The organism is Streptacidiphilus albus JL83, from assembly GCF_000744705.1.
Taxonomy (GTDB): domain Bacteria; phylum Actinomycetota; class Actinomycetes; order Streptomycetales; family Streptomycetaceae; genus Streptacidiphilus; species Streptacidiphilus albus.
On record NZ_JQML01000001.1, the window covers coordinates 9,028,253 to 9,256,636 of the forward strand.

199 protein-coding genes and 6 pseudogenes (1 of these 205 running past the window's edge) are annotated in these 228,384 nt (G+C 72.3%); 103 read left to right on the forward strand and 102 right to left on the reverse strand.

What is annotated here, in order from left to right; all coding sequences use genetic code 11:
• Positions 1-346, forward strand: the 3' portion of a protein-coding gene (locus BS75_RS39110; RefSeq protein ID WP_052070286.1) for a universal stress protein. Its footprint begins 518 nt before the window's first position; the window shows 346 of its 864 coding nt (coding positions 519-864); the start codon falls outside the window, past its left edge; the stop codon is at positions 344-346.
• Positions 347-493: 147 nt separating this feature from the next.
• Positions 494-1,345 (forward strand): universal stress protein, encoded by an 852-nt coding sequence (locus BS75_RS39115; RefSeq protein ID WP_034091611.1) that lies wholly within the window; start codon positions 494-496, stop codon positions 1,343-1,345.
• An 83-nt stretch (positions 1,346-1,428) separates the two neighbouring features.
• Here the strand turns inward: BS75_RS39115 and BS75_RS39120 are convergent, their stop codons facing one another.
• Positions 1,429-2,139, reverse strand: a complete 711-nt coding sequence (locus BS75_RS39120; protein WP_042440147.1) for a CBS domain-containing protein — start codon at positions 2,137-2,139, stop codon at positions 1,429-1,431.
• A 439-nt stretch (positions 2,140-2,578) separates the two neighbouring features.
• Between BS75_RS39120 and BS75_RS39125 the strand changes: the two genes are divergently transcribed.
• On the forward strand, positions 2,579-4,267 hold the full coding sequence (locus tag BS75_RS39125) for a sensor histidine kinase (RefSeq protein WP_034091612.1): 1,689 nt from the start codon (positions 2,579-2,581) through the stop codon (positions 4,265-4,267).
• Positions 4,268-4,288: 21 nt separating this feature from the next.
• On the opposite strand, the gene BS75_RS39130 is transcribed toward BS75_RS39125, so the two are convergent.
• The 5 genes from BS75_RS39130 to BS75_RS39150 form a co-directional block, all read right to left on the reverse strand.
• Entirely contained in the window at positions 4,289-4,687 is a 399-nt protein-coding gene (locus BS75_RS39130; protein WP_034091613.1) for a pyridoxamine 5'-phosphate oxidase family protein, read from the reverse strand.
• A gap of 107 nt (positions 4,688-4,794) precedes the next feature.
• The gene (locus BS75_RS39135; protein WP_034091614.1) at positions 4,795-5,514 is read right to left on the reverse strand and encodes a response regulator; all 720 of its coding nucleotides are present in this window, start codon (positions 5,512-5,514) and stop codon (positions 4,795-4,797) included.
• A gap of 141 nt (positions 5,515-5,655) precedes the next feature.
• Positions 5,656-6,381, reverse strand: coding sequence for a CBS domain-containing protein (locus tag BS75_RS45305; protein ID WP_197092003.1), 726 nt, complete (start codon positions 6,379-6,381; stop codon positions 5,656-5,658).
• Between the two features lie 257 nt (positions 6,382-6,638).
• The gene (locus BS75_RS39145) at positions 6,639-7,376 is read right to left on the reverse strand and encodes an HAD family hydrolase (RefSeq protein WP_034094681.1); all 738 of its coding nucleotides are present in this window, start codon (positions 7,374-7,376) and stop codon (positions 6,639-6,641) included.
• 29 nt (positions 7,377-7,405) lie between these two features.
• Positions 7,406-9,781, reverse strand: coding sequence for a glycoside hydrolase family 65 protein (locus BS75_RS39150; RefSeq protein WP_034091615.1), 2,376 nt, complete (start codon positions 9,779-9,781; stop codon positions 7,406-7,408).
• 339 nt (positions 9,782-10,120) lie between these two features.
• On the opposite strand from BS75_RS39150, the gene BS75_RS39155 reads away from it, so the two are divergent.
• From BS75_RS39155 to BS75_RS39165, 3 genes are all read left to right on the forward strand, one after another.
• The gene (locus tag BS75_RS39155; RefSeq protein WP_052070291.1) at positions 10,121-10,615 is read left to right on the forward strand and encodes a VOC family protein; all 495 of its coding nucleotides are present in this window, start codon (positions 10,121-10,123) and stop codon (positions 10,613-10,615) included.
• Positions 10,616-11,062: 447 nt separating this feature from the next.
• On the forward strand, positions 11,063-13,162 hold the full coding sequence (locus BS75_RS39160) for a SpoIIE family protein phosphatase (protein ID WP_034091616.1): 2,100 nt from the start codon (positions 11,063-11,065) through the stop codon (positions 13,160-13,162).
• Positions 13,163-13,532: 370 nt separating this feature from the next.
• Positions 13,533-13,982 carry a hypothetical protein gene (locus BS75_RS39165; RefSeq protein WP_152646203.1) on the forward strand — a complete coding sequence of 150 codons (450 nt, stop codon included), beginning with the start codon at positions 13,533-13,535 and terminating at the stop codon, positions 13,980-13,982.
• 193 nt (positions 13,983-14,175) lie between these two features.
• Here BS75_RS39165 and BS75_RS39170 read toward each other — a convergent pair whose 3' ends face one another.
• The 4 genes from BS75_RS39170 to BS75_RS39185 form a co-directional block, all read right to left on the reverse strand.
• Entirely contained in the window at positions 14,176-15,096 is a 921-nt protein-coding gene (locus tag BS75_RS39170) for an SH3 domain-containing protein (RefSeq protein ID WP_034091618.1), read from the reverse strand.
• Between the two features lie 22 nt (positions 15,097-15,118).
• Entirely contained in the window at positions 15,119-15,931 is an 813-nt protein-coding gene (locus BS75_RS39175) for an alpha/beta hydrolase family protein (protein ID WP_034091619.1), read from the reverse strand.
• Between the two features lie 119 nt (positions 15,932-16,050).
• Positions 16,051-17,394 (reverse strand): lipase family protein, encoded by a 1,344-nt coding sequence (locus BS75_RS39180; protein ID WP_034091620.1) that lies wholly within the window; start codon positions 17,392-17,394, stop codon positions 16,051-16,053.
• A gap of 78 nt (positions 17,395-17,472) precedes the next feature.
• Positions 17,473-19,194 carry an enoyl-CoA hydratase-related protein gene (locus tag BS75_RS39185; protein WP_034091621.1) on the reverse strand — a complete coding sequence of 574 codons (1,722 nt, stop codon included), beginning with the start codon at positions 19,192-19,194 and terminating at the stop codon, positions 17,473-17,475.
• A gap of 242 nt (positions 19,195-19,436) precedes the next feature.
• On the opposite strand from BS75_RS39185, the gene BS75_RS39190 reads away from it, so the two are divergent.
• The 9 genes from BS75_RS39190 to BS75_RS39230 all read left to right on the forward strand — a co-directional run bounded on the left by BS75_RS39190 (position 19,437) and on the right by BS75_RS39230 (position 31,057).
• Entirely contained in the window at positions 19,437-20,324 is an 888-nt protein-coding gene (locus BS75_RS39190; protein WP_063771584.1) for an RNA polymerase sigma factor SigF, read from the forward strand.
• A 79-nt stretch (positions 20,325-20,403) separates the two neighbouring features.
• Positions 20,404-20,784 carry an STAS domain-containing protein gene (locus BS75_RS39195; RefSeq protein WP_231608026.1) on the forward strand — a complete coding sequence of 127 codons (381 nt, stop codon included), beginning with the start codon at positions 20,404-20,406 and terminating at the stop codon, positions 20,782-20,784.
• A gap of 123 nt (positions 20,785-20,907) precedes the next feature.
• Entirely contained in the window at positions 20,908-21,348 is a 441-nt protein-coding gene (locus tag BS75_RS39200) for an ATP-binding protein (protein ID WP_034094684.1), read from the forward strand.
• Between the two features lie 109 nt (positions 21,349-21,457).
• The gene (locus BS75_RS39205; RefSeq protein WP_081983054.1) at positions 21,458-25,786 is read left to right on the forward strand and encodes a HAMP domain-containing protein; all 4,329 of its coding nucleotides are present in this window, start codon (positions 21,458-21,460) and stop codon (positions 25,784-25,786) included.
• Positions 25,787-25,853: 67 nt separating this feature from the next.
• Positions 25,854-28,241: a SpoIIE family protein phosphatase gene (locus tag BS75_RS39210; protein ID WP_052070293.1), complete on the forward strand. Its 2,388-nt coding sequence runs from the start codon at positions 25,854-25,856 to the stop codon at positions 28,239-28,241.
• Positions 28,242-28,413: 172 nt separating this feature from the next.
• Entirely contained in the window at positions 28,414-28,710 is a 297-nt protein-coding gene (locus BS75_RS39215) for a WhiB family transcriptional regulator (protein WP_034091623.1), read from the forward strand.
• Between the two features lie 166 nt (positions 28,711-28,876).
• Positions 28,877-29,293, forward strand: coding sequence for an ATP-binding protein (locus BS75_RS39220; protein WP_052070294.1), 417 nt, complete (start codon positions 28,877-28,879; stop codon positions 29,291-29,293).
• 60 nt (positions 29,294-29,353) lie between these two features.
• Positions 29,354-30,055 carry a mechanosensitive ion channel domain-containing protein gene (locus tag BS75_RS39225; protein ID WP_082014034.1) on the forward strand — a complete coding sequence of 234 codons (702 nt, stop codon included), beginning with the start codon at positions 29,354-29,356 and terminating at the stop codon, positions 30,053-30,055.
• Positions 30,056-31,057, forward strand: a complete 1,002-nt coding sequence (locus BS75_RS39230) for a SigB/SigF/SigG family RNA polymerase sigma factor (protein WP_081983055.1) — start codon at positions 30,056-30,058, stop codon at positions 31,055-31,057. It begins immediately after the preceding gene.
• A gap of 24 nt (positions 31,058-31,081) precedes the next feature.
• Here the strand turns inward: BS75_RS39230 and BS75_RS39235 are convergent, their stop codons facing one another.
• Positions 31,082-31,720, reverse strand: coding sequence for a carbonic anhydrase (locus BS75_RS39235; RefSeq protein ID WP_034091624.1), 639 nt, complete (start codon positions 31,718-31,720; stop codon positions 31,082-31,084).
• A 297-nt stretch (positions 31,721-32,017) separates the two neighbouring features.
• Between BS75_RS39235 and BS75_RS39240 the strand changes: the two genes are divergently transcribed.
• A complete protein-coding gene (locus tag BS75_RS39240; RefSeq protein ID WP_152646017.1) occupies positions 32,018-32,704 on the forward strand; it encodes a hypothetical protein in 687 nt (228 codons plus the stop codon).
• A 63-nt stretch (positions 32,705-32,767) separates the two neighbouring features.
• On the opposite strand, the pseudogene BS75_RS48860 reads toward BS75_RS39240, so the two are convergent.
• From BS75_RS48860 to BS75_RS39255, 4 genes and pseudogenes are all read right to left on the reverse strand, one after another.
• Positions 32,768-32,845 (reverse strand): annotated as a pseudogene (locus BS75_RS48860) (hypothetical protein); the annotation flags it as partial.
• A 22-nt stretch (positions 32,846-32,867) separates the two neighbouring features.
• On the reverse strand, positions 32,868-33,863 hold the full coding sequence (gene gap, locus BS75_RS39245) for a type I glyceraldehyde-3-phosphate dehydrogenase (protein ID WP_034091626.1): 996 nt from the start codon (positions 33,861-33,863) through the stop codon (positions 32,868-32,870).
• A 107-nt stretch (positions 33,864-33,970) separates the two neighbouring features.
• A complete protein-coding gene (locus BS75_RS39250; protein WP_034091627.1) occupies positions 33,971-34,927 on the reverse strand; it encodes a GlxA family transcriptional regulator in 957 nt (318 codons plus the stop codon).
• Between the two features lie 87 nt (positions 34,928-35,014).
• Positions 35,015-35,887: an SDR family oxidoreductase gene (locus BS75_RS39255; protein WP_034091628.1), complete on the reverse strand. Its 873-nt coding sequence runs from the start codon at positions 35,885-35,887 to the stop codon at positions 35,015-35,017.
• A gap of 97 nt (positions 35,888-35,984) precedes the next feature.
• Between BS75_RS39255 and BS75_RS39260 the strand changes: the two genes are divergently transcribed.
• Entirely contained in the window at positions 35,985-36,374 is a 390-nt protein-coding gene (locus BS75_RS39260) for a winged helix-turn-helix transcriptional regulator (RefSeq protein WP_034091629.1), read from the forward strand.
• A gap of 103 nt (positions 36,375-36,477) precedes the next feature.
• Here BS75_RS39260 and BS75_RS39265 read toward each other — a convergent pair whose 3' ends face one another.
• Positions 36,478-37,341 carry an NAD(P)H-binding protein gene (locus tag BS75_RS39265; RefSeq protein ID WP_034091630.1) on the reverse strand — a complete coding sequence of 288 codons (864 nt, stop codon included), beginning with the start codon at positions 37,339-37,341 and terminating at the stop codon, positions 36,478-36,480.
• Positions 37,342-37,466: 125 nt separating this feature from the next.
• On the opposite strand from BS75_RS39265, the gene BS75_RS39270 reads away from it, so the two are divergent.
• Positions 37,467-37,919 carry a MarR family winged helix-turn-helix transcriptional regulator gene (locus BS75_RS39270; protein WP_034091631.1) on the forward strand — a complete coding sequence of 151 codons (453 nt, stop codon included), beginning with the start codon at positions 37,467-37,469 and terminating at the stop codon, positions 37,917-37,919.
• 266 nt (positions 37,920-38,185) lie between these two features.
• Here the strand turns inward: BS75_RS39270 and BS75_RS39275 are convergent, their stop codons facing one another.
• On the reverse strand, positions 38,186-39,184 hold the full coding sequence (locus BS75_RS39275) for a YihY/virulence factor BrkB family protein (RefSeq protein WP_042438926.1): 999 nt from the start codon (positions 39,182-39,184) through the stop codon (positions 38,186-38,188).
• 345 nt (positions 39,185-39,529) lie between these two features.
• On the opposite strand from BS75_RS39275, the gene BS75_RS49685 reads away from it, so the two are divergent.
• Positions 39,530-39,691, forward strand: a complete 162-nt coding sequence (locus BS75_RS49685; RefSeq protein ID WP_160312281.1) for a YqaE/Pmp3 family membrane protein — start codon at positions 39,530-39,532, stop codon at positions 39,689-39,691.
• Between the two features lie 30 nt (positions 39,692-39,721).
• Here the strand turns inward: BS75_RS49685 and BS75_RS39280 are convergent, their stop codons facing one another.
• The 5 genes from BS75_RS39280 to BS75_RS39300 form a co-directional block, all read right to left on the reverse strand.
• On the reverse strand, positions 39,722-41,071 hold the full coding sequence (locus BS75_RS39280) for a PP2C family protein-serine/threonine phosphatase (RefSeq protein ID WP_042438928.1): 1,350 nt from the start codon (positions 41,069-41,071) through the stop codon (positions 39,722-39,724).
• 140 nt (positions 41,072-41,211) lie between these two features.
• Entirely contained in the window at positions 41,212-42,207 is a 996-nt protein-coding gene (locus BS75_RS39285; protein ID WP_034091632.1) for a lysophospholipid acyltransferase family protein, read from the reverse strand.
• Positions 42,204-43,106, reverse strand: a complete 903-nt coding sequence (locus BS75_RS39290; protein ID WP_231608027.1) for a patatin-like phospholipase family protein — start codon at positions 43,104-43,106, stop codon at positions 42,204-42,206. The genes BS75_RS39285 and BS75_RS39290 overlap by 4 nt, the downstream gene beginning before the upstream one ends.
• Positions 43,103-43,333, reverse strand: a complete 231-nt coding sequence (locus BS75_RS39295; protein WP_034091633.1) for a hypothetical protein — start codon at positions 43,331-43,333, stop codon at positions 43,103-43,105. The genes BS75_RS39290 and BS75_RS39295 overlap by 4 nt, the downstream gene beginning before the upstream one ends.
• Before the next feature lie 111 nt (positions 43,334-43,444).
• Positions 43,445-44,452, reverse strand: a complete 1,008-nt coding sequence (locus BS75_RS39300) for a helix-turn-helix transcriptional regulator (protein ID WP_034091634.1) — start codon at positions 44,450-44,452, stop codon at positions 43,445-43,447.
• A gap of 92 nt (positions 44,453-44,544) precedes the next feature.
• Between BS75_RS39300 and BS75_RS39305 the strand changes: the two genes are divergently transcribed.
• Positions 44,545-44,943 carry a VOC family protein gene (locus tag BS75_RS39305; RefSeq protein ID WP_034091635.1) on the forward strand — a complete coding sequence of 133 codons (399 nt, stop codon included), beginning with the start codon at positions 44,545-44,547 and terminating at the stop codon, positions 44,941-44,943.
• Between the two features lie 17 nt (positions 44,944-44,960).
• On the opposite strand, the gene BS75_RS39310 is transcribed toward BS75_RS39305, so the two are convergent.
• The 3 genes from BS75_RS39310 to BS75_RS45720 form a co-directional block, all read right to left on the reverse strand.
• Positions 44,961-45,707 carry a zf-HC2 domain-containing protein gene (locus tag BS75_RS39310; RefSeq protein WP_081983057.1) on the reverse strand — a complete coding sequence of 249 codons (747 nt, stop codon included), beginning with the start codon at positions 45,705-45,707 and terminating at the stop codon, positions 44,961-44,963.
• Positions 45,704-46,198, reverse strand: coding sequence for a sigma-70 family RNA polymerase sigma factor (locus BS75_RS39315; RefSeq protein WP_034091637.1), 495 nt, complete (start codon positions 46,196-46,198; stop codon positions 45,704-45,706). The genes BS75_RS39310 and BS75_RS39315 overlap by 4 nt, the downstream gene beginning before the upstream one ends.
• Before the next feature lie 118 nt (positions 46,199-46,316).
• A complete protein-coding gene (locus tag BS75_RS45720) occupies positions 46,317-46,871 on the reverse strand; it encodes a COG4315 family predicted lipoprotein (RefSeq protein WP_034091638.1) in 555 nt (184 codons plus the stop codon).
• Between the two features lie 266 nt (positions 46,872-47,137).
• Here BS75_RS45720 and BS75_RS39325 point away from each other — a divergent pair, with 266 nt between their 5' ends.
• On the forward strand, positions 47,138-47,629 hold the full coding sequence (locus BS75_RS39325) for a hypothetical protein (protein ID WP_042438934.1): 492 nt from the start codon (positions 47,138-47,140) through the stop codon (positions 47,627-47,629).
• On the opposite strand, the gene BS75_RS45315 is transcribed toward BS75_RS39325, so the two are convergent.
• The 3 genes from BS75_RS45315 to BS75_RS39340 all read right to left on the reverse strand — a co-directional run bounded on the left by BS75_RS45315 (position 47,581) and on the right by BS75_RS39340 (position 52,561).
• Positions 47,581-50,820 (reverse strand): NACHT domain-containing protein, encoded by a 3,240-nt coding sequence (locus BS75_RS45315; RefSeq protein ID WP_052070301.1) that lies wholly within the window; start codon positions 50,818-50,820, stop codon positions 47,581-47,583. The genes BS75_RS39325 and BS75_RS45315 overlap by 49 nt on opposite strands.
• Positions 50,821-50,826: 6 nt before the next feature.
• Positions 50,827-51,168 carry a trypco2 family protein gene (locus tag BS75_RS39335; protein WP_034091639.1) on the reverse strand — a complete coding sequence of 114 codons (342 nt, stop codon included), beginning with the start codon at positions 51,166-51,168 and terminating at the stop codon, positions 50,827-50,829.
• A 148-nt stretch (positions 51,169-51,316) separates the two neighbouring features.
• Positions 51,317-52,561 carry a serine hydrolase domain-containing protein gene (locus tag BS75_RS39340; protein ID WP_052070302.1) on the reverse strand — a complete coding sequence of 415 codons (1,245 nt, stop codon included), beginning with the start codon at positions 52,559-52,561 and terminating at the stop codon, positions 51,317-51,319.
• Between the two features lie 279 nt (positions 52,562-52,840).
• Between BS75_RS39340 and BS75_RS39345 the strand changes: the two genes are divergently transcribed.
• On the forward strand, positions 52,841-53,776 hold the full coding sequence (locus BS75_RS39345) for a L,D-transpeptidase (protein ID WP_034091640.1): 936 nt from the start codon (positions 52,841-52,843) through the stop codon (positions 53,774-53,776).
• Between the two features lie 202 nt (positions 53,777-53,978).
• Entirely contained in the window at positions 53,979-54,572 is a 594-nt protein-coding gene (locus BS75_RS39350) for a hypothetical protein (RefSeq protein ID WP_034091641.1), read from the forward strand.
• 274 nt (positions 54,573-54,846) lie between these two features.
• Here BS75_RS39350 and BS75_RS39355 read toward each other — a convergent pair whose 3' ends face one another.
• Positions 54,847-55,179, reverse strand: a complete 333-nt coding sequence (locus BS75_RS39355) for a hypothetical protein (protein WP_034091642.1) — start codon at positions 55,177-55,179, stop codon at positions 54,847-54,849.
• 250 nt (positions 55,180-55,429) lie between these two features.
• Here BS75_RS39355 and BS75_RS39360 point away from each other — a divergent pair, with 250 nt between their 5' ends.
• A complete protein-coding gene (locus BS75_RS39360) occupies positions 55,430-57,808 on the forward strand; it encodes a SpoIIE family protein phosphatase (protein WP_081983059.1) in 2,379 nt (792 codons plus the stop codon).
• A 37-nt stretch (positions 57,809-57,845) separates the two neighbouring features.
• On the opposite strand, the gene BS75_RS39365 is transcribed toward BS75_RS39360, so the two are convergent.
• Positions 57,846-58,937, reverse strand: a complete 1,092-nt coding sequence (locus tag BS75_RS39365; RefSeq protein ID WP_034091643.1) for a vWA domain-containing protein — start codon at positions 58,935-58,937, stop codon at positions 57,846-57,848.
• A 173-nt stretch (positions 58,938-59,110) separates the two neighbouring features.
• The gene (locus BS75_RS39370) at positions 59,111-60,031 is read right to left on the reverse strand and encodes an MBL fold metallo-hydrolase (RefSeq protein ID WP_034091644.1); all 921 of its coding nucleotides are present in this window, start codon (positions 60,029-60,031) and stop codon (positions 59,111-59,113) included.
• Positions 60,032-60,131: 100 nt separating this feature from the next.
• On the opposite strand from BS75_RS39370, the gene BS75_RS39375 reads away from it, so the two are divergent.
• Positions 60,132-61,088, forward strand: a complete 957-nt coding sequence (locus BS75_RS39375; RefSeq protein WP_034091645.1) for an AraC family transcriptional regulator — start codon at positions 60,132-60,134, stop codon at positions 61,086-61,088.
• Between the two features lie 33 nt (positions 61,089-61,121).
• Here BS75_RS39375 and BS75_RS39380 read toward each other — a convergent pair whose 3' ends face one another.
• Positions 61,122-61,934 (reverse strand): hypothetical protein, encoded by an 813-nt coding sequence (locus tag BS75_RS39380; RefSeq protein ID WP_034091646.1) that lies wholly within the window; start codon positions 61,932-61,934, stop codon positions 61,122-61,124.
• 261 nt (positions 61,935-62,195) lie between these two features.
• Between BS75_RS39380 and BS75_RS48865 the strand changes: the two genes are divergently transcribed.
• Complete coding sequence (locus tag BS75_RS48865; protein WP_052070304.1) at positions 62,196-62,711, forward strand: hypothetical protein; 516 nt, start codon at positions 62,196-62,198, stop codon at positions 62,709-62,711.
• A 165-nt stretch (positions 62,712-62,876) separates the two neighbouring features.
• Here BS75_RS48865 and BS75_RS39390 read toward each other — a convergent pair whose 3' ends face one another.
• Complete coding sequence (locus BS75_RS39390; RefSeq protein ID WP_052070306.1) at positions 62,877-64,133, reverse strand: MFS transporter; 1,257 nt, start codon at positions 64,131-64,133, stop codon at positions 62,877-62,879.
• Between the two features lie 255 nt (positions 64,134-64,388).
• Here BS75_RS39390 and BS75_RS39395 point away from each other — a divergent pair, with 255 nt between their 5' ends.
• On the forward strand, positions 64,389-65,612 hold the full coding sequence (locus tag BS75_RS39395; protein ID WP_269330729.1) for a nitric oxide synthase oxygenase: 1,224 nt from the start codon (positions 64,389-64,391) through the stop codon (positions 65,610-65,612).
• Here the strand turns inward: BS75_RS39395 and BS75_RS39400 are convergent.
• Positions 65,601-66,419: a hypothetical protein gene (locus BS75_RS39400; protein ID WP_052070309.1), complete on the reverse strand. Its 819-nt coding sequence runs from the start codon at positions 66,417-66,419 to the stop codon at positions 65,601-65,603. The genes BS75_RS39395 and BS75_RS39400 overlap by 12 nt on opposite strands.
• A gap of 146 nt (positions 66,420-66,565) precedes the next feature.
• Between BS75_RS39400 and BS75_RS51755 the strand changes: the two genes are divergently transcribed.
• A complete protein-coding gene (locus BS75_RS51755; RefSeq protein WP_267970499.1) occupies positions 66,566-66,691 on the forward strand; it encodes a hypothetical protein in 126 nt (41 codons plus the stop codon).
• A 53-nt stretch (positions 66,692-66,744) separates the two neighbouring features.
• Here the strand turns inward: BS75_RS51755 and BS75_RS39405 are convergent, their stop codons facing one another.
• A complete protein-coding gene (locus BS75_RS39405; RefSeq protein WP_174515066.1) occupies positions 66,745-67,632 on the reverse strand; it encodes an SDR family oxidoreductase in 888 nt (295 codons plus the stop codon).
• Between the two features lie 24 nt (positions 67,633-67,656).
• On the opposite strand from BS75_RS39405, the gene BS75_RS39410 reads away from it, so the two are divergent.
• The 4 genes from BS75_RS39410 to BS75_RS39425 all read left to right on the forward strand — a co-directional run bounded on the left by BS75_RS39410 (position 67,657) and on the right by BS75_RS39425 (position 71,876).
• Entirely contained in the window at positions 67,657-68,199 is a 543-nt protein-coding gene (locus BS75_RS39410) for a cytosine permease (protein WP_052070311.1), read from the forward strand.
• 166 nt (positions 68,200-68,365) lie between these two features.
• Positions 68,366-69,763 carry a histidine-type phosphatase gene (locus tag BS75_RS39415; protein WP_042438939.1) on the forward strand — a complete coding sequence of 466 codons (1,398 nt, stop codon included), beginning with the start codon at positions 68,366-68,368 and terminating at the stop codon, positions 69,761-69,763.
• Between the two features lie 161 nt (positions 69,764-69,924).
• Complete coding sequence (locus BS75_RS39420) at positions 69,925-70,767, forward strand: polysaccharide deacetylase family protein (protein WP_034094704.1); 843 nt, start codon at positions 69,925-69,927, stop codon at positions 70,765-70,767.
• 155 nt (positions 70,768-70,922) lie between these two features.
• The gene (locus BS75_RS39425) at positions 70,923-71,876 is read left to right on the forward strand and encodes a GntR family transcriptional regulator (RefSeq protein WP_034091647.1); all 954 of its coding nucleotides are present in this window, start codon (positions 70,923-70,925) and stop codon (positions 71,874-71,876) included.
• Between the two features lie 24 nt (positions 71,877-71,900).
• Here BS75_RS39425 and BS75_RS39430 read toward each other — a convergent pair whose 3' ends face one another.
• Positions 71,901-72,416: a putative immunity protein gene (locus BS75_RS39430; protein WP_034091648.1), complete on the reverse strand. Its 516-nt coding sequence runs from the start codon at positions 72,414-72,416 to the stop codon at positions 71,901-71,903.
• A gap of 188 nt (positions 72,417-72,604) precedes the next feature.
• Entirely contained in the window at positions 72,605-74,008 is a 1,404-nt protein-coding gene (locus BS75_RS39435) for a mycothione reductase (RefSeq protein WP_034091649.1), read from the reverse strand.
• 184 nt (positions 74,009-74,192) lie between these two features.
• Between BS75_RS39435 and BS75_RS39440 the strand changes: the two genes are divergently transcribed.
• Positions 74,193-74,954 (forward strand): dienelactone hydrolase family protein, encoded by a 762-nt coding sequence (locus BS75_RS39440; protein WP_034091650.1) that lies wholly within the window; start codon positions 74,193-74,195, stop codon positions 74,952-74,954.
• Between the two features lie 36 nt (positions 74,955-74,990).
• On the opposite strand, the gene BS75_RS39445 is transcribed toward BS75_RS39440, so the two are convergent.
• The 6 genes from BS75_RS39445 to BS75_RS51760 all read right to left on the reverse strand — a co-directional run bounded on the left by BS75_RS39445 (position 74,991) and on the right by BS75_RS51760 (position 78,776).
• Positions 74,991-75,188: a hypothetical protein gene (locus BS75_RS39445; RefSeq protein ID WP_034091651.1), complete on the reverse strand. Its 198-nt coding sequence runs from the start codon at positions 75,186-75,188 to the stop codon at positions 74,991-74,993.
• Positions 75,189-75,195: 7 nt separating this feature from the next.
• A complete protein-coding gene (locus tag BS75_RS39450; RefSeq protein WP_034091652.1) occupies positions 75,196-76,314 on the reverse strand; it encodes a YcaO-like family protein in 1,119 nt (372 codons plus the stop codon).
• The gene (locus BS75_RS39455; RefSeq protein ID WP_034091653.1) at positions 76,311-77,267 is read right to left on the reverse strand and encodes an aKG-HExxH-type peptide beta-hydroxylase; all 957 of its coding nucleotides are present in this window, start codon (positions 77,265-77,267) and stop codon (positions 76,311-76,313) included. The genes BS75_RS39450 and BS75_RS39455 overlap by 4 nt, the downstream gene beginning before the upstream one ends.
• A 971-nt stretch (positions 77,268-78,238) precedes the next feature.
• Positions 78,239-78,460 (reverse strand): hypothetical protein, encoded by a 222-nt coding sequence (locus tag BS75_RS39460; protein WP_034091654.1) that lies wholly within the window; start codon positions 78,458-78,460, stop codon positions 78,239-78,241.
• A complete protein-coding gene (locus BS75_RS39465) occupies positions 78,457-78,654 on the reverse strand; it encodes a hypothetical protein (protein WP_034091655.1) in 198 nt (65 codons plus the stop codon). Before BS75_RS39465 ends, BS75_RS39460 begins: the two co-directional genes overlap by 4 nt.
• Positions 78,651-78,776, reverse strand: a complete 126-nt coding sequence (locus tag BS75_RS51760) for a hypothetical protein (RefSeq protein ID WP_267970500.1) — start codon at positions 78,774-78,776, stop codon at positions 78,651-78,653. The genes BS75_RS39465 and BS75_RS51760 overlap by 4 nt, the downstream gene beginning before the upstream one ends.
• Positions 78,777-78,981: 205 nt before the next feature.
• On the opposite strand from BS75_RS51760, the gene BS75_RS39470 reads away from it, so the two are divergent.
• From BS75_RS39470 to BS75_RS39485, 4 genes are all read left to right on the forward strand, one after another.
• On the forward strand, positions 78,982-79,824 hold the full coding sequence (locus BS75_RS39470) for a helix-turn-helix domain-containing protein (RefSeq protein WP_034091656.1): 843 nt from the start codon (positions 78,982-78,984) through the stop codon (positions 79,822-79,824).
• 15 nt (positions 79,825-79,839) lie between these two features.
• Positions 79,840-80,394: a class IV adenylate cyclase gene (gene cyaB / locus BS75_RS39475; protein ID WP_034091657.1), complete on the forward strand. Its 555-nt coding sequence runs from the start codon at positions 79,840-79,842 to the stop codon at positions 80,392-80,394.
• 108 nt (positions 80,395-80,502) lie between these two features.
• Entirely contained in the window at positions 80,503-81,204 is a 702-nt protein-coding gene (locus BS75_RS39480) for a hypothetical protein (RefSeq protein WP_034091658.1), read from the forward strand.
• 415 nt (positions 81,205-81,619) lie between these two features.
• Complete coding sequence (locus BS75_RS39485) at positions 81,620-82,192, forward strand: hypothetical protein (protein WP_152646020.1); 573 nt, start codon at positions 81,620-81,622, stop codon at positions 82,190-82,192.
• Between the two features lie 173 nt (positions 82,193-82,365).
• On the opposite strand, the gene BS75_RS39490 is transcribed toward BS75_RS39485, so the two are convergent.
• Positions 82,366-83,697: a S8/S53 family peptidase gene (locus BS75_RS39490; RefSeq protein WP_052070314.1), complete on the reverse strand. Its 1,332-nt coding sequence runs from the start codon at positions 83,695-83,697 to the stop codon at positions 82,366-82,368.
• Positions 83,698-83,885: 188 nt separating this feature from the next.
• Positions 83,886-84,410 carry a C40 family peptidase gene (locus tag BS75_RS39495; RefSeq protein WP_034091660.1) on the reverse strand — a complete coding sequence of 175 codons (525 nt, stop codon included), beginning with the start codon at positions 84,408-84,410 and terminating at the stop codon, positions 83,886-83,888.
• Positions 84,411-84,500: 90 nt separating this feature from the next.
• Here BS75_RS39495 and BS75_RS51110 point away from each other — a divergent pair, with 90 nt between their 5' ends.
• Entirely contained in the window at positions 84,501-84,647 is a 147-nt protein-coding gene (locus BS75_RS51110) for a VOC family protein (RefSeq protein ID WP_231608029.1), read from the forward strand.
• 26 nt (positions 84,648-84,673) lie between these two features.
• Here the strand turns inward: BS75_RS51110 and BS75_RS39500 are convergent, their stop codons facing one another.
• The gene (locus BS75_RS39500) at positions 84,674-85,180 is read right to left on the reverse strand and encodes a cupin domain-containing protein (protein WP_034091661.1); all 507 of its coding nucleotides are present in this window, start codon (positions 85,178-85,180) and stop codon (positions 84,674-84,676) included.
• A 144-nt stretch (positions 85,181-85,324) separates the two neighbouring features.
• On the opposite strand from BS75_RS39500, the gene BS75_RS39505 reads away from it, so the two are divergent.
• The 13 genes from BS75_RS39505 (at position 85,325) to BS75_RS39565 (ending at position 98,750) form a co-directional block, all read left to right on the forward strand.
• A complete protein-coding gene (locus BS75_RS39505) occupies positions 85,325-85,777 on the forward strand; it encodes an RrF2 family transcriptional regulator (RefSeq protein WP_034091662.1) in 453 nt (150 codons plus the stop codon).
• A complete protein-coding gene (locus BS75_RS39510; protein WP_042438947.1) occupies positions 85,774-86,703 on the forward strand; it encodes a DsbA family oxidoreductase in 930 nt (309 codons plus the stop codon). The genes BS75_RS39505 and BS75_RS39510 overlap by 4 nt, the downstream gene beginning before the upstream one ends.
• A 373-nt stretch (positions 86,704-87,076) precedes the next feature.
• The gene (locus tag BS75_RS39515; protein ID WP_034091663.1) at positions 87,077-88,630 is read left to right on the forward strand and encodes an ABC transporter substrate-binding protein; all 1,554 of its coding nucleotides are present in this window, start codon (positions 87,077-87,079) and stop codon (positions 88,628-88,630) included.
• Positions 88,627-89,721, forward strand: coding sequence for an ABC transporter permease (locus tag BS75_RS39520; protein ID WP_081983064.1), 1,095 nt, complete (start codon positions 88,627-88,629; stop codon positions 89,719-89,721). The genes BS75_RS39515 and BS75_RS39520 overlap by 4 nt, the downstream gene beginning before the upstream one ends.
• A complete protein-coding gene (locus tag BS75_RS39525) occupies positions 89,718-90,623 on the forward strand; it encodes an ABC transporter permease (protein WP_042438949.1) in 906 nt (301 codons plus the stop codon). Before BS75_RS39520 ends, BS75_RS39525 begins: the two co-directional genes overlap by 4 nt.
• Positions 90,601-91,647: an ABC transporter ATP-binding protein gene (locus BS75_RS39530; RefSeq protein ID WP_042438950.1), complete on the forward strand. Its 1,047-nt coding sequence runs from the start codon at positions 90,601-90,603 to the stop codon at positions 91,645-91,647. The genes BS75_RS39525 and BS75_RS39530 overlap by 23 nt, the downstream gene beginning before the upstream one ends.
• Positions 91,644-92,675 carry an ABC transporter ATP-binding protein gene (locus BS75_RS39535; RefSeq protein ID WP_042438953.1) on the forward strand — a complete coding sequence of 344 codons (1,032 nt, stop codon included), beginning with the start codon at positions 91,644-91,646 and terminating at the stop codon, positions 92,673-92,675. The genes BS75_RS39530 and BS75_RS39535 overlap by 4 nt, the downstream gene beginning before the upstream one ends.
• A gap of 57 nt (positions 92,676-92,732) precedes the next feature.
• The gene (locus BS75_RS39540) at positions 92,733-93,845 is read left to right on the forward strand and encodes an LLM class flavin-dependent oxidoreductase (protein ID WP_034091664.1); all 1,113 of its coding nucleotides are present in this window, start codon (positions 92,733-92,735) and stop codon (positions 93,843-93,845) included.
• A complete protein-coding gene (locus BS75_RS39545) occupies positions 93,842-95,071 on the forward strand; it encodes an acyl-CoA dehydrogenase family protein (RefSeq protein ID WP_063771527.1) in 1,230 nt (409 codons plus the stop codon). Before BS75_RS39540 ends, BS75_RS39545 begins: the two co-directional genes overlap by 4 nt.
• A 3-nt stretch (positions 95,072-95,074) precedes the next feature.
• The gene (locus BS75_RS39550; protein WP_034091665.1) at positions 95,075-96,223 is read left to right on the forward strand and encodes an LLM class flavin-dependent oxidoreductase; all 1,149 of its coding nucleotides are present in this window, start codon (positions 95,075-95,077) and stop codon (positions 96,221-96,223) included.
• A complete protein-coding gene (locus tag BS75_RS39555) occupies positions 96,220-96,996 on the forward strand; it encodes an alpha/beta hydrolase (protein WP_034091666.1) in 777 nt (258 codons plus the stop codon). The genes BS75_RS39550 and BS75_RS39555 overlap by 4 nt, the downstream gene beginning before the upstream one ends.
• Positions 96,997-97,077: 81 nt before the next feature.
• Positions 97,078-98,241 (forward strand): LLM class flavin-dependent oxidoreductase, encoded by a 1,164-nt coding sequence (locus BS75_RS39560; RefSeq protein ID WP_042438955.1) that lies wholly within the window; start codon positions 97,078-97,080, stop codon positions 98,239-98,241.
• Positions 98,238-98,750 carry a flavin reductase family protein gene (locus tag BS75_RS39565; protein WP_034091667.1) on the forward strand — a complete coding sequence of 171 codons (513 nt, stop codon included), beginning with the start codon at positions 98,238-98,240 and terminating at the stop codon, positions 98,748-98,750. The genes BS75_RS39560 and BS75_RS39565 overlap by 4 nt, the downstream gene beginning before the upstream one ends.
• A 51-nt stretch (positions 98,751-98,801) precedes the next feature.
• On the opposite strand, the gene BS75_RS39570 is transcribed toward BS75_RS39565, so the two are convergent.
• Positions 98,802-99,515, reverse strand: a complete 714-nt coding sequence (locus BS75_RS39570) for an IclR family transcriptional regulator (RefSeq protein ID WP_034091668.1) — start codon at positions 99,513-99,515, stop codon at positions 98,802-98,804.
• A gap of 104 nt (positions 99,516-99,619) precedes the next feature.
• Between BS75_RS39570 and BS75_RS39575 the strand changes: the two genes are divergently transcribed.
• Positions 99,620-100,573, forward strand: coding sequence for a hypothetical protein (locus BS75_RS39575; RefSeq protein WP_042438957.1), 954 nt, complete (start codon positions 99,620-99,622; stop codon positions 100,571-100,573).
• Complete coding sequence (gene fahA / locus BS75_RS39580) at positions 100,570-101,778, forward strand: fumarylacetoacetase (RefSeq protein WP_034091669.1); 1,209 nt, start codon at positions 100,570-100,572, stop codon at positions 101,776-101,778. Before BS75_RS39575 ends, fahA begins: the two co-directional genes overlap by 4 nt.
• 229 nt (positions 101,779-102,007) lie before the next feature.
• On the opposite strand, the gene ltrA is transcribed toward fahA, so the two are convergent.
• A complete protein-coding gene (gene ltrA, locus BS75_RS39585) occupies positions 102,008-103,501 on the reverse strand; it encodes a group II intron reverse transcriptase/maturase (RefSeq protein WP_034091670.1) in 1,494 nt (497 codons plus the stop codon).
• A gap of 636 nt (positions 103,502-104,137) precedes the next feature.
• Here ltrA and BS75_RS39590 point away from each other — a divergent pair.
• On the forward strand, positions 104,138-104,713 hold the full coding sequence (locus BS75_RS39590; RefSeq protein ID WP_160312282.1) for a HEAT repeat domain-containing protein: 576 nt from the start codon (positions 104,138-104,140) through the stop codon (positions 104,711-104,713).
• Between the two features lie 14 nt (positions 104,714-104,727).
• Here BS75_RS39590 and BS75_RS39595 read toward each other — a convergent pair whose 3' ends face one another.
• Positions 104,728-105,708: a helix-turn-helix domain-containing protein gene (locus tag BS75_RS39595; protein ID WP_034091671.1), complete on the reverse strand. Its 981-nt coding sequence runs from the start codon at positions 105,706-105,708 to the stop codon at positions 104,728-104,730.
• 123 nt (positions 105,709-105,831) lie between these two features.
• On the opposite strand from BS75_RS39595, the gene BS75_RS39600 reads away from it, so the two are divergent.
• Complete coding sequence (locus BS75_RS39600; protein ID WP_034091672.1) at positions 105,832-106,860, forward strand: saccharopine dehydrogenase family protein; 1,029 nt, start codon at positions 105,832-105,834, stop codon at positions 106,858-106,860.
• Positions 106,861-106,946: 86 nt separating this feature from the next.
• The gene (locus BS75_RS39605) at positions 106,947-107,414 is read left to right on the forward strand and encodes a hypothetical protein (protein WP_152646021.1); all 468 of its coding nucleotides are present in this window, start codon (positions 106,947-106,949) and stop codon (positions 107,412-107,414) included.
• An 83-nt stretch (positions 107,415-107,497) separates the two neighbouring features.
• On the opposite strand, the gene BS75_RS51115 is transcribed toward BS75_RS39605, so the two are convergent.
• On the reverse strand, positions 107,498-108,961 hold the full coding sequence (locus BS75_RS51115; protein ID WP_231608030.1) for a glycoside hydrolase family 16 protein: 1,464 nt from the start codon (positions 108,959-108,961) through the stop codon (positions 107,498-107,500).
• 342 nt (positions 108,962-109,303) lie between these two features.
• Here BS75_RS51115 and pip point away from each other — a divergent pair, with 342 nt between their 5' ends.
• On the forward strand, positions 109,304-110,269 hold the full coding sequence (gene pip, locus BS75_RS39615) for a prolyl aminopeptidase (RefSeq protein WP_034091674.1): 966 nt from the start codon (positions 109,304-109,306) through the stop codon (positions 110,267-110,269).
• Here pip and BS75_RS52370 read toward each other — a convergent pair.
• On the reverse strand, positions 110,250-110,483 hold the full coding sequence (locus BS75_RS52370) for an MBL fold metallo-hydrolase (RefSeq protein ID WP_369405870.1): 234 nt from the start codon (positions 110,481-110,483) through the stop codon (positions 110,250-110,252). The genes pip and BS75_RS52370 overlap by 20 nt on opposite strands.
• A 271-nt stretch (positions 110,484-110,754) precedes the next feature.
• On the opposite strand from BS75_RS52370, the gene BS75_RS45325 reads away from it, so the two are divergent.
• Positions 110,755-114,852: a choice-of-anchor D domain-containing protein gene (locus BS75_RS45325; protein WP_160312283.1), complete on the forward strand. Its 4,098-nt coding sequence runs from the start codon at positions 110,755-110,757 to the stop codon at positions 114,850-114,852.
• Positions 114,853-115,043: 191 nt separating this feature from the next.
• Here BS75_RS45325 and BS75_RS39625 read toward each other — a convergent pair whose 3' ends face one another.
• From BS75_RS39625 to BS75_RS39645, 4 genes are all read right to left on the reverse strand, one after another.
• Positions 115,044-115,247, reverse strand: coding sequence for a cold-shock protein (locus BS75_RS39625; RefSeq protein ID WP_034091675.1), 204 nt, complete (start codon positions 115,245-115,247; stop codon positions 115,044-115,046).
• Between the two features lie 437 nt (positions 115,248-115,684).
• Entirely contained in the window at positions 115,685-117,229 is a 1,545-nt protein-coding gene (locus BS75_RS39630) for a cellulase family glycosylhydrolase (RefSeq protein WP_081983066.1), read from the reverse strand.
• Between the two features lie 349 nt (positions 117,230-117,578).
• Complete coding sequence (locus tag BS75_RS51120; RefSeq protein WP_063771528.1) at positions 117,579-119,615, reverse strand: phospholipase D-like domain-containing protein; 2,037 nt, start codon at positions 119,613-119,615, stop codon at positions 117,579-117,581.
• Between the two features lie 244 nt (positions 119,616-119,859).
• On the reverse strand, positions 119,860-120,906 hold the full coding sequence (locus tag BS75_RS39645) for an Lrp/AsnC family transcriptional regulator (protein WP_034094720.1): 1,047 nt from the start codon (positions 120,904-120,906) through the stop codon (positions 119,860-119,862).
• A gap of 143 nt (positions 120,907-121,049) precedes the next feature.
• Between BS75_RS39645 and BS75_RS39650 the strand changes: the two genes are divergently transcribed.
• The 3 genes from BS75_RS39650 (at position 121,050) to BS75_RS39660 (ending at position 123,342) form a co-directional block, all read left to right on the forward strand.
• Positions 121,050-122,216, forward strand: coding sequence for an alpha-hydroxy-acid oxidizing protein (locus BS75_RS39650; protein ID WP_034091676.1), 1,167 nt, complete (start codon positions 121,050-121,052; stop codon positions 122,214-122,216).
• Between the two features lie 187 nt (positions 122,217-122,403).
• Positions 122,404-122,844, forward strand: a complete 441-nt coding sequence (locus BS75_RS39655) for a VOC family protein (protein WP_034091677.1) — start codon at positions 122,404-122,406, stop codon at positions 122,842-122,844.
• A gap of 264 nt (positions 122,845-123,108) precedes the next feature.
• Positions 123,109-123,342, forward strand: a complete 234-nt coding sequence (locus tag BS75_RS39660) for a hypothetical protein (RefSeq protein WP_034091678.1) — start codon at positions 123,109-123,111, stop codon at positions 123,340-123,342.
• 129 nt (positions 123,343-123,471) lie between these two features.
• Here BS75_RS39660 and BS75_RS39665 read toward each other — a convergent pair whose 3' ends face one another.
• The 6 genes from BS75_RS39665 to BS75_RS39690 form a co-directional block, all read right to left on the reverse strand.
• Positions 123,472-124,023 carry a GNAT family N-acetyltransferase gene (locus BS75_RS39665; protein ID WP_063771529.1) on the reverse strand — a complete coding sequence of 184 codons (552 nt, stop codon included), beginning with the start codon at positions 124,021-124,023 and terminating at the stop codon, positions 123,472-123,474.
• 59 nt (positions 124,024-124,082) lie between these two features.
• Positions 124,083-124,334, reverse strand: coding sequence for an SDR family oxidoreductase (locus tag BS75_RS39670; RefSeq protein ID WP_267970501.1), 252 nt, complete (start codon positions 124,332-124,334; stop codon positions 124,083-124,085).
• Positions 124,335-124,397: 63 nt separating this feature from the next.
• The gene (locus BS75_RS47385; RefSeq protein ID WP_081983068.1) at positions 124,398-124,721 is read right to left on the reverse strand and encodes a fumarylacetoacetate hydrolase family protein; all 324 of its coding nucleotides are present in this window, start codon (positions 124,719-124,721) and stop codon (positions 124,398-124,400) included.
• A 555-nt stretch (positions 124,722-125,276) separates the two neighbouring features.
• A complete protein-coding gene (locus tag BS75_RS39680; RefSeq protein ID WP_034091680.1) occupies positions 125,277-125,672 on the reverse strand; it encodes a hypothetical protein in 396 nt (131 codons plus the stop codon).
• A 43-nt stretch (positions 125,673-125,715) separates the two neighbouring features.
• Complete coding sequence (locus tag BS75_RS39685; RefSeq protein ID WP_034091681.1) at positions 125,716-125,937, reverse strand: hypothetical protein; 222 nt, start codon at positions 125,935-125,937, stop codon at positions 125,716-125,718.
• 45 nt (positions 125,938-125,982) lie between these two features.
• Positions 125,983-126,348, reverse strand: coding sequence for a hypothetical protein (locus tag BS75_RS39690; protein WP_034091682.1), 366 nt, complete (start codon positions 126,346-126,348; stop codon positions 125,983-125,985).
• Positions 126,349-126,445: 97 nt separating this feature from the next.
• On the opposite strand from BS75_RS39690, the gene BS75_RS45340 reads away from it, so the two are divergent.
• Complete coding sequence (locus BS75_RS45340) at positions 126,446-126,928, forward strand: NUDIX domain-containing protein (protein WP_052070326.1); 483 nt, start codon at positions 126,446-126,448, stop codon at positions 126,926-126,928.
• Between the two features lie 3 nt (positions 126,929-126,931).
• On the opposite strand, the gene BS75_RS39700 is transcribed toward BS75_RS45340, so the two are convergent.
• Positions 126,932-127,693 carry a GntR family transcriptional regulator gene (locus BS75_RS39700; RefSeq protein WP_034091683.1) on the reverse strand — a complete coding sequence of 254 codons (762 nt, stop codon included), beginning with the start codon at positions 127,691-127,693 and terminating at the stop codon, positions 126,932-126,934.
• Positions 127,693-128,001, reverse strand: a pseudogene (locus BS75_RS39705) (SRPBCC domain-containing protein); the annotation flags it as partial. The gene BS75_RS39700 and the pseudogene BS75_RS39705, both read right to left, overlap by 1 nt.
• Before the next feature lie 108 nt (positions 128,002-128,109).
• On the opposite strand from BS75_RS39705, the gene BS75_RS39710 reads away from it, so the two are divergent.
• From BS75_RS39710 to BS75_RS49695, 5 genes and pseudogenes are all read left to right on the forward strand, one after another.
• Complete coding sequence (locus BS75_RS39710) at positions 128,110-128,604, forward strand: DUF4279 domain-containing protein (protein WP_034091684.1); 495 nt, start codon at positions 128,110-128,112, stop codon at positions 128,602-128,604.
• Positions 128,605-128,686: 82 nt separating this feature from the next.
• Positions 128,687-128,953, forward strand: a pseudogene (locus BS75_RS39715) (ATP-binding protein); the annotation flags it as partial.
• A 147-nt stretch (positions 128,954-129,100) separates the two neighbouring features.
• Positions 129,101-129,649 (forward strand): GNAT family N-acetyltransferase, encoded by a 549-nt coding sequence (locus tag BS75_RS39720; RefSeq protein WP_034091686.1) that lies wholly within the window; start codon positions 129,101-129,103, stop codon positions 129,647-129,649.
• A gap of 541 nt (positions 129,650-130,190) precedes the next feature.
• Entirely contained in the window at positions 130,191-130,697 is a 507-nt protein-coding gene (locus BS75_RS39725) for a GNAT family N-acetyltransferase (RefSeq protein WP_034091687.1), read from the forward strand.
• Positions 130,698-130,801: 104 nt separating this feature from the next.
• Positions 130,802-131,936: pseudogene (locus tag BS75_RS49695) on the forward strand (IS630 family transposase).
• A gap of 1,576 nt (positions 131,937-133,512) precedes the next feature.
• Here the strand turns inward: BS75_RS49695 and BS75_RS43725 are convergent.
• Positions 133,513-134,451, reverse strand: a complete 939-nt coding sequence (locus BS75_RS43725) for a tyrosine-type recombinase/integrase (protein WP_197092006.1) — start codon at positions 134,449-134,451, stop codon at positions 133,513-133,515.
• 750 nt (positions 134,452-135,201) lie between these two features.
• On the opposite strand from BS75_RS43725, the gene BS75_RS39745 reads away from it, so the two are divergent.
• The gene (locus BS75_RS39745) at positions 135,202-135,909 is read left to right on the forward strand and encodes a transposase family protein (protein ID WP_197091913.1); all 708 of its coding nucleotides are present in this window, start codon (positions 135,202-135,204) and stop codon (positions 135,907-135,909) included.
• Positions 135,910-137,155: 1,246 nt separating this feature from the next.
• On the forward strand, positions 137,156-137,941 hold the full coding sequence (locus BS75_RS39750; RefSeq protein ID WP_042440919.1) for an SDR family NAD(P)-dependent oxidoreductase: 786 nt from the start codon (positions 137,156-137,158) through the stop codon (positions 137,939-137,941).
• Positions 137,942-138,130: 189 nt separating this feature from the next.
• Here BS75_RS39750 and BS75_RS39755 read toward each other — a convergent pair whose 3' ends face one another.
• From BS75_RS39755 to BS75_RS48870, 3 genes are all read right to left on the reverse strand, one after another.
• Positions 138,131-139,159 (reverse strand): hypothetical protein, encoded by a 1,029-nt coding sequence (locus BS75_RS39755; protein WP_034091689.1) that lies wholly within the window; start codon positions 139,157-139,159, stop codon positions 138,131-138,133.
• A complete protein-coding gene (locus tag BS75_RS39760; protein WP_231608034.1) occupies positions 139,156-140,580 on the reverse strand; it encodes a phenylacetate--CoA ligase family protein in 1,425 nt (474 codons plus the stop codon). The genes BS75_RS39755 and BS75_RS39760 overlap by 4 nt, the downstream gene beginning before the upstream one ends.
• Before the next feature lie 105 nt (positions 140,581-140,685).
• Positions 140,686-140,871 carry a hypothetical protein gene (locus tag BS75_RS48870; protein WP_152646368.1) on the reverse strand — a complete coding sequence of 62 codons (186 nt, stop codon included), beginning with the start codon at positions 140,869-140,871 and terminating at the stop codon, positions 140,686-140,688.
• Between the two features lie 134 nt (positions 140,872-141,005).
• Between BS75_RS48870 and BS75_RS39765 the strand changes: the two genes are divergently transcribed.
• Positions 141,006-143,951: a helix-turn-helix domain-containing protein gene (locus BS75_RS39765; RefSeq protein WP_034091690.1), complete on the forward strand. Its 2,946-nt coding sequence runs from the start codon at positions 141,006-141,008 to the stop codon at positions 143,949-143,951.
• A gap of 215 nt (positions 143,952-144,166) precedes the next feature.
• On the opposite strand, the gene BS75_RS39770 is transcribed toward BS75_RS39765, so the two are convergent.
• From BS75_RS39770 to BS75_RS39800, 7 genes are all read right to left on the reverse strand, one after another.
• Entirely contained in the window at positions 144,167-145,207 is a 1,041-nt protein-coding gene (locus BS75_RS39770; protein ID WP_231608035.1) for a LacI family DNA-binding transcriptional regulator, read from the reverse strand.
• A 36-nt stretch (positions 145,208-145,243) separates the two neighbouring features.
• Positions 145,244-147,139, reverse strand: coding sequence for a glycoside hydrolase family 36 protein (locus BS75_RS39775; RefSeq protein WP_052070328.1), 1,896 nt, complete (start codon positions 147,137-147,139; stop codon positions 145,244-145,246).
• Between the two features lie 29 nt (positions 147,140-147,168).
• Entirely contained in the window at positions 147,169-148,014 is an 846-nt protein-coding gene (locus BS75_RS39780) for a carbohydrate ABC transporter permease (protein WP_034091692.1), read from the reverse strand.
• Complete coding sequence (locus tag BS75_RS39785) at positions 148,014-148,973, reverse strand: carbohydrate ABC transporter permease (protein ID WP_081983070.1); 960 nt, start codon at positions 148,971-148,973, stop codon at positions 148,014-148,016. Before BS75_RS39785 ends, BS75_RS39780 begins: the two co-directional genes overlap by 1 nt.
• On the reverse strand, positions 148,970-150,331 hold the full coding sequence (locus tag BS75_RS39790) for an ABC transporter substrate-binding protein (RefSeq protein WP_034091693.1): 1,362 nt from the start codon (positions 150,329-150,331) through the stop codon (positions 148,970-148,972). The genes BS75_RS39785 and BS75_RS39790 overlap by 4 nt, the downstream gene beginning before the upstream one ends.
• A 290-nt stretch (positions 150,332-150,621) precedes the next feature.
• Positions 150,622-150,930: a transcriptional regulator gene (locus BS75_RS39795; protein WP_231608036.1), complete on the reverse strand. Its 309-nt coding sequence runs from the start codon at positions 150,928-150,930 to the stop codon at positions 150,622-150,624.
• Entirely contained in the window at positions 150,927-151,379 is a 453-nt protein-coding gene (locus tag BS75_RS39800; protein WP_152646370.1) for a hypothetical protein, read from the reverse strand. The genes BS75_RS39795 and BS75_RS39800 overlap by 4 nt, the downstream gene beginning before the upstream one ends.
• Positions 151,380-151,508: 129 nt before the next feature.
• Between BS75_RS39800 and BS75_RS39805 the strand changes: the two genes are divergently transcribed.
• From BS75_RS39805 to BS75_RS51765, 4 genes are all read left to right on the forward strand, one after another.
• A complete protein-coding gene (locus BS75_RS39805) occupies positions 151,509-152,723 on the forward strand; it encodes a serine hydrolase domain-containing protein (RefSeq protein ID WP_034091695.1) in 1,215 nt (404 codons plus the stop codon).
• A gap of 146 nt (positions 152,724-152,869) precedes the next feature.
• A complete protein-coding gene (locus tag BS75_RS48875; RefSeq protein WP_197092007.1) occupies positions 152,870-157,069 on the forward strand; it encodes a DUF11 domain-containing protein in 4,200 nt (1,399 codons plus the stop codon).
• Positions 157,070-157,181: 112 nt separating this feature from the next.
• A complete protein-coding gene (locus tag BS75_RS48880; RefSeq protein ID WP_052070333.1) occupies positions 157,182-161,336 on the forward strand; it encodes a DUF642 domain-containing protein in 4,155 nt (1,384 codons plus the stop codon).
• A 101-nt stretch (positions 161,337-161,437) separates the two neighbouring features.
• Positions 161,438-165,574 (forward strand): DUF11 domain-containing protein, encoded by a 4,137-nt coding sequence (locus BS75_RS51765; protein WP_052070335.1) that lies wholly within the window; start codon positions 161,438-161,440, stop codon positions 165,572-165,574.
• Between the two features lie 85 nt (positions 165,575-165,659).
• On the opposite strand, the gene BS75_RS39835 is transcribed toward BS75_RS51765, so the two are convergent.
• The gene (locus tag BS75_RS39835) at positions 165,660-166,298 is read right to left on the reverse strand and encodes a GNAT family N-acetyltransferase (protein WP_331281463.1); all 639 of its coding nucleotides are present in this window, start codon (positions 166,296-166,298) and stop codon (positions 165,660-165,662) included.
• Positions 166,299-166,401: 103 nt separating this feature from the next.
• Positions 166,402-167,337, reverse strand: a complete 936-nt coding sequence (locus tag BS75_RS39840; RefSeq protein WP_042439222.1) for an EamA family transporter — start codon at positions 167,335-167,337, stop codon at positions 166,402-166,404.
• Positions 167,338-167,394: 57 nt separating this feature from the next.
• Here BS75_RS39840 and BS75_RS39845 point away from each other — a divergent pair, with 57 nt between their 5' ends.
• Positions 167,395-168,252: a LysR family transcriptional regulator gene (locus BS75_RS39845; RefSeq protein ID WP_034091696.1), complete on the forward strand. Its 858-nt coding sequence runs from the start codon at positions 167,395-167,397 to the stop codon at positions 168,250-168,252.
• A 162-nt stretch (positions 168,253-168,414) separates the two neighbouring features.
• On the opposite strand, the gene BS75_RS39850 is transcribed toward BS75_RS39845, so the two are convergent.
• Positions 168,415-169,002 (reverse strand): TMEM165/GDT1 family protein, encoded by a 588-nt coding sequence (locus tag BS75_RS39850; protein WP_034091697.1) that lies wholly within the window; start codon positions 169,000-169,002, stop codon positions 168,415-168,417.
• A gap of 828 nt (positions 169,003-169,830) precedes the next feature.
• On the opposite strand from BS75_RS39850, the gene BS75_RS39855 reads away from it, so the two are divergent.
• Positions 169,831-171,348: an LCP family protein gene (locus tag BS75_RS39855; protein WP_231608038.1), complete on the forward strand. Its 1,518-nt coding sequence runs from the start codon at positions 169,831-169,833 to the stop codon at positions 171,346-171,348.
• Between the two features lie 114 nt (positions 171,349-171,462).
• Here the strand turns inward: BS75_RS39855 and BS75_RS39860 are convergent, their stop codons facing one another.
• On the reverse strand, positions 171,463-171,921 hold the full coding sequence (locus tag BS75_RS39860) for a DoxX family protein (protein WP_034091699.1): 459 nt from the start codon (positions 171,919-171,921) through the stop codon (positions 171,463-171,465).
• A gap of 608 nt (positions 171,922-172,529) precedes the next feature.
• Between BS75_RS39860 and BS75_RS39865 the strand changes: the two genes are divergently transcribed.
• Both BS75_RS39865 and BS75_RS39870 read left to right on the forward strand, forming a co-directional pair.
• Positions 172,530-172,976, forward strand: coding sequence for a hypothetical protein (locus tag BS75_RS39865; protein WP_152646048.1), 447 nt, complete (start codon positions 172,530-172,532; stop codon positions 172,974-172,976).
• A gap of 36 nt (positions 172,977-173,012) precedes the next feature.
• Positions 173,013-173,321 carry a hypothetical protein gene (locus BS75_RS39870; RefSeq protein WP_034091701.1) on the forward strand — a complete coding sequence of 103 codons (309 nt, stop codon included), beginning with the start codon at positions 173,013-173,015 and terminating at the stop codon, positions 173,319-173,321.
• 121 nt (positions 173,322-173,442) lie between these two features.
• On the opposite strand, the gene BS75_RS39875 is transcribed toward BS75_RS39870, so the two are convergent.
• Positions 173,443-175,239 (reverse strand): alkaline phosphatase family protein, encoded by a 1,797-nt coding sequence (locus tag BS75_RS39875; protein ID WP_081983073.1) that lies wholly within the window; start codon positions 175,237-175,239, stop codon positions 173,443-173,445.
• A 169-nt stretch (positions 175,240-175,408) separates the two neighbouring features.
• Positions 175,409-176,518 (reverse strand): FAD-dependent oxidoreductase, encoded by a 1,110-nt coding sequence (locus BS75_RS39880; protein ID WP_034091703.1) that lies wholly within the window; start codon positions 176,516-176,518, stop codon positions 175,409-175,411.
• A 125-nt stretch (positions 176,519-176,643) separates the two neighbouring features.
• Between BS75_RS39880 and BS75_RS39885 the strand changes: the two genes are divergently transcribed.
• A complete protein-coding gene (locus BS75_RS39885) occupies positions 176,644-177,237 on the forward strand; it encodes a TetR/AcrR family transcriptional regulator (RefSeq protein ID WP_034091704.1) in 594 nt (197 codons plus the stop codon).
• 101 nt (positions 177,238-177,338) lie between these two features.
• Positions 177,339-178,682: a cytochrome P450 gene (locus BS75_RS39890; RefSeq protein ID WP_034094737.1), complete on the forward strand. Its 1,344-nt coding sequence runs from the start codon at positions 177,339-177,341 to the stop codon at positions 178,680-178,682.
• A gap of 95 nt (positions 178,683-178,777) precedes the next feature.
• Here the strand turns inward: BS75_RS39890 and BS75_RS39895 are convergent, their stop codons facing one another.
• The 3 genes from BS75_RS39895 to BS75_RS39905 are packed head-to-tail and all read right to left on the reverse strand — an operon-like array spanning position 178,778 to position 182,221.
• Positions 178,778-179,638 (reverse strand): geranyl diphosphate 2-C-methyltransferase, encoded by an 861-nt coding sequence (locus BS75_RS39895; protein ID WP_034091705.1) that lies wholly within the window; start codon positions 179,636-179,638, stop codon positions 178,778-178,780.
• Positions 179,639-179,642: 4 nt separating this feature from the next.
• Positions 179,643-180,779 (reverse strand): family 2 encapsulin nanocompartment cargo protein terpene cyclase, encoded by a 1,137-nt coding sequence (locus BS75_RS39900; protein WP_197092008.1) that lies wholly within the window; start codon positions 180,777-180,779, stop codon positions 179,643-179,645.
• 29 nt (positions 180,780-180,808) lie between these two features.
• Entirely contained in the window at positions 180,809-182,221 is a 1,413-nt protein-coding gene (locus tag BS75_RS39905; protein WP_034091706.1) for a family 2B encapsulin nanocompartment shell protein, read from the reverse strand.
• A gap of 678 nt (positions 182,222-182,899) precedes the next feature.
• On the opposite strand from BS75_RS39905, the gene BS75_RS39910 reads away from it, so the two are divergent.
• A complete protein-coding gene (locus BS75_RS39910) occupies positions 182,900-183,676 on the forward strand; it encodes a G1 family glutamic endopeptidase (RefSeq protein ID WP_052070337.1) in 777 nt (258 codons plus the stop codon).
• A gap of 47 nt (positions 183,677-183,723) precedes the next feature.
• Here the strand turns inward: BS75_RS39910 and BS75_RS39915 are convergent, their stop codons facing one another.
• The 3 genes from BS75_RS39915 to BS75_RS39925 all read right to left on the reverse strand — a co-directional run bounded on the left by BS75_RS39915 (position 183,724) and on the right by BS75_RS39925 (position 187,815).
• A complete protein-coding gene (locus tag BS75_RS39915) occupies positions 183,724-185,559 on the reverse strand; it encodes a glycoside hydrolase family 15 protein (protein WP_042439228.1) in 1,836 nt (611 codons plus the stop codon).
• A 142-nt stretch (positions 185,560-185,701) separates the two neighbouring features.
• On the reverse strand, positions 185,702-187,132 hold the full coding sequence (locus BS75_RS39920) for a sensor histidine kinase (RefSeq protein WP_231608039.1): 1,431 nt from the start codon (positions 187,130-187,132) through the stop codon (positions 185,702-185,704).
• On the reverse strand, positions 187,129-187,815 hold the full coding sequence (locus tag BS75_RS39925) for a response regulator transcription factor (protein WP_034091707.1): 687 nt from the start codon (positions 187,813-187,815) through the stop codon (positions 187,129-187,131). The genes BS75_RS39920 and BS75_RS39925 overlap by 4 nt, the downstream gene beginning before the upstream one ends.
• Before the next feature lie 63 nt (positions 187,816-187,878).
• On the opposite strand from BS75_RS39925, the gene BS75_RS39930 reads away from it, so the two are divergent.
• The 5 genes and pseudogenes from BS75_RS39930 to BS75_RS39955 all read left to right on the forward strand — a co-directional run bounded on the left by BS75_RS39930 (position 187,879) and on the right by BS75_RS39955 (position 194,825).
• Positions 187,879-189,075 carry a UDP-N-acetylglucosamine--N-acetylmuramyl-(pentapeptide) pyrophosphoryl-undecaprenol N-acetylglucosamine transferase gene (locus tag BS75_RS39930; protein ID WP_042439231.1) on the forward strand — a complete coding sequence of 399 codons (1,197 nt, stop codon included), beginning with the start codon at positions 187,879-187,881 and terminating at the stop codon, positions 189,073-189,075.
• Positions 189,072-190,079 carry an SDR family NAD(P)-dependent oxidoreductase gene (locus BS75_RS39935; protein ID WP_034091709.1) on the forward strand — a complete coding sequence of 336 codons (1,008 nt, stop codon included), beginning with the start codon at positions 189,072-189,074 and terminating at the stop codon, positions 190,077-190,079. Before BS75_RS39930 ends, BS75_RS39935 begins: the two co-directional genes overlap by 4 nt.
• Positions 190,080-190,227: 148 nt before the next feature.
• Positions 190,228-191,653, forward strand: a pseudogene (locus BS75_RS43730) (alkaline phosphatase family protein).
• A 55-nt stretch (positions 191,654-191,708) separates the two neighbouring features.
• A pseudogene (locus tag BS75_RS39945) lies at positions 191,709-192,920 on the forward strand (glycoside hydrolase family 10 protein); the annotation flags it as partial.
• 432 nt (positions 192,921-193,352) lie between these two features.
• The gene (locus BS75_RS39955) at positions 193,353-194,825 is read left to right on the forward strand and encodes a glycoside hydrolase family 10 protein (protein ID WP_063776591.1); all 1,473 of its coding nucleotides are present in this window, start codon (positions 193,353-193,355) and stop codon (positions 194,823-194,825) included.
• Positions 194,826-194,923: 98 nt separating this feature from the next.
• Here the strand turns inward: BS75_RS39955 and BS75_RS39960 are convergent, their stop codons facing one another.
• Complete coding sequence (locus BS75_RS39960; protein ID WP_052070339.1) at positions 194,924-195,733, reverse strand: N-acetylmuramoyl-L-alanine amidase; 810 nt, start codon at positions 195,731-195,733, stop codon at positions 194,924-194,926.
• A gap of 389 nt (positions 195,734-196,122) precedes the next feature.
• Between BS75_RS39960 and BS75_RS39965 the strand changes: the two genes are divergently transcribed.
• On the forward strand, positions 196,123-196,332 hold the full coding sequence (locus tag BS75_RS39965; protein WP_034091711.1) for a DUF5133 domain-containing protein: 210 nt from the start codon (positions 196,123-196,125) through the stop codon (positions 196,330-196,332).
• A gap of 189 nt (positions 196,333-196,521) precedes the next feature.
• Positions 196,522-197,118, forward strand: coding sequence for a hypothetical protein (locus tag BS75_RS39970; RefSeq protein WP_052070341.1), 597 nt, complete (start codon positions 196,522-196,524; stop codon positions 197,116-197,118).
• 105 nt (positions 197,119-197,223) lie between these two features.
• On the opposite strand, the gene BS75_RS39975 is transcribed toward BS75_RS39970, so the two are convergent.
• Complete coding sequence (locus BS75_RS39975; RefSeq protein ID WP_034091712.1) at positions 197,224-199,143, reverse strand: S9 family peptidase; 1,920 nt, start codon at positions 199,141-199,143, stop codon at positions 197,224-197,226.
• Positions 199,144-199,419: 276 nt separating this feature from the next.
• Entirely contained in the window at positions 199,420-200,142 is a 723-nt protein-coding gene (locus BS75_RS39980) for an SDR family oxidoreductase (protein ID WP_034091713.1), read from the reverse strand.
• A 96-nt stretch (positions 200,143-200,238) separates the two neighbouring features.
• Between BS75_RS39980 and BS75_RS39985 the strand changes: the two genes are divergently transcribed.
• Positions 200,239-201,186, forward strand: coding sequence for an AraC family transcriptional regulator (locus BS75_RS39985; protein ID WP_034091714.1), 948 nt, complete (start codon positions 200,239-200,241; stop codon positions 201,184-201,186).
• Between the two features lie 150 nt (positions 201,187-201,336).
• Here the strand turns inward: BS75_RS39985 and BS75_RS45730 are convergent, their stop codons facing one another.
• Entirely contained in the window at positions 201,337-201,510 is a 174-nt protein-coding gene (locus tag BS75_RS45730) for a CsbD family protein (protein ID WP_063771537.1), read from the reverse strand.
• Between the two features lie 392 nt (positions 201,511-201,902).
• On the opposite strand from BS75_RS45730, the gene BS75_RS39995 reads away from it, so the two are divergent.
• Together BS75_RS39995 and BS75_RS40000 are read left to right on the forward strand one after the other, a co-directional pair.
• Positions 201,903-202,589: an alpha/beta fold hydrolase gene (locus tag BS75_RS39995; protein ID WP_034091716.1), complete on the forward strand. Its 687-nt coding sequence runs from the start codon at positions 201,903-201,905 to the stop codon at positions 202,587-202,589.
• Positions 202,590-202,723: 134 nt separating this feature from the next.
• On the forward strand, positions 202,724-203,680 hold the full coding sequence (locus BS75_RS40000) for an alpha/beta hydrolase (protein WP_042439237.1): 957 nt from the start codon (positions 202,724-202,726) through the stop codon (positions 203,678-203,680).
• 20 nt (positions 203,681-203,700) lie between these two features.
• Here the strand turns inward: BS75_RS40000 and BS75_RS40005 are convergent, their stop codons facing one another.
• The gene (locus BS75_RS40005; protein ID WP_034091717.1) at positions 203,701-204,177 is read right to left on the reverse strand and encodes a MarR family winged helix-turn-helix transcriptional regulator; all 477 of its coding nucleotides are present in this window, start codon (positions 204,175-204,177) and stop codon (positions 203,701-203,703) included.
• Positions 204,178-204,240: 63 nt separating this feature from the next.
• Here BS75_RS40005 and BS75_RS40010 point away from each other — a divergent pair, with 63 nt between their 5' ends.
• Complete coding sequence (locus tag BS75_RS40010; RefSeq protein ID WP_034091718.1) at positions 204,241-204,609, forward strand: VOC family protein; 369 nt, start codon at positions 204,241-204,243, stop codon at positions 204,607-204,609.
• Between the two features lie 369 nt (positions 204,610-204,978).
• Here the strand turns inward: BS75_RS40010 and BS75_RS40015 are convergent, their stop codons facing one another.
• Both BS75_RS40015 and BS75_RS45355 read right to left on the reverse strand, forming a co-directional pair.
• Positions 204,979-205,224 (reverse strand): hypothetical protein, encoded by a 246-nt coding sequence (locus BS75_RS40015; RefSeq protein ID WP_034091719.1) that lies wholly within the window; start codon positions 205,222-205,224, stop codon positions 204,979-204,981.
• An 11-nt stretch (positions 205,225-205,235) separates the two neighbouring features.
• Complete coding sequence (locus BS75_RS45355) at positions 205,236-206,183, reverse strand: hypothetical protein (RefSeq protein WP_052070343.1); 948 nt, start codon at positions 206,181-206,183, stop codon at positions 205,236-205,238.
• Between the two features lie 619 nt (positions 206,184-206,802).
• On the opposite strand from BS75_RS45355, the gene BS75_RS40025 reads away from it, so the two are divergent.
• Both BS75_RS40025 and BS75_RS40030 read left to right on the forward strand, forming a co-directional pair.
• Entirely contained in the window at positions 206,803-207,270 is a 468-nt protein-coding gene (locus tag BS75_RS40025; RefSeq protein ID WP_052070344.1) for a hypothetical protein, read from the forward strand.
• Entirely contained in the window at positions 207,263-207,859 is a 597-nt protein-coding gene (locus BS75_RS40030) for a TetR/AcrR family transcriptional regulator (protein ID WP_034091720.1), read from the forward strand. The genes BS75_RS40025 and BS75_RS40030 overlap by 8 nt, the downstream gene beginning before the upstream one ends.
• A 39-nt stretch (positions 207,860-207,898) precedes the next feature.
• Here the strand turns inward: BS75_RS40030 and BS75_RS40035 are convergent, their stop codons facing one another.
• The 4 genes from BS75_RS40035 to BS75_RS40050 form a co-directional block, all read right to left on the reverse strand.
• Positions 207,899-208,126 carry a hypothetical protein gene (locus BS75_RS40035; RefSeq protein WP_034091721.1) on the reverse strand — a complete coding sequence of 76 codons (228 nt, stop codon included), beginning with the start codon at positions 208,124-208,126 and terminating at the stop codon, positions 207,899-207,901.
• A gap of 104 nt (positions 208,127-208,230) precedes the next feature.
• Positions 208,231-209,244 carry an NAD(P)/FAD-dependent oxidoreductase gene (locus BS75_RS40040; RefSeq protein WP_034091722.1) on the reverse strand — a complete coding sequence of 338 codons (1,014 nt, stop codon included), beginning with the start codon at positions 209,242-209,244 and terminating at the stop codon, positions 208,231-208,233.
• Positions 209,241-209,795: an isoprenylcysteine carboxyl methyltransferase family protein gene (locus tag BS75_RS40045; RefSeq protein ID WP_034091723.1), complete on the reverse strand. Its 555-nt coding sequence runs from the start codon at positions 209,793-209,795 to the stop codon at positions 209,241-209,243. Before BS75_RS40045 ends, BS75_RS40040 begins: the two co-directional genes overlap by 4 nt.
• 7 nt (positions 209,796-209,802) lie before the next feature.
• Positions 209,803-210,867: a type III polyketide synthase gene (locus tag BS75_RS40050; protein ID WP_034091724.1), complete on the reverse strand. Its 1,065-nt coding sequence runs from the start codon at positions 210,865-210,867 to the stop codon at positions 209,803-209,805.
• Positions 210,868-210,944: 77 nt separating this feature from the next.
• On the opposite strand from BS75_RS40050, the gene BS75_RS40055 reads away from it, so the two are divergent.
• The 9 genes from BS75_RS40055 to BS75_RS40095 all read left to right on the forward strand — a co-directional run bounded on the left by BS75_RS40055 (position 210,945) and on the right by BS75_RS40095 (position 222,459).
• Positions 210,945-211,829 (forward strand): UbiA family prenyltransferase, encoded by an 885-nt coding sequence (locus BS75_RS40055; RefSeq protein ID WP_042439241.1) that lies wholly within the window; start codon positions 210,945-210,947, stop codon positions 211,827-211,829.
• Positions 211,830-211,915: 86 nt separating this feature from the next.
• Complete coding sequence (locus BS75_RS40060) at positions 211,916-213,607, forward strand: acyclic terpene utilization AtuA family protein (RefSeq protein WP_034091726.1); 1,692 nt, start codon at positions 211,916-211,918, stop codon at positions 213,605-213,607.
• Positions 213,604-215,202, forward strand: a complete 1,599-nt coding sequence (locus BS75_RS40065; protein WP_034091727.1) for an acyl-CoA carboxylase subunit beta — start codon at positions 213,604-213,606, stop codon at positions 215,200-215,202. The genes BS75_RS40060 and BS75_RS40065 overlap by 4 nt, the downstream gene beginning before the upstream one ends.
• Entirely contained in the window at positions 215,199-217,226 is a 2,028-nt protein-coding gene (locus BS75_RS45360; protein ID WP_052070346.1) for an ATP-binding protein, read from the forward strand. Before BS75_RS40065 ends, BS75_RS45360 begins: the two co-directional genes overlap by 4 nt.
• Positions 217,223-218,383, forward strand: a complete 1,161-nt coding sequence (locus tag BS75_RS40075; protein ID WP_034091728.1) for an acyl-CoA dehydrogenase family protein — start codon at positions 217,223-217,225, stop codon at positions 218,381-218,383. The genes BS75_RS45360 and BS75_RS40075 overlap by 4 nt, the downstream gene beginning before the upstream one ends.
• A gap of 72 nt (positions 218,384-218,455) precedes the next feature.
• Positions 218,456-219,112, forward strand: coding sequence for a TetR/AcrR family transcriptional regulator (locus BS75_RS40080; protein WP_042439244.1), 657 nt, complete (start codon positions 218,456-218,458; stop codon positions 219,110-219,112).
• A gap of 138 nt (positions 219,113-219,250) precedes the next feature.
• Positions 219,251-220,606 carry a DUF1254 domain-containing protein gene (locus BS75_RS40085; RefSeq protein ID WP_201778713.1) on the forward strand — a complete coding sequence of 452 codons (1,356 nt, stop codon included), beginning with the start codon at positions 219,251-219,253 and terminating at the stop codon, positions 220,604-220,606.
• A 72-nt stretch (positions 220,607-220,678) separates the two neighbouring features.
• Positions 220,679-220,888, forward strand: coding sequence for a hypothetical protein (locus tag BS75_RS40090; RefSeq protein WP_034091730.1), 210 nt, complete (start codon positions 220,679-220,681; stop codon positions 220,886-220,888).
• Between the two features lie 185 nt (positions 220,889-221,073).
• The gene (locus tag BS75_RS40095) at positions 221,074-222,459 is read left to right on the forward strand and encodes an MDR family MFS transporter (protein WP_034091731.1); all 1,386 of its coding nucleotides are present in this window, start codon (positions 221,074-221,076) and stop codon (positions 222,457-222,459) included.
• Positions 222,460-222,711: 252 nt separating this feature from the next.
• Here BS75_RS40095 and BS75_RS40100 read toward each other — a convergent pair whose 3' ends face one another.
• The 5 genes from BS75_RS40100 to BS75_RS40120 form a co-directional block, all read right to left on the reverse strand.
• The gene (locus tag BS75_RS40100) at positions 222,712-223,503 is read right to left on the reverse strand and encodes an SGNH/GDSL hydrolase family protein (RefSeq protein ID WP_034091732.1); all 792 of its coding nucleotides are present in this window, start codon (positions 223,501-223,503) and stop codon (positions 222,712-222,714) included.
• 229 nt (positions 223,504-223,732) lie between these two features.
• Entirely contained in the window at positions 223,733-224,488 is a 756-nt protein-coding gene (locus BS75_RS40105; protein WP_052070348.1) for a hypothetical protein, read from the reverse strand.
• Positions 224,489-224,553: 65 nt separating this feature from the next.
• On the reverse strand, positions 224,554-225,273 hold the full coding sequence (locus BS75_RS40110; RefSeq protein ID WP_052070351.1) for a hypothetical protein: 720 nt from the start codon (positions 225,271-225,273) through the stop codon (positions 224,554-224,556).
• A 503-nt stretch (positions 225,274-225,776) separates the two neighbouring features.
• The gene (locus BS75_RS40115) at positions 225,777-226,424 is read right to left on the reverse strand and encodes a hypothetical protein (RefSeq protein WP_034091733.1); all 648 of its coding nucleotides are present in this window, start codon (positions 226,422-226,424) and stop codon (positions 225,777-225,779) included.
• 128 nt (positions 226,425-226,552) lie between these two features.
• Complete coding sequence (locus tag BS75_RS40120) at positions 226,553-228,313, reverse strand: alpha-keto acid decarboxylase family protein (RefSeq protein ID WP_197092010.1); 1,761 nt, start codon at positions 228,311-228,313, stop codon at positions 226,553-226,555.
• Positions 228,314-228,384 lie beyond the last annotated feature (71 nt).

Consider the following 228,384-nt stretch of genomic DNA (forward strand, 5'->3'; position numbering starts at 1 on the left):
GCGGGGCGTGCCGCTGAAGGTGATCCGCACCTGGATGTACCCGCAGGCGTATCCCGGGATCCTCGCGGTGGGGCCGGTCGAGGAGGCCACCCGCACCCGCGACGAGAGTGCGGACCTGGCCGAGGTCCTGGCCGCAGGCCGCAAGGCGTTCCCCGACGTCCAGCTGGTCACCGAGGTCCGGCTGGACGAGGCCGACGCCGCCCTGGTCGACGCCTCCGCCGGGGCCGCCCTGGTGGTCCTGGGCGCCGAGCGCCACCGGCGCCGGTTCACCCTGCCGATGGGTCCGGTCACCCACCGGGTCCTGCACCATGCCCACTGCCCCGTCGCCGTCGTCCCGCACGTCTGAGCGCGGACGCGGTTGGCGACCGGGAGTCGCCGGCGTCCTATTCCACCGAGGCGGCGAGGCGGCGAGGCGGCGGAGCATCCGCTCACCCGCCTTGCCCCGCACCGGTACCCGCCCGTCCCGGATCAGTATCCGAAGAGGAGTCACATCATGTCCCATCCCGTCATCGTCGGTGTCGACGACCCGCAGGGCAGCAGCGCCGCCGTCGACTGGGCCGCCGACGAGGCCCGGCTGAGCGGCCTGCGGCTGCACCTGGTCCACGGCCTGCCCTGGTACCACCGGCCCGATTCCGGAAGCCTGGCCGAACAGTTGGTCCACAGCGCGAACCGCGAGGCCCTGCGCGCGCTCGCGAATCAGGCCGCGGACCGCCACCCCGGACTGGAGGTCACCAGCGGACTGGTCGACGTGTCGGCCCGCGAGGCGCTGGTGCACCTCAGCGCCGGGGCCGCCATGGTGGTCGTGGGGACGCGCGGAGCCGGAGGCTTCCCCGGACTCCTGGTCGGCTCGACCAGCCTGTACGTCACCGCCCAGGCAGCCTGCCCGGTCGTGGTCGTCCCTGGCGCGCACGGCAGCCGGCGCGGGGTGGCTGTGGGCGTGCACGGCGGCGAACCGTGCGGCGAGTTGCTCGCCTTCGCCTTCGAGGAGGCCCAGCGCCGCGAACTGCCGCTGCGGGTTGTCCACGCCTGGAGTCACCCGCTGATCGTGGGCTCGGGACATGCGTTCCCGCCGCTCCACGAGGAGGGCCAGGTCGTCGCCGAGCAGGTTCGGCTGCTGGCCGGGATCCTGACCGGCTGGCGGGAGAAGTACCCCGGGGTCGCGGTCACCGAGGACATCGTGCGCTCCGGCGCCGCCAAGCGGCTGGTTGAGGTCTCGGCCACGCAGCAGCTCCTGGTCGTCGGCCGCCACGGCCACCCGAACGGTCCGGTCGGACGCCTCGGATCGGTCAGCCAGGCGGTGGTGCACCACGCTCACTGCCCGGTCGCCGTCCTGCCGGCGCCCTGAGCGCCGACACGCGCGAGGCGACAGAGCAGTGGTCCGTGCGGCGCATGCCGCACGGACCACTCTCACTTCTCCCGGATCGCCCTTCAGCGGTGCCCCGGGTGTCCCGCTGTGAGCTGCTGCCCGGCCGATGCGCGGTTCGCCAGGGTGTCGTCGCTGCGGTAGCGGAGGTTCTCGGTCACCGAGACCACGCCGTCGACCCCGCGGCACAGACCGGCCAGGGCGGTGGCCACGCTGCGGTGCTCCAGCGTTCCGGCGAGCGTCACCTGGCCCTCGTGGACCTGGACGTCGATCTCGTCCACGGAGAGGCCCAGGATCTTTACGAGCACGTCGTGGCGTATCTCCTCGCGGATCGCGGGATCGTGCCGTAGGAAGACCCGCAGCAGATCGCTCCGGCTCACGACGCCGATCCGGCGTCCGGCCTCGTCGACGACCACCAGGCGCTTGCAACCGCGCCGGTCCATCAGCCGGGCGGCCTCCACCACCGTCCATTCGGGCCGCGCGCACACTGCCGGGCTGCTCATCAGCCCCTGGGCTGTGGTGGCCAGGCTCCGGGCGCGGTCCCGGTCCGTCAGGCTCGGCGCGGGCAGCAGGCCGGCCGGGTCCTCCACCGTGGCTTCGTGCCGCAGCAGATCGGCCTCGGAAACCACGCCCAGCGGCCGGTCCTGGTCGTCCAGCACCGGCACGGAGGTGATGTCGTGCTCCGCAAGCAGGCGGGCGATCTCCTTGAAGGAGGCGTCGGGCCGCACGCACACGACAGCCGACGTCATCAGCTCCCCCACCATTCGGTGTCGCATCATCAGAAGTCCTTTCAGATAAGGATGACGGGCGACGGGCCCGCAGCCGTTGCGGGGCGATCGCAATACCCCCACTGTGGTCCTCGTGACCCGGCCGTGCCTTGGGCCGTGAGGCCTGCTCCGACTGCCGATCGGCCCTCCCCGACAACGGGTGTCGGCCAGGGACCCGATCGGACGGACCTTGGAACGCCGGCCGTGCCGCGATCGCGGACCACATTCGGACGTTCGGTCGCCGCACAGGCCGCGCCCCATGGGGAACTGCCGGCGGGCAGTTGCAGAGAGCCCGACGGGGCCGGCGCTGCGCGTGGGCCCTCGCGTTGAGGGTCTGCGGTTCCGGGCGGATCTCGGCGCCCGCTACGGTGAACCATGACAGCTCCCGTGAGCCGGTGGACAAATCCTTGAGGAGGACGCCGTGGCCGGTGAGGAGAGGGCGCCGCGGATGCCACAGCTGCGCCTGGACGAGTTGCTGGAGGAGCTGCAGGCGCGGATCGACGCCGCCCGTGGCACCCGCGACCGGGTGCACAGCCTGCTGGAGGCCGTCCTGTCGGTGGGCCGGGAGCTGGACCTGGCACACGCGCTGCGCCGGATCGTGGAGGCTGCGGCAGTCCTGGTCGACGCCCGCTACGCGGCCCTGGGCGTGATCGGTCCGGACGGGGAGAGCCTGTCGCAGTTCCTGATCGTGGGAATGGAGCCCGAGCAGGTGGCCGAGATCGGGGCACTGCCCTCGGGACGGGGCATCCTCGGTGAGCTGATCCGCCATCCGGAGCCGCTGCGGCTGACCGAACTGTCCGCCCACGAGGCCTCCTACGGTTTTCCGGCGCACCATCCGCCCATGCGCACCTTCCTGGGGGTGCCGGTCCGTGTGCGCGGGCAGGTGTTCGGGAACCTGTATCTGACCGACAAACGCGGCGGGCAGGAATTCGACGGCGACGACGAGGCGGTCATCTCCACCCTGGCCGTGGCCGCTGGTGTGGCCATCGACAACGCCCGCCTGTACGAGGGGGCGCAGCGCCAGCAGCGCTGGCTGCGCGCCAGCGGGGAGATCACCCGCAGTCTGCTGTCGGGCAGCCCCCGGCTGGAGGTGGTGGAGCTCATCGCCCAGCGCGCCCGGGAGATCACCGGTTCCGAACTCGCCGACGTGTGTGTGCCCCTGGGCGACGACACCGGCGACCTCACCGTGGAACTCGCACTCGGCGGCGACGCCGAGGCCCGGCTGGGGCTGACCGTTCCCGTTGCGGGCACGCTCTCGGGCACCGCCTATCAGTCGGGCACGCAGGTCACGAGCGACGGACTGGCGGAGGACTCGCGGTTCCTCGCCGGTGCCCACCGCTCCCGGGGCACCGGGCCGGCCGTCGCCGTGCCGCTGGGCAGCGCCGACACGCAGGTCCGTGGCGTGCTGCTGCTGGCCCGCACCGCCGGGCAGCCCGCCTTCGCCGCCGAGGAGATCGACCCGCTGCTCGGCTTCGCCGACCAGGCCGCCCTGGCCCTGGAGCTGGCGGAGCGCCGGCGTGACGCCGAGCAGCTCGCACTGTTCGAGGACCGCGACCGGATCGCCCGCGACCTGCACGACCTGGCCATCCAGCGGCTGTTCGCCACCGGGATGACCCTGCAGGGCGCGGACCGCCTGATCGACAATCCCGGCGCCTCCGAGCGCGTGATGCGCGCGGTCGGCGACCTGGACGAGACCATCAAGATCATTCGATCGACGATCTTCGGGCTGCAGGCGAGGGAGACCAGCGACGTGCAGAGCCTGCGGGCGCGGGCCGCCCGCGCGGTGGGCCAGGCGCAGGCGACGCTGGGATTCGCGCCCCGGCTGAGCATGGAGGGCCTCCTCGACACCGACGTCCCCCAGAGCGTTGCCGAACATGTGGTGGCGGTCCTGGGGGAGGCGTTGAGCAATGCCGCCCGGCACGCCCACGCCACTCGCGTGGAGGTCGTTCTGCAGGCCACCGCCGAGGAGGTCGTGCTCACCGTGGCCGACAACGGCGTCGGCATCCCCGGCGGCGGACGCCGCAGCGGCCTGGCGAACCTCGACCGCCGGGCACAGGAAGCGGGCGGCGGTTTCGAGGTGCAGGTCCCGGCAGCGGGCGGCACCCGGCTTGTGTGGCGCGCTCCGCTGGACCGGTAACGGGCGCCCGGCCACGCAGGGTCAGGGGAGTGCGGCGGCGGGCGGTGATTCAAGGCGGCGGCCGGTCACCACTTCCGGGTGGATGCGGATCAGCACCCGGTCGGTGCCGGCCGCAGCTCCGGGTCGGGCTGACCGATCGGGTGCCACGCCGGCCCGTCCCAGGATGGTGACGCTCCAGCCGCTGCCGTCGACGCCGCTGACCTCACCGGTCTCGAAGGCGACCACCGCGCCGTCCACGGCCCGAACGAGTTCGGAGGCCGCGCTCTGCGCGAGCACCACGGAGCCGTCGGCGTCGAGCCGGAAGGGGACCGGCAGGACCGCCGGCATGGCTCCCTTGGTGTACACGATGCGCCCCACCGCCATGCCTGCCAGCAACCGCAGGCACTGCTGGGTGTCGAGGGACGCGTCTTCGAACTCCATACCCTGATCCTGCCCTGAGGGGCAGGATCAGGGTGAGGGCCATTGGTCCCCGGACATGGGGCCTACCGGAGCAGACGCGTGACGTGGTCGCGGATCAGGGCTGCAGTTCAGGGCCGCGGGCGGGCGGCGCTGTGCGGCGCACGTGCTCCGGCCTGCTGGTCGTCGGCGGCGTGGGTGGCGATGACCGCTGCCTGGACCCGACGCTCGACGCCCAGCTTGGAAAGCAGACGGGAGATGTGGTTCTTCACCGTCTTCTCCGCCAGGAACAGCCGCTGTCCGATCTCCCGGTTGGTCAGCCCCTCGCCGATCAGCGCCAGGATCTCCCGTTCGCGCTCGGTCAGCGTCTCCAGGAGCTTCGGCTGCTTGTCGTGGGTGCTGTCCCCGCGCATCCGGGCCATCAGCCTGGTCGTGGCACCGGCGTCCAGCATCGACTGTCCGCCGGCCACCGTGCGTACGGCGGTGACCAGGTCCGTGCCGCTGATCTGCTTGAGGACGTAGCCGGAGGCACCTGCCATGATCGCGTCCAGCAGCGCCTCTTCGTCGTCGAAGGAGGTCAGCATCAGGCACGCCAGGCCGGGCACCCGTGAGCGCAGCTCACGGCAGGTGGTGACGCCGTCGCCGTCCGGCAGCCGCACATCCAGCACCGCCACGTCCGGACGCAGCGCGGGCACCCTGGCCAGGGCCTGTGCGACCGTGCCGGCCTCCCCGACGACCTCCAGGTCGGGCTCTGCCTCCAGCAGGTCGCGCACGCCGCGCCGCACCACCTCGTGGTCGTCCAGGAGGAAGATCCGCACCGGCGGCTCGGCACCGGCTGCACTGTCCGACATGGCACGACTCCCTGCTCCTGGCCTGGTCCGCTGCGGCGGGACCTTCGCATCCTGACCCTTGGAAGGACCGGGGTCCAGGGCCGATCGGCCCTATTGGCACGGGTTTCCCCCCAGGAGGCGCCAGGCCGTAGGCATGGCCTGTCAGGGGCGGTGGCCGGGAACGGGTGTACGTGTGTCGTCGGTCTGCCAGAACAGGTCGTCGGCGAGGTCCGCGAGGCCCTCGACGGCGAGCACGCGCTCGCGCAGTGTCTCCGCCTGGCTGCGCCGGGCCGTTGTGGCCCGTAGCGCGACCCGACCCTGTTGGCAGTCCACGAGGAGAGTGGAACGTTCGACGTCCAAGTCCTGGCGCACGGCTATGAAGAGGACTTCGGAGCGGATCGCGTCGTCGCTCCGGTCCAGCGCGCCGAGCAGGTCGCACAGGCACACCATTCCCACCAGATGTTCCTGGTCGTCGACGACGGGGACGTGGTGGAGGTGGTGGCGTGCCGCGAGGCGGGCGGCTTCGGCGGCGGTGGCGTCGACACTGACGGTGAAGACGGGGGCGGTCATCAACTCACCGGCGACCACTGCGGCAGCGCGTCGGCGCAGCGCGTGCGGCAGACGAGCATCCGGCACGCGCAGGTGCGACGGCAGGGCCTGCCGGGCGAGTCTGGCGAGCAGGTTCGAGGCACTGACCGTGCCCACGACCCGGCGCTGGTCGTCCACCACGGGGACGAGCCCGTGGTGGTGGGTGCGCAGGGCCGCCACCACCTGAGCGAAGCCCGTCCAGGGATCGACGGTCGTCACCTTGGGGGTCATCAGCTCGCCGACCAGGGTGCGGTGCGGTAGGCCGTCCCTGCCCGGGGGCTGCGACTGTAACTGCACCATGATCGGCGGCCCGGTACAGACGGTGCTGGCGTGCGTTCTGGCTCGCATGACATTCCTTCCTGACTACTGCTTCGGGTTGTGGTTCGGCACTTCTCAACTGTGGCTGTTCGCAGACCACCGGACGTCGGGCCGAACGTCCCTCGCCTGGGGCCGACCGGGTACGAGCCGCTTCCGGTGAGCGTGGGCGCCGGACCTGGGCCATGGCCCAGGTCCACTTGCCGAAGAACCCGGAGGGGTTCTGGAACACCGGTCACGGCTCAGGGGGTGAGCAGATCGCCCAGGTCCCGGACGACGATGTCCGCTCCGTGTCGTCGGAGTTCGTCGGCCTGGCCGGCGCGGTCGACGCCGATGACGCAGCCGAAGCCGCCGGTGCGGCCGGCGTCCATCCCGGCGAGGGCATCCTCGAAGACCGCGGCCTGCACGGCGGTGACGCCGAGGGCCTGTGCTGCGGCGAGGAAGGTGTCGGGCGCGGGTTTGCCCGACAGTTTGCGGTCGGCGGCGACCAGTCCGTCGATCCGGACCTCGAACAGGTCGGCGATCCCTGCGGCGAGCAGCACATCGTGGCAGTTGGCGCTGGAGGAGACGACGGCCCGTCGCAGCCCGGCGGCCCGTACGGCCTCGACGTAGCGGATCGAGCCCGGATAGGCCTCGACGCCCTTCTCCTTGATCAGTTCCAGGACGAGCGCGTTCTTCCGATTGCCGAGACCGTTCACGGTCGCGCGATCCGGAGGGTCCTGCGGGGTGCCCTCGGGCAGGTGGATGTCCCGGGAGGCGAGGAAGGCGCGGACGCCGTCGGCCCGGGGCAGTCCGTCCACGTACCGGTTGTAGTCGGCGACGGGGTCGAACGCTTGGAACGAGTCGCCCTGGCGCCGGCGCAGGAAGTGGTCGAAGGTCGACTTCCAGGCTGCCGCGTGGACGGTGGCTGTCTCGGTGAGCACGCCGTCCAGGTCGAACAGGCAGGCGCGAATGCCGTCGGGGAGTCCCAGGGCGGCCATGGCTGTCTCCTGCCCGCGGTCGGCGCCCATCAGTGCAGACCGCCTTCGATGCCTGCGGACCAGCTCCGGTGGGCCGGGCTGCGACCTGCGGGCTGCCGTACGTCGGGGGGACGGTGCGGCACCGGCACCGGTCCCTCGCCCGGGACCTCCTTGGTCACGGTGACTGCTGTGCCGTGGTGCCGGATGCCCAGCTCGGCTCCCTCCAGCAGGGTGTAGACGGCGCGCTGGTGGGTGATCTCCACGCGCAGGCAGCACTGCCGGAACCGCACGGTGAAGGCCAGGCGGGTCAACTGCTCGGGCAGGCGTGGGGAGAAGGACAGCGCGTCGCCGCTGTGACGCATTCCGCCGAAGCCCGAGACCAGGGCGATCCAGGTGCCGGCGAGCGAGGCGATGTGGAGGCCGTCCCGGGTGTTGTGCTCCAGGTCGGCGAGGTCCATCAGCGCCGCTTCGCCGAGGTAGTCGTAGGCCAGCGACAGATGGCCGACCTCGGCTGCGATCACCGCCTGGCTGCATGCGGACAGCGAGGAGTCCCGGACGGTGACCCGCTCGTAGTAGGCGAAGTTGGCGGCCTTCTGCTCGGCGGTGAACAGGTCGCCGCGCTGCTGCATGGCGAGGACCAGGTCGGCCTGCTTGGACACCTGCTTGCGGTACAGCTCGACATAGGGGAAGTGGAGCAGGAGCGGGTAGTGCTCGGGCGGGGTTCCGTCGAAGTCCCACAACTGGTGACCGGTGAAGCCGACCGACTGCTCGTGCACGCCGAGCGCCTCGTTGAAGGGCAGCGCGATCCGGGCTGACGTGTTCCGCCAAGCGGCTGTCTCCTCGGCGTCGACGCCCAGCAACGCCGCCCGGTCGGGGTGGCGTTCGGCGGCGTCGGCGGCCGCCCGCAGGTTCTGTTGGGCCATCACGTTGGTGTAGACGTTGTCGTCGGCCAGCGCGCTGTACTCGTCGGGGCCGGTCACACCGTCGAGATGGAAGACTCCGTCCCGGTCGTGGTGGCCGAGTGAGGCCCACAGGCGTGCGGTGTGCACCAGCAGTTCCAGCCCGGCCTCGCGGTCGAACTCCTGGTCTTCGCTGGCCGAGGTGTAGCGCTGGACAGCCGACGCGATGTCGGCGTTGATGTGGAAGGCGGCGGTGCTCGCGGGCCAGTAGGCGGAGCACTCCTGGCCGTCGATGGTCCGCCAGGGAAACGCCGCTCCGGCCGGGCCGAGCTGCCGGGCCCGCTCCAGCGCCGCGGGCAGCGTCGAGTGCCGCCAGCGCAGGGCCTGGCCGGCGGCCCTCGGCGCGGTGTAGGTGAGCACCGGCAGTACATACGCCTCGGTGTCCCAGAAGCAGTGGCCGTCGTAGCCGGAACCGGTCAGCCCCTTGGCGGGAATCGCCCGCTCCTCGGCTCGTGCGCCGGCCTGCAGCACGTGGAACAGGGCGAACCGCACCGCCTGCTGGATCTCCGCGTCGCCTTCCACCTCGACATCGGCCTGCGCCCAGAACTCGTCCAGGCGCTCGCGCTGCTCCCGGAGCAACCCCTCCCAGCCGGTCTCGCCGGCCCCGGCCAGCGCGGCGTCCACCTGGTCGTGCAGAGCGGGCACCGACCGCAGCGCGGACCAGCCGTGGGCGACGATCTTCTCCACCCGCAGGCACTGCCCGGGGCGCAGCAGCGAGACGACGGTGAGACGGCTCAGATCCGGGCTGCTCTCGGCGGAGGTGCTCGTGCCCGTCGGGCCGGAGACCCGGTGGTCGGCGGCGACAGCGACCCGCAGCCCGCTGCGGGTGGTCCGGTGCACCAGCCGCAGCTTTCCGTCCCGGGCGAAGTCGTGCTCGGACCGGAGCACCGAGTCCAGGGTGGCCCCTAGCCGCGGGTCGCCCTGCTGCTCGGGCAACTGCTCGTTGGCGACCAGTTCGGACTGCAGTACCACGCGAATCTCCGCGTCCACCGCCTCGACCTCGTAGGCGATCGCGGCAATGGCCCGCTGGGTCAGCGAGACCAGCCGGGTCGAACGGACCCGCACGGTGCCCCCGGAGGGTGCCGTCCACTCGAAGCTGCGCCGAAGGACTCCGCTTCGGAAGTGCAACTCCCGCTCGTGGCTGTGCAGCCGGCCGAGACGCAGGTCCAAGGGCTCGCCGTCGACCAGTAGCCGGATCAGCTTGCCGTTGGTGACATTGATGATCGTCTGACCGGACTCCGGGTCGCCGTAGCCGGCCTCCGCGTAGGGCAGCGGACGGAGTTCGAACACGCCGTTCAGATAGGAGCCGGGCAGGCCGTGCGGTTCGCCCTCGTCCAGGTTGCCGCGCCAGCCGATGTGGCCGTTGGACAGCGCGAACACCGACTCGCTCTGGGCCAGCACGTCGAGGTCCAGCTCCTGCTCGCGCAGGGACCAGGGGTCCACGGCGTAGGCGGGGTGGCTGATCATGAAGGTTGACCTCCGTGGCTTCCCTCGGACGCGGTTGCGGGGCTTCGCTCTTGCCAGGGGCCGGTTCGGCTCGGTGCGACACGCCGATGCAGTAGCTCCAGTCTGCGCCCGGATCCCAGCCCGGGCATGGGGCCTATCGGCCCCGAGCGGGCCCCGAGCGGCCCAAGACGGGATCGCCGCGCAGCAGGAGAGTGGAACATGCGGGCGCGGACACGGACGTTTCAGGGCAGTAGGAGCAGTCGAGCAACGTCCAGCGAGATCCGCCGGCGCCGCGTCGCCCCCCCGGTCCCACAGCGATCCAGAGCCCCGAAACCCCGCCGGCATGAAAGGACATCTCCCATGCGACACCCCGTGCAGTCGACAGCCTCCGTCGCCGAGCCGCAGGAACAGCGGCCCGATGACTCGGCCGCCGCCGCTCCGATGCCGGGGCTGCGGCTGGCCTCGGTCGCGTTGTACGTTGCCGACCTCGCGCGCTCGGTGCGTTTCTACCGCGAACTGCTGCGCCTGACGGTGGGTGCGGAGACCGGGACTGCCGCGCTTCTGGTCGGCGCGGACGGCTCGCAGCTCTACCTGCGCTCGGTCGGCGCCCGCGCCCCGCACGTCGTCGGCGGACTCGGTGTCCAGTGCACTGTCTGGACGGCTGCGAGCGCGGCCGAGTTGGGGCGGTGCGAGCAGGTGCTCAAAAGCTGGAACGCACACACTGCCAGCAGAGCCGACGACGGCTTCGACTGGGTTGAGGGCCGTGACCCCAGCGGCGTACCGGTCATGGTGAGCTATCCCGGTCCCGAGCACGCCCCCCGCCGTCGAATCATGCCCCGGATCTACGCCTGGTGACCGTGCGTGTGCCAACAATCCCCCCGGGTCGGCAGGACCGCGTGCATCCCCGGTCCGGGATCGGCTTCCTGAGCTCGACGCCACCAGGCGGAGGAATGCGGCAGGGCGGAACAGGTGCCTCACCTGCAAGATCAGCGGCGGAATGCGCCACCGCACCCTTCACCCCTGAAAGACCGTGACCCGAAGCCGGGTGCGGCTATCCTCGTCGGCGCCGGCGCCGACGCTGTGGGTCTGCTGTCGATGCTCCTGGGTTCGCGTCGGCTCCGCACATGCGCACAGTCGGCCCCGCACCAGCCGCGACGTCTCACCGGAGACGTCGGCGGGTGGCGGCTGCGCAGCAGCGGGGGAGGATGGGGGGAGGACGAACGCAGGCCGGTGGGCCCGAGGCGACGGCGTGGTCCCGCCCTCGGGCGGCCGGCGCCGGGCGGGCCGAAGGAGGGCAGGCGCATGGGCGTGTCCGATGCGTTGCGAGGTGAGCCCGGCGTGGTCGAGGTCGCGCCGTCGGAGCCGGGCGGTCTGCTGGATGTGCTGAGCGTGGCCGCGGTGGTGCTGGGCGCCGACGGACGGATCGTGCTGTGGAGCCCGCAGGCCCAGGAACTGTTCGGGTGGAGCGCGCAGGAGGCGCTGGGCCGGTCCGCGGCCGCGCTGCTGGTCCCGGACGAGTACGTCGACCTGGTCCTCGGGCTCTTCGCGAAGGTCATGGCGGGCGACGGCGCCTGGGCCGGGGTCTTCCCCGTGCGGCACAAGGACGGCTCCAGTCGGCTGGTGGAGTTCCGCAACATGCGGCTGCTCGACGAGCAGGGCCGCGTCTACGCGCTGGGACTCGCCTGCGACGAGGCGACCGTGCGCGGCGTGGAGCGCGACCTCGCACTGTCGGTGCGGCTGGTGGCACAGTCCCCGATCGGGCTGGCCGTGCTGGACACCGAGCTGCGCTACGTCCTGGTCAACCCCACGCTGGAGCGGATCAACGGCCTCCCCGCCGACGAGCTCCTCGGCCGCCGGGTCCGCGAGGCACTGCCGTTCCTGGACGTCGATGTGGTCGAGGCCGCGATGCGCCAGGTCGCGGCCACTGGCGTGCCGCTGCTCGACCAGTTCGCGGTCGGCCGCACACCGGCCGACCCCGGCCATGACCACGCCTGGTCCAGCTCGTACTACCGACTGGAGGACTCTGCCGGGCGGGTGCTCGGCGTCGCGCTGTCGGTCGTGGACGTCACCGATCAGCACCGCGCGGCCACGGAAGCGGCCGAAACCCGGCGGCGGCTGGCCCTGATCGACCGCGCCTCGGTGCACATCGGCACCACTCTGGACCTGGACCGGACCGCCCACGAGCTGGCGGACCTCGTGGTCGCCGACCTGGCCGACCTCGCCGCAGTCGACGTCCTCGACTCGGCCCTGCAGGGCAGCGACACCGCAACCGCGACCAGCGCGGTGCCCGCGCTCTTCCGGGCACTGGCCGTGGCGGCGGGCTACGAGACCGACGCCGTCGACGCCGCCGATCCCCCCGGCGAAATCGCCAGCTACCCCGCCGACCGCCTGGTCACCCGGTGCGTGAGCACCGGACGTCCGATACTGGTGGCGCGCGTCGGCCACCGGGACCTGCTCCGTATCGCCCGCGACACCGACGCCGCCGCCCTCCTCGCAGCCGAGGGCGTGCACTCCTACCTGGCCGTGCCGCTCAAGGCACGCGGCCAGGTACTGGGCGTCCTCGACCTCCTGCGCACCCGCAACCCGCGACCCTTCGACGCCGACGACGTGGTGCTGGCCGGCGAACTGGCCGCCCGTGCCGCCGTGTGCATCGACAATGCCCGCTGGTACCAACACGCCCGGGACACCGCGCTGACCCTCCAACGCCACCTGCTCCCGCACGCCCCACCACAACCCGCCGGTCTCCAGATCGCGTACCGGTACCAACCGGCGGCAACGGCCAGCGGGATCGGCGGCGACTGGTTCGACGCCATCCCACAGACCCAGGACCGGACCGCCCTGGTCGTCGGCGACGTGATGGGACACGGTGTGCAGGCCGCCGCCACCATGGGACAGCTGCGCACCGCCACCCGCACCCTGGCCAACCTCGACCTGGACCCCGCCCAGGTCCTGGAACAGCTCGACCACATCACCTCCGGCCTGGACCGGACCATGGCCACCTGCGTCTACGCCGCCTACGACCCGCACCGTTCCCGCTGCCGCATCGCCCTCGCCGGCCACCTGCCCCCGGTGCTGACCAGGCCCGGCCGCGCCCCGGAACTCCTCGACCTGCCCGCCGGCGTCCCCCTGGGCACCGGCGACCTCGGCAGCGGCTCGTTCGAGGCCACCTTCCTCACCCTGGACCCCGGCGACCAACTGGTCCTGTACACCGACGGCCTGGTCGAGACCCGCGGCCAGCCCCTCGACGAGCGCCTCGCCCTGCTCCTGGACCTGCTCACCGAACCCGGCCGACCGCTGGAGGAGACCTGCGACCTGCTCCTGGCCGCCCTCCGCCACCCCGACGCCCACGACGACGTCGCCCTCCTCATCGCCCGCGTGGCCCCGAACCGGCCTCCCGGGTGACACGAGGCCGGAGTTCCCACACAGGTCGGGCACCGACCGTCCCACCCTGGCGGGGAGAGCACCCGAGGCGCCCTGGCGGGGGAGGGGGCCGGCGGCCGGTCACTGTGAGCAGGATGTCCTTGACGGGCAGCTCCACCACACGGCCCGTCCCCAGGCGGAACTCCGCGTCGGTCGCACACAGCTCGACGCCGGCGAGGTCGACGCCGAAGCAGGCCGGTCGGACACCCCGCCTCTGCCGCGGTGCGCCGGGGGGTGGGTCGAGCCCAGAAGGGGCGGCGTACTGTTCGGGGGACGATCGAACGTTCACGGGGAGAGAAGGACGGTTGTGCCGAACTACGGCCGGCGGGTGGGACAGAGCAGGCGCGGTTTCATGGACGGCGCCACGGTGTCGCGGGGGCTGCTGTTCATTGCGGCGGGCGGGCTGTTCATGGCGATCCTGGTCCCCATGCTGCTGACCGCGCTGCAGTTGAACGGGAAGCCGGGGACGCTGACGGTGTCCTCCTGCGTGACCGGAGGAGGTTCTCATCCGGTGATCACCTGCACCGGGGACTTCCAACTGACCAGCGGCGGCCCCCGGTACACCGGGGCGTCACTGTCGGAGCAGCAGTCCTACCCGGCCGGCACCCTGCTGAAGGTGCAACAGGCGACGGACGGGTCCCTGCAGGCAGTGTCGGGGGAGGACCAGGCGGGCCTGGCCGTCGGCGTCGGCCTCGGCGCGGTCGCCGCCGTGACCGGCCTGATCACCGTGGTCGCCGCCGTGCGGCAGCAGCGCCGACGACGCGAGAGCGGCGTCCGGCCGATGCCGATGCGGGTGGGATAGGCCGAGGCCGTCCCGCTTCTCCGGCACCCAGGTCGCCTTCCGTCGAAGCCCGGCGCCATGTTCTGGCGGATCAGGCCACGGCGGGCGCGGAGCGGGCCGGTCATGACGGCGGTCGAGCGTCCGTGCGGGGGCCGAAGAAATCGGGGGAGTCCGGTGGGGGTCGTGTCATGATCACATGATGGTCTTCTCCTCATCAGGACGGCTTGCAGGCGGGGACGACCTTGCTCCACTGGGCACGGCTGCCGGTCGTCAGGTAGCGGTCGTTGACGAAACCGGTGAAGTTGGCGCCGTCGTCGACCGCGAACCAGTACCGGTCACCGGTTCCGTGGGCGTCCGGGGCGCCGGTGGTCCAGCAGTCCAGGATGAGCTCGTTGCCGTTGTGGCCCTGGTAGCCGTTCCTGCCGCTCGTGTAGTTCGGCTGGTTCCACATGGACAGGACCGAGTCGGCCTGGACGGCGGTGACCCGGGCGCACCAGTCGTGGGCGTCGCCGCCGATGTCGCAGTGGAACGGTCCGGTCGCGCCCGAGGGCGGCACCGGGCCGGTGCACTGCGGGACGCCGGGCAGCCAGGCCGGTCCCTTGACGAACACGTTGCTGATCCAGCCGTGCCGGTCGGAGAGGTAGGACCACACGTTGTTGGTGACGCCTCCGTAGGTGACGGACTCCGCGTGGGTCTGGCAGGCCGCGTAGACCGTCGTCGGGGCGGCCAGCGTGGCCACGATCTCGGAGTCGGTGGCCGGAGCGCTGCGGACGCGGACATCGGTGCCGAGCGTCTGCTCGGGCGTTCCGTACGGTGGCCGCGAGGGCAGCGGGTGCAGTTCGTAGTACTGGGCCATGGCGGCCGAGGCGGCCTCGCCGGCGACCTGGTCGGCGAGGACCCGGGCCGGGCCGGGCAGGCCGTACGTGGTGTGCGGGAACGGCTGCCCGGACAGGGCGAGCTGGACGAAGGAGAACAGGTCCTGCTGCCAGGCCAGGGTGCCCGGCCGGGTGTGGGTGTCACAGACGAGGTCGTCCACCCGGCAGACGTCGAAGTAGCGGCCGTCGCCGGAGAACCCGGCGAACACGGACGGGACCGGGATCCGCCCGGTCAGCCCGCCGGAGCCGGGATGGCGCATGCCCTCCAGGGGTATTCCCGGCTCACTCCTGAAGGCGGGTACCGGCGCCCACCGGGGAGTCGGCTCCACCGGGCCGTGACGCGTGGATGTACTGGTTGGCCCAGGCGCTGATGATGTGGGCGGCTCGCTGCGCCTGCCCCCGCGCGGTCAGGAGGTGGTCCGCGCCCTCCAGGGAGACGAAGCTTCGCGGGTGTCGTGCCTCGCGGAAGATCTCCCCGGCATTGGCGATGTCGACGGTGTCGTCGGTGGGCGAATGCAGGACGAGCAGCGGCAGGTTCAACTCGCTTATTCGGTCCCGCAGGCGGGCCTGGCGGACATCGTCGACGAAGGCGCGCTTGAGCACCAGAGTCCTTCCGCCGACGAACCACTCGTGCGATCCCTCGCTGAGAACGCGGTCCACCACCGCGTCGTACTGTCGCTCGACATGGCTGGGGTCGGCAGGCGCCCCGATCGTGGCCACCGCGCGGACGCCGGTCGCCCCGGCGGCGGCGGCGATGGCGGCCGCGCCGCCCCAGGAGTGCCCCACCAGCAGGTCTGCCGGAGTGCCCCGCTCCGCCATCAGCGCCGCCGCGCGGACGGTGTCCTGGACCTTGACGGTGAAGGAGCCGTCTCCCCAGTCGCCGTCGGAGTCCCCGATCCCGAGGTTGTCGTAGCGCAGCATGCCGATCCCCTCGCGTGCCAGCTGCTTGCTGACACGCGAGGCGGCCGGCGAGTTCTTGCCCAGGGTGAACCCGTGGACGAAGATTCCCCAGCCCCGGATCTCGCCCTCCGGCAGGTCGATCGACCCGGCCAGTTCGGGGCCGACGACGCTGTTGAATCTCACTTCTTCGCTCACGGTGTGCTCACTCCGGCAGAACTGTACGTGGGTAAGGGCAGGTGGGCGCCCGCGCTGGCGTGCGAGGGCGACACCACTGTTACCACACGCGTGCTCCGCGGGTGTCAGGACGTCGGCACTCAGGACGTCGGCACTGTGCGCTCCGGCGCCAGCGAGTTGCCGGCGGGGATCCGGCCGCAGTCGGACGGCGCGGCCTTGCCCGCGAAGCGGTCGTTGAGCCATGACACCGCCAGCGGCGCCCAGACCGCGGCCGTTCCGACGTGGCTGAGCGCGTCGAACTGGTTGTACTCGATGGAGCCGTCGCCGGTGGCGCAGTACTGGTTGGCCAGGGCCCGCACATCGCCGACGACCATGACGCCGTCACCGGTGCCGATGCCGGCCGGGTCGCCGAAGGTCCCCTCGAACACGCCCCCGTCGCCCTGGGCGATGTACCCGGGGACGGTCGGGGTGGGCGCCGAGCCGAGGTTGATCCGGTTGACCGCGGCGACGAACGCCGGTGCCGAGTCCGGGTCGGCGTACTGCGGTTTCGCCATGTCCTGCCAGGTCAAGCCGGGGTAGTGGCCGAGGGCGTCGACGATCGAGGCGCTCTGCAGCTGGTTGTACACCTGCTGGCCGTAGCTGCTCATGTACTGGGTGAGGTCGATGTCGTACGACCGGGAGACCCCGATGAGCGCCATGGGTATGACGCCGGACCAGGCCAGGGCGCCGCTGACGTAGCTGAGGTTGTGCGCCGGATCGACCAGCAGGCCGCCCTCGGCGAAGCCCACCAGGTTCCTGTTGACGTCGGGCGCGTAGCTCGGGGCCAGCGCCGCCGCCCAGTCGGTCGCGATGGCGCCGCCGGAGTAGCCCATCAGACCGAACTTGGTGTCGGAGTTCAGCCCGGTCGCGACGGAGCTGGTCGCGGCCCGGATCGAGTCCAGGGTGTCCGTGCCGTACTCGGGCCCGGCCGCGAAGTCCGCGGACTGCCCCTCGGTGTCCGGGATGACGAGGTTGTAGCCCTGGGCCAGCAGTGCCGACAGGGCCACCGATTCGAAGTTGGCGATGGTGCCGCCCAGGCTCACGTCGCCGGCGATGGCCCGGGACGGCCCGTCCGCCGGGTTCAGCGAGTCGTAGAAGGACTGGTAGGACACGGCCTTGCTGCTGTCGCCAGTGAGGCTGCGCACCACCGTGGTCACGTTGGCGGACGGCCGGCCCAGGGCGTCGGTGGTGCGGTAGAGCAGCTGGATCGCGGTGAGCGGCGTGGAGATGCCCTCGACGTGGTACTGCAGCGTCCGGGTCCTGAGCACGGTGCCCGGTGCGAAGGAGGACAGCGGTGCGCTGCCGTCGTAGCTGTAGAACGAGTCGGCTGTGGCGGCGCCGGGTGTCGCGGCGCGCGCCGCCGTCGCGGTGGCGAGCGGGGCGGCGGTGATCGCCATCGCTGCGGCGGTGGCGACGGTCAGCCGTCGAACGGACTGTCTGGACATGGGTCCCCCGAAATAGTGAGGTGGGTCACAGATCTGACTCGGGAGTAAGTTACCTTCGGGTAGAAAGGCTGTACAGGGTTACGACCGAGCATTCTGCGATGCGCCGTCAGGTGATGCCGCGGGCCGTCCGGCGACCGGCGGCGGCTCCTTGCGGACGAAGGCCCGGCGCAGGGCGTGGTACGGGTGGGTGGGGTCGTCGAAGATCCGCCGCATCCGGGCGAGTTCCTCGTCCCGGTGGGCAGCCAGCGGCTTGACGCTCTCGGCGCGCTCCCGCTCGGTCTTCTTGGCGGCGATCCGGCTCCGGGTCGAGGACATGGCGGAGAGCCGCACGGCGAGCCCGGCGACCTGGTCGGTGAAGTCCTGTGCGCTGCTCTCGATCAGCCGGTCCACGAGTCCGAGGCGGTGCCCGCTCGCGGCGCTCACCGGCAGCGCCCTTTCGGTGAGCCGCTCGGCGGCCCGGGCACCGACCCGGCGCGGCAGGGAGTAGGTCCAGTACTCGGAGCCGTAGAGCCCCATCAGCCGGTAGTGCGGGTTGAGCACCACGCCGGTCCGGCACCAGACCTCGTCCGCCGCCAGGGCGAGCATCACTCCGCCGGCGGCGGCGTTGCCGCCGAGCGCGGCGACCACCAACCGGTCCGTGGTGGTGAGGACGGCCTCCACCAGGTCGTCGATGGCATTGAGGTTGGCCCAGGACTCCGCCCCGGGGTCGGCGGCGGCCTCGATGACATTGAGGTGGATGCCGTTGCCGAAGAAGTCCCTGGCACCGCCCAGGACCAGGACGGAGGTCGGGCGGGCGCAGGCGTAGTGGTAGGCGGCCAGCAGCCGCTCGCACTGGGCGGTGCCCATGGCGCCGCCGGGGAAGGAGAAACGCAGGAACCCGACCTCGCCGGTCTCGCGGTACCGGATGTCGGTCCACCCGGGACCGTCCCACTGGGGATCCAGGGGCAGTGGCAGGTCGGGCACCGCCGGCAGCAGCCCGCCGAGGGCGACGGTCGCCGGAAGCGTGAAGGTGGGCGGCTGTCCCGGCAGGCGTCGCGGCCGCAGTTGCGGGATCCAGACCGCACCGTCCACGGTCGCCCGGCAGATCGCGCCCGCCCGGGTGGCCAGCACCTCCCCGGGCGTGCCGGTCAGGGTGGGCTCGCGATACCCGCCGTGCAGGAACCACTGCCCGCCCAGCAGCTCGTCCGGCACGCCCGGCTGGGAGTCGGCCGCGCGCAGCTCGCGCAGCACGGTTCCGGTGCGGTCGGCGGTCCAGTCGATGCGCCGCTGCTCCTGGCGGAGGAACGGCCGGGTGCGGACGGCGGTCCGCTGACCCGGACCGCTCTGGGCGGCCGGGCGGAACGTGCCGGAGGCGAAGCGGTCCACGGCGAGCAGGACCGCCTCCAGCGCCGCGTCGGAGACCTCGTTGCGGTACAGGTCGCTCTTGCCCACCGGGGGCACGGGAAAGGAGGCCGACGCCCAGACGTCCCCGGCGTCCATCTCGCCGTTGGCCTGGAGGACCGTCACCCCCCACCGGTCGACGCCCTCCCGCACGGCCCGGTCCAGCGAGGAGGGGCCGCGGTCCCCGGGCGGCCCCGGGTGCACGATCAGGCAGGTGCGGGCCCGCCACACCGATTCCGGAATCGCCGTCCTCAGCATCGGTGCGATGATCAGCGCCGGGTCGTGCCGGTGCAGCGCCTCGTGCAGGTCCTCCTCCCGGCAGGACAGCTGCACCGGGACGGTGTGTCCGCGATCCGCGAGTTCCACCGACACGCGCTGGGTCAGGCTGTTGAACGCACTGGCGACGAGCAGGATGATCACGAGTTCCTCCGACCGGGCCCGAGCCGGAGTGAGGGCCCCGACCTGGAGCGATCCTCGCCCGCCGCGCGCGCTCCGCGGCCGGTCCGCGCCAGCGGTGTCACCCGAACGACACGCCGTGACCCGGTGCGGCCCGGCCTCCTGCCCGGGGAGGGCGCGGGAAATTCCCTGCCGCTGAGTAGCATGGAGAACGGTGAGGGGGGTACACGACGGCCGAAACGTCCCCTGCCCCGAGGAGGAACGACATGGACCGCGGTACCGCAGTCGCGTCGCACGGCCTGCAAGCAGCCCAGGACGTCTCCCCGTCGTGGCCGCTGGTGGAGGCGCCGCCGGTGGCGGACGGTGTCGACCCGGGCGCGGTCGGTCCGGCGGACGCGCGCGAGCTGTCGAAGGCGCTGTTCGTCCGGCTGGCGTCCCTGGAGGAGGGGACGCACGAGTACCAGTACGTCCGGAACACCCTGGTGGAGCTGAACCTGACCCTGGTCCGGTACGCGGCGGGCCGGTTCCACCACCGCAGTGAGCCGATGGAGGACATCGTCCAGGTCGGGACGATCGGTCTGATCAAGGCCGTCGGCCGGTTCGACCCGGAGCGCGGCACCGAGTTCACGACGTTCGCGCTGCCGACGATCATCGGCGAGATCAAGCGCTTCTTCCGCGACACCAGCTGGGGCGTCCACGTCCCGCGCCGGCTGCAGGAACTGCGGCTGGCGCTGGCCCGGGCCACCGACGAGCTGGAGCAGGGCCTCGACCGCGCGCCCACCTCCGCCGAGCTGGCCGAGCACCTGGGGCTGACGCCGCAGGAGGTCTGCGAGGGGCGGGTCGCGGCGAACGGGTACTCGGTCGCCTCGCTGGACGCCCAGCCCGGCGACGACGAGAGCTGCTCCGGCGCCTCCCTCGCCGAGTACGTCGGCGCGCCGGACCCGGGGATGGAGCGGGTCGAGAACTTCGAATCCCTCAAACCGCTCATGGCCGGGTTCCCGGAGCGGGAGCGGACGATCATGTCGCTGCGCTTCGGCGCGGAGCTGACCCAGGCCGAGATCGGCGCGGAACTGGGCCTCTCGCAGATGCAGGTCTCCCGGCTGCTCACCAAGGCGCTGCGGAGCCTGCGCACCCAGCTGCTCGCGGACCAGTGACACCGGCCGAGGGGCCGTGCCCCGCCGTCGGGCAGCAGCTGTCACACTGCCGGTCGGACGATGACGCAGGAGGATGGACATGAACCGTGCAGGTGCCGCCGCGGAGCCGCCCGCCACGAGCGGCTTCAGGGTGGGCAGCCGCCGGGTGGGAGCCGCCGTCGTCGTGGCCGTCGAGGGGGAGCTGGACCTCGACTCGGCCCCCGCGCTGACCGCCGAGCTCAACCGGGCCCTGGAGGACCGGGGGACCGGCGCGATCGTGGTCGACTGCCGGGACATGACCTTCTGCGACTCCACCGGTCTCAACGCGCTGCTCGCGGCGAGGCTCCGGGCCGAGGCGCAGGGGACGGCGCTGCACCTGGCCGCCGTTCCGCCGGCCACCAACCGGATGTTCGGGATCACCGGAGCGGATACCGTGTTCCAGCTCCACCCCGATGTCGGGACGGCCCTGGGGGCGGCGTGAACGATCACCACAACAGCCACGACAACCCTGCTTGCGCCGACCGGTTCCGGGCAGACGACCTGTGACTGGTGACGCCTGTGTCACTGCCGAACCCTCAGTTCAGTGAAGTGAGTCGCGATGAGCATGCCAGACACGCGCCCGCCGCTGGGTGGACTGCCCGAAGGCGGCCAGATCCGCCGCCTGGCCCTGGTCGGCACCAGGGGCGCGGTCGCTCGCAGCCGTGACTTCACCCGCCAGGCGCTGGAGGACTGGCAGTGGCTGCCCGGAGTGACCGAGGGACAGCGGGAGGTGGCCGAGGACGTGCTGCTGCTCGTCTCCGAGCTGGTCACCAATGCCAACCTGCACGCGGGCGGCGCGATCGAACTGCTGCTCCACGGCACCAAGGAGCGGCTGCGGGTGGAGGTCAGCGACGGGAGCGCGGAGCGCCCCGTCCCGCGCACGCCGTACCAGCCGTCCCGTCCCGGCGGCCACGGTCTCTACGTCATCGCCCGGCTCTCCACCGCCTGGGGGTGCGAGCCGCGGCCCCGGGGCAAGTCGGTGTGGGTCGAAGTCGCCACCCCCTGACCACCTGCCCCGACCTCCTGGAGGTCGGTATCGGCCCCGTCCGTGCCGGGTATCCTCGGCGGGAGACTGGGATGCCGTGTTTCAGCAGGTACGTACGGCGAGGGCGGGCATGGACGACACGATTGCCGACAACGGCGCGCAGCTCACGGCGCGCGGTGGGGCACCCCGCTCGGCGGGGGCCGTCGGCGAGGCGGATCTGCGGCAGTTGCTGGCGGGGTTGACCGCGGTGCGCGACGGCGACTTCGGCACCCGGCTGCCCGGTGACGGCGAGGGGCTGCTGGGGGAGATCGCGACGGTCTTCAACGGCATGGTGGACCAGTTGTCGCTGTTCACCTCGGAGGTGACCCGGGTGGCCCGCGAGGTGGGCACCGAGGGGCGGCTCGGCGGGCAGGCCGAGGTGCCAGGGGTGTCCGGGACCTGGGCCGACCTGACCGACTCGGTGAACGCCATGGCGGGGAACCTCACCACCCAGGTCCGCGACATCGCCCAGGTGGCGACGGCGGTGGCCCAGGGCGACCTGTCGCAGAAGATCGACGTGGACGCGCGCGGGGAGATCCTGGAGCTCAAGAACACCGTCAACACCATGGTGGACCAGCTGTCCTCGTTCGGAGCCGAGGTGACCCGGGTGGCCCGCGAGGTGGGCAGTGAGGGGCGCCTCGGCGGCCAGGCCGAGGTGCCCGGTGTGGGCGGGGTGTGGCGGGACCTGACCGACTCGGTGAACTTCATGGCCGGGAACCTCACCGACCAGGTCCGCAACATCGCCCAGGTGACCACGGCGGTGGCCCAGGGCGATCTGTCGCAGAAGATCACGGTGGACGCGCGCGGGGAGATCCTGGAGCTGAAGAACACCATCAACACCATGGTCGACCAGCTGTCCGCGTTCGCGGACGAGGTGACCCGGGTGGCCCGCGAGGTCGGCACCGAGGGGGCGCTGGGCGGGCAGGCGCAGGTGCCCGGCGTCGGCGGCACCTGGCGGGACCTCACGGAGTCCGTGAACTCCATGGCCGGGAACCTTACCGCGCAGGTGCGGTCGATCGCGCAGGTCGCCACCGCCGTCGCCCGCGGCGATCTGTCGCAGAAGATCCGGGTGGATGCGCGGGGGGAGATTCTGGAGCTGAAGGAGACCATCAACACCATGGTCGACCAGTTGTCCGCGTTCGCGGACGAGGTGACCCGGGTGGCGCGGGAGGTCGGCACCGAGGGCAATCTCGGTGGTCAGGCGACGGTTCGCGGGGTGTCGGGGACGTGGAAGGACCTGACCGACAACGTGAATGTGATGGCGTCCAACCTGACGGGGCAGGTGCGGTCGATCGCGCAGGTCGCCACCGCGGTGGCCCGGGGGGACCTGTCGCAGAAGATCACGGTGGAGGCGAAGGGCGAGGTCGCGGCGCTGGCCGGGGTGATCAACACCATGGTCGACACCCTGTCGGCCTTCGCGGACGAGGTGACCCGGGTGGCGCGGGAGGTGGGCACCGAGGGCATGCTCGGCGGCCAGGCCCGGGTGCCGAACGTCGCCGGGACCTGGAAGGACCTGACCGACAACGTCAACTCGATGGCGAACAACCTGACCAACCAGGTCCGCAACATCGCCCAGGTGACCACGGCCGTCGCGCAGGGCGACCTGACCCGCAAGATCGACGTCGACGCCCGGGGCGAGATCCTGGAGCTGAAGACGACCATCAACACCATGGTGGACCAGCTGTCCTCGTTCGCGGCCGAGGTGACCCGGGTGGCCCGCGAGGTGGGCAGCGAGGGCCGGCTCGGGGGGCAGGCCGAGGTCGAGGGCGTGTCGGGCACCTGGAAGCGGCTGACCGAGAACGTCAACGAGCTGGCCGGGAACCTCACCCGGCAGGTCCGGGCGATCGCCGAGGTCACCAGCGCGGTGGCCGAGGGCGACCTGACCCGCTCGATCACCGTCGACGCCTCCGGCGAGGTCGCCGACCTCAAGGACAACATCAACTCCATGGTGGAGTCGCTGCGCGAGACCACCCGCGCCAACCACGACCAGGACTGGCTCAAGTCCAACCTGGCCCGGATCTCCGGCCTGATGCAGGGCCGCCGCGACCTGGCCGTGGTCGCCGAGCTCATCATGGACGAACTCGCACCACTGGTCTCCGCCCAGTACGGGGCCTTCTACCTGGCCGGGACCGACGAGACCGCCGGAGGCGTCGAACTGCACCTGGTCGGCTCCTACGGCCACCCCGGCGGGGTGGGCGACGACGGGCGGCCCCGGCACTTCCGGCAGGGCCAGTCGCTGGTCGGCCAGGCCGCACGCAGCCGCCGCGCGATCGCCGTCGAGGAGCTCCCGGCGGACTACGTCACCATCGGCTCCGGCATCGGCCGGACCGCGCCCAGGAGCCTGGTCCTGCTGCCGATCGTGGTCGAGGAACAGGTCCTGGGCGTGATCGAGCTGGCGTCGGTGAACCGCTTCACCCCGGTCCACCGCGACTTCCTGGAACAGCTGATGGAGACCATCGGGGTCAATGTCAACACCATCGTCGCCGGCTCCCGTACCGAGGAACTGCTCGGCGAGTCGCAGCGGCTGGCCTCGGAGTTGCAGGCCAGGTCGGAGGAACTGCAGATCCAGCAGCACGAGTTGCAGCGCTCCAACGCGGAACTGGAGGACAAGGCCGCCCTGCTGGCGACCCAGAACCGCGACATCGAGGCCAAGAACCTGGAGATCGAGCAGGCCCGGCAGGAGCTGGAGGCCCGCGCCCAGCAGCTGTGGCAGGCGTCGACCTACAAGTCGGAGTTCCTGGCCAATATGAGCCACGAGCTGCGGACGCCGCTCAACAGCCTGCTGATCCTGGCCCAGCTGCTGGCGCAGAACCCGACCCGCAACCTGACGCCCAAGCAGGTGGAGTACGCCGGAGTGATCCACTCGGCCGGATCCGACCTGCTGCAGCTGATCAACGACATCCTGGACCTGTCCAAGGTCGAGGCGGGGAAGATGGACGTGACCCCCGAACACGTCCCGCTGCGGCAGCTCCTCGACTACGTCGAGGCCACCTTCCGCCCGCTGACCGTCCAGAAGAGCCTCGACTTCCGGGTGACCATGGCGCCGGGCACCGCGAGCGCCCTGCTGACCGACGAGTCGCGGCTGCGCCAGGTGCTGCGCAACCTGCTGTCCAACGCGGTGAAGTTCACCGAGTCCGGCACCGTCGAACTGCACATCGAACCGGCCGACCCGGACCGGCTGCCCGACCGGGTCAGACGGAACGGCCCGGCGCTGTCCTTCCGGGTCAGCGACACCGGCATCGGCATCGCCGAGCAGCAGCTGGAGACCATCTTCGGCGCCTTCAAGCAGGCGGACGGCACCACCAGCCGCAAGTACGGCGGCACCGGTCTCGGCCTGTCCATCAGCCGCGAGATCGCCCAGCTCCTCGGCGGCTCCATCGAGGCCCGGAGCACCCTGGGCGAGGGCAGCGTCTTCACCTTCCACCTCCCGCTGGCCAGGCCGGACTTCGAGCTCCAGGGGGAGATCGAGGCGGGTGCCGCCACGGCTCCCGACGAGGGCGAGCAGGCCGGGGCCCGGCCGCCGGTCCCCGGCCCGGCGGCCGTCGCGCTGCCGGCCCAGCGGCGCCGGCTGCTGGTGGTCGAGGAGCGCCCGCGCGGACTGCTCTCGCTGGTCGCCGAGAGCGCCGTGGCCGACCTCGACGCCGGCCGTGACACCGGCGGCTCCCGGAACCGGGTCGAGGTGGTCTCGGTGGTCGGGGCGGCGGAGGGCGCCGCAGCGCTGGCCGCCGAGCCCTGCCACTGCGTGGTGCTGGAGCTGGACATGCCCCAGGGCGCGGCGTTCGACTTCCTGGCCGCCCTGGACGGCGACACCGCGCTGCTGGGCCTGCCCGTGCTGGCGCACAACAGCCGCCGCCTGGACGCGGCCCACGAGCAGGAGCTGCTGACCCGGACCGACAGCCAGCCGTTGGAGCTGCTCTCCAGCCTGGACGAACTGCGCGAGCGGATCGCGCTGCACCTCGGCGCCGGGCGGCCCGGGGAGGTCGCCCGGCCGGCCCCGCGCCCACGGGCCGGCGACCGCCCCACGCCCAACGAGGTCGAGGGCTCGCTGGCAGGGCGGCGGGTGCTGGTCGTCGACGACGACCCGCGCAACGTCTTCGCCCTCACCGGCATCCTGGAACTCCACGGAATGCGGGTCCTGCACGCCGAGAACGGACGCGCCGGCATCGACGTGCTGTCCCGGCACCCGGACATCGAGCTGATCCTGATGGACGTGATGATGCCGGAGATGGACGGCTACGCGGCCACGGCCGCCATCCGCGCCATGCCGGAGCACGCGGCGCTGCCGATCATCGCGGTCACCGCCAAGGCCATGCACGGGGACCGGGAGAAGAGCCTGGCCTCCGGAGCCAGTGACTACGTCACCAAGCCGGTGGACGCCAACGCCCTGATCGACTGCATGCGGAGCTGGCTCCAGCTCTAGCGTCCGGGCCGCGCCGTGGCGCAACCAGGTCCCCCGTCGGCAGTCCCCTCCTAGGAGCCAGCTTCCCATGCCCCCCAGCCCCGGCGAGCCGATCGACCCCGGGCGCACCGCCGCACCCGGCAGCGTCCCCGCACCAGGATCGGACGACGCCGTGGGCCGACTGGCCACCACGGTCGCCCGGCTGCGCCGACAGGTGGACGAGGCCCAGGCTGCCGCGGGCGGCCGGGCGCTGATCGACACGGCCAGGGGGGTCCTGGTCGAGCGGCTGCACTGCGGGCCGCAGGCGGCAGGCCGGCAACTGGACGAGCTGGCCGCGAGCGCGGGCGTCCCGCTGCTGGAGCTCGCCGCCGACATCGTCAACCAGAGCGCCCAGGACGAGCTCAGCGCGATCGCCGAGGCGCTGGCGGCGGTCCCCGGCGGCAGCGGCCCGGCACCGGAGGCCGTCCGGCTGCGGACGGTGGAGAGCAGCGTCCTCGCGGCAGCGGACACCCAGGCGGTCGCCGAGTCGCTGCTGCGGTACGCCCTGGCCCCGCTGGAGGCCACCGCGGTGGCGGTGTGGGCCGCCGCCCCGGACGGCTCGCTGCGGCTGGCGGGCAGCGCCGGCTTCCCCGAGGCCGAGGCCGCCCGCTGGCACTACGTGCCGCCGGGCGTCGCCACCCTGGCCCGTCGGGCCCTGGGGGAACGGCAGGTCCTCTGGGTCCCCACCCTGGCCGGGACCCGGCTGCCCTCCATCGGCGGCCGGGCGACGCAGGAAGGAGGCCGGGTGGCCGCCCCGGCCGGCGCCGGCGGCCGGCTGCTGGGCGTCCTGGAGATCAGCTGGCCCGGGCCGCCGACCCCACGGACCCCGCAGCTGCTCCGCCAGGTCGAGGCCCTGGCGGAGCTGTGCGCCCGCACCCTGGACGGCCGGCACCCGGACGACGCCGCGCCCGCGCTGTCACCGCTGGTGGAACTGGCCGACGGGCTCTGGGACCCGGCCATGATCCTGCGCCCGGAGCTGGACGCCGACGGCGCGGTCCGCGACTTCCGCATCCACCACCTCAACGACCACGTCGCCGACCCGGCCGGACGCCCGCGCTCCGCCCTCAGCGGCTCCTCCCTGCTGGAGAGCTACCCGATGACCGCCGAGGAGGGCGGCGTCTTCGGGAAGCTCGAACACGTCCATGCCACGGGTGAGCCCTTCCGGGCCGACCGGATGGCCACCACCACCCTGGTCGACCAGGTCGCGCTGACCACCTTCGCCCGGATCAGCATCACCCGCCACGGCGGCGAGCTGCTGCTCACCTGGCGCGCCGACGACGAGGCCACCCGGCTGGCCGACCTGCTCCAGCACGCCCAGCGGCTCGGGCGCATCGGCGGTTTCGAGGAGAACCTGCAGACCGGGGAGACCATCTGGAACAGCCAGCTCTACGAGCTGTGCGGGCTGCTCCCCACCGATCCGCCGATCCCGGTCAGCCGGCTCGCCCAGCACGCCCACCCGGACGACGCGACCACCCTGGGACGTTTCCTGCGGACCCTGCTGCACCACCGCCGCCCCGCCTCGACCGCCTTCAGGATGCAGCGGCGGGACGGCAGCGCCCGCTACATCCGGGTCGTCGCCGAGCCCGTCCTGGACGCCCGCGACAATCTGCTGGCCGTGCGCGGGGCCTACCAGGACGTCTCCTCCCAGCACTGGACCGAGGTCGCCCTCGCCGCCACCCGCGACCAGCTCGCCCACAGCGAGAGGCAGGCGGCCGAGCAGGACCGGCTCACGCTGCAGCTCCAGCGCGCCATCATGCCGCCCACCACCGGCCCGATCGACACCCTCGGCCTGCACATCGCCGTGCGCTACCGCCCCGCCGAGAAGGACCACATGGTCGGCGGGGACTGGTACGACATCGTCACCCTGCCGTCCGAGCAGGTGATGCTCTCGGTCGGTGACATCGCCGGCCACGGCATCGAGGCCGCCACCTCCATGGTCGTGCTGCGCAACGCCCTGCGCGGGCTGGCCGCGACCGGTGCGGGTCCGGGGCCGCTCCTGGGCTGGCTGAACACCGTCGCCAACTTCCTGACCGAGGGCGTCACCGCCACCGCGGTCTGCGCCCTCTACGACCCGGCCACCCGGATCCTGCGCTGGGCCCGGGCCGGCCATCTGCCCCCGGTCCTGGTCCGCCGGGGCCGGGCGGAGGCGCTGCCGATGGTGAAGGGGATCCTGCTGGGGGCCATCGGCGAGGCCGAGTACGAGGAGGGCGAGGTGCAGCTGGAGACGGGGGACACCCTGCTGATCTACACCGACGGACTCATCGAACAGCGGGACCGGTCCGTCCAGAGCTCCCTGGACGAGCTGCTGGCGACCGCGCAGCGCGCCACGTCCAACCTGGACGACCGGCTGGACTACCTGCTGACCCACAGCAGCGCCGACACCGACGACGACACCTGCGTCATCGGCATCCAGCTCTCGCCGCCGCCCGCGCCCTGAACCGACGGTCGGAGGTTTCAGCGGCGGCGGGCGGGTTAGGCGCGCACTGCGGCCGGTTGAGGACTCTCCCCCGGGTTCCCAGGGCCGCTGCGGAAGGGCCCCGGCTTCCCCCCGCCGAGGGCCCTTCCGCAGTTCTGGCGGACCACCCGCCACCTGCGCGAGGGAGTTGGACGTGACTGATGCATCCCGCCTACCCGGTCCGTTCGAGCACGCCTGGGGTTGGCAGCTCGACGCCGCCTGCCGGGGAGCCGACAGCCGGCTGTTCTTCCCCCCGGTCGGCCGGTCCGAGCGGGCCCGCCGGGAGCGGGAGGCCTCGGCGAAGCGGCTGTGTGCCGAGTGCCCGGTCCAACTCGCCTGCCGCCGCTACGCCCTGGAAGCACGTGAGTCGTACGGCGTGTGGGGCGGGCTGACCGAGGACGAGCGGTTCGCCGACACCGGTCGGCGCCCGCGCCGGCGCCGCACCGGCTGACCGGTCGGCCGCGGCCCGCAGCCGCGGGCGTCCCGGCATCGTTCGGCATGCTGCGGCGGGTGTGTCGCGCCGGACCGTACCGGGCCGCATCGGCCGTGGAATACCGGGCAGAGGACCGACACGGCCAGGTCTCACGTCGAGGCGGCGAGGAACACGGGGAGTGCGAATGGAACACCGGATGCACCCCGCCGACTGCCATGCCGTCCACCGGTTCGACGGCCGGAACGGGACCGTCACCGCCGCCCGGGAGTACGCGCAGCAGTTCCTCGAACGGTGCGTTCCGCCGCTGACTGCGGCGGTCAAGGGCGACGCCCTGCTGGTGGTGAGCGAGCTGGTCTCGAATGCGGTGCGGCACGCGCCGGGCCCGTGCACCCTCGCGCTCACGGACGACCGGCAGCGGCTGACCGTCACCGTCAGCGACACCAGCGCGGTCACGCCGGTCGCCCGCCTCCCGGACCTGGTGGCCGGGACCGGCGGGTTCGGCTGGCACCTGCTGCACCGGCTGGCCCAGCAGGTGGCGGTCGAGGTGCACGCCTCCGGTGGCAAGTCGGTCACCGCCGTCCTCTCCTCGCGGACCGCGTAGCGGAACGAGTGGTGCGGGGATATCCGCGTCGGCGGGGCGGATGCGGGTACGCGCCGGGGAATGGACACCGAACAGAGGAAATTTCCCGGCCGCGCGATGGCCCGCCGGGTCCGCCCCAGCGGTATCAGGGTCCGGAAGGCGGTGCTGACCACGGTCCTGGCGCTGACCGGCCTGGTCGTGTCGACCCACTACGGCGGCCTGCTCGGCGAGCCCGGGCAGCACCATCCACTGGCGGACCGGGCGGTGGCCGGCGGCAGTGCGGTGGTCTTCCTGGTCTTCGCGCTGGTCGCGGTCCGCGGCGCCACCCAGGACCTGGTCTCGCTGGTCCCCGGCCGCTTCGGCGACACCCGGGTCACCACGCTGCGGATGCTGTGCCTGCTGACCGGCTACGCCATGGTCGTCCTCGGCTCGCTGAGCCTGCTGCACGTGCCCTGGAGCAGGCTCATCCTGGGCGGCGCGCTGACCGGGGTCTTCGTCGGCATCGCCGCCCAGCCGGTGCTGGGCAACATCTTCGCCGGGCTGGTCCTGCTGACCGCGCGGCCCTTCCACATCGCCGAGGACGTCACCATCCGGGCCGGCGCGCTGGGCGGCAGCGTCCAGGGGCGGGTCACCGACATGACGCTGCTCTTCGTCCAGATCCGCACTGCGGACGGGAACGTGCTGCTGCCCAACAGCGCGGTGCTGAACGCCGCGATCGCGCCCACCGGCAGCGCGGGCGAGGCCGATTCCGGCGGCTCCGCCAGAAAATCGGACGGAAGGTGAATGAGACGCCGGAACCGGGGGAGACGGTCGGGACGGGGTGCCCGGCCCGCCCGCAGCGGGACGGGGCGCCCGCAGGCCAGGGCGAGACCACTGGGAGGGACCGTGCACACGGGTGTGACGACGATCGATCGAGTGACTGCCCATGCCGCAGCAGGAGGGGAGAGCATCGACTACTTCCCCGGCCTCGACCTCTCGGCCCCGGACAAGGTCGCGCCGGGCGACGCGCGGGTCATGTCCAGGGTGCTGTTCGCCCGGCTGGTGGCCCTGGAGGAGGGCACCAGGGAGTACCAGTACGTGCGCAACACCTTGATCGAGCTGAACATGGCGCTGGTGAAGTTCGCCGCCAGGCGGTTCCGCACGCGCAGTGAGCCGATGGAGGACATCCTCCAGGTGGGCACGATCGGCCTGATCAAGGCCATCGACCGGTACGACCCCGACCGGGGGACCGAGTTCGCGACCTTCGCGCTGCCGACCGTCATCGGCGAGATCAAGCGCTTCTTCCGCGACACCAGCTGGGCCGTCCACGTGCCGCGCCGACTGCAGGAGCTGCGCCTGGTGCTGGCCCGGGCCGCGGACGACATCGAACAGAAGATCGGGCACCCGCCCACGGCCGCCGAACTCGCCGAAGCCCTGGACCTGCCGCTGGACGAGGTCCGCGAGGGCATGGTCGCGGCCAACGGCTACACGCCCAGCTCCCTGGACGCCAAGGCCCTCGGCGCGGAGTCGGAGGACGAGGAGTCCGCCTTCCTGGCCCGGCTCGGCAAGGTGGACCCGGGTATCGAGGGGGTGGAGAACCTGATCTGCCTCAAGCCGTTGATCGCCGACCTGCCCGACCGGGACCGCCGGATCCTGTCGATGCGCTTCGGCGCGGAGATGACCCAGGCCGAGATCGGCGCCGAGCTGGACATTTCCCAGATGCACGTCTCACGGCTGCTCAACCGCACCATGGCCCGCCTGCGGGCCGGCCTGCTCGGCGAGAGCGAGAGCGAGAGCGCGAGCTGACGCCGCGCTCCGCTCCGCCCACGCTCACACCGCCGGCTGCGCGGCGGGCAGGCCGTGGGCGGTGACGATGCGGGTGTTGCCCTCGGCGAGGTGGTAGGCCAGACCGACGACCGCGGCGTGACCGGAGGCGACCTGGTCGGCCAGCACCCGGGAGCGGTCCAGCAGCACGTCGACGGTGTGCCGGACGTGGACGTCTATGAAGTCGCTGTCCGCTTCCAGCCCGGCGGCCCGGGCGGCGAGGACGCTGGGGGTCACCCGTTCGACGACGTCGCGGACGTAGCCGGTGGTGGGCAGCCCGTCCTCGACCGCGGCCCGGGCCGCCGCCACCGCGCCGCAGGAGTCGTGGCCCAGGACCACGACCAGTCGGCAGTCCAGCACGCTGGTGCCGTACTCGATGCTCCCCAGTACCTCCGGCCCCAGCACATGGCCGGCCGTGCGGACCACGAACAGGTCCCCGAGGCCCTGGTCGAAGATGATCTCAGCGGCCAGCCGGGAGTCCGAGCAGCCCAGCAGCACCGCGAACGGCCGCTGTCCCGGAGCGAGCTCGGCGCGACGGGCGGCGTCCTGGTTCGGGTGCGCACTCGTCCCGGCCACGAAACGCAGGTTGCCGGCGAGGAGGACCTCAAGGGCTTCGGCGGGGGTCTTGAAACCGGTGGTGGTCATGACCGCAGCCTACGAGCCCGGACGCCGCCGCGCGAACAAGGGGTCGGACGGTCCCCGGAACGGTGACCGCCGGGTCAGCGGGCGAGCCGCTCCAGCGGGATCTTCTCCCCGGCCGCCACCGGCAGCCGGTTCTCGGCGTACTGCGGCTTCGTGCCGTTCGCCGTGGACGCCGCGAAGGGCCCCGGGGGTGACTCTGTTGCCCAACGGTGACGCCGGACGGACAGCGCGCGGACGCGTGGCTGACAGCCTCTTCACATCGCCGAACCGCAATAATGTTCTTGGGGGAACGATCATATGATGAAGCGTCTGACAATCCGTCTGGCTCCGGCCGCCGCCGCTGTCGCCCTGGCCCTCGGCCTGGGGGCGGCCGTCGCGCCGACCGCGCAGGCAGCACCCGTCCACCCGGTCCGGACGTCGCCGTGGCTGTCCGGCGGCGAGCTCCCGCTGTCGTCCACCTTCCACTGGAAGGCGGAGCCCAAGACGGAGTACACCACCACCGGTCAGTTCCAGTGGCTGTTCACCTGCGGGATCGGCGATCCGACCACGGAGGTGCACAGCTCCTCCGTCTCCGTGATGCAGTTCGGCGGGGCCAAGAACGTGGTGGCGAGCCAGTTGCTCTTCCACTTCAGGAGCACTGCTGTGGCGAAGGCCGCCCTCGCCAGGCTGGAGCGCGACTACTCGAGCTGTGCGGCGCGCCTGGACAAGGAGAACAGCGTCGACATCAGCTCGGGCAAGCGGCTGCACTGGACCGTCACCCGCACCGCGAGCCTCACCGAGGGGGCTGCCTACCGGGTGACCGGCCGCGACTCCGCCGGCAAGCTCGCGGACGACCCCGACCTCTACTCGGACGCGCAGGAGCTCTTCGTGCAGCACGGCGCGACCCTCTCCATGGTCGGCATCTACGCCGAGTCCTCGAAGATCGACAACGCCGCCGGGGCCGGGTCCACGCTGCGCACCATGGACTACCGCCTGATCCACGCCTGACCCCCGCCTGACCCCCGCGCGGACCGACACCGCCCCGGCAGCGTTCGCGCCGCCGGGGCGGTGTCGGCCCGAGCGGGAGAGCGAGCCGGTCTTGATCTGGCCGCAACCGGTGGCGACGGCGAGGTCGGCGATGGTCGTGTCGTACCGGAAAGGAGGCGCCGGGTCAGGCGGCGAGGAGTTCGAGGGTGTCGATCACGCGGTTGGAGAAGCCCCACTCGTTGTCGTACCAGGCGACCACCTTGATGTGGCGGCCGTCGACGCGGGTGAGCGCCGAGTCGAAGATCGACGAGGCCGGATTGCCGGTGATGTCGGACGACACCAGCGGGTCGTCCGAGTACTCGAGGACGCCGGCGAGCGGCCCCTGCGCCGCGGCGCGGTACGCGGCCAGCACGTCCTCGCGGGTCACGTCGCGAGCGACGGTGGTGTTGAGTTCGACGATCGATCCCACCGGAACCGGCACGCGGATCGAGTCGCCGGACAGCTTGCCGTCGAGCTGCGGCAGGACCAGGCCGATCGCCTTGGCCGCGCCGGTCGTGGTCGGCACGATGTTGACGGCGGCCGCGCGGGCGCGGCGGGGGTCGCGGTGCGGACCGTCCTGCAGGTTCTGCTCCTGCGTGTAGGCGTGCACCGTCGTCATGAAGCCGTGCTCGATGCCGGCCAGGTCGTCGAGGACCGCGGCCAGCGGCGCGAGGGCGTTGGTCGTGCAGGAGGCGTTCGAGACGATGGTGTGCCGGGCCGGGTCGTAGGCGTCGGTGTTGACCCCGAACGCCAGGGTGACGTCGGCGCCGTCGGCCGGCGCGCTGACCAGCACCCGCTTCGCACCCGCGTCGAGGTGGGCGCGTGCGGCCGTCGCCGAGGTGAAGCGGCCGGTCGCCTCCAGCACGATCTCCACGCCGAGCTCGGCCCAGGGCAGCTGCGCCGGCTCGCGCTCGGCGAGCACGGTGATCCGGCGGCCGTCGACGACGAGGGTGTCGCCGTCCACGGTCACCGGGCGGCCGAGCCGGCCCGCCGTCGTGTCGTAGGCGAGCAGCCGCGCCAGGGTGGCGGGTTCGGTGAGGTCGTTGACGGCGACGACCTCCAGGTCGCTGTCGCGTTCGAGCAGTGCGCGCAGCACATTGCGTCCGATCCGGCCGAATCCGTTGATGGCGATGCGAGTCATGAATGGCCTCCCTTGTTTCGGTTCGCCATCAGGTTCTCGCGCCGGATCCGCCGGTGACAGCGGCGTGATCGCCATGGTCCGAAAGGATCACGCCAGCCCGCGCCGGGCTACTCGCCCAGGGTGAAGGTGCGCCGGTACTCGCTCGGGGTGGTGCCGAGGATCCGCTGGAAGTGCAGCCGCAGATTGGCGCCGGTGCCGAGTCCGACGTCGGCGGCGATCTGCTCGATGCCCCGCTGCGAACGCTCCAGCAGCTCACGGGCCAGGTCGATCCGGGCGCGCATCACCCACTGCATCGGGGTGTACCCGGTGTCCTCGACGAAGCGCCGCGAGAACGTGCGCGGCGAGACCGCCGCGTGCCGGGCGAGCAGGTCCAGGGTGAGCGGTTCGCCGAGCCGGTGCAGCGCCCACTCCCGGGTGGCGGCGAACCGCTCACCGAGCGACTCGGGCACGCTGCGCGGCACGTACTGCGCCTGACCGCCGCTGCGGTAGGGCGCCGCGACCAGGCGCCGCGCCGCGTGGTTCGACGCGGACACCCCCTGGTCGCTGCGCAGGATGTGCAGGCACAGGTCGATGCCCGAGGCGGCGCCGGCCGACGTCAGCACGCTGCCCTCGTCGACGAACAGCACGTTCTCGTCGACCCGGACCAGCGGACGCTTGGCCGCCAGGGCCCGGGTGTAGTGCCAGTGCGTGGTGGCCCGCCTGCCGTCGAGCAGGCCGGTCGCGGCGAGCGCGAAGGCGCCGGTCGAGATGGCGGCGAGCCGCGCGCCCCGGGCGTGGGCGGCGATCAGTGCCTCCACCACGGCCTGCGGCGGGTCGTCCCGGTCCGGGTGCCGGTAGCCGGGAACGAAGACGATGTCGGCCCACGCCAGCGCCTCAAGGCCGTGGGCGACGTGGTACGACAGGCCGTCGCCGCCGGTCACCGGACCGGGTGCCGCGCCGCACACCCGCACCTCGTAGGGCATGCTCGCGCGGGTCGTGAACACCTGCGCGGGAATGCCGACATCGAGGGGCTTGGCTCCTTCGAGCACGAGGACGGCGACGTGTTGCAGAGGTGGTACCGACACGGGAAAAGGGTACGCGGCTGCCGTCGCGGGCCGAGGCGACCCGCGCCCGCCGCCCCGGGACCGCTCGGTCCCGGGGCGGCGCAGCGGTCATGCGTGCTGGACGGTGCGGACGGCGGCGGCGACCGCCTCCCCGAGGGTGGTGGCGGGCCGGCCGAGCAGGCGGGCCAGGTCGCCGCTGTCGGTGCGGAGTTCCCCGCGGGCCAGACCCTGGTCGGCGTCGGCCAGGATCTCCGCGAAGTCCTGCGGCAGGCCCTGTGCCACCAGGGCCCGGACGTGGTCGGCCGCGGAGAGGTCGGTGTAGTGCACCGGCGTCCCGGCGTGCTCGGCCGTCTCGGCGGCGAGTTGCGCCAGGGTGAAGGGCTCGTCCCCGCCGAGCTCGTAGGCCCGACCGGCGTGCCCCGCGGTGACCAGGACGGCTGCTGCGGCGGCGGCGTAGTCCGCCCGGGAGGCGGCGCTGACCAGCCCCTCGCCGGCGCTGCCCAGCAGCGTCCCGTGTTCGAGGACCGCCGCCAGCTGCGCCGTCCAGTTCTCCAGGTACCAGCTGTTGCGCAGCAGGACGAAGGGCACGCCGCTGTCGCGCAGCAGCGCTTCGGTGGCCTGATGGTCCTCGGCCAGCCGCAGGGTGCTGGTGTCGGCGTTGACGATGCTGGTGTAGGCCAGCAGTTCGACGCCGGCCTCGCGGGCCGCCTCGATGGCGTTGCGGTGCTGCTGGACGCGCACGACGGGGTCGAGGCCGGAGACCAGCAGCACCCGGTGGGCGCCGGCGAAGGCGGCTCGCAGGGACCCCGGGTCGGCGTAGTCGGCCACCCTGGTCCGGACGCCGCGCTCGGCCAGCTCGCCCAACCGGTCCAGACTGCGGCCGGTGGCGACGATCTCGGCGGCCGGGACGCCGCGGTCGAGGAGGTTCTCGACGACCAGACGGCCGAGGTGGCCGGTGGCGCCGGTGACGATCAGGGTCATGACGGTGGACTCCTTGTGGGTCGGTTGTCCCGATCAACCTCGCCCCGCTTCCCACCCTTCCCGAGCGCTGGTACGCACTATTTTGTAAGGTACGGACATGGAGGAAAGTATCGAGGTCAACCGAGTGGCACGGGGGAATCCCTCCGGCGACGTCTTCGATCCGCACTGTCCCAGCCGGGTGCTGCTCGACCATGTGACCAGCCGCTGGGGCGTGCTGGTGCTGGTCGCCCTCTCGGACGGGACGCTGCGGTGGGGCGAGCTCCGCCGGTGGATCGGGGGGATCACCGAGAAGATGCTCGCCAGCACCCTGCGCACGCTGGAGGCGGACGGCCTGGTGCTGCGGGAGGCCTATCCGGTCGTCCCGCCCCGGGTGGAGTACAGCCTCACCCGGCGCGGACGGGAAGTGGTGGCACTGCTGCTCCCGCTGGTGGAGTGGGTGGCCGCGACCAGCACGGCGGACGCCGGGGCCGGGGAGCCCACCGGCTGACCGTGGCCCACCGGTACCGGGGGAGCAGCAGCGGCTCGGCACGGGCTCGGGCAGCAGACCGCGATGTCGGGGAGTCTGCGCAAGGTCTCCTTGTCCCCGGGGCTCAGTCCGTCCCGGGCCGTCCGAGCGCCTCGGCATTGCGGGCGCACCAGTCGGCGAACGTTCGCGGCCGACGTCCGAGCAGTTGCCGCACGGTGTCCGTCCGCAGTCCGACGGTGTCGGCGCGCATCCGGGTGAACCCCTCGGTGAGGGCGTCGGCGAGGGCCTGGGGCGCCCCGTGGGGGAAGCGGGAGCGGACGACCTCGGCCGGGGTGGCGGCCTCGCGGACCTCGATGTCGCGGCCGATCGTCTCGGCGATGATCCGGACCTGCTCGGCGACGGTGAAGAGCTCGTCGCCGGTCAGGGTGTAGCCCTTGTCCTGGTGGCCGTCCTCGGTCAGGGCGAGGGCGGCGACCGCGGCGATGTCCGCGGGGTCGATCGGCGCGAAGCGGCCCGGGCCGGTCGGGTCCAGGACGAAGCCCTCCTTGCGGATGGTGGGCAGCCAGTCGAGGGTGTTGGTCATGAAGGCGCCGGGCCGCAGGAAGGTGGCGGGTATGCCGCCGGCGCGGACGGCCTCCTCGCGCTGGTGGTGCCAGCGCGCCATCGCGGGTACCGGGTCGAGCAGGACGTGGGCGGAGGAGAGGAGCACGATGTGGCGCACGCCGGCGGCCCGGGCGGCGTCGATCGCGGCGGTGGCGTGGTCGGTGCCGGTGCCCTGGGTGAGCAGGAACAGCTTGTCCACACCGTCGAAGGCGGGGGCCAGGGTCGCCGGGTCCCCGAGGTCGCCGACGGCGCGTTCGGCGCGCTCGGGCAGTCCGGCGGCGCGGGCGGGATCGCGGACGAGGATGCGGAAGTCGGCGCCGACGGCGTCGAGCTCCCGGGTGAGCTCGCGGCCGATGTTCCCGGTGGCTGCGGTGACCAGTATCATCGAGGCTCCTTCGAAGTCGTTTGCCGTCTAGCGATTTCCGGGAAGACGTTAGCCGGTAAGTGATTAGCCGTCAATCGACTTGCTCGCGGGCCGATCGGCTGGTCCGCACGACCTGGGAGGCCGCGGTGGTTGAGTTCCTGGACCTGCACAGCAGGACGTCGAAGGTGCTCCGGGTCCTGTCCGACGGGGCCATGCGGCGCCACGGGCTGCACCTGGGACAGAACTACCTGCTCGCGGCGCTCTGGGAGCAGGACGGCGGCACGCCGGGTGAGCTCGCCACCGCGCTGAACGTCACCACGCCCACCGTCGTCAAGATGGCCGACCGGATGACCGCCGCCGGGCTGCTCACCCGTCGCCGCGACGACCGGGACAACCGGCTGGTGCGGCTCTGGCTCACCGACGCGGGGCGGGCGCTGCAGCAGCCGGTCGAGGCGGAGCGGCGCTCGATCGAGGAGAGGGTCACCGCGGACCTCACCGACACCGAGCGCGAGCACCTGATGCGGGCGCTGGCGAAGGTCTACCGGTCGGCGAGCGAGCTGTTGCGGGAACCCGCCGACCGGGACCCGGCCACCGGCTGACCCGGCTCGCGGCGGATTCGGCCGAGCCCTGCGCGGCCGGCCGCCCGCCGAGCTGGAGGGCTTCGGGCTGATCGCGCGCGGCATCCCCGACCCGCGCGGCTTCTCCCTGCTGGCCATGGTGCTCGGCCTGTTCGAGACGGGGCAGCTGGAGCGCGCGGCGGGCCTCTTCGAGGCCGACGCCGGGCACCCGCCCGGGGTCCTGCCGCAGGGGCAGCCGATCCGGATCCTGCTGATCGGGCGGCGGAGTCCGTGGGTCCGCCCCGGAGTCAGCTGTCCGGGCTCTCGTCCGGCCGGTCCGGCGACTCGGGCGCGGGATCGTCGAAGTGACTGTCGACCGACTGCTCGGGGCGGCGGCGCTCCTGCTCGGCGACGGCGTCCAGGACCTTCTTGTCCGCGTGGGTGAGCGGGGGCTGCATGATGCCCCGGGGCCACAGGCGCCGGGCGTGGACCACGTTGGCCTCGGCGGCGTAGACGGTCAGCTGGGCGCCGAGGTAGATCCACCACAGCAGTCCCAGGACGGTCGCGAACAGGCCGTAGACCTGGGTGGAGTGGCGCAGCTCGTGGGCGATCAGCACGCCGCCGCAGGCCTGGAGGAGGGTCCAGGCGGGGCCGGCGGCCAGGCATCCCGGCAGCAGCCGGCGCCAGCGGATCTGACGTGGCGTGAGGATCCGGAAGCAGGCCAGGTACAGGCCGGCGTTGAGGGCGGCGGAGGCCAGTAGTCCCAGCACGGTGGCGGTCGTGCCGCGGCCGGTGGTGGCCAGCAGCCCGGTGGCGGCGGAGGTGAGCAGCAGCCCCAGCCCCAGGGTGACGATCAGCAGCAGGGAGCGGGCCAGCCGCGGCCAGTACGCGGGGCGTCGGGTGCCGGGGATGTTCCAGACCTGCGCCATGGCGAACTGCAGGGTCTGCGCGATGCCCAGGGAGCCGTAGAGCAGGCCGAGGCAGCCGACGGTGACCGCCAGGGCGCTGCCCTGCAGGGAGTGCACGTTTCCGCGCAACTGGTCGCCGATGATGGGGAAGTCCGCCAGCGCCGAGTTCAGCACGTCGTGCTGCAGCTGCGGGTTGCCGCGCAGCGCGAAGCCGAGGGCGGTCGTCAGGAGCAGCAGCAGTGGGAACAGGGCGGCGAAGCCGTAGTAGGTGATCAGCACGGCGAGGTGTCCGCCCCGGTCGTCCCCGTACTTCTTGACCACGCCGAGGGTGAAGGCCGCCGGGGTGTGCCGCTGCTGCCAGCGGTCGGCGCCCCGCAGGAGCCGCTCCGGCCCCTTCATGCGAGCACGCTGCGGACCGCGTCCGCCGTGTCGTTCCGCGGATTCCTCCGGGACCTGCCCATGTCGTGCACCTCCGTGCCATCGCTGTCGCGCTGGGCGTCTACCCCGGAACCGCGCCCGGCATCACGCCGCCGTGGCCTCCGGACCGACAGGTTTCGCCGACGCTGGGCGGGTAGGCGTCCAGTGCGGCGGCCCGGACGGGACGATCCCTCCCCGGGGTCCCCAGGACCGCCCCGGAAGGGCCCTCGGCTCCCCCGCCGAGGGCCCTCCCGTCTGCCAGTACGGGCGAAACCGTGCCACGAGCCGGCCGCTCCGTGCGGATCGACCGCTACCGAAGGAAAGACCATGATCAAGGTTCTGCTGGTGCTGCTGTGCCTGGTGCTGCCGTTTCTGGCAGTCCTGATCAAGGAAGGGCCGTGCCTGAAGGTCCTCTGGGCGTTCCTGCTGCAGTTGTGCGGCCATGTGCCGGGCGTCGTCTACGGCATCTACCAGGTCGTCAAGGACTGAGCGCCGGTCCTCGGGCCGGCGCTCCTGCTGCTACTCGGCGGTTGCCGTGTAGCAGCGGGGGGTGGTGTCGGGGATCCGCACGGCGATCATGGCGACGTCGTCCGTGCCTCCCTCCGCCAGTTCGTCCATGAGCCGGTCGCAGAAGGTCTCCACGGGCTCCTCCGCCAGAGCGGCGGCCCGCCCGCGCAGCCGGGTCAGGCCGTGGTCCAGGACCTCACCGCGCCGTTCGACGAGCCCGTCGGTGTACAGCAGCACGGTGCACCCCGGCGGCAGCGGCTCCACCGCGTCGGTACGGACGCTCCCGGGGCGCACCCCGAGCAGCAGGCTGCGGCCGCCCTCCAGGAAGCGGGCGTCGCCCTCGCGGGTGACCAGCAACGGCGGCGGATGTCCGGCGACGGCGTAGTGCAGCAGCCAGCCGGCCTCCGGCTCGGGCTTGGTGACCAGGGCGTAGGCACAGGTCAGGATCTGACCGGGATAGAGGATGTGGTTGGCCGCGTCCAACCGGGCCAGGATCTTGCCGGGCGGCTCCTTGCGGTCGGCCGCGATGCCGCGCAGCATGTTGCGCAGCTGGCTCATGGCCACCGCCGCTTTCAGATCGTGCCCGGTGACGTCGCCGATGATGAGCGCGAGGGCCTCGTCGGGCAGGAGGAAGGCGTCGTACCAGTCGCCGCCGACCTCGGCGCCGGCCCGGGCCGGATCGTAGCGGGCGGCCAGCTCCAGCGGTCCGCTCTGCGGCAGCGCGGGCAGCAGCGAGCGCTGCATCCGTTCGGCGGTGCGGGCGACCAGGGCGTGCAGCCGTGCGTTGTCCACGGCCAGGGCGATGCGGTGGGCGAGCTCGGTGATCAGCGGCAGTCGGCCCTGCTCGTCCGGCCCCTCCGGGCCGGTGCGGACCAGGGTGAGCACGCCCAGCACCCGGTGCCTGGCGCGCAGCGGCACCAGCACCGCCCGATCCGCGCCGAGCAGGGCGAACGCCTCCAGCTCCGCCCGGTGCAGGGCGTCCGTGGCCCGATCGGGATCGGGGAAGTCCGACAGCTGCAGCGGCTCCGTTCCCCGCAGCGCGCGCGCCAGCGGGGCGGTCGAGGTGTGGTCCGCCTCGGGCAGCAGCAGCTCGGACAGCGCGGCGGTCGCCATCTCGGGGTCACGGTGCTCCAGCACCGCTCTGCGCAGCCGTCCCGTGTCGTCGGTGAGGTCGATCGCGCACCAGTCGGCGAGGGCGGGGACCAGGACCCGGGACAGCCGGCGCAGTCCCGGCTCGACCTCCAGGGTGCTGGCCAGCGCCTCGGAGGCCTCGGCCACCAGCGTCAGCCAGTCGAGGGCGTCCTGCACGGCCCGGTCCACGTCGAGGGAGCGGGGATCGTCGTCGTGCGGCTCGGCTTCCACCCTGCTCCGTCTCCTCCCGTCCGGGTGCGGTGCAGCCGCCCGGGACGGGCGCCAGCCAGGTGGCGTCGGGACTGCCAGTCTGGCACCTGCGCCCACCGGCCGCGCCCGGTCCGGCCGGGTCCGGTTCCACCGGGGCAGGGTTACGACCGGCCGTCGATCCAGGAGTCGACCCGGGCCCACTGCGCCCGCAGCCAGTCGGCCTGCTGCTCCGCCTCGGCCGGGACGTCCTCCGACGCGACCCGCCACCAGCTCGCGCGGACGGTCCGGCGCAGCGGGATGCCCTGCCACAGGGTGCGGACCGAGACCATGTCGTCCAGGCCGGTGTGGGCGACGAACACCACGTCGGCGGAGGGTGCGGCCGCCAGTGCCGCCAGCGTCCCGTCGGTCCTGGGCGGCAGCACATGGCTCAGTCGCTCGCTCCGCGCGGCTTCGTGGGGCCGACCGTGGCGCCGCAGCCAGCGGATCGCCAGCCGCCGGCGGCGCTCGGTGAAGTTCCCGCCCTCCGGGAAGATGACCAGGGCGTCGCGCGGACCCATGTCCGAGACCAGTGCGCCGATCGCGGCGGTGGTGTGGCGCGGTGCGGCGTTCCGCGGCACGAAGCAGTGCGGGACCCGTCCGAGCAGGACATCCAGGCAGGGGTCCAGTCGCAGCGCCTGCTTGAGGACCACCCGCGGGCGCAGGCCGACATGCGTGATCAGCACGTGGACCAGCAGGAACGAGTCCCCGGGGCCGGCGTGCCTGGCGAGCACCAGGAGCGGGCGGTCCGGGTGGAGGGGGGCGGACGCCGGGGGCCGCTCGCCGGTCACCTCGACCCGCAGGCCGAAGACCGGTACGGCTGCCCGGCACAGGAAGGCCAGCAGCGAGCCGAGCCGGGCGTAGGAACGCGCCCGGAGGCTGCCTCGCGGGCCGAACAGGTCCGCCACCGACAGGGCCAGGCCCACCAGCTCCGCCGCCAGGTAGAGCACCAGGAAGCCGCTCAGCCGGACCGGGCGCCAGGCGCCCCGCAGCAGCAGCGACACCGGGCCGGTGAGCAGCAGGCACACCGCGAACCCGGCCACGGCGACCGGCGTCAGCACCACCAGGGCCGGTACGGTGGCCAGTCGGCGGGCTGCGGTACGGAGGCGGTCCGGCTTCACCGGCGTCCGTCCGTCGCCGTCGCCGTCGCCGGGCCCGGCGACGCCAGGTAGGCACGGGAGGCCAGGTAGGCGCGTTCGATGCGCTCCCGGGCGGAGCCGAAGTCCCGGTGCCGCAGCTGCTGCGCCGGACCGACCCGCTGTGCGGGGCCGGTCCCGGTGGGCAGCACATGGACGGTGACGTCGTCCGGCAGGTCGGCCATGTCCCTGGCAAAACGGTGCCTACGGGCGATCTCGAAGCAGACCGAGGCGACCTCCCAGGGCTGCCGGGGCGCGGTGAGCGGTTGCTCGATCCGGCCGACCTGCAGGACGTAGACGGTGCGGGCGCCCAGCGCGACGGCTCTGCCGACCGGGATGCTGTTCACCAGGCCGCCGTCGAGGAAGTGCTCGCCGTCGATGTGCACCGGCGGCAGCAGCCCGGGCACGGCCGACGAGGCCAGGATCGCCGGCACGAGCGGGCCGCTGCTGAACCAGTGCTCGGCCGAGCGCTCGATGCAGGCGGCGACGCACTGGTACGGAACCGCGAGGTCCTCGATCGCCGGCTTGCCCAGGTCCCGTTCCAGCAGCACGCGGAGGGAGCTGTTGGAGTAGATGTGGGTGCGGCTGCGCACGGCGGTGCCGACCCGGCCCATCAGCGAACCGGCGAAGACCCCGGCCCGGCCCAGCCCCTGCCACAGGGTGCTCAGCCGCTCGACCGAGGCGGCCGAGGGGTCGGCGGCGACCAGTGCTCCGTTGATGGCGCCCACCGAGGTGCCGAGCACCAGGTCGGGCTCGATCCCGGCCTCCAGCAGCGCCTTGAGCATGCCGACCTCGTAGGCCCCCAGCGAGCCGCCGCCGCCCAGGACGAAGGCGCAGCCACCCCGGAGCCGGCTGTCCACGGGCCCGCGGTCCGTCGTGGTCACGGTCCGTCGTAGTAGCGGCGATCCTCCACCACCACCTCGTCGCCGCCCAGCCGACGGCGCGGAAGGCGGCTCCGGTAGATGCTGACGTAGGTCACCAGCCCCAGCAGTCCGGCTATCATCAGGATCACCCCAACGACGTGGATGTTCATTCCGGCCACGTGCCAGTTGACGCCGAACGTCGCGATGGCGCCTACCGCGATCACGATGACGCAGCCACCGATTCCCATGGTCGTACCCTCCGTTGCGGTTGGGACAGCCCACCTGCACATGAACCCTGCTCGCTGGGCGACTTGCCCGGATGCGGCCGTTCAAACCGGAACCCGGCGCAGCGGGACACCTCACTCCGGAGGGTGCCCCCGGGGTCGGCTGGCCGAGGCGGCGAGCCGGTCGGCGAGTGCCGTCACCAGGTTCCGGAGTTCCTCCGGGCGCTCGATGACGAACGGCCGGTCGAGCGAGGCGAGTACCGGGGGCAGCCAGTCGAGCCGCTCCGCCCGGATCTCGACGCGGAGCCAGCGCCCGGGGTCCGGGTCCGCCCCTGCCGCAGCCGCGGGCTCCGCCACCTCGGCGACGCTCGCGGGGAGCCGGGCGCGGATCTGCTCGACCGTCCCCTGGATCCGCAGGGTCACCTCGTAGCGGTAGGCGGCCTTGGCGAGGCCCGACAGGACGCGCTGCGCCGGATCGAGGTCGGCGGGCGGCTCGAACGAGCCCGGCAGGGCCCTCGCGTCCGCGATGCGGTCGAGCCGGAAGGTGCGGTCCTCGTCGATCCCGGGGTCGCTGCCCGTGACGTACCACCGGCCCGCATGGGTGACGATCCCGTACGGGTGCAGGGTGCGTTCGCTGCGTCGGCCGTCCCGGGACGTGTACCTGATCGAGACCGGTCGGCGATGGCGGACCGCATCGGCGACGGTGAGCAGGACCCCGGTCGGGGGAGCGGCGAACTCGCCGGGCGGGGCCGTGAAGGCCAGGGACTCCAGGAGGGCGTCGAGCCGATGGGCGAGCCGCTCGGGCAGCACCCGACGGATCTTGGCGGCCGCCGTCTCGCTGGCCGTGTCCACCGTCGTCAGCAGCCCTGCCCGGCGTCCGACGACCAGGCCGAGCAGCACGGCGAGCGCCTCGTCGTCATCGAGCATGAGCGGGGGCAGCCGGTACCCGGGAGCGAGCCGGTACCCGCCGTAGCGGCCGCGGACCGACTCGACGGGCAGGTCGAGGTCGATCAGGTGCTCCACGTACCGGCGCACGGTGCGCCCGTCGACGCCGAGCCTGTCGGCCAGTTCGGCCATCGTCCGGGTACCGCCCGACTGCAGCAGTTCCAGGAGGGTGAGCACGCGGCCGGTGGGTCGAACCATGGACAGAGCCTAGCGGGAATACTGGACCGTTTCTGTCCGGTATTCGTTCTAGCGTGTGCGGTGCAACGGCTTCACGACCCGAGGAGATCACCATGGACTTCGTCTCGATCCGCATCATCACCGACGACGTCGCGCGCCTCGTCGGCTTCTACGAGCGGGCCACCGGCGTCAGTGCGGACTGGTCCACCGAGGACTTCGCCGAGCTGCGCACCGCCGGTGCGACCCTGGCGATCGCCAGTACCCGCACGGTGGCGCTGTTCGCGCCCGGCTCCGCCCGTCCGGCCGACAACAACACCGTGATCATCGAGTTCCTCGTCGACGACGTGGACGGCATCCACCGGAACCTGGCGGGCTTCGTCGACGACTTCGTCAACGAGCCCACCACCATGCCCTGGGGCAACCGGGCCCTGCTGTTCCGTGACCCCGACGGCAACCTCGTCAACTTCTTCACCCCGGTCACCGCGGCGGCCGTGGAGCGGCTCGCCCGCTGAGCGGGCGGCGCGGGCCCTCAGCTCGGGGCGAGCCGGACCAGGACGGTGCCTGCGCCGTCCACCACCGCCAGGCCGCTGATCTGCGCCGGGCTGATCGAGGTGGAGGCGGGGACGGTGGCGGTGGCCGAGTAGCCGGAGCCCCAGGTCCCGGCGGTCTCGTCGGTTCCGCCCTTGCCGAGGACCACCAGATGGCAGGTGATGTCGGCGGGGAGGCCGCCGAGCCGCAGCTGGAACTCGGTGCCCCAGGTCTCGGGGAACACCGCTGCGGTCGCCGACACGTGGGTGGTCGGGTCGGTCGCGCTCCAGGTGGCCGCCGCCACCGGGGCCGCGGCCGGACGGTCGCGGGCGACGGTGGCGTAGACGACGGTGCCGCCGACGACGGCCGCCAGCGCCAGTCCGGCCCCGGCCAGCGCCCGGGCGCCCGGGCGGCGGCGCCGGTGCTGCGCCGGGAGGACCGGCAGCGGCAGCTCCACCGTGCCGGAAACCGCCGCCGGCGCCCCCACCGGTCCGGCGGGCGGTGTCGTGGGCGGTGTCGTGTGCGGCGCGGTGGGCGGGCTGAAGGACTCGGCCGCCGCGGCGCTCTCCGGGAGCTCCTCGAAGGCGGTGTGCCGCAGCAGGCCGGGCAGCGGGGCCATCGCCACCAGCTCGTCCTGGCAGTGCCGGCAGCCCGCGATGTGCCGCTCCAGCTCCCTGCGCTCCTCCGGTTCCAGCGCCCCGAGCAGGTAGGCGCCCAGGGACACGCTCTCCTGGCACGGCGACGTCATGGGGATGTCACTCCCTTCTCCTCCAGTACTCCGCGCAGCGCCCTCAGCCCGTAGTAGCAGCGGGACTTGACCGTACCCGGTGGGACGCCGAGGCGCTCCGCCGTCTCGGCGACCGTGCGGCGCAGGTAGTACACCTCGATCAGCACCTCGCGGTGCTCCGGGCGCAGCCCGCGCATCGCCTCGACCAGCTGCCAGCGCTCCAGCATCCGGTCCAGCTCCGCCTCACCGCCTCCCGCCAGCGGCAGTTCGCCCTCCGGCAGCGGCGACTCCGGCGGCCGGGCCGCACTGCGCCGGTAGGCCGAGACGACCAGGTTGTGGGCGACGGTGTGCAGCCAGGGTGCCGCCCGGTCCGGGTCGAGCGAGTCCTGGTGCTGCCATGCACGCAGGAAGGTCTCCTGCACGATGTCCTCCGCCCGCTGGTAGTCGCCGTGGACCAGCCCGAGTACCCGCCCCAGCACCGAGCGTCCGTACTGGGCGTACAGGGCACGCACGAACTCTGATCCGCGCGCCGGTATCTGCTCCACATGCTCCAGTACGCCTCCGCCGCGCGGAAGGTTCAACCCGACGGCGGACCGTCCGGACCGGCGGAGGACCCCCGAGGCCGGCCGGTCAGTATCCGTAGCCGCCTCCCGACGTGCTGGGCGTGGTGGTGGGTGCGGTGCCGGGCGAGGTGGCGGGTGCGGCGGGGGCGCTGGTGATCGCGTTGCCGTCGACGCCGACGACGTACCAGGTGCCGCCGAAGCTCGCGATGCCCTCGCCGTTCACGTCACCGGGCTGGGCGTCGTGGGCGAAGGTGTAGAGGGGGTGGCCCTGGTAGGTCACCTGGGTGGTGTGGTCGGTCCTGGCGCTCGTGCCGACCAGGGAGGCGGTGACCCCGCTGTCGGTCGGCGTCCCGGTCGTGGTGTCGGGGGGCCACACGGCCGCGCAGGCGCTGTAGCAGCTCGACTTCGCGCCGGTGTCGGCCGTCAGCAGGTACAGGGTGTGGCCGGAGCCGTCGACGAGGATCTCGCCGTACTTCGAGCTCTGGGCGTGCAGCGCGGTCGTGGCGGCGGGTGCGCTGCTGCTCGCCGGCGGCGAGGACGCCGTGGTACCGGAACTGCTGCACCCGGCGGCCAGCGCCGCGACGGCGACCGCACCGGCCGAGATGGCGATGAGACGGTTCATGGGGGACCTCCTCCGCTGGAACCACCGCGCCGCCCGATGCGGGGCGGTCGGTCCATCGGCCCGCCCTCGGCGGGTCCTGCCTGGCATACGCGGTGCGGCCGCGAGCGGTTCACCCTTCGCGGCGTCCGCGGACGTGAACCCTTCCCGTGCGCCCGGCGTAGTCACTCCACGAAGCCTCGGGGTCGACGGGGCGGGCGCCACCGAAGGGAGCCGGCGATGACGAGGTACCGCGCGAGCCGAGCAGCCGCAGGCGGGAGGCGGAGGAGATGAGGACCGACCGGGCCCGGAACGCCGTCGCCGGACTGTGGCTGCTGCGCCTGGTCACCGCGGCCGCCCTGGCGGTGGACGCCTATGTGCACGCGGACCTCGCCCCCGGATACGACTTCGCCGGCCGGGGAATCAGCCAGGGCGACCTGTTCCTGGTCGAGGCCGCCGCCGCGGCCCTGGCCGCACTCCTGCTGATCCTCCTCGGCACACGACCGCTGGTGTGGGCGTACGCGCTGCTGGTGGCGCTCGCCGGTACCGGCGCGGTGCTGCTGTACCGCTACGTCGACGTCGGAGCCCTGGGGCCGCTGCGCAACATGTACGAGCCCGTCTGGTACCCGGAGAAGACCCTCTCCGCCGTCGCCGAGGCCGCCGCGGTCGTCACCGCCCTGTGCGGCCTGGCACTGACCCGTCGATGGCGCAACGCCCGCACCCGGGACCCGGGTCAGGGCTCGTCCACGGGAGTGAAGGGAAGGCGGTCGTCGTCCTCCTGATCGCGGTCGACGTCCAGCACGACGTGGCTCGGCAGGAGTTGTTGGCCCCGCACTTCACCGGCGCCCTTCAGCGCTATCCGGCGCAGACCGCGGAGTTCCGCGAGCGGGCCGACATCGACGACCTGGTTGGGGAGGTCGCGCATGACCAGGACTTCCAGGGCCGGGTAGACCTTGGCCAGCAGCCGCAGTTCGGGGAGGCCGCGAGGGCGGTGGAGCACGACGTTCCTGATGTCGGGCAGTGTCGGCGAGCCCTCCAGCGTGGGGAGGATCTCACCGTCGAGCACCAGCGTCCGCAACTCCGGGAGCTGCGTCAGCGGTGCGCGGAACCTGGGCGGAATCGCGAAGGCCTCCAGTTCGAGCTGGATCAGCCGCTGCAGCGGAAGGAGATCCTCCAGCTGCAGTTCACCACCCGGCACGCTCATCCGCAGCAGCTCCAGCGACCGGGGCAGGTGGCCGAGCGTCCTGGGCACGTCCCCCCGCTTCACCGCGTGCAGGACCAGGCCGGTCAGTCGGACCATGGAGGCCAGGCTGTGCAGCGAATCGAAGTGTCCCTCCAGCAGCAGCAACCGGAGCGGCAGGCCGGCCAGCGGCTGCAGGTCGGCCTGTGCGGCCTGGAGCATGAGGAACCGTAGGGTGCGGCACTCGGCCAGCGGGGCCAGGTCCATCCCGGCGAGCGGATCGATCAGGCACAGGCCTTCGAGCTGCCCCTTGCCGAGGGAGTCGAGCTGGGATCCGCTGAGCGGTCCCGTGTGGGAGATGTACGGGCGCCCGCCGACCGTCGCGATGAAGTCGATCTGGGCCTGCGAGGTGGTGCTGATGAACATCAGGTCGTCGTACCTGAGCTGGGCGATGATCTGCTGCCCGTACTCGACCGTGTCGAAGCGGCCCCAGGCCGAGGCGAGCATCTCGCGCACCTCCGGGTCGCGGTGGCCGGCGTAGCGGGCGAGCAGCGGCAGGGCCCGGGTGTCCGCCGTCAGGGTGGCGGTGGCCACCACGGCACGGGCCGTCGCGTCGTCGAGGCCCTCCGGGCCGGGCAGCAGTTCGAGTATCGTGCCGCCCGCGTAGGCCAGGCTGGCCGCCGACCGCGCGTTGTGCGGCGGGATGAGCCGGGCCGCCTCCCGTTCCACGCGCTGCTGCATCAGCGGGTCCAGCTCGCTCGCGTGCTCCAGACAGGTCATGGCCAGGATGACCAGCCGGTCGTGGTGCACGGTGTCCTGCCGGGCCTGCCGCAGCAGTCGGTCCAGCAGTTTGCTGCGCACGCGCGGCGTGGCGTGCCAGACCGCCATCCGGAGGACGTCCTCCCACTGGTCGTTGTGGGCGTTCAGGACCAGGACGCCCAGATCGTCGTCCTGGATGGCGGCTCGGGCGGCCAGGTAGTCCTGGAAGGTGCGGTGGATGAAGTCCACCGAGTCGGGCGTCGGTTGGCGCAGCAGTCCGCTGCGGTCGATCAGCTGGTTCAGTACCCGGTCGGGATTGGCCGTCAGGTGGCGCAGGGCCGGCAGCGAGGCCTCGATGATCCGTACCGCCTGGCTGTACCGCATCTCCGTCGCGCCGTTCTTGACCAGCCAGTAGGCCAGCCGCTGCAGGAGCTGCGGGGGATGGGCGGGGTCCAGCCGCAGGTCCCGCGCCAGTTGGACACCGCGTTCGTCGTCGCGTCGTTGCAGCAGCAGCTCCAGCGCGGCTGCGTACAGCTCCATGCGACCGCTGGGCAGGTAGCCGCGACGGTCCCGGTTCAACGCGCAGATCAGGGCGCAGAGCAGCGGATTGGTGGCCAGCCGGCCCAGGTCCCGCTTGGTGACCACGGCTGTGGTCAGATCGTCGCGCCACTTGACGATGCGTTCGTCGTTCGGCTGCCCGCTCGCTGCGGCCCGGTGCCACTTGTCGATGAACGCGATGACGTCCGTGCTGTTCATCGGCAGCAGTTCGAGTTCGTGGAACTTCAGGCCGCCCAGCCAGCCCTCGCGCACGGCCGAGGGGCGGGTGGTGATCACGCAGCGGCTCTCCGGGAAGGCCACGATGAGCTGCCTGAGCCACTGCCGGGTCTGCGACCGGCGTTCCTCCGGGACTTCGTCCACCCCGTCGATGAGCAGCAGCACCCTGCCCTGGGTCAGCTTCCCGGTCACCCAGCCCCGGGCCTCGCTGCGCCCGGTCAGGCCCGGTGCCACGTAGGAGAGGAACTCCTCGGGCGAGGGCAGCACTCCGCCCGCCGGGACGGACCGCAACCGGATGAGCAGCGGGATGTATCCGTCCAGATCGCCGAGCGAGGGTGGCAGCTCACGGCGTGCGACTGCGGTCGCCAGCCACTGCAGCAGCGTCGTCTTCCCCGAACCGGCCTGCCCCCGGACCAGGACCCGCCTCTGGCCGGAGAGCGCCTGTTCGGCCCGCTTGGCGACGGAGGTGCCGCCGCCCAGCAGCTCCAGGCTGAGGTAGCTGGTGTCGAGGGACCAGAACTCCTCGCCGCCGCCGGGCGGGTTCAACCCGATGATCTGCAGCGCGCTGGACTGCTCGATGATGACCCGGCGCAGCTGGTCCTCGAAGTCGTCGGCGTCGGGCATCACCGAGCGGCTGACATCGGGACGGGCCCCGTAGCGCTCGCAGGCGCGGACGAAGTCCTCGTCGTCGAGCAGGGTGGTGGAAGGGGTGATCTCCAGCCGGTGGTGCTGCCAGAGGCCACCGGGATCGGCGTGCACCACGCCCGCCAGCCGGCCTTCGTGGAAGACGGCCGATCCGGAGAACCCGGCCCAGGGAGAACCGCCTCCCTGGCCGGTCAAGGGTCCGCCGTGGACGTTGTCCAGCACGTGGAGACGGCGCAGCAGGCTGGAACCGGGCTTGAGGGTTCCGCTGAGCTGCTCGCTGTCCAGCGCGCCGACGGCGTCCCGCTGCGCCTGCGGATAACCGATGGAGACCGCGTTCGGCCGTGGCGCCAGGTCCTCGATCCGGGTCCATCCGGGTGCGGTGAAGGGACGGGTGAGAGCCTGCTCGGAGACCAGCAGCGCGGCGTCGCAGTCCTCCTCGTACCGGGACCACACCACGCGGAAGGGCACCTGGCCGACGCCACCGGGGACCACCACCACCGGCGGATTGCCGCCGAGCAGATGCGCGGAGGTGAGGACCAGCCAGGGCGTCAGCAGATAGCCGCTGCCCTGGTTCTTCGCGAGGACGGCGGCGATGCGTTCCCGCTCGGGGTGCATGGTTCGTCAGTTTCCAGGGAGCGCACCGCCGAAGCGGGAGACACGGCCCGGATCGTCGTTGCCGACCTCGATGTCGCGACCGGTGACCGAGTCCTTCGGCGTGAGCGTGAACGAGATCCGATGCGTCGTGCCCCGGGACTTCTTCGCTTCGGCGTCCGCGCTGACCACCCAGGCCTTGATGCCTCCCGTTGCGGTGGCTTCCCGCCGGAGTTCGACGGTGAAGTCCATCTGGATGGGACCGACCGTCATCTGGATGGGGGAGTCGGCACTGTGCTGCATCGCCTGTGTGAGCTGCTCGCGGATGGCGTGCACCGCGCTGGAGAGCTCTATCTCGTCGAATCCGGCCATCTCTCCCCCTACGAGTTGAGCATGGTGGTACCACGAAGGTACCAGGGTGGTTCGGCCCCCGGGGGCTTCTTGCCGTTGGGCGCGAAGGTCATCGAGCGCCTGAGCGCGGGCTGCTGACGCTGGATCAGCCGGGCGCCGGGCCGGCTGCTCAGCCGGTGGTCTCCTCCCGGGCGACCTGGGCGGAGTCGGCGACCGCGAGCCCCGTTGCGGCGGGGGTGGCCGCGGTGCCGCAGAACACCGGGGTCAGGGTCAGCAGTTCGGCGGCGTAGACCTTCGTGTTGTTGGAGGCGTCGGCCGAGACGGTGACCTGCCGGGAGCCGTTCGCGGTGGTGTAGGAGTAGGTCTGGTAGCCCTCGATGATGCCGTCGTGGCCGTACACGTCCACCCCGCAGGGGAGCCGGTACTCCCGCAGGCCGAGGCCGTAGCGGGTGGTCCGGTTCACGTACTCCGTCCGCTCCATCTGGGCCAGTTGGGCGGCCGGCAGCAGGCGCCCGGTGACGAGTGCCCGCAGGTAGGTGTTGAGGTCCGACGTGCTGGATATCAGCGCCCCGGCGGCCCACAGCCAGGAGGCGGTCTGGTCGGTCGCGTCGAACAGCGGCCGGCCGGGGCGGTCCTGAGTGAGGTAGCCGATGGAGTGCACCCCCGGGACGGTGGTCCGCGGCACCACGAAGAACGTGTGGGTCAGGTGCAGCGGCTTGAGGATGCGCTGCTGCAGCAGTGTGCCGTAGGGCAGCCCGGTCACCCGCTCGACCAGCAGCCCGAGCACCACGAAGTTGGTGTTGGAGTAGCTGTACCGGCTGCCGGGCCGGAACTGCGGGCCGTGCCCGACCGCGTCCGCGACCAGGGACTGCGGGGTGAAGGTCCGGTAGCGGAACCGCTGGTAGCCGGTGACCGTGTCTCCGGTCAGCAGGTCGTCGGTGTAGTCGTACAGCCCACTGGTGTGGTCGAGCAGCTCCCTGACGGTGATGGGCGAGTTCCTCGGCAGCAGGCCGGCCGGCAGGTAGCGGGTGGCCGCCGCGTCCAGGTCGACCCGCTTCTGTGCGACCAGCTGCAGCACCAGCAGGGCGGTGAAGGTCTTGGTGATGCTGCCGACGCGGAACTCGCCGCCGGGATTGACCGCCGTCCGCGTGGCGGTGTCGCCGGTGCCTGCGGCGACCGTGTAGCTCCTGGCGCCGTAGCCGTCCTGGACCTGGGCGAAGACGCCGGGCGCCCCGGCCCGGACGACGGCCTCCAGCGCTGTGCGCAGCGCCCCGAGATTGGCTCCCGGACCTGCCGCCGGCCTGGCGGTGGCCGCCCCGGCGGGTGCGCCGGTCGCGACGACGGAGGCGAGCGTCGCTGCGGTGACCACTCCGACCAGGATCCGCCGGGCGGTGCCGGTACCACGTCGAATCACGTGACTCTCCAGTTCGACCGTGCGTCCGCGGCGTGCGGCGCAGCGAAGTGCCGGAATCGGCCCGTGCGTGCGCAGGTCTGTGCCGACGCCCGTCGAGCCTCCTGGAGCGCCCGTGATCCGTCAACCCGACGGAACGTCAGCGGTGCCAGGAACCGGGGTGGGATCCTGGTCCGGCTCCACGGGGGAGCGCCGGGCGGAGGTGGGGCGCAACCGCCGGCGTGGTTCAGGAGTCATTGAAAGCGTCAAGTGTCCCAGTCCATGGCATGAGCGGAGCACATTGTGGGGCGAACGAAGCGCAGTATCGGGGTGGCGGTCATGGTCGGTGCGGTACTGGCGGGGGGTGGATTGGGCGGCAGCAGTGCGATGGCGGCCGTCAGCACGGGCGCGAACGTGAAGGCCCAGTCCGCTGCCGCGCCGATGCTGCTGGACTCGATCACCCCGACGACGGGATCGACGGTCGGAGTGGCCATGCCGATCTCGGTCGTCTTCACCGATCCGGTGGCGCCCTCGGCGCGGGCCGCGATCGAGCGGCACCTGCGGGTGACCACGTCGGTGCCGGTCACCGGGGCCTGGCACTGGTTCAGCGACACCCGGGTCGACTGGCGGCCCAAGGGGTACTGGCCGGCCGGAACGAAGGTCACGCTCAACGCCGCGCTGACCGGTGTCGGCGACGGGCACGGGCGCCGCGGCGTCCGCACCTACCGGCACACCTTCACCGTCGGCGCCGACTTCGAGACCACGGTGTCCGTGCCCGGCCACAGCATGAAGATCACCCGCAACGGCCGGGTGGTGCGCACCATGCCGATCGACGCGGGCAGCTCCGCCTTCCCGAGCTGGGACGGCACGATGGCCGTGGTCGACAAGCAGCGCTGGGTGCGGATGACCTCGTGCAGCGTGGGCATCACCTGCAACCCGAACAACCCCAACTACTACGACCTGACCCTCCCCTGGGACGTCCAGCTGACGTACTCGGGCACCTTCGTCCACTACTCCACCGGCGACCCCAACCCGGGGCACGGCAAGGGCTCGCACGGCTGCATCCACCTCTCGTACGCGAACGCCGAGTGGTACTACGACAACGTGATCCCGGGGGACCCGGTGACCGTCACCGGGTCGCCGCGGGGCAAGGCCGCCGGTGACAACGGCTACGCGGACTACGACCTGTCGTGGTCGCAGTGGCTGGCGGGCAGCGCGACCGGAGCCGGGACCGCCTGACCGCGCCGGGGCGGGCGCGGACCGGGGATCCGCGCCCGCCCACGGCCCGGTCGTGCCGCCGACGGCCAAGGGGCGCTGACGGCACGGCGGTTGCTCCGGGGACAGGGGCGATCTGGCATGATCGGGGCCGCGAACCTGCGCTGCGCCTCGCAACACCCGACCCACCTCGGCCGGCGGAGCGCCGGCTACCCGGAGAGGTGACATGACCGACTACCTGACCGCCGTGATGGCGATGCTGGGACCCGCCGAGAACCGCTACGCGGACCCCTCCGCCTGGAACCGGCTACGGGACGAGCTCGGGGTGGAACTTCCGGCCGACTACCGGACCCTCGTCGATGCCTACGCGCCGGTCAAGCTCAACTGGCACCTCTACCTGGACCACCCGGCGACCGAGCGCTGGAACCTCGTCGAGCACCTGCGGGACACTGCCGAAGCCTGGTCCGACAACGACTGGGACGACCTTGACGCGGACGACGACCCCCGTCTGCTGTTCGGCCTGACCGAGCTCACGTTCGGCGCCGAACCGGGGCTGTGGCCGATCACGGGCACCGACCGGGGCGAGACCGTCTTCCTGGTCACCGGGCCCGAGAGCCCCTGGCTCCTGGTCTCCCGGGACCAGGAGTGGTACCGGTACGACATGGGCTTCGCGGAATGGCTCTACCGGTACCTGATCGGCGAGGACATGGCCGGACCCAACAGCTCGGCGTTCTATCCGGGGCCCGTGACGTTCGAGCGACGCCCGATGACCGCCGAGGAACGCCCCGAGCCCTGGCAGGGCCCGAGCCGGGGCATGTGACCCGGCGCTGCGACAACGGTCCACAGGACCGCACTCCCGGCGCCTGCCCGGGTTCAGTCCGGCGGCTCCTGCGGGCCGGGCTGTTCCGGATCCGATGGAGCGGGGCGAGGACCGGGCCCGCCCGGCCGTGGCGGCGTGGGCGGCTCGGGGGGCGGGACGGGTACGCCGGGCGGCGCCGGAGGGTCCGGCGGCCTCGGCTTCGGCCTCGGCGTCGGAGTCGGCCGCGGCACCGGCGTGGTGTCGGGTTCGGGTGGTACGGGGACAGTACCCATGGTCAGGACCCCTCTCGGTCGAGAGCGTGTTCGAGCTGTGCCTTGTTCATGGTGGAACGGCCGTGGATGTTGCGCTGCCTGGCAGCGTTGTACAGCTGCTCCTTCGTGGGGCCCTGCGCACCGCTGTGGGAGCGCAGCCCGCCGCGCCGCGAGGAGGAGATGTCCTGGAGCGAGCTGCGGCTGGCGGTCTTGGACTCCCCGTGCCGGGCCCGTTCCTTGTTCACCGTGCGGGCGGCGATCTCCTCGGCGAGCTTCTCGCTCGTGCCGCGCTCCAGCACGCTGTCCCTGATGTGCTCGTACTGGCGTTCCCGTTCGGGAGATGATCCGCGAGGCATGGTCACCCACTCCTTTCCGTGTGACGCCGGGGTTCAGTGTGACGTCGGAGCACGCGTACCCCGCATCCGTCGGGCCAATCGGGTATCGGGGCGGGCCGAACCCGATCCTGCGACTTCACCCCGACCGGCCCCGGCACTCGGCGCGGGGATGCCTCCGGACCCCGGCCGGAGCATGCTGGGGGGAGGTGGTTCATCGGCTGCCGACACCGGGCGTGTGCGGCTGGATGCGGACTGGACGCGGAGGAGTCACGTGAAGCCTCGGATCCCCACCGCTCCGTCGTCGAGCGCTCCGCTCGCCGGGGCCGCCGCAGCCCTGGTGGACGATGCCGGTCGGATCGTCTGGTGGTCGAGCGCGGCCGCCGAACTGCTGGGCCGCAGCGACGGGGAGGTCATCGGCCGACCCGCGCGGGAACTGCTCGCCGCACCCGGGCCCGGGCCCGCACCCGCATCCGGACCCGCACCCGCACCCCGTTCCGGCGACGCCTCCGTCCACCGGGCCCGGCTGCGGCACCGCAGCGGAGCGCTGCTGGAGGTCGACCTCCGACTGCTGGCCGGGGTGCCCTGGTCGCTGGTGGTCGCGGTGCCGGCGCGCCCGTCTGCGGCCTGGGACGGGGACTCAGCACTGGCCCGTGCCCTGTTCGAGCAGGACCGGATTCCCCTCGCCGAGTTCGACACCAACCTGCGCCTGATCCGCAGCAACCCCGCCTTCGAACTGCTGCGCCCCGACAGCGCCGCCGCCGACTGGCCGGCCGAGCTTGCGGGCAGCGGGAGCGACGGGACCGTCCGGGCGGCGCTCGCCCGGATCGTGGACGGCGGGACGTCGACGGCCGGGGCCGAGTACCTGTGGCGCTCCGCCGGCTCCAAGCGGATGCTGCCGCTCACCTGCTTCGCGATCCGGGACCCGCTCGGTGCCCTGACCGGCGTCGCCGTCGCCGTCACCGAGGCCACCGACCGTCGGCGCGACCGCAGCCGCACCGGCGCCGAGCCGGGCGGGGCCGAGGTCGGCAGCTCGCTCGACGTGGTGCACAACGCCCGTGACCTGGCCGAGGCGCTGGTCCCGGCCATGGGCGACCTGGTGGCCGTCGACTTCCCCGATGACGTACTCCAGGGACGCGATCCGCCGCTGGGCTACCCGGGCATGGCGGCCTCGGCCCCGCGCCGGGTGGCGGTGAAGTCCGCCGACGGCGTCTGGCCGCGCGCGATGGTCCAGCTCGGCGAGGCGATTCCGATGGTCACCGACCAGGCCGAGAGCGCCGCCATCGCGGTCGGGAGGGTGTTCGAGGTCGACCCGGCGACGGGGCGCAAACTGCTCGCCCACGACCCGGAGCTGCTGGCCCTGCTGATGCCCGAGGGGATGCGCTCCGCGCTGCTCTGTCCGCTGTACCACCGCAGCCGCCTCTTCGGAAATGTGACACTCTGGCGCACCACCGACCCCGTGCCCTTCGACGACACCGACCTCAAACTCCTGCAGGACCTCTGCGACCGCACCGCGATCGGCCTGGACCACGCGTTCAGCTACACTCGCGAACACAAGACCGCCATCGCCCTGCAGCGCAGCCTGCTGCCACCCAACGCGACCGAGAGCACCGCCTGCGAGACGGCCGGCACCTACCTGCCGGCCGACGGCAACCTCAGCGTCGGCGGCGACTGGTTCGACGCCATCGCGATGTCCTCGCTGCGGGTCGGGCTCGTCGTCGGCGACGTGGTCGGCCACGGGCTCCAGGCCACCGCCACCATGGCCCGGCTGCGCACCGCCGTACAGACCCTGGCCGACCTCGACGTGCCGCCCGACGAACTGCTCAGCCACCTCGACGACCTCGTCCAGCGGATGGCAGCGGAGGCCGACGAGCCCGACACCGTCGGCGCCACCTGCCTGTTCGCCGTCTACGACCCGGTCAGCCGGGAGTGCCAGGTGGCGAGCGCCGGGCATCCACCGCCCGCCGTGATCGTGCCCGGTGGCGAGGCCCACTATCTGGAACTGGTCCCGGGGCCGTCCTTGGGCGTCGGTGAGAACCCGTTCGAGGTCACCAGCGTGACCCTCCCGCCGGGCAGCCTCCTCGCGCTGTACACCGACGGCCTCACCGGCCGCGACCCCGTGACCGGCCCACCCCGGCTGCTCGGCCGACTCGACCGGGCGAACCGCCCCGGCCGTCCGCTGGAGGAGGTTGGGTCCGAACTCACCGGGCTGCTGCCCACCGGGACCGACCACCCGGGGGACGACGCCACCCTGCTGCTCGCCCGGACCCGGGCCATCTTCGGCAGCGACACCGCCGTCTGGGAGTATCCCGCCGACCTGTCCGCCGTGGAGACCGCCCGCAACGACGCCACCGCCCAACTGGAGCGGTGGGGGCTCCAGGAGCAGATGTTCGCCACCGAGCTCATCGTCAGCGAGCTGGTCACCAACGCCATCCGGTACACCGGGGGTCCCGCCGTCCTGCGGCTGATCCGCGAACGCATCCTGGTCTGCGAGGTCTCCGACCAGAGCAACACCCAGCCCCGGCTGCGCCGCGCCCTGGCCACCGACGAGGGCGGTCGCGGCCTGTACATCATCGCCCAGCTCACCAGCCGCTGGGGCAGTCGCTACGGCGCCCGGGGCAAGACCATCTGGACCGAGCAGCCGCTTCCCTGACGCCCGGGCGCTGCCGGCCGCAGCCGGCTACAAGCGGCTACAGGATGACCAGCAGCTTGGTGCCGGAGACCAACTTCCGGTTGACGGAGGTCGACTGGACGAACACGGTGTAGGAGGCGTTGTCGCCCGGCTTCACCGTGGCCTCCGACTCCGGCAGCCCGAGGAGCCGGCGGGCCGCCGGACCCGAGAACACCCTGCCTGTCATCCGACCGGTGGCCGGGTCCTTCTCCGCGACGGCGAGCTGCTTGCTGCCCTGTATCTTCTCGCGCTTGGACAACTCGTAGAAGGCGCAGCCGGTTCGGTACGGGTGCCCGGCGCGGGTGACGAAGTCGCGGATCCCCGCCGGCTGGTCGACCGGGATCAGGATGTACTTGCCGGCGTCCAGGGAGTCGAGATTGGCCTTCACCTCGGCGGTGTTCAGGTCCTGGCCCATGGCGAAGAGGTTCCTGGTGCCGCGCACGCCCTGTTCGCGGCCGCGCAGGAAGCTCGTGGCAGCCGTCTTGACGGTGCCGATGGCCTCCTCGACCCCCTGGCTGGAGTCCGCGTCCCAGATGGCGATGTTGCCCGCCGGGAAGCCGTACTCCTGGGCGGTGCGCTTGGCCAGGGAGTTCGGGACCAGGATCGCGGAGGTCCAGTGGTCGGGGAGGTCGTCCATGGCGCTCCGGATGCGGCCCAGCCACCCCTTCAGTACGGCGGCGCCCTGGCCGCCGGCCATGCGGGTGTGCATCCTGCCGGTCTCCGAGCAGCCGGAGGCGTTCTCCTCGCCGTCGGTGACCACCACCTGGAGGAAGGAGTGTTCCCCGTACTCCTCCCAGATGTGCTTCAGGTCGTCGACGGACTTCACGGCCGCCTCGATCAGGGCCGTCGCACCGTTGTCGACCCCGTAGAGGCCCCGCAGGGACGGCAGGTGCTTGACGTCCATGTCCCAGACCAGGTTCTTCACCTCGTGGTCGAAGGCGTAGAGGCTGATCCGGGTCTCGTGACCGAGCCGGTCGGACTCCTCCTGCAGGCCCTTCACGAACTCGTCGACCACGCGCACCAGTTGCGCCTCGTGCTTGCGCATCGAGCCCGACTTGTCGACCACCAGCGAGACATGGTTGACCTTGTGCTTGATCCTGTTCGCAGACATGGTCTACCCCTTTTCCGGCGCTCTCTCGGTGCCTTCCGGCGTCCCCTCCAACGTTGCTCCCACCCTAGGAGGGGGTACTGACAACCGGTTCTGACCCGGGGTCCGACAGGTGTCCGACTCGGCGGCGGCGGTGCGCCCGCCCCGGCGGCACGCCGCCGCCGGGGCGGGGCCGGTCACACCCCGAGGGGCACCCAGCTGCCGGGGGCGAACGCGTCGCCCTCGCGTCGCACCTCCACGGCGCCCGTTCCGCCGAAGTGCGCGGGGATGACCAGTTCGTGCTCGTCCGCGGCTCGGGCGAGGATCCGGTGGCGGCTGGCGGCGGCCTGCTCGGGGTCCAGGCAGAAGCAACTGTTGCAGTGGGGGGCGAGGATCTGCACCGGGCTGTGCAGCAGATCCCCGGCGAACACCACCCGTCGGCCGCCGGCGTCGACCCGCAGCACGGAGGAGCCGGGGGTGTGGCCCGGGGCGGACTCCAGGGTCAGGTTCTCGTCGATGCGGTGGGTCCCGTCCCAGAGCACCACCTGCCCGGACCGGTGGATCGGCGCGATGCTGTCCTGGTAGGTCAACCGGTCGTCCTCGTGGATCCCGCCCCCGTAGCCGTTCGCCGGGCCGAAGTAGGCGTCGTCGCGGGCCGGAACGAGGTACTGGGCGTTGGGGAACGTCGGCACCCACTCGCCCCCGGGCTCCTCGCCGCCGGTGGTGTTCCAGCCGACGTGGTCGGCGTGGATATGGGTGTTGACGACCAGGTCGACGTCCTGCGGGCGGACGCCGGCGCGGGCCAGGGCGCCGAGGAAGTCGCCCTGCCAGTGGTGGAACTGCGGGCTGCCGGGCCGCTCGCGGCCGTTGCCCACCGCGGTGTCGACCAGCACGGTCCGTCCGCCGCTGCGCAGCACCCAGGTCTGCAGCGCCGCCACCAGCCGGTCGCTCTCCGGCTCCCAGTGGTCCGGCGCCAGCCACTCCTCGTTGTCCTTCCAGAGGGCGGCGCCGGACTGCGGGACGATGTCGCGGGCGGGGGCGAAGGCACCCTGCCACTCCACGACCCGCAGCACCTCGACGTTCCCCAGATCAGTGCCCTGTGCGTTCTCGATATCCATGGCTTTGACTCTAGGGAGGGCAGTTGAGCGTCTCAATGCTCGTCCCGCTCAGCTGAATACGCGTCAGTCTCAGCATTCAGCAAGGGGATACGCTGGACCGGTGGACGTACTGAGTGACGCGATCGCGGCCGTGCGCATCGGCCGACCTTCCTCGGAGCGGGTGCGGGTGGACGGCAGTTGGTGCACCAGGCTCGCCCCGTACGACGGCGCGGGCTTCCACGTGGTGCTGGAGGGCAGTTGCTGGCTGCTTCCGGACGGCGGTCCCGCGGTCTCGCTGGCTGCGGGGGACGTGGTGCTGCTGGCCCACGGCACGGGGCACGTGCTCGCCGATTCCCCTGCCGACGCGGCGACCCTCCGGCGGGCGGTGCCCTTCGAGGCCTGGTCGGCCGGGACCTGGCCACGACGCCCGCCGTCCCCGCCCCTGTCCCCGCCCTTGTCCCCGCCCCTGTCCCCGCCCCGCCGGGCCGAGTTGCTGTGCGGGAAGTACCGGCTCGACCGCAGCCGGGTGCACCCGCTGATGGCGGAACTGCCGCCGGTCGTCCATCTGCCGAACCGGGTCGGCAGCAATCCGGAACTGCGCTCGGCGATCGACCTGTTGGGCCGGGAACTCGGTGAGCAGCAACCGGGTTCGTGCATCGCGGTCCCCGGCCTGGTCGACCTCCTGCTCGTCTACATGATCCGTTCCTGGATGGCCGGGGCCGCCACCGGGGTCTGGCCGGCCGTGCTCGACGATCCGGTCGCCGCCGCCGCCCTGCGGGCGCTGCACACGGACCCCGCCGCGCCGTGGACCATCGAGCGGCTGGCCACGGCGGCGGGCGTCTCCCGTGCCACCCTGGCCCGGCGGTTCACCGCTCTGGTCGGCCGCTCCCCGATGGCCTACCTCACCTGGTGGCGGCTGACGTTCGCCGCCACCCTGCTCCGGGACACCACGGACCCGTTGGCCGTCGTCGCGCGCCGGGTCGGCTACGGCACCCCGTACGCGCTCTCCCACGCCTTCCACCGCGAGTTCGGGACCACCCCGGGCCGCTACCGGGACCGGGCCGCCGAAGGCCTCTGAGGCCGACTGCCGCGCCCTGCCGAAGCGAGGCGGCTACGGCGCGGCGTCGGACGGGGCGTATGCCAGCAGGCGTGCCCGGTGCCGCTCGCGGGCGGCTTCCAACTCCCGGTTCACATCCACATGGTGCCAGTTGTGCCCGCCGCGCAGGATGCCGGACCAGGGGGAGGGCCCGGCCAGCGCGTGCCGGACGACCAGCCGACGCACCTCCTCCGACTCCGGACCGGCGCTGTGCTCCCAGACCGCGTCCTCCCGTTCGAGGTGCTCCAGGTCGAACTGCCGCTTGCACCACTCGCAGCGCGGCGGGTTCTGCTCCTCGCCGTCCAGGAGGGCGGTCAGCGCCAGGCGCAGCGGCTCCGGCGTCCGCGAGTCCGCGCTCCGCGCGCGCAGCACGGACTCCGCGTTCAACCAGGCGATCAGGACGCGGCCCTGCTCGCGCTCCAGGCCGGCCGGGTCGGACTCGTCGGCCAGCAGGTACACCCGGAACAGCAGCAGCTCGACCCCCTCGACCCCGATCGAGGGATGGTCCTGCGGATCCAGCACCCACTCCAGCCGGTACTCGCGCGCAGCCGCCCCGGGGGGCGGGTCGATGCGGTGGTCGAGCTGCCGGGACCCCGGATCCGTCACGGTCACCGCGACCTGCCCCGGCCCCAGCACGGAGCCGTCCGGGGCCAGGTCGCGGAAGCACAGCAGGGCCACCCGGGGGAGGAAGCGCTGCAGCCGCAGCACCGGCCGCGCGGCGGTGTCCTCGACGCGCACGAGCAGGGTGGCGTGTCCGCGCACGGTGCCCGACAGTTGGTACGGCTCCTGGTCGACGGTGAGCGCGGCGGTCTCGCTGGGCAGTGCCACGGATGCTCCTTCGGTGCTCCGACTGCGGCTACTCGGTTGTGTTGCGGTGGGGCAGCTGACGGGCAGTCCGCTCGCCCCCGGTAGCAGGGAGACGCCCCGACGCCCCTGTCGGTTCCCGGGTGCCACGGTGATCCCGGGCGACGGCCCGGCCCGACTGTTCGCACCAACGTCCTTGTCGACCGCTGCCGAGCAGACATGTGGTCGGCACTCGGGGGTAGGCGCACCGGGACCGAGTGTCGGATCGATCGAAGGATGAACGCCATGCTACTGCTGGGACTACTGCTCGTGGGGGCGACCGCGGCCTTCACCTTCCTGCTGGTCGCCTACAACTCGTCCGGCGGCCCGGCCTACGAGGTGATGATGTTCGGGCACCACCTCGCCACGGTGAGCGGCCCCCGGATATTCCTGGCCGGCATCGCCCTGTCGCTGGTCTTCGCCCTCGGCTGCGCCATGCTCCTGGCCGGTGGAGCCCGCGCGCGCAGCCAGCGGGTGGAACTGCGGGCGACCAGGGCCGAGGCGAGGCGCACCGCCGCCGAACGCGACGCCCTGGCGGAGCGCCTCGGCGGGACCGACCCGACGCCGGCCCCCGCAGCACCCGCAGCACCCGTCGCACCCGTCGCACCCGTCGTCATGCGGAAGAGCCGCATCCGGACCGGTGCAGCGACCACGGACGCCGCCGTGGACCCCGGCGACGGCGGGGCGGCTCCCGGCGAGGCCGTCGCCGAACCCGTGTCGGGGAAGCGGCCGTTGGGCCTGCGCGGCAGGTTCGGTCTCTGACGAGGGGCCGTCCCGGAGTTCCAGCGTCAGGGGGATCGGTACCCGGCTGGTCGAGCACGCCCTCGCGGCGGCCGACGGCGAGGGTGTGCCGCTGGTATTCCTGGAGGGTTCGCCGCGCTACTACGGGTTGGCCGCCCACGAGCCGTGGGCGGCAGGCGCCTTCGTCTACTCGGAGGCCTTCTGGGCCTTCGACTGCGTCGGCCCGCGCGAGCCGGACGCGGCCGGGTCGGCCACCGGCCGAGGTGGGGGCGGGCCGGGCGCGGGGATCCGGCTGAGCAGGACCACGACCAGGGCCAGCACTGTTGCGGCGCAGCTCAGCCCGAACGATGCGGTGCAGCCGAAGCGGTGCGCGAGTTGTCCGGCGGCGACGGCGGCCAGACCCTGACCGATGATCAGGGCGCTGCCGAGCCAGGTCATGACCTCGGCCATCCGCTGTGCCGGGGCCCTGCTCGCGGCCAGCGAGAAGAGGGCGATCAGGGTGGGGGCGACGGCGGTGCCGACGAGGACCAGGACCAGGGCGGCCGCCGACGGTGTGTGCACCAGCAGCAGACCGGGTGCCAGCACCGCCTGCACGGCGAGCGACCGGCGCAGCCTGGAGGGCAGCGGCAGTGGCCCGGGCCGCGCGGTGACGAGCAGGCCCACGAGGGCGCTGCTCACCCCCATCGTCGCCCAGACCAGCCCGGCGACTCCGGGATCGGAGGCGGCCATCGCATTCACCCCGGCGTTGGCCGAGCCGAAGAACATGCCCTGCAGCAGCGCCAGCGCCAGCAGCGGCCGCAGCACGGGCGGAAGCGGGGGCGGCGGGCCGGCCGGGGTCCGGCTCGCCGCCACGGCCGGGGAGCCGGAGGGGTGGAGGGCGAAGAGCGTGCCGAAGACGGCGATCAGTGCGGCGGCCAGCAGCAGCCCGGACACCGGCGGCAGCGTGAACGCCAGCAGCCCGGCCAGTGCGGGGCCCGCGACGAAACTGATCTCGTCCAGGGTGGCGTCCATCGACAGCGCAGCGCCGATCAGTCCCTGACCGTCGGCGCGCTGCTCGGCCAGGCGGACCCAGCGGCTGCGGGACAGCGGTCCGATCTGGGGGACGGTCAGGCCCGCAAGCGCGCTGCACGCGGCCTGCAGCGCCGGTGGGCGGTCCGTCAGCACGGCGGCGACCAGCAGGAGCAGGGCCACCGCGTTGGACAGCGCAGCGGTGAGGACGACGGCATGCTGGCCCCGCCGGTCGGACAGCCGCCCGATCAGCGGGCCGCCGATGGCCTGGCCGACCCACAGGGCACCGGCCACGAGTCCGGCCGTTCCGATTCCGCTGCGGGCCGTGACGACCAGCAGGGTGCCGGTGGGGCACAGGGCAGCGGGCAGCCGGGCGAGAAAGGAGACGGCGGGCAGCCGCGAGCCGCCTGCAAGCGTGGAAACAGCACTGGTCACGGAGCACTCCAACCGGCGCGCCGACCCACCCGTTTCTCCGGCGCGCTGTGGTTTGCCCAATCCGATCACCATAGCGTGCGCAGCGTCCTGCGCGTCGGCCGCATCGGGGTCGACAGGGGCACGCATGGGTTTCGTCAAACGGGGCCCGCAGAGGTCCGCGTACTGACCTTCGTGGCATACCGTGCTGCGGTCGGAAGTTTCTCGGATGTTTCGTACAAGTGAACCCGTTGCTCGGCGTTGAACAGGGGACTCATCGTGACGACTTCACGTCTGTGCGTACCACCGTCCACACCTTCCTCCCCGCAGTCAGGGCCCGTGGCCGAGGAGGCCGCTGACCTGGTGCGCCAACTTGCCGGGGAAGGGCACTTCTCGGCCGAGGCCGCGGATCGGCGGATCGGGGAGATCGCAGCCGAGCTGGCCCTGACCGGCAGCTATCGGCAGAGCACGCAGGAACTGCTCCTGGGCAGCCGGATCGCCTGGCGGAACAACCCCCAGTGCGTCGGCAAGTTCTACTGGAAGGGCCTGGAAACCAGGGACTGCCGCGACGCGGGGGCCGATGGTGACGAGGGCGAGCTGTTCGAAGCGCTGGTGGACCATCTCCGGCAGGCCTGGAACGGCGGCAAGGTACGCCTGCTGCTGAGCGTCTTCGCGCCGAGCGGGCCGGAACGGCCGGGCCCCCGGGTCTGGAACGGTCAGCTCATCCGATACGCGGGCTACCGTCGGCACGACGGATCCGTCCTGGGCGACCCGGAGACGGTGGAGCTCACCGAGGCCGTCCTGCGGCTCGGCTGGCGTGGCCGGGGGACCGAGTACGACGTCCTTCCGCTGGTCATCCAGCGGCCGGGACACGAACCCCGACTGTTCGACCTGCCTTCGGACGCGGTCCCCGAAGTGCGCATCAGCCATCCCGAGTTCCCGTTCTTCGAACAGCTGGGCCTTCGCTGGCACGCCTTCCCCACGATCTCCAACCAGGTGCTGGAACTCGGCGGCCTGCGCTACACCCTGGCCCCGTTCAGCGCCTGGTACACCTGCACCGAGATAGGCGCCCGCAACCTGTCCGACACCAACCGCTACGACAAACTTCCGCTGGTGGCCCGGGGAATGGGCCTGGACACCGGCCGGGACCGCACGCTGTGGCGGGACCGGGCGCTGCTGGAGCTCACCGCGGCGGTCCTGCACTCCTACGACCGCGACGGAGTGGCCATCATCGACCACCACTTCGCCACCAAGCAGTTCGTGCGGCACGAGGAGCGCGAGCACAAGAGCGGCCGCACCTGCCCCGCCGACTGGTCCGCGATCGTGCCGGCCACCAGCGGCTCGACCACGCCGGTCTGGCAGCGGCGTTACGAGGCCACCAGGGTCCGCCCCAACTTCGCTCCCCACCCTGCGCCCTGGCAGTCCGGCAGCGTCGCCGGGGCCAGCAGCGTCAACGGAGCCAGCAGCGTCAACGGAGCCGGAGCCGGTCGGTCAGGTCAGTAGCGCCAGCGGGCCCTCGGCCCGTGACAGCAGCCAGTCGCGGGCGCGGTCCCGACCGTGCGGATCGGCGTCGCCGATCCGCAACTGATCGCCCGAGGGGCTCAACACGGGGCGCAGCACGGCTCCGACCCGGTGCGGCAGCGTGGAGCGGGTGATCTCCCAGTGCTCGGCCTGCACCCGGCCGATCGACACCTCGCAGTCCAGCAGCGCCACCGCCTGCGCCCGACCGGCGCAACCGGCGACCTGCTCGGCGAGGGAGACCGCCGACGCGGGAAGGGGGACGGGCCGGTCCCTGGCGTAGCAGAACCAGGAGCCGGCCCGCACCAGCACACCCGTGCAACCCTCCTGCGGATCCTCCAGCAGCGCCGCCGCCGCAAGGGCGTCCGGGACCCGGAGCACCGGCGCCCAGTGCTCCAGGTAGTCCTCGTGCACGCCCTCCTCCACCAGCAGCGCGTCCTGCCCGGCCCGGGCGCTCCGCTCCCAGCGCAGCGTTCCGGCGTCGGGCGCAGCGGTCGGCGGGTGCAGGTCGATCCGGCGGACCCAGCTGAACACGCTGTCGTCCGCCTCCAGCGTGCCGGCGAACGCCTTCTGCTCGCACAGGGCGAGCAACTGCGGACGGTCCAGGTCCGCCAGGCATCCGCTCCCGACCGCCTCGTCGAGGCGCGCTGGTCGGCGCAGATCCCCGAACAGGGAGGGGCCCTGGACCCAGGTGACGGCGGTGGTGCGGTCGGTCGAGCCGTCCGCCTCGCGTACCAGCGTGCGTCGCCAGACACCGCCCAGTTCCGCGATGACGAGGGGAGACGTCGGCATCAGCACTCCGTGGCTCTCAGGTCTCGGCAGCCGGGGCTTACCGGCCCCGACCGCGGTCGGAAGAGCACGCTACGCCATGCCGGGGGAGCACCGCACCGGACCCGTTTCGAACCTCGTCCCACCTCGCCGCACTGTAGGTTCGGGGCATGCGCCGACCGTCACGTGATCTCGTCACCGGATTCGTTGTGCTGGGGACGACGATCATCGTCATTGCCGGCCTGTTCCTCGTCTACGTGGACGGCATGCGGAACGGGATGCAGCACCTGCCCTGATGAGTCGAGCCGGCGAAGGGAGCCGCACCCCTCCCGTCGCCGGTGGCTCCGGTCTAGAGCTGGGTGGCGCCGCCGTCGACGAGCAGCTCTGCGCCGGTGGTGAAGGAACTCTGGTCCCCGGCCAGGTAGAGGGCGGTGGCGGCGACCTCGTCGGGGCGGCCCAGGCGGCCGAGCGGGGTCGGCGCGCCGGACTCCCCGGGTGCTGCGGCCGGATCGCCCTGCGGCAGTACGGCCCGCAGCCCGTCGCCGCCGGGAGTGGCGACGGGGCCCGGGGTGAGGGCGTTGACCCGGATACTGCGGCCGGCGAGTTCGGCGGCCCAGGTGCGGGCCAGACTGCGGATCGCGGCCTTGGTGGCGGCATAGACGCTCAGGCCGGGGACGCCGAGCAGGGCCGCGCTGGAGGACAGCAGGATCACCGAGGCGCCGGCCGACAGCAGCGGGAGGGCCTTCTGGACGGTGAAGACGGTGCCCTTGAGGTTGGTGGAGGTGGTGCGGTCGTACTCCTCCTCGGTGATCTCGCCGAGCGGGCCGTATCCGCCGCCCCCGGCGTTGGCCACCACGATGTCGAGTCGGCCGCTGCGCCGGGTGATCTCGGCGAAGAGCCGGTCGAGGTCGTCGAGCTCGGTGCCGCGCATGGCGGCCCGGACGCTGAGCCCGTCGATCACGGTCAGGATCTGCACGGCCGTCACATCGGGGTGGTCGGTGTGGAACTCGCCGCCGGCGACGCCGTCGTCGATCAGTGCGGCGAGGGAGTCCCTCCAGGCCACCATCTGGCGGGTGACCTCTTCCAGCAGCAGCAGCAGCGGTCGGCGGCGACCGGCCTGCCAGGCGTCGAGCCACAGCAGGCTGACCTCGTCGCGCTGCTCGCCGGCCATGAGCGCCAGGAGGTTGCGGATCCGGCCCGTCGGGTCCTCGGCGCCCTGCTCGGCGGCGGCGAACACCTGCCGGCGTTCCCCTACGGCCGCGTGGGCGAACGCGGTGGCCAGCAGCTCGTCATGATCGGCTCGATCACCAACAACGTCCTGACCGCCTACCGCTCCGGCCTCGCCCCGCAGGCGGTGGGCATCCCCTGGAAGCGGTCGGCCACCGTCTTCTTCGACGGCGTCACCGCCGTCGCCCTGACCCTGTACGCGCTGTTCATCTCCGACTTCCTGGACACCCTCAACAACGTCCTCACCCTCTCGGTGGCCGTGCTCGGACCCAGCATGGCCCTCTACGGCACCGACATCCTCCTGCGCCGCAACCGCTACGACGGCGAGCAGCTGCACGACGAGACCCCGGGCAGCCGCTACTGGTACCGGCACGGCGTCAACTGGGCCGGCGTCGGTGCACTGGTCCTCGGCACCGCGGCAGCCCTGCTGTGCGTCGACACCCCGGTCCTGGTCGGCCCGGTGGCCACGGCGCCGGACGGAGCGTGCGGCCACCGCGGCGCGGGGCGGGACGCAACCCGCGCTGTCCGCAGCGGCGCGGCCGCACACCAGCTGATCCGACCCGCCGTCAACCGGTGACCGCGCCGGACGGACCGGCTGCGGCACAGCTGCGGAACAGGTTCATCCTCCCGTCATCCGGATCATGGTGCGAGGTCGGCGCCGGTTCCGCCGGTACTGCGACGATCCGGGGCGAGGTGTCGTGTCCGTCCGGTCGACAGCCCCGAACCATCCGAAGGACCCCCATATGAACCGCACCGTCGCCACCGGCGTCGCCCTGGCCGTGACCCTGACGGCCACCGCCGTCACCCTCACCGGCGGCACCGCCTCGGCCCAGGACCTGAGGCGTACCCCGCACGTCGACCGGCACTACTACACGACGATGACGCCGTACCAGCCGCAGGAGGGACTCAACGGCTACCAGCGCGCGCCGAAGGGCTTCACCCCGGTCTTCACGGAGGACGTCATCCGTCACGGCGCGCGTGCCATGACGGACAGCAGCGACGTGGACGCGGTGCTCGCGGTGGTCCGGAGCGCGCAGGCCCAGGGGCAGCTGACCGGACTCGGTGCGCGACTGGGCCCCCAGGTGCAGGCGCTCCAGGCCGCTGCCACGTCCGTCGGCTACGGCAACCTCTCCGGCCTCGGGGTGCAGGAGCAGCAGCAGTTGGCGCTGCGCCTGGAACGTCGCCTGCCCTCGCTCTTCACCGCCATTGCCGCGAAGCAGGAGCCGATCGAGGTGGAGACCTCCGGCGTGGCCCGCGTCGTGGCGAGCGCCAACGCCTTCACCAGCAGCCTGGCCACCGGCGACCCGGCACTGGCCGGGCTGATCCAGGCCCCGGTGACCGACAAGAACCTGCTGTACTTCCACAAGCAGCCGCAGAACGCCGACTACCAGGCGTACCTGGCGAGCGACCCGGAACTGGCCGCGGTGCTGGCCGAGATCGACGGCGGGCCCAGCACCGTGGAGTCCGCCGAGCACATCGTCTCGCGCCTGTTCGACGCGCGCTTCGTCAAGGCGATGTCCAGCGCCGACCAGATCTCCTTCTCCACCTCGCTGTACAACCTCTACAGCGCCGCGCCCGACCTGAGCGTGGAGGCCCCGGACGTGGACCTCGATCCCTTCCTGCCGGCCCAGGACGCCCACTGGTTCGCCTACCTCGACGACGCCACGTCCTTCTACCAGAAGGGCCCGGCCTTCAGCGGACGCACCATCACCTACAACATGGCCAGTGTCCTGCTGGACGACCTGTTCACCCAGGCCGAGGCGAAGGCCGACGGCAGCAGCGACGCGGGCGCCGTGCTCCGGTTCACCCATGCCGAGGAGATCATCCCGCTCGCCGTCCTGCTGGACCTGCCCGGCAGCACCGAGGCCGCGGACCCGGACCAGCCGTACACGTACCGGAACAACCCCTGGCGCGGCGCGCAGGTCACCCCGATGGCCGCGAACGTCCAGTGGGACCTGTACGCCGGCCCCGCCGTGGGCGGCAGCCGCGGCAGTTCGACCGCCGCCGGGGGCAGCGAGTACCTGGTGCGGATGCTGTACAACGAGAAGGAGACCGCCTTCAAGCCCTCCTGCAAGCCGATCGCCAAGGGCAGCTACTTCTACGACCTGAACGAGTTGGAGCGCTGCTTCAACCAGGGCTGACGCCCCCGCCCCCGGCCCCGGCTGCGCCCCCGGCCCCGGCTGCGCCCCGGGGCCGGGTGGCGCCCCGCGCATCCGGGGAAGCCCGTCGGGTGGACCGCCTCCGCAGGTCCCGGGCGAGTCGATCACCTGCTCGACCCGGGATGGACGAGACTTCGAAGGTGATGAACCGTCAGACTGGATTTTCCCGGCGACTGCTCCTCGGCGCCGGTGGGGTCGCGCTGCTCAGTTCCTGCGCCCGGGCGCGGACCTCCGGTGACGCGCTGCCGAGCCGGGCCGAGCCGGGCCCGACCGGTTCGCATCCGCCGGCCGGGACGCCGCCCCGGCACCTGGCGGAGCCGTTGTCGGCGGTCCGGGGGACCGCCCCTCCGGCGGAGCAGCCGGAGTACTCGGTGGACGCCGGGCCGATGACCCTGGCCCTGACGTTCGACGACGGCCCGGGCCCTCGGTACACCGCCCAGGTCCTGGCGATCCTGCGCCGGTACGGCGTCACCGCGACCTTCTTCATGATCGGCGAGAACGTCGAGAAGTACTCCGACGTCCTGCGCCAGGTCCTGGCCGAGGGCCACCACGTGGGCAACCACACCTGGTCCCATCCCGACCTGGGCAAGCGGTCCGACGCCCAGGTCCGTACGGAGATCGAGCGCACCAGCGAGATCATCGCCGCGGCCGGACGCGTCCGGCCGCCGAGCCTGTTCCGCGCGCCTTACGGCTACTTCACCCGGGCGTCGTTCGACGTCTGCGCCGACCTCGGGCTGCGGCCGGTCTCCTGGTCGGTCGACCCCAGGGACTGGTCCAACCCCGGCGCCGACGCGATCGTCGACACGGTCCTGAGCCGGGCCTGCACCGGCTCGATCGTGCTGGAGCACGACGGCTGCCTCATCGACGGACCCATCGAGCCCGGTGGACCGGCGGACCGCTCCCAGACCGTCGCGGCCCTCGCCGACTACCTCCCCCGCCTCATCCACAACGGCTACCGCTTCACCGCGCTGGGGCCGCAGTCCTGAGCGGCCACCCCCCCGGCTGTCGAGGCGGCCCGGCGACCGGGTCGCCCAGGTTCTCCCCCTTTCCACCTATTGGTCCAGACCAATCCATTATAGTGTCGGTGCGCAGTCAAGTAATTACGCGAAGCGATCGTGGGGGTCTCTTCAGCATGTCCGATATGCACTGTCCGCAGCGGCACGCCTTCGAGCGCGTCGCCCAGAACCTCAGCCGCCGTATCACGCAGGGTCAGTTCCCGCCCGGGCGCAATCTGCCCTCCGAGCGGGAACTGGCCCGCCAGTTCCAGGTCAACCGCCTGACCGTGCGCGCGGCGCTCGACCGGCTGGCCGATCAGGGCCTGGTCCGGGGCGACCGGATGGGCACCTATCCGCTCCCGCCCGGGGGCGCCGAAGGGGAGCCCGAGCCGAAGGCCCCGGTCCGCCCGGCGCCGGCCTTCCCCGGTGTGGTCATCGACCCGGACGAGTCCGCCGTCGCCACCTCCTGGCTCCAGCAGCACTCCCTGGAGCCCGAGGAGTCCGCGCTGCTCGCCGCGCGGCCCGGCGAGGCCAGCCTCGTCTACCACGAGCAACTGCTCGGCCATCAGGGAAGGGTGCTGCAGACGTCCCGCACCTGCCTGGCCCCGGATCTGGTGCGGCTGGTGCCACAGCTCGGACGCCTCCGCACCGCCCTCCACGGGCTGGGCGGCCGCGGCATCCCGGCCAGCCTCCAGGACCTGCCCCGATGGGCCGCCCGCGCCCGCGTCCTGCTGCAACCGGTACCCGTCGGCGCCGGGGGGGCAGCGGCCCGGTCGCTGCGCGACCAGTACGGCCGCATCCAGACCCACACCACCTACCTCCTGCCCGCGGACTCCGGACACGCGACCGCCGACTCCGGCCACTCGGCCGAATGCGCCCTGGGCCGGTCGCTGAGTCCGGTCGAACGCGCCTGGTTGGAGGCCTGGGCACTACCGGGCCCCCGGCACGGCGCCCTCGCCCTCCGTGCCTGCCTCATCCTGCTGAGCCAGGAGCACAGCGTGCCCGCGACCGCCCGCCAACTGGGCCTGTCCATCGCCCAGGTCACCGCCTGGTGCGCGCGCTTCCGGGCCGGCGGACTCCAGGCCCTGCGTCCCAACTGACGCCCGTCACGCCCGTCACGCCCGTCAGCAGTCGAAGGCCGACCAGCAGATCTCGTTCCGCAACCGCTGGTCGTCCAGGACGAGTTCGCGAATCGCCGCCGGGAGCTGCTCCCGCTGCCAACGGCACTCGACCCGGCCGGCGCCCGCACCCTCCGGTCCGGGGGCGGTCGCACGCACGGCCTTGATCGCGTAGGCCGCGGCGCCCAGCTCGTGGGCGGCGACGTGCGCCACCACCGCCGCTTGGCCGGCAGCGTACCCGGCGTGCCGCGCGGCTCCGGTCAACTCCCGTGCCGCAGCCATGGCGTGGCCACCCGCCGCCCGGGACCGGGACATTGCGATCTCGCCGCGCGCCCAGGCCCGAACCTGCTCGATCGCCGCGCGGGGCCGCGGGTCCGAGGGCTGCGCCGACTCGAAGAGGTGCAGAACGTGCTCCGCGCACCCGGCAGCCCACAGGGCGAGGAGCCGGTGGTCGGCGTCCGTGAGCGTTCCCCCACGGCGGATGGTGGTGAAGCGGGGGTCGCGCTCTTTGGGGAGGATCATGGTGTTCCCGGGGGTCGGCTGCCCACGCCCGGCGAGGGGGTTCAACGTCGGGCTGTGGAGCCAGAGTTTCACACCCTCGCCACCGCGGGCCGCGCCGCGGCGGTGGGAGGGGACCGGTCGACGCCGAGGTGGCGGCCCCATCCGCTGCTCCAGCCGCCGTGCCGGACGGCACCCCGTACGGGGTGCCGTCAGTCGAGCGCGAGGTCGAGCAGGGCGTTCTCGATCACCTCGGGCATGGCCGGGTGAATCCAGTACTGCCTCCTGGCCATGGAGCGGGCGTCCAGACCGAACGACATGGCCTGGATCAGGGTCTGGATCAGCGTCGGAGCCTCGGGGCCGATGATGTGCGCGCCGAGCAGTTCGCCGGTGGCGGGGTCCGCCAGGATCTTCGCGAAGCTGGTGGTGTCCTCCATGGCCCAGCCGTAGGCGATCCGGCTGTAGTCCTGGGTCGAGGACACATAGGTCCGGCCGAGGGCCTGGGCCTGCTGCTCGGTCAGCCCCACCGAGGCGATCCTGGGCGAGGAGAAGACCGCGTGGGGGACGTAGCGGTGGTCGGAGGTCCAGGGATCCTCCGGATGCAGCAGGTTGTGCTGGACGGTGCGCGCCTCGTGGTTCGCGACGTGCTTGAGCTGCCACGGGGAGGAGACGTCACCGAGGGCCCAGACCCCGGGGACCGATGTCTCCTGCCGACCGTCCACGACGATGCGGCCGTCCGGGTGCAGTGCGAGCCCGCCGGCGGCGGCGTCCACGAGGTCGGAGTTGGGCCGGCGGCCGGTGGCCACCAGCAGCTCGTCGGTTTCCAGCGCCTCCCGACCCCCGGGGCCCTCCAGGTCGAGAACCAGCTCGTCCCCCGCCCGGGCGATGCCCGACAGCTTGCGGTTCAGACGGACGTCCCAGCCGGCCCGCGCCAGCTCGGTGAACCGTCGTGCCACGTCCAGGTCCTCGTGCCGCAGCAGCACGCCGCCCCGGGCGATCAGCGTGATGTCGACGCCCAGGGCGGAGAACACGTGGGCCATCTCGGCGGCGACGAAGCCCGAGCCCAGGACGGCCATCCGGCGCGGCAGCCGCTCCATCCGCATGACGGTGTCACTGGTGTGGTAGCCGATGCCCGGCTCCAGGCCCGGGACGTCGGGGATGTCCGGGCGACTGCCGACCGCCACCACGACCCGGTCGGCAGTGATCGTGGTGGGCCCCTCGGCCGTCTCGACGGTCAGTCGGCGCTCGCCGGTGAAACGGGCGGCGCCCCGGTAGAGAGTGACGTTCTCGCTCCCCGTGGCGCGGTAGCGCTCGCCGCCGGCCGCGATGGGGTCGATGCGGCCGAAGATCCGGTCGCGCACGGCGGGCCAGTCGACGCCGCGGAGAGCCAGGTCGACGCCCAGGGCCGCGCCGTGCTTCGGCGCGTCGGCGGTGTCCGCGGTGTGCACGAACATCTTGGTCGGGATGCAGCCGACGTTGAGGCAGGTGCCGCCGTAGCTGCCGAGCGGGCCGACGCCCTTCTCGACGATGGCCACCTTCCAGTCCGCGAACCGTTCGTCGACGACAGAGTTGCCGGAGCCGGAGCCGACGACGACGAGATCGAAGTGCTGGTCCATGATGGGGAATCCCTTTCTGCTGGCGGAGGCGGCGGTGGTGCTCCGCCCGCTCCGGAGCCGATCCTGCCAGGCCCGCAGGGGTCGGCGTGGCCCGACGATCGCGCCGGGGTGATTGAACTCGGGGCTCTGCTTGGTGAGAGGGTGGGATGCGGAATTCCAACCCACACGAAGGCAGGACCCGGACATGACGGCCGTACACGGCAGCACTGTCGAAATCCCGACCCAGGACGGCACGGCGGATGCGTACTTCGTCCACCCCGAGGGCGACGGACGCCACCCGGCGGTGGTGCTCTACCAGGACGCGTTCGGGCCGCGGCCGGCGCTGAACGCGATGGCCGACCGGCTGGCCGCCGAGGGCTACGCCGTCCTGGTGCCCAACGTCTTCTACCGCGAGGGCCGCGCCCCGGTGGTGCAGCTCCCCGCGTTCATCGACCACGAGAACCGCGGCGAGCTGTTCGGGCAGCTGATGCCGCTGATGCAGGGCCTGACACCGGATCTGCTGGTCGCCGACGCGCACGCCTACCTCGGCTGGCTCGCCGACCGCCCGGAGGTCGCCGAGGGGCCGGTCGGCATCACCGGCTACTGCATGGGCGCCCGGCTCGCCCTGTACACCGCGGGCGCCTACCCGGACCGGGTGGCCGCGGTCGGCGGGTTCCACGGCGGGCGGCTGGCCACCGACCAGCCCGACAGCCCGCACCTGGCGGCTGCCACGATGACGGCGGAGGCGTACTTCGGCCACGCCGACCAGGACCAGTCGATGCCGCCCGAGCAGCAGGAGCGCCTGGACAAGGCCCTCACCGAGGCCGGCGTCGCCCATCGCAGCGAGGTGTACCAGGGGGCGGGCCACGGCTACACCCAGTCCGACACCTCCGAGTTCGACGCGGAGGCGACGGAGCGTCACTGGGCGGCGCTGCTCGACCTGTTCGGCCGCACGCTGCGCGGCTGACCGCGCGCTGGGCCCGCCGGTCGGGGCGGCCCGGGTTCAGCCCCCGGGCCGTCCCGACGCCGTCCCCGAAGTGGACCACTGACCGCTGGTGCGGAACCACTGGACGGTCTGCTCCAGGCCTTCGCGCAGCGGGGTCGGCTCGACCTCGGGGAACAGGGAGCGCAGCCGGGCGTTGTCCGCCCGGGAGTGCGTGACGTCGCCGGTGCGGCGGGAGGCCGGGGCATCGGCGTTCATGGGGCTCCTAACCGAAGGGGTGGGGGTGACCGGGCCCGCCGCCGGAGGGCAGCGGAAGGGTTCCGGGAGCGAGCACGCGCACCACGTGCACCCCTGCCTCCCGGGCGGGCGCAGCGGTGGTCTCGACCAGGACCACCTCCCGGCCGGTGTGCTCGGCCAGGACGTCCAGCGGGTCGCTCCGCACGGTCCGCCCGCCGGTCGCCGGCGGGTCCTCGGCGGCGGGCCGCACGTCCCACAGCCGCAGGCTGTCCTGGCGGTGGTAGGTCCACAGCGCGTGCTGGACGGCGGTGGTCGGCAGGTCCGCGCCGCGCCACTGGTCCCAGGCCCGGCGGGCGACCTGGGTCCCCATGCTCCAGCGGACCATGACGGCCTCGTAGGCCGCCTTCTCGACCAGGGCTCCGAGGGTGTCCGCCGGCCCGCAGCCGGCGCCGAACGCCTGGCCGGTGCCGTCCGGCCGGTGCAGACAGACGACGGCGCAGGCGGTCCCGGCCGGGGCGGGAACCGTGAACGCCGTCGCCACCAGCCCCTGGACCCGGAGGTGGTCGGCCAGCGGCTCCGTCGGAGCCAGTGGGACCAGACTGGGCGGCCGGTCGGCGATCCGGTACCAGCTGCGCCGGACCAGGTCGCGTTCGAGCAGCTCCCAGGCCGCGTGCCGGGCCGCCGACGCCAGATCGGGGTGGGCGGCGACGCCGGTGGAGCCGACCGCCTCCGGGGCTTCGCATCCGGCTGGGGGCCGGTGCTGGAGGAAGGCGGACCCCGCCGGGACGAAGACCTCCGCCCCCCGGACCGTCCGACCGCGCACCCACAGCCGTCTGGCGTCGGCGCGCAGTTCGGGTTCGAGGGTGCGAACCCCCCTGCGGTGCAGTTCCTCGCGGGTGCCGACGGTCTCGGCGGCGGCCTCGGCCTCCCGACCCGCCATCACGTTTCCCAGCCGCTCCAGCAGTTCGCCGCGCGCACTCAGGGCCACCTGGACCCGGTCGTGTCCCACGGCGCTGCCGACCAGCACCGGCTCACCTCCGGCCGCGCTGGTCCGGTCGAACGCCGCCGAGCGGGCGGCCACCCGGGCGAACAGCAGGCCCGGCTGCTCCGGGTAGGGCGCGAACACCTGGGGCGCCCACGCCGTCACTCGTGCGCTCCGAGTACGCCCGCGCACTCCCTGAGCAGCCGGATCCCGTGCGCGGTCAGCAGCTCGGTATGGGTGCCCAGGGTGTCCACCGCCTGCCGTGCGGAGCCGAGCAGCCGTTCGTGCCGGGCGCCGACCACCGGGTCCGGGTCCAGGTGCACCAGCCGCCGGTACAGCAGCACGCTGCGGGCCAGCACCACGGTCTGCTGGAACAGCCCGGTCAGCGGCCGCGGGTCGGCCCGCAGCGGGGTCGCGACCAACAGGACGCCGCGTCGGCCCGAAGCGTCCGAGCCCGCTTCCCGGGGCTCTTCGGGGAGCAGGAACGGATCCGTCAGGGCCGCCGCGTTGCACCTGGTGTGGGTGCCCTCGTGCACCAGCGCCTCGGCGAATCGCACCGGGCCGGGCAGCCCGGCGGCGTCGGCGGTCAGCCGGGACCGGTTCACCAGGACGGCGCCGTGCACGGTGAAGTCGGTGAAGCCGTCGATCGCGTCGCCCCGCAGCAGCGCGACCTCGGCGACCGTCTCGCTGACCTCTGCGGCCGCCTCGGGCCAGACCCGGGTCAGCAGCCCGACGGCCCGGGCCAGCGCCTCCCGCTCCGACTCCCGCCAGACGGCGACCTCGGCGGTGGCCGGCTGCCCGTCCTCGCCCAGGCGCGTCGGAACGGACCGCAGTGCGCGGGCCACACTGCGGACCAGGTGCTGCTGCGGGTCGGTCGGTCCGAAGGCGGGCGGTGACAAGCGTTCCAGACGGGCCGTCAGTACCCGCCGCTGCTCCGGGGAGAGGGGACCCGACCGCAGTGCCCGCTGGGCGAAGTGGGCCGCCTCGACCGCCGCCGGGTGCCGGAGGGCGTCGCTGCCGGGCGGCGCCAACTCCGCCCGTTCGAGCACGCCGCGGATGCGCCGCAGCAACTGTGTCCGGTCCTCGACGGCCTCCGTCGCATCCGGTTCGACGTGCATGCTCCCCCTCCCGGCGGGTTCGGGCAGTGACGTGCGGCGGACCGGAAGGGCTCGCCGTACGGAGTTCGGTCGCGCCGTCAGGTCCTAGTCGCGCGAGGGGAGATCCACCATCAGCGCGAGCTCGGGCAGGTCCTCTTCCGTGAGCTGCTCGATTTCCTCATTCATTGAGGACTCCCTTCACCTCACCGGCCCCACCGTGCTCGGTGGGAGCCGCCGACAGTGCCATCGTCCGTTATGGAACTGGTCGCCGCCAGGGGCGGGTGGCCGCTTATGACGTGTACTGGACGAGATGGTGGAGTCCGGAATGCGCCTTGTCGGCGGAGCCCGAGCCGGGGCGGAATCGGCTGATTCGCGGTGGTTCCAGCGGAGGGGAAAGCGGTTCCGGGTGACGCCGACCGGGCGCGGGGTTCGCCGACTGCCGGTTCCGGCCAAGGCGTCGGGGTTCGAGCACGGGCGAGATTGGCCGGATGGGACGGACTTTTCGCACGCTCGACGGGAAGATAATTTGAGGACGGACGCACCTTGTGTCACACGGCCACCAGGCACCTTTTTCCGCCCCGGAAAAAGAGGGCATCCATAGTCAACAGTTCGTCTGGGAATTGATGTTCGGACGCCGTACGAGGTCAGGCCGGTCGACGACTCGAATCCGTCCGAAGGGGGGGAAGCGCATGGCGAGTGACTGGAGGCTCGACGTCGACTGCGGTCGCTGCATCGGTTCGGGCGTGTGCACCAGCGCCGCTCCTGGACACTTCGTGATCGACTCCACCCGCCGGTCGCAGCCGGCCGCCGCGGATGCTTGGACGTCGGCCGGGGCCATGGGTGCCGGGTCCTGCGCGGAGGCCAGCCCGGAAGGGCCCGGCACCCGGCTGGTGGCCGTCCCGTCGCTGCCTACACCCAGGGAGACGGGAGGGCCGGCCCAATGCCGTCCGAGCAGCCGCCGAGGGGGGCTTGGTCTGCCCGGACGGCAGTCCTCAGAGCGACCGGTTCTGTCCCCGGCCGGGGCGTGGCTTCGGCTTCAGGTCGCAGGACGGGCAGATCAGCACCGTCCAGCCGGGCCCGGACGCCTGGTCGACGCTGCCGAGCACTCGGCCGTGGTCGGTGTGCTCGCCGCACTCGCAGCACAGACCCGGCGCTATCTCCGGGCTGCTCATCGCAGGCACGGCGTCGGCGGCCACCACCGGGTGCTCGGTCATGCGACACACCTCGGCCCGAACTCCAGATCCCGGCCGGCGACGAGGATCTGCGGCGAGGCCGCGTAGATCGAGTCGAGCCGCGCCACCCCGGGCGGCGTCAGTTTGCCGTAGCCGGCGGCGGTCATCAGCTTCACGTACTCCACCCAGACGGCCACGGGGACCGTCTCCGGCCGGTGCTCGGCGTAGGGGATCATGTCTCCCCCTCGACGGCGAGGTCCTCGACAACCTGCAGGACGCTGTAGAGCGAGGACACGAGTGCCCCGATCTCCAACTGCAGCTCGGACGCGGGGGCGGCGGACAGGTCACGGCCACGCACACGGTTCAGATCGTTGCGGGCGACTCGGACGCGGAAGTCTTGGGAGGGCGACAGATTCGGCCTCGACTGGTCAATCGTTGTATCCACGGGCTGGCCTCTCGGTGGCTGACCTCACCAGATTTGCGTGACTCACCGTCATAGGCCGATACCCGAGCGGTAATCTCACCGTGAGATGCATTCAGGTGCAGCGCACATAGGGAAGGTCATGTCGACCACACTGGTGCCCATCGAACTCCCCGACTGGGCGTGGCAGAACGCAGGCCTCCGCAAGGCCCTGCGCGCCCGCGACATCGCAGCAACCTTTCGCCACGTTCAGCAGTTCGGCCACAGCCAGGCCCGGATCGCGGTGGCGTGCGGCATGACCCAGGGGCGCGTGAACGAGATCATCAACGGGCGCCGGGAAGTCTCCAGGCTCGACGTGTACGAGCGCATCGCCGATGGCCTGGCCATGCCCGACGACGCGCGTCACCTTCTCGGGCTTGCAGCCCAGCGGGAGCGTCATGTCGGCGGTGCCGCGTTCGACCTAGCCGCCTTCCCCGAGGTCGTCCGTGTCTATGCGGCGCAGGCCAGTGCCGCAGCGGAGATCCAGCGCCAGGCCCGAACTGCCGAACAGATCGACGTGCTGGCCGTACGCGGCCTCGGGCTCCTAGGACTGAATGACTCGCTCCTGAGAGCATCTCTCGTACGGGTGGACCAGCCGCCGACAGTGCGCGTCCTCCTCCTGGACCCCGAGTCCCGGTCGGCGGGTGTCCGTGCGGCAGAGATCGGCGAGTCCGCAGACTCACTCGCCTCGGGCATCCGTCTGACCGAATCCAAGCTGCGGGAACTCGTCGCCGTTTGCGACATGCAGGTGTACCGCTACGGTGGCCTACCAACATGGCGCATCGTCAGGCTGGACGCGGCCCTGTACCTGTCTGCGTTCGACGCGGGCTGGGAAGGGCACGACTCCGCCGTATACAAGATCATGGCGACGCCGGCGGGCCCCTTGTTCCGGGGGTTCCGTCGGATGTTCGACTCAATGATCGCCGCCAGCAGCCGTATGGTCTGAGGGGAGCAGTCAGGGATGATCGAGGCAGAGGTCAAGGCCCTCGTCCGCGATCCGGAGCGCGTCATGGCCGCACTGGAAACCCGTGCGAAGGGCCGCGCCGAGGTCTATGAGGACACGTACTACGACACTGCTGACGGCGTCCTCGGGCGTGACGACCGTGAGTTGCGGGTGCGCACCGTCCATGGACCGGACGCGACCAGGTCGGTGCTCACCTACAAGGGGTCTCGGGTGGACAAGGTGACCGGGTCGAAGCCCGAGCACGAGACGGTCGTCGAGAATCCGGAGGCGGTCCACGCGCTGCTGCGCGGTCTCGGATATGCCCCGTCGATCGCGTTCAGCAAGCGCTGCCGGAACTACGAGTTCCGCGCTGCGGGCCGGCCGATGCTGGCGACACTGGCGCGCGTCCCGGAGCTCGACGGCACATTCCTGGAGCTGGAGACGATGGTGAAGGACGACTCGGATCTGTCCGCCGCCCTCGATGACGTCCGCGCTGTGCTTCGGGAGCTTGGTGTCAATGACGATGATCTGACGAACGAGCTCTACACAGACGCGGTCGCGGCACGCCGATAGGGCGCTCCCGGGGGTCCTGGCCGAGGTCGAGCAGGACCCCCGACCGCCGCACCGCGCTAGCTAGCATGATCGACGCAGTGGGCCGGGGGACGCGGAGGGACGGGGCGGATGAGCAGTAGGGCGCAGCGCAGGAGGAAACCGCAGCCGGGCCGGGGAACGGCGGCCGTCGCCCCGCCCGACCCCCGGGACGAGGCGCTGCTGGCGAAGGCCGGTCCGGAGGGGATACCCGCCGCGGTGAGCCTGAGGCGCGACCGGCTGGGGTACGCGGTGCTCCTCTCCCTGGTGCTGGGAGTGGGGGTGGTGCTGCCGGCGGTGCTCGAACGAGGCGGGGAGATCCGGTCCGGGGCGCCGGTGGCGGGCGCGTTCGCCGGCCTGGCGCTCGGGCTGGGGATCCCGCTGCTGCGCAGCACCGGGCGCACCGTGTGCCACGGCCCCGGCGGGAGTCTGCTGACGGCCAGAACGGTGTCCGGCCCACGCACGGTGGACCTGGCCTCGCTCACCCGGGTCGACCGGTTCCACCGGGCGGCCGGGCGGGGCCAGTGGCTGGACCAGCTGATCGTCACCGACGGTCGCGGGGTGCGGTTGCGGGTCGACGACGAGAAGGCCCTGGCGCAGATCGCCGCGCTGCTCGCGGCGGATCCCGGCACCGTCCGGATCTCCGGGGCGGCGCGCATCCGGCTCGGGCTGACCGCGCCGGCCAAGGACGAGGTGTTCCGCCGCGGGCTGGGCGACTTCCTGGCGAGCGTCTTCGCGCCGATGGCGTACGCCCTCGCGGGCATCCTGCTCACCTGGGTCCTGGCCTCCGGCTGACGTGAGCCGGCGGGCCGAGCGCCTTCCCCGGGTCCGAACTCCAGCCGATCGGCGGGGTGCGGGCACCCGAGGCGCGGGTTGTCCCGGTGATCGATCCGGGAGAGGGTCGTGGGACGGTAGGGCGTGCCTGCGCCGCGGACGGCTGTCGGGCCCGTGGCGGCCGGATCCCCGGGGCTCGGACGATCAGCGTGACGAGGGGTGGGGGTTCCGGATGCGGTTCACCGGAGTGTGCGTCGGGACAGTGGCCTGCCTGGCCGTAGCAGGAGTCGTCGGGTGCGGAAGCACTGTCGCGCGGCACGCCGGCGCCCCCGGCTCGGCATCCGCCTCGTCGGAGCCGACGGCGACGGCGGACCTGTCGGCGGGGGACATCCTCCAGCGGGCCAGGGCGGCCGGGGCGCGGGTCTCATCGTTCACCATGGCCTTCAGCTACGTTCCCGACCCGTCCGACCCCGAGCCGCTGCACCGTTCCGCCCGCCTGTCCTGGGACCGGGCCGGCCACTGCACCGGCGAGGTCACGATAGCGGGGCGGGGCTCGGCCGAGGTCGTGGTCTCCGGCGGCACGACCTGGATCAGGCCCGACGCCGCGTTCGCGCGGGCCGAGTTCGGGCCTGCGGCAGCCGCGATGCTGGCCGGCAAGTACCTCAAGGGCCCCACGACCGATCCGCACTTCGCCGATGTCTCCATGGTCACCGACGAGTACCAGAAGGACCTGTGCCAGTCGGGGGTGCTGGAGCTGGCCATCCCGGACGAGGACGACCAGTCGTCGACCAAGTTGGGCAGGGCGACCGTCGACGGCGTGCCCACCGTCGACGTCCTGCCCAACGGCAAGGGGACGGCCGACACCTTCATCGCCGCCGAAGGCACTCCCTACGTGATCCGGAGCGGCGGGCCGGGCGGCACCACCTTCAGCGACTACGGCCGGCCCGTGGCCTTCCAGGAGCCCCCGGCGGCCCTGACCGTGAACGTGGCCCAGCTTCACGCGGGGTGACACCCTGCACCGGCCCGTGCCCTGATCCGCTCCCGAACCTCCCCGGTGCAGCAGTCCGCCCCGCTGGACGGGATCCAGCGGGGCGGATGCGCCGACCGGGCCCGTCGCCGGCCTGGGCCGGCGGTCCACGGTGCAGCGGGACGGCGGTGCAGCGGGACGGCGGGAAGCCGGGGCTAGAAGCCGGAGAGCCCGTCGGGGGTGCCCAGGCCGGTCGGTCCGTCCCAGCCGGGGCCGGCGATGCACAGAGCGGTGCAGCCGCTGTTCGCCGGGGCGTTCTGACCTATGGTCACATCGTTGAACGCCGAGGACGGGTCCGCGTAGAGGGTGTTCGGGCCCTCGACGTCGGCCAGGTTCCCGGCACGCGCGTAGATCCCGGCGATGAACGGGCTGGACTCGCTGGTGCCGCCCACGGTGATCCAGCCGTAGGGCTGGTTGGAGTAGGGGGCGTAGTCGTCGTAGATGGCGGCGCCGGTGGTCGGGTCGGCGTCGGCGGAGACGTCCGCGTCGGCGCGGTGGCCGCCGCAGTTGGCCGACACGGCGGTGGGCTGTCCGAGCGCGGGCGGCAGTTCGGCGGCGCAGCCGCTGCCGGAGCCGTCCCAGGCGGTCTCGGTGTAGCCGTTGTGGCCGGCGCCGGGCGTGCTGTAGAGGGCGGTGCCGCCGACGGAGGTGACCGTGGGCAGGTTCTGCGGCCAGCCGGAGGGCGTGCCCTCGTACCCGCCGTCGCCCGAGGAGGCGGTGATCGCCATGCCCGGGTGGAAGAAGTCGCGGGCGGCCGCGCCCAGGTCCAGGGTCGCGTCGGGGTCGAACTGGTAGCTGACGCTGGCCGCGGCGGCCCCGAGCTTGGCGGCGGTGTTCATGGCGACGCCGAAGTCCTCGGCGGCCTGGTCCTCACTGGTGGTGATGTCCCGGTTGACGGTGATCTCCAGGATGTGGCACGTCGGGCAGGCGGCGGAGGCCATGTCGACGTCCAGGGTGGTCTCGACGCCCACCTCCTCGTCGAACTGCTTCTGCGCCGTGGTCGTGCCCGCCGCCAGCGGTGCGCCGCCGTGCTCGTTGACCTGCTTGAAGCAGCCGTTGGCGGTGGTGCACGCGGGGAGTCCGTACTGGGCGCGGTAGGCGCCGAGGTCGGCCTCCAGCGTGGGGAACGCGCCCTCGTCCAGGATCGCGATGGTGTTGGCGGAGCCGACGTCGGCGGCCGGCAGGTTGTAGGCGGCGGCGAAGTCCGCCGGCCCGTACCCGACCGGGGTGGTGGTCGCCAGCGGCTTGGTGGAGCTGGGGGCCTGCGTGACGATCTCGGCCATACAGCGGTTGTGCGCGATGCCCGCGCACACCTGGGCCGTGCCCCGGTTCGCGAGCGCGGCGGCCGGCAGGCTCGCCGCCGAGCCGAGGCGGACGGTGGGTGCGGGGCTCTGCGCCTGCGCCGCGGCGGCCGGCAGTACGGCGGTGGCGGCGGCTAACGCGCCGACCGCCGCCACGGACAGGGCTGCCTTGCGGAGGTTCGTCAAGAGGGTTCCTCTCACTCGGCGCACGGCGTGCCGGTATTGCGGTGGCGGCCGCCGGGCGCAGCATGTTGACGTGTTCATGAGTGAAGTTCGATGCAACAGTCACATCGCGGAACCGCCTGCGTCAATGGGGCCTGCAGTGCACAGCCCGGACAAGGGAGGTCCTGCCGTGCCACCGGGGCCGGCGCAGCCTACTGCTGAGGCCGAATCAGCTCGTACAGGTCTCCTGGCGTCACGTCCCCGGCGATGCGCCCGTCGTCGAACAGGTGCACCCCCGCGTCCAGGTAGCACTGGTCGACCAGCTGCGAGCAGATCATGTGGCGGGTGTCGGCGACGAAGCGCCTGACGACCGGCGGCCGCAGGCGGAGCCGCGCCAGGGCGAGCGAGCCGTAGTCCAGGAAGGAGTACGGCACCCCGATGTAGCTGTGGGCCGCGGCGACCAGGCGCTCGCGCTGCTCCTCGGTCAGCGCGATCCGGCCGGTGGACCACAGGGGCCGGTAGTCGTCGTACTGCGTCAGCGGTGCCAGGTGTGCCCCGCCCGGCTGCGCCTCCACCAGCTGTCCGTCGCCCACGGCGACGAAGGCGTGCTCGTAGTCCTCGTACCCGCAGCCGTCGAGCCACTGGCCGAAGCGGATCAGGCGGCCGACGTCGCCGGGTATTCGCACGACGGCGAAGTCACCGGGCAGGGACAGGGACAGGGGCGGGGTTGTGGTCATGGATGCCCTCCGTACTGGCCGCAGGCGTGCACAAGCGCGCAAGCGCAGTATCGCGCGGGATCCGGGCCAGGTCACGACCCCGGACGGACAATGTCTGCCGGCCTCGCGGGCGGTCGTGGCGGGCGCGCCGCCGAGGGTGCCCGCTGGAGTCGCACCCCGCAGCTGGAGGGGATCGGCCGCTTCGGCTGGGTCACCGATCCCGAGGGCAACCGGGTCGAGCCGTGGCAGCCCGCCTGAGCGTGCGTCACGCCGCCGCCGTCCGCTCAGGGGCGCAGGACGTGCAGGCCGGGGAGGTTGACCACCACGGCCTCCTGGGTGCTGCGCGCGATCACGACCACGGCCTCCTGCTCGGGGTCGGGGTTCTCCTCGCGGTGCGGGACGAACGGCGGCACGAAGATGTAGTCGCCGGGACCGGTCCGCAGTCGGATCTCCCGGGTGCCGCCGTCGGCGGCCTCCTCCAGGAAGACGAACTCCGGTCGGCCGCTGACGACGTAGATCGCGGTCTCGGAGTCCCCGTGGTGGTGGTCGGCGGAGGAGGTGGCCGGGGCGACGTGGGTCTGCCCCATCCACATCCGCTCGGAGCCGACCCGTGCGCCGCTGATCGCCGCGAAGCGGCGCATCCCGCCGGTCTGCGCGGTGTCGCCGTCCAGGTCGTCGGCCCGGACGTGGTGGACCCGGGTGCGCGCGACCGCCTTCGACCGGGCGTCGCCGTCGGCCTCGGTCAGGTCGGGGTGGAAGCCCTCGTGGTGGCTGCTGTGCCGGGTGCTCATGGGTGTCGTCCTGGGGCTCGGTCGAGGAGTGGTGCGGGCAGTGGGGGCTGCAGCGACGGTAGGAGCCGGGCGGAAAGGATGTCAAGAGGTGTCTTTTGCCGTTCCCGGTCCGGCCCGGCGGATCACCGGGTTACATTCGGTTGCATGCATATCTCGGCGAAGGCTGACTATGCCGTGCGGGCGCTGCTGGAACTCGCCCTCGACACGGCCCGGCCGCTCACCTGCGAGGGCATCGCCTCCTCGCAGGAGATCCCCTTCCGGTTCCTCAAGTCGGTCGTCGGCGACCTGCGCCGGGCCGGCCTGGTCCGCAGCCAGCGCGGCTGCGAGGGCGGGTACTGGCTGGGGCGTCCGGCCGAGGAGATCAGCCTGCTGGACGTGGTGCTGGCGGTCGACGGCGAGCTGATGACCCTGCGCGGTGAGACGCCGTCAGGGCTCGCCTACCCGGGGCCGGCCGCCGGGCTGCCCGGGGTGTGGCGGGCGGTCGAGGCCAGCGCCCGGCGGATCATGGAGGAGACCAGCGTCGCCTCGCTGCTGGGCGCGCAGGCGCCGCCCGCGCCCCCGGTCGCCGCGCCGGCCCAGGAACCGGCACTGGTGTGAGCGGCGGCGCGCGGGTGGCGGAGATCGTCGAGTACACGGACCCGCTCTGCCCCTGGGCCTGGGGCTCCGAGCCCTCCTTCAGGCGGCTGCGTGCGCAGGTGGACGGCCGGATCGGCTGGCGGCGGGTGTACTCGATCCTGTTCGACGCCGACGACGACCCCGCCCCCGACCCCGCCGCCGAGACCGCCTGGTACGCCGGCTACGTGGAGGACGTGGCCGGGCACACCGGCGCCCCGCGCGCTGCCCGGCTGGAGCGGGTGGCGCGGAGCAGCTGGCCCGCCTCGCTGGCGGCGCGCGCCGCCGAGGCCCAGGGCCCGCCGGTGGCCGAGCGGGTGCTGCGGCGGCTGCGTGAGTCGGTGTTCGTCCTCGGTGTGCCCGCCGACACCGCGCAGCGGGTGCTCGACTGCGTCAGCGGCGTGCCGGGCCTGGACCTGGCACGGCTGCGGGCGGACGCGTCCTCCGTCGCCGTCGAGGCCTCGGTGCGGGCCGACCGGGCGGAGGCGCGCACCCCGCTGCCGGAGGTGCTGGACCTGGTCGGGCCCGCGCCGCACCCCGGACGGGCCCGGGAACTCGATGACGGCGGCCATCGCTACGCCCTGCCCACCATCGTCTTCCGCGGCCCCGAGGTCTGCCGGGTGGTGCCCGGACTGCGGCCCGCGCAGGCCTACACCGAGGCCCTGCGCGAGGCCTTCCCGGGCTTCGTCACGGCCGTTCCGCAGAGCTCCGCCCGTGCCGCGTTCGACCTCCACCGCAGCTTGACGGAAAGGGAGTTGGAGCTGCTCACGGTCGAGGGCGAGCCTTCGCCCGAGGCGCTCAGGGTGGACACCGCAGGTGGGCCGCTCTGGCTGCACCCGGAGGAGGCCGCGGTGCACCCGGCGGCGGCCGGTCGGCGCCCGGACAATGAGACACCTTTTGGTGTCCATTGACAGTCGCCCGGTCGCCCCGCCAGGATGGGCCCATGCCTACGACGCACCCCGCCGTGGTGTGCCGCTACGTGGACCTGCGGCGCACCTCCAGCGCCCTCTGTCGCTGACCCGCGCCACCGCAGGTCCCTGTGCCGCTCACTGAGCGGCGACACCGCCTTCCCCGCCGGTTCTGATCCGGCGCCCGGCTGCCAGGCGCTTTCGGGTGCGCTCCCCGCACCGCCTCCTGTTCCCGTGTCTGCGCCTGTGCTCCAGCGCGTGCTGAGGCATGCCCCTTCCCTGCCGCCGGCCTGCCCCGCCGTGGCATCCCGCGCTGCCCGCGCTCCCCTCGTCCGGGAGCAGTTCGGCGCGCCCACACCGAAGGTGACGAATCGTCATGAACTCTTCCCGGTTGTCGACCGACTCCGCCCTCCTTGCCAGACGCTCCTTCCTCGGCCTCGGCATGGGGGTCGGTGCGGCCGTCGCGCTCACCGCCTGCGGCAGCGGCTCCGCCGCCGGGGGTGCGGCCGGCAGTGCGGGCACCCTCAGGTTCGGCTGGGCGCTGCCCACGTCCTGGGACCCCATCTACTCCTCGGCCGGCTGGGACGTCCACGACCTCTCGCTCGTCTACTCGGCCCTGACCAAGCTCGACGCCCACGGCAACGCCGTTCCCGCGCTGGCGAGTTCATGGACCTACGACCCCAGCGGCAAGCAGGTCACCTTCACCCTGCGCCCCGGACTGACCTTCAGCGACGGCAGCGTCCTCGACGCGGCGGCGGTGAAGAAGAGCCTGGACCGCAGCCGGACCGACCCCAAGTCCCTGGTCGCCGCACAGCTGGCCAATGTGGCCTCGGTGACCGCGGTCGGCGCCACCGGCGTGGTCGTCGGACTGACCCGGGCCGACTACCAGATCCCCAACCTGCTGGCCGGCAAGACCGGGATGATCGTCAGCCCCAAGGCCTTCGCGTCCGATGCGGCCGCGATCGCCACCCAGCCGGTCGGCGCGGGCCCGTTCACCCTCACCTCCTACACCCAGAACGAGAAGGCGGTCCTCAGGCGCAACCCGGGCTACTGGGACGCCGCCAACATCAAGCTGCAGAGCGTGGAGGTCTACCCGCTGCCGGACCCGAGCACGGTCGTCGCCTCGCTGCAGTCCGGGCAGTACAACGTCGCGGAGATCCCGGGCAGTGAGGTCGCCGCCGCCAAGGCCGCCGGGCTCGACGTCCAGGTGATCTCCTCGATGGTCGTCGCCGTGCTCGACGTCAACCTCACCAAGGCCCCCTTCACCGACCCGGACGTCGCGCTCGCCCTGCAGTACGCGATCGACCGTCAGGCCCTGCTGAAGGTGCAGCAGTTCGGGTACGGCGAGGTCAGCAACCAGCCCTTCCCGCCGGGCTACGTCGGCCACGACCCCTCCTCGGACGGCCTCTACGGCTACGACCCGGACAAGGCCCGTGCGCTGCTCGCCAAGGCGGGCCACGCCGACGGCGTCGACCTGGAGATCACCACCACGGCCGCCGCCGGACTGCCCGAGCAGTTGCAGTCGCAGCTGCAGGCCGTCGGCATCAACGCCACCATCCAGGTGATCCCGCTCGCCCAGGCCACCGAGATCGTCTACGTCAACCACTCCGAGGCGCTGTTCACCGACGAGTTCGCCGGACGCGACTCCGCCGCCCAGGCGTTCCAGGTGCTGTTCGGCGCACAGGGCCTGATGAACCCCGGCCGCACCACGCCGCCCGGACTGGCGGCCGCCCTCGCCGAGGTGTCGGCCACGCCGCTGGACTCGCCCGACTACCCGACCGTGCTGCGGGCCGCGACCGCACTCGCGGTGCGGAGCATGCCCAATGTCTTCCTCTACACGGTGCCGCGGATCCTGGCCCGCTCCGGCAGCGTCTCGCCGCTGCCGGCCGACGCCGTCGTCCAGCGCTTCGAAGGGGTGACCGTCGCATGAGCGCGGTGAGTGCCCCCGACGGCGGCGCCGGCGGCGCGGTCGGAGGGCTGCAGCTGCGCACGCTGCTCGACCGCGGCACCCGCATCGCGGGTGCGCCGCTGTCGCTGGTGAAGGTGCTGGCCACCACCGCGACGGTGTTCCTGCTGTCCTCGATGCTGACCTTCGGTTTGGGCGCCATGTCCGGGGCGAACCCGGGTGCGGCGGTCCTGGGGATCACCGCCACCCCGGCCGACATCGCTCGGATGAACCACCAGTTCGGGCTGGACCGGCCGCTGCCGGTGCAGTACTTCAGCTGGCTGGGCCATGCGCTGCGCGGGGACCTGGGGCGCTCCTGGTTCACCTCGGCCCCGGTCTCGCAGAGCGTGGCCCAGGCGCTGCCGGTGGACCTGTCCGTCGCCGGTCTGGCCCTGGTGATCGCGGTGCTGCTGGGTGGCGCGGCCGGGATCGCCGCCGCGCTCAGCAACGGCGGGTGGCTCGACCGGCTGGTGACGGCCGGGTGCGCGGTGCTCGGCACCCTGCCGGCCTTCGTGGTCGCCATCGCACTGATCGTGGTGGTCTCCGTGCAGTTGGGCGCACTGCCGTCGGGCGGCTACGTGCCGTTCGGTCAGGACCCGTTCCAGTGGCTGCGGTTCGCGCTGCTGCCCGGGTTCGCACTGAGCCTGGACGCAGCCGCCGGGATCGCCAGGCAGCTGCGGACCTCGCTGGTCGGCGCCCTGCGGGAGAACTACGTCACCGGCGCCGCGATGCGCGGGCTCTCCGCCCGGCGGGTGCTCTTCGGCCATGTGCTGCGCAACGCCGTAGGACCGGCGCTCACCGTGCTCGGCATGAGCGTCCCGATGATCATCGGTGGGGCGGTGGTCACCGAGCGGATCTTCAACCTGCCCGGCATCGCCCAACTCGCGCTGCAGGCAGCCCAGGAGCAGGACGTCCCGGTGATCCAGGGCACGCTGCTGGTCACCGTGGGCGTGGTGCTGATCGCCAACCTCGTGGTCAACGCCGGGCTCTCGGCGCTCAACCCGGCCGCGCGCCGACGGACCCCGGCGGGTTCCGCAGGGGTACCGGGCGCCGCTCCCCGGGAGGAGGCAGCATGAGGACGCTGCGCCGCACCTGGCGCCTGCCGATCGCCCGGCTCGCCCTCGCGGTCCTGGCCGCGGTCGCCCTGCTGGCGGTCTTCGGCGGGCAGCTCGCCCCGCAGAACCCGCTGGCCCAGGACGCCGACCACATCCTCGCGGGCCCGAGCGGCGCTCATCTGCTCGGCACCGACTACCTCGGCCGGGACGTGCTGTCCCGGCTGCTCGCCGGGACCGGGCTGTCGGTCGCCGGGGCGCTGGAGGCCACCGGGGTCGCCCTGCTCATCGGCATCGTTCCGGGACTGGCCTCGCTCTGGCTCGGCCGGGTGTTCGAGTGGATCTCGCTGCGGGCCGTCGACGCGCTGATGACCCTGCCGTTCACGCTGTTCGCCATCGCCGCCATCGGCGTCCTCGGCAACGGAATCCACCAGGCGATGATCGCCCTCGGGGTGCTGCTGTCCCCGCTGTTCTTCCGGGTCACCCGGGCCGCGGCGCTCGGCCTGCGGCAGTCCCCGTACGTGGAGGCCGCCGAGCTCATGGGTGCGTCGCGCCGCTGGGTGCTGCGCCACCACATCTGGAGCAAGGTGCTGCCCACGGTCGCCGTCACCACCGCCCAGGCGCTGGCCACCAGCCTGCTCACGGTCGCCTCGCTCACCTTCCTCGGCCTCGGCGTCCAGCCGCCCGCGCCCACCTGGGGCGGGATGCTCGCCACCGACCTGGGGTTCCTGTCCCAGCAGCCGTGGGCGCCGGTCCTGCCCGGGCTGCTGGTCATGGTCACCGCCGGGGCGCTGCACCTGCTCGCCGACGCGCTGCGGGACAGCGGCGCGGCCGACGCCGTCCGCGAACCGGATGCCGCCCCCGCCGCCGGTCCCGCCACCGCCGCACGTGAGGAGCAGGCCGATGCCCGCGTCGCCACTGTCTGAGCCGGCCGCCGACAGCTCGGTGCTCGCCGTCGAGGGGTTGCACATCACCGTCAACGGCGGCCGCACCGAGGCCGTCCGCGACATCTCCTTCACCGTCCGGGCCGGGGAGGCCGTCGGACTGGTCGGAGAGTCCGGCAGCGGCAAGACCCTGACCTGCCGCTCGATCCTGGGCGCGCTGCCGCCCGGCGTCCAGGTGTCCGCCGGGACCATGACGTTGGCGGACCGCGGCGGCGGCAGCACCGAGCTGACCGGGCTGGACCGGCGCGGCTGGGAGCGGCTGCGCGGGGTCCACCTGGGAGCGGTGTTCCAGGACCCCGCCTCCTACCTCAACCCCTCGCTGACGGTGGGCCGCCAGCTGGCCGAGCCGCTGAGGGTGCGTCAGGGCCTGTCCAGGGCCGCCGCGCACCGGCGCGCCGTCGAGCTGTTCACCGCCGTCGGACTGCACCGGCCCGAGCAGGTCTACCACCGCTACCCGCACGAGCTCTCCGGCGGCATGCTGCAGCGCGTCCTGATCGCCGTCGCCGTCGCCGGGGACCCGGAGCTGCTGGTCGCGGACGAGGCGACCACCGCGCTGGACACCGTCGTCCAGGCCGAGGTGCTCGACCTGCTCGGACGGCTGCGCTCGGAACGGGGACTGGCACTGCTGCTGGTCAGCCACGACCTCGCGGTGGTCGCCGAGGTGTGCGACCGGATCGTGGTGCTCTACGCCGGGGAGCTCGTCGAGGAGGGCCCGACCGAGCAGGTGCTGGCCGCACCCGCCCACCCCTACACCGAGGCGCTGCTGCGGGTGGCCTCCATCGGCGACTGGTCGCGGCGCGAGCTGGCGGTGATCCCCGGGCGTCCACCGGAGGCCGGCCGCGCGCCGACCGGCTGCCGGTTCGCCGACCGCTGCGCCCATGCCCGGCCGGAGTGCCGCGAGGGCGCGGTGGAGCTGCGGTCGGCGGGGGTGGACCGGCGCAGCCGCTGCGTCCGCCTGGAGGCCCTGAACCTGTCCGGCACCGTTCTGCAGGAGGTGGGCGCATGAGCACGGCGGAAGCTGCGGCGCTGCTGGAGGTCGAGGGGTTGAGCGTCGGCTACGGGCGCCGGGGCGGACGCCCCGGCCAGCAGATCCTCGACGGCGTGTCACTCAGGGCCGGGGCAGGGGAGATCCTCGGTGTCATCGGGGAGACCGGCTCCGGCAAGACCACCCTGGCCCGCGCCGTCGTCGGCCTGGCGCCGGTCACCGGAGGCCGGGTCACCGTGGACGGCGCCGAGGTCACCGGTCTGCGCGGCCGCGCCCTGCGCGAGTTCCGACGCACCGGCCGTGTCCAGTACCTGTTCCAGGACCCGCTGCGCTCGCTCGACCCGGATCTGACGGTCGGTGCGCTGGTGGCCGAGCCGCTCGCGGTCACCGGCACCGGCAGCCGCGAGCAGCGCGCCGAGCGCGCCGCCGAGGCCCTGCACCGGGTCGGCCTGGACGCCGGTCTGGCCGGACGGCTGCCCGGGCAGCTGTCCGGGGGCCAGCGGCAGCGGGTGGCGCTGGCCCGCGCCGTCGTCACCCGGCCCCGGCTGCTGCTCGCGGACGAGCCGGTGAGCGCCCTGGACGCCTCCAACCGGAACCATGTGCTGCGGCTGTTCGACCGGCTGCGCACCGAACTGGACGTGGCGGTCGTCGTCATCTCGCACGACCTCAGCTCGCTGGCCGGCATCGCCGACCGGATCGCCGTGCTGTACCGGGGGCGGCTGGTCGAACAGGGCCCCACGGCAGAGGTGCTGACGCATCCGCTGCACCCCTACACCGCGCTGCTGACGGCGTCCGCCCCCAGTGTCCAGCGCGAGCACCGCATTCCGCCGGGACGGTTGCGGCGGCCGGAGGCGGCGCCGGAGTGGGCGGCGGAGGAGGCAGGCGGCTGCGGGTTCGCCGCGCGGTGCGCGTTCGCCGACGAAGCGTGCAGGGCGGCGCCCGCCGTTCAGGACCGGCCGGGCGCCCGAGAGGTCGCCTGCCACCACGCCGACACCTGGCGCGGGCGGCTGCGCCCGCCCGAGCCCGCGGCAGCGGGCGGAGGCCGCTGATTCCGACCGTGTCCCGCTTGTCCAGAGACGTCCCGCCAAGCTACGGAGCCCGCAACCATGTCCATCGAATTCATCGGCATCGCCTCGACCGCGCCCTTCAGTGAGACCGGCACCGCGCCCGGCTCCGTCGTCCAGCCCGGGTACCTGCGTGAACTCGCCCTCGCCCACGAGGGGTCGGGGTTCGACCGGATCCTGGTCGCGCACTCCTCCTCCAGCCCGGACGGGTTCACCGTCGCCGACCAGGTGCTGACGCACACCACCCGGCTGGGCGTGCTGCTCGCCCACCGGCCCGGGTTCGTCTCGCCGACGCTGGCCGCACGCAAGTTCGCCACCCTCGACGCCTTCCACCCGGGCCGGGTCGCCCTGCACGTCATCACCGGCGGTGACGACGCCGACCAGGCCCGCGACGGCGACCTCAGCGACAAGCCCACCCGCTACCGCCGCACCGACGACTTCCTGCAGGTCGTCCGCAAGACCTGGACCGCCACCGAGCCCTTCGACCACGACGGCGAGTTCTACCAGGTCCGCGGCGGACGCTCGGCGCTGCTGCCGTCCCGGCCCATCCCGATCTACTTCGGCGGCGCCTCCGACGACGCGGTGCGGGCCGGGGCCAAGCACGCCGACGTGTACGCCTTCTGGGGCGAGCCGCTGGCCGGCATCGCCGAACGGATCGCCCAGGTCCGCGCGGCCGCCGCTCCGCACGGCCGGGTGCCCAACTTCAGCGTCAGCCTCCGGCCGATCCCTGCGGCCACCGAGGCCGAGGCCTGGCAGCGGGCCGAGGAGATCCTGCGGCTCACCAAGGAGCGCTCGGGTGAGCTGCGCAAGGCGTTCAACCTGGACCACAGCGCCCAGCAGGGCTCCAAGCGGCTGCTGGAGTACGCGGCCAAGGGGGACGTCCACGACAAGCGGCTGTGGACGGCGGTGGCCAAGGTCACCGGCGCGGCCGGGAACTCCACCGCGCTGGTCGGCTCCTACGAGCAGGTCGCCGAATCGCTGCTGGACTACACCGGGCTCGGCGTCGGCACGCTGCTGATCCGCGGCTTCAGCCCGCTGGAGGACGCCCGTGACTACGGCGCGCTGGTGAGCCTGGTCCGGGAGCAGTCGGAGCGCCAGGGCCTGGTCGGCAACCGCGTGCTGGTCGGCAGCGGAGCCGGGGCGGCGGAGGCGTGACCGCGACCTCGCCACCGGCCCCGCCGCCGCTGCGGCTCGTTCCGCCCGACCTCGACCGCCTGCCCGAGGTCGCCGCGGTCCTCGCGGCCCGTGCCGCCGAGCACGACCGGGACGCCAGCTTCCCCTTCGAGGGGGTCGCCGAGGTGCACCGGGCCGGACTGCTGACCGCCACCGTGGGCCGCGCCCACGGGGGCCCGGGCTGCGGGCTCGCCGACACCGTGCGCATCCTGCAGGCGCTGGGCGGCGGCGACCCCGCGGTCGCCCTGGTCACCGCGATGACGCTGTTCACCCATGCCGCCCAGGCCCGTTCGGACAGCTGGCCGCGGGCGGCGCACGCCCAGTTGCTGGAGGCGTCCGCCGCCGGTCCGGTCCTGGTCAACGCGCTGCGGGTGGAGCCGGACCTGGGTTCGCCGGTGCGCGGCGGGCTGCCCGCGACCGTGGCGCGGCGTCGCGGCGACCACTGGGAGCTGACCGGTCACAAGATCTTCTCGACCGGCGCGGAGGCCCTCGGCTGGATGCTGGTCTGGGCGCGCACCGACGAGGAAGTGCCGCGCGTCGGCTCGTTCCTGGTCCGCTCCGGCTCCGAGGGGCTCGAAGTGCTGCCCACCTGGAACCATCTGGGCCTGCGCGCCAGCCGCAGCGACGACGTGCTGCTCGACGCGGTGCAGGTGCCGCTCGGCGACGTCATCGGCCTGGCCGAACCCGGCGCCGACGGCGGCCGCGACCCGATCGCCGGGGCCTGGAACGCGCTCGGGCTCACCGCCCTCTACCTGGGTGTGGCCCGCGCCGCCCAGCACTGGCTGACCGGGTTCCTGCACGAGCGCACCCCGACCGCGCTCGGCTCGCCGCTGGCCGCGCTGCCCCGCTTCCAGGCCGCGGTCGGCGAGATCGAGATCGCGCTCACCGGCGCGGAACGCCTGGTCGCGGCGCTGGCGCAGGCCGCCGACGCCGGCGAGGCCAGGGCCGCCGAGGACGCCGGCGCGGCCAAGGTCATCGGCACCCGGGCCGCCATCGGCGCCGTCGAACAGGCGGTCGCCCTGATCGGCAACCACGGCCTCACCAACGACAACCCCCTGCAGCGGCACCTGCGCGACGTGCTGTGCAGCCGCGTGCACACCCCGCAGGACGACATGGTCCTGCTCGCCGCCGGACGGGCCGCCCTGGGCCGGTCCGACAGTTCCGGCCGCACCACCCGACCCGCTTCCGCACTCACAGAAGGCAACTGACCCATGAGCGTCGAATTCATCGGCATGATCGGCACGCGCGACGGCTCCGAGACCCGTCCGCCGACCGGACCCGTCGTGGACCCCGACTACACCCGCCGCTTCGCGCAGGCCCACGAGGCCGCGGGCTTCGACCGGATCCTCATCGGCTACGGCTCCAGCCACCCCGACGGAACCCAGGTCGCCGCACACGTCGCGGCCCACACCGAACGCCTCGGACTGCTCGTCGCCCACCGTCCCGGCTTCGTCGCCCCCACCCTCGCGGCCCGCACCTTCGCCACCCTCGACCAGTTCTCCGGCGGCCGGGTCGCCGTCCACATCATCACCGGCGGCCACGACGCCGAGCAGCGCCGCGACGGCGACCACCTCCCCAAGGAGGAGCGCTACGACCGCACCGACGAGTACCTCGACGTGCTCAAGCGGGCCTGGACCGAGGACCAGCCCTTCGGCCACGAGGGCCGCCACTACCGTTTCGAGGACTTCCACGCCGAGGTGAAGCCCGCCCAGAGCCCGCGCATCCCGCTCTACTTCGGCGGCTCCTCCGAGGCCGCCTACCGGGTCGGCGGCAAGCACGCCGACGTGTTCGCCCTCTGGGGGGAGCCGCTGGCCGAGACCGCCCAGCAGATCGCCTCCGTGCGCGCGGCGGCGGCCGCCGCGGGCCGGACCACCCCGCCGGGGATCAGCGTCTCCTTCCGGCCGATCCTCGGCGCGACCGAGGAGGCGGCCTGGGAACGCGCCCACGGCATCCTCCGCACCATCCAGGGCCACGGCAAGGACAACCCGCTGTTCGGACGGCGCCGGGCGATCCTGCCGGTCGGACCGGGCGCGCAGCCGCAGAACGCCGGCTCGCAGCGGCTGCTGGCCGCCGCCGCCAAGTCCGACCGGCACGACCGCGCGCTGTGGACCGCGCCCGCGGCGGCCACCGGTGCGGCCGGGAACTCCACCGCACTGGTCGGCACCCCCGAGACGGTCGCCCAGGCACTGCTCGACTACGTCGACATCGGCGTGACCACCCTGCTCATCCGGGGCTACGACCCGCTGGACGACGCCGTCGACTACGGCCGGCAGCTGCTGCCGCTGGTCCGCCAGGAGCTGGCCCGCCGCGAGACCGCCGCCCGGACCCCGCTCGCCGCAGTCGCCGGCGGCGCGCGATGACCGCTCCCGCCTCCGTGGTCGCCGTGACCGCCACCGCGAGCTGGTATCCGCCCGAGGGCCTGCGGCAGCGCGGCACCCTCGTGCTGCTCCCGGGGCGGGGCGAGAACCCCGCCGTCTACGAGCGCTTCGGCCGCAGGCTCGCGGCCGACGCCTACGTGGTGCACATCCTGGACACCACCCCGGGGCAGGACGGGGCACGGCTCGCGGCCGACATCGCCCGGGTGAGCCGGAGCGCGGCCGCCCCGCTGGTGCTCGCCGGCTCCGACACCGGCGCGCTGCGGGCGCTCGCCGCCGCCGTGCACCCCGCCCTGCACCCCGACGCCCTGCTGCTGGCAGGCACCGCACTGGAAGGTGACGGAGCCTCACCGACCGACTGGGACAGCGAACTCGGCCTGCGCACCGCCTGCCCGGCGCACCGCGGACGGCTGGACGCCGACGCCGCCTTCGGCCGGGGCAGCCTCGCCGAGCCGGTACCGACCGAGCTCGCCCGGGCGGCGGCGGAGGCGGCGCAGCAGCTCGGCGCGCTGCCGGTGCTGCTGGTGCACGGCGAGGCCGACACCGTCAGCCCGGTCCCGGCGGCCCGGCGGCTGGCGTCCTCGCTGCCCGGATCCGTGCTCGCCACGGTCGCGGACGGACGCCACGACGCGCTCAACGACATCTCCCACCGCAGCGTCGCCGCCACCGTCGTCCAATGGCTGGAACGACTGCGCGGCGGTGCGCACCTGCCGACCGTCGTCACGGTCACGGCGACGCCACCCGTCGACGGCGAGTAGCCGGCCGGCGACTCCCCCCGCCCGGCCGGACACGGCCCCGTCCATCAACCGCCTTCCCGGCACGGACAAGGAGAGAGGCCCATGGCCCTGCATCCGCACTGGTACCTGCCCACCTCGGGGGACGGGCGGGACGTGGTCGGCTGGGTGCACTCCCGCATCGCCACCACCGCACCCCGCCCCACCGACCGCGCCCCGACCATCGACTACCTCGCCGACGTCGCCCGCGCCGCCGAACGCCTGGGCTACGAGTCCGTGCTGACCCCGGTCGGCACCTGGTGCGAGGACCCCTGGATCACCACGGCGGCGCTGCTGCGCGAGACGCGGCGGCTGCGCTTCATCGTGGCGCTGCGCCCCGACGCCCTCAACCCCACCCTCGCCGCGCAGATGGCCGCCACCTACCAGCGGGTGTCCGGCGGCCGGCTGATACTCAACGTCGTCACCGGCTCCGACGACGAGGAGCAGCGACGCTACGGCGACCGGCTCGACCACGACGCCCGCTACGCCCGTACCGACGAGTGGCTGACCGTGCTGCGCGGCGCCTGGTCCGGCCACCCGCTGGACCACCGCGGCGCCCACTACCAGGTCTCCGGGGCCACCGTCGCCGAGGCGCCGGACCCGGTCCCGCCGGTGTTCCTCGGCGGCACCTCCGAACCCGCCCTGCTCGCCGCCGCCGCCCACGCCGACGTCCACCTCAGCTGGGGCGAACCGCCGGCCGCGCTGGCGACGAGGATCGCCCGGGTCACCGCGGCGGCCCGGGCGCTCGGCCGCCGGGTCGGATTCGGCGTGCGACTGCACGTCATCTCCCGTGACACCGCCGCCGAGGCCTGGGCCGAGGCCGCCCGACTGCTGCGGGGGATGGACCCGGCGGCCGTCGCCCTGGCCCAGGAGCGGGCCGCCCGCACCTCCTCGGAGGGGCAACGGCGGATGACCGCCCTGCACGGCGGCCGGACCGACCGGCTGGAGATCTCACCGAACCTCTGGGCGGGCTTCGGGCTGCTGCGCCGCCACGCCGGGACCGCGCTGGTGGGCAGTCACCAGGAGGTCGCCGAACGCCTGTCCGAGTACCACGACCTGGGCATCGAACAGGTGCTGCTGTCCGGCCAGCCGCACCTGGAGGAGGCCCACTGGTTCGGCGAGGGCGTCCTGCCGCTGCTCCGCCGTCAGGGACTGCTCGCCCGGGCTCCGTTCACCCCCGACCCGTTCACCGACGCCGCATCACCTGCACTGGAGAGGACCCCTTCATGACCACCACCGCCACCGTCGGCACCACTGTCGGCAGCACCGTCTCCGCCGACCTGCTCCGGCAGACCCTCCGTCGCCACGCCGCCGGAGTGGCCGTGCTGACGGTGCCGGGCCCGGCCGGGTTCACCGCGACCTCGTTCACCTCGGTCTCGATCGAACCCGCGCTGGTGTCCTTCTACCTCGCCACCACCGCGTCCACGGCCGCCGCCGTCGGCGCCGCGCAGATATTCGCGGTGCACGTCCTCGGTGAGGACCAGGCCGCGATCGCCCGGCGCTTCGCGGCCAGCGGCGTCGACCGCTTCGCCGGCACCCGCTGGTCGCCCGGTCCCGGCGGAGTGCCGCTGCTGGACGACGTACCGGCCTGGCTCACCGCGCGGCCGGTGCTGCGGCAGCAGGTCGGGGACCACCTGCTGGTCGTGGGCGAGGTACTGGACGCCGGCGGCGCGGGGGACTCGTCCCCCCTGCTGCACCACGCCGGCGCGTTCGGCAGCTTCCGTCGGCACGCGGCCTAGCGAGGGACAGCCGCGCACGGGCCGGTGTACCCCCCCGGAGCGGCGACCGGACTACGGCGTGGACGGGTCGGCGAGCAGGCGGGTGATCCGCTCGGCCGCCGCCACGACCAGGGGGACGGCCCGCTCCGAGAGCTCCCGGCTGTGGGTGATGACGTTGACGGCGGCCGACTGGATGTTGCCCGGGGTGCGGATCGGGGCCGCGATGCCGAAGGTGCCGGGCACGATCTCCTCGTGCGTGACGGCGTATCCGGCCAGCCTGGCCGCACCGACCCGCTCCGGTTCGCCCGCGAGGGCCGGTCCGGCGGCCAGCATCGCGATGCCGGCCGCTCCCCGGTCGAGCGGGTCGCGGTTGCCGACCCGGTAGGAGAAGCGGGGTCCCGAGCCCGGGGGCTCGATGACGGCGACGGCCACCGCGTGCTCGTTCTCGGGGACCACCAGGCAGGCGGTGGCGCCGAGCCGTCCCGCCAGCTCGCGCAGTACCGGCTGGGCGATGTCCAGCAGCGGGGGCCTGACCTGCTCGGCCAGGGTGAAGAAGGACAGTCCGATGCGGTAGCGGCCGGCGCTGTCGCGGGCGGCGAAGTCCTGCCGGGTCAGCGTCGTCAGCAGCCGGTAGGCCATGGAGCGGTGGATGCCCAGCCGGTCGGCGATCTCGCTCGCGCCGAGCCCCTGCGGCGCCTCGGCCAGCAGCCGCAGGGCGACCAGCCCGCGCTCCAGGGTCTGCGAGCCGTCGGCCCGCCGCTGCTCGGCCGCCTGCTGCTCGGGCATGCGTCCCCCTTCCCGGCGCAGAGCCTTGACTTCCGGCGGAGGCCGTGCAGATAGTGATGCAATCTTTGTAACTCTGGTTCTCGATAATTGCAACAGGAGTTGCTGTGCGCTTCACGCCGGGCCGCCACGGCTCCCGTCCCCTGCTGGACGCACTCGTGGACGACGCGGGACTCTTCCCGCCGACCGCCCTGACCATGCCGGACGCCGTCGCCCGGCACCGGGCCGACCGGGCTGCCGCTGAACCGATGCTCACCCAGCGCTTCCTCTGCCCGGCGAGCCGGATCGCCGAGCTCCGCGGGAACCTGGTCGACACCGACCGGGTGGACCTCGGCCTGATCGCGGACCGCGGCGCCGACGGCCTCGCCGAAGCCTGCGCGACCGTCGCCGCCGACCCCCGGCTCTCCCTGGCCCTGCTCGAACTGCCGCTCGCCGCGTTCGACGAGGAGGTCGAGGTCGCGGTCGCCGGCGCGCTGCGGGCGGTGGCGGCGGCGCCGCCGTCCGTCCCGGCCTTCCTGGAACCGGCCGCTCCGGCCGGGGTGGACGCGCTGCTCGGCGCCATCGCCGCCCGACGCGGCGGCCGGGGCGGCGGGGAGGACGGTGTCCGGCCGCTGGGGGCCAAGCTGCGCTGCGGCGGCGTCCGGGCCGAGCTGTTCCCGGCACCGGCGACGGTCGCCCACTTCATCGTCGGCTGCGTGGCGGCGGAGGTCCCGTTCAAGGCCACCGCCGGACTGCACCGCGCGGTGCGGCACCGGGACCGGGCCACCGGGTTCCTCCACCACGGCTACCTGAACCTGCTGCTGGCCACCGCCGCGGCGGCCGGCGGTGCGGGGGAGGAGGAGGTGCAGGCCGTGCTGGAGTCGGAGGACACCGCACTGCTGGGACAGCAGGTCGCCGACCTCGACCCGGAGTCGGCCGCAGCGGCCCGCCGGAGCCTGGTCGGCTACGGCTCGTGCAGCACCAGTACCCCGGTGCTGGAGGCCCGGACGATCGTTCCCGGGGAACACGCGGAACACGCGGAAGAACCAGAGCAGGCAGAGCGAAAGGACCACAGCAAGTGACGGCCAAGAGTTGGGTGCCGGTGCCGGAGGGCTCGCACTTCCCGGTGCAGAACCTGCCCTACGGAGTCTTCGCACCGCCCGGGGCGGAGCCCCGGGTCGGTGTGGCCATCGGCGAGCACGTTCTGGACCTGGCAGCGGCCCTGGACGACGACGTGTTCGCCCGGCCGAGCCTGAACGCCTTCATGGCCCAGGGCCGCGAGCGCTGGCAGCAGGTCCGCGCCGCGGTCACCGCGCTGCTCACCGACGAGGCGCACCGGGCGCAGGTCGAGCCCGCCCTGCACCGGATCGCGGAGGTGCGGCTGCTGCTGCCGTTCGAGGTCGCCGACTACGTCGACTTCTACGCCTCGGAGCACCACGCGACCAATATCGGCCGGATGTTCCGCCCCGACTCCGCCGCGCTCACCCCCAACTGGAAGCACCTGCCCATCGGTTACCACGGCCGGGCCGGAACCGTGGTGGTCTCCGACACCCCGGTGGTGCGCCCCAACGGACAGCGGCAGCCGGTCGCGGGCGAGGACCTGCCCGGCTTCGGCCCCTCGCTGCGCCTGGACATCGAGGCCGAGGTCGGCTTCGTCGTCGGGGTCGGCTCCGAGCTGGGGACCCCGGTTCCGGTGGCCGACTTCGAGCAGCACGTCTTCGGCGTGTGCCTGGTCAACGACTGGTCCGCACGCGACATCCAGGCGTGGGAGTACGTCCCGCTCGGCCCCTTCCTGGGCAAGTCCTTCGCCACCTCGGTGTCCCCGTGGATCGTGCCGCTGGATGCGCTGGCCCAGGCCAGGACCGCCCCGCCGGCCCGTGACCACGAGCTCCGTCCCTACCTGCGGGACGACGCCGACTGGGGGCTCGACCTGGCCATGGAGGTGCGCCTCAACGGCCACCCGGTCTCCCGGCCGCCGTTCGCGAGCATGTACTGGACCGCCGCCCAGCAGCTCGCCCACATGACGGTCAACGGCGCCTCGCTGCGGACCGGTGACCTCTACGCCTCCGGCACGGTCAGCGGCCCCGAGGCCGGTCAGCGCGGCTCGCTGATGGAGCTGAGCTGGGGCGGCCGGGACAAGATCGCCCTGCCCGACGGCAGCGTCCGGACCTTCCTGGAGGACGGCGACGAGGTCGCCATCACCGCCACCGCGCCCGGCGCGGACGGCACCGTGATCGGCTTCGGCAGCGTCACCGGCCGCATCCGGCCGGCCCCCGAAGTGCGCTGAGCCCGCACCTCCCGGGCAGACGGCCGTGGCCGTCGGGCGCTACCCCGTCCGACGGCCACGGCCCCCGCAGCCGGCCTCAGCAGCGGATCGCGCCGCCTCCGGTCCCGTCGGTGAGGTAGGCCCGTGGGCGCGGTGCCGACGTCTCCGTCGGTCGTCTCCCTCGGGCCCCCTCCCGCACCCGGCGTGCGAATTACTCCGCACCGGGCGCTCCACGTGTCTTGACCGTTGGTCAGCCGCCTGCCGTGGCAGCTGCTGGTCTCGGGGTCCACGGGGTCGGAATGTCGCTTCCGCGGTAGCGGTAGCGTTCCACTGCGACGCTGGATGCGCCGGTGAACACGACCCCGTTGTGGGCGAACCGCCACCCCTTGTCACAGAAGCGGTTGCGGAGTTCCTTCATCCCGAGCCGGTGTTTCCCTGTGTACTTGGCGCGGATCCACCGCATCAGCCGGCCCCAGGTGTGGGAGTCGACTGCGGTGAAGATCGCCTTTGACACCCCGTGTCGGAAGAAGTTCGCCCATCCCGCCAGGCTCCGGTTGACGCTGCGAAGCAGGTCGTCCAGCTCCATGTGGCGGGTCGATCTGTACGTCTGCTCCCGCACCTTGTCCTTGATCGACGCGATGGCCTTCTTGGACGGCTTGGTGTAGACGTAGTGCTTCGTGGTTCCTCGCTTCCGTTGGCGGCGGATGTTGTGCCCGAGGAAGTCAAAGCCCTCGTCGATGTGGACTACCCGGGTCTTCTCCGGTGCCAGCCGCAGCCCCAACGGGGCGAGTACGGCTGCCACCTCCTCGCGCAGGCCCTCGGCGTGGTGGCGGTTCCCCGAGACCACCAGGACGAAATCATCCGCATAGCGGATGATTCGCCAGTTACCGAGGCCGTCCTTCTTGCGCTTGGATCGCCGATACGGTGTCCCCATGTCGCGATTCCATTGCTGGTCGAAATGATCGTCCAGCGCGGACAGCGCGATATTGGCGAGTAGCGGCGATAGGATCCCTCCCTGTGGAGTCCCCGTCAGCGACTCTTCACGATTTCCGAGTTCGGTAAGGATCCCGGATTTCAGGAACGCCTTCACCAGCCCGCAGATACGCTTGTCCTTGATCCTTACCCGGAAGCGATTCATCAATGCCGTGTGATTGATCTCGTCAAAACAGGCTTTAATGTCGCACTCCAGCACCCAGTGGTAGTCCCTGGAGCCAGAGGCCAGATAGTGGATCTCGGCGATGGCGTCGTGTGCACGCCGCTTCGGGCGGAACCCATACGAGCACGGTCTGAAGTCCGCCTCGAAAATGGGCTCAAGTACTGCCTTCAGGCTTGCCTGGACCACACGGTCGGTGATGGTGGGGATACCGAGTTTCCGGAACTTCCCCGTGCTCTTCCCTTTCGGGATCATCACCTGCCGCACTTCGACCGGCCGGTACTCGCCAGACTTCAGCGAGTCCCGGAGTCGGGCCAGGAAGGCATCGACCCCGACCCAGGTCTCGACCATGGTCGCATTGACTTTGTCGATCCCTGCTGTCTTGGCGCCCCTGTTGGTGGACACGCGTCCCCACGCAGCCATCAGGAACGCCGGGTCGTAAACGAGGTTGAACAGATCATCGAAACAGCGACCTGGATCTTCGGTCGCCCAGCGGTGCAACTTGCTCTGCATCCTCCGTACCGCGATCTCGGCCGAATCTACATCCGGCCAGGATGCGGCACCGGTATTCACCGGTGCATCTCCGGACATTACATACACTCCTTGTCTGACACGCTGCCGCCCTTCCCCATGTGCACGGGCTTTCCCCGGCGCGGAGTACTACGGCGGCTCCGCCCCATCCGCTCCTTCGGCAGACGTCGCGCCTATCCCGCTACCCGGCCCTGGAAAGGCCGGACGGCGGGAGTGGATACGGATGGTTCCCACGTTCCCTGTTGTCCGATCGACGGGTTAGGCACCCGGCTTTGCCCCTGCGGCATCGTCACGGATACTGCCGTAGACAATTCACCATGACCTCCCGGATCGAACACCGAAGACCCTCCCCAGGAGTTCCCCACCGCCAAAGACGGCGAGTGCGCACCGCAAACCAGCCCGAATCCACCGGGTTAGAGCTGGCACGTGATCAAGAGGCGTAACGCAGCCGGTTCCTCGCGTATACCTTCCCGTCTCGCTCACCGCACCCGATCCATCCGGCAGTCCTGGATCGTCGCGACTTTGTCGAGGCTGCTCCCACCCTCCCCGGCGACTCCCGGGTCCGGCTGCCTCCAGCTTCACCCCACCGCTACGGCGGAAGGGAGATGAAGGTCTTCCACCCCCATTCGGTACAACAACAGAGCCTCGTGGCGCACTCGATCCTCACGTAGAGTGCGGGCAAACGACCTTTCCGAGGTGACCGTGGCCCTTCGCCTTCCTGCCGACACAGACCTGCACCCCCGAGTGCTGGTCACTCAGGCGTGCGAGCAGTTGGGGCACGCGGCCGTGGCCGAGTGGTGCGTGTCGCTCCTGGTCGACGGCATCGGACCGGACGACCCCCGGCAGCCGTCGCTGACCTGGATCGGTGGTGCTCCCGCTGCGGCCGCGCTGCGAACGGGCCGGCTTGCCAGGCCCGACCAGAGCCACTGGCCGCGCGTGTGGGCGGTCCGGGCGCTGCGGTACGCGTGGACACCCGAGGCCGCCCCGGCGATCGCCCGGGCCCTGGCCGACTCCTCCTGGCGGGTGCGGGAGACGGCGGCGAAGCTGGCCACCATCCAGGAACTGGCCGAACTGGTCGAACAGTTGGCGACTCTGACGGCGGACGAGGTGGCCCGGGTGCGGGCCGCGGCAGTGCGTGGGCTCGGCGCCATGGCCGAGAGCGAACACGCCCACCTGATCCGCGCGGCGCTCGACGACCCCGAGCCGGCCGTGGCCGCGGCGGCCCGGAGGGCACTGGCCGAGCTGTGCCACCGTCTCGACCGGGAGCTGTGACCGACCCTCAGCGGTCAGACCTGGTACGGGCGGTCCCGGCCGGGGCCGTCGGGGCCGTTGCGGGTGCGGAAGGTCCGGCGGTAGGTGTCCGGGGGGACGCCGACGGTCCGGTGGAAGTGTCGGCGCAGGGTGGTGGCGGTGCCCATGCCGGTGGCCGTGGCGATGGTGTCGACGGTGTCGTCGGTGGTCTCCAGGAGCTCCTGGGCGTGGCGGATGCGCTGGGTGTGGAGCCAGTGCAGGGGAGTGCTGCCGGTCAGCGACTTGAAGTGGCGGCCCAGATGCCGCGAGCTCATCCGTGCCTGGCGGGCCAGGTCCTCCACGGTCAGCGCTTCGTCCAGCCGTTGCAGCGCCCAGGGCAGGAGTTCGGCCAGCGGGTGGTTGCCCGGGGCGGGGACGGGGGTGGCGATGAACTGGGCCTGGCCGCCGTCGCGGTGCGGTGGGGTGACCAGGCGGCGGGCGATCCTGTTGGCGTTCGACGAGCCGTGATCGAGGCGGACGAGGTGCAGGCACAGGTCCATGGCGGCGGACTTGCCCGCGGAGGTGAGCACGTCGCCGTTGTCGACGTAGAGGACGTCCGGGTCCACCGTGACCTTCGGGTGGCGTCTGGCCAGTTCCCGGGTGTGGGCCCAGTGCGTGGTGGCGCGCTTGCCGTCCAGCAGGCCGGCGGCCGCCAGGACGAAGGCGCCCGTGCACAGCGAGGCCACGCGTGCGCCCGCCTCGTGGGCGGTGCGCACCGCGTCCACGAGTTCGGCCGGCAGCTCGCGGTCGACATCGGCCCAGCCGGGGACGATCACGGTGTCGGCGTGGGCGAGGCGGTCGAGCCCGTGGTCGGGATCGAGGCGGAAGCGGCCCACCTGCACGGGGCCGGGGCCGCAGAGGGAGAAGCGGTACCAGGGATCCACGACGTGGGTCAGGTCCGAGCCGAACACCTCCAGCGCCAGGGCCAGTTCGAAATGCAGCATGCCGTCGGTGACGGCCAGCGCGACAGTGGGCATGTCCGAAACTGTACGGGGTGTGTCGTTCCAGACGCTCGCGCGGGGTGCTCCCGTTCGCCAGGATGTCCGTAACGGATCACGGCGGATCAGCCGCCGATCGGGCGAGCGCAGGGGAGCAGTCTCATGGGATCGGGTCAGACGGTGGTGGTTTTCGGTGCGTACGGGCACACCGGACGCTTCGTGGTCGCGGAGCTGTCGAAGCGCGGGTTGGTGCCGCTGCTCTGCGGCCGTGACGCCGAGAAGCTGAAGGCCATGGCGTACCGGAGCGGGCTGGAGGCCCGGGTGGCGTCGGCGGAGGACCCGGCCTCCCTCGACCGCGCCCTGGCCGGCGCGGCGGCCGTGATCAACTGCGCGGGGCCGTTCGCCTCGACGACCGCCCCGGTGATCGAGGCGGCTCTGCGGGCAGGGATCCCGTACCTGGACGTCGCGGCCGAGCTTGAGGCCAACCTCGACACCTTCGAGCACTTCGCGGACCGGGCCCGCGAGGCGGGAGCGGTCGTCGTTCCCGCGATGGCCTTCTTCGGCGGCCTGGGCGACCTGCTGGCCACGGCGGCGATGGGCGACTGGACCAGGGCCGACTCGGCGCACGTCGCCTACGCACTGAGCCACTGGCACCCCACTGACGGGACGCGCCGGTCGGGCGCGGTCTCCCGGGAGCGGCGCGGCGACCACCGCCTGCGCTACACCGGCGGCGGGTGGGAGCGCCGCACCGACGCCGCGCCGACTCTGGAGTGGTCCTTCCCCGAGCCGATGGGCCCGCGTCCCGTGGTCGGGGAGTTCACCATGGCCGACGTCGTGACCATCCCCAGCCACCTGGCCATCCCCGAGGTGACCAGCTACATGACGGCCGAAGCGGTCCGCGACATAGCCGCCCCCGGGACGCCCGCGCCGACCGCGGCCGACGAGAGCGGCCGCTCCGGCCAGACCTTCCTCGTCGACGCCGTCGTCCGGTCGGGTGACACCGAACGACGCGCCGTCGCACGCGGTCAGGACATCTACGCCGTCACCGCGCCGCTGGTCGTGGAGGCGCTGGAGCGCGTCCTCGACGGCCGCACCCGCACGGTGGGCGTGGCCTCCGCGGGAGAGATGTTCGACGCCCCCGACTTCCTGCGCGCGCTGTCCCCGCACATCACCCTCGAACTGCACCCGTGACGCGCTGCGCGAGCGGCCGTCGGCTCGCGGACCTAGCGTGGCGGTGTATCCGGCTATCAGCCGGTCTGTCATGAAAGGTGTGGGACATGACCCGTAAGTGGGTAGCGGCGGCAGCGGTCGGCTGTGCGATGGGGGTGCTGATGGGCGCGGCCCCGGGAGGTCGACAGGCGTGGGAGCAGGACCTGCGGGTGGAGCGGCTGGATCCGGCCCCGGCCCCGGCCGGCGGTCTGACCGAGGTTCACGCGTTCGTGTACAACGACGGGCAGGAGTCGGTCGCCGGCGCCTTCACGGTGACCGTCACCCTGCCCGCGGGGACCCAGCCGGAGGAACCCTACTTCCCGAGGAACTGTCACACGCTGGCGGGGGCGGCTCCGGTGGTGCAGTGCTCGTTCCCCTCGGGCCTGCAGGCCGGGCAGTCGGCGACGGCTCTGGTGCCGGTGCGGCTCGGCCCTGACGTCCGCGGCGTGCTCGTGGGCTCGGTGCGGGTCGCAAGCGTCGGTGACCCGAACCCGTCGAACGATGTGAAGCAGTTCGACATCGTGGTCAGCGGCTGATCGGACGGCGGGAGCGCCGCCCCGGGCTGAGGGTTCAGCCTGCGGGCGGCGCTCGCGCGGTTCAGCGGTCAGCGGTTCAGCGGTCAGCGGTAGACCCGGACGTAGTCCGCTGCGAAGCTCACCGATTTGGCGGTGGGACCCGGGTGGAAGGTGCCCGAACAGAGCGACAGGTTGAGGATCAGGTAGGCCGACCAGTCCCGTCCCACGCCCACGTGGTCCTCGAAGACGTCGACGCCGTTGATGTACCAGCCGACCGAGTCGGCGCCGTAGTGGGTGCCGATGACGACCCACTCGCCGGGCTTCGCGGCTCCCTTGCTGTCCCAGTAGTGCTGCGCCGGCTTGACGTGGTTGGTCAGTTCGAGCAGGTTCGGGTTGTCCGTGTGGTACTCGAAGGAGTCCACCTCGTGGCCGCCGTCGCGCCAGGTCCACAGGGCCGGCCAGGCGCCGAGTTCGGACGGCAGTTTCACCCGGGTCTCGACGTAGTCGCCGGTCTTGACCATGAAGTGCTCAGGGGTGTTCTCCGTGGTCAGCAGACCGGTGTCCCAGGCCTGCCGGTTGCCCGAGAGCTTGAACGCGCTGGGCGTGGCGGTGAAGGTGGCCGCGCCGTCGGCGACCGTGACCTTCGCCGGGTCGAGCTTGTCCAGCTTGTCGTCGTCCGGGTTGTAGCTGCCGTAGCGGTACGAGCTGCTGGTGGACCGGTTCCAGCGGTCCGCGGAGAGCGGGCCGTTGAACTCCTCGGACCAGATCAGCGACGTCGCCCCGGGGAACGGCGTGGAGCCGGTGGCGGCGGTGACGGTCAGGGTCTTCTCCGGGAGGTTGTGCCAGCGTCCGGCCTGGTCCTGGTAGAAGCCGAAGACCCGGTAGGTTCCGGCCGGGAAGGCGCGGGTCCCGGTCGTCAGGCTGAGGTCCTGCGGGCAGATCGCCTGGTTGGTCAGTTCTCCTGGGAAGTCCAGGTTGTCGCCGGCGGCGTCCCGTACGCCGACGCCGAGTACCGCCGCGGTGAAGCAGGCGGAGGAACGGACCGTCAGCTGGGCGGACACCGGTGTCCCCGCCTGCGCGGTCTCGGGCGACAACCGCACCTGGGTCACGCTGGGAACCGCGGCGGTGACGGTCAGGGTCTTCTCCGGGAGGTTGTGCCAGCGTCCGGCCTGGTCCTGGTAGAAGCCGAAGACCCGGTAGGTTCCGGCCGGGAAGGCGCGGGTCCCGGTCGTCAGGCTCAGGTCCTGCGGACAGACCCGCTGGTTGGTCAGTTCTCCTGGGAAGTCCAGGTTGTCGCCGGCGGCGTCCCGTACGCCGACGCCGAGTACCGCCGCGGTGAAGCAGGCGGAGGAACGGACCGTCAGCTGGGCGGAGACCGGTATGCCCGCCTGCGCGGTCTCGGGCGACAACCGCACCTGGGTCACGCTCGGGGGCGCGGCCCGGCCCTGGGCGTGGTCCGCCGACGGAGCGGCGAGGTCGGCCCGGGCAGGGCCGGCCAGCGGCGCCACGAGTAGGGCGACGGTGCCCGCGATGACGCCGACGCGCACGCGGGTGATGAAACGGGGCACAGCTCCTCCGAATGGTCATCGCCGAACGCCGGCCGCTCGACGGCGACCGGCACCGAGCCGGCTCGCCGCAGGCCCGCACGGCGAACCCGCGCCACGGGTCCGGGTTCGCCGCAGACCAGGTCTGCCCCGCCCGCCCGCCGGCGCGCGCCGTACGGCCGACCACCGGCAGGACAGGAGCGTTCCCGCCGGTGGAAGGGCCTGGCAAGGCCAGACAAACACAGACCGATGAGGTGCGCACGACGTCCCCGAGCAGCGTCCGCGCCGGGACGGGGCCGACCGCGTCCCACGCGCCGGTACCCATTCGGTGGAGGTCTAGCCGCCCCCTCCGTAGGATCGACGGCCATGGCTGCTCTCTACGCTCCGACCAGTCCCTACGACACCGGAATGCTGGACACCGGGGACGGCAACCTCGTCCACTACGAACAGCTCGGCAACCCCGGGGGCAAACCGGTCCTGAACGTCCACGGCGGGCCCGGCGCGGGCACACCGCAGCGGCCGACCAGGGCCTGGGACCCCGAGTACTACCGTGTCGTCCGCTTCGACCAGCGCAACTGCGGCCGCAGTACCCCGCACGCGAGCGACCCGGCGGCGGACATGAGCCGCAACACCACGCAGCACCTGATCGACGACATGGAGCGGCTGCGCGAGCACCTCGGCATCGAGAGGTGGCTGCTGAACGGCGCGTCCTGGGGCTCGACGCTCATCCTGGCCTATGCGCAACAGCACCCCGAGCGGGTCAGCGAGATCATCATCCAGGCGGTGACGACGACCCGGCGCAGCGAGACCGACTGGCTCTACCGGGGAGCCGGACGGTTCCAGCCCGAGGCCTGGGACCGGTTCCGCGACGGCGTCCCGGAGGACGAACGGGACGGCGACCTGCTCGCCGCCTACGCACGGCTGATGGAGCACCCCGACCGGGCGGTCCGGGCGAAGGCCGCCGCCGACTGGCTGGCCTGGGAGGACGCGGTGATCTCCAACGAGCCCAACGGCGTGCCCGGCATGTACAGCGACCGGGAGGTCGACGCGCAGATCGCGTTCGTCCGGATCTGCGCCCACTACTTCAGCCACGGCGCCTGGCTGGAGGAGGACCAACTGCTGCGCAACGCCCACCGCTTGGCCGGGATCCCGGCGGTGCTCGGCCACGGGCGGCACGACCTGGGCAGCCCGGTGCAGACGGCATGGGAGCTGGCGAAGGCGTGGCCGGACGCGCAGCTCCACATCATCGAGGACAGCGGCCACGCCGGGAGCGAGGCGCTGCGGCAGACGATGCTGGCGGCCGTCGAACAGTTCAAGCACCGCTCAGGCTGAGCCGGCCAGCCGGTCCGATGGCGGGTTCGCCGCGCTGGACGACCGCGTCGCCCAGCAGGGCGGTGCGGCTGGGCTCGTGGACGAGCACGAGGTGGCCGGGGGAGTGGCCGGGGGTGTGCACGACGCGCCGGCCGTCGGAGCCCTCGATGATCCGGCGCGCTGGAACCGCACCGCGTCCTGGCCCACCGACACACCGCCGCGCAGGGGACCGCACCCGCGCCGGCGGTGCCGTTCGGTAATTACGCAAGTTTTTGCAGAGTCACTTTCATTATTTACCAACATGTCTCGTAGTTATTGCAGCTACGTGTCGGTAGTCCTATGCTCCGCCACAGTGGCGAACCCGCGCCCCGGCTGTTCGCGGGTCAGGGACGCCATGCCCACGTCCGCACCGCCGTTCTCCCCCACCCTGGCGACGGGACGGCTGCCTCAGGCTCATGCGCACCGGATATGGCAATGACGTCGATCGAGGAAAGGGCCTGTGTCTGATGTCCATCCATGACAAGTCAGCGGGTCGCCCGTCCAGGGCTCCCCGGCGACCTGGGCGTTTAGCCGCCCTGGCGCTGGCCGCAGTCACCGCACTCGCCACCCTGCCCGCGCTGTTCGCCGCGGCACCCGCGTACGCCCAGAGCGGCGCGGGAACGCCGCCGTACTGGGCCGGGTCCGTGTTCAACGTCCCGAGCGGCGTGGGCGCCGACGTCCCGTTCACCGAGTACCAGGCGGTGAACGGGACCACTGACGGCTCGCTGCTGAGCCCCGGCTTCGCCCAGGGCTCCCTGGCCAGCGAGGCGGTCGGCCGCGAGGCCGTCCAACTCGACGCGGCCGGGCAGTACGTGACGTTCACCATGACGAGCAGCACCAACGCCGTCGACCTGCACTACGCCGTCCCCGAGGGCGACTCGGGCACGCTGTCGGTGTACGTCAACGGCACCGAACTCAGCCAGCAGCTCGCGCTCACCTCGAAGTACAGCTACATCAGCACGGGGGACATCACCGGCAGCACCACGCACGACATGTACGACGACGCGCGGATGCTGCTCGGCCAGACGATCGCCGCCGGCAGCACGGTGACCCTGGAAGTGACCGGCAGCACCTCCGATCTGCCGGTCACCGTCAACGTGCTCGACGGCTACGACGTCGCGGCCGCCGCCACCCAGCCGGCCAATTCCATCTCGGTGGTCACCGAGGGCGCCGACCCGACCGGCGTGACCAACTCGCAGAACGCCTTCAACGAGGCCGTCTCCGCGGCGAACGCGGCCGGGGAGACGGTGTGGGTGCCCGCGGGCACCTACCTGATCAGCTCTCCGCTGCAGCTGACCGCCGGGACGATCGAGGGCGCCGGCAACTGGTACACGCAGCTCGAAACGAACATGCTGGTGGACAACACCTCGCAGGTCGCCGGCCCGATCAACCTCAGCAACTTCGCGATCCTGGGCTCGCAGGTGGGCCGGAACGACGGCAGCGTGGCCAACGGGATCGACGGCTCGCTCGGCACCGGATGGACCGTCAACGGCCTGTGGATCCAGAACACCAACGTCGGCTTCTGGCTGCAGTACGGCAACAGCAACTGCACGGTGGAGAACAGCGTCGTCCAGGACACCGACGCGGACGGGCTGAACTTCAACGGCAACGCGACCGGGTGCACGGTCAGGAACAACTACTTCAGAAACACCGGTGACGACAGCATAGCGATCTGGTCCTATCCGGCCACGGACTCCGGCATCACCGTCGAGAACAACACGGTCGACGTGTCCACGCTGGCCAACGGCATCGCCGAGTACGGCGGCACCGACAACACCATCTCCGACAACGCGATCGCCGACACCAACGCCCTGGGCAGCGGGCTGACCGTCTCCAACGAGCAGTTCCTGTCCCCCGGGTTCACCCCGCTCTCCGGGACCATCACCGTTTCGGGCAACTACCTGATCCGCGCCGGTGCGTACAACCCGAACTGGGACCATGCGATGGGCGCGGTCCAGTTCGACGCCTACGACTACTCGTTCAGCGGCGTCACGGTCAACTACTCCGGCGGCGCGATCCTCGACAGCCCCTACGAGGCCATCGAGCTGGTGTCCGGCGACGGTGACGGCAACACCATCTCCGGGCTCGACATCAGCGACGTCCAGGTGCAGAACGCCGGCACGGTGGTGATGCAGGCCGAGACCTCCGGCTCCGCCAGTGTCAGTGGCGTGACGGCGAGCGGAATCGGGGTGGCCGGGGCCTACAACGACGGGTACGACGCCGGCGCCTACACCCCGGGCGCCTTCACCTTCGACCTCGGCAGCGGCAACACCGGTTGGAGCACGACACCGGTCCTCACCAGCTTCCCCGAGCCGGTGGAACCCGGCTCGCTGACCGCCTCGACGCCGAGCCTGGCGTTCGGCGACGTGGCGGCCGGATCCACCGGCGCCGCGCAGGCGGTGACGGTGACCAACCCGGGCGGCTCCGCCGCCTCGGTCTCCTCGATCGGCGTCACCGGACCGTTCACCCAGACCGACGACTGCGGCGGTTCCATCGCCGCGAACGGCTCGTGCACGGTCGAGGTGACCTTCGCCCCCACCAGCGGCGGCCCGCTCACCGGGACGCTGTCGGTGGCGAGCAGCGCCCCGGGCAGCCCGCTGACCGTCGCGCTGTCGGGCACCGGCGTCACCTCCAACACCGACCTCGCGCTGAACCAGCCGATCACCGCGAGCAGCACCGATTCCGGATTCCCGGCGAGCGGCGCCAACGACGGGAACACCAGCAGCTACTGGGAGAGCAGCGACGGCGCGGGGTATCCGCAGACGCTCACGGTGAACCTCGGCTCGGTGCAGCCGGTCGGGTCGGTCACCCTGGATCTGCCGCCGTCCTCGGCCTGGTCCACCCGCACCGAGACCCTCTCCGTGCTGGACAGCACCAACGGCTCCACGTTCACCCAGATCGTGCCCTCGACCGGCTACACGTTCAACCCGTCGACCGGCAACACCGTGTCCTTCAACCTCCCGTCCGGGACCAGCACCCAGTACCTGGAGCTGAGCTTCACCGCCAACACCGGGTGGTCCGCGGCCCAGGTCTCGGAGTTCGAGGTCTTCCCGGGTTCCGGCAGCAGCTCCGGCAGCGCGACCCTCAGCGCCTCGCCGACCTCGGTCTCCTTCGGCAACCAGACCGACGGGACCACCAGTTCGGCGCGGTCGGTGACGGTGTCCAACACCGGTAGCGCGACGGCGACGATCTCCTCCATCGCGGCCGGGTCCGGCTTCGGCGAGACCAACAGCTGCGGATCCTCGATCGCGGCCGGCGGCTCGTGCACCGTGGCGGTCACCTTCTCGCCGACCTCGGCCGGTGCGTACTCGGCGAACCTGACGGTGTCGAGCAGCGCGACCAACGGCACCCTGACGGTGGCGTTGACCGGCACCGGGACCGCCACGCCGACCGCCACCCTGACCGCGTCGCCGACCTCGCTGTCCTTCGGCAGCGAGACGGTGGGGTCGACCACCTCGGCGCAGTCGGTGACGATCTCCAACACCGGCAGCGCCACGGCGTCGATCAGCTCGGTCGCGACCAGCGCGCCGTTCGCCGAGACCAACACCTGTGGCAGCACGCTGGCCGCAGGCGCGTCCTGCTCGGCGTCGGTGGTGTTCAGCCCGACCGTGAACGGCGCGGCCACGGCGAACCTGGCCGTCGCCAGCAACGCCTCGGACACCTCGTTGACCGTCGCGCTGACGGGCACCGGAACCGGAGGCACGGCCACCCCGACCGACCTGGCGCTGAACCAGCCGATCACGGCCAGCAGCGTCGAGCAGAACTACGTGGCGGCCAACGCCGACGACGGCAACGCCAACACGTACTGGGAGGGCAGCGACGGCGCCTGGCCGACCACCCTGGCCGTCAACCTGGGAGCGTCCGACGCGCTGGACCACGTGACGCTGGAGCTGCCGCCGTCCTCGGCCTGGGGCACCCGGACCCAGACCCTCTCGGTTCTGGGCAGTGCCAACGACAGCACCTGGACGACCCTGGTGGCCTCGGCGACCTACACCTGGAACCCGTCCACCGGCAACACCGTCACCATCAACCTGCCCTCGGGCACGACCGACCAGTACGTCGAACTCGATGTCACCGCCAACAGCGTGCAGAACGGCGCCCAGATCTCCGAGTTCCAGGTCTGGGGCACCGGCGCCGGCAGCGCCCTGCCCGACCTGGCGCTGAACCGGCCGATCACGGCCAGCAGCGTCGAGCAGAACTACCTGGCGGCCAACGCCGACGACGGCAACGCCAACACGTACTGGGAGGGCAGCGACGGCGCCTGGCCGACCACCCTGGCCGTCAACCTGGGCTCGTCCCAGACCCTCGGTCAGGTGGTGATCGACCTGCCGCCGTCCTCGGCCTGGGGCACCCGGACCCAGACGCTCTCGGTTCTGGGCAGTGCCAACGACAGCAGTTGGACGACCCTGGTGGCCTCGGCGACCTACACCTGGAACCCGTCCACCGGCAACACGGTCACCATCGCCCTGCCGGCCGGGACCGCCGAGCAGTACGTGGAGCTGGCCTTCACCGCCAACAGCGTCCAGAACGGCGCGCAGGTCTCCGAGTTGGCGATCTACGGCTGACGCCGCAGCGGTCGTCGGCGGGCGCACCGCGTGCCGCCGGTCGACCGGGCTCGACGGTGGGGAGGAAGCCGGGCTTCCTCCCCACCGCCTCCGGTCCCGGCCGAGCCCTACAGCGCCCGGACCGAGGCTCGGACCGCACCCGGCACGACCAGGGCCCCGCACCGGCGGTACGGGGCCCTCGCGTCGGCGTGTCAGACGACGGTGATGTTCTCGGCCTGCGGGCCCTTCTGGCCCTGGGCGACGTCGAACTCGACCTTCTGGCCCTCCTGGAGTTCACGGAACCCCTGGGCGTTGATGTTCGAGTAGTGGGCGAAGACGTCGGGGCCGCCGCCGTCCTGCGCTATGAAACCGAAGCCCTTCTCGGCGTTGAACCACTTCACGGTGCCACTGGCCATGCTGCTGCTCCCAGGTCGGGGACGAGGTACGCGCTGGTGCGTACCTCAGGGGTTGAGGTGATCGCCTTGGTCCTCCGACTGCTGGTCGAGCGGTACTTCGGATCCACGACTGCTGACGCAGAGGGTAGTCGAACGGTGAGCGAACCGCTACGGGGCGTCAAAATTGATCGGCCTACGGAGCGGAGGGGTGGACCGCGCCCAGGCCACCGGTGACCGACCGCTGGCGCTGCCGGGGCGCTCATGGTTGACTCGGCCCGTTCACCACAGACACCAGGAACAGGCGGGCGATGGCCGATCCGATCCTCGTCCGCTTCGCCGGAACCGGCTCCGGCGAAGGCGAACTGACCTGGGGTCAGCAGCAGATCCGGGCCACGGCGCCGGAGACCGGCACCTCGCAGTGCCTGCGAGCGGTCGTGCCGCTGCCGCTGTTCGCAGGCTCAACCCAGCGCGGCCAGGTGGGCCTTGAAGCCCGCGCCGTAGGCGGTGGGGGTGCCGTCGTAGTTGCTGATCAGCGCGGGGCCCGAGCTGCAGTCCCAGGTGTTCCAGGTCCAGGCCAGGTACGAGGCGCCCTCCTGGTCCAGCCAGGGCAGCAGCGAGCCGAGGTAGCCGGTGCCGCAGTCGTTCTCGCCGAGCTCACCGGTGACCAGCGGCACCTGGGCCAGGACCGGGGCGATCTGGCTGTTCCAGCAGGAGCTGCTGCTGCAGCTGTTGAAGTTGTACGAGTGCCAGGAGGCGGCCAGGTCGTGGTCGGGGTCGCTGGGCTCGTAGGCGAGCCACTGGGTGAGGTCGTTGGCGTAGGCCAGACCGCCGAGCATCAGCACGTTGTCGGCGCCGGTGCCGCGCACCGCGTTCACCATCGACTGCATTCCGGCCACCTGGTAGCCGATGCCCGGGCAGGTGCCACCGTCACGCCAGCAGGTCCAGGCTTGGGTGGCGGTGCTCGCGGCCCGGTCCGGGTAGGGCTCGTTGAAGAGGTCGAACACGGTGGAGTCGTCGCCCTTGAAGGTCTCGGCGACCGAGGTCCAGAACGGGATCGCCTCGGCCGCGTCGGGCATGGGCTTCTGGCAGGTCGCGGTGGCGCTGGAGCAGGCGGAGGAGTCACCGGTGTAGACGCCGTCGGTCCAGTGCAGGTCCAGGACGGCGACCAGGCCGTTCTGGTGCAGCAGCGAGACATAGTCCTTGATCGCGTCGATGTAGTTGCTGCCGGCGTAGGCGGCGTCGACGTCGGACAGGCCCAGCCAGCAGTCCTCGTTCAACGGCACCCGGACGGCGTTGATGCCCCAGGACGCCATCGCGGACACGGAGGCCTGGTCGACCGGTCCGTCGAAGATCCCGGTGCCCTGGACGCAGGAGAACTCCGCGCCGGAGCGGTTCACGCCGTGCAGGGTGACGGTCCTTCCGGTGGCGTCCACCAGCCTGTTCCCTGACACGTGCAGGGCGGGAGCGCTCCCAGTCGGAGCGGAGGCAGACGCCGAGGGGGAGGGAGAAGGGGACGGCGAGGGAGAGGGGGAGGGCGACGCCGACGCCGACGGCGCGGCGCTTGCCGAGGGACCGCAGGTCACGCCGTTGACGGTGAAGGACTGGGGTGCGGCATTGGCGCCCGAGTAGCCGAAGTTGGCATCGGTGGTGTAGCTGCCGCCGGCGGCGATGCCACTGCTCCAGCTGGGCGCGGTCACGGTGACCTGCTGCCCGGCCTGCGACCAGGTGCCGTTCCAGCCGCTCTGCAGGGTCTGGTTCCCGGTGTAGGCGTAGCCCAGGGTCCAGCCGCTGATGGCGGTGGCACCGGTGTCGGTGATGGTGATCGCGGCGGTGAAGCCGGTGCTCCAGTCGCTGGTGTCCGCGTAGCTGACGCTGCAGGAGGCGGTGGCCGTCGTGGCGGTCGCGGTCGCGGCCGAGGTGGGGCCGGCCAGCGGCAGCAGCGCCGCGACGCAGCCTGCCGTGACCACCGCCGTCGCGGCGGCGAGCCTGGTGGGATGTCTCATGGGTGAGCACTCTCCTTGTCCCTGGGGGACCGAGATCCGGGGGTCCGAGTGCTCGCGCTGGTTGCCGCCGCCCACCGTAGCCACATGCGCCAGGAATTGACAATACGTCAGCTATTTTTTCGGTACACCGACAAGAGTATTGACGCGCCGACGGATCCGGATGACGATTGGGAGCGCTCCCACTGGTTGCCCCCAGCCGCGGGCGCAGGTGAAGCACGCGCAGGGAGTTCGTATTCCGCAGTTGCCGCCGGTGCGGCGCCGATCGGGTCATCGCGCCGTGCAGGCCGGACGGCGGCCGGCCGCCGGAGACCAGGGTCTCCGACGGCCGGTCCGTGCTGGACGGGGAGGCTCAGCTGACGTTCAGGTCCGCCTCGCCGATGACGAACGAGGTCTCGGTGGAGGAGGTCTGGACGCCGGTGAACAGCAGGGTCACCGTCTGGCCCGCGTAGCCGGCCAGGTTGTAGGTGTGCTCGGCGTACCCGGTGTTGTGGTTGAGGTTGGAGAAGGTGTCCAGCGTCGCCAGCACCGTGCCGGAGCCGTTGACCAGCTGCACCTTCAGCGTGTCAGCGGCGTTGGTGGTGGTGGTCCGCGCCGTGTCGATGTGCAGCCAGTAGCTCAGCACGTAGTTGGTGCAGCCGGTCGGGATGGTGATCGCCTGGGACAGGGTGTCGGTGGTGGCACGGCTGTAGCCGTCGAGCCAGGCGTCGTACTTGCCGACGTACGGCGGCTCCTTGCTGTTGTCCGCGATCACGCCGGAGGTGGCGCTCCAGGGCGCCGCGGTGCCGGTGGAGAAGCTGGGGTTGCCGATCAGCTGCGCGGCGGTGCACGAGCCGCCGGCCCCGCTGACGGTCCAGGTGAAGGCGGCGCTGCCGGTGGCCCCGGTGGTGTCGGTGGCGGTGACGGTGACTGTTGAGGTGCCCGCGGTGGTGGGGGTTCCGGTGATCAGCCCGGTGCCGGCGTTGATGCTCAGGCCTGCGGGCAGGTTGGTGGCGCTGTAGCTGAGCGTCTGGCCGGAGGCGGAGTCACTCGCGCCGATCTGCAGGCTGGCGGCGGTGCCGACGGTGCCGGTCTGGTTGCCCGGGCTGGTCACCGTCACCGTGTTGCCGCCGGTGGAACCGGGGTTGACGGTCCAGTTGAAGGCGGCGCCGGCGGCCGCGCCGGTGGTGTCGGTGGCGGTGACGACGACCGTCGGGCTGCCGGTGGTGGTGGGGGTTCCGGTGATCAGGCCGGTGCCGGCGTTGATGCTCAGGCCTGCGGGCAGGTTGGTGGCGCTGTAGCTGAGCGTCTGGCCGGAGGCGGAGTCACTCGCGCCGACCTGGAGGCTCACGGCGGTGCCCACCGTGCCGGTCTGGTCGGCAATGCTGTTCACCGTGACGGTGTCGGCGGTGGTCCCGTTGAAGTCGGCGTCGAACGTGGACTCGACGACGTTCTCCACGCCGGTGTCGTTCAGGATGATGCCGAGTTCGCGGTTGGCGGTCAGCGAGTTGGAGGTGATGTTCATCGAGCCGACCTCGACCGCGGCGGTGGACAGGCCGTAGTCCGCGACGATCGCCTTGGCGTGGATGTAGAAGCCGGTCGAGGAGGTGTACGTGGTGACCTTGCCGCCGGCCGCGGTGACCTCGTTGATCTCCGACTGGTAGGCGGAGGACTCGTTCTCGATCACCATCCGCACGGCGACGCCGCGCTTGGCGTCGGCGACGATCGCGTTGACGACCGCGGTGTCGCTGAACTCCTCCTCCTGGACGTCCAGGGTCTTGGTCGCGCCGTTGATGATCGACAGCAGCCGGGACTGGGCGGTGGTCGGCGACCACAGCAGGTTGTCCCCGTCGCTCGGGGTGATCGAGGTGTGCGTGTAGTCGTCGGCGAAGACCGCCTCGATCGCCGCGACGTCGTTCTGGTCGCTGTCGAAGACGCCGTAGTCGCGGCTGGTCGGGTAGTACTCGGAGGTGAGGTTGCCCGACAGGACCAGCGACTCGTCACCGTTGACGGTGATGGTCTTCTGGTGCGTGTAGGTGAACGCGGTGGACGACCAGACCACGCCGACGCCGGCGGCGGAGAGGTCGTTGTAGGCGGTCTGGTTGGTGCTGGACTCCGCCTGGTCCAGGATCACCCGGACCTTGACCCCGGCCTGCTCACGGGCGATCAGGTCGTTGATCGCGGTCGTGTCGTTGAGCTCGTACATGGTCATGTCGAGCGTGGTGGTGGCGGAGTTGATGAAGCTGTAGATGACAGGTTCGCTGGTGCCGAGGTTGAACGCGAACGCCGAGTACGGGTCCGTGCCGACCGCGGGACGGATCGCTGCCTGGGCCTGGGTGGCGCCGAGGGACACGGCGAAGACGGTACCGCAGGCTGCTGCGGCCGTGAGCGCTCGTCTGAAGGGGGACATGGGGCGCATTGCTCTCCTCGGATGTGGCGTCGTGGGGGATCCGCTGGGAGGTGCCGGAGTTGTACTGCTCCTGTCATTGCGCCACAACTCGGCATTCAGGGCACCCATCCCAGGCGACCACTGAGTGACTTTTCGATAACGGTATGGACTCGCCCCTCTTCTGATATTGACTCAATTGATATACTGAAAGGCTGAGGGTATTTTCGCTGCGCGCCGGGCTCGCTGAGCCTTCCCCACCGGGCCGCTACGGGAGCGGGCGGCGGTGCTCGGCGGTCGGTGAGCCGGGGGCGGACCAGAGGTCCGCCGGAACGACGCCCAGGGATCTGCCGTGCGGGTCGAGGAGGTGCCCCAGCAGCTTGTCCTGACGTAGCATCACCGCCCGGTCGACGATCTCCAGGGTGGGGTGCATGGTCGCGAGCTGCGTCTCGAAGCGCAGGACGTCGTTCAGGGAGTGCAGGCTCGCCTCCAGGACGAGGTTGTACGGTCCGCTCACGGCAGCGCAGTTGCGGGTCTCCGGGTACCGGACCAGGGCGTGGCCGACCTCCGGGAGATCGGCGGGCGGCACGCGCGCCCAGAAGGTGACCGCGACCGGCCAACCGCCCAGCGGGCGGGAGAAGTCGCAGCGGAAGGTGATCAGTCCGAGGCGGACGAGCCGGTCGATCCGGCGCTTCACCGTGGCGGCGCTGGTGTCAAGACCAGCGGCCAGCGCCTGGTAGGAGGCCCTGCCGTCGACGGCGAGCCGTCTGAGGACCGCCCGGTCGTCGGGGCTGACGTCCAGCGGCCCCCGGCCGGCGGGGGACTCGTCCGCGGGCGGCGCCAGTCTGGCCCGTTGGCCCGGGTCGAGCGCGGCGATGCGCCAACTGCCGCCCTCGGTGAACATGTGCGTCGCGATCCGGGTGCGCACCGCGGTCACGCCCGGAATCGCCGGGAGGTGGTCGAGGGTGAACTCGGACATGGCGAACAGGTCACGGGCCGCCACCGTCGCCAGCAGGTCGTGGCTCCCGGCCGGTCGTTCGAGGGTGAGCGCGTGCGCGTGGCTGCTCAGCGCCCGGGACACGGCGGTGGCGCTCCCGACGGCGCACTCGATCTCCACGAAGGCCACGCATATGTGCTCGAACAGCCGCGGACCGGGCGAGCCCAGGACCCATGCCTCACCGCGCCGGGCCAGCCGGCTCCACCGCCGGGCCACGGTGACCGGATCCACTCCCAGCGCACTGCCCAGCACCTCCCACGACGCCCTCGGGCGCAGCTGAAGAGCATGGATGAGCGCCAGGTCCTGCTCGCTCAGCATCGTCGGCGCCGGTTCCTGCACTGGCCTGCCCTCTTCTGCGGGATTCCTGCGTTTCCACTGCTCCGGGCGCCAAGCATCGCACTGTTGGCAACACGGAGACCCGGCGCCCCGGGATCCGCGGTTCGAAGAGGAATGGGCAGTCCATGAGTCACTCGTTCGGTTCCTACCAGGATGAGATCTACGGCGGCGGCCTTCGCGGGGTCATGCCGTCGTTCCCGATGACCTACGACGGATGGGAGGCGGGAGCGCAGGCGGCGCTCCCCCCGTCGGTGCAGTCCTATGTGGCGGGCGGGGCCGGGAACGAGCACACCCAGCGAGCCAATGTCTCCGCCTTCGAGCAGTGGGGCCTGGTTCCGCGGATGTTCGTCGGGGCGGCGCAACGCGACCTGTCCGTCGACCTGTTCGGGATGAGGCTGTCGACGCCGCTGTTCATGGCGCCGGTCGGGGTCATCGGTGTGTGCGCCCAGGACGGGCACGGCGACCTCGCCACGGCACGTGCCGCCGCGCGCACCGGTGTGCCGATGATCGCCTCCACCCTGTCCGTCGACCCGATGGAAGCAGTGGCAGCCGAGTTCGACCGGACGCCGGGCTTCTTCCAGCTCTACACGCCCACCGACCGCGACCTGGCCGCGAGCCTGGTGCACCGCGCCGAGGCGGCCGGATTCAGAGCCATCGTGGTCACCCTCGACACCTGGGTCACCGGGTGGCGCCCCCGGGACCTCGCCACGAGCAACTTCCCCCAGCTGCGCGGCCACTGTCTGGCCAACTACACCAGCGACCCGGTCTTCCGGTCCCAGCTGGAACGCACACCGGAGCAGGACCCCGGCGCGGCCGTCATCCACTGGATGCGGGTCTTCGGCAATCCACTGACCTGGGAGGACCTGCCCTGGCTGCGTTCGCTCACCTCACTGCCGCTGATCGTGAAGGGCATCTGCCACCCGGAGGACGTGCGGCGGGCCAAGGACGGCGGCGTGGACGGCATCTACTGCTCCAACCACGGCGGCCGTCAGGCCAACGGGGGCCTGCCGGCCCTCGACGCCCTGCCCGCCGTCGTGGACGCGGCCGGTGACCTGCCCGTCCTCTTCGACTCCGGCGTCCGCAGCGGAGCCGACGTGGTCAAGGCCATCGCGCTGGGGGCCGCCGCCGTCGGCATCGGCCGCCCCTACGCCTACGGCCTGGCCCTGGGCGGCACCGACGGCATCGTCCACGTGCTGCGCTCGATCCTCGCCGAGGCCGACCTGACCATGGCGGTCGACGGCTACCCCGACCTCGCCCGCCTCACCCCGGACGCCCTGCGGCGCATCCGGTAGGCCCCGGCGCCGCCGCCCTCGATCGGGGGAGGCGCCAGGCTCAGGCGTGCACGCTGCGCATCGTTGAGGAAGCATTGAACAGCTGGGGCCCGGCGGCACGGGGATGTCGAGAACGCGCCACCGGCTCCGTCCCAGGGACATCGGCGGCGGGCACCGGCCGCGCCAGGCACGAGAGGGAGAGACCGGCATGGCGATTCAGCGGATGGACAACGTCGGCATCGTGGTCGAGGACATGGATGCCGCCATCGCGTTCTTCGTGGAACTCGGTATGGAGCTGGAGGGCAGGGCGGAGGTCGAAGGCCTCTTCGCCGACCAGTGCACCGGACTCGACGGCGTCCGCTGCGACATCGCGATGGTCCGGACCCCGGACGGCCACAGCCGACTGGAGCTGGCGAAGTACCACAGCCCGGCGGTGATCAGCGCCGGGCCGCGCAACCGGCCGCACAACATCCTGGGCACGCACCGGGTCATGTTCGCCGTCGACGACATCGAGGACACCGTCGCCCGGCTGCGCCCCTACGGCGCCGAACTCCTCGGCGGGATCGCCCGGTTCGAGGACAGCTACCTGCTCTGCTACGTCCGCGGCCCGGAGGGCATCATCGTCGGACTGGCCGAGCAACTGCACTGAGGAGCCGATCAGCCGGTGGGGATGTAGTAGCTCAGCTGGTTCAGCGGCGCCGCGCACCTTGAGGCATTTCTCGACCGCGATGGCCGACCCGTCTTCTGCGAGATAGCCGGCCGACCGGGTGGCGCCGGCATCGAGGCGACCTTTCGGCATCTTCACGGCGCCTCACTGCTCTACTCCAGCGTCCTGCCGCAGATCGGTCAGCCAATCCCCGAAACGCGCTCCCCGGCAACGGCAGCTCGGCGCCAAGCCGCAGCCGGTTGGTCAATGATCTACCCGCACGCGCTCGGACGGTTCGGCGCCTGTCACACTCTTCCCCGCGCGGACTGGATCCTGCAGCTCACCACGCCCTACCGGGCCGGCGACATCGTCGCTGAATCCACCCGCTCAACAGATGCCCTCGCCACTGTCGTCGTGTCCGGAAGTGACGCCCAGCAGGTCGTCGAACGCATGGCGACAGCGAAGAACGCCATCGGGGCGTCCATCACCCCGCTGGTCTGACTGCGGGTGTGTCCACGGGACAGAGCCGTTCACGGGACGCCACCTCACTCGCGAACAAGAACGCCTCCACCGCGCCGCCGACCGTGATGCCCTTCTGCCCATTTTGCCGGCACCGATGTCGGTCGCTGCCTACACGGGCCGCTTGCGCAGGTGCCGGTGTGCCTCGTCCGGGAACTTCGGCGGCATCGACGGGAGCACCGAATCCAGGATGTAGCCGCACTTGTGCGCAACCCGGCACGAGCCCTCGTTGCCGACCGTGTGCAGTAGTTCAATCTCGTCGCTGGGCATGACGTCCTGCCCACCGAACAGCCACTGCGTGGCGGTGTCGACACAGCGCGAGGCGATGCCCTTCCCTCGGGCTCCGGCCACCGTCCAATAGCCCAGGCCGGTCGCGAGTGTCTTCGGCGGGCTGGCCGCCTTGATGACGAAGTAGCCGACAAGTGTGCCGCCCTCTTCGACAGCCCAGCTGAGATGGGTCTGGTCCGCCCAGCCCGTGTGCTGGTCGGCAACCCAGGCGCGGGCCTGGTCCTCGTCGTCGATGGGGCGTATCAGCCAGCGGCGCATCGCCTGGTCGCCGTGCGCGACGACAAGTGCGGGGATGTCCGAGTCCTGCCAGGGACGGAGGGTCAGGGCCGGCGCGGTCGGAGTGGGGTCCACAGTCAAGGTCATGGGCGATGTCATGCGGACCATCCAACAGCATGGTCGGCGGTCACCCGAGCGGAGCCACCCCCGGGAGGCGCTCACAGAACCGGTGACAGCCCTCCGTCGCAGCGCACTGCCATGCCAGTCAGATACGCGGCCGGGCCACCGCACAGGAACGCCGCGACACTCCCGAACTCGACCGGGGTTCCGTAGCGGCGGGCCGGGATGTCCGCAACCGACTCCGCAGCTGTCTCTTCGCAGGAACGACCCGAGCGGGCGGCCCGCACGGCGTCGAGCCGGCGCACGCGCGAGGTCTCGATGCGACCGGGCAGCAGCATGTTCACCGTCACTCCTGCGTGTGGTTGTTCGGCGTCTGCCGAGGCGATCGCTGGTCTCGGCAGAACCGCCCCGGATTACCCGGCGATCGGTGCCGCCAGGACCCCGTTGCAGAGACGTCCGACGCCCTCCACGATTGCCTCGGCCTGATCGACAGCCTCGATCACGCCTGCCCCTGGTGTCCCGGTGGCAATGATGGAACCAGCTTCGAGCGTCATGCCGCTGGAGAAGTAACTCACCTGCCAACAGGGGTCCCGCATCATGGCTGACACCTGGTTCGAGGCGATGACGCTCCCGTTCACGACGGTGGAGATACGAATCGCTGATAGATCTGAGATCTCGTCGGGGGTCACGACCCACGGGCCTATGCTGCAGAAGGTGTCGAACGCCTTGGCCTCGATTGTTCAGTGGCCTGATCGTGGGGTTCGGCTCGGGTGTGTGCCCGGTTTGTCCTCGGCCGTTCGAGGCGGGTCCGTCGCGTGACGCCGCGGTGTGCGCCGGGTTCCACGGCCCGGTGGCCTGCTGGTCTGCTCCTTCCTGCTGCTCGTCGTTGTGGTGGCCGGCCCTCAGGTGAGGGCCGGTAGCTCGGTGGCTCGCTGCCAGGCGGTGGTGAACGCGTGCCCCCAGGGCCATGACCGGTCCAGGTGGAGGACACGGCGGCGGGCGTGGGCGTGAGGCGGGCCGGGAGGTGGTAGAGCTTCGTGCGGATCGTGGCCGGTTCAGCCTTGGCCAGTTCGGGGGCGTCGTGCAGCAGCAGGAGCCGCGTCCAGGCGTCGAGGTCGGCCGCGATGGTCGCGGCCAGCACCCAGGCCGCGTTGACCTGCCAGGATTTCGAAGGCAGCAGGCCACAGCGCCCTGTCCTACCTCTCCCCGATGAAGTTCGAACAACAGCACCACGAGCGGGCTAGACTCGCACTCGTCGCATAGAACCCCGTGCCCACGTTCCGGGGGCAGCCTCAGAGCTCAGGCGCGATGGGGCTAAGGGCTGTGGCTCGGGCCTGCGGGCAGGACCAGTAGACCTGTCCAGTGCGCTGCTCGACGACCGCCGGGTGGGCGTGGCCGGGACAGGTGGGAAACGGAACGGAGCCCAGTGCCTCCTGGACGGCGTCGGTCAGCGAGTTAGCGCAGGTGGCCACCCGCTCAGGCCAGTCGCCCCGGTCGAGCAGGAAGAACTGGAATGCCTCGGTCCCTGCCGTTCCCATCACGTCGACCTCCGCCGGCTGCTGGATGCCTGGGTCGATGTCCTGGCCGAGGATGCGGATCGTTTCCAAGCGCTCGACCGTGCGGTCGAGCGGCTCTACGGAGGTGATCTCCAACGGCACCGGGGTCAGCTCCCGCAGCGAGTCCAGCACCTGTGTCAGCAACTCCCGTGCCCAGGTTGCGGGGGCGGATGCGTCACTTGACGACAACGAAGGTCCCTCCAATGTTCAGTACGGCCTTGCCGGGCACTCCGCCGGCCTCGACGGGGAACGTGAGGACATCATTCCAGCTCAGCTCGTTCCCGGAGTGCAGACCGCCCTGGGTGCCGTGCAGGTTGTAGTAGACCGGCACCACATGACGGCCGCCGTGCCCAAGGAAGCTGTACGCGACGTACCAGTCGATGCCGCGCTCGACCATCGGACCCGCGGCGATCGCGACCAGCGGCGCGGCGACCTTGTAGCCCTAGTTCAAGCTGGTGGACCCGTTGTAGCGCACGTTGAAGGTTCCGTTGCGATCGGTGAACACCCGGTTCGCCTCCGAGGACGTCACCACGGGGTGGATCGGCCCGGGATCGATCTTGTCGGGGTGAATGAACGATGTGCCGGCGCTGGGCTGTGCGTTGAGCTGGGCTTGGATCTGGGTTGCCGTCTGCTCGCTGACGGGTTTGTCCAGAGTGATCGTCAGCGACGAGTCTGGGGCGTTCACGGTGATGGTGTCGGTCGTCTCGGCCGTGTTCGGGGTGTCCGCGTGGGCGGTCGTGGCCGCCCCTAGGGATATGGCGCTCATAGCGAGCGCGATCAGGGCAGCGGTGATTCGGGGCTTGTGCACGGACTGAATCCTTTCTCGTCCACAGGGATTCCCGGAACCCCCACCAGGTGGCGGCACCCCCGCCGATGCGAGGGGTGATGCCGCCCCGCAGGACCGGGTGCTGCTGGTCAAGTGCCGCAACCGGGCCCCCTTCGGCCCGCCCGGCGGCGTCATCGAGGCATCGGAGAGACCCAAGGACGCGGCGAGCCGCGAGCTCGCGGAGGAGACCGGCCTGCACCTGCCGCCCGGCCGGCTGCTCGCGCTCTCCTGGATCACCGCCGGCGGCACCGGCATCAGCGACATGCCTGGCGTGCAGTTCGTCTTCGACATGGGCACCGTGCCCGCCGACACCGCCCTGAACCTGCAGAGCCAGAAGGTCGCCGAAGCCGCCTGGGTCGCCCCCCAGGACCTGCCCCAGTACATGGGTCCGCTGCGGACGGAGCTGATCCGCGCCGTGCTGCGAGCCCGCACGGACGGCGAGGTCAGGATCATCACCTCCTCCCGCGCCGACCTGGACGCCGACGCCCGGGCCTTCGCCGCACCGCACGTGCCGGCGACCCGCTGCTCCGCCGGGGAGTACCGGATCGGCCAGTTCGGCTGATGGTCAGTCGGTTGGGTCCGGGTGGTGGCGGTGGCGGGTGAGGGCGGTGGACGCCAGGGAGTTGTGGATGGTGAAGGCCACGGTGCCGGGCAGGTAGCGGTCCTCGGACCACTCCACCGGCGCTCCGGCCGGATCCGTGGTGCGCCGCCGTTCGCGCAGCAGCGCGGTCCCGGGCGGGACGTCCAGCAGTGTGGCGTCCTCCGCGTCCGCCAGCACCAGGTCAACGGTGTGGTCGGCGTCCGCGAGCAGGACGCCCTGCTGCTCCAGCTGCTCGCTGACCGAGACCGCGTCCGGCGGGATCGCCGCCACCAGCGCCCCGATCGGGTCCGGGTAGGCGGTCCGCTCCACCATCACCGGTCGGCCGCCGAGGGTCCGCACCCGCAGCACCCAGTGCACGAACGCGTCCTCGGTGAGCCGCAGTTGCGCGGTCTCCTCGGGCTCGGCCGGGCGGCGCTCCTGGCGGTCCACCCGGCCGCCGGGCTCCTCGCCGACCGAGCGCGCCCAGCGGGTGAAGCTCATCAGCTCGGCGAAGCTCTGCAGCGGGGGAGACTCCAGCACCACCCGGCGGGCGCCGCGCCGGGAGGTGACCACGCCCTCGGCCCGGAGCAGCGTCATCGCCTGCCGGACGGTGCCCCGGGAGACGCCGTGCCGCAGCGCCAGCTCCTCCTCGCTGGGCAGCCGGCCACCGGCTCCGTACTCCCCGGACCGCGCGGCGGCGCGGACCTCGGCGGCGAGCAGCCGGTAGCGCGCTGTCTCGGCGGCCATCAGGTGTAGCGGAGGGAGCCGGGGGTGGTCAGCGACTCACCGGTCTCCAGCCAGGTCTTCAGCCCGGAGAGGATCATCGGCCAGCCGCCGTAGAGCTCGTCGTTGGCGCCCTCGCGCAGCTGGTCGTGGGTGAGCAGGAGCCGGCAGGAGTCGCCGACCGGCTCGATCTCCCAGGTGATGCGGGTGCTGCCCTCGCGCTTCACGTCCTCGCTCCAGAGCGCGACCATGGTCTGGACGAGTCGGCGCGGCGGGTCGGCCTCCAGGCCCTGGCACTCACGACGCCAGTGACCGCCCAACCGGGCCGCTACCGCCCCACCGACAAGGTCCTCGCGTTCCTCGACCGTCTGTGACGGTCAACTCGGACCTCGGCCCGAATTTGCAGAGCCCCGGACCGAGCCGACGCCTATCCTTCCTGCGTGCCCGTCGATCAGTACGTCTACTTCGCGTTGTCCAGCCATGTCACCACCGCAGCGGCAATGACCGCGGTCCTCGGGCTGGAACCCGACGAAACGGTCGTCCGCGGCAGCCGCATCCCAGAGCCCAAGGCGATCCCGGTCATGCACCGTTGGAAGATCGTCTGCCGCGAACCGGGACTGTCTGTCGACGAGCAGATCGCCAGTGTGCTTGAACGACTCGCTCCGCACGCTGCGAGCATCGCCGCTCTCGCCCGGCGCCTGGACGCCGAGGATCCTCAAGGTCCGAGCGCCGTCCTTGAGATTGTGCGCTACTTCAACGACGAAACCGGTCGACGGGACCATCCGCTCGGGGACGCCCCGGCCGAGGCCCCGAACCTGTTCGGATGGCATCTTGGCCGCGACGTCCTCGACTTTCTCCACCTCACCGGGTCCGTCCTCGACGTCGATGAGTACGACCTGACCCGGGACTATGCCGATGACGGGTCCGGATCCTGAGCGTCAGACCAGCGATTGCGAGCGCACCTTCGGCATAGTGGCGGGCTCGGCATAGATCAACCCTATGCGGATATCCGCATAGGTCGACGAATTTGGCTACCTCAACTTGGACAAGAAGAGCGCGAAGCTGTTGTTCCAGATTTTCACCGAGAGGGAGGAGCGCAAGGCGACGGCGGTGGCCTCGAACGCGCCCTTCGGGGAGTGGAACAAGACGTTCACCGACCCGCGCCTTTGCACCGCGGTCGCCGACCGGCTCACCTTCAAGTGCACGCTGATCGAGACCGGTTCGGACTCCTACCGCCTCCAAGCCACCGAGGCCGAGCACCAGGCCGAGCAGGACCGGCAGTGACCTGAGCGGGGCCGATCGCCGGCGCCCAGCGCGACCTCGTCACCAGGGCGGCGGACCGGTTGACCAGGAACTGGATCACTCAGCAGATGCGTCCCTCTCTGCAGCACCGTCTCCTGGTGTCGCTGCCGTCGAGGGGAATTGCCCGCCATGATTGAACTCGGACCCGTTGCCTGGCCACCCGCCCCGATCAGGACCGAGCGGCTCGTGCTCCGCAAGTCCGAGGCCCGGGACCGTGCAGCGATCATCGAACTGTTCGCCTCGCCGGAGGTGGGCACCTACATCGGTGGCCCGCAGCCGCGTGACGAGCTTGAGCGCGCGGTGCCTGAGGTTCCCGGGCAGCGCCCAGGCTTTTTCGTGGTCGATCTCGACGGAGCGATGATCGGCATGATCACGCTCGACCGGCGCGACGCAGAGCGCCCAGGTCACATCCGTCCGGAGGCCAGGGAGGCCGAGCTCGGCTACATGTTCCTGCCGCAGGCGTGGGGTTGCGGGTATGCCGCCGAGGCGTGCGGGGCGGCACTCGACTGGTTCGCCGACGCGCTGCCCGGCGAGCCGGTGGTGCTCGACACCCAGACCGCCAACGACCGCGCGATGCGTCTCGCGGCGAAGCTTGGGTTCACCGAGGTGGAGCGGTTCGAGGAGTACGGCGCCGAGCAGTGGTTCGGCGTGTGGTCCTCGGACACGCCGTCCAGTTGAGCTCGTACTCGGCAGCGCGGATGCACGGGGCCACCGTTCGGTCGTCGGCCTCGGCGTCCGCTTGACCTCGTGTCGGCGCCAGCGCCTCCCAACTATCGGTGACAGCCGTCCCGCACTTCGCTGTCACAAGCAGACGGGGCCTGACACGGAGCCGGGTCCACCCACGCCGAGAGCCTGTCAGGGACCCCGGCCGGGGAGGACCCGGTGACCACAACCTATCGGCACGAGCACTCCGAGTGCCGCCGCCACCACCCGCTTGCGCCACAGGCCCATCGGAAGTCACCCGATCGGAGTGGCTCCCAAAGCCACTGCCGATCATGAAGCAGCAGTCATCCCAATGACACCTAGTGCCGCATCAGGCAACGTTCGCCCTGTTGTCGTGTGTGCCGCGACGTGTTGGGATCCGGGGCCAGCACTACATGAGCGACGAGCCAACGGGGCAGGTGGCCCCCGAGCCGGAGCCGGAGGACGAGGAGCCGATGTTCTGCCACCGGACGCATAATTCGCTGCCGCCATCCGGCCCGCTGAGGAGAATGCGTCCATGCATATCCGAACAGCGCGCCTGAACGATCTGCTCGTTCTCCAGGACATCGAGAGGGCTGCCGGGCGGTGCTTCCGAGACGTTGGCATGCCGGAGATCGCCGAGGATGAGCCACTCTCGCTCAAAGAGCTCGCCCGCTACCACGATGCCGGGCTGGCCTGGGTCGCGGCCAACGAGTCCGATGCCCCGGTCGCCTACCTGATCGCCGACCGAATCGGCGGCAACTTCCACGTCGAGCAGGTCTCGGTACACCCGGACAGCGCCCGTCGCGGTGTCGGCCGGTCGCTGATTGACCATCTGGCGGCCTATGCCACGGGAGAGGGAGCACACGCGCTGACCCTCACCACCTTTACCGAGGTCCCGTGGAACGCCCCTTACTACGCACGCTGCGGCTTTCAGCTCATGGACGACACCAGCCTCCCTCCTGGCCTGCGGAAGATCCGGGAAGCTGAAGCGGCGCACGGCCTGGACCGGTGGCCGAGGGCTTGTATGTCCCGGACACTGTGACGTCGCGGGTGGCCGCCGTCGCAGAGCGCAGGCGGCCACAACGCTCCGAGACGCGTCTTAACCGGGCGATCGCTGCGTAAGTGTCGGTCCGTCAAGCTGTACGGATGGCAGAGCGAGTGCGGGTGCGTGAGATCGATGACGGCGAGGGGCGGCGGCTACTGCGGATCACCCGCAGGGGCACGGGGTCGGTGGTGACCTGGCGCCGGGCCCAGATGGTGCTGCTGTCCGCGCAGGGCATGCCCGTGGCGAAGATCGCCGAGGTGACGTTCACCAGCGCGGACCGGGTCCGGGACGTGATCCACGACTTCAACACGGACGGCTTCGAGGCGCTCTACCCGAAGTACAAGGGCGGCCGGCCCAGAACCTTCACCTTGCCCGAGCGCCGGGAGATCAAGAAGATCGCGAAGTCCAAGCCGGCCGAGCACGGACTGCCGTTCTCGACCTGGAGCCTGGCCAAGCTGGCCGACTTCCTGGTCGCCGAGGGGGTGGTCGACGACATCAGCCACGAGGGCCTTCGGGTCCTGCTCCGCGAGGAGGGCGTGTCCTTTCAACGCGTGAAGACCTGGAAGACCTCCCGCGACCCCGACTACGCGGCCAAGAAGGCCCGCGTCGAGCACCTCTACGCGATCGCCGACGGCGAGGTCGTCCCTGAGGCGGGCGAGCCCGAAATCGTCTTCTGCATGGACGAGTTCGGCCCGCTCAATCTCCAACCGCACCCCGGCCGCCAGTGGGCCGAACGCGGCGGCAGACACAAGGACCCCGACCGTGAGCCCCGGCCCCGCCGCCGGGCCACCTACACCCGCCCCGCACGGGGTCCGGCACCTGTTCGCCGCCTACGACCTGGGCAAGGACCAGCTCTACGGGCACATTAAGAAGACCAAGAACCGGTCCAAGTTCTTGGAGTTCTGCCGCTACCTGCGCTCGCTGCACCCGGCGGACGTGCGCATCGCGATCGTCTGTGACAACTACTCACCCCACCTGACCACGAAGCGGTGCCAGCGGGTCGGGACCTGGGCCCCGGCGAACAACGTGGAGATCGCCTACACCCCGACCAACAGCTCCTGGCTCAACCGCATCGAGGCCCAGTTCACCGCCCTGCGCTACTTCGCCCTCGACGGCACCGACCACCCCAGCCACAGGGCCCAGGGCAGCATGATCCGTCGCTACATCATCTGGCGGAACAGGCACGCGGCCGACGAACGCCTCCGCACAATCGTGAACAGGGCGAACGTTGCCTGATGCGGCACTAGTCAGCTTGGTGTGACGGAAGCGGTGGGTATGGCTCAGGCCGACGGGCTTGCCCTTGCTGTCGGTGATCTTCACCGTCTTGCTGAACTCGCGGAGCATCCAGCTGTAGGTGCCGGACGGGTAGGGCTTGTCGCCCTGGCGGTTGCCGGTCCGTTGCATGAACAGGTGTCGCGGGGTGACGCCGGGGAAGTGGTCGCGGATCCACTGCCGCTGTTCCTCGATGACCGCGACGACTTCCCGGTCGACGAGGATGTTGTCCGGCGCGATATCGATCTTGCTCTGTGCGTAGTGAAAGCGGGCGATCTCCTCGCCCTCGGCGGCGTCGACCGCCCGGTCGGGGACCGGGGAGAGGCAGTCGAACAGGCAGGTGCGGATCTCGCTGGCCCGTCGTCCGGTGAGGATCTGCAGCAGGATCATGCGCATGGCCTGCGGGTCGTCGAAGCCTCGGGCGGTGATCTGCTGGCCGTCGCCGCGCGTGATCTGCATGTGCTCGTCGCGGCCCAGGCCGAGCAGGGGCAGGGCGGCGGGGATCTGCGCGAGCGCGTGGTCGTCGACGTAGTGCTCGTCGTTGAGATCTCGCTGGTGCGGGATGCGGGAGACCTGGCGGAACCAGCCCGCCGCATGCGCGTCGGTGACCCGAGACCACGGCTGCGGCCCGAGGACCTGGCGGGCCTCAGCGGGGTTGGCTGCGACGAACGCGAACAGTTCGGCGACGGCCCGCAGGTCGTCATTGACCAGGCGGGGGTGGACGGGCTGTCGGGCGAACCGCTGCTCGGACTGGCGAAGCAGCCGGTTGGCCGGGTCGGCGTCCCAGCGACGGAAGGCGGCTGCCAGTTGGACCGCGTGGGCGGGATCGCCGAGGACGTCCAGCGGGTCGGTGAACGTCGCGAGCCAGCGGTCGAGGCGGACGAGACAGCGCATTCTCTCCTGACTCACCGTCGACCAGCGCAGGACGCCGGCCTCCAGCTGGGTGCCGAGCCACCACTTCGCCGCCTCCCGCAGCCAGGGGTGCGTGATCTTGGAGGGTGAACAGCCGTAGTGGGCTTGGGGTTCGTGCTCCGCCAGCGGGATCCGCGGGTCGCATCGGGGGTGCCACTCATCCAGCGTCCACCAGGGCCCGTCCGTGCAGCGGGCGAGCAGGGCCAGGCGGCTGAAGCGGAAGATCACCCGCAGCCGAGCGACGCTGCCGTGCGGCGGCAGCCGGCCCCAGCGGTTGGCATAGAACCACCGCTGCAGTGCGGCGGCCGTCTCCCAGTCCATTGCGCGGATCGAGGCCGGGAAGGGGTGGTTCTCCCGGATCGCCCGGCGGAAGACGTTCGCGAGCTGGTTGGTGCCCAGCACCGACGAGCGGGTCCCGTCCAGGGCCTGCCAGTGCGACATCCAGGCCAGCTCGGCAGGGATCGGGTCGGGCAGCCCGGTAAGGTCGATGCGGCGGTCACCATTCTCGGTGATCTTTTCCCAGTCCTCGATGCCGTCGCCGATGACCGGCCCCTTCCAGGGCTCGGGCAGCTGGGACCACAGCCGCCAGATCGGATCCTCGCCGCCGAGTGCGTGCAGATGCCGCCGTTCAGCGGTCATCGGTCACCTGCCAGGCGGAGACGTACGACTTCCAGTTCGCCGCGGCCCGCAGGGCCTCGTCCTCGCGGACCCAGCCATAGAGGTCGAGCGTGGTCTGGACGTGTGCGTGCCCGAGCCGGCGGGACACCACCCACTCCGGCGTCCCGGCCAGCAACAACGCGGTCGCGTGGCTGTGACGGAACCAGTGCGGCGTCCACCCCGCCGGCCCGATGCCCTTCTTGCGCAGGGAGGCGGTCTTGTCCCGCACCGTCCCCTCCCGCAGGGCGGCCAGCAGCGGCGGGCGGGTCAGGTTCACCAGCAGCGGCGAGTCCGTGCCGATCCCTGTGCCCAACTCGGCTGCCCGGCAAGCGAGATGGGTCAGGTAATCGGCGAACAGCCTCTCCAGATCAGTGCCGACATAGACCCGCCTCGGGCGCATCATCTTCACCCTCGCCCCGTTCGGGTTGTCCTCGCGCGGCACGATCTCGACATAGGGCGTGCCGCGGCCCATGACGAAGTCGCCGATCCGCAGCCCCAGAGCCTCGCCCAGGCGCATCCCGGTCTCCGCGAGCAGTGCGAACAGCAGCCGATCGCGCAGGTTCCCCGCCCACTCGCCGATCGAGGCGTCCGGCACCGCGCAGCCGTCCAGGATCGCCTGGATCTCGGCCGGCAGCAGCAGGGGCGGCCGTCCACGATGACGGTGGCGTCGGACACGGACCAACGACGAGGACCCCGGCGCGGCGCGGGCGTCCAGGTGTGCGAGCAGTCCGCGGGAAGGAGTCCGACGCGGGGCCCCGCGCATCAACCGGCCCGCAACCGGCACCGAGAAGACCGCCTCCTGCCAGCGATAGAACGAGATCAACGCGGCCAGCCTCGCCTCCAGGGTCTCCGGCGCGGGTGCTTCCTCGGGCTCGACCAGGGCGTGCTCGACGGTGCGGCCGTTGCGCAACCAGGCCAGGAACCCGGCGACCGCCGGGACCCCGAGCTCGCCCCACCTCGCGGTCTCAGCGCGCTGTTCGAGGAACGTCCACCACTGGGCCAGCGAGGTCGCATAGCCGCGGACGGTGTTCGGCGACCACAGATGCCGGTGGGCCTCCAGCCACTCCTCGACCGGGGGGCGACCGTCCGGTACTTCTCATCGATCACGGTCCACGTCCGCTGCCCGCTGGAGGGCAGGACCGCCAAGCTGTGAGCCACTGATGCGATTCCGTCTCGTTGAAGAACTCCCGCTGATAGCACTTCAACAACGAACCGTCGAGGCTCCGGTCACGCTCGTCACAGACATAGAAGACAGGGGCTCAAGCACCGTTGATAACGGCCAGCCCACAGATGGTGCTGATCCTGTGGTGCCTTGAGCGAAGGCGCCGAAGCAGAGCCTGCATCTCCAGATCGCGCCCCAGTAGAGGGCGCACTGTCGTAATTCTCAAGCCCCGATGCAATTTTCCTGAAAGTCACCATTTCGCGCCTACCGGCTCGCCGGGAAGGTTATTCAGAACCCTTCGCGGTGGTCTGAACCGCTGTGGGGTGGCCTGGACCGGTTCGCGCTGGCTGGCGGTGGCGCGGACGTGACCGGTCCCCTCGGCGTAGCGTGCGAGGTGACACCCATCAGCACGAGCGCGCGGGGGGACCGATGCGCTTCCACCGTACAACCGGCCTGAGCCCGCATCAGCTGGACGTCCTGCTTTCCCGTGTGGAGCGGATGATCCCCGACTGGGACAAGCCGACGGGCCGTCCGCACGCGCTGCCGCTGTGGAAGGCGGTGGTCGTGCTCTGCTTCCTCCTGCGACACAACAACGCGCAGGTCCTGGCCGCCGAACTGTTCGAGATCTCCCAGCCCACGGTCTCGCGCTACAGCACCCGGTTACGCCCCGTGGTGCGCGACGCGATCAAGGAGTTGGGGTTCGGGCTCGCCCGGTTACCCCGGGACGAGCCGGTCCTGGTGGACGGGTTCCTCGCCGAGTGCTGGGACTGGAAGGCCGCTGAACAGCTGTTCTCCAAGAAGCACATGCAGTCCGGGCACAACGTCCAGGTCGTCTCGGACACCCGGGGCCGGCTGCGGGAGGCGGGGGCGCCGCTGCCAGGGGCCCGCCACGACGCCTTCGCCTATGTCGCCTCGGGCATCAAAGCGAAGATCCAAAAGTACCGCCACCGGCTTGGCGACAAGGGCTACCAAGGCAGCGACCTGCTCACCCCCTACAAGAAGCCGCCGCACCGCAAGCTGACCGAGGTGGAGAAGGCGAGCAACCGGGCGCACTCCCAGATCCGCTCTGCCGTCGAACGCTGCATCGGCCACCTGGAGAACTGGAAGATCCTCGGCGGCTGCTACCGCAGCCCCCTCGACCGCTTCCCCGAGACACTCGACACCGTCGTCCAACTCGAACTCCTACGGACCTACGAACCCGCCTGACCCAGGATCACGCCAGCGCGAACCTCATGATCGACAGAGTTCTGAATAACCTTCCAGGTTTGAGTCGAAGGACTCCGAGCGACGGGACGTGCGTCCCTGCGGATGGAAAGAAGCGCCTCAACCGTCGGATCTCCTGCCCGCCCTCCCTCGTTCGCGGAGGCCAAGGCCCGGGGCGCGGCGCTGGTGCCGGTCCCGGCGAACGCGGGGGCCACGGTGGCGATCGGGTCGGCGGCCGTGGCGGTGGCCGTGCAGGTGCCGGCAGAGTTCATCAGGGCAGGATCTTTCGCCAGAAACGGCGACCCACAGATATCCGGTGGGAGGCATTCCGGAACCCTCGCACGATCTCAGCATCACGCCCCACCCCCAGCCGACTGCTCATGCCCCCCACCGAACGGCGTGGACCCAACCCCGCCGAACGGGCGAGGCGGGCGAAGTCGCGGCCCTCGGTGTGGCAGGGCCTCGGCTGGGCACTCCAGCAGGACTTCGGTATTTTTCCTGGTCAGGGGCTTGCGCGGTGAGTGTAGTGGGTGGGTAGTGCGTCAGGGGCGGGCTTGATGGGAGCGCCCCTCGATCGTGTGCAGCCGGCGCTGACAGTGGCAGCGCCGGGCGACGGCCTGGCGTCTGCGGCGCCAGGTTGACCAGTTCAGTGCGTGCGTACGGGGCGAGCACCGTGGCGGACGCGGGCCGCAGGCGCGGCCAGCTGCCCGGAGTCTGCGGCTCTATCCGCAGTTCCCCGGCCTCGCGTGGGAAGACGTCCGCGTCGTCCAGGTAGAAGCCGGTGCGCATCAGATCCGAGCCGAACCCTACGCGTCCCTGCAAGCTGGTCGTGGCGATCAGGCCCAGCGCCGACAACAGATGCGGGTGGCGGGTACGGTCATGAGCCGTGTGCTGCTTGGGTTCTGACGGGACCGGCTGGAAGAGGCCAGCTCATGTGCCGGACTGGCCTCCTGCGGTCGGTGCGAGGACCTCGAAGTGTGCGGCGGCGAAGCGGCGGCCGTTGACCTGGAGCTGGAGTTCGTACGCTCCGGGGGTGATCTTCGTGGTGGCTGTCGAGCGCAGCCGGCTGCTTGGCGAGGGTCAGGGTGTCGCCGGCCTCGGCTGTGGCCCGGGTGAGGAAGGGGACCTTCTCGCTGCGTGCTCCTTTTAGCGTGTTGGAGGAGATCACGTAAGTCACGTGCAGCGGCACCCGTGCGACCTGCGCGGCGCCCGGTGATTGGCCGGGTGCGGACAGGGGCAGGATGACAGGATGGGAGATCGTGACGGGGTGATCCGCGACGGCGCGCGGCCGGTCGCACTCGTGACGGGCAGTTCGCGGGGACTCGGCAGCGCCATCGCCCGCCGGCTTGCCCGGGACGGGTACGCGGTCGCCGTCAACGGGCTTCCCGGCCCACCGAACGACGGACACGTTCGGCAGGTTGCGGACACCATTCGCAGCGAGGGTGGGGTCGCCGGCGCTTTCTGCTTCGATGTGACCGACGAGCGCCAGGTCGCCGCGCTGGTGGCCGCGATCACCCGTGAGCTCGGCCCGGTCCAGGCGTTGGTGCTGAACGCGACCGGACCACAGCCCGAGGCTCCGCTGAGCGAGGTGGACTGGCGGCAGCACCTGGATCAGCTCGACTTCTTCGTCAAGAGTCCGGTACTCCTGGGCCGCGAAGTCATCCCCGGGATGCGGGCGCGGCGGCACGGCCGGATCGTACAGATCGATTCCGAAGTCGTCGACCGGCCACCTGTCGGCAGGTCCGCCTACGCCACCGCCAAGAGCGCGCAGATCGGCCTCACCCGCAGCTGGGCCCGTGAACTGGCGCCCTTCGGCATCACGGTGAACACGGTGGCGCCCGGGTTCATCCCCGTCGAGCGGCACGCCGACGTCGCGGCGCAGGTCAAGGACGCCTACCTGGCCTCGGTGCCCGCAGGCAGGATGGGCACACCGGAAGACATCGCCCACACGGTCGGCTTCCTGGTCTCTCCGGGCGCAGGCTTCGTCACCGGTCAGCGCCTCGTCGTGGACGGAGGCCGCGCGCTGAACAGCTGACGACCACCGCGCTGCGGTGGTCGCAGGACGAACTCACCGCCCTGTACGCGCAATTGTGCGGCGCTCCGTGCTCCCTGGCTTGCGCGGGACACGGCCTCGGCGCGCTCGGCGTCGGACGCGCTGTTCGGCAGGGCGTGTGTGCGCCCTGCCGCGACGGATTCGCCGGTGCGGATGAACCGGTCGGCCCGGTCAGGCCTGCCGGACGACCGGCACCGCGCCATGGCCGTTCCTTCGCGCGGACCGGTGGGCCAGCCCCGGCGAGGGCCCGGTGCCCACCACCCGGTCCCGGTCGATCGCCACCCATGTCCCCTCGGTGACCCCCATGTCGAGCACGACCCGGCCGGCGGCCTCCAGCACTGCGAGGCGGTCCACCGGCGCGGTGACGACCGGCGCGCCCGAGCGCCACTCCAGCACGGAGCGCTCCCGGCGCCCCAGCCGTCGCCAGAGCAGGTACTGGCCGACGATGACCGGGCCGAGCACGGTGAGCAGCGGGACGGTGGTTCCGAGCACGTTCAGCCAGAAGAGCAGGGCCACCACGGCGGTCACCGCGATCCCGGCGACCGCCGCCACCTGACCGGCCAGCCGGCCGAAGGCCTTGGCCGCAGTCAGCGGGAACAGCAGCAGCATCAGCAGGTCGCCCAGCCCGATCGAGACCGGCGCCCGGCCCTGGGCGATGACCAGCACCGGGGCGAACGGCAGCCCCTGGACCTCGGTGGCGAACCTCGTCATCACCGTGGTCAGCCCGGTCGCGACCAGGTCGTACCCGGTGAGCAGGAACGCGAACGCGGCCAGCTGACCGGCCCGGATGCCGCCCTGCGCCCAGAGGTTGGCGACGCCGACCACGGCGATGGTCAGCACCGCGTCGCTCAGCCCGGCGGTGAGTCCGGGCCGGTGCAGCAGCCAGGCCGCAGCGGTCGCCCCGCACAGGACGACCCCGGAGGCCAGCGCGGCCCGGCCGCCGATGAAGGGGGCCAGGGTCAGCTGGACGGCGGAGAGCATGACCACGCCGAAGATGGTCGCCACCACGTCTCGGGGCAGCGACAGGTAGCCCAGCGGGGCGACGATCAGGATCACCGACATCACCACGATGTCGGACCGCTGGTAGGTGCCGATGGGCGGCCGGGGCAGCTCGACCCGGGCGAAGTAGGCCGAGGCGGCGGTGATCAGCAGGGCGACGAAGACGGTCGCTGCGGCGAGGGGGAGTGGTCCAGGGGTCATGTCCGGCTCCCGGTGAGCGTGTTGTTCCGGGCGGAGAGTTCGAAGGTGTGCTCGCGCAGGTCCGCCCGCAGCGGAACGGTGGTGGGCAGGTCGGCGACGTCCTCGTGCAGGACGATGCCCGCGAGCGGCAGGCCCAGCAGGGTCGCGCGGTCCTCCAGCCGTCCGAGCAGCGCCGGCGTGGCGCGGTCCACCGCCACGTGCAGCAACGGGCCGCCGCGGTCCTCGACCAGGCTGTACCGGGCGGGCAGGGGCACCGCCCGCTCCGACTCCAGCAGTTCCAGCACGGACCGGGTCGGCACGTCGAGGCTGAGCGGACCGGAGAACCGGCCGATGACGTCCGAGCTGGCCAGGATGTCCGCGAACTCGCAGGTCGGCGCGGTCTCCGGGACTCGCACCAGGTCACCGGTGACATAGCGCAGCAGCAGGGTGCACCGGCGGTACTGCGAGTACGGCGTGATCACCAGGGTGGCGATGGCGCCCGGCGCGGCCGGCTCCAGGGTCTGCGGGTCCAGTAGTTCGACATGGCCGAACTCCGCCGGATAGTGCAGATGCCGTTCGGTGCAGTAGGCGGCGCCGACCGGCATGATCTCGGTCATCAGGTAGGCGCTGCTGACCTCCGCGCCGAAGGCCTCCTGGGCCCGGAGCCGCAGCGCTTCGGTCAGTACCTCGCCGCCCACCTGGATGGATTCGAGGCCGAAGTCTGCGGCCTTCCAACCGTCCCGCTCCGCTGCGGCGACCAGCGCCGCGAGATAGGAGGCGGAGCCGGTGAGCATGGTGATCTGCGGTGACTTGCCGGGCAGGTTGAGCGGCGCGGCGAGGCGTTCCAGGGCCAGCGCCGGGTCGATGGTCCCGAGCTGGACCAGGGCCGCGCCGATCCGGCGGGTGGACTCCGCCACCACCAGCAGCGGCAGCGTCGCCCGGGAGGACGTGGCATGGCCGATGACGTGGCGCGGCCGCAGGCCCTCCGTGATCCCGAACGCCACGGTGCTGAGCGCGACGATTATCTCCAGCTCGTCGGCGGAGAACCAGACGGTGGTGGGACTCCCGGTGGTGCCGGTCGTGGATGCCATCAGCACCGGATTGGACTGCGGGGACACGAACGCCGCGGGCATGCCGCGCAGCGCCCGCTTGGGCGTCACCGGCACCTGCTGCTGCCAGCTCTCCAGGGTCAGCTCTTCGGGCCGTACCCCGGACACCTCGAACAGCTGGCGGTAGTAGGCGGTCCGGGTGGCCGAACGGGCCGTCGCCCGGAGGCTGCGGGTCGTCATGGTCCGTCGTACCTCGGGGTCGACGGCGCCCTGCTGGCCGGGGAGCAGCGCCGAATCGTCGCCCGGCGCGCCGAACTCGTCCAGCGTGGCGACGAGGTCACGGGAGATCCGGGTCAGCACCTCGGGGCGGACCCGGCCGAGTACGGCGTCCACGCCGTATCGCATCTGGTTGAACGCACTTCCGAACACAGGGAGCCCTTCGACCGAGGTGGGTGGGTCCGGGTCGGGCCGGTGGGCCCGACCCGGGCCCGCGACTGACTAGCTGTGGATCGGCATGAACATCGCACTGGTCAGCGTGGAGATGGCGTACTTCGCGTAGTGCCGGACCGTCTTGGCCATGGCCTGCTCCTTCGGTTGGCGGCGGCCGAGCGGGGCCGGATGGCTCCGCCTCGGTGGTCCGCCGAACTGGGCCCATCCTCGTCGAGAGCGACCGGACGCCTCCATGGCGTCCGGTTGGCGTTTACCTGGTGTTCGGAGCAACGGGCGGGCTACGCTGGGCCAACGGGGCGTGTCGGGGCTTCACAGCAGAGGAACGGCTGTGAACGGCCCGGCGATTGTGTTTGGAGACGAACGTGGCCATGGACTTCGGGTCGTTGCTGCGGGAACACCGACTGCGGGTGGGTTGGACACAGGAGCAACTGGCGGAGCGGTCAGGGGTTTCGGCGCACGCGATCAGCGTGCTCGAGGCCGGGCGGCGCACGCCCCGGCTCGCGTCGGCCTCCCGCTTCGCGTCGGCGCTGGGCCTGGACGCGTCCGCCCGTGAGCAAATGCTCGCGTCGGCCTCCGGGAGTTCCGCCGGGCCGGCCGCCGCTGCGACCGGGGCTCCGGTTTCCGGCACCGGCGGCATTCCCCCGGCCGAACCCGTCCGTTCCCCCCAGCGCCATCAACTCCCTTGTGACACACGTCTGTTCACCGGCAGGTCCGAGGAACTCGGTCAACTGCTCGCGCTGGCAGGGGCGGTGCCCGGGCACAGCGACGCCGGGCTGGTGGTCATCTCGGCGATCGACGGGATGGCCGGGGTCGGCAAATCCGCCCTGGCGATCCATGCTGCGCACCGGCTGTCCGAGGCCTTCCCCGACGGGCAGTTGTTCATCGACCTGCACGGTCACACCACCGGGATGGCGCCACGGACCGTCAGTGACTCACTGGCGTGGCTGCTGCACGCCCTCGGGGTACCGCCGCAGCGCCTCCCCGAGGACCTGGGCGCGCGTGCCGCGATCTACCGTGACCGGTTGGCCGGCACCAGAACCCTGATCGTCCTGGACAACGCCGCCAGCACGGCCCAGGTCCGCCTGCTGTTGCCGGGGACTCCGGGCAGCCTGGTCATGGTCACCAGCCGCCGCCGCCTCACCGGATTGGACGAGGCCCACAACCTCACGTTGGGCACCCTCCCGCAGGCCGAGTCCATCACCCTGCTGCACCGGGCGGCCGGCCCCGGCCGGATTCCGGCGGACTATCCCGCCGCCGCCGAACTCGTGTCCCTGTGCGGGCAGATGCCGCTGGCCGTGCGGATCACCGCGGCGCGGCTGCGCCATCACCAGGGCCTGTCCGTCGACGACGTGGTCGAGCAACTGCGCGACGAGCAGGGCCGACTCGAACGGTTGCAGGACGATGACCGCGACCTCACCGTGATCTTCGAGTCGTCCTACGCGCACCTGCCCTGCGCGGAGCAGCACCTGTTCCGGAGCCTGGCCCTGGTGCCAGGACCGGACTTCGACGCCTACGCCGCCGCCGGCCTGCTCGGCGCCGACCACCGCACCGCCGAGCACCTGCTGGAATCCCTCCTGGAGCACAACCTGCTGATCCAGCGCAGCCCCGGGCGCTACCGCTTCCACGACCTGGTCCGGCTCTACGCCCGGACGCTGAACTGCGGTGACCCCGAGCAGCAGGCGGAGCGCGAGATCGCCCGCGAGCGCCTGCTCGACTACTACCAGCACGCCGCCCGTGCCGCCGACGGCCGTCTCGGCCGCCGGCCCCGCCCGGCCCCGGGGCCGGCCGCACCGCCGACCGCGTCCCCAGGTGCGGGCAGGCCGCAGCACCAAGGCGGGCCGCAGTACGAGGACGCGCCGCAGTACCAAAACGGCTTGCAGTACCAACGCGGGTTGCGGGCCGAGGCACCCCCGTTCGCCGACCGGTCGGCCGCGCTGGCCTGGATGCGAACCGAGCGGGACAACCTGCTGGCCTGCACCGATCCGAAGGGCTTTCCGACCGGTCCGGCCCGGCTGATCGCGCTCGCCTCCGCCCTGGCGGCCTTCCTCCAGCAGGACGGCCCCTGGCCGCAGGCGGTCGAGTTGCACCGGTCGGCCGTGGCCGCCGCGCGGGAGTGCGGCGACCGCCGGGGCGAGGCCGCCGCCCTCAGCGACCTGGGCCGGGTGGCCTATCTCGCCGGTGACTTCGCCGACGCCGTCCTTCTGCAGGAAGCTTCCCTGACGATCCATCAGCAGCTCGGCGACCGCAGGGGCGAGGCGGACGCCCTGTGCGACCTGGGCCGGGCCCGGCACGCGACCGGCGAGTTCACGGTCGGGGTCGACCTGCTGCGGCAGGCACTGACGATCTATCAGGACAGTGCGGACCGCCACGGTGAGGCGCTGGCCCGGCACGATCTGGGCCGGATGCGGCTGATGGCCGGCGACATCCCGGACGCCGTCCGGCTGCAGGAACAGGCACTGGAGGTGTTCCAACAGCTCGGTGACCGGCTGGGCGAGGCCAACGCGCTCTGCGACCTGGGCCGGGCCCGGCACTCAACCGGGGATTCGGCGGCGGCGGTCGGTCTGTTGAGGCAGGTGCGGGAGATCTTCCGCGAGCTCGCCAACCGCCAGGGCGAGGCAAACACGCTCTGCGACCTGGGCCATGTGCACCACGAGATCGGCGACCACCTGGAGGCGGCCGAGCTGCAGGGCCAGGCCCTGGCAATCTTCCGGGACCTGGGCAACCGCCACGGCGAGGCCAATGTCATGCACGAACTCGGCCGCATCCGGCTGGCGGCGGGAGAGCAGGACGATGCGGCCGTCCTGCTGCGCGGGGCGCTGGCGATCTTCCAGGACCTGGGCAACCGGCACGGCCAGGCCAACGCCCAGCTCGACCTGGGCCTGGTCCGGCAGACCACCGGAGATTCCGAGGAGGCCGCCGAGCTGCTGGACCGGGCCCTGGCGACATTCCGGGATCTGGGCAGCCGCCAGGCCGAGGCCGAGGCACTCAACTGCGTCGGTGACCTGGTGGCCGAGACCACGGGACCGCGCGAGGCGCTGGTCCTGTACCAGCAGGCCGCGGCCATCGCCGGTGAGATCTGCAGCCCGGTGCAGCACGCCAGAGCCCTGGAGGGCATCGCCCGCTGCGCGGAACGGCTCGGTGACCGCGCCACCGCCGTCGCCGACCTGAGCCGGGCCGTAGCCGTCTACCACTCCGTCGGAGCCCCGCAGGCAGCCTCCGCAGCCGCCCGCCTGGCCTCCCTGGAGGCCACCACCGCAATCCCCGTGCCCGACTTCCGAGGCGTTGACGAGCAGGTGTCGCCTGCGGCGTCGTAGCCGTGACCGGGCGGCGGCTGCGGTCTCGGCCGGCGGCTCCTGGCAGGGGCCATGGCTCGTCGGGTCACTGCCGCGCCGCCCGGGGAGGGAACCAGTCCCGGGGCGGCGCGGTCCCTTCGGCCCAGCCCTGGGAAAGCTCCGGAGGGACGCCGTCGACGGCGCTGCCGGTGGGCGCGGGGCGCGGGGGCACGGTGCCGTTGCCGATCGGGACGGGCTCAGCCCCGGGGCTCCGGCCCCCGGTCGCGGTAGGGGCCGGTCGAACCGCGCACGACCAGCTCGGGTTGGAACATCAGCTCACCGACCGGGACCTGGCGGTCGGCGAGCAGGCCGACCAGGGCGCGGGCGACCGCGCCGCCGAGGCGGTCGATGGGCTGGCGCACGGTGGTCAGCGGCGGATCGGTGAACTCCAGCATCGGACTGTCGTCGTAGCCGATCAGGGAGACGTCGCGGGGGACCTCCAGCCCGTGGCGCCTGATCGCGCGGATGGCGCCGAGGGCCATCTGGTCGCTGGCCGCGACGATCGCGGTCACGCCGAGGCGCAGCAGATGGTCGGCGGCGAACTGGCCGCCCTCGACGGAGTAGCTCTGGCGGACCACCAGTCCCTCCGCGTCGGCCAGGCCCAGCTTGGCCGAGGTGGCCAGGAACCCGGCCACGCGCCGGTCCGAGGGCTTGTTGCCCTCGGGACCGGCGGCCAAGCCGATCCTGGTGTGCCCGAGGGCCTGGAGGTGCCGGACGGCCATTTCGCCGGCGCTGACGTCGTCGGTGGAGAACGCCGCGCCCTCGACGCCCTCGAACAGGCCGTTGACGCACACGTAGGGCACCCGGCGGCCGGCCAGTAGCGCCGTGAGTTCCGGGTCGAAGCTCTCCAGGGTGTTGCTGGCGGAGCAGAACACGATGCCCGCGGCGCCGATGTCGAGCAGCGACTTGAGGTAGTCGCGCTCCTGGACCCCGCCGGGCAGCGACGGGCAGATCATCGCCCGCAGTCCGTGCGGGGCGAGTGCCAGGCCGATCCATTCCGCCAGCGCGGCGAAGACGGGTGTGGACAGGCCGGGTGTGATCACGCCGACGATGCCTTCCACGCTGCTGGTGCGCTCGTACCCGAGCTCGGCCATCGCGCGTTCGACGGCCTCGCGGGTCTTCTGCGACACCCCGCTCTTGCGGTTCATCACGCGGCTGACCGTGGCGACACTCACCTCGGCGAGGCGGGCGACCTCGACGATCCCGACCTTGTCCTGCTCCATCACAACCCCACTCACTCTTTCTCTCTTCAACTGCCGTCGTGTCACACGGTGTCACGGACCGCGTTGCTCTATGCGGCACACGCCGTGGGGCGGCACCGGGATCGAGGTGATTCCGGCGGTCAGTTCCCTGGTGCGGCGGCCGACCGGGTTGCCCTGGCAGTCGTGCACCTCCACCTGGGCGCGCCGTGGCGGGCCGGTCACGTCGAGCAGGATCCGGTCCGTGCCGGTGGCGTTGACGACGACCAGGTCTGCTGCGGTCCCCGGGCCGACGGCGACCACTGCCTGGGTATAGCAGGTGACCACCTCCAGGCCGCCGCCGACCCCGGTGACCTGTGGGTAGAGTTCGTCGGGCCGACCGGGTTCGAGGTGCCCGCCGGTGAGCGCGGGGCGGAGCTCGCGCCAGGTGGACAGCCAGAACGCCAGGGTCCTTCGGTGTTCGGCAGGCAGCAGCGCCAGCCTGGTGGAGATCTGCGGGACCGCGTGCCAGGCGCCGTGGAACTGGCGGGCGAGGACCTGGGGTGCGGCCTGGTGGTCCCACATGATCATGTCGGAGTGGACCGCGCCGCCGGGCGCGAGCAGCGCGATGTCCAGGGTCCTGATCCGGTTGGCGACCGCGTCGGCGGGGCAGTCGGTGGCGCGCAGCGCGTTCCCGAACGCGGTCATCGCCGGACCTGTGTAGCGCTGCCGGAGTTCGATCACGAAGTCGTCGCCGCGCAGTCGCCGGAGCGCGTCGCGGAGCTCGCCCAGCATGGCCGCCATCGCCGCGCCGATGTCGGGCAGGTAACCGTCGTCGCTGCCTGGGGGCGCGGGGGCGCTGACCGCGGGGTCGGTGGCTGGAGGGGCGCTGAGCGCGCGGGCGCTGACCGCGGGGTCGGTGGCTTCGGGGTCGGTTGCGCCCGCGTAGCTCATGGCCTCGTCGAGGAAGTCGATCTTGAGTCCGTCCAGCCCGAACTCCTCCACCAGGCCGGCGCAGGTGGCCACGACGTGCCGGCGCACCCGGGCGTGGCGCGGGTCCAGGACCCGGCAGTCCAGCGTGTGGTCGCGGTGCGGGGCGAAGCCCGCCAGCAGCCGGTACGCGTCGGAGCGTTCGCCGAGCAGGAGCGGCGCGACCCAGGCCACGTAGCGCAGACCGAGCCCGCGCACGGCCTGGACGTGGGCCTTGAGGTCGGGGAACTTGGCGGGGTCCGGCTGCCAGTCGCCGCAGCCGGAGTAGCCGCGCCCGTGGCCGCCCCGCTGCCAGCCGTCGTCCAGGAACAGCTGCCCGAAGCCGAGTTCGGCCGCGAGCGCGGCCTCCTCGGCGACCTCTTCGGCGCTGACGTCCTGGGTGAAGGCGTACCAGGTCGAGTAGACCGGCGTGCGGGCGAAGTCGGGCGTGGGCATCGGCCGGCCGCCGGGCAGTTGCGCGAACCAGCTGCCGAGGTCGCGCAGGGCTGCGGCCACCGTGCCCCCGTCGGGGGCGAGTCGCAGGCGGAGGGTCTGGTCGGGGTCGAGCGGCAGGCGCAGCCAGACGCCGAACTTCTTGTGCTCCTCCGAGACGCCGAACCGCAGCGCGGTCTCGGCGACGGTGCGGTCCGCCGCGAAGGCGAGCATCGTGCGGCCTGCCGTGTCGTACAGGCAGCCGACGGGTGCGGAGTTCACCAGCGAGACCGTGCGCCACCGGGACCAGTCGGCCGGCAGGGTCCGCTCCCATCCGGCGTCGGGGTGCCAGAATCCGGCGGCGTCGCCGAGACGGGTCTCCAGTCGGATGGTCACCACCCCCGGCCGCCGTCCGGTGACCGTCACCTGGGCGCCACCGGCGCCGCTCTCCTCGGCGGACAGTTCGGCGGCTCCGGCCTCGGCCAGCAGGGTGACCGTGGTGCCGCCGGCGGACCAGGTCTGCTCGGAGGCGGCCCACTGCCGGGTGTCGAAGGTCGGCAGGGCGGCCGGGATGCTCGTTCCGGAATCCACGCAGGGCCTCTCGTCGGGGGCGCGGGCGGTCATTGCTTGACCGCCCCGCCGAGCAGTCCGGAGACGAACTGCCGTTGCAGGAACAGGAACAGGATCGCCATCGGGACGGCCGAGATCGCGGTGCCGGTCAGCAGCTGGCCGTAGTCGACGTCATAACTGCCGTCCAACGAGGCCAGCGCCACCGGCAGGGTGTACGACGCCTGGTCCCGCAGGACGACCAGCGGCCACAGGAAGCTGTTCCACTGGAACAGGAACAGGAACAGTGCCAGGGCGGCCAGCGCGGGCCGCATGACCGGCAGCGCGATCCTCATGAACAGGGACAGCTCGCGGCAGCCGTCGATCCGTCCTGCCTCCAGCAGCTCGTCGGGCAGGGACTTCATGGACTGGCGCATCAGGAAGATGCCGAACGGCAGCGCGAGGTTGGGCAGCAGTACCGCCTGGTAGGTGTTGAGCCAGCCCAGGTCCAGCATCATCTTGAACAGCGGCACGATGGTGATCTGGGTCGGTACGACCAGGGCCAGGAGCAGCACGCCGAACAGCGGGCCGCGCCCGCGGAAGCGGTACTTGGCGAAGCCGTAGCCGGCCAGCGTGCACACCACGCTGCCCAGCACCGTGTACGCCACGGCCAGGGTCACCGAGTTCAGCACCACCTGGCCGAAGTCCACGGAGCTCTGCAGGTGGCCGAGGTTGGCGCCCAGCTCACCGCCGGGCAGGAGCTCGGGAGGTGTGCTGACGATGGCGTTCGAGCTGTGGGTCGCGGCGACGGTCAGCCAGTACAGCGGCGCGACGGTGAAGGCCAGCAGCAACAGCAGTGCGCCGGTGAGCAGGACCTGGCCTCGGCGCGAGGCCTTGAAGGCGGGGCCGGAGCGGGCCATCAGTCCTCCTCCTTGGCGAGTCTGACCTGGATCAGGCCGAAGACCGAGATGATCAGGACCAGGGCGTAGCCGATCGCGCAGGCGTAGCCGAAGTCGAAGTAGCGGAATCCGGTCTGGTACATGTACAGGGCGATCGTCTCGGTGGCGTTGTTCGGGCCGCCGCCGGTCATGATGTAGGGCTCGTCGAACAGTTGCAGTGTGCCGATGGTCGACAGGACGACGGTCAGCACCAGGGCCGGACGCAGCCCGGGCAGGGTGACGTGCCAGAACCGGCGCAGCGGGCCCGCGCCGTCGACGGCTGCGGCCTCGTAGTGCTCGTCGGGGATGCCCTGCAGCCGCGCCAGGTAGATCACCGCGTTGTATCCGGTGTAGTGCCAGGTCAGGGCCAACATGATGGACACCCGCGCCCAGAACGGGTCGGTCAGCCAGTGCACCTTCGGCAGGCCGACGGTGGACAGCAGCCAGTTGACCGCACCGTTGTTGTCGCTGAGCAGGACGCCCATCAGCAGGCCGTAGGTGACCAGAGCGGTCACCACCGGCAGGAAGAACCCGAGGCGGAACAGCGGCTTCCAGCGCAGCAGCGCCGAGTTGAGCGCGACGCTCAGGCCCACGGCGAGCGCGAGCATGATCGGCACCTGGACGACGAGGATCGTCAGGGTGTTGCGCAGGGCGGTGAAGAACAGCGGGTCGTGCAGCAGCCGCCGGTAGTTGCCGAGCCCCGTCCAGGTCTGAATCGTCCCATCGGTGTGATAGAGGCTCAGGACGAACGACCAGGCGATCGGGTAGAGCTGGAAGCAGGCGAACAGGGTCAGGGCCGGGAGGATGAACAGGTACGGCGCCAGCCGCCCGTACCGCCGAGGTCGGCGGGGGCCGCGCCCGCTCCGGGCGCCAGGCTCTTCGGGGCGCGTCCTGGCCGGCACGGGCGCCTCGACGTGCGCCTCGACGTGCACCCCGGTCATGACTGGGAACGGCCGGTCTGTGCGGCGAGTTGCGCCGCAGCGCTCTTGAGCACCGCCGCCGGGTCGGCGCCCTGCTGGAGCACCTGGGTCTGCGCGTCGTCGATGAGCTTGAGGGCGCGGGCGTAGTCCGAGGTGTAGTTGGTGGGGTAGGACGGCTTGGACAGCTCGTCGATGAACACCTCGGCGTACTTCTGTCCGCCGAAGTACGGGTCCGCGACGTGGAACACCGGGTCGGCGTAGGCGTCGAGCAGCGCCGGGAAGATGCCCTTCGCCTTGAAGACGGACACCTGCGAGGAGGGCCGGGTCAGCATGAACTCGGCGAACGCGAATGCGGCCCGCTGGTTGGGGCTGGTCCCCGCCACGGCCAGGTGCGTGGAGTTGACGATCGCCGAGCGGGAGCCGCCGGCGGTCACCGACGGCGGGAGCATCAGTCGCCAGTCGCCGCGATCGGCCGGCGCGAGGGTTTCCAGATAGCCGCCGTACCAGGCGGGATCCGGGCACACGGCGACGTCGCCGTTCTTGACGGCGGAGTCGTAGCCGGTCGAGCCCGGTGAGCCCTGCGCGTCGAAGACCAGGCCCGCGTCGCCGAGCTGCTTGACGATGGTCAGCGCGGTGACCGCCTCGGGCGTGTTCAGGGTGATCCTGCCGCTGATGTCGAAGTAGAAGGAGTCCTGCAACTGGAGCAGCAACTGGAAGAGGTTGGCCGAGTCGGCCTGGGAGGCGGACTTGTCGATCGCGAGCAGGGCCACGCCGGTCCGCGCCTTGATCTCCTTGCCTGCGGCGATCACGTCGTCCCAGGTCTGCAGGGAGGTCGCGTCGACGCCTGCCTTCTGGAACAGGTCCTCGCGGTAGAAGAACCCGCTGGCGTTGGCCTCCCAGGGCAGCGCGTACACCTTGGGGCCGCGCGACACGGTCTCCCACAGCCCGGGGGCGAACGCGCTCCGGTACTTGTTCGCGCCGAGCCCGGACAGGTCCGCCAGGCCGTCGGGGAACTTCTCGATGTAGCTCGGCAGGTAGTCCACGCCTAGGTGCAGTACGTCCGCCAGGCCCGAACCCCCGGCCTCCATGGCAATGGTGATCTTGTCCCAGATCGCCGGATTGCCGATGTCCTGGACGCTCACCTGCACGTGCGGGTAGACGGCGTTGAACTGTGGGACGAGTGCCTTCAGTTCCGCCGCGGGGTTGGCCCAGCTCCACACGGTGATCGATCCGGAGGGCGCGCCCGAGGCCGAACCGGCCGAGGAGGTGTTCTTGGCACCCCCCACCGTGCCGCAGCCCGCCAGCGCGCCGACCCCGCCCGCGGCGACCGCCGCGGCACCGAACACCTTGAGGAAGCCCCGGCGACTCGGGTCGCCCATCCCGCTCTGTCTCATTGTCCAACCACCTCTGCCCTGACGGCGTCGACCTGCCCGGACCACAGGCAGACCCGCCCACGTCGTGGTCGCCGTGGGCCGGAGCCCGGGGCGACCGCCGCGGCACGAGCCGCGGCAGACGAGACAGTAGCCACTTCAGGATCATCAACACAAGGATTTTCACTCCGTTTTCGTAAACGAGACTGAAAATACTTTGCTGTGCGGTGGATGCCTGCCGGGGCCGCCGCCCGCCGCCCGATCCTGCGGCGCCGGGGGTCCGAAGCGGGGCCCGGACATCAGGCGTCGTGGGCGCGACCCTGCTCGGTGAGCGCGGCCAGGGCCGCCAGGTGCGCCTTGAACGCGCAGCGGCCCCGGGTCGTCAGTGACAGCCAGGTGCGCGGGCGGCGGCCGACGTGCCCCTTGCGGATGCGCAGGTAGCCGGCGGCCTCCAGGGCGGTGGCCGCCTTGGACAGGGTGGGCGGGGTGAGCTCGCAGGCCTCGGTGACGGCGCCGAAGTCGGCCTCGGCGCACCCGGCGAGGAACGCCGCGGCCTTCAGTCTCGGCATGGTGGTGAAGGCCTCGTCGAGTCCGGGTGCACCGGTCACCGCTGCCGCCACCCGGTCTGCCGGTACCAGCCCTCGGCGCCGAACAGCACCCCGGTCGCCATCAGCATCCAGCCGAAGCTCCCGGTGCTCACCCACACCACCGCGGACAGGGCGAAGGCCACCGGCGTCGCCCAGAGTGCGATCCGCCTGCGGGTGGCCGGGACGCACCCGTCGGCGCGCGGAATCACGCCGCTGCGACGCCACCGCCACACCAGCAGCGGGTAGAGCGCGAGATTGGCGACGATCAGCGCCGCTCCGACCGTGCTCATGCCCGAACGGGCGCCACTGCCGAAGCCGTTCAGCTGCGCCACGCCGGAGATCACCATCCCCAGGGTGAAGGTCGAGGCGGAGACGGCGGGGAACCAGGACGGCATCCGGTGCGCAGCGGCGGTCCGACGGACGTTGGCAGCGGCGGTGAGCGCCGCCTGCGGAGTCATTTCAGGGCTCATGCGTTGCACACTAGCATTTATTTTCCATATGGAAACTAGTTTCCTTCGGCGCTGGACGCTGTCCGCCGTCGGAGTGGATGCGGAGGTGTCTTGCACCGAATCCCGTCCGTGCTCCGGACATGGTGAGTCATGAACCCCAAACAGACTGCCCTGCTGTGCGCCAGCACCCTGCTCCTCGCCTCCACTCCGCTGCTCGCGGGCACCGAGGCTCTCGCCGACGGCGCCGCGCGCCGCGGGCCGGACTGTGTCTCTTCCCCCACCCCGACCGGCGGCCGGGCCCGTGCCGTCCTCGACCTCATCGGGCGGGACCAGCGCGAGCTGAAGCTCCGGGCGGTCGTGGGCCGGGTGACCGAACACGGCCGCGACGTGTGGACGGGCGCGGTCGGACCCTCGATGACCGATGTGCCGGCCCGCCCCGACATGCGCTTCCGCACGGGCTCGGTGGGCATCGCGTTCATGGGCACGATCCTGCTCCAGCTGGTCGACGAGAAGCGGGTCGGCCTGGACGACCGCCTCTCGCGCTGGCTTCCCCAGGTGCCCCACGCGAACGAGATCACGCTGCGGATGCTCGCCGACACCACCTCCGGCTTCCACGACTACGTCACCGACCCCGCCTTCGACAGGGAACTGGAGGCGCACCCGTTCCAGCACTGGACGCCCCGTCAGATCCTCTCCTTCGCCGACCTGCACGACCTGCTCTACAAGCCCGGTACGAACTTCAGCTACTCCCACGCCAACTTCCTGCTGCTGGGGGAGGCGCTGGAGCAGATCACCCACACCCGGCTCGACCGCCTGCTGGAGCAGCGCATCTACCGCCCCCTCGGTCTGCACGCCACGTCGAACAGCTACACCCCCGCCATGCCACCGCCGGTCCTGCACGCCTTCACCTCCGAGCGGGGCAAGTACGAGGAGTCGACCTTCTGGAACCCGTCCTGGACGACGGCCGCGGGCGCGGTCATCAACATGAACATCTGCGACCTTGCCCGCGCGGGCGCCGGCATCGGCTCCGGGCAGACCATCAGCCGGAAGAGCTACAGGACCCTGCTCGACCCCGGCACGATCGGGCTGGGCACGCCGACGAAGAAGTGCCCGCCGGGTGTCTGTCTGCCGCAGACCAAGGCGGTCCACTACGGGACGTCCGTGCTGGTGGTGAACGGCTGGATCGTGCAGAACCCGTCCTTCTCCGGCTATGCCGCGATCATGGCCTATCTGCCGTCCAAGGACCTGTCGATCGCACTGTCCGTGACCTACTCGCCCACCACGGACCAGAACATCCAGAACCTCGGGAACAACATCGCCAAGGACCTCTCCCACCTGTTGGTCCCGAACCAGCCGTTGGGCTGAGCCCGCGGGCGCAGTGCCGATCGGGTCGCTGTGCCCGGCCGAACAGGTGAGGCGGGGGAGTGGAGCGGCATAAACAAGGCCGTATTGGTCAGTGATTCGGATGATCACAACTATATGACTGGTTGTCAGAGGCATTCGGAGACGCTATGCGCCCCACCGCTACCCCCGACCGGCCTGCTCCTCCGCGACCGGCTGCCGCGGCCGGAGCGAGGAGCCGGCGGGCCGGGCTGCCCCGCTGCGCGCTGCTGACTGCGGTGCTGACCAGCGCCCTCACGCTGCCGGGCATCGTCTGCTGGCCGCACTACGCGCTGGCGGGCAGTGGAGCAGCCGTCGACTACCAGCTGGCCAACGGGAATTTCGCCTCGCCCGTCGTCACCTCCACCGCCGACCAGCAGTACATCGGCAACACCCCGCCGACCGGCTGGAGCGGCCCCACCGTCGACATCTACGGCGTCGGGTTCGCGCAGCGGCCCGACGGTCTGCAGGCGGTCGACCTGGACGGCGGCAGCCAGGGCTGGATGAGCACCCCGCTCACCGGGATCAAGCAGGGCTCGACCGTGACGGTCACCTTCGGCGACAGCCCGAACACCTGGCTCAGCTGCTCCACGACCGTGCTGAACGGCGGCCTGATCTTCAATGTCACCGGCAGCGGCGGACCGGTGAACCAGTACACCGCACCGGCGACGACCACGACCGACAAGGCGATCTGGCGGGACGACAGCTACACCTTCACGGCCGGGACCGACAACCCGACGCTCACCTTCACCTCACTGACCCCCGGGGTGTGCGGCGCGCTGATCGCGAACGTGCGGGTGTCGCAGAACCCGCAGACCGCCGATGTCAGCGTGAGCAAGACGCTGGTCACCCGGACCGTCAGCCCGGGGAACGGCATCGCCTGGCAGATCGTGGCCACCAACAACGGTCCCGACACCGCGTACAACGTCGGCGTGCACGACCGGGTGCCGACCGCCGTCACCGGAGTCAACGCCACGGTTCCGGGCGGGACCTGCACCACGACGACCCTCGCGAACAGCGCCGGGACCCAGGTGGACTGCCTGGTTCCCGCGCTGGCCAACGGGGCCTCCGCCGCTGTCGCCGTCACCGGGGTGCTGAGCTCGACGGCCACCAACATTCCCGCCAACCAGGCGACCGTCGACGAGAGCACGACCGACCCCAACACCGGCAACAACGGGCCCGTCACCGCCTCCCAGACGGGCGCGACCTTCGTGGGCCCGGTGACCCAGCTCGGCCCGACCGGCCCGACCGGCCCCACCGGGGCGCAGGGTCCGACCGGGGTGACCGGTGCGACCGGAACCGCCGGAATCCTCGGCCCGACCGGCCCGACGGGTCCGGCCGGTGCCGCAGGCGGGACCGGCCCCAACGGTCCGACCGGAGCCACCGGCGCGACCGGGGTGGCCGGAACGGTCGGCGCCACCGGAGCCACCGGGGTCACCGGCCCGCAGGGCGCGACCGGCGCGTCCGGCGCGACCGGCCCGGCGGGCGCCGTCGGCATGTCCGGTGCCACCGGTGCCACCGGGGACCAGGGGCCGACCGGAGCCGTCGGCGCGAGCGGACCCGCCGGGGCCACCGGCCCGCAGGGCCCGGCCGGGGTGACCGGTGCCACCGGTGCCACCGGGGCGACCGGTCCGGCCGGTGGTTCGGGCGCGACCGGTGAGCAGGGCCCGGTCGGCGGGACGGGAGCCGTCGGGGCCACCGGCCCGCAGGGCACCACGGGCGCGGTGGGTGCGAGCGGAGCCACCGGCCCGGCCGGAGCGACCGGCGATCAGGGCCCGACCGGCCCGACCGGCCCCACGGGTGCGACGGGTGCTTCGGGCCCCACCGGAGTGACGGGCATTCAGGGCCCGGCCGGCGCGACCGGAGCCACCGGGGCCCCGGGCGTACCGGGAGCTGCCGGGGTGACCGGCGAGGCCGGGCCGACCGGCGCGACCGGGCCCATCGGTGACACCGGGGCGGCCGGCCTGACCGGGCCGAGCGGCGCGACCGGACCGGCGGGGGCCACCGGAGCCACCGGCGCGACCGGGGCGACGGGTGCGACCGGCCCGCAGGGGGTGGACGGCCCGATCGGTGCGACCGGGCCGACCGGCCCGACGGGTGCGACGGGGGTGTCCGGGGCCACCGGTTCGACGGGGGCCACCGGTCCGACCGGTACCCCCGGTGCGTCCGGAGCGACCGGGGCCCAGGGGCCCGACGGGGCCACCGGCGCGACCGGAGCCACCGGGGACGCGGGCCCGCAGGGCGCCACCGGCCCGATCGGTGCCACCGGCGCGACCGGGGCGCAGGGCCCGACCGGAGCCACCGGCCCGACCGGCCCCGACGGTCCGTCAGGGGCCCTCGGCCCGCAGGGTTCGACCGGCGCGACGGGTGTCACCGGTGCGACCGGGGCCGTCGGTCCCCAGGGCGCGCCCGGCGCCACCGGTCCGACCGGAGCCACCGGCGCGACCGGGGCCGACGGAGCCGCCGGGACCACCGGCCCGACCGGAGCCGCCGGCGCGGCGGGAGCGCCGGGCCCGACCGGTCCGACCGGCGCCGACGGCGGCCCGGGCGCGGCCGGTCCGCAGGGAGTCACCGGGGCGACCGGTGCGGCCGGAGCCACCGGGGCCGCCGGAGCGACTGGTTCGACCGGTGCCACCGGTGCCACGGGCGCCACCGGACCGCAGGGCAGCACCGGCGCGGCCGGCGCCCCCGGGGCCACCGGCCCGCAGGGCGCCACCGGCGCCACCGGCGCGACGGGTGCTGCCGGAGCGAAGGGCCCGACGGGCGCCGCCGGGGCGACGGGCAGCACCGGACCGCAGGGCGTCACCGGAGCCATCGGCGCCGACGGGGCCACCGGGGCCACCGGATCCCAGGGGCCCGCCGGCGCGACCGGTCCGACGGGTGCCGCCGGGCCGACCGGGGCCACCGGTCCGCAGGGCGTCACCGGCTCGACCGGAGCCGTCGGTTCGACCGGACCGCAGGGCCAGACCGGTGCGACCGGCGCCGCCGGGGCCACCGGCGACCAGGGCGCTGCGGGGGCTCAGGGCCCGACCGGCGCGGCTGGGGCGACCGGTGCCACCGGCGACCTGGGCCCCGTGGGCGCGCAGGGCCCGACCGGAGCGGACGGCGCGACCGGCGCCACCGGTCCGACCGGAGCCACCGGCCCGCAGGGTCCGAACGGCGCCGACGGCGCGACCGGCCCGACCGGGGCCACCGGCTCCACCGGCCCGAGCGGCGTGACCGGGGCGACCGGCGCGACCGGGGCCGCAGGGGCGACCGGCCCGCAGGGCGACACCGGCCCTGACGGACCGACAGGCGCGAACGGCCCCACCGGCGCCACCGGCGCGGCGGGCGAGACCGGCGCGAGCGGACCCGCCGGAGCCACCGGCCCGACGGGTGCCGCCGGGGCCACCGGTGATCAGGGTCCCGACGGTGCGACCGGAGCGGCCGGACCCACCGGCGCGACCGGAGCCGACGGGCCGACGGGCGCGAGCGGACCCACCGGCGCGAGCGGGGCGACGGGCCCTGCCGGGCCGGCCGGTCCGACCGGAGCCACCGGCGCGAGCGGGCCGACCGGCGCCCAGGGCGGTACGGGACCGGCGGGAGCCACCGGAGCGACGGGCGGTACCGGTCCCACCGGCGCCTCCGGGGCGACGGGCGCGACCGGCACGACCGGCACGACCGGCTCCACCGGACCGGCGGGGCCGCAGGGCCAGGCCGGACCGACGGGGCCGGGCGGCCCCACCGGGACGACCGGCGCGGTCGGCTCCACCGGCCCCGCCGGGTCGACCGGCCCGCAGGGTGCGACCGGAGCGACCGGCCCGACCGGCGGCGCAGGAGTGGACGGGGACACCGGGGCGACCGGGCCGTCCGTGCCCGGGCCCACCGGTGCCACCGGCCCGTCCGGGCCGCAGGGTCCCACCGGGGCGAGCGGCCCCGTCGGCCCCGACGGACCCAAGGGCAGTACCGGTTCCGCCGGCACCAAGGGTCACCCCGGAGCCTCCGGGCCGGCCGGCGTGCCGGGTCCGGTCGGGCCAAAGGGCCCCACCGGCGGGCGCGGCGCCAAGGGCCCCACCGGCCCGCGCGGTCCGGCGGGCGGCAACAACACCGCCGACAGCCCGTACCGGGTGCGGGTCATCCTCGACGACCTGGCGGTCACTCAGGGCGCGGGCCGGCAGTACAAGACCGTCGCCACGCTGGCCAAGGGCCGGATCCTTGCCGTCAGCTGCAAGGTCAACGGCCCCGACGTGAACGGCAACCGGCTCTGGTACCGGCTCGCGGACGGTCGCGGCTGGATCCCCGCCCGCTACGCCGTGAACGTCGGCGCCATCGAACCCTACTGCTCGAACTGACCGCTGCTCGAACGACCACTGCTCGAACGACCACCGCTCGAACGACCACCGCTCGAACGACCACCGCTCGAACGACCACTGCTCGAACCGACCGGAGACGGCGACCGCCCCCATGCGACCGACATGTTCACGCCCCACCCGCGCCACGCTGCTCGCCGCCATCATGTCCGGGGGGTTCTGGCTGCCCACGGTGACCACCTGGCCGCAACCCGCCCAGGCGGGAAGCGGTGCCAGCGTCGCCGTCGCCATCACCAACGGGACCATGGCCCTGCCCGCCGTGTCGGCCGGGGACCAGAGCTGGTCGAACACCTTCCCCACCGGTTGGACCGGGCCGAACACCCCCTACGTGTACGCGTCCGGCACCGCCAAGCACCCCAGCGGGTTCCAGGCCGTCGACCTGGCCAGCAACTCCAGCCCGGCCTCGATCAGCCAGGCACTGAGCGGGGTCAAGCGCGGGGCGACGGTCACCGTCACCTTCGACGACGCCCCGAACACCTGGACCGGCTGCAACGTGGCCCAGTTGAGCACCGGTCAGCCGTTCGTCGTCCAGGGCACCGGCGGGGTGGGCCAGCAGTACACCACGCCCGGCATCACCACGACGAACAGGGGCAACTGGCGGTTGGGGGACAGCTACACCTTCACGGCCGGCGCCGACAATCCGACGATCACCTTTCTGAGTCAGGAGTACCGTCCCACCCCGGCCTGCGCCCCGATGGTGACGAATGTGCAGGCCACGCAGAAGCCGCCGGTGGCCGACCTGAGTGTGAGCAAGGTGCTGGTCACCAGCAACGTCAGCGCAGGCAACGGCATCGCCTGGCAGATCACCGCCACCAACAACGGCCCCGACACGGCCTACAGCGTCGGTGTGCACGACACCGTGCCGGCCACGGTCACCGGGGTGAGCGCCACCATGCTCGGCGGCAGCTGCACCGTGACCGTCCTCGCCGCCGGAGCGGGCACGCACTTCGACTGCGTCCTGCCCCAGCTGGCCAACGGTGCGTCGATCAGCGTCGGCGTCAACGGGACGATGAGCGCCACCGCCACCGGCATCCCCGCGAACCAGGCCACCGTCGACTCGTCCACCCCGGACCCGAACACCGCCAACAACGGGCCGGTCAGCGCCTCGCTGGCCGGGGCCGCGTTCCTCGGCCCGGTCACCCAGGCGGGTCCCACCGGGCCGACCGGTCCGACCGGCGCGACCGGCCCGAAGGGGGTCTCCGGAGCCACCGGCCCGACCGGAGCCGCCGGGGCCACCGGCCCGCAGGGTGGGCCGGGAGCCACCGGCGCGACCGGAGTCGTCGGAGTGACCGGCCCGACCGGGAGCACGGGTCCGCAGGGCGCGACCGGACCTACCGGAGCCGCCGGGCCCGCCGGCGGGACCGGCCCCACCGGGCTCACCGGCGCGACCGGCGGGACCGGCGGCACCGGACCGACCGGACCGACCGGGTCCACCGGGGCCACCGGCGTTCAGGGCCTCGCCGGGGACACCGGCGCGACCGGGGTGGCCGGAGCCACCGGTCCGCAGGGTGCCGACGGCGCGACCGGCCCGACCGGGCCCGTCGGCCCGCAAGGTGCTGACGGTGCGACCGGGGCCACCGGCCCGCAGGGCCCGGACGGTGCGACCGGCCCGACCGGAGCGCAGGGTCCCACCGGGGCCGCCGGTGCCACCGGCGTGACCGGCGCTTCCGGTGTCCAGGGCAGCCTGGGCCCCACCGGGGTCACCGGCCCGACCGGGGCCACCGGCCCGACGGGTGCGACCGGAGCCACCGGCGACCAGGGCGCGACCGGTGTGACGGGAGCCACCGGAGCCACCGGCGCGAGCGGCCCGCAGGGAGTTGCCGGGGCCACCGGCCCGACCGGGGCCACCGGAGCGGCCGGCCCGAGCGGCCCGCAGGGACCGACCGGGGACACCGGCGCGACCGGCGTCGGCGGCGTGACCGGCCCGGTGGGGGCGACCGGTGCGGCGGGCGCGACCGGCCCGCAGGGAGCAGCCGGTCCGACCGGGCCCGACGGTGCGACCGGACCCGCCGGGGCCTCCGGAGCTGACGGTGTGACCGGTGCCGCAGGGCCGACCGGGGCGTCGGGCCCGACCGGTGCCGACGGTCCGGACGGCGCGACCGGAGCGGCCGGGGACACCGGCCCGACCGGGGCCACCGGGGCCACCGGTCCGCAGGGTCCGATCGGCGAGGCCGGGGCGGCCGGCCCCACCGGCGCCCTGGGAGCCACCGGCCCGACCGGACCGCAGGGAGTGACGGGTGCCACCGGCGCCGTCGGCGCGGCCGGGGCGACCGGGGCGACGGGCGTCCAGGGCCCGACCGGTGCGACGGGGGACCAGGGCGCAACCGGTCCCGCGGGTGCTGTCGGGGCCACCGGCCCGACCGGCCCGGGTGGCGCGACCGGTGCGACCGGCGTGACCGGAGCCGCAGGTACAGCAGGTGCGACCGGCCCCGTCGGTGACACGGGTGCGGCCGGAACCACCGGTGCCGACGGACCGATCGGTGTGCCGGGAGCCACCGGAGTCACCGGTGCGACCGGCGCCACGGGTCCGACCGGCCCGAATGGTGCGACCGGAGCCACCGGCGTGACCGGGGCCGTCGGAGCGGCCGGCGCCACCGGCCCTGACGGACCGACGGGAGCACCGGGAACGACCGGAGTCACCGGAGCAGTCGGACCGACCGGAACCACGGGCCCCACCGGGGCAGCCGGGGCGACGGGTGCTAGCGGCGCCCAGGGGCCGGTCGGCGGGACCGGCGCGACCGGGGGCACCGGCGCGACCGGGGCCGACGGTCCGCAGGGCGCGACCGGAGCGACCGGGGCCACCGGCCCGGCGGGTGCCACCGGCCCGGCCGGAGCTGCCGGTGCGACCGGTCCGCAGGGGTCCGCCGGGACCGCCGGCCCGAACGGTGCCACCGGTGCGACGGGTGCCGCGGGGGAGACCGGAGCAGCGGGATCACCGGGCCCGACCGGCGCTGCCGGTGCCGTCGGCGCGAGCGGAGCCGCCGGGGACGCCGGGCCCGCCGGGGCGTCGGGTGTCACCGGCGCGACCGGTGCCACCGGTGCCACCGGCGTGACCGGGCCCACCGGCCCGAGCGGCGCCGACGGCCCGACCGGGGCCACGGGTGCCACCGGAGCAACGGGATCCCGGGGACCGGCCGGTGCCACCGGTGCGTCGGGCGCGACCGGCCCCGACGGGGACGCCGGGCCGACCGGTGCGCAGGGGCCCCTCGGGGCCGCCGGAGCCACCGGCGCGACCGGCCCCGACGGGGCAGTTGGAGCCACGGGCCCGGTCGGCGCGGCCGGAGCCACCGGAGCCACCGGGCCGACCGGGGCCACGGGTCCGGCCGGAACCGTGGGCGCCACCGGGGGCACCGGCACCGTCGGGGGCCAGGGGCCGACCGGCGCGGACGGCGTGACCGGAGCCACCGGACCGACCGGAGCCACGGGCCCGGCCGGTGCGACCGGCCCGACCGGGCCCCAAGGGGTCGGCGGAGCCACGGGGCCCGTCGGAGCGGCAGGCCCGACCGGTGCGACCGGCCCGACCGGGGCCACGGGTGTTGCCGGTGCCACCGGCACACCCGGTGCGACCGGCCCGACCGGCGCCGACGGCCCGGCGGGCACAACCGGCCCGGCCGGGCCGACCGGGCCCGACGGAGCCGTCGGAGCGACCGGGGCCACCGGAGCGACCGGAGCCCCGGGCGCGACCGGACCGCAGGGCGTCGTCGGCGTCGACGGCCGGACCGGCCCGCAGGGCGCCCCCGGGCCCACCGGAGCCCCCGGCCCGGCCACGCCGGGCCCCGTCGGGCCGACCGGCGGACCGGGGCCGGACGGTCCCACCGGAGCGACCGGCCCCACCGGCCCGGCCGGGCCGGTGGGGCCCACCGGCAGCGCGGGGATCGACGGCGCCACCGGCGTGACCGGCCCGGCCGGTGCGAAGGGCCCGATCGGGCCGAAGGGCCCCCAGGGCGGTCGCGGTCCGACGGGCCCCACCGGGGCGCGCGGTCCTGCGGGCGGTGGCACCAACACCGGCGTCAGCCCCTACCGGGTGCGGGTCATCCTGGACAACCTGCCGGTCCGTCAGGGCGCGGGCACCCGGTACAGGACCGTTGCCTCCCTGGCCAAGGGCCGGGTCCTCGATGTCAGCTGCAAGGTCAACGGCCCTGAGGTGAACGGCAACCGGCTGTGGTACCGGCTCGCGGACGGTCGCGGTTGGATCCCCGCCCGGTACGCCGTGAACGTGGGCGCCATCGAGCCGTACTGCTCGAACTGACCGCCTCCCGCACCGAACGCCTCCCGCACCGACCACTGCTCGCACCGACCACTGCTCGAATCCGACTACTGCTCGAACCGACCGGAGACGGCGACCACCCCATGCGAACGACACGCTCACGCCTCACCCGCGCCACCCTGCTCGCTGCTGTGCTGGCGAGCGGTCTGTCGCTGCCGGGAATCGTCTGCTGGCCGTTGTACGCCCACGCCGGCAGCGGATCATCCGTCAGGTACCCACTCTCCAACGGCGACTTCAGCTCGCCCCAGGTGACCCCTGACAACAACAATGCCGTCTCGAACGCCGTTCCACCGGGCTGGTCGACGTCGGTCGAGGTCTACGCCGAGGCCTTCGCGAAGCGTTCCGACCACCTCCAGGCGATCTCGCTCTCCAACGGCGGCCAGCTCTCCATCAGCACGGTGCTGACGGGCATCAGGCAGGGCTCGACCGTCGCGGTGGCCTTCGACGACAGCCCCGACGAGTGGACCGGCTGCTCGAACACCCAGGTCACCACCGGGCAGCCGTTCACCGTCAGCGGTACCGGTGGTGTGACCACGCCCTTCACCACCCGCAAGGCAACGGCTGTGGGCTCGCCCGCGTGGGGGACCGACAACTACACCTTCACCGCCGGGGCCGACAACCCGACGCTCACCTTCACCGGGACCGACACCCGCACTCCCGTCGGCTGCGGCGCGCTGATCGCCAACGTCAAGGTGAACCAGAACCCGCAGCTCGCGGACCTGGCCATCAGCAAGACGCTCAACACCAAGACGCTGAGCCCGGGCAGCCCCGTCTCCTGGACGCTCACCCTGACCAACAACGGTCCTGACGCGGCCTTCAACGCCGCCCTCCAGGACCGGGTGCCGCCCTCCGTGACCGGTGTCACGACCAGCGCGACCGGTCTGACCTGCACGGTCGGCACCGTGTCGACCACGACGGGCACCCCGGTCAGCTGCACTGCGGCCTCGCCCATGGCCAACGGGGCGAGCGCCACGGTGACCATCAGCGGAACCATGGCCTCGACCGCGAAGACCCTGCCCAACAACCAGGCCACGGCCAGTGAGACCACCACCGACCCCAACCCGGCCAACAACGGGCCGGTGACGGCCTCGCTGGCCGGTGCCACCTTTGCCGCACCGGTCACCATGCAGGGTCCGACCGGTCCCACCGGGCCGACCGGTCCCACCGGCGCGAACGGAGCGACCGGTCCCACCGGTGCGGCCGGGGCCACCGGGCCCGGCGGAGGCCTCGGCCCGACCGGGCCGACGGGCGCGCAGGGACCGGCGGGTGCGACCGGCGCCACCGGAGCCGCCGGCCCGACCGGTGCCACCGGGGCCACCGGCGCAACCGGGGCCACCGGCGCGCAGGGCCCGATCGGGGCCTCGGGCGCGACCGGCCCGACCGGCGCGACGGGAGCCGCCGGCGCGACCGGCGCGACCGGCGTCCAGGGCCCGGCGGGTGGAACGGGCGCGACGGGTGCTGCGGGAGCGGTCGGTGGGACCGGGCCCACCGGCCCGACCGGGGCCGTCGGTGCGTCGGGTGCCCAGGGGCCGACGGGGGCGACGGGTGCGACGGGTGCCATCGGCCCGCAGGGCGCGGCCGGGGCCACCGGAGCGACCGGCCCGGTCGGTGCGACGGGTGCGACCGGGGCCGACGGCGGGCCGGGCCCGGCGGGTGCGACCGGGGCCGCCGGCCCCGACGGTCCCGTCGGCGGGGCGGGTGCGACCGGTGCGGCGGGCGCGAGCGGAGCCACCGGACCTGACGGCCCCGCAGGTGCGACCGGCGCCGCCGGGGCCACCGGCGCCACCGGCCCCGCCGGTGCGACCGGTGCGAGCGGGGCCGCCGGCCCGCAGGGCGCGACGGGCGCGGCAGGGGAACAGGGCGCGACCGGTGCCGTTGGGGCCACCGGCCCCGACGGCGCGAGTGGTCCGACCGGTGCGACGGGTTCCGAGGGTGCGACCGGTGCGCCGGGTGCGACCGGTGCCACCGGTCCGACCGGTGCGGGCGGAGCCACCGGCCCGCAGGGCCAGGCCGGAGCCACGGGGGCCACCGGCCAGGACGGTCCCGACGGAGCACCGGGTGCGACCGGGGCCACCGGCCCGCAGGGCGCCACCGGGGCTTCCGGAGCCACCGGAGCGACCGGCCAGACCGGGGTGCAGGGCGTCACCGGCGCCACTGGGGCCAGCGGCGCGACCGGCGCGACCGGCGACACCGGCGCGCAGGGTCCGGCGGGTGCGACGGGTGCCACCGGCCTCACCGGGGCGACCGGCCCGGACGGGCCCACCGGCCCGCAGGGCGCGACCGGTCCCACCGGTGCGACAGGAGTGACCGGTACGACCGGTGCCACCGGCCCGACCGGGTCCGAGGGCGCGCCCGGGGCGACCGGCGCCGACGGAGCCCAGGGCGCGGCCGGTGCCACCGGCCCGCAGGGCGCGACCGGGGCCACCGGGGCCACCGGCCCGACCGGTCCGCAGGGAGCAGTCGGCGTCACCGGCGCGACGGGTGCGACGGGCGAGACCGGCTCCACGGGCGCGACCGGTGCGACCGGGGCTGACGGAGCGGCAGGCGCCACCGGTGCGACCGGTCCGGACGGGCCGGCCGGGGCGCTGGGTCCCACCGGTCCGCAGGGCGATGCCGGGGCGACCGGTCCCGCAGGGGCCACCGGCCCGGCGGGTGACGCCGGTCCGACCGGCGCGGTCGGCGCCACCGGCGCCGGTGGACCGGCCGGAGCCACCGGACCTGACGGTGCGACGGGTGCCACCGGCCCGGCCGGAGTCACCGGTCCTGACGGTGCGACCGGAGGGACCGGGGCCACCGGAGCGCAGGGCCCGGACGGCGCCACCGGCGCCACCGGCCCGACGGGTGCCCAGGGACCCGACGGCGCGACCGGCCCGACGGGTGCGACCGGCGCGACCGGCCCGGAGGGCGTGACCGGACCGGTCGGCGCCACCGGAGCGGCCGGTCCCACCGGTGCCCAGGGGGCCACCGGGCCGACCGGCCCGCAAGGTGCGGACGGCTCCGTCGGAGCCACCGGCCCGGCCGGGGCCTCCGGCGCGCAGGGCGCGGCCGGGGCCACCGGCTCGCTCGGCGCGACCGGTGCGACGGGTGCACAGGGAGCTGACGGCCCGACCGGTGCGACCGGCGCGACGGGCGTGACCGGTCCGCAGGGTGCGACCGGGCCCACCGGCCAGACCGGTGCGACCGGTGCCACCGGTGGCACCGGCGCGCAGGGAGCGGCAGGCGTCCAGGGTCCGACCGGCCCGCAGGGCGCGGACGGTGCCGTCGGTGGCACCGGTCCGGCCGGGTCCACCGGCCCGCAGGGCGGGGCCGGGGCCACGGGTCCGGACGGCGCGCCCGGACCGACAGGCGCGCAGGGACCCGAGGGCGCGACCGGCGCGACCGGGGCTGCCGGAGCCGGGGGACCCGCCGGTGTCACCGGCGCGCAGGGCCCGACGGGCCCGACCGGGGCCGCCGGCCCGCAGGGCGACCAGGGGCCGACAGGCGTGGACGGGCCGACCGGCGCCACCGGAGCCCAGGGCCCGACCGGAACCACCGGAGCCACCGGCGACGCCGGGGCCACCGGAGCCCAGGGCCCCACCGGACCGGTCGGGGTGACCGGGGCGCAGGGCCCGACCGGTGCCACCGGCCAGAGCGGGGCCTCCGGCCCCACCGGCGTCACCGGCGCGCAGGGACCGGCGGGCGACCCGGGTCCGACCGGCGCGGCGGGCGCGACCGGCGCCACCGGCGCGACGGGTGCGGCGGCCCCGGCCGGCCCGCAGGGTGCGACCGGGGCCACCGGCCCGGCCGGGGCTGCCGGGCCGCAGGGCCCCGGCGGCGCGACCGGCGGAACCGGCGTGACCGGTGCGACCGGCCCGAAGGGGCCGGCCGGCCCGGCCGGCGGCTCCGGCCCGCGCGGCCCCAAGGGGCCCGGCGGGCCCAGGGGATCCACCGGCGGGCGCGGCCCGAAGGGGGACACCGGGCCGCGCGGGACCGGCGGCGGCAACGGCCGGACCCGCCACCTGGTCCGGGTCACCCGGGCCGGGCTGGTCATCCGTCAGGGAGCCGGGACGGTCTACCGGGCGACCGGGACGCTGGCCAGGGGGAGTTCCGTCCTCGTGGTCTGCAAGGACCGGGGCGACCAGGACCGCAGCCAGCTCTGGTACCGGCTGGCCGACGGCCGCGGCTGGATCCCGGCGGCCGGCACCACCACCACGGCGGCCATCGGCTGGTGCGAGCCCTGACCCGGACCACCGCACCGCGGCCTCCGGCCCGTACGGAGGTCGCGGTGCGGTGACCGTGCAGCGGCGGCGCGGTACTGCTCCGGCGTCAGGGCCGGTAGATGCACTCCGCGATGGTCGAGTGCTTCTTCCAACCCAGGGTCTCGTACAGCGCGCGGCCGGCCTCCGTCGCGCCCAGAGTGCCCACGGTCGCGCCGTGTTCCAGGGCCCGGTTGGAGAGGGAGCGCATCACGAAGCCGCCCAGCCCCTTGCGTCGGTGACTCCCTGCGGTAGCCACCCGGTCCACCACCGCGGTCCCGCCGAGTACCGCCAGCTGCCCCTGGGCCGCAGGAGCGCCCGCCGCATCCAGCACGCGGACGTGCACGACCGCGCCGACGGTCTCAACAGTGGTGGTGTATCCCTCGGGTGTGACCAGGTGGGTGGCTGTCAGGTCGACGGCCATCAGGTGGCCGGTCTCCTCCCAGGCCACCACCCATCCCGGCGAGAGCCAGTGCTCGACGTCCTCGGGCTCCGCAGGCATCTTCATCCAGGTTCGTGGCGCCGTCACCGAGGCGGCCGCGCTGCGGACCAACGACTCATCGGTGACGGGCAGGACATGGCGCCCCACTTCGGCGGGGTTGTCGGCCACCTCGATGTAGAGCCCCCAGGGTTGCTCGACCGGTGGGGGCGTGCGCCGGGACACTGCCCAGCCCGCCGCCCATGTCCTGACCGTGTCCGCAAGCATCATGTCCTCCCCAACAGTGGCGCAGGCTAGTGGTAATGATTGCAGTGCAGCATTGAACCTTACACCCTGGCTCTGTGGGTTCAGGCGGGTCTCTCCTGACGAGGTGTCACGGCCCTTGTCCGGGAGCGACTGCGTGCGGTGGTGCGGCGGCCAGCACGGACACGGTGTTGGCCGCCACGATGGCGGTGATGGCGGCCCACTCGACCCTTCCCAGCGCCTGGCCGAGGACGACCAGGCCGGTCAGCGCGGCCAGCACCGGGTTGACGCTCATGAACAGGCCGAAGAACCTGGCCGGGACGCGGCGCAGCGCCAACAGGTCCGCGAGGAACGGAAGCGCCGAGGACAGGACGCCCGCCGTGGCCGCGTGCGCCAGGGCGTCGGGGGACGGCGCGCGGTGGACGAACAGGACGAGCCCGACGGGTAGGTACAGCAGGCCGGAGACGACCGCGGCTGCGGCCGGCCCCTGGGCGCCCGGTACTCGGGTGCCGACCGTGCCGTTGAGCAGGATGTACAGCGCCCAGCACACCGCGGCCAGCAGGCCCGACCCGATCCCGACGTAGTCCGTGGAGGGCTGCGGGCGTGCCAGCACCACCGCGGCCGCCCCGGCGGCCAGCGCGCAGACCAGGTCCACCCTGCGCCGGGACGCCGCCAGAGCCACGGACAGCGGGCCCAGGAACTCCAGTGTGACGGCCAGGCCCAGCCCGATCCGGTCGATCGCGGTGTAGAGCGACAGGTTCATCGTGGCGAACACCGCGGCGAGTGCCAGCACCGGGCGCCACTGCGCCCAGGTGAAGGACCGCAGCCTCGGCCGTCCCGCCGCCGCCAGTACCGCGGCGGCCACCCACTGCCGGACCGCCACCACACCCGCCGGCCCGATCATCGGAAACGCCTGGGCCGCGACGGCCGCACCGACCTGGTTCGACAGCCCGCTGCCGAACATCATCGCCATCCCCACCAGCCGGCCGGAGGAAGCGCTCGCGTCCCCCGGGACGGCGTCACCGATCCGCGGTTCCTGAACCTGCGTCGTCATGCGACCGAGCATCCGCCCGGCCCACGCATTCGCAAAATGCATGGACGGTGTCATCTATACGCTGGAGTCATGGATATGGAGCTCCGGCACCTGCGCTGCCTGGTCGCGATCGTCGACAACGGCAGCTTCACCGACGCCGCCGCCGAACTCGGCCTCTCCCAGGCCGCCGTCTCCCGCACCCTGCTGGGTCTGGAGAGCATCCTCGGCGTCCGGCTGCTGCACCGGACCAGCCGGACGGTCACCCCGACCACCGCAGGCGTTCAGGTCCTCGCCCGGGCCCGGCACCTCCTCGCCGAGGCCGACGCCCTGATCCGCGAAGCAGCCACCGGCCACACCCGGCTCACGATCGGCCATGCCTGGTCGGCCATGGGCCGTCACACCGCCGAGTTCCAACGCCGTTGGGCCGACCGCTACCCCGACGTCGAGCTCCGCCTGATTCGCGCCAACACCCCCACCGGCGGCCTCGCCGAAGGACTGTGCGACCTCGCCGTCGTCCGCACCGCCGTCGACACCCGCCGCTACGCCCATGCCCTGGTCGGACACGAGCGCCGGTACTGCGCCATGGCCGGCGACGACCCCTGGGCCCGCCGCCGGACCGTCGCCCTGGACGACATCCGCGAACGCACCCTGGTCGTGGACCGGCGCACCGGCACGACCACCGTGGATCTGTGGCCAGAGGACGCCCGCCCCGCACTTGAACACACCCGGGACATCGACGACTGGCTCGCGGCGATCGCCACCGGCCGCTGCGTCGGCGTCACCCCGGAGGGCACGGTGGCCCAGTACCGGCGCGACGGCATCAGCTACCGGCGGGTGCGTGACGCAGCGCTGGTTCCCGTCCACGTCATCTGGCGCCAGCACGACCCCCACCCCGCCACCCACGCGGCCGTGGCGCTCCTGGCCGATCTCTACCGCGACCGTCCGTAGCCGGGCAGCCTGCGCGCAAGCCGCCCGGCCGTGTCGGCCCTGCCCCCGGGGGGAGGGGAGGGGCAGGACCGGCTGCGTGGCCGCGGCGACGGATACCGCTACTACCAGCCTGCCCGGACCCCGTCGCGGCTCTGCGACGCCATCCCCCCGTGGCCCGCTGGTTCAGCCGACGATGGCCTCGACGATGCTGAACCCGGCCAGGACCAGCATCAGGGCCGCGGCGATGCGGCTGATCCAGACCATGGGCACGTGCTTGAGGAGGGTCTTGCCGCCGACGATCGCCAGGGCGCCGACCGCCCACAGGCCCAGGACCGCGCCCAGTCCCACCGCGAGCGGGTCGTGGTACCGGGCGGCGAGGTTGGCGGTCATGATCTGGGTCAGGTCGCCGAACTCGGCTACCAGCACGACCAGGAAGCTGGTGCCTGCGACCTTGCGGAAGCTCGGGGCGGAGGGCTCGCGGCCGGGCTCGTGCTCCTCCTCGCCGTCGTCCTTGTGGAACAGCAGCATCCCGGCGCCGAGCAGGAACAGGGCGCCGACGATGGCCTGGAGCAGGCGGTGCGGCAGCAGGGTGAGCAGGCTGCCCGCGGCGACGGCGAGCACGACATGGACCGCGAACGCGGCGGCGACACCGGCGAAGACGTAGCTGCCCCGGTAGCGGGTGCCCAGCATCAAGCTGGCCAACGCGGTCTTGTCTGGCAGTTCGGCCAAGAAAATGACGCCGAAGGTGATGGCGGCGATGGTCAGACTCACGGCAGGAATCGTCCTTGATCGGTCGGGTGCCCCCGCACCGATCAGTCCCTTGTTTTCGGGCACGCCTCGGCACGGCAGCGATGGACACTGCTGGCCGAAGGTCTCACCGGCACTCCGGCGCTCCACCTGAACGGCTCGCGCGCAGTGCCCCGGGCGCCGGGCCCGCATCGCTGCGCGCCGGTATGTCGACGTTCCGGTAGGGGGCTACTCCCCTTCGATCCGCACCAGCTTACCGGAGCCTGGGCCGAGCACCGTCCAGCACGAGCCGGACCCCGGGGACAATCCGTCCGGGCTTCGCTCCTTTCGGGGCGACTGCCCGGGAAAGACCCGGTCCGGCCGTGCGACCGGAAACGCGGGCGGGAAGATTTCGGGCGTATCCCCACGCATGGCGTGCAAGGCCCCGGTTTGACGCGAAGAAAACATGTCAGCATGCGCACAGACGACTCCCAGTAATATCCGGCACCATTCGAGTCACCGGGTTCCGGCAGAGCGATGCGATTCACATCGCCCGACGGCAACCGCCACCGCGCCATTGACGTCTTCCGTCCGACTGCTGGCATACTGCAGGATCCGTCAGCCCCTGGAGCAGGTCGGATGCGTTGTCCCGGTGGAGCGGACGGCCGCATCTGTGGATCCGCCCCGGTCATGGCTGACGGTCGACAAGGAGTAGCTGAACGTGTCCGGATATCGGAGGGGCGCATGAGTGGGAAACGAGCCGCAGGGGCGGTCCGCCCGCCGGTCGCGCCTGAGAACTCCCTCACCGGGCAGCTCACCCGGGCCGAAATACGCAGGTCCCAAAAGCGGGGTCGTAAGCGGGCCTTGAAAGTCGTGGGCATCAGTACCGCGGCGCTACTGGTCGTCTGCGGTGGCGGAGCCGGATACCTGTACTTCCATCTGGCCGGGAATATCAAGTCGGCCAAGCTGTACACGGGGAACCAGGCCGCCGCCGTGGGGGTGGAGAAGGCGGACGCCCTCGGCCGGAAGCCCTACAACCTGCTGCTGATCGGTTCCGACACCCGTGACACGGCCGCCGACTGCGCGGCCGGCGGGGACTGCGCGAACGGCGGGACCGGGGCCAACGCCGACGTGGAGATGGTGGTCCACCTCTCCGCCGACCGCAGCAACATCACCGTGATGAGCATTCCGCGCGACCTGATGACCAACCTCCCGGCCTGTACCGACCCCACCACCGGAACGAGCGTCGGCGCCCGCTACGGCCAGATCAACTCCAGCCTCCAGCAGGGCCCCTCCTGCACGGCCGAGGCGGTGCACCACCTCACCGGCATAACCATCGACGACTTCGCCATGGTCGACTTCGGCGGCGTGGAGTCCATGTCCAACGCCCTGGGCGGCGTGAACGTCTGCGTCAGCAGCAACATGTACGACCTCAACTCCGGACTGAAGCTCACGGCCGGCACGCACAGCCTGGAGGGCAAGGCCGCGTTGGAGTTCCTGCGCACCCGCGACTCCTTCGGCGACGGCAGCGACAACGTCGGCCGCACCACGGCCACGCACATCTTCTTCACCGACATGATCAACAAGTTGAAGAGCGGCGGGACCCTCTCCAACCCGATGGCCCTGCTGAGCATCGCCAACGCGGCCACCAAGGCACTCACGGTCAGCCCGAACATCGACAGCCCGGTCAAGCTGGTCGAGATGGCGCAGGACATGAACAAGGTCGCCACCAACCGGATCACCTTCACCACCATGCAGAACGTGGCGGACCCCGAGAACAGCTCGCGGGTCCTCATCGGCCCCGGGGCGCAGACCCTGTTCAACGCCATCGCCAACGACCAGTCCCTGACCAGCCCGAGCGGCTCGGCGGCCGCCGCCGCCCGCAGCACGACAGCGACCGCCACCGCCGCCCCGACGCCCTCGGTGCCGGTGTCCGGCATCACCGTGAGCGTCTACAACGGCACCGAGGTCAACGGCTGGTCCGACGTCATCGCCCAGCAACTGGTCGCCGACGGATTCGACTCCGCCACGGCCGGATACCCCGACTCCGCGTCCCCGGCCACCACCACGCTGACCTACGGACCGGGCCAGGCCGCACAGGCGCAGACCACGGCCAAGACCCTCGGCCTGCCCGCGACGGCGCTGAAGCAGGGCGCCACGGCAGGCCTGAAGCTCGTCCTGGGGGCCGACTGGACCAGCGGGAAGTCCTTCCCCAACTCCAAGCCCGTGGCGCCCCCGGTGAACACGGCCGTCGCTCTGGCCAGCGCCTACGCCCAGAACGGCGCCGCGAACAACGAGTGCGTCCAGGTCAGCAAGGACTACACGCAACCGGGCGCCACCCCCGCGATGGAGTTCGCCGAGCACCCGAACGTACCGAACTCGGCTCCCTAGCACCGGACCCGCGCGCTCCCCGAGCGCCGCCTCCGACGCCCCGCCCAGCCTGGGCTCGCGACGCCCCCGACGGAATCGTCGGGGGCGTCGCTGGTCCCGGTGCGACTGCCGTGGTCAGGCCGAGAGGCTGTCGGTCAGCGGGGCGGCTGCCAGCGGTGGTTGCGCCGATCCGCGTCGGCCGCGTGCCAGCAGGGTGTCCAGGGCCCAGGTGCCCGGACCCGCCAGGGCGATGAGGAGGAAGGTCCAGCAGAACATCACGGCGGCCTCACCGCCGTTCTGGATCGGCAGCAGTGCCTTCTCCTGGTGGATGGTGAAGTACGCGTAGGCCATGGACCCGGAGCACAGCAGGGCTGCGGCGCGCGTGCCCAGCCCCAGCACGACCAGGGCGCCGCCGACGAGCTGGATCAGCGCGGCCCACCACCCCGGCCACGCTCCCACCGGGGTCGCGCCCCCGGTGCCCGCACTGCCCCCGAGCACGCCGAAGATCGTGGACGCGCCGTGGCAGACGAACAGCGCCCCGACGATCACGCGGAACAGCGAGAGGAGGTGCGGCCAGAGCTTGTTCTGCGACATCAGATGCCTCCATCGAGTGTGGGACGCGCACCCTTGCTGGTGCGCTCCGGTGAAGTGAATGCGGCGTTCGCTTCCCTGTCCTGCTCGGGCGGATCAGTACCCGGCCACGTACGGCGGCCTGCTGCCCGACACACGTCGATGAGCTGGGCCGTTCGGGCGCAGCTCAACCGCAGTGTGATGTGCGCATGACAGAAGATCGACCGGGCGCCCCCTTCGGCAGTGTGTGGCCGCAGTGGCGAACCCGTCGGCCCGCGCATCGCTTCAGTGGTCATACGCACGCGGCGGGCCCACGGTTCACGGCCGGATCGCCCAACGGAGCGATCGACAGACCGCCCTTCCTGCAATCGGTCTGAGCTCTCGTCACCAGCGTCCTCAACGGCACTGTCGCCTGCGGGGCGACCGGCGTTCACTGTGATCCGGCCAGGTCGGCGCGGCAGGCGATGACGGCGAGCCGGACCCGGTCCCGGGCCCGATACGGAGGTGCCGGGCGATCACGCGCCGGAGCGCCCCTCGGCCACGAGGAGGAGTGCCTCGCGCTCGCGGTTGGTGACAGTCGTGAGACCGGGGCGCTGAGCTCCGGATCGTTGCCGAGAACTACACTTCGCCCAGTGAACGAACTGATATTTGCGTCCGGCGAGCACTACCGACAAGCGATGGCGGTGGCCTGCGTCGCGGTCTTCGCCGTACTCGGGGTGGGCGGCTCGCGCCTTCTCGAGCCGCAGTGCGGCAGTGCTGCCTACGCGTCGTCCTTCGGTGCGGCGGCGTTGCTCACCCTGTACCTCTGGGTCACCCGCGTGGGCACCACCACCGTCACCGCGACCGGGTTGGCCGTCGAGCGGGGACGATTGCTGAAGCGGTCGATCCCGTGGGCGAAGGTCGCTTCCATCGATGTGGCCGACCGGTACCGGGGCACCAACTGGCAGGCCGTCAAGGTCACCCTCGCCAATGGGCACAAGGTATGGCTCCCAGGGCTGGAGAACAGCATCCGCTCCGAGGACCCCGAGTTCTTCGACAAGTTCGACCAGATCGTGAAGCGCTGGGAGCAGCGGCCCTGAACCTGCCCAGGGGCAGCGTCCGGGTACGGTACGTACATGTCGAAGTCAACGTTCTGGGTCCCCGCGGCTGCCGGACTCGCGGCCGGCGTCGTGGTGACACGGCACGCCCACCGCGCGCCGTCATCACCGCTCTGGGCAAAGCCGCTGCCGGGCACCCGGCTGCGGACGGCGGACCTGCCGGTGGGCGGAACGGTCGCCCTGGTCGCGGCTGGGCTGCTCAAGATCGCAGGTCGGCGCGGCGCAGCCGTCGCCACGGCGGGCCTGGCCCTGGGTGCGGCGCTGGGCGCCCTGGGCACAGGGATCGCCGAGCCCCTCCCGCGCAACCCGCCGAGCGACCGCGACTAGCGCGGCACGGACGGCATCGAGGCGACCCGGCGGGAGAGGCGCTGCCCGCACCGCGCGCCGGTGCCGCCGACCTGCCCTCGGGGCGGGGCGGCGGCACCGGCGGGGCCCGTCGGTCGCGGGATCAGCTCACGGTGAGGGTGAGCGGCCCGGCGAGTGCGGTGTAGCCGTTGTCGTAGAGGTACCAGACGGCGTAGGTCCCGGGGCCGGACAGGCTGCTGGTGGCGAAGTTCAGACTGCCGCTGCTGGTGGGGGCGTACTGCCAGGTCAGCGAGGACTTGGAGCCCGGGGTCACGCCGGTGGGGTAGATGCCGATCCAGTTGTCCGAGTTGGCGGAGGTCGGCGGGGTCGAGTACTGGAAGGTGACGGTCGCGCCGTTGGCCACGGTCGGGGTGCCGGTGGTCAGCGTGCTCGTGGGCGCGGGCGCGGTGCTGGGGACGAAGGCGTCGTTCAGCGGGGTGGCGTAGGTGTCGTTGGCGGTGATGCCGGGCAGGCCGAGCGCGGCCTCGATGGTGCGGCCGGTGCTGTAGTGGTCGTAGCGGCTCTGGCTGACGGTGCCGGCCGGGACGGTGCCCTGCGAGCCGTCGACGATGGCGAGCACGTGGTTGTCGGGCTCGCTGCTGTCCTCGTCCCAGGTGACGATTAGCAGGGACTTCTGCGTGGTCCAGGCGGGGGAGGCCATGATCGGCGCCAGGGTCTGCTGGAGCCAGCCGTCCTGGGTCTTGAGGCTGGTGGCGCTGCCGTTGCCGGAGGACTCGCCGTCGTAGTAGTCGTCCGCCGCGATCCAGGAGAAGTTCGGGGTGGTGGCCGCGCTCTTCAGGTCGGTGGTCAGCTGGCCGGTGTCGAACAGGTGCGCCGCGCACCGGCTCGCGTTGCCGCTGACGTCGGTGTAGTTGAAGAACGGCGCGTCGTCGGGCTCGTAGTAGGAGTCGTACTGGGTGGTGGTGTTGCAGGGCGTGCCCATGCCCTGTTCGTAGGCCTTCCAGGTCTTGCCGGACGCCTCGACCTCGTCGCCCAGGTTGGTGCCCGGGTCGTTGATGTTCGGGTAGTAGGTGGCGCCGGTGGTGTAGGTGTCGCCGCCCGCGACGGCCAGGTAGTTCTCGTCACTGGGGTGGTACACCGCGTGGTAGTCGGCCATGGTCGCGCCCTGCGCCATCAGGCTGTGCAGGTAGGGCGTGTCCGCCGGGTCGTTCATGACCTGGTTGTAGTCGGTGTTCTCCATCATCACCATGAACACGTGGGCGTAGGAGGGCACCGCGGAGACCGGCGGGGTGAGGACGGCGGCCGTGACGGGCGTGTCCAGGGTCAGCGAGAGGTTGTCCAGGTAGCCGGCCTCGCTGGAACTGTCCAGGAACTGCGCCTCGACCAGGATCGAGCGGGTGCCCGCGGGGACCGTCCCGGTGGCGCTGCGGGCCAGGAACGAGGTGGCGTCGGAGCGGTTCGCCGCGGAGACGGTGGGCAGGTCCGCGGTGGTCCCGAGCTGCTGTCCGGCGCTGTTCAGGAACTGCAGCGAGACCTGGACGTAGCCCGCATAGACGGTCCAGCCGCCGAGCCAGCCGGACAGGTTGTAGGTCACCGCGCCGCCGTCGATGGCCGTCGCGGCGGAGGAGACGTTGACGGTCTGCTGCATGGCGCCGTCGCCCTGGTCGCCGGGGGCGAAGAACGCGGTGCCGGGCGCGGGGCTGGAGGGGTAGCTGAAACTGCCGGCCGTGTAGCAGATGACGTCCGGACTGCCCGAGAGCACGGTCCAGCCCGGGATCGTCGTCGCCGCCGTCCAGTCCTTGGTGCAGTAGCCGGCCTCGGCGCCGCCGTTGACGATCAGGTTTCCACTGGTGGCGGCCGCCGTTGCGGCCGGCGCTGCCACCAGCAGGGCGCCGATCAGTGCCAGCACACTGCCCAGCACCCTCCAGAGCGTTCTCATGGCCACTGCTTCACTCCCGTCGTAACGAATTGTCGTGTGCGGGTCATTGGTAGCAGTGTTGGCCGTCGGCACTGAGAACGCCAGGCGTCGGCGGACCTACGGCAGATGTCCGGAAGATGGCCGTTGCGAGGGCGACGTCAGCTCCGGCGATGCCGTCGACGGACCCGGCTCAGGAGGTCGTCGCGGGAACGAGATGGTCGAGTCCCTGGGCGCTGCCCGTCGCGGCCTCGATCGAGCGCGGCAGCATGACGCTCTCGTAGGCGCGGACGGCGTCGTCGACGCTGGATTCGGTGACGAGGGCGTGGGCGAGGTCGGAGCCGTCGAGCATGGCGAGATTGGCGCCCAGGCCGACCGGGGGCATCAGGTGTGCGGCGTCGCCGAGCAGCGTGACCCCGGGAACGTGATCCCAGGTGTGCTCGGCGGGCAGGACGAACAGCGAGCGGTTGACGAATGCGCTGTCGTTGTTGCGGAGGATGCAGCGCAGGCTCTCGTCCCAGCCGTCGAGAGCCTGCAGCAGGTGCGACCGCACGGCCGGCTCGTCGCCGAGGTCGATGCCGGCCGTCAGGTACCAGTCCTGCGGCGCGCGCAGCGCGATGTAGGCGCGGATGTGGTCGTTGCTGTTGCGTTGCGCGACCAGCGACCTGCCGGCGCCCTTGACCAGCATCGATCCGTTGCCGACCAGTCGCGCCAGGTCGGGGTGGCGGGTGTCGCAGTGGTCGAACCCGGTCTCGACGAAGGTGATGCCGGTGTAGGCGGGTACGGCGTGCGACAGCGCCGGGCGGACACGCGACCAGGCGCCGTCGGCACCGACCACCAGGTCGAAGTCCTCGGCGCTGCCGTCACCGAAGAGCAGCCGACAGGTGCCGTCCGGGAACGGAGTGACCGCGCTGACGGCGTGGTCCCACCGCACCGTGCCCTCGGCGAGTGAGTCCAGGAGCAGGCCGCGCAGTTGGCCGCGGTCGATCTCCGGTCGGCCACTGTCGGCGGAGGGAACCTGATGTGCCAGGGGGAGGGCGCTGGCGAAGTCGAGCACACGCCACTCGTCCCCTTCCGGGCGGGAGAGGGCGTGGAAGCGGTCGAGGAGCCCCGCCGCCCGCAGGGCGGCCTGGCCGGTGTCGGCATGCAGGTCGAGGGTGCCGCCCTGCGGGCGGGCGTCGGCGGAGGCCTCGCGCTCGAACACGGTGACCGAGCGGCCGTGTCGCTGCAGGACCCGGGCGCAGGTGAGGCCGCCGAGGCCGGCACCGACAATCGCAATACGGGGAGCACGGGCAGAGTTCATGGGGGGTGTCCCTAGGTAGGTGGTGAGCCGCCGGCAGATCCGGCCTCCACCAAGAAAGCACACTCGCCAAATAAGTGCAATGACTACACTTTCAAAGTCGCTGCACCTTGAGGTACGGTGTACGAGTGACCGAACCGACCGGGCGCCGCGAGCGCAAGAAGGCCCAGACCCGCCAGTCCCTGGCCGACGCCGCACTCGAACTCTTCCTCGACCGCGGCTACGACCAGGTCGGCGTCAAGGACGTCGCCGACGCCGCCGACGTCTCGGTGACCACCCTGTTCAAGCACTTCTCCGGCAAGGAAGCGCTGGTCTTCGACCAGGACGACGACCTGGAGGCGGCGCTCGTCGCCGCCGTGCGCGACCGCACCCCGGGCCGGTCGATCCCGCAGGCGCTGCGCGAGCACATCCTGCTGAAGCAGAGTCAGCTCGCCGTCCATGCCGAGGACCCGCGATTCGCCGACTTCACGCGGCTGGTGGAGGAGACCCCTGCGCTGCGCGACTACGCCCACCGGATGTGGACGCGCCACGAAGCGGCTCTGACGCGGGCCGTCGCCGAGGCTGTCGGCGCCCCCGAGGGCGACGTCAGCTGCGCCGCCCTGGCCCGTTTCGCCCTTGAGGCCCGCAGCCTCATCCTCCGGCACAGCGAACCGCGCCGTGCCGCCGACGAGGTGTTCGCCCTGCTCGAACACGGCTGGGCGGCCTCCCACCCGGAGGGCTGACCCGTCCGCTCCACGCCGGGTTTTCGGTGGTCGGCCCCGTTTCCCGGAGCCCGCCCGTGGCGCTCTACCCCGCCACCCGCGCCCGCGCCTACCCTGGTGCTGTGACCTCGCCAGCACGCTCCGCCGCGACCACGACGTACCGCCGGGCCGACGCGCCCGGCGCCTGGCCGGGGCTCGGGCACCTGCCCGCGCTGGTCCGGGATCCGGCGGGGTTCCTGGGCCGGTTGCCGGAGTTGGGCGACCTGGTGGAGATCCGACTGGGGCCGACCCGGCTGGTGGTTCCCAGCCATCCGGAGCTGCTGCGGCAGGTGTACGCGGACGACCGGACCTTCGACAAGGGCGGGCCGCTCTACCAGCGGTTCCGGCGGGTGCTCGGCAACGGTCTCGCCACCTGCGCCCACGCCGACCACCGGCGCCAGCGGCGGATGCTGCAACCGGAGTTCCGCCCCGAGCGGGTGGCCGAGTACGCCGCCGTGATGACCAGGGAGGCAGCCGTGCTGGCCGACTCCTGGCAGCCCGGCGAAACGGTGGAGGTCTTTCCCGCCTGCTACCGCTTCGGGCTGCGCGTGGTGGCGCGCACCCTGCTGGGCACCGAGGTGCCGGACGCGCTGGCCGACCGGCTGCAGCAGGCCTTCGCGACCGCGTTCGACGGGGCGCTGCGGCGGGTGATGCTGCTGCCTCCGGGGCGCGGCTACCGGGTGGCGGTGCGCACCCTGGCGGGCACCGTGGCCGAACTGGTGCGCGAGTACCGCGCCGGCGCCCCCGGACGCGAGGACCTGCTGGCCGGCCTGCTGGCCGCGCGGGACGAGGACGGTTCCGCACTCTCCGACGCCGAGCTGCACGACCAGGTGGTGACCCTGCTCCTGGCCGGCGCCGAGACCACCGCCTCCCAACTCTCGTGGACACTGCGCCTGCTGATGACGCATCCCGAGGTACTGGCCACCCTCCAGGCGGAACTCGACGCGGTGCTGCCGGGGGCTCGCCCCGCCCAGTGGGCCGACCTGCCCCATCTCCCCTACACCGCACGGGTGCTGACCGAGTCGCTGCGCCGGCGTCCGCCCGGCTGGGTGCTGCTGCGCACCTGCACCCGCGAGGTCGAACTGGGCGGGCGCACCCTGACCCCCGGCAGCCAGGTGCTGCTCAGTCCCTACGTCGCCCACCACAATCCGCGGATCTTCGCCGATCCTGACCGCTTCGACCCGGACCGCTGGCTGCCCGAGCGGGCCGCCGAGCTGCCCCGCTGGGGATTCGCGGGGTTCTCGAACGGGCCGCGCCAGTGCATCGGCGCCGACTTCGCCCGGGCCGAGGCGGCGATCGCGCTGGCCACCGTGCTGGCCCGCTGGCACCCCGCCCCGGTGCCGGGCGACCCGCTCGACGACCGCCCGGCGCGGCTGTCCACCGTGCTGCAACCGCGCCGGCTGCGGCTGCGCGCGCTCAGCCGGTAGCGCTCACGCGCCGGAGGGCGCGGGGTCGGTGGTGCGGCCCCCGCCACCTGCGGGGCAGGAAGCGGGGGCCACGGTCACCGCCGCGGTCGTTCGGATCACACCTTGTCGGCCGCGATCATCAGGTACTGGAAGCTTCCCTCCTGGTAGCCGGTGAGGAACGGCGACTCGATGCCGGTCGCCACCGAGGAGCCGGCGCGCAGCTCCCAGTAGGGAATGGTCGCGGCGGTCAGGTCGACCACGCTGATGGGGACCAGGTTGTTGGCCGCCATCGCGGCGAAGTACTCGCTGCGCGGGTGGATGTCGCAGATGTAGTGCGCATCGATCTGACTGACCGCCCGGGACGGCTGGCGGCCGTGGACGTCGTTGTAGCAGCCGGTGATGGTGACGTAGCGTCCGCCCGGCGCCAGGACCCGGGCGTGCTCCGCGAAGAGCTTGTGCAGGTCCACGTACATGGTGCTCTCGTTGTTCCAGATCGCCCGGAACGTGGCGTCGGCGAAGCCGTTGTCCAGCATGTTCCGGAAGTGGAAGGCCACCTTGTCGGCCACGCCCCGCTCCCGGGCCTGGTTGTTGGCGAACTTCACCTGCTCCTCGGAGATGGAGATGCCGTCGACCTGGCAGCCGAACCGGAGGTTGGCCACGAAGCTGGTGCCGCCGCGGCCCGAGCCGGCGTCCAGGATCCGGTCCTCCGCGGCGAGGGCGCCGAGCTGGTCCACCAGGAAGTCGGCCTGGGCGGCCTCCAGCCGGTGCATCTCCCTGATGGTCCGCTCGTCGCGGGTGGCCTCGGGGCCTTCGAACACGGACCCGTCGACGTCGCCGATGCCGTAGTGGTGGTGGTAGGTGCCGGAGACGTCGCCGAGGCGCAGGTTGACGGGGTCCTTCTCCTTGTTCCAGTAGTCCGCCACGGACTGCTGGTACTTGGTGGCGAGGACCGGGGCGGGGGCGTCGAGCATCGTCATCTGGTCAGTTCCCTTGGGTTCGGTTGTAGCGGGGGCTTCCGGCGTGCCACTCCTTGTTGCCGCCGAGCCAGGCCCACAGCGCCCCGAGGTAGCGGGTCAGGACCGGGTCCCCGGCCAGGCTGAGGACGGCCGCGGAGGCCTCGTAGGAGCGCACGAGTTCGTCGTGGATGTCGGCGGAGCGCCGGATCGCCTGCTCCAGGGAGCAGCCGTCCTCGGCCATGAGCACCGTGGGCAGGTTGTACTCCAGCCCCTGGGCGCCGCCCTCCTTGTGCATCGAGTAGACGTCGTTGAGCAGCACTGATGCGAGGGCGGCCTGGAGCGTGGCGTTGCGGACGTCGCGGCGTCCGTAGACCTCGGCGGGTACCTCGTACCCGCCGACGGAGTCGACCAGCGTCATGCACGGCAGGAAGCTGTTCATCTGACGGTTGGCCAGGTACTCCCAGACCGGTGGCGGGGTGCCGTCGATGCGCCATCCGGCCTCGGCGTCCATGCCGAGGAACAGACCGGCCAGCTCCTGCCTGAGCCGGTTGATCTGCGCTCCGCCCGCGTACTCCGCCAGCTGCTCGACGGACCGGTGCAGGGCGTGCCACACCGGTTGCTCGCGAAGGGCGCGTCGGTACTGCTCCCGGTAGCGGAGCGGCATCCGGGCCGGGTCGATCGCCGACTGGGAGAGCATCAGCTCGGGGCCCAGCCGCTGGGGCCGGCCGCCGGTGGCGGCCGTGTCGCAGAAGTAGTCGTCGACGGCGAACTCCGCCGCCATGCACCGGCCTGCGGCCAGCAGTCGGTCGGGGTCGTCGGTGTCGGGGTGGGTCAGCATCAGCAGCCGGCCGAAGTCCGCCCTGCGGAACTCCTCGATCCGGCCCTCGTAGATGCCCATCTGCTCGGCCCACTGGACCAGGCGTTCGTTGACCTCCTCGCCGAGCGCGGGGTCGTCGCGCAGGGCCGGCGGGCAGTAGAGCTCGGGCACGGCGCCCGCGCCGCGGGGCGTCGCCGCCGCTGCGGGCGTTGCCGTCCCCGGGGCGGCGGGGTCGGCCCGGGGACGCCGCAGGTCGGCGATCCGGGCCGCCGAGGTGCCGAGCCCGGTGGGGCCGGTCGGCAGCCGCCGCGCTGCTCGGGCGGCGGGTGGTCGTGGATCCGGCATCGGGTCCTCCTGTCCTGGGGCGGTGGCGGTCAGGACCGGGGAGCGGCGATGTCGACGTTCTCCAGGATGCCGACGGCATCCTGGACCAGGACCGCCACCGAGTAGTAGGCGGTCACCAGGTAGCGGATGAGCGCGGTGTCGTCGATGCCCATGAAGCGGACGTTCAGGCTGGGCTCGTACTCGTCCGGGAGGCCGGTCTGGTGCAGCCCGACCACGCCCTGCCGGTCCTCCCCGGTGCGCATCGCGAGGATCGAGGAGGTGTGCCCGTCGGTGACCGGGATCTTGCCGCAGGGGAAGATCGGCACGCCCCTCCAGGAGGGGATGCTGTGGCCGCCGACATCGGTGCTGCCGGGGTTGATGCCGCGCTTGTTGCACTCGCGGAAGAACGCCGCGATCGCCTTGGGGTGGGCGAGGAACAGGTCGGTGCCGCGGCGCATCGACAGCAGGTCGTCCATGTCGTCCGGGGTCGGCGGGCCCGACCAGGTGTTGATCCGCTGGTCGTAGTCGGCGTTGTGCAGCAGGCCGAACTCCCGGTTGTTCAGCAGCTCCCACTCCTGGCGCTCGCGGATCTCCTCGACCGTCAGCCGGAGCTGCTGCTCCAGCTGGTTCATCGGGTCGTTGTAGAGGTCGGCGACGCGGGAGTGGACGCGGAGGACGGTCTGCGTCAGCGACAGCTCGTACTCGCGGGGCGTGAGGTCGTACTCCACGAAGGAGCTGGGGATCTCGTGCTCGCCCTCGTGGCCGGCGGAGACGGCGACCTCCACCTCGCCCTTGGAGTTGACCTTGCGTGAGGAGGCCGCGAGGAAACGGCCGATGTGCCCGCGCAGCGCCTCCGAGCGGTCGAGCAGCTCGGTCAGGGACTGCCAGGGCAGCACCATGACGGTTCCGGCGGTGGTGGCCGTGACCGTGGCGGTCCACAGCGGATCGCTCTGCAGCAGGGCCTCGTCGCCCAGGTGGTCGCCGTCGCTCAGCACCCCGTGGATCGTGCGGTCGCCGTACTTCCCGGTCGAGCTCCGCTCGATGCGACCGTGGGCGACGATGAAGACCTCCTCGACGGGGTGGCCCTCCTCCACGATCACCTCGCCGCTGCGGAAGTCGCGGGCAGTGAACCGGCCGGCCAGCTCGCTGAGCAGCGCGTCGTCGTCGAGACCGCGCAGCACCGGGATCTCGCGGAGGGTCTCGGGCACGATCGCCACGTCGTCCGCACCGGCCTGGACGAAGCCGACCCGGCCCCGGCCCACGGCCAGCGAGAGCCGCCGGTTGACCCGGTAGGTGCCGCCGTTGACCTGCACCCAGGGGAGCCGGCGCAGCAGCCAGCGCGAAGTGATGCCGCGCATCTGCGGGGCGGACTTGGTGGTGGTCGCCAGGTTGCGGGCGGCGGCGGTGCTCAGGCTGGACCAGGGTCGGCCCTGGAAGGCGGACATGTCTGTCTCGGTCGACATCGGTGATCTCCGTCAGCGCATGGGGAAGCCGGGCACGACTGCCCGAAGGAGGGTGGACGAGAATGCTCCCGCTGCGAATCGCCGCAGGGAGACGAGGTACGGGGTACCGGAGGAGGAGGGATTCTCGGCGGTGGTCCATGCCGATCCGGTGGCTCGGGAGGTGTTCCCGATCAACGTGAGCAGACGCTAGCAAGGTCGAACACCGGCGAATGTCCGTGCGACATGAATGCGCCAATTGTGTGCGCCGGCGGCACCGCCCGTCCCATGGTCGAAATGCCTGCTCAGAGTGGAAGTTGGTCGGCGGCAGCCCCGCGCGGGCTCGCATCGCCGCTGCCCGGGTGCCGGGATCGCAATGTGGCTCAAGGCCGTGCCATGGTGCGGACGCCTGCTTGACCGCAGGGGCATCCCGTCATGGCTCCACCGCAGCACGTCCGCCGCACGGGGAGTGGTGACGGTCGGTCACTTCCAGCCGCAGGCAGGGGATCACGGCGTCGGGCCGGCAGCTTTCCAGATCTTCGGGAACGGGTAATTTTCCTTGTCGGTGTGCAGTCAAGAAGCCTCGAATGGCTGTAGGGTTCCCCTGCCCTGGTACGCCGAGGCCGAGCGTTGTGCGGTGTGGCCCCGGCTGCCCATCTTGCAAAGGAGCCCTCACATATGGTCAGGCAATGGTCTATAGCTGTGGCGGGGCTGGCGCTGGGTTCGCTGGCGCTCGCCGGGCCGGCGACGACGGCCGGCACGACGCACCATGCTGCTGCGCCGACAGCGAAGTCCCGCGCGTTCTCGCCCGGCGGCCTGTTCGAGCCGGCCCCGGGAACCCACCCCAGCGCCGTCGACGGCCGCGTCATCAACTACTCGAACAACTGGTCCGGGTACGCGGTCACGGGCAGCACCTTCACCACGGCGACGGCGAGTTGGGTGCAGAACGCGATCACCTGCACCAGCGGTGACGGCGAGACGGACATGTCCCCGTGGGTCGGTATCGACGGCTTCAGCTCCAGCACCGTGGAACAGACCGGAAGCTCCGGTGACTGCGACGGATCCACGCCCGACTACTACGCCTGGTACGAGATGTACCCGGCGAACGTGATCATCATCAACAAGACGGTCAAGCCCGGTGACGAGTTCACCGGCACCGTGACCCACACCTCGGGCACCAAGTACACCCTGGTGCTGAAGGACCTCACTCAGGGCTGGACCAACTCCGTCACCAAGTCGCTCTCGGCCGACGACTCCTCGGCCGAGGCCGTGATGGAGATGGCGGCCAACAACCTGACCAAGTTCGGCACGGACCCCTTCACCTCGTTCACGGTGGACGGCAAGGCCGTCGGTTCCTACACCGGCTCCCCCTACACCATCGAGCAGATGGAGATCGAGAACGGCAGCACGCTCTGCGACTCGACCTCCAGCCTCGCCAACAACGAGAACTTCACCACCACGTGGCTGAACGCCTGCTGATCCGCTGAACGGGGTGCGCGGCAACGATCGTTGCCGCGCACCCCGCCTCAGCCGAGTGCCCGGTCGAGGTTGAAGGCGGCGCTGATCAGCGAGAGGTGGGTGAAGGCCTGCGGGAAGTTGCCGAGCTGCTCGCCGGTCGGGCCGATCTCCTCGGCGAACAGACCGAGGTGGTTCGCGTAGGTGAGCATCTTCTCGAAGGCGAGCCGGGCCTCCTCCAGCCGGCCCGCGCGGGCCAGCGCCTCGACGTACCAGAAGGAGCAGATCGAGAAGGTTCCCTCCGGTCCGTGCAGGCCGTCGGAGCCGGCGGTCGGGTCGTAGCGGTAGACCAGCGAGTCGGAGACCAGGTCCGCGGTGAGGGCGTCCAGGGTGGAGAGCCACTTGGGGTCGGTGGGCGAGATGAACTTGGCCATCGGCATCATCAGCAGCGAGGCGTCCAGGACGTCGCCGTCCAGGGCCTGGACGAAGGCGCCCCGCTCGGCCGACCAGCCGCGGCTCATGATCTGCCGGTAGATCGCGTCACGGGACTGCCGCCAGCGGGGCAGGTCGGCCGGCAGGCCGCGGCGGTTCGCCATCCGCATCGCCCGCTCCAGTGCCACCCAGCACATCAGCCGCGAGTAGACGAGGTCCCTGCGGCCCGCGCGGGTCTCCCAGATTCCCTCGTCGGGCTGGTCCCAGTGGCCGCAGACCCAGTCCGCCATCGCGCCGACCTCGTCCCAGCGGGCGCTGCTGATCGGTTTCCCCCACTTGTCGTAGAGGTAGATCGAGTCGATCAGCGCTCCGTAGATGTCCAGCTGGAGCTGGCCGGTGGCGGCGTTGCCGACCCGGACCGGAGCCGAGCCGAGGTAGCCCTCCAGGTGCGGCAGCTCGTACTCGGGCAGGTCCCTGCGGCCGTCGATCCCGTACATGATCTGCAACGGGCTGGTCGCACCGGTGCCGCAGCTGAGGCCGCGCTCGCAGAGGAAGCCCATGAACGCCTCGGCCTCCGAGGTGAAGCCCAGGCGCATCATGGCGTAGACGCAGAAGGCGGCGTCTCGGACCCAGACGTACCGGTAGTCCCAGTTGCGCTCGCCGCCGATCTGCTCCGGCAGGCTGGTGGTCGGTGCGGCCACGATCGCCCCGGTCGGCGCGTAGGTGAGCAGCTTCAGCACCAGCGCGGAGCGGTGCACCATCTCCCGCCAGCGCCCGTGGTACTGCGATCCGGCCAGCCAGTGGCGCCAGAACCGGACGGTCGCCTCGGCCTGCTCCTGAGCCTCGGCGCGCAGGCACGACCGGGTCGGGACGTCGTCGTCGATCCGGTCGAGGGCGAACACGTTGGACTCGCCCTCGACGAGCTTGAAGTGCGACCACACGTCCAGGCCGTCGCTCTCCAGGGGGGCGGTGGAGGTCAGCGCCAGGGTCAGCGACGGGGAGCGGAACACCGCCGCATCGCCTTCGAGGCGCGTGGTGTGCGCCTCGGCTCCGTAGCCGAAGCGGGGGGCGACCCGCGCCCTGAACGGGAGCGTTCCGCGGACGCAGACCACCCGCCGGATCAGCCGGTGCCGGGCTGCCTCGCGCGACTCGTCGACCACCGGCATGAAGTCCTGGATCTCGGCCACTCCGTCCGCCGCGAAGAACCGCGTGATCAGCACGTTGGTGTCGGGGAAGTAGAACTGCCGGGTGCGCGTCGGGACCTCGGCGGCCAACTCGAAGGAGCCGCCCTTGTCGGCGTCGAGGATGGCCCCGAACACGCTGGGTGAGTCGAAGCGCGGACAGCAGTACCAGTCGATGGTGCCGTCCGTGCCGACCAGGGCGGTCGTCCGAAGATCGCCGATCAGGCCGTGCTCGGCGATCGGTGGGTAGCGGCCGCTGTCGGCCTGCTCGAAACCAGTCGTGTCGAACGCCATGCCGGCCTCCTGCCGCTGCGGCGCGGGTCCGGAGCAGGACCCCCGGAGAAGGACCTCCGCCTTTCATGCTAGATCGCCGGCCGGGACGGGGCTCCGGCGAAGCCGCGAGCGAGCCTCGACGCCTGTGCCCTCGGAAGGCGGACTACCGATCCGCACGCAGCTGTACCGCGCCGATCCGCAGGCAGAAGCGGGCGCCGCCGCCGGCGGCCGCCTCGGCGGTGAGCGTGGCGTGGTGGGCCTGGGCGATCTGCTGGGCCATGGCCAGGCCCAGCCCCGATCCGGGAAGGGCCCGGGCCGTGGTGGCGCGGTAGAAACGGTCGAAGACATGGGGCAGGTCCTCGGGCGCGATGCCGGGGCCGTGGTCGCGGATGGTCAGCTCCAGCAAGGGCGGGGCCGTCCCGTCCCGGCGGACCAGGGACAGCTCCACCGGGCCGCCGGGCGGGCTGAACTTGGCCGCGTTGTCCAGCAGGTTGGCCAGCAGCCGGGACAGCCGCGCCGGGACTCCCTCGACCGCGCAGTCCGGCGCCAGCTCGGCGGTGAAGGTGATGGCGGGCCAGTGGTGCCGGGCCGAGTCCAGGCACTGCCGGGCCAGCAGGTCGAGCCGGACCGTCTCCAGCAGCGGGGCGGGTTCCTCCTCACGGGCCAGCTCGATCAGATCGTTCACCAGTGAGGTGATCTCGCGGATCTGGCGCTGCAGGGCGGTGGACGCGCGGATGAGCTGTTCCGGGGTCAGCCGGTCGGCGCGGGCCAGCAGTTCGGCGTTGGTGCGCAGCGCCGTCAGCGGGGTCCGCAGTTCGTGGGAGGCGTCGGCGACCAGCCGGCGGCGGGCCGTCACCGACTGCTCCAGCTCGCCGAGCATGGTGTTGAAGCTGGTGGCCAGGCGGGTGATCTCGTCCTCGCGGTGCTGCGCGGACGCGGGGAGCCGGACCCGCTGCTTCGGGTCGCGGGTGGCGGCGATGCGCTCGGCGGTCGCGGTGAGCCGGGCGACCGGGCGCAGGCCGGTCCGGGAGACCGCGTAGCCGAGGACCGCCGCCAGCAGTACGCCCAGCGCGCCGATGACGGACATCAGCTCCGCCGCCTGGGTGACGCCCTGCTGCACGGTGTCGGAGCGGACGGCGACCTGGACCGCCTTGCCCTCGCCGAAGGAGGTGGTGAGTATCCGGGCCGGATGGCCGTCGACGCTGATGTTGCTGTAGTAGCCGTTGCGCTCACCGGCTGCGACCGCGCGGGTGGCGTCGGTCACCGGGAGCAGGTAGGGGGCCGAGGGATCGTCGGACCGGTCGGCCGGGACGATCTGCGAGCAGGCGGGGGCGGCCAGGTAGACGCATTCGCCGGACACCGTGCCCGGAGCCGAGCCGTGGTTCAACTGCTGCACCACTGTGGCCTGCTGGCCCAGCTGCAGGTCCAACTGGTGCCCCAGCTCGTGCCGGACGACGACGAAGGCCGCGGCGGTGACGCCGATGGCGACCAGGGTGACGGCGAGGGTGCAGGCCAGGGCGAGCCGGGTGCGCAGGGTGCGGCGGGCGAACCGGCCGAACCGGCCGACGCCGAACCGGGTCGCGGGGGGAGTCACGCGCTGCTCAGTCGGTAGCCCACGCCATGGCTGGTGTGCAGGATCCGGGGCTCGCCGCCGGCCTCCAGCTTCCGCCGCAGGTAGCCGATGTAGACGGCGAGCGAGTTGGAGTCGGGGCCGAAGTCGCCGCTCCACACCCGCTCCAGGATCAGCTCCCTGGGCAGCACCTGGTCCGGGTGGCGCAGCAGCAGTTCGAGCAGCGCCGCCTCGGTGCGGGTGAACTCCAGTCGGCGGCCGGAGCGGTCGCCGGTCCTGGTCGCCGGGTCGAAGCGCAGGTCGCCGAGGGACAGCAGGGCGTCCGGCTCGGCCGGCGCCGAGCGGCGCAGCAGGGCGCGCAACCGCGCCAGCAGCTCGTCCAGGGCGAAGGGCTTCGTCAGGTAGTCGTCGGCCCCGGCGTCCAGCCCTTCCACCCGGTCGGTGACCGAGTCGCGGGCGGTGAGCACCAGGATGGGCACCCGGTCGCCCAGGTCGCGCAGCCGACGGCAGACCGCGAGGCCGTCCAGGGTGGGCATCATCACGTCCAGCACCAGGGCGTCGGGCTGCCAGCCGCCGACCTCGGCCAGGGCGGCGAGCCCGTCGGCGGCGGTGCGCACGGCGTAGCCCTCGACGGTGAGGCCGTCGGCGAGGGCGGCGCTCACCTCCGGGTCGTCGTCCACCACGAGGACGCGAGTAGCTGTTGGCATGGGTCCATCGTGGCAAATGTCCGTCTTAGAACGTTCTTAGGGGGGTTCGCCACGCTGGCCGACATGCAGACAGCAGCGGAACACGACAGGCAGGAAGGGCCCCGGGGGCTCTCGGTGGTGATCGGGGCCGGGGGCACCGGCGGGCACATCTACCCGGGTCTGGCCCTGGCCGAGGCACTGCGCCGACTCGAACCGAGAGCGGTGATCTCCTTCGTGGGGACCGAACGCGGCCTGGAGACCCGGCTGATCCCCGAAGCCGGCTACCGGCTGCACACCGTCGACATGATCCCCTTCGACCCGGCGCTAGGGCTGCGCCGCTTCCTGCTCCCGGCCGATCTGCTGCGCTCCGGGCTGCAGGTCCGTGAGCTGCTGCGCCGCCAGGGCGCACAGGTCGCGGTGGGCATGGGCGGCTACCCCAGCGCCCCGGTGATCCTCGGCGCCCGGCTCGCCCGGCTGCCCAGCGTCGTCCACGAGTCCAATGCCGTGCCCGGCCGGGCCAACCGCTTCGCCGCACGGCTCACCCCCCATGTCTGCCTGGCCTTCGACCGCACCCGTGAGCACCTGCCCCGGGCCTCGGCGGCCGAGACCGTGGGGATGCCGCTGATGGGCGCGCTCGCCGGAATGGACCGGGCCGCGCTGCGGGTCGGGGCACGGAGGGCCCTGGGGATCGCACCGGGCGTCCGGCTGGTGCTGGTCAACGGCGGCAGCCTGGGAGCGGCGCGGCTCACCGGGGCGGCGCTCGGCCTGGCCGAGCGCTGGAGCGGACGCGAGGATGTCCGGCTGCTGGTCAAGACCGGTCCGGCCGCCCTGGACGGCGCCCGCGCCCGGCTGGCGTCCGGCGGCGGTGGCCGGGTCGCCACCGCGGTCCCGTACCTGGACCGGATGGACCTCGCCTACGCCGCCGCCGACCTGGTGGTCTGCCGGGCGGGCTCCGCCACCGTCGCCGAGCTGGCGACCCTGGGGGTCCCGGCCGTACTGGTGCCCTATCCGCACGCGCCCGGCGACCACCAGACCCACAACGCGCGGGTGCTCTCCGACGCGGGGGCGGCGCTGCTGCTGCCCGATGCCGGGACCACCGCCGACAGCCTGGCCGACCTGATCGAGCCGCTGCTGGGCGACCCGCTGCGGCTCGGGGCGATGGGGAGGGCCGCCGAGCCCGGCACCCACGCCCGGGCGGCCGAACTGCTGGCCAGGCGCGTCCTGCAGGTGGCCGGACGAAGCGTCAGCACAACCACGGAGACAGAGGAGTTGGCAGCATGAGTGACATCCGACAGGGCCGGCAGGACTGGAGTGGGCGCCGGGTGCTGGTCACCGGTGCGGAGGGCTTCATCGGCAGCACCCTGGTCGACCTGCTGGTGGCGCGGGGCGCGGAGGTCCGCGCGCTGGTCCACTACAAGCCCTATGCCGAGAAGGGGTTCCTGGCCGGCTACCTCGGCGGCGGGCAGGTCGAGATGGCGGCGGGCGACGTCCGCGACGCCGGACGCGTCCACGACGTGGTGGCCGACTGCGACACGGTGTTCCACCTGGCCGCCCTGATCGGCATCCCGTACAGCTACCAGGCCCCCGAGGCCTATGTGCAGACCAATGTGACGGGCACTCAGAACGTGGCCGCCGCCTGTGTGCGGCACGGCGCACGGCTCGTCCACACCTCCACCAGCGAGGTCTACGGGACGGCGATCACCGCGCCGATCACCGAGCAGCACCCGCTGCAGCCGCAGTCGCCGTACTCCGCCTCGAAGATCGGCGCGGACATGATGGCGCTGTCGTACCACCACGCGTTCGAGCTGCCGGTGACCGTGGTCAGGCCCTTCAACACCTACGGCCCCCGGCAGTCCGCCCGCGCCGTGATCCCCACCATCCTCGCCCAACTGCACTCCGGCGCCCGGCAGATCAAACTCGGCTCGCTCACCCCGACGCGTGACTTCACCTTCGTCACCGACACCGCCGAAGGCTTCCTGGCGGCCGCCCGAGCGGACCGCACCCTCGGCGAGGTGATCAACCTGGGCACCGGCACCGAGGTCTCCGTCGGCGACCTCGCCCGGGCGCTGGTCACCGCCACCGGCGTGGACGCCGAGGTGGTCGTCGACCCCTCGCGGCTGCGCCCCGTCGGCAGCGAGGTGCAGCGGCTGCTCTCCGACAACAGCCGGGCCCGCGAGCTGGCCGGCTGGACGCCGGAGGTCGGCCTCGCCGAAGGGCTGCGCCGGACCTCCGACTGGGTGCGGGACAACCTGCGCCTGTTCGCCCCCGGCCGTTACCAGGTCTGAACCGGACTCCGACGCGGGACCGGGGTGCTTCCTGGCCCGTGCCGCCGTCCGGCGCGCCTCCGCCGGCCCTGCCCAGGTCAGGGGGTACCTTGCCGGTGTGCGGGGTGGCCCGCAGGGTCGTCATCGGGGGTATGTGAAGGAAAGGCGTATGTCCGCGACGACGCGGCGCAGGTTGCTCGGGACCGTGGGCGCGGCTGCGGCCACGGCACTGCTTCCGCCCGGCGTCCAGCGCGCGGTGGCCGCCGGAGCGCCCAGCTGCGGTTCGATCCGCGATGTGGAGCACGTGGTCCTGCTGATGCAGGAGAACCGGTCCTTCGACCACTATTTCGGCACACTGCCCGGGGTACGCGGCTTCGACGACCCGGAGGCGATCTGCCTGGACACCGGTCGGTCGGTCTTCCACCAGCCCGACCGGGTCCACCCGGACGGATACGTGCTGCCGTTCCACCTGGACACGCGCACCAGCCGGGCCCAGGCACTGCCGTCCATGAGCCATGCCTGGGAGGTCCAGCACCAGGCCTGGAACCGGGGGCGGATGGACCAGTGGCTGGCTGCGCACCGGGCTGCCGACGGCGCCAACGGCCCCTACGCCATGGGCTACTACACCCGCCAGGACATCCCCTTCCACTACGCCCTCGCCGAGACCTTCACCATCTGCGACAACTACTTCTCATCGGTGCTGGGCCCCACGATCCCGAACCGGCTCTACTGGATGACGGGAACCATCGACGCAGCGGCGACCAACGGCGGCCCGGTCATCGGAGCACCGCCGAGGCAGCCGCTGACCTGGACCACGTACCCCGAGCGGCTGGAGGCGGCCGGGGTGAGCTGGAAGGTCTACCAGGAAACCTCCGCACGGCTTCGACGTGCTGTCCCACTTCGCGGGCTTCCAGCGCGCCGAGCCCGGCGATCCGCTCCACGACAAGGGCCTCAGGGCGGAGCCGGGCGGCACGTTCGAGGACGACGTGCGCAACGACCGGCTCCCCGCGGTGTCCTGGATCCTGCCCAGGGGATGGCAGTCGGAGCACCCCGCCGCCCTGCCCGCCGCCGGCGCGCTCTTCGTCGCCTCGAAGATCAACGCGATTGCTGCCAACCCGGAGGTCTGGGCGAAGACCGTCTTCATCCTCAACTACGACGAGAACGACGGCCTGTTCGACCATGTTCCACCGCCGGTGCCCGGCCCGGGAACTGATGGCGAAGCTGTCGACGGCCTGCCGGTCGGCGCGGGATTCCGGGTGCCGTGCATCATCGTCTCGCCCTGGACGGTGGGCGGCTGGGTCGCCTCCGAGGCCTTCGACCACACCTCGGTGCTGCAGTTCCTGGAGCGGTTCACCGGCGTCCCCGAGACCAACATCACCGACTGGCGCAGGGACACCTTCGGGGATCTGACCTCCGCCTTCCAGTTCCGGCAGGGCAGACGGGACCCGCCACCCCTGCCGGACGCCGACCGTCAGTTCGAGCTGGCCGAGCTGCAGGTGGAGACCCTGCCCGCGCCACCGCTGCCCGGGACCCCGCAGCGCCCTCCCCATCAGGAGCGGGGCAAGGACCAGCCGCTCTTGACCAGCCGCACGTGAGAGGAGCAGCCAGGTGGAGCCGCCTCCGCCCTGCCGCCCCGGCCGCCGAGCGGTCCTGGGCCTGCTGGGGGCGGCGATCACCGTGGCCGCCGGCTCGCACCCCGCTGCTGCGGCCGCGGGCACCGCCCGGGCCGTCGGGCAGCACCACGCGGCCGGTGGTGTCGGCAAGCGACAGATGCGGGGCCTCTGGATCACGAGCCTGGACAACATCGACTGGCCCAGGCACCGCGGGCTGAGCGCGGAGCGGCTCCGGGCAGACTTCACCACGCTGCTCGACGAGGCCCGGGCGGTCGGCTTCAACGCGGTGTTCGTGCAGGTCCGCCCGACCGCCGATGCCCTGTGGCCCTCGCCCTTCGAGCCGTGGTCGCAGTGGCTGACGGGTACTCAGGGCAAGGATCCGGGCTGGGATCCGCTGGAGTTCATGGTCGGCGCGGCGCACGAACGCGGCCTGGCGTTCCACGCCTGGTTCAACCCGTTCCGGGTGGCCATCCAGCCGCATCTCGCCAAGCTGCTCCCCAGCCACCCCGCCCGCCGCAACCGGGACTGGGCCGTCGTCTACAACGGCGAGATCTACTACAACCCCGGGATCCCCGAGGTCCGCGCCTTCGTCCAGCAGGCCGTCATGGACGCCGTCCAGCGCTACGACATCGACGGTGTCCACATCGACGACTACTTCTACCCCTACCCGAGCCACGCCGGTACGGAGTTCCCCGACGACGCGGCTTTCGCCGCCCACGGGCGCGGGTTCACCGACCGCGCCGCCTGGCGTCGTGACAATGTCGACCTGATGGTCCAGCAGTTGCGCGACCTGGTGCGCGCCGCGCGCCCGGAGGCGGCCTACGGCATCAGCCCGTTCGGCGTCTGGCGCAACCGCACCAGCGACCCGGCCGGGTCCGCCACCATGGCGCTGCAGTCCTACGACGCCCAGTTCAGCGACTCCCGCGCCTGGGTCCGCAACGGCTGGGTCGACTACATCGCGCCGCAGCTCTACTGGTACATCGGCCTGGCCAACTCCGACTACGCGGTCCTGGCCCCCTGGTGGGCCGAGCAGACCGCCGGCACCGACACCCAGCTGTGGATCGGCCAGTCCGCGTCCCGCCCCGGCGCCCCCGACCGCCCGGCGGCCTGGCAGGACCCGGCCGAGCTCTCCCGCCATCTCGCCCTCGACGCCACCCTGCCGGCCATCGGCGGTGACCTCTTCTTCAGCGCCCGAAGCGTCCGCGTCGACCGGATCGGCGCCATCAGGAGACTGGCCGCCGACCACTGGCGCCGCCCGGTGCTGAGCCCCCTCCTGCCCCGCCTCGCCCACGGCGTCCCACCCGGTTCGCCCGCCCTGCACCCCGCGGCCGATCGGCGCTCGCTGCGGATCACGCCCGCGGATCCGACCGGACGCGGCGGGCCGTTCCAGTACGCCGTCTACCGCTACGCCGAGGACCCCGGGCCGCTGCCGTCACCCGATCCGGCCCGGCTGACCGCCCTGTTGCCCGCCCTCACCGTCGACCGCTAACCGCTGCCGCCCGACACCCCCGGCTCCTGGTACACCGTCACTGCGGTCGACCGGGCAGGACGGGAGGGCCCGGCCGGCCCGGCCGTGTGGGTGCCCTCCGGGTGACCCTGCCGACCGAGCCACCCGAATGGCCGCAGCTGCCGCCCGGCGCGGCGCACCCCGGCGGGCGCCGCGGCCGACATCCTGGGCTCCATGACCTCCAGCACCCGGGGCGACGGCCCCGCAGCCGAGCCCGGACCGGAAAGCGGTCCGACACTCCCCGGCGCCCCTGCCCGGTCGGGTTCGCACACCCGGCGACGGACCCTCCTGTCCGGCCTCGCGGTGCTGGGCTCCGCCGCGCTGACCGGCACCGCCCGGCCGGTGGCGCCGGCCCGGCCCCGGGCACGGAACCAGGCGCAGGGGGATCACCGGCGGCCGCCCGTCGGGGATTCCCGCAGCGGTGGCACCGGCTGCCCGGGACACGAGCTGCGCGGCGTGTGGATCGCATCGGTCCGCAACATGGACTGGCCGGCCCGACCGGGGCTGCCCGCCGAGCGGTTGCGGGCCGATTTCCTCGCCCACCTGGACCGCGCGCGGGCGCTCGGTCTGAATGCGGTGTTCGTGCAGATCCGCCCCACGGCCGACGCCTTCTGGCCCTCGGCCTTCGAGCCGTGGTCGCAGTGGCTGACCGGCACCCAGGGCCGGGACCCCGGATGGGACCCACTGGCGTTCATGGTCCGGGCCGCCCATGAACGGGATCTGGCCTTCCACGCCTGGTTCAACCCCTACCGGGTGTCGATCCAGCCCGACCCCGCCCTGCTGGTGGCGGACCACCCCGCGCGCCGCCATCCGCACTGGGCCGTCAGCTACGCCGGACAGATCTGCTACAACCCCGGTGTCCCGGAAGCACGCCGGTTCGTCCAGCAGGCGATGATGGACGCGGTCCTGCGCTACGACCTCGACGGTGTCCACTTCGACGACTACTTCTACCCCTACCCCGTACCGGGCCAGGACTTCCCCGACGACGAGGCGTTCGCCGCCCACGGCGCCGGATTCACCGACCGGGCGGCCTGGCGGCGGCACAATGTCGACCTGTTGATCCGCGAGATGCGCGACCTGGTCCGGGCAGCGCGTCCGGAAGCGGCCTTCGGCGTCAGCCCGTTCGGCGTGTGGCGCAACGCCGGCAGCGACCCGGCCGGTTCGAGGACCGAGGCCTTCCAGTCCTACGACGGGCAGTACGCCGACACCCGTGCCTGGGTCCGCAACGGCTGGCTCGACTACATCGCCCCACAGCTGTACTGGGCCATCGGCGCACCCGCTGCGGACTACGCCACCCTGGCCCGGTGGTGGGCCGCCCAGACCAGCGGCACCGGTACCCAGCTGTGGATCGGCCAGGCCGCCTACCGCGTCGGCGCCCCGCGCCAACCGGCCGCCTGGGGGGACCCGGCGGAACTGTCCCGGCAGCTGACCCTCAACGCCCGGTTGCCGCAGATCGGCGGCAACATCCTGTTCAGCGCCAGCAGCGTGTGGGCGGACCGGATCGGCGGGATCAGCCGACTGGTCGCCGACCACTGGCAGCGACCGGCCCTCGGCCCCGTCCTGCCGAGGCCGGCCGGCGCGGCACCGGGGCCGGCCGGCGCGGCCTACCCGCCCCGGACCCCGGACCGCACCCGCTGCCCGGGGTGACTCCGCTGCTCGGGATGACTCCGCCCCCGTCCGCCGCTCGGGTGCCCCGTACGAAGGGGCGTCACCCGGTGGGCGGAGACGCATCGTTGCCTGCGCGTTCAGCCGTCCGGGTGCAGCAGGTAGGACGTCACGCCCGCGGCGATCCCGGTCGCGGCCAGTTCGCGCCAGGCCCCGGTGGTCATCTGGCGGGCTTCGGTCGGGTTGAGCATGTTGCCGCACTCGATGAAGACGGCGGGCACTCGCGACAGGTTCAGACCACCGAGGTCGCTGCGGACGACCAGCCCGGTGCCGTGGCCGAGATAGGTCGCGTGGGCCTCCCCGGTCACGGAGCCGAACGCGGCCCTCAGCGCGAGACCGAGTTGGCGTGAGGGTCCCACAATGGCTCGGGTGTCCGCCGCACCGGCCACGACCACGGCGGGCACGATCACATGGAAGCCGTAGTCCGGTGCGGGGGCGCCGTCGGCGTGGATGGCGACGGCCGCGTCCGCGTGGGCGCGGTTGGCGATGGCCGCGCGCTCGGTGACACAGGGCCCCCAGGGCCGGTCGCCGTCCTGGGTGAGGACCACCGTCGCGCCCTCGGCGCGCAGGATCACCCGTGCCCGCCTGGCCACATCGAGGTTGTAGTCGGCCTCGGTGTAGCCGGCCGCGGTGGCGGTGCCGGCGGTGTTGCAGGCCCTGCGGCCGTTGCCGATGTCGACCAGTCGGTGGGTCTCGACCAGGTGCGAGGGGTTGCCCGGGTTGTGGCCGGGATCGAGCACGACGGTCTTTCCCAGGAGCGGCAGCGCCGGGCCGGGGTCCGCCCGACCTGGAGCGCTGCCCCACTGGCCGCAGAGAACCGCACCGGCCACGACGAGGGGCAGGCCGGCCGCGGCAAGGGCACGGGAGCGGGAGCGGACCGAAAGACGCACGGGATCCTCCTGTGTGTGCAGTGGCATCGGCGCCCGAGTCCCGTCCATTCGATCACGAAGGGGACCGAATCCCACGGCACGGCGCAGTCGGCGTGTCCGGGCCCGGGCCGGAGGCGAGGCAGCCCCGGGCGAAGGCCGCCGCACTCCTCGGCGACGGTGCCCCGTCGGTCGGTCGGGAGTCGATCTGTGGCGAACGTCTCGCGTGCCGAAGGCAGTTGTGCGGCCGGCGGCCGCCTATCATTGAGTCAACAGTCCACCTCGTCCCGACGAGGTGATGACGGGTCAACTCCCCATGTGCTGAAGCATGTCGGCGGATTCCCCGTGCTGTGGTCCAGCGTCGGCCTGCAGCGGTTCCGCACCGTGCCAGCAACGACCTGACGGAGCTTTCCATGCCTCTGTACAACCCCGCCGCACTTCGCCGCCTCCTCGCCGAACTCGAAGCACTGGGCGACGCTCGCGGTGCGGACATCGAGCGCCGCCGCGAGGATCTCCACTACACCCTCTGCGTCTCGACCGGCACTCGTGAGCCTGCCCTCGCGGTGGAGCAGGCCCGCCGACTCCTCGCCCCGAGCCGCGACGCCCTCACCCCGGCAGCCTGAGGGGTCTGCCACGAGGCAGCGGGTGTCAACACTGCCTTTTGGGACAACTTTCTTGTGGCCAGCAAGAACTGACGTTGCGCCTGTTCGCTGTGGGCATTGCTGTGCAAGCATTCAGCCGGTGTGAATGAGCATCTTCAATCCACCGTGCCAGCTGCACCTATGCGTCCGCATACCGAAGGAGCCGTCCGTATGAAGAACGTCAGTCCATGGCTCGCCAGGCTCCTGGTGGCTCTCGTCGCCACCGTCACCGCACTCACCGTGGCTGCGGCGACCGCGCAGGCCGCCACCCCCACGACTGTCCGCCCGGCGACGACGCTGTCCATCTGTGCCAACTCGCCGATCCCCTCCGGCTACGTGATCACCGGGATCAGCACCGGGTCCCCGTCCTGCTCCGGCTACGCGCAGTACACCATCCAGACGCCGGTGGCCGGCGGTATGACGGTCTGTGGCAACTCGCCCATCCCCTCGGGCTACGTGATCACGGGAGTCAGCACCGGCGACGTCACCTGTGACGGCTACCAGGGCTACTACATCCGGACACCGGCGGCCGGCGGCGTCACGGTCTGTGGCAACTCGCCCATCCCCTCGGGCTACGTGATCACGGCGGTCAGCACCGGCGACGTCACCTGTGACGGCTACCAGGGCTACTACATCCGGACACCGGTGGCCAGCGGCATCACCGTGTGCGGCAACTCGCCCATCCCCTCGGGCTACGTCATCACCAGGACCAGCACCGGCGACGTCACCTGCGACGGGTACGACGGGTACTTCATCGTCCTGGCCTAGTTCCTCGGAGCCGGGACCGCGGTTCGGAGCAGCGTGGCACCCGGGGAGGCCGTCGGCCTCCCCGGGTGCCACGCGCAGGACTGCCGGGGCCGACCCGGAGCAGCCTCAGGTCGCGCCCCGGAGCCAGCGGTCGTACCAGCCCCGGATGCGGCGCAGGACATCCAGTTGGTGGTTGCGCTCCATGGGGCCGTGGCCTTCGCGGGGGTAGACGACGAGCTCGTGCTCGACGCCGAAGCGGCGCAGTGCGCGATGGAAGTGGACGGCCTGGCCGAGCGGGACGTTGGTGTCCTCCTCCCCGTGCAGGATCAGGATCGGGGTGCGGATCCTGGCCGCATGGGAGATCGGGCTGTTCCGGTCGTGGATGTGCGGTCCCGGCCCGTCCCAGCCGGTGCTGCCGCCGAGCGCCGCGTCCAGGGCGCCCCAGTCGCCGGTGCCGGCCTGCATGCCCCAGTCGCTGATGCCGGCGCCCATCACGGCGGCCTTGAACCGGTCGGTCCGGCTGACTGCCCAGGCCGCCATGAAGCCGCCGTGGCTCCACCCGGAGATGCCCAGGCGTTCGGGGTCGGCGACCCCATCGGCGACCAGCAGGTCGATTCCGGCGAGGATGTCGGTCCACTCGTCGCCGCCCACCGCGCCCGCCACCATGGCGGCGAACTCATGGCCGTGGCCCGATCCGCCCCGGGGGTTGGGCAGGAACACCGCGTATCCGCCGGCTGCCAACCACTGCCCGCAGTCGACCGCGTTCAGGGCGAAGGCGTCGGCGTAGCGGTAGTAGGGACCGCCGTGGACCATGGTGACGAGCGGAAAGGGCCCCTCCTCCCGCGTGCGGCCGGCCGGGAGGATCAGCAGCCCGTCCAACGGGATTCCGTCGGAGGCCTGGTAGCCGAGGCGCTGCTGGACTCCCCAGCGGATCCCGCGCAGTTGCGGACTGGTGTCGCTGAGCCGGATCAGCGGCCCGCCGACGGGTCCCGCATGGACGTTCCCGGGCTCGTAGGCAGTGCTCCACAGCACGGCGTACGTTTCGCCGGAGCGGCTCGCACTCAGCCCGGTGAGCTCGCCGGGGGCCGAGGACAGCTGGTGGAATCGCCGGGACTGCGGATCGAGCCGGTACAGCGCGGTGTCCAGTCCGTCGGCGAACAGCGCCAGCGGCGGCCCGTCGGCCACCTGCACCAGCTCGGTCGGGCTGACGGGCATGCCGAGGGTCAGGTTGCGGTGCTGGATCGCCGGACCGGTCACCGGCGGGACGGTGTCCAGCACGGCGAGCCCGCCGATGAGGTTCGGCGGGGTGACTGCCAGATGGGCCAGGTGCCACTCACCGTCGTGGTTCCACCAGACCGGGGACTCGGCCTCGACCCCGATCGGGCCCAGGTCCTGGACCGCTGCCGTGTGCGGGTCGACCAGGGGCAACTCCGCGTTCAGGACACCCGGGTCGAGTTCCGGGGTGGACCAGCTCAGCACTGCCAGCGGGCCGCCGTCCGGACGCTGGGTCAACTCCACGACATGGCGGTTCCCTAGGCCCTCCACGGTGCGGAGCACGCCGGTCCCCAGGTCGAGCAGGCGCAACCGGGTGACGGGGAGGTGCTGGCCCCAGACCTTGGCGTCGTCGCGCTCGGCCTCCCGGCGTTCGTCCTCCGCGGTGGGTTCGTCCTCGGCGAGGACGGCGACCGTGCGGCCGTCGGCGAGCGGGTAGTGGTCGGAGATTCCCCCGCGCCAACTGGTCAGGGTCTGGACCTCGGCGACGTCCTCGCCGTCGTCCAGGAGCACTCTCCGGAGCTGGGCGGTGCCCCGCTGCCGGCGCTCGGAGGTGAAGAGGAGAGCGGCCGAGTCGGGCGCCCATTTCGGAGCGAGGTCGTCGGCGGTGCCGTCGGTCAGCCGGCGCGGGGCTGTGCTGCCGTCCGTGGTGGCGACCCAGAGGGTGCCGTGCGGATGCCCGTCCTCGTCGCCTGCCGAGATCACCACGTGGGCGACCAGGCGACCGTCGGGTGAGATGGCCGGTGTCACCGCTAGGGCGATGTCCTGCACCATCTCGGCGGTGAGCCTCTCGGCGGGTCCGGGTCCGGGTCCGGGTCCGGGAGCGGGTCGCGGTGCAAGGTGCGGCATACCGTGTGCCCTTCGCTTGTCGGTGCGGCAGGCAGCCATCCTGCCGCACCGGCGGGCGGGTGTCAGTCGGGTTCGGCCTGCCCCCGAACGCCCAGCCGAGCAGTTGGACCTTCAGCGGCAAGGGGGGAGGGGCGCGCGTACGCGGCGTCAACTGCCGACGGCGGCCGGGCTGTTCCTCCGGGGCTCGGGAGCAGTCCGCGGTCAGGCCAGTGCGGCTCCGCCGTCGAGGGTGAGCACCGTGCCGGTCGCGTAGCCGTTGCCCAGGAGGTAGAGGTAGGCCGTTGCCGCCTCCTCGGGGCTGCCGACGCGCTGCACGGGAAGACCGCTGCCCTGCGCTTGGAGGAAGGCCTCCGGCTCGGACACGGTGCTGTCCCAGAGCTCGGTGCGGATCGCGCCGAGGCGGACCGCGTTGACCCGCAGCGGGGCGAGTTCCAGGGCCAGGGCCCGGGTCAGACCCTCGACGGCAGCTGTGACGGTCGCGGCCAGCGAGGCTCCGGGGACGGGCCGGGTGGCGAAGGCGCCGGAGGTGAACGTGATCGAGCCGCCGGGGCGGAGCTTCGGCGTCGCGTACTTCGCGGCGAGCAGGGCACTCCAGAAGCGGCGCTCGAAGAAGGCTCGGGACTCCTCGCCGGTGAGGTCGGCGAGCGGCTTCAGCAGCAGGGACTCGCCCGCGGTGTAGACGAGGTGGTCGAACTCGCCGATCCGGTCGAAGAAGGCGGCGAGTGCCGCCTCGTCGGCGACGTCCAGCCGGATGCCTTCGGCCGAGCCGCCGAGCTTCTTCACCGCCAGGTCGACCCGCTCCTGGCTGCTGGAGGCGACGACCACGTTCGAGCCCTGGGTCGCTGCGGCCCGGGCAACGGCGAATCCGATGCCGGAAGTACCACCTATGACGACGATGCGCTGGGTGTCCGCTGTGTTGTTCATGGAGAGGACGCTATGTGTTGCAGCAGAGACACTGAATGGCCAGAAGTCTTGATTCTTTGTCCGATCGTCTCGATATCGGCACGCTATCCTGAGCGAATGGACATTCTCAGCGACACGCTCGCGGCCCTGCGCACCGGGCGCCCGTCCGTCGTCCGAACCGACGCGCAGGCGCCGTGGGGTGTGCGCTTCGAGCCCATCTCGGGAGCCGGGTTCCACGTCGTCGTCGAAGGGCACTGTTTTCTCCTGCCGGTCGGCGGCGATCCGATCGCCCTGGGCCCCGGCGACGTCGTGTTCCTCCGGCGCGGCACCGATCACGCCATCTGTGACGCGGTCACCAGCGAACTGGTCGCCTTCGAACCCGACCGGGTCGACACCTCCTCGCCGATCGGGCGCTTCGCCGTCGAGGGCGAGGGCGCTCGCAGCGTGCTGGTGTGCGGGGCCTACCACCTCGACATCGACCGGCCGCATCCGCTGCTCGGCGAGCTCCCGGAGGTCATCCACCTCCCGGCCAATCCCGGTCGCCACCCGGTGCTGCGCTCGGCGGTCGACCAGCTCTGCGCCGAGCTCCACCAGCCTCAGCCGGGTTCGGACTCAGTGGTCACGGCCCTCGTCGATCTGCTGCTGCTCTACATCCTGCGGTCCTGGTACGCCGAGTTGCCCAGGGGTCGGACGCAGGGCTGGGCCTCGGCACTGAACGACCCGTTGATCGCCCCGGCGCTGAAAGCGATCCATGACGACCCGGCGCATCCGTGGACCGTCGAATCGCTGGGGAGCCGGGCCGGGCTGTCACGCGCCGCGTTCGCCCGGCGGTTCGCCACGGTGGTCGGCGAGCCGCCGCTCAGCTACCTGACGACGTGGCGGATGGCCGTCGCGGCGCGGATGCTGCGCGAGACGGTCGACTCGTTGGGCGCCGTGGCCGAGAGCACCGGCTACACCTCGGAGTTCGCGTTCGCGAAGGCCTTCAAGCGGCACTTCGGCGCGCCGCCCGGGGCATATCGGCGGGAGCGGCGAACGGCACCGGCTTCGCTGTCGGTGCCGGTCTGATGACCGGGGGCGCAGCGCGCCGATGGCGCAGGCGGGTCCTGCAGCATGCCGGCCCGCAGGATCGCTTCGGCCTCGGCGCTGTCGCGCCCCCGCGCCGATCATCAGCCCCACCGGACCCGACCGCGGAGCCGGCCCGCCGACGCCCGGACGTCAGTCCGTGAGGGCGTCCTTGGCCTTCTCGACCGCCTGCTTGGCGTCGCCCTTGACCTGGTCGGCCTTGCCCTCCGCCTGGAGGCGCTCGTTGCCGGTCGCCTTGCCTGCAGCCTCCTTGGCCTTGCCCTTGATCTTCTCGGCGGCGTTGGCGGCCTTGTTCTCGCTGCTCATGGTGACTCCTCGGGGTCGTGTGCGATCTTGCTTCGTGACATCGCCTACCCCGGATCCGGTCGCCAATCGGCCTGCGGGCCGAATTTCGGACGGAGTACGTGTTCGACCGACCGGCGCGCCGACCGTCTTGGCGGCCACGATGCCGAGGGCTGCCCAGTCGGAGGCGGCCACCATTGAGGGCGGCGACGTCGTGCTCGACACCGGGTCCGTCCTGGTCGGGCCGAGCTCGGGATCGACCGCGCAGACCGCCCTCGGCCGCGTCCTGAGCGCGAGCCCGCTCGCGAGCGGCCCGACGGCCTTGGTCGGGGCCCGAAGGAACCATCACGAAGAGTATCTTGTCGGAAGCTCGGCGTAGTGTGGCGTCATGGTTTGACAGCTACCAGGAGGACGTCATGGCAGGCAAGGCCAGTATCGTTTTCGCGCACGGACTCTGGGCCGACGGGTCGTGCTTCAGCAAGCTCATCCCCACGCTGCAGGCCGAGGGCCACCAGGTCTACAGCTCGCAGCACGGCCTGGACTCGCTCGAAGGCGACGTCGCGTGCGTCACCCGGGCCATCAACCACGTACCCGGTCCCGTCGTGCTCGTCGGCCACTCCTACGGCGGGACGCTGATCACCAAGGCGGGCGTGCACGACCGTGTGGGCGCCCTGGTCTACATCGCCGCGCTCGCGCCGGACGAGGACGAGACCTCTCAGAGCCAGCAGGAGAAGTTCCCCGGCACGCCCGTCTTCAAGCACCTCGATGTCGTCGACGGCCGCCTCTGGCTGCTTGAGTCGGGCATCGGCTACTTCTGCGGCGATCTGCCCGCGGCCGAGCAGCAGTTGGTCCTGGCGACGGGCGCGGTGCCGGTCGCCGACCTGTTCGCCCAGCAGGTCCCCGGTACCGCCTGGCGCACGAAGCCGAGCTGGTACATCGTCGCGAACGACGACCGCACCGTGAACCCGGAGCTGGAGCGGGCCGTCGCCGAGCGGATGGGCGCGAAGACCTACAGCGTGGACAGCAGCCACGTGCCCATGCTGTCGCACCCCGACTTCGTCCTCGACGTCATCCGCGACGCCGCGAAGGCGCTGGAGGCCTAGCCTCGCCCTTGCACGGGCGGCAGAGTCCGGGGCGTGACGGTGGTGGAGGTGACCGGGGCACTCGACGCGGTCACCTCCACCACCGTCCCGCCCCCGGGGCGAGCCCGTCTCCCGTGTGACCGGAGAGCACCACCATGAAGACGGACGTCACCTTTCCCAGCGCCGGCCTGAAGCTCGCCGGCCACCTCCACACCCCCGACGACGACGCCGCCGGTCCGCGCCCCGCGATCGTGGTGGGGCATCCCGGCAGCGGCGTGAAGGAGCAGACCGCCGGCCTCTACGCGTGCCGCCTGGCCGAGCAGGGCTTTGTCGCCCTGGCGTTCGACGCCGCCTACCAGGGCGAGAGCGAGGGCGCCCCGCGCGGCCTGGAGGACCCGGCCCACCGGGTGGAGGACATCAAGGCGGCGGTCTCGTTCCTCGCCACCCGCGAGGACGTCGACCCCGACGCTGTCGGGGCGCTGGGCATCTGCGCCTCCGGCGGGTACGTGCTTCCCGCCGCCGCCACCGACCACCGGATCAAGGCCGTCGGCACCGTCAGCGCCGTCGACATCGCCCGCCAGTTCCGCCTGGGCGCCGACGGCGCACAGGACCCCGCCGTCATCCAGGGCATGCTCGACGCGGCCGCGGCCGCGCGTACCGCCGAAGCCCGCGGCGAGGGAGTGCAGAGCTTCCAGCTCTTCCCCGACACCGCCGAGCAGGCCCGCGCCCTGGGCGGCGAGCACGGCTTCGAGGGCTTCGAGTACTACCGCACCGACCGGGCCCGGCACCCGCGCTCGGCGGAGTTCCTCACCTGGTCCAGCGTCGACCGCATGGTCGGCTTCGACGCCTTCCGCTTCGTCGACCTGATCGCGCCCCGCCCGCTGCTGATGATCGTCGGACGCGAAGCGGTGACCTCCTGGATGGCCGTGGAGGCGTTCCAGAACGCCCGCAGCCCCAAGGAGCTGCACTGGATCGACGGAGCCAGCCACGTCGACCTCTACGACAGGGAGCAGTATGTCGGCCCCGCGGTCTCGAAGCTCACCGAGTTCTTCGGGATCCACCTGGCCGGAGCGACACCGCGTCTCGGCCGCACTCCTGCCCCGGCACGGTGAGCCGAGCACCGGGGAACGGTTCAGCTGCCGTCGCTGCCGTCGCTGCCGTCGCCGCCGTCGCGCAGGGAACGGATCATGCTTTGCAGGGTCCGGAACGCGCCTGACTGCTCGGCCTCGGACAGGCCGGCCAGCATTCTGTCCTCGACGGACCGGACCGCCACGGTCGCCTTTTCGAGCCTCTGTCGGCCGCGGGGCGTGAGTCGCGCGGGAAGAACCTTCCCGACGGGCGCCTCCGCAGGTCTGGTCACGTAGCCCTCCCGTTCCAGGGCCTGGAGCAGCACGTTCATCGACTGCCGGGTCACGAACGCGCCACGCGCGAGCTCGGAGTTCGACAGGCCCGGCCGTTGGGCCAGCAGTTCGAGGCAGGAGTAGTGCGTCACGCTCATCCCGAGCGGCCGCAGCACCTCCTCCATGGCTGCGCGCAGGGCGCTCGAAGCCTCCTTCAGCAGGTAGCCCAGCGATTTGTCCAGATCGACGCCGACACCGTTTTGACTCATGTCAGCATTCTGACATACATTGGTCTGTGTCAGGAATCTGACACGAAGCGAAGGAGTAGCACCATGCCCGCCACCGGCCCCGACTTCATCTCGCTCCAGGTACGCGACCTCGACGCTTCGCAGGCGTTCTACGAGCAGTACCTCGGCCTCGTCCGCTCGCAGGCCGGACCTCCGCACGCCGTCGTCTTCGAGACGAAGCCGATCGCGTTCGCACTCCGCGACATCGTTCCCGGCACCGATCTCGCCTCCGTGGCCCAGCCCGGCATCGGTGCCGCGATCTGGCTCCACGCCACGGACGTCCAGGCCATTCACGATGCGCTCGTGGCCAACGGCCACACCATCGTCTCCGCACCGATCGACGGCCCCTTCGGCCGGACGTTCACCTTCGCCGACCCCGACGGCTACCAGGTCACTCTCCACGACCGCGGCTGACGGGCCGAACGCCACCGGACGATCACCGGCCCCGCAGACCGCGGTGCGGGCGTTCGCGGGCCGGTATCGGCCGCGGGAGCCGCCGGAGCACTGTCGGCGGGCACAGCCCCGGCTGACGTCGCTGGTCGTACTCAGCGGAGGAAACCCTCGACGGCTCCCTTGGCGGATCCTCCGCTCGCGCGGCTGCCGCCACCCGGGCCGCAGTCGCGCGAGCGGAGGATCCGTCGCGCTCATCGTGCTGACGATGCGGCCTGTTGCTGGAAGGCGGGCCGTCGGGCAGAGCCCAGACCGTAGCGGTGGTCCTTGACGCAGCCTGCACGGGGATGCCCGGCCGTGGCGCCGCCGCGAAGGCTGCCGGAGATGTGGGTGCTACCCGGCGAACAGCAGGTAGCACACGGCCGCGACCACAGCGACCGCAGTCAGGGCGGACACGAGCGTGCGCTTCTTGCTCTGCGCGGGGCCCACTGGGCGCAGGGCCACCGAGACGACGCTGCACATCACCGACGCGATGATCAGGGTCGGCCGGCATGCCGGGACGAGGACAGCGCACAGGAGCAGCGCGCAGGCCGCGACGCCCAGGCCGAGGGCCAGGGGACGGCTCTTCTGGATTGCCACGCCTGTGCTCCTCACTTGCAGTACCCGCCCTTGTAGGCTCCGGCCGTCGGGGTGGGAAGCTTGATCTTCAAGCATTGGCCGTCCCCGTAGGCGTTTCCGGCGACAGTCGCAGTGTAGGTGGCCCAGGCGGCGGTGAAGCCCGCGCCCACGGTGGCGCCGATGGGTCCTCCGGCTATCGCGCCGACTGCGGCGGCAGTGGCACTGCCCATCGCGATGATGTTGCCCTTGTTCCGCATCCACTTCGTCTCGGCCCGGTTGTAGTAGATCGTGCCGGTGATGTAGCCCCAGGTGTAATGGGGGTCGGCCACGACGGGGTAGGCAGTGGTCGCGGTGGTGTCGACGGTCTGGACCAGGGTGGTGCCGTCGAGGTGGTAGCCCGTGGGGACGGCGTTGCCGTGGGCGTCCTTGGCCCAGGGCGCATCGATGTGACCGAGCGCGATGGCGCCGCCGCCACTGATGGCCTGGTCGATGTCGTATCCGCCGGCGCCGCTCGGGGCAAGTGTTGCCCCGGCCGGAAGGCCGAGGTCGAAACGCTGGGTCGTGGGGGCGTTCGCGTCGTTGAGGGTGACCAGGGCGCGAACGCCGCCGTCGCTGGTCGCCTGAACCGCGAGGTCGGTGCCGGGCGCAACGTCGGGGTAGACGGTGGTGCCTGCCGCAGAGGTGGTGCCCGCGGTGTCGTTGGCACCGGGGAAGCTGAGTGTCACAGCACTGCCGTTGGGCGCGGTGACGGAGACCCTGCCGTCGGCGGTGGCCGGGGCGGTGACCGTGACGGGCCCCTCGGGTGCGGCAACGGTGGCGCTGGCTGCGGAGTCGGCGCCGCTCCCCGTGCTCGGGGCTATGCCGGTGGTGCCGGTCGCCTGCTGGACCACGGCAGCCGCGTGCGCGGCCTGGACCAAGGAGGGCGCCGAGGGACCGGCGAAGGCAGGTGGGGCCAGGCCCACGAGCGATGCGGCGGTCACAGCGGATATGCACAGGTGGGAGAGTCTCATCGACAGGCTTTCTGGCTGGAGCGGAATTCCCCGCACAGATATTTCGGCGGGGAGCTAGGTCTTCAGGAGAGACCGGAAGGACCCAGCGAATATGCCGCCAGGGTCACCAGCAGAATTCTCACACAGCCGACCCGGGTTCCTTTCCGGCCACACGGCAGGGCCGCCCCTGCCGATCGGCTGGTCAGCCCCCGCCAGATGGGGCGAGGCCCTTCTGTCGCTTAGCTGTGACGGTGTGCGAGGTCTGAGGCGGCACGGCCAACTGCGGCAGGCATCACAGAAACAGCCCGAGTCCCCCTATTCGGTGGGCGCGAAAGGCGGGAAGTGTGTCCTTTCGAGTGTTCCGGTCGCCTGCTATTCTCCCGTCCCACCGCAGTCATGGAATTCCGGGTCGAACGGGGGCCGGTGTTCTGAATTCGAATCCCCCGTTCGGTGGAGGGCGGGACCACCGGCTGACCGGCGGATCGGGGGATCCCGGTGGAGCCCGGCGCGGCGGAGCCCAGAGACAGAGCCGGGCGAACCGGGTCCCGGCAGCACCGCGGCGCTGGGGATCACCATCCGGGGCGCGGGACCGAGTCGGCACGCGGGTGGCATGCACGGATTCTGGCGCGCCCTGGTCACCCACTACCGTGCCGCGGGAGGACGGCTGCGCACGCGTCAGGGGGACTGGCACGCACGGTGCGTGGTCTGTGCGGTCCCGGCCGCGTCCACCGCCGCGATCTGCTCCGGACTCCCCGTCGCCCGTCGGCTGCGGCCCTACCTCGACCGGGACGCGGACGCGATGGGAGGAGCGTGCGCGGTCTTCCTGGGCGTACCCGAACACGAGTTGGCCGGTCAGGAACTGACGCATCACCAGTTCCTCGACTGCTACGACCGGCCGCTGGGGGACGGGAACAACATGTTCGTCTCGGTGTCCGCGCCCGGTGACACCCTGAGCGCCCCGAGCGGCCACCGGGCGGTAATGATCTCCACCCATACCGATCATCACCGGCCCGAACTGGCCCGTCGGCTCGACCCGTACCTCACCGCCCAGCACGTGAAGCCGGTGCGCGTTGTCTGACACGCGCGGCAGGGTCCTCGACGCGGCTGTGGCCTGCCTGGTCGAACACGGCTACCGCGGCACCACCGCACGGGCGATAGCGCAGACCGGCGGCTTCGCCCCGGGGGTGATCTACTACCACTTCAGCGACCTGGACGACCTGCTGGTGGCCGCGCTCGCACACACCTGTGAGGCCCGCGCCACCCGGTACCGAACGGTGCTCGCGGGGGTGGACCGAGCCGTGCCGGCGGTGGACCTGCTCCGCGGCCTCTACCAGGAGGACTCGGACAGCGGCCACAACGCCGCCGTTCAGGAGCTGTACGCCGGTGCCCGGCCGGGCACCCCGCTGGCCGCCCGGCTCGCCCTGGAGACCCGGCGACGGGAGCAGCTCGCGGAGGAACTGCTGGTCGTCCTGCTGCGCGGCAAGCCACTGGCGTCCGCGGTGCGGGGCCCCGTGCTGGCCGGCGCCGCGGTCGCCTTCTACCTGGGCACCGAGACCCTGGCCCATCTGGATTCCGACACCTCACGCGTGACCCAGTTCTTCGACCAGGCCGCCCGCCTCGCCGTGCTCTTCGACCGGATCCCGCGACTGCGCAGCCGCGCGCCGTAGCCGGCTCCGCAGACCTGGCCCGCAGTACACGTACCGGGGTCAGCCTGCTTCCCACGTGTGCGGGCCTCCGCCGATCCACTGCACGCTGCCGTCGGCCTCCAGGTCGAGGTCTTCCAGGCCGGCGCGGCGACAGAACTCGGCGACATCCCGCAGCGAGTGCGCCTTGCCGACCTGGGCGCCCAGGATGTCCACGCGGCGGAACGGCGGCGTGGTGTCGACGACGGGGTGCACGACGACATGCGCGTGATGGTGCTGCGACTCGCTCATGGTTCCAGAGTGGCGGTTCTGGCGCAGCTCGGCATCCCGGGGCCGAGTCGCAGCGCGGCGGTGGCTGCCGTCAACCCTGCTCATCGGCCGTTGGTGGGTGGTGGTCAGGCGAGTTGGTTGACCAGGGCGGTGAAGAGGTCGGGGTGGCGGGCTGCCGCCGGGACGATGCGAGGTGCCAGGCGCGGTCGGTGGCGGGCCCACAACAGGGTCCCGGTGAGCAGGCGGTGGCGTCGCGAGACCCGGCGCCACGCCTGTTCGTAGGCCTGCGGTCGGTCGGTGCGGACGCAGTGCACCAGCTCGGCGGCACAGGCCAGGGCCAGGGACACGCCTTCCCCGGTCAGTGCGTCGACGTAGCCGGCCGCGTCGCCGACCAGCAGCACCCGTCCGGCCGCACGGCGGTGGACGAGCTGGCGCAGGGGTCCGGCGCCCCGGACTGCCGTGGCCGGGGCCTGGGGCAGCCGGCGCGCCAGGGCCGGGAAGTGTGCGAGGTGCGTCTCGAAGGCGCCGCGCTCGGAGGTCAGGACCGCGACGCCGACCAGGAGGGGGGAGAGCGGAGTGACATAGGCCTCGGCCCGGGGCGACCAGTGCACCTCGACGCAGTCCGTCCATGGCTCCACCGCGAAGTGGCGGCGCAGCCCGTACCTCGGCGGCCTCGGGTCCGGCCGGTCCAGGGCGAGTTGGCGCCTGATCGGTGAGTGCAGGCCGTCGGCTGCGGCCAGGTAGCGTGCGGTGATCCCCGCTGCACGGACTCCGGAGCGGTCCTGCCGGACGGCGCCGGCCCGCAACGGGAGCACCGGGACGCCGAGCTCCGCGGCCCGGCGAGCCAGCGCGGCCTGCAGCTCGGTGCGCCGCACGCCCCGGCCCGGGTCGCCGTGGAACAGGGCCTCGGCGCTGTGGCGGTGGTCGAGGTAGCGGATGCCGCGGATGGGGTGTCCGTCGACCGTGACGCCGAGGTCGCCCAGGGCGTGCAGGGCGCCGGGCATGAGTCCTTCGCCGCAGGCCTTGTCGATGGGGGTGGGGCGGGGTTCGGCGACCACGACGTCGAGTCCGGCGCGGGCGGCGTGGATGGCGGTGGCGAGTCCGGCGGGGCCGGCGCCGACGACCAGCAGGTCGATCACGGTGCGGCCGGGGCGGGCACCTGGGCGGGAGGCGGGGCCGAACCGGCGAGGGCCGCGTTCTCGCAGCGCAGGCGGGTTGCGAGCAGGGGCAGGTTGAGGAGGGTGAAGCCGGTGGCGGTGAGCCAGTTGGAGTGCACCAGCGGGAGGGCGGCTCCCTCGACGACCACGGCGAGGTAGTTGGGGTGGCGCAGCCAGCGGTAGGGGCCGCCGGTGACCAGGGGCAGTGCGGGTACGACGATGACCCGGGTGTTCCAGCGCGGTCCGAGGGCGGCGATGCACCACCAGCGCAGGGCCTGGGCGGCCAGGACCAGGGCCAGCATGGGCAGGCCGAGCGCGGGCAGGAAGGGCCGGTGCCCCAGACGGGTCTCCAGCAGGCAGCCGGCGAGCAGGGCGGTGTGCAGGGCGACCATGACCGGGTAGTGGCCGCGTCCGTGCTCCACCGCGCCGTGACGGGCGCTCCAGGAGGCGTTGCGACGGGCGGTGCGCAGCTCGGCGAGGCGTTCGAGGGCGACCAGGAGTACCAGGACGGTGTAGGCGTTCAGGGCAGGCATGGGGCGGCTACCAGTGGAGGAGGACGAGTTCGGTGCTGAATCCGGGCCCCATCGCCAGCAGCAGGCCCGGTGTGCCCGCCGGTGGCGGGCGCAGCGCGAGGGTGTCGCGCAGCACGTGCAGGACGGCGGCCGAGGACAGGTTGCCGACCTCGGCCAGGGAGCGCCAGGTCAGTTCCAGGGCGCGGGCCGGGAGCGCCAGCGCCTCGCGTACGGCGTCCAGCACTCTGGGGCCTCCGGGATGGCAGACCCAGGCGGTGACGTCCTCGGTCTTCAGGTCGTGGTCGTCGAGGAACGCGCGCACCTCCTCGCCGAGGTGACTGCGGACCAGGTCCGGCAGGTCGGCGCCCAGCACGATCCGGAAGCCGCTGTCGCAGACGTCCCAGCCCAGCATGCGCTCGGTGCCCGGGTAGAGGTGGCTCCGGGTGGCGACCACCGTCGGTGCGGGGCAGGGCCGGGTGTGCACCCGGTCCTCGCCGATGGCCAGTAGCGCGGCGGCGCCGTCCCCGAAGAGCGCGCCCGCGACGAGGTTCTGCGCCGAGGCGTCGGCGCGCTGCAGCGTCAGGGAGCACAGTTCGACGGAGAGCAGCAGCGCCACCTGGTCGGGCCGGCCCAGGAGGTGGTCGTGGAGCCTGGCGATCCCCGCGGCGCCGCCGACGCAGCCGAGCCCGAAGCTGGGGACCCGCTTCACGTCCGGCCGCAGTCCCAGGCGTCCGGCCAGCCGGGCCTCGATCGACGGCGCGGCGATACCGGTGACCGACGTGGAGAAGACCAGGTCGATGTCCTCGGGACGCAGCGCCGCCTGCTCCAGCGCACCGCGCACGGCCTGTTCCCCGAGGTCGAGGGCGACTTCGAGGAAGGCGTCGTTGGCCGCGCCGAAGCCGCCCAGGGCGGCGTACCGCTCCAGCGGCAGCGCCAGGTGGCGGCTGCGGACGGTGGAGGTCGCGTGCAGACGCTCCAGTACGCCCCGGTCACTGCCCGGCGGCAGGCACATGTCGGCGAAGGCCTCGGTGATGTCGCTCTGCTCGTAGCGGTGCTCGGGTAGCACCCCATGAACGGCGACGATTCGCGTCATAACGCCAGTATAGGGAGAAACTGATTGATAGTCATCAATAGGGCATCTTTGGCATTTCCGGGACGTAGCATCGTGGCGTGCTCAGCAATCCCGTCGATGGGACCGCGAAGGGTCCAGCGGTCCGGCCGCCCGTCTCCGCTCCCGTGCTCGGGCTGCTGCGGGCCGCCCACCCCGCACCGGCCGGCGCCGTCACCGCCCTGGTCACCGCGCTGGCTGCGGCATCGGGTCGCGATGCGTACGGATGCCTGCTGGTGGCCCTGGCTGTGCTCACCGGTCAGCTCTCCGTCGGCTGGAGCAACGACCGTATCGACCTGCGGCGCGATCTGGCCGCGGAGCGCTGCGACAAGCCGCTGGTGACCGGTGCGGTCCAGGCGCGCGCGGTGGGGACCGCCGCCGGCTGCGCCCTGCTGCTGTGCGTTCCGCTGTCCCTGGCCAACGGCCTCCTCGCGGGATCGGCCCAGCTGATCGGGGTCGCCGCCGCCTGGGCCTACAACCTCGGCGTCAAGGCGACGCTCCTGTCGTGGCTGCCCTACGCCCTGGGCTTCGGCCTGCTCGCCGCCTTCGTCACCCTCGGCCTCCCCGGCCACCCCTGGCCCCCACCGTGGCTCGTGGCCGCGGGTGCCCTGCTCGGCGTGGGAGCCCACTTCACCAACGTCCTCCCCGACATCGACGCGGACCTCGCCGCGGGCATCCGCGGCCTGCCCCAGCGCCTGGGCCGGCAGCGCTCCCGCTCAGTGGCCGCCCTGATCCTGTTGGGGGCCTCCGTCGTCCTGGTCCTGGGCCCTGCCGGCCCGCCCGGCCCCGCCGGGTGGCTCGGCCTCGCCATCACCGGAGCTCTGGCCCTGGCCACCGCCCTCCCGCTGGGCACCGACCCCCGCAGCCGTCTCCCCTTCCTGGCCACCCTCGCCCTGGCCGCCGTCGACGTCACCCTGCTCCTGCTGCGCGGCAGCAGCCTGGCGTGACTCCGGTGGGGGAGGGGGGTGATCGCCCCGGCATGGAAACAAGCAATGATGATTGCTTTTTTCCTGGCCCGGTGGGACCGTTGCGCATGACCGATCCCGCAGTCCGGGAGCCGCTTCGCATCGGCAATGCCTCGGGCTTCTACGGCGACCGCTTCGCCGCGATGCACGAGATGCTGTCCGGTGGCGAGTTGGACGTCCTGACCGGCGACTACCTGGCCGAGCTGACCATGCTCATCCTGGGGCGCGACCGGCTCAAGAACGCCGACGGCGGCTACGCCAGGACCTTCCTGCGCCAGTTGGAGACCACCCTGGGCACCGCGCTCGACCGGGGGGTGAAGATCGTCACCAATGCCGGTGGGCTCAACCCGCACGGCCTGTCGCTCGCCATCGGTGAGCTGGCGCGGCGGCTCGGGCTGGACGCCGAGGTGGCCCATGTCTCGGGCGACGACCTGCTCCCGCGCGCCGAGGAGCTGCGGCTGGGGAGCCCGGTGACGGCCAATGCCTACCTCGGCGCCTGGGGCATCGTCGAATGCCTGAACAGCGGCGCCGACGTGGTGGTCACCGGTCGGGTCACCGATGCCTCGCTGGTGGTGGGGCCGGCCGCGGCCCACTTCGGCTGGGGGCGGGCGGACCATGACGCGCTGGCCGGGGCCGTGGTGGCCGGGCACGTGCTCGAATGCGGCACGCAGGCCACCGGCGGCAACTACTCCTTCTTCACCGAGATCGCCGATCTCCGCCATCCGGGCTTTCCGCTGGCGGAGGTGCACGCGGACGGCAGCAGTGTGATCACCAAGCACCCGGGTACCGGTGGCGCGGTCTCGCTGGGCACCGTCACCGCGCAGCTGCTCTACGAGATCGGCGGTCCCCGCTACGCGGGCCCCGACGTCACCGCCCGCTTCGACACCGTCTCGCTGGCCGAGGCGGGGCCCGACCGGGTGCGGATCAGCGGGGTGCGCGGCGAGGCGCCGCCGCCGGTGCTCAAGGTCGGCTGCACCAGCTTCGGCGGCTACCGCAACCAGGTGGAGTTCGTGCTGACCGGCCTGGAGATCGAGGCCAAGGCGGAGCTGGTACAGCGTCAACTCGGCTACCCCGACGCCGAATGGACTCTGGCCAGGACCGACCACCGGGACGCCGGCAGCGAGGAGGAGGCCAGCGCCCTGCTGCGGTGCGTGGTGCGGGGCGAGGACCCCAAGGCCGTCGGCCGCGCCTTCAGCGGCGCGGCGATCGAGCTGGCCCTGGCCGGCTACCCCGGCTTCCATGTCACCGCACCTCCTGGCGAGGCCGCCCCCTACGGCGTGTTCGAGGCCGCCTTCGTGGACGCCCACCTGGTCGAGCACATCGCGGTGACGGCCGACGGCAGGCGCTGCGCCGTCGCGCCGCCGCCCGGGACCCTGGCCCTGGCGGAGCTCGGTGACCCGCAGCTGCCGGAGGCGCTGCCGCCGGGGCCGTGCCGCCGGGCGCCGCTCGGCGCCGTCGCCGGGGCCCGCAGCGGGGACAAGGGCGGCTCGGCCAATGTCGGCGTCTGGGTCCGCAGCGACGAGGCCTGGCGCTGGCTGGCACACGCGCTCACCGTCGACGAGTTCCGTCGGCTGCTGCCCGAGACGGCCGAACTGCCGGTCACCCGGCACCTGCTGCCCAACCTGCGGGCGGTGAACTTCGTGGTGGACGGCCTGCTCGGCGCGGGCGTCGCCGCCCACGTCCGCTTCGACCCGCAGGCGAAGGCGGTCGGCGAGTGGCTGCGCTCGCGGTACGTCGACATTCCGGAGGCCCTGCTGTGACCGTACTGCGCTCCACGCTCGACACCGCCGCCCCCGAGTACGCCGACAACCGGCGCGCCACCCTCGCCAAACTGGCCGAGGTGGAGGCCGAGCACGCCCGGGCGCTGGGCGGTGGCGGCGCCAAGTACCGTGAGCGGCACCACAAGCGCGGCAAGCTGCTGCCCCGGGAGCGGATCGAGCTGCTGCTGGACCCGGATTCGCCGTTCCTGGAGCTCTCCACGCTCGCCGCCTGGGGCAGCGCCTTCCCGGTGGGGGCGGGCCTGGTCACCGGCATCGGCGTGGTCGAGGGAGTCGAATGCCTGATCTCGGCCAACGACCCGACCGTGCGCGGCGGGGCGAGCAACCCCTGGACCCTGCAGAAGGCCTTCAGAGCGGCCGAGATCGCGGCCGAGAACCGGCTGCCGACGATCAGTCTGGTCGAGTCCGCCGGGGCGGACCTGCCCACCCAGAAGGAGATCTTCGTACCCGGCGGCCGGATGTTCCGGGACCTGACCCGCGCCTCCGCCGCGGGCCTCCCCACCATCGCGCTGGTGTTCGGCAACTCGACGGCGGGCGGCGCCTACATCCCGGGCATGTCGGACCACGTGGTGATGGTCAAGGAGCGGGCCAAGGTGTTCCTGGCCGGCCCGCCGCTGGTGAAGATGGCGACGGGCGAGGTGACCGACGACGAGTCGCTCGGCGGCGCCGAGATGCACGCCAGGACCTCGGGCCTGGCCGACCACCTGGCCGTGGACGAGCTGGACGCGCTGCGCATCGGCCGCAGCATCGTCGCCCGGCTGAACTGGCGCAAGGCGGGTCCCGCTCCCTGCGCCCGGGTGCTGCCGCCGCGTCACGACGAGGAGGAGCTGGCGGGGATCGTGCCGACCGACCTCAAGCAGCCGTTCGATCCGCGCGAGGTCATCGCCAGGATCGTCGACGACTCCGACTTCGACGAGTTCAAGCCGCTCTACGGCTCCAGCCTGGTCACCGGCTGGGCCCGGTTGCACGGCTTCCCGGTCGGCGTCCTGGCCAACGCCCGCGGGGTGCTGTTCAGTCAGGAGGCGCAGAAGGCCACGCAGTTCATCCAGCTGGCCAACCAGTCCGACACGCCGCTGGTCTTCCTGCAGAACACCACCGGCTACATGGTGGGCAAGGAGTACGAGCAGGGCGGCATCATCAAGCACGGCGCGATGATGATCAACGCGGTCTCCAACTCCAAGGTCCCGCATCTGACCGTGGTGATGGGAGCCTCCTACGGCGCCGGGAACTACGGCATGTGCGGGCGGGCCTACGGCCCGCGCTTCCTGTTCAGCTGGCCGGGCGCCAAGTCCGCGGTGATGGGCCCGGCGCAGCTGTCCGGCGTCATCTCGATCGTCGCCCGGCAGGCCGCCCAGGCGCGAGGGGAGGCCTACGACGAGGCGGGCGACGCACTGATGCGGGCCCGGATCGAGGAGCAGATCGAGAGCGAGTCGCTGGCGTTGGCGATGTCCGGGCGGCTCTACGACGACGGTGTCATCGACCCGCGCGACACCCGCACGGTGCTCGGCCTGGCCCTGTCCGCCGTCCACTCCGCGCCCGTGCAGGGCGCCACCGGATTCGGGGTGTTCCGTACATGAGCGAAGCCACTCACGCCAGGCCGACCATCACCTCGGTGCTGGTGGCCAACCGGGGCGAGATCGCCCGGAGGGTCTTCCGCACCGCCCGCGAGCTGGGGCTGTCGACGGTGGCGGTGTACTCCGACGCCGACGCGGGCGCCCCCCACGTGGCGGAGGCCGACGCCGCCGTACGGCTGCCCGGCAGCGCCCCGGCCGACACCTATCTGCGCGTCGACCTGGTGATCGGGGCGGCTCTCCGCGCCGGCGCCGACGCGGTGCATCCGGGCTACGGGTTCCTGTCCGAGAACGCCGACTTCGTCCGCGCCGTGGCCGAGGCCGGGCTGACCTGGATCGGTCCGCCGCCGCAAGCGGTCGCGTCCATGGGCAGCAAGATCGAGTCCAAGCGGCTGATGGCGGCGGCCGGTGTCCCGGTGCTGGCCGAGGCGGATCCCGCGAAGCTCACCGAGGCGGACCTGCCGGTCCTGGTCAAGGCCTCGGCCGGGGGCGGCGGGCGCGGGATGCGGGTCGTGCGCAGCCTGGCCGAACTGCCGGGCGAGCTGGCTGCGGCCCGCGTCGAGGCGGCGTCCGCCTTCGGCGACCCCACCGTCTTCTGCGAGCCCTACCTGGAGACCGGCCGGCATGTCGAGGTGCAGGTCCTGGCCGACACCCACGGCACGGTGTGGGCGGTGGGGGAGCGCGAGTGCTCCATCCAGCGGCGGCACCAGAAGGTGGTGGAGGAGGCCCCGTCACCGCTGGTCGAGCGGCTGCCACAGCTGCGCGAGGCGCTGTTCGAGGCGTCGCGCAAGGCCGCCGCCGCCATCGGTTACGTCGGCGCGGGCACCGTGGAGTTCCTGGCCGACGAGTCGGGCCGCTTCTACTTCCTGGAGATGAACACCCGGCTGCAGGTCGAGCACCCGGTCACCGAATGCACCACCGGACTGGACCTGGTGCGGTGGCAGCTGCGCATCGCCGAGGGCGCGCGGCTGCCGGAGGCCCCGCCCGCCCGCGACGGGCACGCCATCGAGGTCCGCCTCTACGCGGAGGACCCGGCTGCCGGTTGGCAGCCGCAGAGCGGGGCCGTGGAGCGGTTCCAGGTCCCGGGCGTGGCCGCCGAGTTCGCCAATCCGCCCGGCTACGGGCTGCGGCTGGACTCCGGCGTGGTGGACGGGTCGGCCGTCGGCATCCACTACGACCCGATGCTCGCCAAACTCATCGCCTGGGGGCCGACCCGCGCCGACGCGGCCGGGATGCTCGCCGGAGCGCTCGCCCGCACCCGGCTGCACGGCCTGCGCACCAACCGCGACCTGCTGGTGCGTGTGCTGCGGCACCCGGCGTTCCTCGCCGGGGACACCGACACCGCGTTCTTCGAGCGGCACGGGCTGCCCGCCCTCGCCGAGCCGCTCGCCGACCCGGACGCACGGCGGCTGTCGGCCCTGGCGGCGGCCCTGGCCGATGCCGCGCACCGGCGCAACCGCGCGACGGTGCAGCGCGGACTGCCCTCGGGCTGGCGCAACGTCCCCTCACAGCCGCAGCGCGCCCGGTACGCCGATGCCGACGGGGCGGTCGACGTGGAGTACCGGCTGGCCAGGGCGGGTCTGCTGGCCGAGGGCTTCGAGGCCGTCGAGCTGGTGGACGCGGTGGCCGACCGGGTCGTCCTGGACGTCGCCGGGGTCCGCCGCAGCTTCGCCGTGGCCCGCTACGGACCGGGCGGCTCGGCGGTGTGCGTCGACTCGGCGCTCGGATCGGTGGCCCTGGCCGCCGTCGACCGGTTCCCCGACCCGGTGGCCGGGACGGAGCCCGGGGCGCTGCTGGCGCCGATGCCCGGCACGGTCGTACGCCTCGACGCCAAGGAGGGCGACACGGTGACGGCCGGTCAGCCGCTGCTCTGGCTGGAGGCCATGAAGATGCAGCACCGGATCGACGCCCCCGCGGACGGAGTGCTCACCGCACTGCACGTGGGCGTCGGCCGCCAGGTCGAGGTGGGCGCGGTGCTCGGCGTCGTCAGCAGTGAACCGGTCGAGTCGATTGAGGAGCAGCAGAAGTGAACTTCACCGAGTCCCAGGAGCAACAGGACCTGCGCGCGGCCGTGGCCGCGCTCGGAGCCCGCTACGGCTACTCCTACGCCAACGCCAGGGCCCGGCGCCACGAGCCGCTGCGCGAGCTGTGGCAGGAGGCGGGCAAGCTCGGCTACATCGGCGTCAACCTGCCGGAGGAGTACGGCGGCGGTGGCGGGGGCATGACCGAGCTCGCCATCGTCCAGGAGGAGCTCACCGCGGCCGGGTGCGGACTGCTGATGCTGGTCGTCTCCCCGGCGATCTGCGGTACCGTCATCGCCCGCTTCGGCACCGAGGAGCAGAAGCGGCGCTGGCTGCCCGGGATAGCCGACGGCTCGCGGATCATGGCGTTCGGGATCACCGAACCCGAGGCCGGCTCCAACTCGCACCGGATCACCACCACCGCCCGGCGCGACGGCGAGGGGTGGCTGCTCTCCGGCGGCAAGGTCTTCATTTCCGGCGTCGACGAGGCCGACCAGGTGCTGATCGTCGCCAGGACCGAGGACGCCCGCACCGGCAAGCTGAAGCCGGTGCTCTTCGCCGTCCCGACCGACGCGCCGGGCTTCGTGTACCGGCCGATCGAGATGGACATCGTGATGCCGGAGCGGCAGTTCACGCTCTTCTTCGACGATGTCCGGCTGCCCTCGGACGCGCTCATCGGGGAGGAGGACGCCGCGCTCGGCCAGCTGTTCGCCGGGCTGAACCCCGAGCGGATCATGGCGTCCGCGACCGCCGTCGGCATGGGCCGGTACGCCCTGGACAAGGCGGTGGCCTACGCCGGCAGCCGCAGCGTGTTCGGCGGCGCGCCGATCGCCACCCACCAGGGCGTCTCGCACCCGCTCGCCCAGGTCAAGATCGAGCTGGAGCTGGCCCGGCTGATGATGCAGAAGGCGGCCGGACTCTACGACGCCGGCGACGACATGGGCGCCGCCGAGGCCGCCAACATGGCGAAGTACGCGGCCGCCGAGGCGAGCATCCGCTCCCTGGACCAGGCCATCCAGACCCATGGCGGCAACGGCCTGACGAAGGAGTACGGACTGGCGTCGCTGCTCGCCGCCGCGCGGGTGGTGCGGATCGCTCCGGTGAGCCGGGAGATGGTCCTCAACTTCGTCGCGCAGTTCTCCCTCGGCATGCCGAAGTCGTACTGACATGGCCCGCCCCCGGCCGACGGCGGAGGCTGCTCCCCAGGTGGGGGCGGTCGGAGGGACCATAATGTGGCCATGCCCAGCACCCGGAACGCCGAGCCCGTAGTGACGACCGTCCCCCGCGCGCCGCAGCAGGACCGCAGCCGGGCGACGCGTCAGCGGCTCCTGGACGCCGCGGTCGAGTGCCTGGTCCAACTGGGCTGGACCGGCAGCACGGTCACGGTGGTCGCCGAGCGGGCCGGGGTCTCGCGCGGCGCGGCGCAGCACCACTTCCCCACCCGCGAGGCGCTGATCACCGCGGCGGTGGAGCACGTCACCGAGGTGCGGGTGGCGGACATGCAGCGCGAGCTCGACGCACTGCCGAAGGGTCCGATGCGGACCGAGGCGGTGGTGGAGCTGATCGTCAGCTGGTTCACCGGCCTGCCGTTCCGGGCGGCGCTGGAGCTGTGGGTGGCGGCCTCGGCCGACCCGAACCTGCGCGGGCTGGTGGTGCCGCTGGAGACGCGCACCGGCCGGAAGGTGCACCAGGCGGCGGTGGAGCTGCTCGGCGTGGACGAGTCCGTGCCCGGGGTCCGCGAGACCATCCAGGCGACCCTGGACCTGGCGCGCGGCCTGGGCCTGGCGAACCTGCTCACCGACGACAGCCGCCGGCGGCGGCGGATCGTCCGGCAGTGGGCGCAGGTCCTGGACACGGTACTCGCCCCGGCGGGCACGGCCGACCGGCACCGGTAGCGCGTCCCGGCAACCCCTGCGTCCGGGTTCGCTGTCCGCCGGGACGGACGGTCCCGTCGTGCCGGTCGGGGTTGGCGATCATATGCTCGGCCAATGGACCCAAAACGGCAGATTCCCGGGCGCCTCGCTTCCGTGTCCATGGAGGGGGACCTCCCGCGGCGCGACGACCTGGGCCTGGTCTTCGACGAACTGGACCACCAGTTGGCCTGTCAGGCCTACCTGTGGGCGCTGCCGCTGGTGTCCTACGCGCACTGGCAGCGGATCCACGCGGACGTGTTCGGCGCGGGGCCCGGCGACCTGGTCCACTACGTCAGCTACCAGGACCGGCTCGGACTGATCACCGCCAACGCCACCACCCCGTACATCCTGAACTTCATCGACCTGAGCGCGACCGGCCCGATGGTGATCGAGCTGCCGGCCGGGCACACGGCCGGCGGGGTGTCGGACTTCTGGCAGCGTGAGCTCGCGAGCATGGGCGAGATGGGTCCCGACCGGGGCCGGGGCGCCCGCTACCTGGTCGTGCCCCCGGGGCAGGAACCCCCGGCGGGGGTGGAGGAGGACGGCTTCCGACTGCTGCTCTCGACCGGAATGAACATCATGTTCGGGTTCCGAACCCTGGACCCCGACCCCGACCGGTCCCGTGCGCTGGTCCACGCAGTCCGGGTCCACCCCTACGCGCAGCGCGACGATCCGCCGCCCACCCGCATTGTCTCTCCGGACGGCAGGCCCTGGTCCGGGGACCAGCCGCGCGGCCTGGACTACTGGGAGCGGCTGCACGCCGTCTACCAGAGCGAGGTCGTGGACGAACGCGACCGGTTCTTCCTGGCGATGCTGCGCCAGTTGGGCATCGAGAAGGGCAAGCCGTTCGCCCCCGACGAGCGACTGGAGCGGATCCTGGTCGAGGCGAGCGCGGCCGGTGAGCTGATGGCCAGGGCCAACAGCTTCGCCAAGCGTTTTCCCGGCGCCCGCTACTGGCCCGACCGGCAGTGGGACCTGGTCGCGATGATGGAGCACTCCAGCCAGCGCGCCCAGGGCTATGACCAGTTGCTGGAGCGCTCCGCCTGGTTCTACGAGGCGGTCAGCTTCTCCGAGGCCATGCACAGCCAGACCCCGGGCGTCGGGCAGGCGTACCTGGGCGCCTACACCGACGCCGACGGCCAGTGGCTGGACGGCGGCCGGTCCTACACCCTGCACGTGCCGGCCGACCCGCCCGCCAAGCTGTTCTGGTCGGTGACCGTCTACGACACCGAGTCCCGGTGCCTCGTCGACAACGACCAGGGACGCGGGGACCGCGGCTCGCGCGACGCGGACCTGCAGTACAACCCGGACGGCTCAGTCGACCTGCACTTCGGCCCGCAACCCCCCGACGGCCGGGAGTCGAACTGGGTGCAGACCCTGCCGGGCCGGCACTGGTTCTCCTACCTGCGGTTCTACGGCCCGCTCGAACCGTACTTCGACCGCAGCTGGAAGCTGGGCGACATCCAACCCGACTGACCGCCCCCGAGGGCCGGCCCGCCCGCGCCGTTGAACCGCCAACCGCACCGGATACCGAGTACGACCCTGGCCTTGCCCGACGCCGCCACCTCGCGCTCCACTGCGGCACAGGGGTGGATCTACGGATACGCCCTGCTGGAGAACTACCGCACGATGTACCCCCAGGCCGTCGACAGCGACGACCCCCGCTACGTCGGCGGCTTCGGCGCCTTCCGGCACTACTCCCAGCCGTTCACCCCGACCCCGCCGTCCTGGACGGCACCTGGTCCATGCCCGACCTGACCGTGAACAGCCGCGGGTAACTGCTGACCTCGACGCAGAAGCCTCAAGCAGCAGCCGGATCGGCACTGGCCATGACTGCCCGGACGGCTCCTCGGGGAGAAAACCCGCTGGCGTGCCGGTCCACCGACTGTGTAATCTCTGGACTGCCTACGTGACACTTACATTCGCTGCTCAGGGAGTCCCCGGTGCCCCAATCGCCCGCGCCTCGGCCGGTTCCCCCTTCCTGGCTTCGGGCAACGGCGCGGGAGACCGTCGGCGGGCTGCCGTCGACCTTCTGGTGGCTCTGGACGAGCACGTTGGTGAACCGGCTCGGCGGCTTCGTGGTCACCTTCCTGGCGCTGTACCTGACGGTGGACCGGGGCCTGTCCCCGGCCTTCGCCGGCCTGGTCGCCTCGCTCTACGGGCTGGGCGGCAGCGTCGCGGCCGTCGCCGGCGGGGTGCTCGCGGACCGGATCGGCCGGCGGCCGACGCTGCTGGTGTCCCAGTCGAGCACCGCCGCCGGAACCATGGTGCTGGGACTCGTCCACCCGGCGTGGGCGATCGCGGTCACCGCCGCGGTGCTGGGCTTCACCAGCAACGCCTCCCGCCCGGCCGTGTCCGCGATCATGGCGGACCTGGTCCCGGCCGAGGACCGGGTGCGGGCCTTCTCGCTCAACTACTGGGCCATCAACATCGGTTTCGCCTTCTCGGCGGCGGTGGCCGGTCTGATCGCGGCCCACGGCTACCTGCTGCTCTTCGTCGGCGACTCCGCCACCACACTGCTCTGCGCGCTGGTGGTCTTCGCCCGCGTCCCGGAGACCAGGCCGGAACTGCGGCCCGGGACCGCGCCGTCCCGGGGGACCGGGGGGAGGACCGCCGACGCGCCCCGCGACCGGCCCGGCATCGGCTCGGTGCTGCGCAACCCGGTCTTCATGGCCCTCGTCGGCCTCACCTTCCTGCTGGCCTGCATCGGCAACCAGGGCAGCATCGCCCTGCCGATCACCATGGGCCACGACGGCTACTCCGCCGCCGACTACGGACTGGTCGTCAGCCTCAACGGCCTGCTGATCGTGCTGTTGCAGATCCCGGTGACCCGCTTCGCCGAGGGGCGCAACCGCACCGCCATGCTGACCATCGCCGCGCTGCTCACCGGCTGCGGCTTCGGGCTGACAGCGTTCGCCGGAGCTGCCTGGTTCTACGCCCTCACGGTCACCGTCTGGACCGCCGGCGAAATGCTCAGCGTCCCGGCCAACTCGGCCCTGGTCGCGGAGCTCTCCCCGGTCCACGCCCGCGGCCGGTACCAGGGCGTGTACTCGCTGGCCTGGTCCGGCGCCTCCTTCCTGGCCCCGATGACGGCCGGTTACCTGCTCACCGCCTCCGGCGGCGACGCGGTCTGGCTGAACTGCACCGTGCTCGGTGTGCTGGCCGCCGCCGGATACGTGTGGCTGCTGCGCGGCCGGATCCCGGAGCGGGCCCGTACCGCCCCGCTGCACCGGGCCGAGCCGGTGCCCGCGGCAGTGCCCGCACCGCGCTCCGAGACGCCTGACGCGGTCAAGGAGAATCCAGGGGCCACCCTGGGCGCGTCCTCGTAGGTCTTCCGGACGGCCGGCGACGCCGGCTGCGCCGTGGCGGCGGATTCCCCGCCCCCGCTCGCGGCGGCGGCGTTGAGGCAGGGTCAGTCGGACGTCACGTCACCCTGATGACGCCCGCTGCCCGTGTCCTCCCCGGCGGCGGCCAGGGGCGGTCCGCCCACCCGGGTCCGGGCCGCGCCCCGCCGGTGCCCGCGAACCGTTGTCCGGGAGTCCGGCCACTTCTGACGAACTGTGGGCGCTGTCGGCCCGGGGCTATCCGGTGACCCGCTCCTGGATCAGGGCGGCCACTGCCGCCATGCCGGTCGCGTTCGGGTGGAACGAACTGCCCGTCCTGTTCAGGTCCTGCGTGAACGGGGAGATCCAGGGCTGGTCCGAGCCGAGTGCGTGGTCGCGGCTCGCGCGGGAGACGGCCACCAACTCGGCGCCGGATTGCCGGGCGGCGGTCGCACAGGCGAGTTCGAGCGCGGACTGGATGGCGCGGAACGCGTCGACCTGCTCCCGCTCGAACGGGATGCCCGGGCCAGGGGCTGTCCGGTCGCCGACGACGGTCAGATAGTCGACGAGCAGGACCCTCGCCTTCGGGGCCCGGGCACGGACGCGCTCGACGATCTCGGTGAGTCCGGCCGCGGCTCTCCCGATGTCCTGGGCGCCGGGCGCGGGGATGCCGTCGGCGAAGTCGGCCCCCATCATCTCGGCGACCGGGCCGCCCGGCTGGACGTTGTTCCAGGCGGTGAAGAGCATGGCGCCGGCGTACCTGAGATCATTGCCGCCGGCGGTGACGGTGACCAGGTCCGCCGTCTGCGGCAGGCTCTGCAGCTGCGGGGGAATCCGCACGCCTGTCATGGTCTGCTGCGGCGTGTCGAGGATCGTCGAGGTGGTCGCCCCGGAGACCGTCGCGTCGGTCAGTCGTGCGCCGAGGAGCCCGGCAAGGACATGCGGGTAGTTCCTGCCCGAGCGTCCGGCGTCCACGTCCACGATCGGCGAGATGCCCGGGCCGGCCGCGAACGAGCTGCCCAGGGCGGCATATATCGCAGGAGGTGCCATGGCGTGATCATCGCACGCAGGTTCGCGGCTTTGCACCCGTCCACCTGCTCCAGCCCTCGCCGGTCGCCGTCCCCTCGGCCACGCCCCGGGGCGCGCACGGGCGTTGAGGACGGTGTGGCCGGCCGCGTCGACGGGGGCCGTGCGCGGTGAGCGGCGACGGCCGGCGGCCCGCAGACCGTGATCGGACTGCGGGCCGCTGACCTCGATGATCAGACCTGTGTGGGCAGGGTCACTGCCGGCCGTGGTGTGCGTGGCGGCGGTGGGTGCCGCCCGTGTACGTCGGGTATGCGTAGGGGTTGGCCTCGTACCACTGGCTGTTGTCAGGGGCCTGCCAGTCGCCGTTGTTGCTGAAATCACTACCCGGCTGGGTGGTGGTGGCTGTCGTCGTGTCCTGGGTGGTGCTGGTGGCGGTGCCGGCCGTGCTCACTGCGGTGGTGTCGTCGGCCGTGCCGGTGATGTTGTCGTAGCGCAGCGGGGTGTAGTCACTGGTGGGCCAGCCGTCCAGGGTGCTGGCGTCCAGGTCGCCGGTGTAGCTGTTGGTCAGCTCGCTGGGGTCGTTCTCGGCGTAGTAGGTGAAGGTCCCGGCGGACTGGTCTATCCAGCCGCCGAAGAGGATCACGTGCTCGGCCGTGTAGTCGAGGGCGTCGCCGGGCTGGAGCTCGGAGGTGGAGATCTGGGTGGAGACGCTGGGGAGGGTCTGGGTGACCAGGCTGGAGCTGAGGTTCCAGGCCATGGAGACGTAGCCGGAGCAGTCCTCGCGGAAGGAGCCGTTGCTGTCCGAGTAGTAGGCGCCCTGGTTGTAGGGCACCCCCTCGCTGACCCAGTTCTGTGCTCGCTGGATGACCTCGTCACGGGTGATGCTGCCGCCGGGGGCGGCGGCGGTGTCGGCGTGGGCGGGGGCGGCGGCAAAGAGGGAGGCAGAGGCGATGGCCGCGCCGACCGCTCCGGAGAGGCAGCGGCGTGCGGAGGGCAGGTGCATGGGCATGGGTGGCTCCGGTTCCGTGGGCGTGGAGACGTGGGGGGAGAGAGAGGTGGGGGAAGTCGGGCCGATCAGCTCAGCTGTCGGGCGACAGCGGTGAGCAGGGACAGGTCGGCACCGGTGCCGGAGGCGACCGGGTGGGCCGGGGCCCACTGGTCGAAGTGGATGACAGCCAGGGTGTTGCCGACCTGCACTGCGTAGAGGTGGTCGGTCTGCGGCCCGGCGGCCGACAGTCCCTCGACGCCGGTCCACTGCCTCGACCAGGCGCCGCCGGCCCCGGTCGCGGCGGTCCGGGTGACCTGGGCGTCGACGACGACGTGGGACTTGGCCTGGAGCGAGCGGGACCGGGCCTGGCAGTCGGACATCTCCTCGGCGAGGCTCAGCCGTGCGGCACGCGCGGCGGTGCTGTCGGCGAAGGTGAAGACGTCCTGTTCGGCAGGTGTCCGGTAGCTGTCCGCGTAGGCCTGCTGCTGCCAGGTGACGGCACCGTGGACGGTGACGCACTCGTTGACCTGGACGGTGCGTCCGGTCACGGTCAGCGTGCGGGGCGACGCGATCGTCTGCCATTTCTCGGCAGTACCGTCGGGAAGCTGGGCTGCGGTGAGTCGGCCGGCGGCGGCGGTCGACGGTGCGGTGCTGTTGGGGGTCGGTGGTGGCGTGGCGCCGGCGGTGCGGGAGCTGCCGCCGCAGGCGGTGACGCAGACCAGGATGGCCAGGAGAGTCAGGACACCTGCGACACCGACAGCGGCGGGGCGTCTGTGCGTGGACGAAGGTCTTATGGAGCCGGGCATAGGCGGCCTCTGGTCGGGGACAGCGGACGCGGCGGCACAAGAATGCAGATGCTTCGCGGAAGGGGTTTCCTCGCGGGCAACAGCGGGAGTGGATCGGTGTGCCACCGCTGGTTCACGCCAGACGGTCCTGGCGCTGTGTATGGCTGTCCTCTGGGTGAGGCGGAAGCCGGTCCTCCGGATTCTTATTGGCTGGTTCGCAGACTGTCAAGCAATTGATTTTGCGGCCATTGGCGGCGCTATAGAGGCGTATCTAAGGCTCCGTTGGCTTATGCCCATCTTTCGGCCTTTTGTCCGAAACCTGCGCAGTGCCCCGGTCGGTGACGCCGGGAGGCGCGGGCGGTCGGCGGCGTAGGTGCCACAGGGCCCGTCGGGATGGGGCGCGGTGCGTGCCGGTCACGCGTGCGGAGTCGCGCCCGGTCGGTCTCTGCTGCGGATCCTCAGCTGCTCCAACTGGACTGCCCCGGTGGCCGGTTGGGGCGGGCGGGGCAGGAGTCGGGGCCGGTTCAAGGTGCCGGTTCGGAGCGGCCGGTGGGGTCCGGGGCGGCGCTGTCACCGCTTGGGGTGTCGGCAACCGGAGGACCGACGGTTGCGGTGTCCGCCGCCGTGGTCTGTCGCTCCTGGACGAGCTCTCCGACCAGCGTCGAGAGGCGGGTGCCGCGTGCGCCGATCATGTTCCAAGCCCGGGCGACGGCGATGGGAAAGAAGATCAACACCAGGAGGGCCTGCGACTGGACGCTGTTCCGGCTGTCCGGCCGCAGCAGCAGGTTGATCCCGTTGGCCAGTTGGAGGGCGTAGAGGATGCCGAGGGCCGGGATGATGACCAGGGCCCAGAGGTGGCGGTGCCCGGGCCAGTTGCGCAGGCTGATGACGGCCATGCCGATGGTCGAGCTGATGCCGATGCCGGCCAGGATCACGGCGGCGCCCCCGAGATCCTCGCCGGGCATGAGCGCGACGAGGGAGATGACCAGGGTATTGGTCAGGGTCGTGATCGCCGTTGCGGCCTCGATCTGAAAGCTCAGTGGCGCATTGCGGCCGACGTCCTTGTGCGGGGATACCGAGACGGCCACGAACAGCAGGCCGATGAGGGTGCCCGCCACGGTGGCGCAGGCGCCGAAATAGGCGCCGTAGGCGGCGTATGCGTCGGGTGCCACCTCAGCCCCTCCCCTCCGGTCGGGCAGGCGGGTCCGTGGTCACAGCCGTCCCACGGGCGGACGGGACGCCCGGCTCCGCAGCCGACCGGCCGGGATCCGATCGGTCCCCGGCCGGCCGGGGAGCCCGCTCACGAGAGCTGGCCACTGCCGTTGACCACCTGCGCGGCTGCGGCGAGCGCTGTTGCCGGCAGCGGGGGACTGGCTGGTGCGGTCTGGTAGAGCAGGTCCAACTGGGCTTCCGGCAACGAGGAGGGGATGTCGGAGCGGCCCAGCATGATCTCCAGATAGCAGCCGTTGTCGTGCCCGGCCGCTGCGGCCAGCGCCGTGTCGAGCTCGCCGAGGGTGGAGACACGGGCCGTGTACCAGCCCGTGCAGCCGAAGGCTGCCGGGAGCTCGTGGTAGTTCCAGGGCGCGAGGAAGTCGTAGACGTGGCCCTGCTTCTCGGACAGGACCTCCTCGACGCCGTACATCGTGTTGTTGAGGAGAATGATCACCGGCTTGGCGCCGTAGCGGCCCATCGCGCCGAGCTCGTTGGCCGTCAGTTGATGGGAGCCGTCCCCGGTCACCAGGACGGTGCGCCGGGACGGGTCGGCCATGGCGGCGCCGAACGCGGCGGGAGTGGCCCATCCGATCGATCCCCACAGGGTTTGGTTGTGGAAGACCGCGCCCTTGGGGAGCGGGACCCGCGCCATGTAGTTCATGCACAGGCCGGTCTCGGCGATGACGATGTCGTTCTCGCGCAGGAAGCCCGCCAGCCGGGGATAGAGCGTGGCCGAGGAGACCCGGTCGGTGGCGGTGCCGGACGGTGCGGTTGCCGCTCTCGCGGAGACCTTCGGTGTCGCGGTCCTGGGCAGCGTCGCGGTCAGGCGCTCCAGGACGTCGGCCAGGTACACCGGACCGAAGGTGGAGGTGCCGACCTGCACGTAGTCGGGCCACACGGTGATCATCCGGGCCGGGTCGAGCGCATCCGTCCAGGCGCCGGTGTTGAAGTCGGCGAAGGCGACACCGCCGAGGTTCAGCACCAGGCCGGCTCCCTCGACCGCCTCCTGGACGCCCGCGCCCGAAAGCGCTCCGGCGTAGCTGCCGAGGAATCCCGGCTGCGTCTCGGAGATCTGGGCCTTGTCCATCGGTGTCGTGGCGTAGGCGAGGCCGGTGGCGTCGAGGAACCGGATCAGTTGCTGCTGAAGGCCGAAGCGGCCGATCGTGTAAGCGGGCAGCACGACCGTGGACTTCGCTGCCGCCACGCGTCGGGTGATGGCCGCGATCGCCGCGTCCAGGCAGGTGGGATCGCTCGACGGGCGCGGTACCTGGGCCAGGGGCACGCCGGTGACCGGGGTGCCGACGACCGGGAGCACGGCGTCGTCCTCCGCCGCGGTGATGTACGCGGGCCGCCGCTGCGTCAGCGCCTCGGTGATCACCCGTTCCATCTCCGCGACGGCATTGTGCGGAGTGAGGTTCGCGACCACGCACGTCGAAGCCGCCGACAGGGACTGGAACTGACGGAACATCCCGTCGCCCAGGGAGTGGTGCGTCACGGCCCGGGCGCGCTGCAGCTTGCTGCTCGGCTGGCCGACCAGGTGGAAGACCGGCAGCCGTTCGGCGTACGAGCCCATCACCCCGTTCAGGGCACTCAGCTCCCCGACGGCGTAGGTCGTGGAAAGGATTGCCGCTCCCTGGATACGGGCGTATCCGTCCGCCGCGTAGGCGGCGTTGAGCTCGTTGGCATCTCCGACCCAGGTGACACGCCCACTGGCCTCGATGGCCTGGTCGAAGGCGAACGCGTAGTCGCCGGGAACGCCGAACACGTGCTTGATGCCCAGGGCGGCCAGGCGCTCGACCGCGTACTGCGCCACGGTCATCGCCCCCGTCTGCGCAGACGCCGCAGTCACGTCAACCACGGTGGGCTGTCCTTTCGAGAGGGTTTCCCGCGGGCCGGCCGCCGCGGCTGATCCGGCGGCAG

What these genes read in the sequence shown, in the direction of transcription:
- BS75_RS39205 (WP_081983054.1), top strand. Translation starts at nt 21,458, where the DNA reads ATGGACGACACGATTGCCGACAACGGCGCGCAGCTCACGGCGCGCGGT.
- BS75_RS39230 (WP_081983055.1), top strand. Translation starts at nt 30,056, where the DNA reads ATGAGACGCCGGAACCGGGGGAGACGGTCGGGACGGGGTGCCCGGCCC.
- BS75_RS39335 (WP_034091639.1), bottom strand. Translation starts at nt 51,168, where the DNA reads ATGGCCGGATTCGACGAGATAGAGCTCTCCAGCGCGGTGCACGCCATC.
- BS75_RS39955 (WP_063776591.1), top strand. Translation starts at nt 193,353, where the DNA reads ATGACCTCCAGCACCCGGGGCGACGGCCCCGCAGCCGAGCCCGGACCG.
- BS75_RS39700 (WP_034091683.1), bottom strand. Translation starts at nt 127,693, where the DNA reads ATGGCCGCCGAGACAGCGCGCTACCGGCTGCTCGCCGCCGAGGTCCGC.
- BS75_RS39880 (WP_034091703.1), bottom strand. Translation starts at nt 176,518, where the DNA reads ATGAACTCTGCCCGTGCTCCCCGTATTGCGATTGTCGGTGCCGGCCTC.
- BS75_RS45730 (WP_063771537.1), bottom strand. Translation starts at nt 201,510, where the DNA reads ATGAGCAGCGAGAACAAGGCCGCCAACGCCGCCGAGAAGATCAAGGGC.
- BS75_RS39845 (WP_034091696.1), top strand. Translation starts at nt 167,395, where the DNA reads ATGGATATGGAGCTCCGGCACCTGCGCTGCCTGGTCGCGATCGTCGAC.
- BS75_RS39135 (WP_034091614.1), bottom strand. Translation starts at nt 5,514, where the DNA reads ATGTCGGACAGTGCAGCCGGTGCCGAGCCGCCGGTGCGGATCTTCCTC.
- BS75_RS39535 (WP_042438953.1), top strand. Translation starts at nt 91,644, where the DNA reads ATGAGCACGGCGGAAGCTGCGGCGCTGCTGGAGGTCGAGGGGTTGAGC.
- BS75_RS39840 (WP_042439222.1), bottom strand. Translation starts at nt 167,337, where the DNA reads ATGCTCGGTCGCATGACGACGCAGGTTCAGGAACCGCGGATCGGTGAC.
- BS75_RS40085 (WP_201778713.1), top strand. Translation starts at nt 219,251, where the DNA reads ATGGAGGGGGACCTCCCGCGGCGCGACGACCTGGGCCTGGTCTTCGAC.
- BS75_RS39420 (WP_034094704.1), top strand. Translation starts at nt 69,925, where the DNA reads ATGAACCGTCAGACTGGATTTTCCCGGCGACTGCTCCTCGGCGCCGGT.
- BS75_RS51755 (WP_267970499.1), top strand. Translation starts at nt 66,566, where the DNA reads ATGCGCCGACCGTCACGTGATCTCGTCACCGGATTCGTTGTGCTGGGG.
- BS75_RS39985 (WP_034091714.1), top strand. Translation starts at nt 200,239, where the DNA reads ATGGACATTCTCAGCGACACGCTCGCGGCCCTGCGCACCGGGCGCCCG.
- BS75_RS45325 (WP_160312283.1), top strand. Translation starts at nt 110,755, where the DNA reads ATGTCCATCCATGACAAGTCAGCGGGTCGCCCGTCCAGGGCTCCCCGG.
- BS75_RS40080 (WP_042439244.1), top strand. Translation starts at nt 218,456, where the DNA reads ATGCCCAGCACCCGGAACGCCGAGCCCGTAGTGACGACCGTCCCCCGC.
- BS75_RS39470 (WP_034091656.1), top strand. Translation starts at nt 78,982, where the DNA reads ATGTCGACCACACTGGTGCCCATCGAACTCCCCGACTGGGCGTGGCAG.
- BS75_RS45360 (WP_052070346.1), top strand. Translation starts at nt 215,199, where the DNA reads ATGAGCGAAGCCACTCACGCCAGGCCGACCATCACCTCGGTGCTGGTG.
- BS75_RS51110 (WP_231608029.1), top strand. Translation starts at nt 84,501, where the DNA reads ATGTCTGCCGGCCTCGCGGGCGGTCGTGGCGGGCGCGCCGCCGAGGGT.
- BS75_RS39980 (WP_034091713.1), bottom strand. Translation starts at nt 200,142, where the DNA reads ATGAACAACACAGCGGACACCCAGCGCATCGTCGTCATAGGTGGTACT.
- BS75_RS39915 (WP_042439228.1), bottom strand. Translation starts at nt 185,559, where the DNA reads ATGGCGTTCGACACGACTGGTTTCGAGCAGGCCGACAGCGGCCGCTAC.
- BS75_RS39300 (WP_034091634.1), bottom strand. Translation starts at nt 44,452, where the DNA reads ATGGTTCGACCCACCGGCCGCGTGCTCACCCTCCTGGAACTGCTGCAG.
- BS75_RS49685 (WP_160312281.1), top strand. Translation starts at nt 39,530, where the DNA reads ATGATCAAGGTTCTGCTGGTGCTGCTGTGCCTGGTGCTGCCGTTTCTG.
- BS75_RS39930 (WP_042439231.1), top strand. Translation starts at nt 187,879, where the DNA reads ATGCAGACAGCAGCGGAACACGACAGGCAGGAAGGGCCCCGGGGGCTC.
- BS75_RS39550 (WP_034091665.1), top strand. Translation starts at nt 95,075, where the DNA reads ATGAGCGTCGAATTCATCGGCATGATCGGCACGCGCGACGGCTCCGAG.
- BS75_RS39555 (WP_034091666.1), top strand. Translation starts at nt 96,220, where the DNA reads ATGACCGCTCCCGCCTCCGTGGTCGCCGTGACCGCCACCGCGAGCTGG.
- BS75_RS39240 (WP_152646017.1), top strand. Translation starts at nt 32,018, where the DNA reads ATGAAGCGTCTGACAATCCGTCTGGCTCCGGCCGCCGCCGCTGTCGCC.
- BS75_RS39560 (WP_042438955.1), top strand. Translation starts at nt 97,078, where the DNA reads ATGGCCCTGCATCCGCACTGGTACCTGCCCACCTCGGGGGACGGGCGG.
- BS75_RS39495 (WP_034091660.1), bottom strand. Translation starts at nt 84,410, where the DNA reads ATGACCACAACCCCGCCCCTGTCCCTGTCCCTGCCCGGTGACTTCGCC.
- BS75_RS39745 (WP_197091913.1), top strand. Translation starts at nt 135,202, where the DNA reads ATGATCCCCGACTGGGACAAGCCGACGGGCCGTCCGCACGCGCTGCCG.
- BS75_RS39870 (WP_034091701.1), top strand. Translation starts at nt 173,013, where the DNA reads ATGTCGAAGTCAACGTTCTGGGTCCCCGCGGCTGCCGGACTCGCGGCC.
- BS75_RS39860 (WP_034091699.1), bottom strand. Translation starts at nt 171,921, where the DNA reads ATGTCGCAGAACAAGCTCTGGCCGCACCTCCTCTCGCTGTTCCGCGTG.
- BS75_RS45305 (WP_197092003.1), bottom strand. Translation starts at nt 6,381, where the DNA reads ATGGTGCAGTTACAGTCGCAGCCCCCGGGCAGGGACGGCCTACCGCAC.
- BS75_RS48875 (WP_197092007.1), top strand. Translation starts at nt 152,870, where the DNA reads ATGCGCCCCACCGCTACCCCCGACCGGCCTGCTCCTCCGCGACCGGCT.
- BS75_RS39180 (WP_034091620.1), bottom strand. Translation starts at nt 17,394, where the DNA reads ATGTCCAGACAGTCCGTTCGACGGCTGACCGTCGCCACCGCCGCAGCG.
- BS75_RS39155 (WP_052070291.1), top strand. Translation starts at nt 10,121, where the DNA reads ATGCGACACCCCGTGCAGTCGACAGCCTCCGTCGCCGAGCCGCAGGAA.
- BS75_RS39755 (WP_034091689.1), bottom strand. Translation starts at nt 139,159, where the DNA reads ATGACCCCTGGACCACTCCCCCTCGCCGCAGCGACCGTCTTCGTCGCC.
- BS75_RS39190 (WP_063771584.1), top strand. Translation starts at nt 19,437, where the DNA reads ATGGACCGCGGTACCGCAGTCGCGTCGCACGGCCTGCAAGCAGCCCAG.
- BS75_RS39800 (WP_152646370.1), bottom strand. Translation starts at nt 151,379, where the DNA reads ATGAGCCCTGAAATGACTCCGCAGGCGGCGCTCACCGCCGCTGCCAAC.
- BS75_RS39965 (WP_034091711.1), top strand. Translation starts at nt 196,123, where the DNA reads ATGCCTCTGTACAACCCCGCCGCACTTCGCCGCCTCCTCGCCGAACTC.
- BS75_RS39605 (WP_152646021.1), top strand. Translation starts at nt 106,947, where the DNA reads ATGACCCGTAAGTGGGTAGCGGCGGCAGCGGTCGGCTGTGCGATGGGG.
- BS75_RS39660 (WP_034091678.1), top strand. Translation starts at nt 123,109, where the DNA reads ATGATCTACCCGCACGCGCTCGGACGGTTCGGCGCCTGTCACACTCTT.
- BS75_RS39750 (WP_042440919.1), top strand. Translation starts at nt 137,156, where the DNA reads ATGGGAGATCGTGACGGGGTGATCCGCGACGGCGCGCGGCCGGTCGCA.
- BS75_RS39355 (WP_034091642.1), bottom strand. Translation starts at nt 55,179, where the DNA reads ATGCCTCGCGGATCATCTCCCGAACGGGAACGCCAGTACGAGCACATC.
- BS75_RS39650 (WP_034091676.1), top strand. Translation starts at nt 121,050, where the DNA reads ATGAGTCACTCGTTCGGTTCCTACCAGGATGAGATCTACGGCGGCGGC.
- BS75_RS39455 (WP_034091653.1), bottom strand. Translation starts at nt 77,267, where the DNA reads ATGCACGTCGAACCGGATGCGACGGAGGCCGTCGAGGACCGGACACAG.
- BS75_RS39210 (WP_052070293.1), top strand. Translation starts at nt 25,854, where the DNA reads ATGCCCCCCAGCCCCGGCGAGCCGATCGACCCCGGGCGCACCGCCGCA.
- BS75_RS39665 (WP_063771529.1), bottom strand. Translation starts at nt 124,023, where the DNA reads ATGACATCGCCCATGACCTTGACTGTGGACCCCACTCCGACCGCGCCG.
- BS75_RS39790 (WP_034091693.1), bottom strand. Translation starts at nt 150,331, where the DNA reads ATGGGCGACCCGAGTCGCCGGGGCTTCCTCAAGGTGTTCGGTGCCGCG.
- BS75_RS39115 (WP_034091611.1), top strand. Translation starts at nt 494, where the DNA reads ATGTCCCATCCCGTCATCGTCGGTGTCGACGACCCGCAGGGCAGCAGC.
- BS75_RS39875 (WP_081983073.1), bottom strand. Translation starts at nt 175,239, where the DNA reads ATGAGAACGCTCTGGAGGGTGCTGGGCAGTGTGCTGGCACTGATCGGC.
- BS75_RS39305 (WP_034091635.1), top strand. Translation starts at nt 44,545, where the DNA reads ATGGACTTCGTCTCGATCCGCATCATCACCGACGACGTCGCGCGCCTC.
- BS75_RS39430 (WP_034091648.1), bottom strand. Translation starts at nt 72,416, where the DNA reads ATGATCCTCCCCAAAGAGCGCGACCCCCGCTTCACCACCATCCGCCGT.
- BS75_RS39465 (WP_034091655.1), bottom strand. Translation starts at nt 78,654, where the DNA reads ATGATCCCCTACGCCGAGCACCGGCCGGAGACGGTCCCCGTGGCCGTC.
- BS75_RS39765 (WP_034091690.1), top strand. Translation starts at nt 141,006, where the DNA reads ATGGACTTCGGGTCGTTGCTGCGGGAACACCGACTGCGGGTGGGTTGG.
- BS75_RS39400 (WP_052070309.1), bottom strand. Translation starts at nt 66,419, where the DNA reads ATGCCGACGTCTCCCCTCGTCATCGCGGAACTGGGCGGTGTCTGGCGA.
- BS75_RS40010 (WP_034091718.1), top strand. Translation starts at nt 204,241, where the DNA reads ATGCCCGCCACCGGCCCCGACTTCATCTCGCTCCAGGTACGCGACCTC.
- BS75_RS39925 (WP_034091707.1), bottom strand. Translation starts at nt 187,815, where the DNA reads ATGCCAACAGCTACTCGCGTCCTCGTGGTGGACGACGACCCGGAGGTG.
- BS75_RS39260 (WP_034091629.1), top strand. Translation starts at nt 35,985, where the DNA reads ATGGAGGAAAGTATCGAGGTCAACCGAGTGGCACGGGGGAATCCCTCC.
- BS75_RS39645 (WP_034094720.1), bottom strand. Translation starts at nt 120,906, where the DNA reads ATGCTGAGCGAGCAGGACCTGGCGCTCATCCATGCTCTTCAGCTGCGC.
- BS75_RS40060 (WP_034091726.1), top strand. Translation starts at nt 211,916, where the DNA reads ATGACCGATCCCGCAGTCCGGGAGCCGCTTCGCATCGGCAATGCCTCG.
- BS75_RS40035 (WP_034091721.1), bottom strand. Translation starts at nt 208,126, where the DNA reads ATGAGCGAGTCGCAGCACCATCACGCGCATGTCGTCGTGCACCCCGTC.
- BS75_RS39460 (WP_034091654.1), bottom strand. Translation starts at nt 78,460, where the DNA reads ATGACCGAGCACCCGGTGGTGGCCGCCGACGCCGTGCCTGCGATGAGC.
- BS75_RS39225 (WP_082014034.1), top strand. Translation starts at nt 29,354, where the DNA reads ATGGACACCGAACAGAGGAAATTTCCCGGCCGCGCGATGGCCCGCCGG.
- BS75_RS39480 (WP_034091658.1), top strand. Translation starts at nt 80,503, where the DNA reads ATGAGCAGTAGGGCGCAGCGCAGGAGGAAACCGCAGCCGGGCCGGGGA.
- BS75_RS39975 (WP_034091712.1), bottom strand. Translation starts at nt 199,143, where the DNA reads ATGGTGCAGGACATCGCCCTAGCGGTGACACCGGCCATCTCACCCGAC.
- BS75_RS39530 (WP_042438950.1), top strand. Translation starts at nt 90,601, where the DNA reads ATGCCCGCGTCGCCACTGTCTGAGCCGGCCGCCGACAGCTCGGTGCTC.
- BS75_RS39935 (WP_034091709.1), top strand. Translation starts at nt 189,072, where the DNA reads ATGAGTGACATCCGACAGGGCCGGCAGGACTGGAGTGGGCGCCGGGTG.
- BS75_RS39565 (WP_034091667.1), top strand. Translation starts at nt 98,238, where the DNA reads ATGACCACCACCGCCACCGTCGGCACCACTGTCGGCAGCACCGTCTCC.
- BS75_RS39265 (WP_034091630.1), bottom strand. Translation starts at nt 37,341, where the DNA reads ATGATACTGGTCACCGCAGCCACCGGGAACATCGGCCGCGAGCTCACC.
- BS75_RS39905 (WP_034091706.1), bottom strand. Translation starts at nt 182,221, where the DNA reads ATGTCGACCGAGACAGACATGTCCGCCTTCCAGGGCCGACCCTGGTCC.
- BS75_RS45720 (WP_034091638.1), bottom strand. Translation starts at nt 46,871, where the DNA reads ATGAACCGTCTCATCGCCATCTCGGCCGGTGCGGTCGCCGTCGCGGCG.
- BS75_RS39970 (WP_052070341.1), top strand. Translation starts at nt 196,522, where the DNA reads ATGAAGAACGTCAGTCCATGGCTCGCCAGGCTCCTGGTGGCTCTCGTC.
- BS75_RS39725 (WP_034091687.1), top strand. Translation starts at nt 130,191, where the DNA reads ATGCATATCCGAACAGCGCGCCTGAACGATCTGCTCGTTCTCCAGGAC.
- BS75_RS48870 (WP_152646368.1), bottom strand. Translation starts at nt 140,871, where the DNA reads ATGGAGGCGTCCGGTCGCTCTCGACGAGGATGGGCCCAGTTCGGCGGA.
- BS75_RS40045 (WP_034091723.1), bottom strand. Translation starts at nt 209,795, where the DNA reads ATGCCTGCCCTGAACGCCTACACCGTCCTGGTACTCCTGGTCGCCCTC.
- BS75_RS39325 (WP_042438934.1), top strand. Translation starts at nt 47,138, where the DNA reads ATGAGGACCGACCGGGCCCGGAACGCCGTCGCCGGACTGTGGCTGCTG.
- BS75_RS39720 (WP_034091686.1), top strand. Translation starts at nt 129,101, where the DNA reads ATGATTGAACTCGGACCCGTTGCCTGGCCACCCGCCCCGATCAGGACC.
- BS75_RS51765 (WP_052070335.1), top strand. Translation starts at nt 161,438, where the DNA reads ATGCGAACGACACGCTCACGCCTCACCCGCGCCACCCTGCTCGCTGCT.
- BS75_RS39600 (WP_034091672.1), top strand. Translation starts at nt 105,832, where the DNA reads ATGGGATCGGGTCAGACGGTGGTGGTTTTCGGTGCGTACGGGCACACC.
- BS75_RS39900 (WP_197092008.1), bottom strand. Translation starts at nt 180,779, where the DNA reads ATGCCGGATCCACGACCACCCGCCGCCCGAGCAGCGCGGCGGCTGCCG.
- BS75_RS39195 (WP_231608026.1), top strand. Translation starts at nt 20,404, where the DNA reads ATGAACCGTGCAGGTGCCGCCGCGGAGCCGCCCGCCACGAGCGGCTTC.
- BS75_RS39425 (WP_034091647.1), top strand. Translation starts at nt 70,923, where the DNA reads ATGCACTGTCCGCAGCGGCACGCCTTCGAGCGCGTCGCCCAGAACCTC.
- BS75_RS40000 (WP_042439237.1), top strand. Translation starts at nt 202,724, where the DNA reads ATGAAGACGGACGTCACCTTTCCCAGCGCCGGCCTGAAGCTCGCCGGC.
- BS75_RS39505 (WP_034091662.1), top strand. Translation starts at nt 85,325, where the DNA reads ATGCATATCTCGGCGAAGGCTGACTATGCCGTGCGGGCGCTGCTGGAA.
- BS75_RS39780 (WP_034091692.1), bottom strand. Translation starts at nt 148,014, where the DNA reads ATGGCCCGCTCCGGCCCCGCCTTCAAGGCCTCGCGCCGAGGCCAGGTC.
- BS75_RS39255 (WP_034091628.1), bottom strand. Translation starts at nt 35,887, where the DNA reads ATGACCCTGATCGTCACCGGCGCCACCGGCCACCTCGGCCGTCTGGTC.
- BS75_RS39515 (WP_034091663.1), top strand. Translation starts at nt 87,077, where the DNA reads ATGAACTCTTCCCGGTTGTCGACCGACTCCGCCCTCCTTGCCAGACGC.
- ltrA (WP_034091670.1), bottom strand. Translation starts at nt 103,501, where the DNA reads ATGTCCGGAGATGCACCGGTGAATACCGGTGCCGCATCCTGGCCGGAT.
- gap (WP_034091626.1), bottom strand. Translation starts at nt 33,863, where the DNA reads ATGACTCGCATCGCCATCAACGGATTCGGCCGGATCGGACGCAATGTG.
- BS75_RS39125 (WP_034091612.1), top strand. Translation starts at nt 2,579, where the DNA reads ATGCCACAGCTGCGCCTGGACGAGTTGCTGGAGGAGCTGCAGGCGCGG.
- BS75_RS39520 (WP_081983064.1), top strand. Translation starts at nt 88,627, where the DNA reads ATGAGCGCGGTGAGTGCCCCCGACGGCGGCGCCGGCGGCGCGGTCGGA.
- BS75_RS40050 (WP_034091724.1), bottom strand. Translation starts at nt 210,867, where the DNA reads ATGACGCGAATCGTCGCCGTTCATGGGGTGCTACCCGAGCACCGCTAC.
- BS75_RS39295 (WP_034091633.1), bottom strand. Translation starts at nt 43,333, where the DNA reads ATGGGAATCGGTGGCTGCGTCATCGTGATCGCGGTAGGCGCCATCGCG.
- BS75_RS39685 (WP_034091681.1), bottom strand. Translation starts at nt 125,937, where the DNA reads ATGGTCGAGCGCGGCATCGACTGGTACGTCGCGTACAGCTTCCTTGGG.
- BS75_RS39625 (WP_034091675.1), bottom strand. Translation starts at nt 115,247, where the DNA reads ATGGCCAGTGGCACCGTGAAGTGGTTCAACGCCGAGAAGGGCTTCGGT.
- BS75_RS39145 (WP_034094681.1), bottom strand. Translation starts at nt 7,376, where the DNA reads ATGGCCGCCCTGGGACTCCCCGACGGCATTCGCGCCTGCCTGTTCGAC.
- BS75_RS39655 (WP_034091677.1), top strand. Translation starts at nt 122,404, where the DNA reads ATGGCGATTCAGCGGATGGACAACGTCGGCATCGTGGTCGAGGACATG.
- BS75_RS39570 (WP_034091668.1), bottom strand. Translation starts at nt 99,515, where the DNA reads ATGCCCGAGCAGCAGGCGGCCGAGCAGCGGCGGGCCGACGGCTCGCAG.
- BS75_RS39435 (WP_034091649.1), bottom strand. Translation starts at nt 74,008, where the DNA reads ATGGACCAGCACTTCGATCTCGTCGTCGTCGGCTCCGGCTCCGGCAAC.
- BS75_RS39630 (WP_081983066.1), bottom strand. Translation starts at nt 117,229, where the DNA reads ATGAGACATCCCACCAGGCTCGCCGCCGCGACGGCGGTGGTCACGGCA.
- BS75_RS48865 (WP_052070304.1), top strand. Translation starts at nt 62,196, where the DNA reads ATGCTACTGCTGGGACTACTGCTCGTGGGGGCGACCGCGGCCTTCACC.
- BS75_RS39165 (WP_152646203.1), top strand. Translation starts at nt 13,533, where the DNA reads ATGGACGGCGCCACGGTGTCGCGGGGGCTGCTGTTCATTGCGGCGGGC.
- BS75_RS39415 (WP_042438939.1), top strand. Translation starts at nt 68,366, where the DNA reads ATGAACCGCACCGTCGCCACCGGCGTCGCCCTGGCCGTGACCCTGACG.
- BS75_RS39130 (WP_034091613.1), bottom strand. Translation starts at nt 4,687, where the DNA reads ATGGAGTTCGAAGACGCGTCCCTCGACACCCAGCAGTGCCTGCGGTTG.
- BS75_RS39275 (WP_042438926.1), bottom strand. Translation starts at nt 39,184, where the DNA reads ATGAAGGGGCCGGAGCGGCTCCTGCGGGGCGCCGACCGCTGGCAGCAG.
- BS75_RS39785 (WP_081983070.1), bottom strand. Translation starts at nt 148,973, where the DNA reads ATGACCGGGGTGCACGTCGAGGCGCACGTCGAGGCGCCCGTGCCGGCC.
- BS75_RS39445 (WP_034091651.1), bottom strand. Translation starts at nt 75,188, where the DNA reads ATGAACGCCGATGCCCCGGCCTCCCGCCGCACCGGCGACGTCACGCAC.
- BS75_RS39200 (WP_034094684.1), top strand. Translation starts at nt 20,908, where the DNA reads ATGCCAGACACGCGCCCGCCGCTGGGTGGACTGCCCGAAGGCGGCCAG.
- BS75_RS45315 (WP_052070301.1), bottom strand. Translation starts at nt 50,820, where the DNA reads ATGCACCCCGAGCGGGAACGCATCGCCGCCGTCCTCGCGAAGAACCAG.
- BS75_RS39500 (WP_034091661.1), bottom strand. Translation starts at nt 85,180, where the DNA reads ATGAGCACCCGGCACAGCAGCCACCACGAGGGCTTCCACCCCGACCTG.
- BS75_RS40005 (WP_034091717.1), bottom strand. Translation starts at nt 204,177, where the DNA reads ATGAGTCAAAACGGTGTCGGCGTCGATCTGGACAAATCGCTGGGCTAC.
- BS75_RS39350 (WP_034091641.1), top strand. Translation starts at nt 53,979, where the DNA reads ATGACCGACTACCTGACCGCCGTGATGGCGATGCTGGGACCCGCCGAG.
- BS75_RS39170 (WP_034091618.1), bottom strand. Translation starts at nt 15,096, where the DNA reads ATGCGCCATCCCGGCTCCGGCGGGCTGACCGGGCGGATCCCGGTCCCG.
- BS75_RS39120 (WP_042440147.1), bottom strand. Translation starts at nt 2,139, where the DNA reads ATGCGACACCGAATGGTGGGGGAGCTGATGACGTCGGCTGTCGTGTGC.
- BS75_RS39370 (WP_034091644.1), bottom strand. Translation starts at nt 60,031, where the DNA reads ATGGATATCGAGAACGCACAGGGCACTGATCTGGGGAACGTCGAGGTG.
- BS75_RS51120 (WP_063771528.1), bottom strand. Translation starts at nt 119,615, where the DNA reads ATGTCCCCCTTCAGACGAGCGCTCACGGCCGCAGCAGCCTGCGGTACC.
- BS75_RS39235 (WP_034091624.1), bottom strand. Translation starts at nt 31,720, where the DNA reads ATGACCACCACCGGTTTCAAGACCCCCGCCGAAGCCCTTGAGGTCCTC.
- BS75_RS40025 (WP_052070344.1), top strand. Translation starts at nt 206,803, where the DNA reads ATGCACGGATTCTGGCGCGCCCTGGTCACCCACTACCGTGCCGCGGGA.
- BS75_RS39540 (WP_034091664.1), top strand. Translation starts at nt 92,733, where the DNA reads ATGTCCATCGAATTCATCGGCATCGCCTCGACCGCGCCCTTCAGTGAG.
- BS75_RS39895 (WP_034091705.1), bottom strand. Translation starts at nt 179,638, where the DNA reads ATGACGATGCTCGACGCCCCCGCCCCGGTCCTCGCCACCAAGTACCAG.
- BS75_RS39525 (WP_042438949.1), top strand. Translation starts at nt 89,718, where the DNA reads ATGAGGACGCTGCGCCGCACCTGGCGCCTGCCGATCGCCCGGCTCGCC.
- BS75_RS39595 (WP_034091671.1), bottom strand. Translation starts at nt 105,708, where the DNA reads ATGCCCACTGTCGCGCTGGCCGTCACCGACGGCATGCTGCATTTCGAA.
- BS75_RS40110 (WP_052070351.1), bottom strand. Translation starts at nt 225,273, where the DNA reads ATGCCCGGCTCCATAAGACCTTCGTCCACGCACAGACGCCCCGCCGCT.
- BS75_RS40105 (WP_052070348.1), bottom strand. Translation starts at nt 224,488, where the DNA reads ATGCCCATGCACCTGCCCTCCGCACGCCGCTGCCTCTCCGGAGCGGTC.
- BS75_RS39150 (WP_034091615.1), bottom strand. Translation starts at nt 9,781, where the DNA reads ATGATCAGCCACCCCGCCTACGCCGTGGACCCCTGGTCCCTGCGCGAG.
- BS75_RS39995 (WP_034091716.1), top strand. Translation starts at nt 201,903, where the DNA reads ATGGCAGGCAAGGCCAGTATCGTTTTCGCGCACGGACTCTGGGCCGAC.
- BS75_RS39160 (WP_034091616.1), top strand. Translation starts at nt 11,063, where the DNA reads ATGGGCGTGTCCGATGCGTTGCGAGGTGAGCCCGGCGTGGTCGAGGTC.
- BS75_RS39835 (WP_331281463.1), bottom strand. Translation starts at nt 166,298, where the DNA reads ATGATGCTTGCGGACACGGTCAGGACATGGGCGGCGGGCTGGGCAGTG.
- BS75_RS39485 (WP_152646020.1), top strand. Translation starts at nt 81,620, where the DNA reads ATGGCCTTCAGCTACGTTCCCGACCCGTCCGACCCCGAGCCGCTGCAC.
- BS75_RS40100 (WP_034091732.1), bottom strand. Translation starts at nt 223,503, where the DNA reads ATGGCACCTCCTGCGATATATGCCGCCCTGGGCAGCTCGTTCGCGGCC.
- BS75_RS48880 (WP_052070333.1), top strand. Translation starts at nt 157,182, where the DNA reads ATGCGACCGACATGTTCACGCCCCACCCGCGCCACGCTGCTCGCCGCC.
- pip (WP_034091674.1), top strand. Translation starts at nt 109,304, where the DNA reads ATGGCTGCTCTCTACGCTCCGACCAGTCCCTACGACACCGGAATGCTG.
- cyaB (WP_034091657.1), top strand. Translation starts at nt 79,840, where the DNA reads ATGATCGAGGCAGAGGTCAAGGCCCTCGTCCGCGATCCGGAGCGCGTC.
- BS75_RS39365 (WP_034091643.1), bottom strand. Translation starts at nt 58,937, where the DNA reads ATGTCTGCGAACAGGATCAAGCACAAGGTCAACCATGTCTCGCTGGTG.
- BS75_RS39440 (WP_034091650.1), top strand. Translation starts at nt 74,193, where the DNA reads ATGACGGCCGTACACGGCAGCACTGTCGAAATCCCGACCCAGGACGGC.
- BS75_RS39805 (WP_034091695.1), top strand. Translation starts at nt 151,509, where the DNA reads ATGAACCCCAAACAGACTGCCCTGCTGTGCGCCAGCACCCTGCTCCTC.
- BS75_RS39310 (WP_081983057.1), bottom strand. Translation starts at nt 45,707, where the DNA reads ATGACGTCGCCGTGCCAGGAGAGCGTGTCCCTGGGCGCCTACCTGCTC.
- BS75_RS39220 (WP_052070294.1), top strand. Translation starts at nt 28,877, where the DNA reads ATGGAACACCGGATGCACCCCGCCGACTGCCATGCCGTCCACCGGTTC.